At 61.8% G+C, this 224,905-nt stretch carries 220 protein-coding genes, 3 tRNA genes and 2 riboswitches (1 of these 225 cut by a window edge); of the genes, 129 read left to right on the top strand and 94 right to left on the bottom strand.

Annotated elements, in window-relative coordinates; translation table 11 throughout:
* From msrA to GTW23_RS10730, 13 genes are all read left to right on the top strand, one after another.
* Positions 1-125, top strand: the 3' end of a protein-coding gene (msrA, locus tag GTW23_RS10790; protein WP_252915767.1) for a peptide-methionine (S)-S-oxide reductase MsrA. 478 nt of this gene lie to the left of the window's left edge; only the last 125 of its 603 coding nucleotides appear in the window; its start codon lies beyond the left edge, outside the window; it ends in the stop codon at positions 123-125.
* Between the two features lie 102 nt (positions 126-227).
* Positions 228-671 carry a VOC family protein gene (locus tag GTW23_RS10785; RefSeq protein WP_152011188.1) on the top strand — a complete coding sequence of 148 codons (444 nt, stop codon included), beginning with the start codon at positions 228-230 and terminating at the stop codon, positions 669-671.
* A gap of 164 nt (positions 672-835) precedes the next feature.
* Positions 836-1,357 carry a protease inhibitor Inh/omp19 family protein gene (locus GTW23_RS10780; protein ID WP_193217395.1) on the top strand — a complete coding sequence of 174 codons (522 nt, stop codon included), beginning with the start codon at positions 836-838 and terminating at the stop codon, positions 1,355-1,357.
* Between the two features lie 37 nt (positions 1,358-1,394).
* Complete coding sequence (zapE, locus tag GTW23_RS10775; protein WP_252915766.1) at positions 1,395-2,567, top strand: cell division protein ZapE; 1,173 nt, start codon at positions 1,395-1,397, stop codon at positions 2,565-2,567.
* A gap of 164 nt (positions 2,568-2,731) precedes the next feature.
* Positions 2,732-3,694: a malate dehydrogenase gene (gene mdh / locus GTW23_RS10770; protein ID WP_152011191.1), complete on the top strand. Its 963-nt coding sequence runs from the start codon at positions 2,732-2,734 to the stop codon at positions 3,692-3,694.
* 137 nt (positions 3,695-3,831) lie between these two features.
* The gene (sucC, locus tag GTW23_RS10765; RefSeq protein WP_252915765.1) at positions 3,832-5,028 is read left to right on the top strand and encodes an ADP-forming succinate--CoA ligase subunit beta; all 1,197 of its coding nucleotides are present in this window, start codon (positions 3,832-3,834) and stop codon (positions 5,026-5,028) included.
* A gap of 4 nt (positions 5,029-5,032) precedes the next feature.
* A complete protein-coding gene (gene sucD, locus GTW23_RS10760; protein WP_252915764.1) occupies positions 5,033-5,935 on the top strand; it encodes a succinate--CoA ligase subunit alpha in 903 nt (300 codons plus the stop codon).
* A gap of 28 nt (positions 5,936-5,963) precedes the next feature.
* On the top strand, positions 5,964-6,377 hold the full coding sequence (locus tag GTW23_RS10755) for a nuclear transport factor 2 family protein (protein ID WP_252915763.1): 414 nt from the start codon (positions 5,964-5,966) through the stop codon (positions 6,375-6,377).
* Positions 6,378-6,441: 64 nt separating this feature from the next.
* On the top strand, positions 6,442-9,432 hold the full coding sequence (locus GTW23_RS10750; RefSeq protein WP_252915762.1) for a 2-oxoglutarate dehydrogenase E1 component: 2,991 nt from the start codon (positions 6,442-6,444) through the stop codon (positions 9,430-9,432).
* Positions 9,433-9,491: 59 nt separating this feature from the next.
* Positions 9,492-10,715 carry a 2-oxoglutarate dehydrogenase complex dihydrolipoyllysine-residue succinyltransferase gene (odhB, locus tag GTW23_RS10745; protein ID WP_252915760.1) on the top strand — a complete coding sequence of 408 codons (1,224 nt, stop codon included), beginning with the start codon at positions 9,492-9,494 and terminating at the stop codon, positions 10,713-10,715.
* An 11-nt stretch (positions 10,716-10,726) separates the two neighbouring features.
* Positions 10,727-11,242: a hypothetical protein gene (locus GTW23_RS10740; protein WP_252915758.1), complete on the top strand. Its 516-nt coding sequence runs from the start codon at positions 10,727-10,729 to the stop codon at positions 11,240-11,242.
* Positions 11,243-11,264: 22 nt separating this feature from the next.
* Positions 11,265-12,671 (top strand): dihydrolipoyl dehydrogenase, encoded by a 1,407-nt coding sequence (gene lpdA, locus GTW23_RS10735; RefSeq protein ID WP_252915757.1) that lies wholly within the window; start codon positions 11,265-11,267, stop codon positions 12,669-12,671.
* A 31-nt stretch (positions 12,672-12,702) separates the two neighbouring features.
* Positions 12,703-13,176: a DUF2867 domain-containing protein gene (locus GTW23_RS10730; protein ID WP_252915755.1), complete on the top strand. Its 474-nt coding sequence runs from the start codon at positions 12,703-12,705 to the stop codon at positions 13,174-13,176.
* Between the two features lie 133 nt (positions 13,177-13,309).
* On the opposite strand, the gene GTW23_RS10725 is transcribed toward GTW23_RS10730, so the two are convergent.
* The 3 genes from GTW23_RS10725 to GTW23_RS10715 form a co-directional block, all read right to left on the bottom strand.
* The gene (locus tag GTW23_RS10725) at positions 13,310-13,663 is read right to left on the bottom strand and encodes a hypothetical protein (RefSeq protein ID WP_152011200.1); all 354 of its coding nucleotides are present in this window, start codon (positions 13,661-13,663) and stop codon (positions 13,310-13,312) included.
* A 159-nt stretch (positions 13,664-13,822) separates the two neighbouring features.
* A complete protein-coding gene (locus GTW23_RS10720; RefSeq protein ID WP_252915754.1) occupies positions 13,823-14,032 on the bottom strand; it encodes a hypothetical protein in 210 nt (69 codons plus the stop codon).
* 4 nt (positions 14,033-14,036) lie between these two features.
* Positions 14,037-15,653, bottom strand: coding sequence for an FAD-dependent monooxygenase (locus GTW23_RS10715; RefSeq protein ID WP_252915752.1), 1,617 nt, complete (start codon positions 15,651-15,653; stop codon positions 14,037-14,039).
* Positions 15,654-15,754: 101 nt separating this feature from the next.
* Between GTW23_RS10715 and GTW23_RS23505 the strand changes: the two genes are divergently transcribed.
* On the top strand, positions 15,755-16,453 hold the full coding sequence (locus GTW23_RS23505; protein ID WP_252915750.1) for a helix-turn-helix transcriptional regulator: 699 nt from the start codon (positions 15,755-15,757) through the stop codon (positions 16,451-16,453).
* Between the two features lie 30 nt (positions 16,454-16,483).
* On the opposite strand, the gene GTW23_RS10705 is transcribed toward GTW23_RS23505, so the two are convergent.
* From GTW23_RS10705 to GTW23_RS10695, 3 genes are all read right to left on the bottom strand, one after another.
* Positions 16,484-17,626 carry a TraB/GumN family protein gene (locus GTW23_RS10705; RefSeq protein WP_252915748.1) on the bottom strand — a complete coding sequence of 381 codons (1,143 nt, stop codon included), beginning with the start codon at positions 17,624-17,626 and terminating at the stop codon, positions 16,484-16,486.
* A gap of 100 nt (positions 17,627-17,726) precedes the next feature.
* Positions 17,727-18,746, bottom strand: coding sequence for an alpha/beta hydrolase (locus GTW23_RS10700; protein ID WP_252915746.1), 1,020 nt, complete (start codon positions 18,744-18,746; stop codon positions 17,727-17,729).
* A 140-nt stretch (positions 18,747-18,886) separates the two neighbouring features.
* Entirely contained in the window at positions 18,887-19,822 is a 936-nt protein-coding gene (locus tag GTW23_RS10695; protein WP_252915744.1) for a tyrosine recombinase XerC, read from the bottom strand.
* Positions 19,823-20,019: 197 nt separating this feature from the next.
* Here GTW23_RS10695 and GTW23_RS10690 point away from each other — a divergent pair, with 197 nt between their 5' ends.
* Complete coding sequence (locus GTW23_RS10690) at positions 20,020-20,928, top strand: GNAT family N-acetyltransferase (RefSeq protein WP_252915743.1); 909 nt, start codon at positions 20,020-20,022, stop codon at positions 20,926-20,928.
* Between the two features lie 152 nt (positions 20,929-21,080).
* Here the strand turns inward: GTW23_RS10690 and fsa are convergent, their stop codons facing one another.
* Positions 21,081-21,734: a fructose-6-phosphate aldolase gene (gene fsa, locus GTW23_RS10685; RefSeq protein ID WP_152011206.1), complete on the bottom strand. Its 654-nt coding sequence runs from the start codon at positions 21,732-21,734 to the stop codon at positions 21,081-21,083.
* A 95-nt stretch (positions 21,735-21,829) separates the two neighbouring features.
* On the opposite strand from fsa, the gene GTW23_RS10680 reads away from it, so the two are divergent.
* Positions 21,830-24,034, top strand: a complete 2,205-nt coding sequence (locus GTW23_RS10680) for a primosomal protein N' (protein ID WP_252915741.1) — start codon at positions 21,830-21,832, stop codon at positions 24,032-24,034.
* Between the two features lie 63 nt (positions 24,035-24,097).
* Here the strand turns inward: GTW23_RS10680 and GTW23_RS10675 are convergent, their stop codons facing one another.
* The 3 genes from GTW23_RS10675 to GTW23_RS10665 form a co-directional block, all read right to left on the bottom strand.
* Positions 24,098-25,081 (bottom strand): DarT ssDNA thymidine ADP-ribosyltransferase family protein, encoded by a 984-nt coding sequence (locus GTW23_RS10675; protein ID WP_252915740.1) that lies wholly within the window; start codon positions 25,079-25,081, stop codon positions 24,098-24,100.
* Positions 25,072-25,971: a macro domain-containing protein gene (locus GTW23_RS10670; protein ID WP_252915738.1), complete on the bottom strand. Its 900-nt coding sequence runs from the start codon at positions 25,969-25,971 to the stop codon at positions 25,072-25,074. Before GTW23_RS10670 ends, GTW23_RS10675 begins: the two co-directional genes overlap by 10 nt.
* Before the next feature lie 257 nt (positions 25,972-26,228).
* Entirely contained in the window at positions 26,229-26,432 is a 204-nt protein-coding gene (locus tag GTW23_RS10665; RefSeq protein ID WP_252915736.1) for a DUF2061 domain-containing protein, read from the bottom strand.
* Positions 26,433-26,568: 136 nt separating this feature from the next.
* On the opposite strand from GTW23_RS10665, the gene GTW23_RS10660 reads away from it, so the two are divergent.
* The 8 genes from GTW23_RS10660 to GTW23_RS10625 all read left to right on the top strand — a co-directional run bounded on the left by GTW23_RS10660 (position 26,569) and on the right by GTW23_RS10625 (position 34,423).
* Positions 26,569-27,420, top strand: a complete 852-nt coding sequence (locus tag GTW23_RS10660) for a helix-turn-helix domain-containing protein (RefSeq protein ID WP_252915735.1) — start codon at positions 26,569-26,571, stop codon at positions 27,418-27,420.
* Positions 27,421-27,618: 198 nt separating this feature from the next.
* Complete coding sequence (locus tag GTW23_RS10655) at positions 27,619-28,557, top strand: DMT family transporter (RefSeq protein ID WP_252915734.1); 939 nt, start codon at positions 27,619-27,621, stop codon at positions 28,555-28,557.
* Positions 28,558-28,748: 191 nt separating this feature from the next.
* A complete protein-coding gene (locus GTW23_RS10650; RefSeq protein WP_290128950.1) occupies positions 28,749-29,138 on the top strand; it encodes an AGROH133_08824 family phage infection protein in 390 nt (129 codons plus the stop codon).
* A 249-nt stretch (positions 29,139-29,387) separates the two neighbouring features.
* A complete protein-coding gene (locus GTW23_RS10645; RefSeq protein WP_152011212.1) occupies positions 29,388-29,948 on the top strand; it encodes a F0F1 ATP synthase subunit delta in 561 nt (186 codons plus the stop codon).
* A complete protein-coding gene (atpA, locus tag GTW23_RS10640; protein WP_152011213.1) occupies positions 29,948-31,477 on the top strand; it encodes a F0F1 ATP synthase subunit alpha in 1,530 nt (509 codons plus the stop codon). The genes GTW23_RS10645 and atpA overlap by 1 nt, the downstream gene beginning before the upstream one ends.
* Positions 31,478-31,504: 27 nt before the next feature.
* Positions 31,505-32,383, top strand: coding sequence for a F0F1 ATP synthase subunit gamma (locus tag GTW23_RS10635; protein WP_152011214.1), 879 nt, complete (start codon positions 31,505-31,507; stop codon positions 32,381-32,383).
* 24 nt (positions 32,384-32,407) lie between these two features.
* A complete protein-coding gene (gene atpD / locus GTW23_RS10630) occupies positions 32,408-33,946 on the top strand; it encodes a F0F1 ATP synthase subunit beta (RefSeq protein ID WP_152011215.1) in 1,539 nt (512 codons plus the stop codon).
* Positions 33,947-34,024: 78 nt separating this feature from the next.
* Positions 34,025-34,423 carry a F0F1 ATP synthase subunit epsilon gene (locus GTW23_RS10625; RefSeq protein ID WP_152011216.1) on the top strand — a complete coding sequence of 133 codons (399 nt, stop codon included), beginning with the start codon at positions 34,025-34,027 and terminating at the stop codon, positions 34,421-34,423.
* Between the two features lie 94 nt (positions 34,424-34,517).
* Here GTW23_RS10625 and GTW23_RS10620 read toward each other — a convergent pair whose 3' ends face one another.
* The 16 genes from GTW23_RS10620 to GTW23_RS10545 form a co-directional block, all read right to left on the bottom strand.
* Positions 34,518-35,051, bottom strand: a complete 534-nt coding sequence (locus GTW23_RS10620) for a GNAT family N-acetyltransferase (protein ID WP_252915733.1) — start codon at positions 35,049-35,051, stop codon at positions 34,518-34,520.
* Complete coding sequence (locus tag GTW23_RS10615; RefSeq protein ID WP_252915731.1) at positions 35,044-35,748, bottom strand: aspartate/glutamate racemase family protein; 705 nt, start codon at positions 35,746-35,748, stop codon at positions 35,044-35,046. The genes GTW23_RS10620 and GTW23_RS10615 overlap by 8 nt, the downstream gene beginning before the upstream one ends.
* On the bottom strand, positions 35,745-36,281 hold the full coding sequence (locus GTW23_RS10610; protein WP_252915730.1) for an RNA pyrophosphohydrolase: 537 nt from the start codon (positions 36,279-36,281) through the stop codon (positions 35,745-35,747). The genes GTW23_RS10615 and GTW23_RS10610 overlap by 4 nt, the downstream gene beginning before the upstream one ends.
* Before the next feature lie 7 nt (positions 36,282-36,288).
* Positions 36,289-37,536, bottom strand: coding sequence for a divergent polysaccharide deacetylase family protein (locus GTW23_RS10605; protein ID WP_152011220.1), 1,248 nt, complete (start codon positions 37,534-37,536; stop codon positions 36,289-36,291).
* Positions 37,537-37,635: 99 nt separating this feature from the next.
* A complete protein-coding gene (locus GTW23_RS10600) occupies positions 37,636-38,958 on the bottom strand; it encodes a S41 family peptidase (RefSeq protein WP_152011221.1) in 1,323 nt (440 codons plus the stop codon).
* The gene (locus GTW23_RS23500; RefSeq protein WP_252915728.1) at positions 38,948-40,330 is read right to left on the bottom strand and encodes a murein hydrolase activator EnvC family protein; all 1,383 of its coding nucleotides are present in this window, start codon (positions 40,328-40,330) and stop codon (positions 38,948-38,950) included. The genes GTW23_RS10600 and GTW23_RS23500 overlap by 11 nt, the downstream gene beginning before the upstream one ends.
* Positions 40,331-40,514: 184 nt before the next feature.
* Positions 40,515-40,997 carry a 23S rRNA (pseudouridine(1915)-N(3))-methyltransferase RlmH gene (rlmH, locus tag GTW23_RS10590; RefSeq protein ID WP_252915727.1) on the bottom strand — a complete coding sequence of 161 codons (483 nt, stop codon included), beginning with the start codon at positions 40,995-40,997 and terminating at the stop codon, positions 40,515-40,517.
* Positions 40,998-41,132: 135 nt separating this feature from the next.
* Positions 41,133-41,573, bottom strand: coding sequence for a ribosome silencing factor (gene rsfS / locus GTW23_RS10585; RefSeq protein ID WP_382265204.1), 441 nt, complete (start codon positions 41,571-41,573; stop codon positions 41,133-41,135).
* A gap of 70 nt (positions 41,574-41,643) precedes the next feature.
* Positions 41,644-42,249: a nicotinate-nucleotide adenylyltransferase gene (locus tag GTW23_RS10580; protein ID WP_152011720.1), complete on the bottom strand. Its 606-nt coding sequence runs from the start codon at positions 42,247-42,249 to the stop codon at positions 41,644-41,646.
* A 35-nt stretch (positions 42,250-42,284) separates the two neighbouring features.
* Positions 42,285-43,568, bottom strand: a complete 1,284-nt coding sequence (locus tag GTW23_RS10575) for a glutamate-5-semialdehyde dehydrogenase (protein WP_252915726.1) — start codon at positions 43,566-43,568, stop codon at positions 42,285-42,287.
* Positions 43,569-43,651: 83 nt separating this feature from the next.
* Positions 43,652-44,773: a glutamate 5-kinase gene (proB, locus tag GTW23_RS10570; RefSeq protein WP_252915725.1), complete on the bottom strand. Its 1,122-nt coding sequence runs from the start codon at positions 44,771-44,773 to the stop codon at positions 43,652-43,654.
* Between the two features lie 2 nt (positions 44,774-44,775).
* Complete coding sequence (gene obgE / locus GTW23_RS10565) at positions 44,776-45,825, bottom strand: GTPase ObgE (protein ID WP_252915724.1); 1,050 nt, start codon at positions 45,823-45,825, stop codon at positions 44,776-44,778.
* A gap of 139 nt (positions 45,826-45,964) precedes the next feature.
* Positions 45,965-46,492: a DUF3833 family protein gene (locus GTW23_RS10560; protein WP_252915722.1), complete on the bottom strand. Its 528-nt coding sequence runs from the start codon at positions 46,490-46,492 to the stop codon at positions 45,965-45,967.
* Between the two features lie 78 nt (positions 46,493-46,570).
* Positions 46,571-47,260: a GNAT family N-acetyltransferase gene (locus GTW23_RS10555; protein WP_252915721.1), complete on the bottom strand. Its 690-nt coding sequence runs from the start codon at positions 47,258-47,260 to the stop codon at positions 46,571-46,573.
* Positions 47,261-47,391: 131 nt separating this feature from the next.
* Positions 47,392-47,661 (bottom strand): 50S ribosomal protein L27, encoded by a 270-nt coding sequence (gene rpmA, locus GTW23_RS10550; RefSeq protein ID WP_252915719.1) that lies wholly within the window; start codon positions 47,659-47,661, stop codon positions 47,392-47,394.
* A gap of 78 nt (positions 47,662-47,739) precedes the next feature.
* The gene (locus GTW23_RS10545; protein ID WP_152011231.1) at positions 47,740-48,363 is read right to left on the bottom strand and encodes a 50S ribosomal protein L21; all 624 of its coding nucleotides are present in this window, start codon (positions 48,361-48,363) and stop codon (positions 47,740-47,742) included.
* Positions 48,364-48,691: 328 nt separating this feature from the next.
* Here GTW23_RS10545 and GTW23_RS10540 point away from each other — a divergent pair.
* Positions 48,692-48,781 (top strand) — tRNA-Ser (locus GTW23_RS10540).
* 312 nt (positions 48,782-49,093) lie between these two features.
* On the opposite strand, the gene GTW23_RS10535 is transcribed toward GTW23_RS10540, so the two are convergent.
* From GTW23_RS10535 to GTW23_RS10525, 3 genes are read right to left on the bottom strand one after another with little or no spacing between them, the layout of a single operon-like run.
* Entirely contained in the window at positions 49,094-49,726 is a 633-nt protein-coding gene (locus GTW23_RS10535) for a GntR family transcriptional regulator (RefSeq protein WP_252915717.1), read from the bottom strand.
* A 43-nt stretch (positions 49,727-49,769) separates the two neighbouring features.
* Positions 49,770-50,786: a Gfo/Idh/MocA family protein gene (locus tag GTW23_RS10530; protein ID WP_252915715.1), complete on the bottom strand. Its 1,017-nt coding sequence runs from the start codon at positions 50,784-50,786 to the stop codon at positions 49,770-49,772.
* A 2-nt stretch (positions 50,787-50,788) separates the two neighbouring features.
* Positions 50,789-51,883 carry an isocitrate/isopropylmalate dehydrogenase family protein gene (locus tag GTW23_RS10525; protein WP_252915713.1) on the bottom strand — a complete coding sequence of 365 codons (1,095 nt, stop codon included), beginning with the start codon at positions 51,881-51,883 and terminating at the stop codon, positions 50,789-50,791.
* Between the two features lie 126 nt (positions 51,884-52,009).
* On the opposite strand from GTW23_RS10525, the gene GTW23_RS10520 reads away from it, so the two are divergent.
* The 8 genes from GTW23_RS10520 to GTW23_RS10485 all read left to right on the top strand — a co-directional run bounded on the left by GTW23_RS10520 (position 52,010) and on the right by GTW23_RS10485 (position 58,880).
* Complete coding sequence (locus GTW23_RS10520) at positions 52,010-53,014, top strand: TRAP transporter substrate-binding protein (RefSeq protein ID WP_152011239.1); 1,005 nt, start codon at positions 52,010-52,012, stop codon at positions 53,012-53,014.
* Between the two features lie 65 nt (positions 53,015-53,079).
* Positions 53,080-53,628, top strand: a complete 549-nt coding sequence (locus tag GTW23_RS10515; RefSeq protein WP_252915712.1) for a TRAP transporter small permease — start codon at positions 53,080-53,082, stop codon at positions 53,626-53,628.
* Positions 53,625-54,908: a TRAP transporter large permease gene (locus GTW23_RS10510; protein ID WP_252915710.1), complete on the top strand. Its 1,284-nt coding sequence runs from the start codon at positions 53,625-53,627 to the stop codon at positions 54,906-54,908. The genes GTW23_RS10515 and GTW23_RS10510 overlap by 4 nt, the downstream gene beginning before the upstream one ends.
* 11 nt (positions 54,909-54,919) lie before the next feature.
* Positions 54,920-55,210: a putative quinol monooxygenase gene (locus GTW23_RS10505; protein ID WP_152011242.1), complete on the top strand. Its 291-nt coding sequence runs from the start codon at positions 54,920-54,922 to the stop codon at positions 55,208-55,210.
* Entirely contained in the window at positions 55,207-56,001 is a 795-nt protein-coding gene (locus GTW23_RS10500) for an N-acyl homoserine lactonase family protein (protein WP_252915709.1), read from the top strand. The genes GTW23_RS10505 and GTW23_RS10500 overlap by 4 nt, the downstream gene beginning before the upstream one ends.
* Entirely contained in the window at positions 55,998-57,227 is a 1,230-nt protein-coding gene (gene otnK, locus GTW23_RS10495; RefSeq protein WP_252915708.1) for a 3-oxo-tetronate kinase, read from the top strand. The genes GTW23_RS10500 and otnK overlap by 4 nt, the downstream gene beginning before the upstream one ends.
* Positions 57,224-57,868: a 3-oxo-tetronate 4-phosphate decarboxylase gene (gene otnC, locus GTW23_RS10490; protein WP_252915707.1), complete on the top strand. Its 645-nt coding sequence runs from the start codon at positions 57,224-57,226 to the stop codon at positions 57,866-57,868. Before otnK ends, otnC begins: the two co-directional genes overlap by 4 nt.
* Before the next feature lie 409 nt (positions 57,869-58,277).
* The gene (locus GTW23_RS10485) at positions 58,278-58,880 is read left to right on the top strand and encodes a rhodanese-like domain-containing protein (protein ID WP_152011246.1); all 603 of its coding nucleotides are present in this window, start codon (positions 58,278-58,280) and stop codon (positions 58,878-58,880) included.
* 142 nt (positions 58,881-59,022) lie between these two features.
* On the opposite strand, the gene GTW23_RS10480 is transcribed toward GTW23_RS10485, so the two are convergent.
* Entirely contained in the window at positions 59,023-59,628 is a 606-nt protein-coding gene (locus GTW23_RS10480; RefSeq protein ID WP_252915706.1) for a DUF938 domain-containing protein, read from the bottom strand.
* A 218-nt stretch (positions 59,629-59,846) separates the two neighbouring features.
* Here GTW23_RS10480 and GTW23_RS10475 point away from each other — a divergent pair, with 218 nt between their 5' ends.
* The 4 genes from GTW23_RS10475 (at position 59,847) to otnI (ending at position 64,883) form a co-directional block, all read left to right on the top strand.
* Positions 59,847-61,697, top strand: coding sequence for a bifunctional diguanylate cyclase/phosphodiesterase (locus GTW23_RS10475; RefSeq protein ID WP_252915705.1), 1,851 nt, complete (start codon positions 59,847-59,849; stop codon positions 61,695-61,697).
* 349 nt (positions 61,698-62,046) lie between these two features.
* Positions 62,047-62,769 (top strand): GntR family transcriptional regulator, encoded by a 723-nt coding sequence (locus GTW23_RS10470; protein WP_152011249.1) that lies wholly within the window; start codon positions 62,047-62,049, stop codon positions 62,767-62,769.
* Positions 62,770-62,987: 218 nt separating this feature from the next.
* Entirely contained in the window at positions 62,988-63,920 is a 933-nt protein-coding gene (locus GTW23_RS10465) for a dihydrodipicolinate synthase family protein (RefSeq protein WP_252915704.1), read from the top strand.
* Positions 63,921-64,106: 186 nt separating this feature from the next.
* Positions 64,107-64,883: a 2-oxo-tetronate isomerase gene (otnI, locus tag GTW23_RS10460; protein ID WP_252915703.1), complete on the top strand. Its 777-nt coding sequence runs from the start codon at positions 64,107-64,109 to the stop codon at positions 64,881-64,883.
* Here the strand turns inward: otnI and GTW23_RS10455 are convergent.
* Positions 64,880-66,079: an MFS transporter gene (locus GTW23_RS10455; RefSeq protein ID WP_252915702.1), complete on the bottom strand. Its 1,200-nt coding sequence runs from the start codon at positions 66,077-66,079 to the stop codon at positions 64,880-64,882. The two genes, otnI and GTW23_RS10455, sit on opposite strands and share 4 nt — an antisense overlap.
* 224 nt (positions 66,080-66,303) lie before the next feature.
* Here GTW23_RS10455 and GTW23_RS10450 point away from each other — a divergent pair, with 224 nt between their 5' ends.
* A complete protein-coding gene (locus GTW23_RS10450) occupies positions 66,304-67,326 on the top strand; it encodes a fatty acid desaturase (RefSeq protein ID WP_252915701.1) in 1,023 nt (340 codons plus the stop codon).
* Positions 67,327-67,593: 267 nt separating this feature from the next.
* A complete protein-coding gene (locus GTW23_RS10445) occupies positions 67,594-67,803 on the top strand; it encodes a cold-shock protein (protein ID WP_152011254.1) in 210 nt (69 codons plus the stop codon).
* 201 nt (positions 67,804-68,004) lie between these two features.
* Here the strand turns inward: GTW23_RS10445 and rpmF are convergent, their stop codons facing one another.
* The 3 genes from rpmF to mtgA form a co-directional block, all read right to left on the bottom strand.
* Positions 68,005-68,190, bottom strand: coding sequence for a 50S ribosomal protein L32 (gene rpmF, locus GTW23_RS10440; protein WP_097106820.1), 186 nt, complete (start codon positions 68,188-68,190; stop codon positions 68,005-68,007).
* 180 nt (positions 68,191-68,370) lie between these two features.
* Positions 68,371-69,018 (bottom strand): glutathione S-transferase family protein, encoded by a 648-nt coding sequence (locus GTW23_RS10435; protein WP_252915699.1) that lies wholly within the window; start codon positions 69,016-69,018, stop codon positions 68,371-68,373.
* 75 nt (positions 69,019-69,093) lie between these two features.
* A complete protein-coding gene (gene mtgA, locus GTW23_RS10430; protein WP_244615493.1) occupies positions 69,094-69,771 on the bottom strand; it encodes a monofunctional biosynthetic peptidoglycan transglycosylase in 678 nt (225 codons plus the stop codon).
* A 249-nt stretch (positions 69,772-70,020) separates the two neighbouring features.
* Between mtgA and GTW23_RS10425 the strand changes: the two genes are divergently transcribed.
* Complete coding sequence (locus GTW23_RS10425) at positions 70,021-70,938, top strand: polyprenyl synthetase family protein (RefSeq protein WP_252916300.1); 918 nt, start codon at positions 70,021-70,023, stop codon at positions 70,936-70,938.
* A 112-nt stretch (positions 70,939-71,050) separates the two neighbouring features.
* Positions 71,051-73,540, top strand: a complete 2,490-nt coding sequence (locus GTW23_RS10420; RefSeq protein ID WP_252915698.1) for a hybrid sensor histidine kinase/response regulator — start codon at positions 71,051-71,053, stop codon at positions 73,538-73,540.
* 41 nt (positions 73,541-73,581) lie between these two features.
* Here the strand turns inward: GTW23_RS10420 and ispG are convergent, their stop codons facing one another.
* Entirely contained in the window at positions 73,582-74,823 is a 1,242-nt protein-coding gene (gene ispG, locus GTW23_RS10415; RefSeq protein WP_152011258.1) for a flavodoxin-dependent (E)-4-hydroxy-3-methylbut-2-enyl-diphosphate synthase, read from the bottom strand.
* Between the two features lie 150 nt (positions 74,824-74,973).
* Positions 74,974-75,429: a TspO/MBR family protein gene (locus GTW23_RS10410; protein ID WP_252915696.1), complete on the bottom strand. Its 456-nt coding sequence runs from the start codon at positions 75,427-75,429 to the stop codon at positions 74,974-74,976.
* 267 nt (positions 75,430-75,696) lie between these two features.
* Between GTW23_RS10410 and GTW23_RS10405 the strand changes: the two genes are divergently transcribed.
* On the top strand, positions 75,697-76,494 hold the full coding sequence (locus GTW23_RS10405) for a DUF2189 domain-containing protein (protein WP_152011260.1): 798 nt from the start codon (positions 75,697-75,699) through the stop codon (positions 76,492-76,494).
* 8 nt (positions 76,495-76,502) lie between these two features.
* Here the strand turns inward: GTW23_RS10405 and GTW23_RS10400 are convergent, their stop codons facing one another.
* Complete coding sequence (locus GTW23_RS10400; RefSeq protein WP_152011722.1) at positions 76,503-76,832, bottom strand: ArsR/SmtB family transcription factor; 330 nt, start codon at positions 76,830-76,832, stop codon at positions 76,503-76,505.
* 108 nt (positions 76,833-76,940) lie between these two features.
* Positions 76,941-77,786, bottom strand: coding sequence for a MurR/RpiR family transcriptional regulator (locus GTW23_RS10395; RefSeq protein WP_252915695.1), 846 nt, complete (start codon positions 77,784-77,786; stop codon positions 76,941-76,943).
* A 127-nt stretch (positions 77,787-77,913) separates the two neighbouring features.
* Between GTW23_RS10395 and GTW23_RS10390 the strand changes: the two genes are divergently transcribed.
* The 10 genes from GTW23_RS10390 to GTW23_RS10345 all read left to right on the top strand — a co-directional run bounded on the left by GTW23_RS10390 (position 77,914) and on the right by GTW23_RS10345 (position 91,089).
* Positions 77,914-78,708, top strand: coding sequence for an N-formylglutamate amidohydrolase (locus GTW23_RS10390; RefSeq protein WP_252915693.1), 795 nt, complete (start codon positions 77,914-77,916; stop codon positions 78,706-78,708).
* 57 nt (positions 78,709-78,765) lie between these two features.
* Positions 78,766-79,284: a TRAP transporter small permease subunit gene (locus GTW23_RS10385; RefSeq protein ID WP_382265091.1), complete on the top strand. Its 519-nt coding sequence runs from the start codon at positions 78,766-78,768 to the stop codon at positions 79,282-79,284.
* A complete protein-coding gene (locus GTW23_RS10380; RefSeq protein ID WP_152011264.1) occupies positions 79,281-80,615 on the top strand; it encodes a TRAP transporter large permease in 1,335 nt (444 codons plus the stop codon). The genes GTW23_RS10385 and GTW23_RS10380 overlap by 4 nt, the downstream gene beginning before the upstream one ends.
* 43 nt (positions 80,616-80,658) lie before the next feature.
* Entirely contained in the window at positions 80,659-81,711 is a 1,053-nt protein-coding gene (locus GTW23_RS10375) for a TRAP transporter substrate-binding protein (RefSeq protein WP_193217401.1), read from the top strand.
* 112 nt (positions 81,712-81,823) lie between these two features.
* Positions 81,824-83,188 carry a glutamine synthetase family protein gene (locus GTW23_RS10370; protein ID WP_152011265.1) on the top strand — a complete coding sequence of 455 codons (1,365 nt, stop codon included), beginning with the start codon at positions 81,824-81,826 and terminating at the stop codon, positions 83,186-83,188.
* A gap of 75 nt (positions 83,189-83,263) precedes the next feature.
* Positions 83,264-84,652: an aldehyde dehydrogenase family protein gene (locus GTW23_RS10365; protein ID WP_152011266.1), complete on the top strand. Its 1,389-nt coding sequence runs from the start codon at positions 83,264-83,266 to the stop codon at positions 84,650-84,652.
* Positions 84,649-85,794 (top strand): iron-containing alcohol dehydrogenase, encoded by a 1,146-nt coding sequence (locus GTW23_RS10360; protein ID WP_152011267.1) that lies wholly within the window; start codon positions 84,649-84,651, stop codon positions 85,792-85,794. Before GTW23_RS10365 ends, GTW23_RS10360 begins: the two co-directional genes overlap by 4 nt.
* Before the next feature lie 223 nt (positions 85,795-86,017).
* Complete coding sequence (locus GTW23_RS10355) at positions 86,018-86,761, top strand: helix-turn-helix transcriptional regulator (protein WP_152011268.1); 744 nt, start codon at positions 86,018-86,020, stop codon at positions 86,759-86,761.
* Between the two features lie 247 nt (positions 86,762-87,008).
* Positions 87,009-90,467 carry a pyruvate carboxylase gene (gene pyc, locus GTW23_RS10350; protein ID WP_252915691.1) on the top strand — a complete coding sequence of 1,153 codons (3,459 nt, stop codon included), beginning with the start codon at positions 87,009-87,011 and terminating at the stop codon, positions 90,465-90,467.
* A 217-nt stretch (positions 90,468-90,684) separates the two neighbouring features.
* The gene (locus GTW23_RS10345) at positions 90,685-91,089 is read left to right on the top strand and encodes a hypothetical protein (protein ID WP_152011724.1); all 405 of its coding nucleotides are present in this window, start codon (positions 90,685-90,687) and stop codon (positions 91,087-91,089) included.
* 60 nt (positions 91,090-91,149) lie between these two features.
* On the opposite strand, the gene GTW23_RS10340 is transcribed toward GTW23_RS10345, so the two are convergent.
* Together GTW23_RS10340 and phaR are read right to left on the bottom strand one after the other, a co-directional pair.
* A complete protein-coding gene (locus GTW23_RS10340) occupies positions 91,150-91,581 on the bottom strand; it encodes a GlcG/HbpS family heme-binding protein (protein ID WP_252915690.1) in 432 nt (143 codons plus the stop codon).
* Between the two features lie 167 nt (positions 91,582-91,748).
* Positions 91,749-92,342 carry a polyhydroxyalkanoate synthesis repressor PhaR gene (phaR, locus tag GTW23_RS10335; protein ID WP_152011271.1) on the bottom strand — a complete coding sequence of 198 codons (594 nt, stop codon included), beginning with the start codon at positions 92,340-92,342 and terminating at the stop codon, positions 91,749-91,751.
* A 245-nt stretch (positions 92,343-92,587) separates the two neighbouring features.
* Here phaR and GTW23_RS10330 point away from each other — a divergent pair, with 245 nt between their 5' ends.
* The 9 genes from GTW23_RS10330 to GTW23_RS10290 all read left to right on the top strand — a co-directional run bounded on the left by GTW23_RS10330 (position 92,588) and on the right by GTW23_RS10290 (position 102,871).
* Positions 92,588-93,763: an acetyl-CoA C-acetyltransferase gene (locus GTW23_RS10330; protein WP_152011272.1), complete on the top strand. Its 1,176-nt coding sequence runs from the start codon at positions 92,588-92,590 to the stop codon at positions 93,761-93,763.
* Between the two features lie 112 nt (positions 93,764-93,875).
* Positions 93,876-94,601, top strand: coding sequence for an acetoacetyl-CoA reductase (phbB, locus tag GTW23_RS10325; protein ID WP_152011273.1), 726 nt, complete (start codon positions 93,876-93,878; stop codon positions 94,599-94,601).
* Positions 94,602-94,740: 139 nt separating this feature from the next.
* Positions 94,741-95,454: a glutathione S-transferase gene (locus tag GTW23_RS10320; RefSeq protein WP_252915689.1), complete on the top strand. Its 714-nt coding sequence runs from the start codon at positions 94,741-94,743 to the stop codon at positions 95,452-95,454.
* A gap of 833 nt (positions 95,455-96,287) precedes the next feature.
* Positions 96,288-99,458, top strand: a complete 3,171-nt coding sequence (locus GTW23_RS10315) for a helicase-related protein (protein WP_252915688.1) — start codon at positions 96,288-96,290, stop codon at positions 99,456-99,458.
* A gap of 11 nt (positions 99,459-99,469) precedes the next feature.
* Positions 99,470-99,859, top strand: coding sequence for an RNA-binding S4 domain-containing protein (locus GTW23_RS10310; RefSeq protein WP_152011276.1), 390 nt, complete (start codon positions 99,470-99,472; stop codon positions 99,857-99,859).
* 335 nt (positions 99,860-100,194) lie between these two features.
* Positions 100,195-100,533, top strand: a complete 339-nt coding sequence (fdxA, locus tag GTW23_RS10305; RefSeq protein WP_152011277.1) for a ferredoxin FdxA — start codon at positions 100,195-100,197, stop codon at positions 100,531-100,533.
* 417 nt (positions 100,534-100,950) lie between these two features.
* Positions 100,951-101,520 (top strand): CarD family transcriptional regulator, encoded by a 570-nt coding sequence (locus GTW23_RS10300; RefSeq protein ID WP_152011278.1) that lies wholly within the window; start codon positions 100,951-100,953, stop codon positions 101,518-101,520.
* 149 nt (positions 101,521-101,669) lie between these two features.
* Entirely contained in the window at positions 101,670-101,810 is a 141-nt protein-coding gene (locus GTW23_RS10295; protein ID WP_252915687.1) for a hypothetical protein, read from the top strand.
* 197 nt (positions 101,811-102,007) lie between these two features.
* Positions 102,008-102,871 (top strand): RNA polymerase factor sigma-32, encoded by an 864-nt coding sequence (locus GTW23_RS10290; protein ID WP_152011279.1) that lies wholly within the window; start codon positions 102,008-102,010, stop codon positions 102,869-102,871.
* Positions 102,872-103,054: 183 nt separating this feature from the next.
* Here GTW23_RS10290 and GTW23_RS10285 read toward each other — a convergent pair whose 3' ends face one another.
* From GTW23_RS10285 to thiB, 4 genes are all read right to left on the bottom strand, one after another.
* Entirely contained in the window at positions 103,055-104,569 is a 1,515-nt protein-coding gene (locus tag GTW23_RS10285) for a M48 family metalloprotease (RefSeq protein WP_252915686.1), read from the bottom strand.
* Positions 104,570-104,690: 121 nt separating this feature from the next.
* Positions 104,691-105,434: a thiamine ABC transporter ATP-binding protein gene (locus GTW23_RS10280; protein WP_252915685.1), complete on the bottom strand. Its 744-nt coding sequence runs from the start codon at positions 105,432-105,434 to the stop codon at positions 104,691-104,693.
* Positions 105,431-107,053 (bottom strand): thiamine/thiamine pyrophosphate ABC transporter permease, encoded by a 1,623-nt coding sequence (gene thiP, locus GTW23_RS10275; protein WP_252915684.1) that lies wholly within the window; start codon positions 107,051-107,053, stop codon positions 105,431-105,433. Before thiP ends, GTW23_RS10280 begins: the two co-directional genes overlap by 4 nt.
* A 10-nt stretch (positions 107,054-107,063) precedes the next feature.
* Positions 107,064-108,077 (bottom strand): thiamine ABC transporter substrate binding subunit, encoded by a 1,014-nt coding sequence (thiB, locus tag GTW23_RS10270; protein WP_252915682.1) that lies wholly within the window; start codon positions 108,075-108,077, stop codon positions 107,064-107,066.
* 36 nt (positions 108,078-108,113) lie between these two features.
* Positions 108,114-108,220: riboswitch (TPP riboswitch) on the bottom strand.
* Positions 108,221-108,283: 63 nt separating this feature from the next.
* Between thiB and GTW23_RS10265 the strand changes: the two genes are divergently transcribed.
* Both GTW23_RS10265 and GTW23_RS10260 read left to right on the top strand, forming a co-directional pair.
* On the top strand, positions 108,284-108,937 hold the full coding sequence (locus GTW23_RS10265) for a thiamine diphosphokinase (RefSeq protein ID WP_252915681.1): 654 nt from the start codon (positions 108,284-108,286) through the stop codon (positions 108,935-108,937).
* 2 nt (positions 108,938-108,939) lie between these two features.
* On the top strand, positions 108,940-110,772 hold the full coding sequence (locus tag GTW23_RS10260) for an ABC-F family ATP-binding cassette domain-containing protein (protein WP_252915680.1): 1,833 nt from the start codon (positions 108,940-108,942) through the stop codon (positions 110,770-110,772).
* A 69-nt stretch (positions 110,773-110,841) separates the two neighbouring features.
* Here the strand turns inward: GTW23_RS10260 and GTW23_RS10255 are convergent, their stop codons facing one another.
* Positions 110,842-111,216 (bottom strand): hypothetical protein, encoded by a 375-nt coding sequence (locus GTW23_RS10255; protein ID WP_252915679.1) that lies wholly within the window; start codon positions 111,214-111,216, stop codon positions 110,842-110,844.
* Positions 111,217-111,411: 195 nt separating this feature from the next.
* Between GTW23_RS10255 and GTW23_RS10250 the strand changes: the two genes are divergently transcribed.
* The 10 genes from GTW23_RS10250 (at position 111,412) to GTW23_RS10205 (ending at position 121,297) form a co-directional block, all read left to right on the top strand.
* The gene (locus GTW23_RS10250; protein WP_252915678.1) at positions 111,412-112,254 is read left to right on the top strand and encodes an AAA family ATPase; all 843 of its coding nucleotides are present in this window, start codon (positions 111,412-111,414) and stop codon (positions 112,252-112,254) included.
* Positions 112,255-112,330: 76 nt separating this feature from the next.
* Positions 112,331-113,512: a GGDEF domain-containing protein gene (locus tag GTW23_RS10245; protein WP_252915677.1), complete on the top strand. Its 1,182-nt coding sequence runs from the start codon at positions 112,331-112,333 to the stop codon at positions 113,510-113,512.
* A 56-nt stretch (positions 113,513-113,568) separates the two neighbouring features.
* Positions 113,569-113,646: riboswitch (SAM riboswitch) on the top strand.
* A gap of 58 nt (positions 113,647-113,704) precedes the next feature.
* Positions 113,705-114,652, top strand: coding sequence for a homoserine O-succinyltransferase (locus tag GTW23_RS10240; RefSeq protein ID WP_152011289.1), 948 nt, complete (start codon positions 113,705-113,707; stop codon positions 114,650-114,652).
* Positions 114,649-115,113, top strand: a complete 465-nt coding sequence (locus tag GTW23_RS10235; RefSeq protein ID WP_152011290.1) for a GNAT family N-acetyltransferase — start codon at positions 114,649-114,651, stop codon at positions 115,111-115,113. The genes GTW23_RS10240 and GTW23_RS10235 overlap by 4 nt, the downstream gene beginning before the upstream one ends.
* 140 nt (positions 115,114-115,253) lie before the next feature.
* Positions 115,254-115,757, top strand: coding sequence for a hypothetical protein (locus GTW23_RS10230; protein ID WP_252915676.1), 504 nt, complete (start codon positions 115,254-115,256; stop codon positions 115,755-115,757).
* A gap of 58 nt (positions 115,758-115,815) precedes the next feature.
* The gene (locus GTW23_RS10225) at positions 115,816-117,000 is read left to right on the top strand and encodes a vWA domain-containing protein (protein WP_252915675.1); all 1,185 of its coding nucleotides are present in this window, start codon (positions 115,816-115,818) and stop codon (positions 116,998-117,000) included.
* Between the two features lie 78 nt (positions 117,001-117,078).
* Positions 117,079-118,089 carry an aldose epimerase family protein gene (locus tag GTW23_RS10220; RefSeq protein ID WP_252915674.1) on the top strand — a complete coding sequence of 337 codons (1,011 nt, stop codon included), beginning with the start codon at positions 117,079-117,081 and terminating at the stop codon, positions 118,087-118,089.
* A 120-nt stretch (positions 118,090-118,209) separates the two neighbouring features.
* Entirely contained in the window at positions 118,210-118,797 is a 588-nt protein-coding gene (locus GTW23_RS10215; protein ID WP_252915673.1) for a TRAP transporter small permease, read from the top strand.
* 3 nt (positions 118,798-118,800) lie between these two features.
* A complete protein-coding gene (locus GTW23_RS10210; protein ID WP_252915671.1) occupies positions 118,801-120,090 on the top strand; it encodes a TRAP transporter large permease in 1,290 nt (429 codons plus the stop codon).
* Positions 120,091-120,220: 130 nt separating this feature from the next.
* Positions 120,221-121,297 carry a TRAP transporter substrate-binding protein gene (locus GTW23_RS10205; protein WP_152011726.1) on the top strand — a complete coding sequence of 359 codons (1,077 nt, stop codon included), beginning with the start codon at positions 120,221-120,223 and terminating at the stop codon, positions 121,295-121,297.
* Between the two features lie 71 nt (positions 121,298-121,368).
* Here GTW23_RS10205 and GTW23_RS10200 read toward each other — a convergent pair whose 3' ends face one another.
* Complete coding sequence (locus GTW23_RS10200) at positions 121,369-121,866, bottom strand: tetratricopeptide repeat protein (RefSeq protein WP_152011295.1); 498 nt, start codon at positions 121,864-121,866, stop codon at positions 121,369-121,371.
* 129 nt (positions 121,867-121,995) lie between these two features.
* On the opposite strand from GTW23_RS10200, the gene GTW23_RS10195 reads away from it, so the two are divergent.
* The 3 genes from GTW23_RS10195 (at position 121,996) to GTW23_RS10185 (ending at position 125,411) form a co-directional block, all read left to right on the top strand.
* Positions 121,996-123,345: a cytochrome-c peroxidase gene (locus GTW23_RS10195; protein ID WP_252915669.1), complete on the top strand. Its 1,350-nt coding sequence runs from the start codon at positions 121,996-121,998 to the stop codon at positions 123,343-123,345.
* 135 nt (positions 123,346-123,480) lie between these two features.
* A complete protein-coding gene (locus tag GTW23_RS10190; protein WP_252915668.1) occupies positions 123,481-124,386 on the top strand; it encodes a PfkB family carbohydrate kinase in 906 nt (301 codons plus the stop codon).
* Positions 124,377-125,411: a tagatose 1,6-diphosphate aldolase gene (locus tag GTW23_RS10185; protein ID WP_252915667.1), complete on the top strand. Its 1,035-nt coding sequence runs from the start codon at positions 124,377-124,379 to the stop codon at positions 125,409-125,411. Before GTW23_RS10190 ends, GTW23_RS10185 begins: the two co-directional genes overlap by 10 nt.
* A gap of 14 nt (positions 125,412-125,425) precedes the next feature.
* Here the strand turns inward: GTW23_RS10185 and GTW23_RS10180 are convergent, their stop codons facing one another.
* Positions 125,426-126,013, bottom strand: a complete 588-nt coding sequence (locus GTW23_RS10180; protein WP_152011299.1) for a histidine phosphatase family protein — start codon at positions 126,011-126,013, stop codon at positions 125,426-125,428.
* Between the two features lie 46 nt (positions 126,014-126,059).
* Between GTW23_RS10180 and GTW23_RS10175 the strand changes: the two genes are divergently transcribed.
* Both GTW23_RS10175 and GTW23_RS10170 read left to right on the top strand, forming a co-directional pair.
* Positions 126,060-127,448 (top strand): L-fucose/L-arabinose isomerase family protein, encoded by a 1,389-nt coding sequence (locus tag GTW23_RS10175; protein WP_252915665.1) that lies wholly within the window; start codon positions 126,060-126,062, stop codon positions 127,446-127,448.
* 27 nt (positions 127,449-127,475) lie between these two features.
* Complete coding sequence (locus GTW23_RS10170) at positions 127,476-128,561, top strand: Gfo/Idh/MocA family protein (protein ID WP_252915663.1); 1,086 nt, start codon at positions 127,476-127,478, stop codon at positions 128,559-128,561.
* 3 nt (positions 128,562-128,564) lie between these two features.
* Here the strand turns inward: GTW23_RS10170 and GTW23_RS10165 are convergent, their stop codons facing one another.
* Positions 128,565-129,326, bottom strand: coding sequence for a GntR family transcriptional regulator (locus GTW23_RS10165; protein ID WP_152011302.1), 762 nt, complete (start codon positions 129,324-129,326; stop codon positions 128,565-128,567).
* A 105-nt stretch (positions 129,327-129,431) separates the two neighbouring features.
* On the opposite strand from GTW23_RS10165, the gene GTW23_RS10160 reads away from it, so the two are divergent.
* The 4 genes from GTW23_RS10160 to GTW23_RS10145 are packed head-to-tail and all read left to right on the top strand — an operon-like array spanning position 129,432 to position 132,871.
* The gene (locus GTW23_RS10160; RefSeq protein WP_152011303.1) at positions 129,432-129,719 is read left to right on the top strand and encodes a UxaA family hydrolase; all 288 of its coding nucleotides are present in this window, start codon (positions 129,432-129,434) and stop codon (positions 129,717-129,719) included.
* A gap of 11 nt (positions 129,720-129,730) precedes the next feature.
* Positions 129,731-130,912 carry a UxaA family hydrolase gene (locus GTW23_RS10155; protein ID WP_152011304.1) on the top strand — a complete coding sequence of 394 codons (1,182 nt, stop codon included), beginning with the start codon at positions 129,731-129,733 and terminating at the stop codon, positions 130,910-130,912.
* Positions 130,913-130,937: 25 nt separating this feature from the next.
* On the top strand, positions 130,938-131,870 hold the full coding sequence (locus GTW23_RS10150) for a hydroxyacid dehydrogenase (protein WP_152011305.1): 933 nt from the start codon (positions 130,938-130,940) through the stop codon (positions 131,868-131,870).
* Complete coding sequence (locus GTW23_RS10145; RefSeq protein ID WP_152011306.1) at positions 131,867-132,871, top strand: Ldh family oxidoreductase; 1,005 nt, start codon at positions 131,867-131,869, stop codon at positions 132,869-132,871. Before GTW23_RS10150 ends, GTW23_RS10145 begins: the two co-directional genes overlap by 4 nt.
* A 43-nt stretch (positions 132,872-132,914) precedes the next feature.
* Here the strand turns inward: GTW23_RS10145 and GTW23_RS10140 are convergent, their stop codons facing one another.
* The 3 genes from GTW23_RS10140 to GTW23_RS10130 form a co-directional block, all read right to left on the bottom strand.
* Positions 132,915-134,237 carry a TRAP transporter large permease gene (locus GTW23_RS10140; protein WP_252915661.1) on the bottom strand — a complete coding sequence of 441 codons (1,323 nt, stop codon included), beginning with the start codon at positions 134,235-134,237 and terminating at the stop codon, positions 132,915-132,917.
* Positions 134,234-134,764, bottom strand: a complete 531-nt coding sequence (locus GTW23_RS10135; RefSeq protein WP_252915659.1) for a TRAP transporter small permease — start codon at positions 134,762-134,764, stop codon at positions 134,234-134,236. The genes GTW23_RS10140 and GTW23_RS10135 overlap by 4 nt, the downstream gene beginning before the upstream one ends.
* A gap of 288 nt (positions 134,765-135,052) precedes the next feature.
* The gene (locus GTW23_RS10130; protein WP_152011309.1) at positions 135,053-136,102 is read right to left on the bottom strand and encodes a TRAP transporter substrate-binding protein; all 1,050 of its coding nucleotides are present in this window, start codon (positions 136,100-136,102) and stop codon (positions 135,053-135,055) included.
* Positions 136,103-136,624: 522 nt separating this feature from the next.
* On the opposite strand from GTW23_RS10130, the gene GTW23_RS10125 reads away from it, so the two are divergent.
* From GTW23_RS10125 to GTW23_RS10115, 3 genes are all read left to right on the top strand, one after another.
* Positions 136,625-137,116, top strand: coding sequence for a (2Fe-2S)-binding protein (locus GTW23_RS10125; RefSeq protein WP_152011310.1), 492 nt, complete (start codon positions 136,625-136,627; stop codon positions 137,114-137,116).
* Positions 137,117-137,310: 194 nt separating this feature from the next.
* Positions 137,311-139,659, top strand: a complete 2,349-nt coding sequence (locus GTW23_RS10120) for a xanthine dehydrogenase family protein molybdopterin-binding subunit (RefSeq protein WP_252915658.1) — start codon at positions 137,311-137,313, stop codon at positions 139,657-139,659.
* Positions 139,660-139,677: 18 nt separating this feature from the next.
* Positions 139,678-140,478, top strand: coding sequence for an FAD binding domain-containing protein (locus GTW23_RS10115; RefSeq protein ID WP_252915657.1), 801 nt, complete (start codon positions 139,678-139,680; stop codon positions 140,476-140,478).
* 70 nt (positions 140,479-140,548) lie between these two features.
* Here GTW23_RS10115 and dxr read toward each other — a convergent pair whose 3' ends face one another.
* The 3 genes from dxr to GTW23_RS10100 form a co-directional block, all read right to left on the bottom strand.
* Positions 140,549-141,736 carry a 1-deoxy-D-xylulose-5-phosphate reductoisomerase gene (gene dxr, locus GTW23_RS10110; RefSeq protein ID WP_252915655.1) on the bottom strand — a complete coding sequence of 396 codons (1,188 nt, stop codon included), beginning with the start codon at positions 141,734-141,736 and terminating at the stop codon, positions 140,549-140,551.
* 30 nt (positions 141,737-141,766) lie between these two features.
* On the bottom strand, positions 141,767-142,660 hold the full coding sequence (locus tag GTW23_RS10105; RefSeq protein WP_252915653.1) for an NAD(P)-dependent oxidoreductase: 894 nt from the start codon (positions 142,658-142,660) through the stop codon (positions 141,767-141,769).
* Between the two features lie 167 nt (positions 142,661-142,827).
* On the bottom strand, positions 142,828-143,589 hold the full coding sequence (locus tag GTW23_RS10100; protein ID WP_252915651.1) for a SapC family protein: 762 nt from the start codon (positions 143,587-143,589) through the stop codon (positions 142,828-142,830).
* 170 nt (positions 143,590-143,759) lie between these two features.
* On the opposite strand from GTW23_RS10100, the gene GTW23_RS10095 reads away from it, so the two are divergent.
* On the top strand, positions 143,760-144,980 hold the full coding sequence (locus GTW23_RS10095; RefSeq protein ID WP_252915650.1) for an MFS transporter: 1,221 nt from the start codon (positions 143,760-143,762) through the stop codon (positions 144,978-144,980).
* Positions 144,981-145,102: 122 nt separating this feature from the next.
* Here GTW23_RS10095 and GTW23_RS10090 read toward each other — a convergent pair whose 3' ends face one another.
* The 3 genes from GTW23_RS10090 to GTW23_RS10080 form a co-directional block, all read right to left on the bottom strand.
* Complete coding sequence (locus GTW23_RS10090) at positions 145,103-146,425, bottom strand: ABC1 kinase family protein (RefSeq protein WP_252915649.1); 1,323 nt, start codon at positions 146,423-146,425, stop codon at positions 145,103-145,105.
* Positions 146,426-146,704: 279 nt separating this feature from the next.
* Positions 146,705-146,780, bottom strand: a tRNA-Arg gene (locus GTW23_RS10085).
* Between the two features lie 117 nt (positions 146,781-146,897).
* Positions 146,898-148,064, bottom strand: a complete 1,167-nt coding sequence (locus tag GTW23_RS10080; protein ID WP_152011318.1) for a M20 aminoacylase family protein — start codon at positions 148,062-148,064, stop codon at positions 146,898-146,900.
* A gap of 201 nt (positions 148,065-148,265) precedes the next feature.
* Here GTW23_RS10080 and GTW23_RS10075 point away from each other — a divergent pair, with 201 nt between their 5' ends.
* Complete coding sequence (locus GTW23_RS10075) at positions 148,266-149,459, top strand: D-alanyl-D-alanine carboxypeptidase family protein (protein ID WP_252915648.1); 1,194 nt, start codon at positions 148,266-148,268, stop codon at positions 149,457-149,459.
* Positions 149,460-149,478: 19 nt separating this feature from the next.
* Positions 149,479-150,627: a CobW family GTP-binding protein gene (locus GTW23_RS10070; protein ID WP_252915647.1), complete on the top strand. Its 1,149-nt coding sequence runs from the start codon at positions 149,479-149,481 to the stop codon at positions 150,625-150,627.
* 15 nt (positions 150,628-150,642) lie between these two features.
* Here GTW23_RS10070 and GTW23_RS10065 read toward each other — a convergent pair whose 3' ends face one another.
* The 5 genes from GTW23_RS10065 to GTW23_RS10045 all read right to left on the bottom strand — a co-directional run bounded on the left by GTW23_RS10065 (position 150,643) and on the right by GTW23_RS10045 (position 154,581).
* Positions 150,643-150,894: a sulfurtransferase TusA family protein gene (locus tag GTW23_RS10065; RefSeq protein ID WP_152011321.1), complete on the bottom strand. Its 252-nt coding sequence runs from the start codon at positions 150,892-150,894 to the stop codon at positions 150,643-150,645.
* Positions 150,891-152,132, bottom strand: a complete 1,242-nt coding sequence (locus tag GTW23_RS10060) for a L,D-transpeptidase family protein (protein WP_252915646.1) — start codon at positions 152,130-152,132, stop codon at positions 150,891-150,893. The genes GTW23_RS10065 and GTW23_RS10060 overlap by 4 nt, the downstream gene beginning before the upstream one ends.
* Positions 152,133-152,422: 290 nt before the next feature.
* Positions 152,423-153,379, bottom strand: coding sequence for an acetyl-CoA carboxylase carboxyltransferase subunit alpha (locus GTW23_RS10055; protein ID WP_152011323.1), 957 nt, complete (start codon positions 153,377-153,379; stop codon positions 152,423-152,425).
* 99 nt (positions 153,380-153,478) lie between these two features.
* Positions 153,479-154,420 carry a site-specific tyrosine recombinase XerD gene (locus tag GTW23_RS10050; RefSeq protein ID WP_252915645.1) on the bottom strand — a complete coding sequence of 314 codons (942 nt, stop codon included), beginning with the start codon at positions 154,418-154,420 and terminating at the stop codon, positions 153,479-153,481.
* 17 nt (positions 154,421-154,437) lie between these two features.
* Entirely contained in the window at positions 154,438-154,581 is a 144-nt protein-coding gene (locus tag GTW23_RS10045) for a histidine kinase (protein WP_152011325.1), read from the bottom strand.
* 147 nt (positions 154,582-154,728) lie between these two features.
* Between GTW23_RS10045 and GTW23_RS10040 the strand changes: the two genes are divergently transcribed.
* Genes GTW23_RS10040 through GTW23_RS10030 form a run of 3 tightly spaced genes read left to right on the top strand, consistent with a single transcriptional unit; the run spans position 154,729 to position 157,741 of the window.
* Positions 154,729-155,328, top strand: a complete 600-nt coding sequence (locus tag GTW23_RS10040; protein ID WP_244615355.1) for a shikimate kinase — start codon at positions 154,729-154,731, stop codon at positions 155,326-155,328.
* The gene (gene aroB, locus GTW23_RS10035; RefSeq protein ID WP_252915643.1) at positions 155,325-156,449 is read left to right on the top strand and encodes a 3-dehydroquinate synthase; all 1,125 of its coding nucleotides are present in this window, start codon (positions 155,325-155,327) and stop codon (positions 156,447-156,449) included. The genes GTW23_RS10040 and aroB overlap by 4 nt, the downstream gene beginning before the upstream one ends.
* 47 nt (positions 156,450-156,496) lie before the next feature.
* Positions 156,497-157,741: an HlyC/CorC family transporter gene (locus GTW23_RS10030; RefSeq protein ID WP_382265198.1), complete on the top strand. Its 1,245-nt coding sequence runs from the start codon at positions 156,497-156,499 to the stop codon at positions 157,739-157,741.
* A 52-nt stretch (positions 157,742-157,793) separates the two neighbouring features.
* On the opposite strand, the gene GTW23_RS10025 is transcribed toward GTW23_RS10030, so the two are convergent.
* Entirely contained in the window at positions 157,794-158,096 is a 303-nt protein-coding gene (locus tag GTW23_RS10025; protein ID WP_252915641.1) for a BolA family protein, read from the bottom strand.
* A gap of 138 nt (positions 158,097-158,234) precedes the next feature.
* On the opposite strand from GTW23_RS10025, the gene GTW23_RS10020 reads away from it, so the two are divergent.
* The 4 genes from GTW23_RS10020 (at position 158,235) to GTW23_RS10005 (ending at position 162,866) form a co-directional block, all read left to right on the top strand.
* The gene (locus GTW23_RS10020) at positions 158,235-158,861 is read left to right on the top strand and encodes a J domain-containing protein (RefSeq protein WP_152011330.1); all 627 of its coding nucleotides are present in this window, start codon (positions 158,235-158,237) and stop codon (positions 158,859-158,861) included.
* Between the two features lie 74 nt (positions 158,862-158,935).
* Positions 158,936-159,931 (top strand): cobaltochelatase subunit CobS, encoded by a 996-nt coding sequence (gene cobS / locus GTW23_RS10015; RefSeq protein WP_152011331.1) that lies wholly within the window; start codon positions 158,936-158,938, stop codon positions 159,929-159,931.
* Positions 159,932-159,942: 11 nt separating this feature from the next.
* A complete protein-coding gene (gene cobT, locus GTW23_RS10010; RefSeq protein WP_252915639.1) occupies positions 159,943-161,844 on the top strand; it encodes a cobaltochelatase subunit CobT in 1,902 nt (633 codons plus the stop codon).
* A gap of 26 nt (positions 161,845-161,870) precedes the next feature.
* On the top strand, positions 161,871-162,866 hold the full coding sequence (locus GTW23_RS10005) for an esterase-like activity of phytase family protein (RefSeq protein WP_252915638.1): 996 nt from the start codon (positions 161,871-161,873) through the stop codon (positions 162,864-162,866).
* Positions 162,867-162,917: 51 nt separating this feature from the next.
* Here GTW23_RS10005 and GTW23_RS10000 read toward each other — a convergent pair whose 3' ends face one another.
* Positions 162,918-163,544, bottom strand: a complete 627-nt coding sequence (locus GTW23_RS10000) for a queuosine precursor transporter (protein ID WP_252915636.1) — start codon at positions 163,542-163,544, stop codon at positions 162,918-162,920.
* An 85-nt stretch (positions 163,545-163,629) separates the two neighbouring features.
* On the bottom strand, positions 163,630-163,926 hold the full coding sequence (gene rpmB, locus GTW23_RS09995; protein ID WP_152011335.1) for a 50S ribosomal protein L28: 297 nt from the start codon (positions 163,924-163,926) through the stop codon (positions 163,630-163,632).
* A 271-nt stretch (positions 163,927-164,197) separates the two neighbouring features.
* On the opposite strand from rpmB, the gene GTW23_RS09990 reads away from it, so the two are divergent.
* The 3 genes from GTW23_RS09990 (at position 164,198) to GTW23_RS09980 (ending at position 166,632) form a co-directional block, all read left to right on the top strand.
* The gene (locus GTW23_RS09990; protein WP_252915635.1) at positions 164,198-164,977 is read left to right on the top strand and encodes a DUF3108 domain-containing protein; all 780 of its coding nucleotides are present in this window, start codon (positions 164,198-164,200) and stop codon (positions 164,975-164,977) included.
* Between the two features lie 117 nt (positions 164,978-165,094).
* Positions 165,095-165,988 (top strand): aromatic amino acid exporter YddG, encoded by an 894-nt coding sequence (gene yddG, locus GTW23_RS09985; protein ID WP_252915632.1) that lies wholly within the window; start codon positions 165,095-165,097, stop codon positions 165,986-165,988.
* Complete coding sequence (locus tag GTW23_RS09980; protein ID WP_252915631.1) at positions 165,985-166,632, top strand: lysoplasmalogenase family protein; 648 nt, start codon at positions 165,985-165,987, stop codon at positions 166,630-166,632. The genes yddG and GTW23_RS09980 overlap by 4 nt, the downstream gene beginning before the upstream one ends.
* Here the strand turns inward: GTW23_RS09980 and GTW23_RS09975 are convergent.
* The gene (locus GTW23_RS09975) at positions 166,610-167,080 is read right to left on the bottom strand and encodes a cupin domain-containing protein (protein ID WP_152011339.1); all 471 of its coding nucleotides are present in this window, start codon (positions 167,078-167,080) and stop codon (positions 166,610-166,612) included. The two genes, GTW23_RS09980 and GTW23_RS09975, sit on opposite strands and share 23 nt — an antisense overlap.
* Positions 167,081-167,082: 2 nt before the next feature.
* Positions 167,083-167,853, bottom strand: coding sequence for a hydroxyacylglutathione hydrolase (gloB, locus tag GTW23_RS09970; RefSeq protein ID WP_252915630.1), 771 nt, complete (start codon positions 167,851-167,853; stop codon positions 167,083-167,085).
* Between the two features lie 190 nt (positions 167,854-168,043).
* Here gloB and GTW23_RS09965 point away from each other — a divergent pair, with 190 nt between their 5' ends.
* From GTW23_RS09965 to GTW23_RS09955, 3 genes are all read left to right on the top strand, one after another.
* Positions 168,044-168,808 (top strand): class I SAM-dependent methyltransferase, encoded by a 765-nt coding sequence (locus GTW23_RS09965; protein ID WP_152011341.1) that lies wholly within the window; start codon positions 168,044-168,046, stop codon positions 168,806-168,808.
* An 81-nt stretch (positions 168,809-168,889) separates the two neighbouring features.
* On the top strand, positions 168,890-169,990 hold the full coding sequence (hisC, locus tag GTW23_RS09960; protein WP_252915629.1) for a histidinol-phosphate transaminase: 1,101 nt from the start codon (positions 168,890-168,892) through the stop codon (positions 169,988-169,990).
* Positions 169,991-169,995: 5 nt separating this feature from the next.
* Entirely contained in the window at positions 169,996-170,931 is a 936-nt protein-coding gene (locus GTW23_RS09955) for a prephenate/arogenate dehydrogenase family protein (RefSeq protein ID WP_152011343.1), read from the top strand.
* 2 nt (positions 170,932-170,933) lie between these two features.
* Here the strand turns inward: GTW23_RS09955 and GTW23_RS09950 are convergent, their stop codons facing one another.
* On the bottom strand, positions 170,934-171,932 hold the full coding sequence (locus GTW23_RS09950) for a DUF2125 domain-containing protein (RefSeq protein WP_252915628.1): 999 nt from the start codon (positions 171,930-171,932) through the stop codon (positions 170,934-170,936).
* Between the two features lie 99 nt (positions 171,933-172,031).
* On the opposite strand from GTW23_RS09950, the gene GTW23_RS09945 reads away from it, so the two are divergent.
* Positions 172,032-172,571 carry a gamma-glutamylcyclotransferase gene (locus GTW23_RS09945; protein ID WP_252915627.1) on the top strand — a complete coding sequence of 180 codons (540 nt, stop codon included), beginning with the start codon at positions 172,032-172,034 and terminating at the stop codon, positions 172,569-172,571.
* Between the two features lie 6 nt (positions 172,572-172,577).
* Here GTW23_RS09945 and GTW23_RS09940 read toward each other — a convergent pair whose 3' ends face one another.
* From GTW23_RS09940 to ftsE, 4 genes are all read right to left on the bottom strand, one after another.
* Positions 172,578-173,381, bottom strand: a complete 804-nt coding sequence (locus GTW23_RS09940) for a lysophospholipid acyltransferase family protein (protein WP_152011346.1) — start codon at positions 173,379-173,381, stop codon at positions 172,578-172,580.
* Between the two features lie 104 nt (positions 173,382-173,485).
* Positions 173,486-174,217 (bottom strand): YdcF family protein, encoded by a 732-nt coding sequence (locus GTW23_RS09935; protein ID WP_152011347.1) that lies wholly within the window; start codon positions 174,215-174,217, stop codon positions 173,486-173,488.
* Positions 174,218-174,280: 63 nt separating this feature from the next.
* Complete coding sequence (locus GTW23_RS09930) at positions 174,281-175,270, bottom strand: cell division protein FtsX (RefSeq protein WP_252915626.1); 990 nt, start codon at positions 175,268-175,270, stop codon at positions 174,281-174,283.
* Positions 175,263-175,922 (bottom strand): cell division ATP-binding protein FtsE, encoded by a 660-nt coding sequence (gene ftsE / locus GTW23_RS09925; protein ID WP_152011349.1) that lies wholly within the window; start codon positions 175,920-175,922, stop codon positions 175,263-175,265. The genes GTW23_RS09930 and ftsE overlap by 8 nt, the downstream gene beginning before the upstream one ends.
* Before the next feature lie 203 nt (positions 175,923-176,125).
* On the opposite strand from ftsE, the gene GTW23_RS09920 reads away from it, so the two are divergent.
* From GTW23_RS09920 to GTW23_RS09910, 3 genes are all read left to right on the top strand, one after another.
* Entirely contained in the window at positions 176,126-176,749 is a 624-nt protein-coding gene (locus GTW23_RS09920; protein WP_152011350.1) for a hypothetical protein, read from the top strand.
* Between the two features lie 179 nt (positions 176,750-176,928).
* A complete protein-coding gene (gene hpt, locus GTW23_RS09915) occupies positions 176,929-177,471 on the top strand; it encodes a hypoxanthine phosphoribosyltransferase (RefSeq protein WP_152011351.1) in 543 nt (180 codons plus the stop codon).
* Positions 177,472-177,579: 108 nt separating this feature from the next.
* Positions 177,580-177,948, top strand: a complete 369-nt coding sequence (locus tag GTW23_RS09910) for a response regulator (protein ID WP_152011352.1) — start codon at positions 177,580-177,582, stop codon at positions 177,946-177,948.
* A gap of 26 nt (positions 177,949-177,974) precedes the next feature.
* Here GTW23_RS09910 and GTW23_RS09905 read toward each other — a convergent pair whose 3' ends face one another.
* The 4 genes from GTW23_RS09905 to argH form a co-directional block, all read right to left on the bottom strand.
* Positions 177,975-180,566 (bottom strand): TIGR02302 family protein, encoded by a 2,592-nt coding sequence (locus GTW23_RS09905; RefSeq protein WP_252915625.1) that lies wholly within the window; start codon positions 180,564-180,566, stop codon positions 177,975-177,977.
* A 138-nt stretch (positions 180,567-180,704) separates the two neighbouring features.
* The gene (lysA, locus tag GTW23_RS09900) at positions 180,705-181,973 is read right to left on the bottom strand and encodes a diaminopimelate decarboxylase (protein ID WP_252915624.1); all 1,269 of its coding nucleotides are present in this window, start codon (positions 181,971-181,973) and stop codon (positions 180,705-180,707) included.
* Positions 181,974-181,982: 9 nt separating this feature from the next.
* Positions 181,983-182,171, bottom strand: coding sequence for an LPS translocon maturation chaperone LptM (lptM, locus tag GTW23_RS09895; protein WP_252915623.1), 189 nt, complete (start codon positions 182,169-182,171; stop codon positions 181,983-181,985).
* 146 nt (positions 182,172-182,317) lie between these two features.
* Complete coding sequence (argH, locus tag GTW23_RS09890) at positions 182,318-183,718, bottom strand: argininosuccinate lyase (RefSeq protein WP_252915622.1); 1,401 nt, start codon at positions 183,716-183,718, stop codon at positions 182,318-182,320.
* A gap of 21 nt (positions 183,719-183,739) precedes the next feature.
* Here argH and tlpA point away from each other — a divergent pair, with 21 nt between their 5' ends.
* Positions 183,740-184,414 carry a thiol:disulfide interchange protein TlpA gene (gene tlpA, locus GTW23_RS09885; protein WP_252915621.1) on the top strand — a complete coding sequence of 225 codons (675 nt, stop codon included), beginning with the start codon at positions 183,740-183,742 and terminating at the stop codon, positions 184,412-184,414.
* Positions 184,415-184,479: 65 nt separating this feature from the next.
* Here the strand turns inward: tlpA and GTW23_RS09880 are convergent, their stop codons facing one another.
* From GTW23_RS09880 to GTW23_RS09840, 9 genes are all read right to left on the bottom strand, one after another.
* On the bottom strand, positions 184,480-184,683 hold the full coding sequence (locus tag GTW23_RS09880; protein ID WP_152011358.1) for a YgaP family membrane protein: 204 nt from the start codon (positions 184,681-184,683) through the stop codon (positions 184,480-184,482).
* Positions 184,684-184,861: 178 nt separating this feature from the next.
* Positions 184,862-185,332: a DUF4442 domain-containing protein gene (locus GTW23_RS09875; protein WP_252915620.1), complete on the bottom strand. Its 471-nt coding sequence runs from the start codon at positions 185,330-185,332 to the stop codon at positions 184,862-184,864.
* Positions 185,333-185,340: 8 nt separating this feature from the next.
* Entirely contained in the window at positions 185,341-186,222 is an 882-nt protein-coding gene (locus GTW23_RS09870) for a 3-hydroxybutyryl-CoA dehydrogenase (protein ID WP_152011360.1), read from the bottom strand.
* A 128-nt stretch (positions 186,223-186,350) separates the two neighbouring features.
* The gene (locus tag GTW23_RS09865) at positions 186,351-187,280 is read right to left on the bottom strand and encodes an electron transfer flavoprotein subunit alpha/FixB family protein (protein ID WP_252915619.1); all 930 of its coding nucleotides are present in this window, start codon (positions 187,278-187,280) and stop codon (positions 186,351-186,353) included.
* Positions 187,281-187,303: 23 nt separating this feature from the next.
* A complete protein-coding gene (locus GTW23_RS09860; protein WP_152011362.1) occupies positions 187,304-188,053 on the bottom strand; it encodes an electron transfer flavoprotein subunit beta/FixA family protein in 750 nt (249 codons plus the stop codon).
* Positions 188,054-188,286: 233 nt separating this feature from the next.
* Positions 188,287-189,066, bottom strand: coding sequence for a rhomboid family intramembrane serine protease (locus tag GTW23_RS09855; protein WP_152011363.1), 780 nt, complete (start codon positions 189,064-189,066; stop codon positions 188,287-188,289).
* A 54-nt stretch (positions 189,067-189,120) separates the two neighbouring features.
* Positions 189,121-189,699: a cob(I)yrinic acid a,c-diamide adenosyltransferase gene (locus GTW23_RS09850; RefSeq protein ID WP_152011364.1), complete on the bottom strand. Its 579-nt coding sequence runs from the start codon at positions 189,697-189,699 to the stop codon at positions 189,121-189,123.
* A gap of 53 nt (positions 189,700-189,752) precedes the next feature.
* On the bottom strand, positions 189,753-189,950 hold the full coding sequence (locus GTW23_RS09845) for a twin transmembrane helix small protein (RefSeq protein ID WP_152011365.1): 198 nt from the start codon (positions 189,948-189,950) through the stop codon (positions 189,753-189,755).
* A gap of 75 nt (positions 189,951-190,025) precedes the next feature.
* Positions 190,026-190,868 (bottom strand): SDR family oxidoreductase, encoded by an 843-nt coding sequence (locus GTW23_RS09840; protein WP_252915618.1) that lies wholly within the window; start codon positions 190,866-190,868, stop codon positions 190,026-190,028.
* A 101-nt stretch (positions 190,869-190,969) separates the two neighbouring features.
* Between GTW23_RS09840 and GTW23_RS09835 the strand changes: the two genes are divergently transcribed.
* On the top strand, positions 190,970-191,827 hold the full coding sequence (locus GTW23_RS09835; RefSeq protein WP_152011367.1) for a YihY/virulence factor BrkB family protein: 858 nt from the start codon (positions 190,970-190,972) through the stop codon (positions 191,825-191,827).
* Between the two features lie 10 nt (positions 191,828-191,837).
* Here the strand turns inward: GTW23_RS09835 and gluQRS are convergent, their stop codons facing one another.
* Positions 191,838-192,758, bottom strand: a complete 921-nt coding sequence (gluQRS, locus tag GTW23_RS09830) for a tRNA glutamyl-Q(34) synthetase GluQRS (RefSeq protein WP_252915617.1) — start codon at positions 192,756-192,758, stop codon at positions 191,838-191,840.
* Between the two features lie 88 nt (positions 192,759-192,846).
* Here gluQRS and GTW23_RS09825 point away from each other — a divergent pair, with 88 nt between their 5' ends.
* Positions 192,847-193,494 carry a DNA-3-methyladenine glycosylase family protein gene (locus GTW23_RS09825; RefSeq protein ID WP_252916299.1) on the top strand — a complete coding sequence of 216 codons (648 nt, stop codon included), beginning with the start codon at positions 192,847-192,849 and terminating at the stop codon, positions 193,492-193,494.
* A gap of 109 nt (positions 193,495-193,603) precedes the next feature.
* The gene (locus GTW23_RS09820; protein ID WP_152011370.1) at positions 193,604-194,161 is read left to right on the top strand and encodes an HNH endonuclease; all 558 of its coding nucleotides are present in this window, start codon (positions 193,604-193,606) and stop codon (positions 194,159-194,161) included.
* A gap of 7 nt (positions 194,162-194,168) precedes the next feature.
* On the opposite strand, the gene GTW23_RS09815 is transcribed toward GTW23_RS09820, so the two are convergent.
* Together GTW23_RS09815 and GTW23_RS09810 are read right to left on the bottom strand one after the other, a co-directional pair.
* A complete protein-coding gene (locus GTW23_RS09815; protein ID WP_152011371.1) occupies positions 194,169-194,675 on the bottom strand; it encodes a disulfide bond formation protein B in 507 nt (168 codons plus the stop codon).
* 82 nt (positions 194,676-194,757) lie between these two features.
* Positions 194,758-195,447 (bottom strand): exopolysaccharide biosynthesis protein, encoded by a 690-nt coding sequence (locus tag GTW23_RS09810; RefSeq protein ID WP_252915616.1) that lies wholly within the window; start codon positions 195,445-195,447, stop codon positions 194,758-194,760.
* A gap of 184 nt (positions 195,448-195,631) precedes the next feature.
* On the opposite strand from GTW23_RS09810, the gene GTW23_RS09805 reads away from it, so the two are divergent.
* Together GTW23_RS09805 and GTW23_RS09800 are read left to right on the top strand one after the other, a co-directional pair.
* Positions 195,632-195,716, top strand: a tRNA-Leu gene (locus tag GTW23_RS09805).
* A gap of 348 nt (positions 195,717-196,064) precedes the next feature.
* Positions 196,065-197,732: an AMP-binding protein gene (locus tag GTW23_RS09800; protein WP_252915615.1), complete on the top strand. Its 1,668-nt coding sequence runs from the start codon at positions 196,065-196,067 to the stop codon at positions 197,730-197,732.
* Positions 197,733-197,738: 6 nt separating this feature from the next.
* Here the strand turns inward: GTW23_RS09800 and GTW23_RS09795 are convergent, their stop codons facing one another.
* From GTW23_RS09795 to secA, 3 genes are all read right to left on the bottom strand, one after another.
* The gene (locus GTW23_RS09795; protein WP_152011373.1) at positions 197,739-199,013 is read right to left on the bottom strand and encodes a GNAT family N-acetyltransferase; all 1,275 of its coding nucleotides are present in this window, start codon (positions 199,011-199,013) and stop codon (positions 197,739-197,741) included.
* Between the two features lie 2 nt (positions 199,014-199,015).
* Positions 199,016-200,437 carry a lipopolysaccharide biosynthesis protein gene (locus GTW23_RS09790; RefSeq protein ID WP_252915614.1) on the bottom strand — a complete coding sequence of 474 codons (1,422 nt, stop codon included), beginning with the start codon at positions 200,435-200,437 and terminating at the stop codon, positions 199,016-199,018.
* 152 nt (positions 200,438-200,589) lie between these two features.
* Positions 200,590-203,307 carry a preprotein translocase subunit SecA gene (gene secA / locus GTW23_RS09785; protein ID WP_252915613.1) on the bottom strand — a complete coding sequence of 906 codons (2,718 nt, stop codon included), beginning with the start codon at positions 203,305-203,307 and terminating at the stop codon, positions 200,590-200,592.
* 254 nt (positions 203,308-203,561) lie between these two features.
* Between secA and GTW23_RS09780 the strand changes: the two genes are divergently transcribed.
* The 6 genes from GTW23_RS09780 (at position 203,562) to GTW23_RS09755 (ending at position 207,591) form a co-directional block, all read left to right on the top strand.
* Positions 203,562-204,416: a peptidylprolyl isomerase gene (locus GTW23_RS09780; RefSeq protein WP_152011376.1), complete on the top strand. Its 855-nt coding sequence runs from the start codon at positions 203,562-203,564 to the stop codon at positions 204,414-204,416.
* 45 nt (positions 204,417-204,461) lie between these two features.
* Complete coding sequence (gene argJ, locus GTW23_RS09775) at positions 204,462-205,703, top strand: bifunctional glutamate N-acetyltransferase/amino-acid acetyltransferase ArgJ (protein ID WP_252915612.1); 1,242 nt, start codon at positions 204,462-204,464, stop codon at positions 205,701-205,703.
* Between the two features lie 36 nt (positions 205,704-205,739).
* Entirely contained in the window at positions 205,740-206,498 is a 759-nt protein-coding gene (locus GTW23_RS09770; protein WP_152011378.1) for a GNAT family N-acetyltransferase, read from the top strand.
* 4 nt (positions 206,499-206,502) lie between these two features.
* Positions 206,503-206,910: an 8-oxo-dGTP diphosphatase MutT gene (gene mutT / locus GTW23_RS09765; RefSeq protein WP_252915611.1), complete on the top strand. Its 408-nt coding sequence runs from the start codon at positions 206,503-206,505 to the stop codon at positions 206,908-206,910.
* Positions 206,911-207,050: 140 nt separating this feature from the next.
* Entirely contained in the window at positions 207,051-207,374 is a 324-nt protein-coding gene (locus tag GTW23_RS09760; protein ID WP_244615357.1) for a hypothetical protein, read from the top strand.
* Between the two features lie 43 nt (positions 207,375-207,417).
* The gene (locus GTW23_RS09755; protein WP_152011380.1) at positions 207,418-207,591 is read left to right on the top strand and encodes a Flp family type IVb pilin; all 174 of its coding nucleotides are present in this window, start codon (positions 207,418-207,420) and stop codon (positions 207,589-207,591) included.
* A gap of 12 nt (positions 207,592-207,603) precedes the next feature.
* On the opposite strand, the gene GTW23_RS09750 is transcribed toward GTW23_RS09755, so the two are convergent.
* Positions 207,604-208,488 (bottom strand): methyltransferase domain-containing protein, encoded by an 885-nt coding sequence (locus tag GTW23_RS09750; protein WP_252915610.1) that lies wholly within the window; start codon positions 208,486-208,488, stop codon positions 207,604-207,606.
* A 94-nt stretch (positions 208,489-208,582) separates the two neighbouring features.
* Here GTW23_RS09750 and GTW23_RS09745 point away from each other — a divergent pair, with 94 nt between their 5' ends.
* Genes GTW23_RS09745 through GTW23_RS09725 form a run of 5 tightly spaced genes read left to right on the top strand, consistent with a single transcriptional unit; the run spans position 208,583 to position 211,541 of the window.
* The gene (locus GTW23_RS09745; protein ID WP_267660817.1) at positions 208,583-209,374 is read left to right on the top strand and encodes a ComF family protein; all 792 of its coding nucleotides are present in this window, start codon (positions 208,583-208,585) and stop codon (positions 209,372-209,374) included.
* Positions 209,375-209,408: 34 nt separating this feature from the next.
* The gene (gene grxC / locus GTW23_RS09740) at positions 209,409-209,669 is read left to right on the top strand and encodes a glutaredoxin 3 (protein WP_152011383.1); all 261 of its coding nucleotides are present in this window, start codon (positions 209,409-209,411) and stop codon (positions 209,667-209,669) included.
* Positions 209,670-209,672: 3 nt separating this feature from the next.
* Positions 209,673-210,533, top strand: coding sequence for a carbon-nitrogen hydrolase family protein (locus tag GTW23_RS09735; RefSeq protein ID WP_252915608.1), 861 nt, complete (start codon positions 209,673-209,675; stop codon positions 210,531-210,533).
* Positions 210,530-210,955: a DUF1178 family protein gene (locus tag GTW23_RS09730; RefSeq protein WP_252915607.1), complete on the top strand. Its 426-nt coding sequence runs from the start codon at positions 210,530-210,532 to the stop codon at positions 210,953-210,955. Before GTW23_RS09735 ends, GTW23_RS09730 begins: the two co-directional genes overlap by 4 nt.
* Before the next feature lies 1 nt (position 210,956).
* The gene (locus tag GTW23_RS09725; RefSeq protein WP_252915606.1) at positions 210,957-211,541 is read left to right on the top strand and encodes a DUF3291 domain-containing protein; all 585 of its coding nucleotides are present in this window, start codon (positions 210,957-210,959) and stop codon (positions 211,539-211,541) included.
* 92 nt (positions 211,542-211,633) lie between these two features.
* Here the strand turns inward: GTW23_RS09725 and ubiG are convergent, their stop codons facing one another.
* Positions 211,634-212,386 carry a bifunctional 2-polyprenyl-6-hydroxyphenol methylase/3-demethylubiquinol 3-O-methyltransferase UbiG gene (ubiG, locus tag GTW23_RS09720; protein ID WP_152011387.1) on the bottom strand — a complete coding sequence of 251 codons (753 nt, stop codon included), beginning with the start codon at positions 212,384-212,386 and terminating at the stop codon, positions 211,634-211,636.
* A 191-nt stretch (positions 212,387-212,577) separates the two neighbouring features.
* Between ubiG and GTW23_RS09715 the strand changes: the two genes are divergently transcribed.
* From GTW23_RS09715 to GTW23_RS09685, 7 genes are all read left to right on the top strand, one after another.
* Positions 212,578-213,852: an aspartate kinase gene (locus tag GTW23_RS09715; protein ID WP_152011388.1), complete on the top strand. Its 1,275-nt coding sequence runs from the start codon at positions 212,578-212,580 to the stop codon at positions 213,850-213,852.
* 94 nt (positions 213,853-213,946) lie between these two features.
* Complete coding sequence (gene ptsP, locus GTW23_RS09710; protein ID WP_152011389.1) at positions 213,947-216,208, top strand: phosphoenolpyruvate--protein phosphotransferase; 2,262 nt, start codon at positions 213,947-213,949, stop codon at positions 216,206-216,208.
* An 8-nt stretch (positions 216,209-216,216) separates the two neighbouring features.
* A complete protein-coding gene (prfA, locus tag GTW23_RS09705; protein WP_152011390.1) occupies positions 216,217-217,302 on the top strand; it encodes a peptide chain release factor 1 in 1,086 nt (361 codons plus the stop codon).
* Positions 217,289-218,200 carry a peptide chain release factor N(5)-glutamine methyltransferase gene (prmC, locus tag GTW23_RS09700; RefSeq protein ID WP_252915605.1) on the top strand — a complete coding sequence of 304 codons (912 nt, stop codon included), beginning with the start codon at positions 217,289-217,291 and terminating at the stop codon, positions 218,198-218,200. Before prfA ends, prmC begins: the two co-directional genes overlap by 14 nt.
* A 291-nt stretch (positions 218,201-218,491) precedes the next feature.
* On the top strand, positions 218,492-219,226 hold the full coding sequence (locus tag GTW23_RS09695; protein ID WP_152011391.1) for a DUF4167 domain-containing protein: 735 nt from the start codon (positions 218,492-218,494) through the stop codon (positions 219,224-219,226).
* A gap of 192 nt (positions 219,227-219,418) precedes the next feature.
* Positions 219,419-222,046, top strand: coding sequence for an ATP-dependent chaperone ClpB (clpB, locus tag GTW23_RS09690; RefSeq protein ID WP_252915604.1), 2,628 nt, complete (start codon positions 219,419-219,421; stop codon positions 222,044-222,046).
* Between the two features lie 61 nt (positions 222,047-222,107).
* Positions 222,108-222,530, top strand: a complete 423-nt coding sequence (locus GTW23_RS09685; RefSeq protein WP_252915603.1) for an MmcQ/YjbR family DNA-binding protein — start codon at positions 222,108-222,110, stop codon at positions 222,528-222,530.
* 18 nt (positions 222,531-222,548) lie between these two features.
* On the opposite strand, the gene GTW23_RS09680 is transcribed toward GTW23_RS09685, so the two are convergent.
* Positions 222,549-224,498 carry a M23 family metallopeptidase gene (locus GTW23_RS09680; RefSeq protein ID WP_252915602.1) on the bottom strand — a complete coding sequence of 650 codons (1,950 nt, stop codon included), beginning with the start codon at positions 224,496-224,498 and terminating at the stop codon, positions 222,549-222,551.
* Positions 224,499-224,905: the final 407 nt, after the last annotated feature.

Below are 224,905 nucleotides of genomic sequence, written 5' to 3'. Positions count from 1 at the left end.
ACTATCATCAGAATTTCTATCAGAAGAGCCCGGTGCGCTACAATTACTACCGCCGCGCCTGTGGCCGCGACCAGGAAATCAAGGCGCTTTGGGGCGAAGAGGCGCATCTGGGCCTGGGCAAGTAACCCGATCCGGCAGCCGACGGCCGATCAGGCCGGGCATTGACATCCGCGGTGCTTTGCCAATTCATCCCGGATAGCGGCAGATGCCTGCACGGGGAGAAAGCAATGACCATGAAGCGCAGCAAGGAGCCGTGGATGCCGGCGGACGATTTCGGACGCTCGCTGCCGCGCGGCATCGGCGTCAACCTGCTGGTTCGCGACATGGCGGCCGAACTCGCTTTCTGCCGCGATTGTCTTGGCGCCATGGTGCTTGACAGCGACGAGGATTTTGCAGCGATCGAGCTGTGCGGTTCGGTGTTCATGCTGCATGCCGATCACAGCTACTCGCACCATCCGATGTCGGGCATCGTGGCCGGCTCCGAAACCCGCGGCGCCGGGATCGAGATCCGGGTCTATGGCCTCGATCCGGACAAGGCGGAAGCCCGGGCGCGAGAGCGCGGCGACCATGTGCTGGCGGGCAGCCTCGACAAGCCGCACGGATTGCGGGAGTGCTTCATCGTCGATCCGGAAGGCTATGTCTGGGTTCCATCTACACAAATACGCGGGTGACAATTAAGGTTCGACTGGTGTATTGGCGTCAATAACATTGGATTATCGTCCAGCTAATATGTTCCAGCGGCCGGTTTGCCTTGCAATTTCCATGCTATGGACATTTTATGCGCTTTAATGGGACGAACAGCGAAGCAGATGCCTCGCCCAACCGGAGCTTGTCTATGAAGATGCACACCTTGCTGGTCGCAGTTGCGGTCGCCGCAGTTCTTGGCGGATGCCAGCGGACATCCTTCGGTGGTCTGAACACCCAGCCGCAGCCGGCGCCGCTGATGCCGGCACCGGTGGGCGGTGTCCAATCCGGCCAGCTTGCGCCGCCGATGACGCCGCAGCCCGGCGAGTTTCCCGCAGCGCCAACCGCTCCGGAACAGACCCTGTCGCCACAGGTTGCGGAAGCCAATGCGCCGGAACTGACCCGCGAAGCGCTGATCGGCCGCTGGTCGGCCACAAGCGGCGGCACCAGCTGTGACGTGTTCCTGTCGCTGACCAAGTGGACCGGCGGATACCGCGCCGCCTCGCGCGGGTGCGTGGGCAATGCGGCGGCGATCGCCGCCTGGGACGTGCAGGGCAAGCAGGTCATTCTCGCCGATTCGAGCGGCAACCAGATCGGCCGTCTCTACCAGTCGGCCAATGAGCGCTATGACGGCTCGACCTCGACCGGTCAGCCGATTTCCCTTTCCCGTTGAGATCGGGGCCGCAGCCTGACGCGATAGATGCTGCCTCATGAGCTGGAAGAGACACGACACCGTTGCGAGCGCCTATGCGGCCCGCGTGGCCAGTGGCGAGTTTTCCGCTGATCCGGCGCAGGTGGCGCTGGCCGAACGGCTGGACACCCTGCTGGGGGAGGTTTCGACCAAGCGGCTTGCGACCAAGTCGAGCGCGCTGGGCTGGATGTTCGGGCGCAAGCGGAGTTCCAACGTGCCGCCGCGCGGTCTCTACGTCCATGGCTCGGTCGGCCGCGGCAAGACCATGCTGATGGACATGTTCTTCGAGCTGGTGCCGGCCAAGCGCAAGCGGCGGGCGCATTTCCTCGATTTCATGGCGGATGCGCATGCGCGCATCCATGCCCACCGGCAGAAACTCAAGAACGGCGAGACCAAGGAAACCGATCCGGTGCCGCCGGTGGCAAGCCAGCTGATCGACGAGGCCTGGGTGCTGTGTTTTGACGAATTCTCCGTCACCGACATCGCCGACGCGATGCTGCTGTCGCGGCTGTTCGAGCAATTGTTCAGCCGCGGCTGCGTGCTGGTGGCGACATCGAATGTCGAGCCGGACAATCTCTACCGGGACGGGCTGAACCGGCAGTTGTTCGTGCCGTTCATCGGCTTGCTCAAGGAGAATGTCGACATCGTCAATCTCGACGCGCGTACGGACTACCGGATGGAAACCACCACCCGGTTGCCGGTCTATCACCGGCTTGACGAGGACGAGGGCGACGCGGCCATGGAGATGGCCTGGAAGCGGGTGACGGCGGGCAAGCAGACCGGGCCGGACACGGTCCGGGTTCAGGGCCGGGACGTGAGCGTGCCCGATGCCGGCGCGGGGGCGGCGCGGTTTTCCTTCAAGGAGTTGTGCGAGGCACCGCTGGGGGCCAACGACTACGCGGCGATTTCCAAGAATTATCACACCGTGTTTGTCGACCGCGTGCCGGTGATGGCGGAAGCCAGCCGCAATGCGGCCAAGCGCTTCATCACCCTGATCGACACGCTTTATGACCGCAAGAACCGGCTCTTCATCTCGGCCGCGGCAGAGCCGGACGGGCTCTATACCGGCAAGACCGGGACTGAAAGCTTCGAATTTGCGCGGACCGCATCGCGCCTCAACGAGATGCAGAGCGAAGCCTATCTGGAGGCGAGCCTGGCAAATCAGGTGGAAACGACGTCCGGCCGCTCTTGAAATATTTACGTTTACGTAAGAGTTTTAGAACCTAACCGATTGAAAATACTCATATCGAAAGTTTGAGTTGCCAGTTGGAGGCATTCGGTCTATGCGATTGGGCGAAAATCGGGGCCGGGCGTGAGGCAGGTTCCAAACCACAACGACCTGCGGAGAGTTTCGACATGGCGCGTAATAAAATTGCTTTGATTGGTTCGGGAATGATCGGCGGCACGCTCGCCCACCTGGCCGCCCTGAAGGAACTGGGCGACGTCGTCCTGTTCGACATTGCCGAGGGCACGCCGCAGGGCAAGGCGCTCGACATCGCCCAGTCCGGACCGGTGGAAGGCTTCAACGCCCGCATGTCCGGCGCAAATGACTACTCCGCCATCGAAGGCGCCGACATCTGCATCGTCACCGCCGGCGTCGCCCGCAAGCCGGGCATGAGCCGCGACGACCTGCTCGGCATCAACCTCAAGGTGATGGAACAAGTCGGTGCGGGCATCAAGAAATATGCTCCCAACGCATTCGTCATCTGCATCACCAACCCGCTCGACGCGATGGTCTGGGCATTGCAGAAATTCTCGGGTCTGCCGAAGAACAAGGTCGTCGGCATGGCCGGCGTGCTCGACTCGGGCCGCTTCCGGCATTTCCTCGCCGAAGAATTCAATGTCTCTGTCGAAGACGTCACCGCCTTCGTGCTTGGCGGCCACGGCGACACCATGGTTCCCCTGGCGCGCTACTCGACGGTTGCCGGCATCCCGCTGCCGGACCTGATCAAGATGGGCTGGACCTCAAAGGAAAAGCTCGAGGAAATCATCCAGCGCACCCGTGACGGCGGCGCCGAGATCGTCAAGCTGCTGAAGACCGGTTCGGCCTATTACGCGCCGGCCGCATCGGCGATCGAGATGGCCGAGAGCTACCTCAAGGACAAGAAGCGGGTTCTGCCATGCGCCGCGCACCTGTCGGGCCAGTACGGCGTCAAGGACATGTATGTCGGTGTGCCCTGCGTCATCGGCGAAGGCGGCATCGAGCGCGTCATCGAGATCGAGCTGAACAAGACCGAGCAGAAGGCTTTCGACAAGTCGGTGGAATCGGTCGCAGGCCTCTGCGAAGCCTGCATCGCGATCGCCCCGAATCTGAAGTAATCGGGTCCTCAGATCGAACGGGAAGCCGAGAAACCGGCTTTCCGTTCAGACTTGCGTAAGAACATCGGGTTAGAGCGTTATCAGGCTTAACGAAACGTCAAGATGCTCTCGACCGTTCACTCAATCCAGGAGTTCCCATGAACATCCATGAATACCAGGCCAAAGCCCTTCTCAAGGGTTACGGCGCGCCGGTGGCCGAAGGGGTCGCCATCTTCTCGGCCGACGAGGCGGAAGCTGCTGCAAAATCGCTGCCCGGCCCGCTCTACGTGGTCAAGAGCCAGATTCATGCCGGCGGACGCGGCAAGGGCAAGTTCAAGGAACTCGGAGCTGACGCAAAGGGCGGCGTGCGGCTGGCGTTCTCGATCGATGAAGCCAAGGCGCATGCCAAGGAAATGCTCGGCAACACGCTGGTGACCAAGCAGACAGGCGACGCCGGCAAGGTGGTCAACCGTCTCTACATCGAAGACGGCGCCGACATCGAGCGCGAACTCTATCTCTCGATCCTGGTGGACCGCACCGTCGGCCAGGTGGCCTTCGTGGTCTCCACAGAAGGCGGAATGGACATCGAGGCGGTTGCCGAAAAGACCCCCGAGAAGATCATCACTGTGGCGATCGATCCGGAAGCCGGCGTGACGGCTGCTGATCTCGCCAAGCTCAACGGCGCGCTGGAACTTTCCGGCGATGCGGCCAAGGACGGCGAGACGCTGTTCCCGATTCTCTACAAGGCGTTTGTCGAAAAGGACATGGCGCTGCTCGAGATCAACCCGCTGATCGTGATGAAGAACGGCCGCCTGCGCGTGCTCGACGCCAAGGTGTCGTTCGACAACAATGCGCTGTTCCGGCACGACGACATCGTCGCGCTGCGCGACCTGACCGAAGAGGACGAGAAGGAAATCGAGGCGTCGAAGTATGACCTCGCCTATGTCGCGCTCGACGGCAATATCGGCTGCATGGTCAACGGCGCAGGCCTCGCCATGGCGACCATGGACATCATCAAGCTCTATGGCCAGGAGCCGGCGAACTTCCTCGATGTCGGCGGCGGCGCGACCAAGGAAAAGGTCACCGCGGCGTTCAAGATCATCACCGCCGACCCGGCCGTCAAGGGCATCCTCGTCAACATCTTCGGCGGCATTATGAAGTGCGACGTGATCGCCGAGGGCGTGGTCGCTGCGGTCAAGGAAGTGGGCCTCAAGGTTCCTCTGGTGGTGCGGCTTGAAGGCACCAACGTGGCGCTCGGCAAGAAGATCATCAACGAAAGCGGCCTCGACGTGATCGCCGCCGACGATCTCGACGACGCTGCCCAGAAGATTGTCGCCGCGGTGAAGGGAAACTGAGACCATGTCCATTCTGATCGACAAGAACACCAAGGTCCTGGTTCAGGGCCTGACCGGCAAGACCGGCACTTTCCACACCGAACAGGCACTGGCCTATCACGGCACCAAGATGGTTGGCGGTATCCACCCGAAGAAGGGCGGATCCACCTGGGAAGGCTCGAACGGCGAGAAGCTGCCGATCTTCGCCTCCGTTGCCGAAGGCAAGTCAGCGACCGGCGCCAACGCTTCCGTGATCTACGTGCCGCCGGCGGGTGCTGCGGCCGCGATCATCGAAGCCATCGAGGCCGAGATCGAGCTGATCGTCTGCATCACCGAAGGCATTCCGGTGGCCGACATGATCCGCGCCAAGGCAGTGCTCGACAAGTCGAAGTCGCGGCTGATCGGTCCGAACTGCCCCGGCGTGATGACGCCGGACGAGTGCAAGATCGGCATCATGCCGGGCAACATCTTCAAGAAGGGCTCGGTGGGCATCCTGTCGCGCTCGGGCACGCTGACCTATGAGGCTGTGTTCCAGACCACCAATGAAGGTCTCGGCCAGTCGAGCGCCGTCGGCATCGGCGGCGACCCGGTCAAGGGCACCGAGTTCATCGACATTCTCGATCTGTATCTCGACGATCCGGAAACCGAATCGATCATCATGATCGGCGAAATCGGTGGTTCGGCCGAGGAAGATGCAGCCGAGTGGCTGATCGAACAGGCCAAGAAGGGCCGCAAGAAGCCGATGGCAGGCTTCATCGCCGGCCGTACGGCACCTCCCGGACGCACCATGGGCCATGCCGGCGCGGTGATCTCGGGCGGCAAGGGCGGCGCCGAAGACAAGATCAAGGCCATGGAAGCCGCGGGCATCCGCGTCTCGCCGTCGCCTGCGCGTCTTGGCAAGACACTGGTTGAAGTCCTCAAGGGATAACCCCCGGGGACAGACAAAGGCTGGACCAATGAGCGACGCCGTGCGCGAAACGCTGGACCGCTACTACGCCGCGCTGAAAGCGGGCGACAGAGAGGCCCTGCGCGGCGTCGTTTCCGACGAGATCGAGGTGCACTACCCGGCGCCGGAAGGGCTTCTGCCCTGGGCCGGGGACTGGGCCGGTTTCGACGGCTTCGAGAGTTTCGTGGCGACCGTGGGCGATCACCTGGTGATCGACACGGTCGAACCGCTTGCGGTCCATGTTGCCGGCGACACCGTGGTGACGGTGCTCAGGGGCGAATGGACGGTCAAGGCGACGGGGCGCAAGGTGCGCACCGAAACAGTCAACATGTTCACATTACACGACGGCAAGATCGTCCGGTACCAGGTCTTCACCGACACGGCGGCGCTGGGGATCGGGTTGGGTAAGCTTGCCGCGGCGTGAGTGCCGCGCAAGCCTGACAGTCTAGGGATAGGGCCGGAGAAGGCCCGGAAACAAGGTGAGATCCATGGCACGCAACGACGAAGCCAACGACATCATGGCGCAGACCTCGTTCCTGTATGGCGGCAACGCCCACTACATCGAGGACATGTATGCGCGGTTCCAGGACGATCCTGGCAGCGTGCCCGCCGAGTGGCACGCCTTCTTCGCCGATCTGAAGGACGATCCGGATCAGATCCGCAAGTCCGCTGCAGGCGCATCCTGGAAGCAGGCCAACTGGCCGGTGCAGGCCAATGGCGAGCTGGTCTCGGCGCTTGACGGCAACTGGGGCGCGGTCGAAAAGGCCGTGTCCGACAAGCTCAAGGGCAAGGCCAAGCAGGCCGGACAGTCGCTGGATCCGGCAGTGGCGGAACAGGCGACGCGCGATTCCGTCCGCGCCATCATGATGATCCGCGCCTTCCGCATGCGCGGCCACCTGCATGCCAATCTCGATCCGCTGGGCCTCGCCCAGCAGCCTGACGACGACTACAACGAGCTGTCGCCGGAAGCCTACGGCTTTACCGAGGCCGACTACGACCGGCCGATCTTCATCGATCACGTGCTGGGGCTCGAATACGCGACCATCCGCGAGATGCTCGATATCCTCAAGCGGACCTATTGCTCGACGCTGGGCGTCGAGTTCATGCACATTTCCAACCCGGAAGAGAAATCCTGGATCCAGGAACGCATCGAGGGTCCGGACAAGGGCGTCGACTTCACCGAAATGGGCAAGAAGGCGATCCTGCAGAAGCTGATCGAGGCCGAAGGCTTCGAGCAGTTCATCGACGTCAAGTACAAGGGCACCAAGCGGTTCGGTCTTGATGGCGGCGAATCGCTGATTCCGGCGCTCGAGCAGATCATCAAGCGCGGCGGCAACATGGGGCTGAAGGAAATCGTCTTCGGCATGGCCCACCGCGGCCGTCTCAACGTGCTCACCCAGGTGATGTCGAAGCCGCACCGGGCGGTCTTCCACGAGTTCAAGGGCGGTTCGTTCAAGCCTGACGAGGTCGAGGGTTCGGGCGATGTGAAGTACCACCTTGGCGCTTCTTCGGACCGCGAGTTCGACGGCAACAAGGTGCACATGTCGCTGACCGCCAACCCGTCGCATCTGGAAATCGTCAACCCGGTGGTGATGGGCAAGGCGCGCGCCAAGCAGGACATGATCGCCACCGAATTCGAAGGCGACATCATTCCGCTCAGAGAACGGGTCAAGGTGATGCCGCTCTTGCTGCACGGCGATGCGGCGTTTGCCGGCCAGGGCGTGGTGGCGGAAATTCTCGGCCTGTCGGGCTTGCGCGGCCACCGGGTGGCCGGCACCGTGCATTTCATCATCAACAACCAGATCGGGTTCACCACCAATCCGGGCTTCTCGCGCTCGTCGCCTTACCCATCCGATGTAGCAAAGATGATCGAGGCGCCGATCTTCCACGTCAATGGCGATGATCCGGAAGCCGTGGTCTACGCCGCCAAGGTGGCGACCGAGTTCCGGATGAAGTTCCACAAGCCGGTGGTCATCGACATGTTCTGCTACCGCCGCTTCGGCCACAACGAGGGCGACGAGCCTGCGTTCACCCAGCCGAAGATGTACAAGCAGATCCGCAGTCACGAGACGGTGGTGACGATCTACGGGCGCCGGCTGATCGAGGAAGGCGTGATCACCGAGGGTGAACTGGAGAAGATGAAAGCCGATTGGCGCGCCCATCTGGAAGGCGAATTCGACATCGGGCAGAGCTACAAGCCGAACAAGGCCGACTGGCTCGACGGCCAGTGGTCCGGGCTCCGCACCGCCGACAACCAGGATGAGCAGCGCCGCGGCAAGACCGGGCTGCCACTCAAGCAATTGCGTGAACTGGGCAAGAAGCTGTCGGAAGTGCCCGCGGACTTCAAGGCTCACCGCACCATCCAGCGCTTCATGGACAACCGGGCCAAGATGATCGAGAGCGGCGAGGGTATCGACTGGGCCATGGGTGAAGCCCTGGCTTTCGGCTCTCTGGTCCAGGAAGGCATCAAGATCCGCCTGTCGGGCCAGGATGTCGAGCGCGGCACGTTCTCGCAGCGGCATTCGGTTCTCTACGACCAGGAAACTGAGGAACGCTACATTCCGCTCGCCAATGTGGCGCCCAACCAGGCACGCTACGAAGTGATCAACTCGATGCTGTCGGAAGAGGCGGTTCTCGGGTTCGAATATGGCTACTCGCTGGCACGGCCGAATGCGTTGACGCTGTGGGAAGCCCAGTTCGGCGATTTCGCCAACGGCGCGCAGGTGCTGTTCGACCAGTTCATCTCGTCGGGCGAGCGCAAGTGGCTTCGCATGTCCGGCCTCGTCTGCCTGCTGCCGCATGGCTACGAGGGCCAGGGTCCGGAACACTCCTCGGCCCGTCTCGAGCGTTTCCTGCAGATGTGTGCGGAAGACAACATGCAGGTCGCCAACTGCACCACGCCGTCGAATTATTTCCACATCCTCAGGCGGCAGATGAAGCGCGACTTCCGCAAGCCGCTCATCATGATGACGCCGAAATCGCTGCTGCGGCACAAGCGCGCCGTCTCGACGCTGGCGGAAATGTCGGGCGACACGTCGTTCCACCGCTTGCTGTGGGATGATGCCGAAGTGCTCAAGAACGAACCGATCAAGCTGGTCAAGGACAACAAGATCCGCCGCGTCGTGATGTGCTCGGGCAAGGTCTATTTCGATCTGTACGAAGAGCGCGAGAAGCGCGGCGTCAACGACATCTACCTGCTCAGGCTCGAACAGCTCTACCCGTTCCCGGCCAAGGCCCTGATCAACGAGCTCAGCCGCTTCCGCAATGCCGAGATGGTCTGGTGCCAGGAAGAGCCCAAGAACATGGGTGCGTGGTCGTTCATCGATCCCTATCTGGAATGGGTGCTGGCGCATATCGACGCCAAGTTCCAGCGGGTCCGTTACACCGGCCGCCCGGCTTCGGCCTCGACGGCGACCGGCCTGATGTCGCGGCACCTTGCACAACTTGAAGCCTTCCTCGAGGATGCGCTGGGCGGCTGATGCCGTACGCGTTGCCAAACAACTGTCTGACTGACTGAAAAAGAACGGAAACAAATATCATGGCTACTGAAGTTCGCGTCCCGACCCTTGGTGAATCCGTCAGCGAAGCCACCATCGGCACCTGGCTCAAGAAGGTGGGCGATACCGTGAAGGTGGACGAGCCGCTGGTGGAACTGGAAACCGACAAGGTCTCGATCGAGGTTCCCTCGCCGGTCTCGGGAACCCTGAGCGAAATTCTCGCCAAGGACGGCGAGACGGTCGAAGTCAACGCGCTGCTCGCACAGATCGCCGAGGGCGAGGGTGCGGCGCCGGCCAAGAGCGAGGCCAAGACCGAGGCGAAAAGCGAAGCACCGGCCGCCAAGGCTGAAGCGCCTGCCGCTCCGGCCAAGGGCGGTTCGGACATGCCTGCGGCTCCGTCGGCCCAGAAGCTGATGGCCGAGAACAAGATCGATGCCGGTGATGTTTCGGGTTCGGGAAAACGCGGGCAGGTGCTCAAGGGCGACGTGCTTGACGCCATCGGCAAGGGCTCGGCTCCTGCTGCCGCACCGGCAGCGGCGCGTCCGGCCTCTTCGGAGGACGATGCACCGCGCGAGGAGCGGGTGAAGATGACCCGCCTGCGCCAGACCATCGCCCGGCGTCTGAAGGAAGCCCAGAACACAGCCGCCATGCTGACCACCTACAACGAGGTGGACATGAGCGCGGTGATGGACCTGCGCTCGCGCTACAAGGACCTGTTCGAGAAGAAGCACGGCGTCAAGCTCGGCTTCATGGGCTTCTTCACCAAGGCGGTGACCCATGCGCTCAAGGAAATCCCGGCGGTCAATGCCGAGATCGACGGCACCGAAATCATCTACAAGAACTACTGCCATGTTGGCGTGGCGGTGGGCACCGACAAGGGCCTGGTGGTGCCGGTGGTGCGTGATGCCGACCAGATGGGCATTGCCGACATCGAGAAGGAAATCGGCCGTCTTGGCCGGGCTGCGCGCGATGGCGAATTGTCGATGGCCGACATGCAGGGCGGCACCTTCACCATCTCCAATGGCGGTGTCTATGGTTCGTTGATGTCCTCGCCGATCCTGAATTCGCCGCAGTCGGGCATCCTCGGCATGCACAAGATCCAGGAGCGTCCGATGGCAGTCGGCGGCCAGGTGGTGATCCGGCCGATGATGTACCTGGCACTTTCCTATGACCACCGGATTGTCGACGGCAAGGAAGCCGTGACCTTCCTGGTTCGGGTCAAGGACAGCCTGGAAGATCCGGAACGCCTGGTTCTCGACCTTTAAGGAGCAGGATGATGGCTTCGGCCCGCCTTCCAGCACTGACGCTTGCGGCCATGATGATGGCCGCAGGCGGATCACCGGCCGATGCGGCCTGTCCGCAGGCGCTGGCGGTCTATGATGAAGCGCAGACCGGCGCAGAGATCGCCTTTGCCGGACCGCTGCCCGATGTCGACGGCATGCAGCACCGGTTCAGCTTGAGTTTCGCCGAAGGCGGCGTGACGATGGACGGCGTGGTGATGATGGCGGGCGAGCCGGACCGGCCCTGGGGCGTGATCATGCATGACTGCCCGCAAGGCGATGCAACCGGTGCCGAGATTGCCGCCTGCACGGTCTGGGAAGGACCGGTCTACATCATCGGTGTCGAGGGCGCGGTGGACTGGCTGCCGGCGCGAGAGGCCATGCGGACGGCGGGCGACCGGTTGCTGCTGCCTGATTTCGGTGCGGCGGTGATGCAGTCACAAGCGTGGCAGGCCGAACGGATAACAACGCTTCCCGGCGATGTGTTTCGGCTGAAGGCCTGCCAGGAATGAATTCGATCATAAGGACAAGACCATGAGCTACGACGTCATCATCATCGGTTCCGGACCTGGCGGCTATGTCTGCGCCATCAAGGCGGCGCAGCTTGGCCTCAAGGTCGCCGTGATCGAGAAGCGTGCGACCTTCGGCGGCACCTGCCTGAACATCGGCTGCATTCCGTCAAAGGCGCTTCTGCATGCGTCTGAGGTCTATGCCCACGCCAATCACGGCATGGAGAGCCTCGGGGTCGAGATCGGCAAGCCGAAGCTCAATCTCGAGAAGATGATGGCGCACAAGGACGCCACGGTTAAATCGAATGTCGAGGGCGTCGCCTTCCTGTTCAAGAAGAACAAGATCGACAGCTTCATCGGCCACGGCAAGGTGCTGGGTGAAGGCAAGGTGTCGGTGACCGGCGACGACGGCAAGCCCCAGGAACTCGAAGCCAAGAATATCGTGATCGCGACCGGTTCCGATGTCGCTGGCATTCCCGGAGTGAAGGTCGATATCGACGAGAAGGTGATCGTGTCCTCGACGGGCGCGATCGCGCTCGACAAGGTGCCGGAACATATCGTCGTCGTCGGCGGCGGTGTCATCGGGCTGGAAATGGGCTCGGTCTGGGGCCGGCTCGGCGCCAAGGTGACCGTGGTCGAGTATCTCGACAAGATCCTCGGCGGCATGGACGGCGAAGTTTCGAAGCAGTTCCAGCGCATCCTTGCCAAGCAGGGCATGGAGTTCAAGCTCGGCGCCAAGGTGACAGGAGTGGAGAAAGCCGAGAAGGGCGCAAAAGTTTCCCTCGAGCCCGTCAAGGGCGGTGACACCGAGATCATCGATGCCGACATCGTGCTGATCGCCACCGGCCGCAAGCCGTTCACCGAGGGCCTTGGTCTCGAGGATGCAGGCGTGGTGCTGGACGAGCGCGGCCGGGTGCGCACCGATCATCACTACCAGACCAATGTGCCCGGCGTTTACGCCATCGGCGACGTCATCGTCGGCCCGATGCTGGCGCACAAGGCCGAGGACGAAGGCGTGGCGCTGGCCGAGATCATGGCCGGCCAGGCCGGTCACGTGAATTACGACGTGATCCCGGGCGTGGTCTACACGCAGCCGGAAGTGGCCTCCGTCGGCAAGACCGAGGAAGAGCTCAAGACCGAAGGCGTCAAGTACAAGTCCGGCAAGTTCCCGTTCTCGGCCAATGGCCGGGCGCGGGCGATGGAAACGCCGGACGGTTTCGTCAAGGTGCTGGCGGATGCGGAAACCGACCGGGTGCTGGGCGTCCACATCATCGGCTTCGGCGCCGGCGACATGATCCATGAAGCCGCCGTTCTGATGGAATTCGGCGGATCGTCCGAGGACCTCGGCCGCACCTGCCATGCGCACCCGACAATGTCGGAAGCGGTCAAGGAAGCAGCGCTCGCGACCTTCTTCAAACCGATCCATATCTAGAGCCTCGACCGGAAACCCGGCGGCCGGTTTGATGAAGTCCCGTGAGATTCCCGTTTCCCTGCCGCAGCCGGCGTTTCCGGGTGCGGACTGGGGTGACTGTTTCGAGACCCTGAGCGATGATCCGGCGCTTCTGGCTGAGGCGGCTGCGCGTCGCGCGTTCGAAAGGATGCCGCGATGGGTTGGCGGGCTGATGGCGTTGCGCAATCTCATGGTCAAGCCGTTCGGACTGAAGGGTGACCCGGACAAAGCCTCGCAGGGAGGCACGCGGGTCGGGATCTTCCCGATCATCCGCAACACGCCAGAGCAATGCATTCTGGGGTTTGACGACCGGCACCTCGATTTCCGCATCGTAGTGGAAACGCAATCCCTGCCGGACAGGCAGACCGCGGTGCGGATGATGACGCTGGTCAAGCGCCACAACATGCTCGGCCGCGTCTACCTTGCGGCGATCATGCCTTTTCACAAGCTGATCGTGAAGACTACGCTGTCGCGGGTTTCGGACTGAAGCGATCGGCCAGCGAGGCCCGGGCTTATCCACCACACGACCATGGTGAAACCGCCCGGTGGGGGACCGGGCGGTTTCTGCGTTTCCATTACGGTGGGGGAGGAGGCAACTGGCGCAATGGAACGCCTGCGGCTTAGCCGTTGGTGGCGGGCGCCGGGGAAGCCGTGGTGTCGGGGGCTGCCGGAGCCGCGGCATCCGGTGCGATCATGGGTGCATCGGGTGCGGGAACGGGGCGGGCCGGATTTTCAGCCGGTGTGGCCTGTTCGTTGATCTGAGCGCCGGATTCGGCAGCCGGAACGGTTGTGTTCACTGCCTCGTAGTCGTCGGCTGTCCAGAAGACAAAGGCGGCGACTGCGAGAAGAACGAACAGCACGACTGCGGCCATCACGCCAGTGTTGCCTGTCTTCACGACGGCGGGGTCGCGAACATGCTCGTAGGGACGACGACCTTGCTCGCTGGGGCGGTTATGCGGGGTGTAATCGACCATTGGACATCTCCTTTCGTGTCACGTGGTAGAAACGTCCGGATCGGGAGATAGGTTCCGGCGACAGACCGTGCTGCCGGTCACGGTTTGTAACTGTGCGGCACCGTGCGTGTAGCCGGCGGCCTCACGCCATGCGGAGACCCTGCGCGGGTCCTGCTGCCGTTACCGGACCGGTGCCGGGCCGGCGGTCGGGTCTTCCCCGTGAAGGCGCATGGCCTGGCGGATGAGTTCGAGCACCCGATCCCGGTCGCCCAGTTCCCGCGCCAGCAGGAGACAGACCTGGGCAAGGAAGATTTCCGCATCCGCGCTTCCGGCAACATCAATTCCGGTCGCCAGTTCCTCGTAGACGGCTTCGATATCCTGCTGCAGCATGGCGTCAGTCCTTCCTGAAACTCAGCGTCTTGATGGCGTCCGCGATCCTGCCGGCCGATGCCTCGCGCCAGCGGGCGGCAATGTGCAGGTCCGGGCGGACCAGATAGGCGGAACTGGCATTGGCGCCCAGCATCCGCGATGCGTCGCTGGGAAAATCAAGGCAAACCACTTCCGGCGCGTCGGGCAGCCGGGAGACCTCGTCCGAGAGTTCCTCGTCAAAACAGACGAGCGTGTAGCCGCTGCCGATCCGGTCGCACAGGAATCCGTCTGTAAGCGCCGCATCGGGCATGGCCGCACCCGGGGCGGCTCCGCCCGCGAAGCCCGGATCGTCGGGCAGCACGGCCGGACTGCGGGCATAGGTGAAGGGCGTCATCTGCCGGGGATTGGCGAGCTCGCCCGCAAACGGATGTTCGAGCGCCAGACCAAGGGCCGCGTCGCGCATGATCCGCCAGCCATGGCTCGGCGGCGTCATGAACCGGGCGCTCTTTGTGGCGTTGGCGAACACGTCGAGCGTGGCGCCGCGCCGCTCGGGCGTGTAGCTGTCGAGCAGGTCCTCGCCTGCGCGGCCATTGAGCACGCGGCCGAGTTTCCAGCCGATGTTGTGGGCGTCGGCGATGCCGTTGTTGAGACCCCGGACGCCGAAGATCGGGACGATGTGGGCGCTGTCGCCGATGAAGACCACGCGCCCGTGGCGGTACTCGTCGAGCGCCAGCGTGTTGGCTGAGTAGATGCTCCACCATTCGAGATCCCAGCTGCCGCTGTAGCCGATGTCCTCGAGCACCAGCGCCACACTCTTGCGGACCGTATCTTCCCTGAGCGCTTCGGTCTCGCTTTCGCCGCTGGCCAGCTGGTAGTCGATGCGCCAGATATCGTCGGGCTGCTTGTGGATCAGCACGGTTCCGCCGGGCCGGCACGCGGGGTCGAACAGGGCACGGCGGATGGTCGGATAGTCGTGCTGCATCCGGATGTCGGCGATGACGTAGCGGCCCTCATAGTTTTCGCCGCGCAGTTTCAGGCCGAGCATGCGGCGGACCGGGCTGCGGGCGCCGTCGGCCGCGAGCAGCCAGTCAGCCTTCAGGGCGTAGGTCGCCTCAGGGTCGCGTATGGTCAGGTCCACGCCGACCGGACCGGAGTGCATGCCGACCACCTCGCTTTGCCACCTGGTCTCGATCAGCGGATTGGCGGCAATGGCCTGATAGAGGTACGCTTCGATGTATTGCTGCTGGAGATTGTACATCGGCCTGAATTTTTCCGATGGTCCGTCCGGCATGGTGAATTCGAGGATCTGCTTGCCGCGATAGAAACTGCGTCCCGTGGTCCAGCCAAGCGCCTTGGCGAGGAACGGTTCGAGTGCGCCGAGGCTTTGAAGGATGTGGAAGCTCTGGCGGGCGATGCAGATGGCTCGGCTGCCGTCGTTGAAGCTTGACCTGGCTTCAACAAGCACCGAGCGCACGCCCTCGCGAGCCAGGCTGAGTGCAGCCACCATACCAACCGGCCCGGCGCCGACGATAACCACCGGAACGGCATCGCTCAGATGCGCCCTCGCCTCGCCGCGGGGCTCGTTGAAATGCGGATAGGTGAAGTAGAGCGAATCCGTTTCGTCTCGACCGGCAGGCCTCATGGGTTTCCTCCGTTGTAGTCTCCAGCGGTCAATTTACTCTGCGGAGGCCGTCTTGTATGTCCCCCTTGGGAGAGGACAGCGCGGACAAAGGGAGGTGATGAGTGACGAGCGTTTATCGCCTGATCGAGGACTGCGCTGCGGCCAGTGGCAGCGATGGTTTTGCCGCGTGCATTGTCGATCTCGCCGGATGGACGGGTGTGCGCCAGCTGATGGTGTTCGAGATGACCGGTGACGCTGTGACCTGTCTCTTGTCGCGCAACTATGAACGGGTGAGAACGGGCGAGGTTTTGGCCGGACGCTACATGGATGGCTGGTTCCGCATGGATCCGCTGTTGCCTGAACTGATGCGGCTGCCGGCAGGCCAGACGCATGTGCGGCGCATGGACGACATCGTTGCGAAGATGCCGCCCGACTATTTCGATATCTTTTTCAGTGAGCCCGGCCTGTCAGGCAAGACCACCGTGCTGGCGGCGGGTTCGTCACGGCGGATGATGGTCAATTTCTATGATGGCGAAGCGGGCGCCCCGAAACCGGACGAGGCATTGCTCTCGCTGATTGCCCGGCTCGTGCTCAATCATCACGAGAGCCACCCGCCGGCCGGCTATCCCGCCTGCCTTGCGGCTCTGAGCGAGCGTGAACGGCAGATCTGCCTGGGTGTTCTCGGTGGCAAGAAGGCGGAGATGATCGCCGGCGAACTGGGCCTGTCCCCGGCCACGATTGTGACCTACCGGCGCCGTGCCTATGGCAAGCTCGGGATCTCGTCGCGGGGCGACCTGTTTGCCCTTTGCCGCAAGGGGTGAAGCTGAAACGGCTGCCGGAGCCGCTCCACTTTACAGACTTCCGGGGTTCGCCGGAATCGCCGTCACCGTGAAGCCCGCGTCCTGCAAGAGCGCCACCAGGCCTTCCTTGCCTGGCAGGTGCAACGCGCCGACAGCGATGAAGGCGTTGCCGGCGTCGAGGATCGGGGCGGCGCGCTCGGCCATGACGTGGTTGCGCATGCGAACGATGCGCTCCTCGAAGGCGGCGTAGCCGCTGGCGTCATCTTCGAGTTCCTCAGGTCCGGCAGCCAGAACCACCGGCATGATCTGCGCGATCTCGCCCTCCAGGTAGAGACCGGTCATGGTCGCCATGATGTCGGGCATCAGATCAGCCAGCTTGATGGTCTCGACCAGGCCGCGGATGTGGAACTCGATCGGCAGGTCGGCCATGGCCTGCATCTGCTCGCCGATGCTTTCGAGGCCGAGCAGCTGCTTGCCCCGGTCCCGGGCGGTGGTGGCGATCTTGATGTCGAGAAACTCGACGCCTTCGGCCTTGCGCGCCATCTCGCAGGCCGGCAGGGCAACCAGGCCGGCGATCATCCAGGGTTTCATCCGCGAGACCAGCGCGATCGGAATGCCGCGGCGCGACAGTTCGGCACTGATGATCTCGGTCTCCTCCTCGTTGAGAAGCGAGGTCAGGGTGGTTCCATCGGTGAACATGGTGAGTTCGGGCCTGGTCAGCAATGCGGCCTGGGCCTTGGCCGGATCAAGGATCTCTATGGTCTCGATCACCACGGTTCCGGCCTGGTCGAAGGCTGCGCGCGCAGCCTCGGGCATCTCGGTCACGCGCGGATCTGTGACATGCATGGTTCCGAACAGGAAGGAGGGGGTGAGGCCGGGCTTCTCGACCTTCCACAACAGCCCGCTGCCATTGGGAATGGCGGCGGCCTCGGCGCGGGCGGCGGCAAGCTTCTCCGGATCCGACAGGGCGAGCTGTTCGACCAGGCTGGTGCCGGCGCAGGACGCAGTGTCTTCAGCGCGGGCCTGGCCGGTGCCCCAGACAAGGCCGAGCGCAAGCAGGATCAGCAGGGCGAACGGCAAGGATACCGCGACGGCGAAGACCAGGTTTGGAAATCGCGCGCAGGTGGTCCTTATGCTGGACAGGACGTGCTGGTGATGCATGGCAGGCCGTTCCTTCTGGATCTGACCCGTCATCTTACCGTCCGCGGGCTGACAATCCGGTTAACCCGCCGTGAACTTCCGTCCGTGGTAAACCGGACGTTAATCACCCGCGTCTGCCGGTCCGGGGCCCGGCTTACGGCCGGCGCGCGCCGGGCAAATCGCCAAGGAATCCGGCGATCAATTCCGCGGTGCGCTCATCGTCGATCACGCCGAGATGGGATTGCCCGTCAAGCAACCGGTAGCGGCCGTCCGGGTTGACGGTTTTCATCAGCGGCTCATAGCCCGAGGCAACGAAGGATTCATCGTCTGCGCCGGCAATCAGCAGGAAGGGCGGCAGCGTGGCAATGTCGGCGAGATAATCGTTGCGCGGTGCATAGGCGGTGTTGAGGCGGTAGCTGTAGCTCGTGGTGGCAGTGCCGCCCTCGGGGCCGTTCAGCACCTCGGCGGGGAAGTTGAACTGTATCGCGGTCAGGCCGTTGAGCGCGGTGATTCCCACGGCATTAAGCATCGACAGACCGATGATGCGGCGGGTCAGCGGCCGGGCCCAGCCGCCGGAATTAGGGCGCGTGGTGGGGGCGTTGTACTTGAGAAACGGCGCCAGCAGCACCGCGCCGTCGAGCGTGGAGCGGTGGTCTCCGCCGGCAAAGCGGACGACCAGTCCGCCGCCGCTCGAATGGCCGCCAAGCACCAGTGGCTGGCCGGGTTTGCGCAGCAGCGCCGCGAGATCGGCGATGTCTTCCTCGAACTGGCCGACATGGGCAATGTCGCCGCGGGTTTGCGGGTCGGGGCCATGGCCGCGCAGGTCCGGCAGGGCAACCTCGACGCCGGCCTTCCCGGCGATGGACCGTGCAAGCCCGTCATAGGCGCCGCCATGCCAGCCCGATCCGTGGATGAAGATGACGAGCGGCGCATCGGCGTTGCCGCTGCCGTAGTGGCGGTAGCCGAGCGTGGCGCCATCGCGCGCCTGATAGGTCTTCAAGGGCGCGGGTTCGGGCCTTGCGCCCGCCGTCTGGCCGGAAAAATCGATGGTTTCGCCGGCAATCTTGTCTGAGGCACCCTGGGACAGGATCAGCCCGAAGGCGATCAGGAAATAGATGACGACGGAGATCACCGCGATGCGGAGAACGATCGGGAGAATATCGGAGACGGACATGGCTTTATCGCTGCTTGCTGACGGTTGATCGAAAGGAACCCTGCATGGTTTCGACCGGAATCGCCGCCCGATGCAAGGGGTGGCCGGAAATTTGTGTCTGTTCAGGTGTTCGGGTCAGATGTTCGGGCCGGCTGTTTGGCTCAGGCCCGCGGGTGGGCGCGGTCGTAGATCTCGATGAGGCGGCTTGAATCGACGCCGGTGTAGACCTGGGTGGTCGACAGGCTGGCGTGGCCGAGCAGTTCCTGGATGGTGCGGAGATCGCCGCCGCCAGCCAGAAGGTGGGTGGCGAAGGAGTGTCTCAGCGCATGCGGGGTGGCGGTCTCGGGCAGGTCGAGCGCCGAGCGCAGGCGCCGCATTTCCTTCTGCACGATGGCCGGCTGCAGCGGACCGCCGCGGGCGCCGCGGAACATCGGCTGATCGGGGCCGGGCGAATAGGGGCAGAGCCTGCGGTATTCGGCGATGGCTTGTCTGGCCACAGCCAGCAGCGGCACGATACGGGTCTTGCCGCCCTTGCCGGTGATCCTCAGTGTTTCGCCGTCGCGCGGCAGGTCATTCGCCGTCAGTGACAGCGCCTCGGAAATGCGCAGGCCACAGCCATAGAGCAGGGTCAGCACAGCGCTCGAGCGGGCGGCGATCCAGGGTTCGTCCGACATCTGCAGGTCGGTGTCGACCACGCGCAGGGCGTCGCGCGCGCTCAGGGGCTTGGGCAATGACTTGGGCTGGCGCGGTGCGCGCGTGGCCGAAGCGCCGGCGGCATTGGCCATGCCCTTGCGTTCGAGATGGCGCAGGAACGACCGGATCCCGGCAAGCCCGCGTCCCAGCGTCCTTGCTCCGGCACCACCGCGCCGCCGCTCGGCCATGAAGGCGCGCAGGTCGAGCGGACGCAGATCGGCGAGGTCGGCGATCCGTGGGGGACCGCCGAGATGCGTGGTCAGAAACCCCAGAAACTGGCGCAGGTCGCGTTCATAGGCGTCGGCGGTCTTGGGTGACAGGCGCCGCTCATCGGTCAGCTGGTTGAGCCAGTGCTGCTGTTCGGCAATGACGTCGGGAGCGGCAATGACGAGAGGCTGGTTCATGATGGATCCGTGATTTGCAACGGCCTGCCGGAACGCTCCGTGGTGCGACCGGGCGGCCACACCTGCGGCCAAACTTGGCGCCAACTATTGCATAGTGGGCTTAGCGGGGGGTAAACGGATCCGGCGGACTGATGTCATCATGGCATCATAATTGGTTGCCATAGGTTTTGTCAGGCGGACGAAAGAGAGTCGAATCCATGGCGTATGTGGCTGAGATTTCAGACCGGTTGCAGGTGTTGGCCCATGGCCGCCCCGGCCATATCATCGACCGGCTGATCGCCGAGCGCGGCGGCCGTCTGGTGGCGCACCCGGCCTGGCCGGTGATGCGGCCGTTTCTCTATGCGACGCTGAAATACGGCGCCGCAGTGCGCATGGCCGACGCCATCGGCACCATGTCCGGTCACGAGGCGTTTCGCCACCTCAGCGACATTCTGAAGCTCGACATCCAGTCGCGCGGCCAGGAGCGGATCCCGAAAAAAGGCGGCTTCCTGCTGGTTGCCAACCACCCCACCGGCATCGCCGACGGCGTGGCGATGTATGATTTCCTGAGCCGCCACCGCCCCGACATGATGATTTTCGCCAACCGCGACGCGGTGCGGGTCAGCCCGCGCTTCAACGAAATCATCATCCCGGTCGAGTGGCGCGACGACTACAAGAGCCGCGACAAGACCCGCGAAACCCTGCAGCTGACCAACCGGGCGGTGCAGGACGGCAAGGCCACGGTGCTGTTTCCCTCCGGGCGGATCGCCTTCTGGCACGAGGGCAGGCTGACGGAACGCCCATGGAAGCTGTCGGCGGTGACGCTGGCCAAGCGGCATGAATTGCCGGTGGTGCCGGTCAATATCTCGGCACGCAATTCCGGCCTGTTCTACTGGCTGTCGAAACATTCGACCGAATTGCGCGACATGACCGTGTTTCACGAGCTGCTCAACAAGAAGCACCACACGTTCCGCTTCACGGTCGGAGAACCGATCATGCCCGATGCGCTCGATGGCGACCCTGCGGAAGCGGTCCGGGCGCTCGAGTATCACACCGTGCACGGGCTTGCGAAAGACGCGGACCGGGCTTTCGAGCCGGCGCCGAAGGGCTGGAACCAGGCAGCCTGAGCCGCAAGGCGCTCGAGACGTTTCACCAACGCTTTCTCACAGCACGTGACGGCCCCGGCCTGACTGCTTGCCTTGACCCGGAATGACAAAACGGCCCGGGGTGACCGGGCCGCTTCAGCTTCATTTCATGGAACGTGATCCGGCCAGCCGGATCAGGCGATGGTCTGGCCGGTCTTCTTCCAGTCGGCCAGAAACGCGTCGAGGCCCTTGTCGGTGAGCGGATGCTTGACCAGCGCCTTGATGGTCGAGGCGGGAATCGTGGCCACGTCGGCGCCGATCAGGGCGGCTTCCTTGACATGACCCACGGTGCGGATCGAGGCGGCGAGAATTTCGGTCTCGAAGCCGTAATTGTCGTAGATCTGGCGGATTTCGCGGATCAGGTCCATGCCGTCGATGCCCATGTCGTCGAGGCGGCCGATGAAGGGCGAGATGAAGGACGCGCCGGCCTTGGCGGCGAGCAGCGCCTGGTTGGCCGAAAAGCACAGCGTCACATTGGTCATGTGGCCGTCGGAGGTCAATGCGCGGCAGGCCTTCAGGCCATCGAGCGTCAGCGGCAGCTTGATGCAGATGTTGTCGGCGATCTTGGCCAGCACGGCCGCTTCCTTCATCATCGCGTCATATTCGGTGGCGGCGACCTCGGCGGAGACCGGACCGTCGACGATTGAGCAGATTTCCTTGGTGACTTCGCGGATGTCGCGGCCGGATTTCATGATCAGCGAAGGGTTGGTGGTGACGCCGTCGATCAGGCCCAAATCGTTGAGTTCCCGGATCTCGTTCACGTCGGCTGTGTCGACAAAGAATTTCATTTCACACTCCCAAGCTGCGCCAGCCGGGATTGTCCGGGGCGCTCTTAACAATTCCGGGTTCCCTTTAGCCCAAAGCGGGGGCAAGGTCACGCCACATGGCCAAAGATTCGCGACAAATTGAAGGCGGGCTGTTCCCCCGCAAGGTTGTTCCCGTGCTCATCCCGATGCCGGCGGAGCGTGCCTATTCCTATGCGCTGCCGGAAGGGGTGGAGGCCGGGCCGGGGCAGATCGTGCAGGTGCCGCTGGGGCCGCGGCTGGTGGCCGGGATCGTCTGGGACGGGGAGGCCGACCAGGTCAATCCGGACAAGTTGCGCGAGGTCACCCAGGTGTTCGACTGCCCGCCGGTCAACGAGCCGATGCGGCGCTTCATCGACTGGGTGTCGGCCTACACGCTGTCGCCGCCGGGACTGGTGGCGCGGATGGCGCTGCGGGCGCCGGCCGCCTTCGATCCCGAGCCGATGATCGATGCGCTGCGGCTCACCGAAACACGGCCGGAGCGGCTGACGGCGGCGCGCGAACGGGTGCTTGAGCAGGCGGGCGACGGCCTGGCCTGGAGCAAGAGCGGGCTGGCGCATGCGGCCGGCGTCACGCCGAGCGTCATCGACGGGCTGTTTGCGCAAGGCGTGTTCGAACCGGTGAAACTGCCGCCGCCGCCGGTGGTGCCCGATCCCGATCCGGACTACCAGCCGGCGGTGCTGGAGGACGGGCAGGCGGAGGCGGCGGACGCACTCAGGGCAACGGTCGCGAAAAGCGGGTTCGGGGTGACGCTGCTTGACGGGGTCACCGGCTCGGGCAAGACCGAGGTCTATTTCGAGGCGATTGCCGAGGCGGTGCGGGCCGGTCGGCAGGTGCTGATCCTGCTGCCGGAGATCTCGCTGACGGCGCAGTTTCTCGACCGGTTTCACGACCGTTTCGGCGCGCGGCCGGCGGAGTGGCATTCGGAACTGGCGCCAAGGATGCGCGAGAAGGTCTGGCGGCAGGTGACCGAGGGCCGCGTCAGCGTGGTGGCGGGCGCGCGCTCGGCGCTGTTCCTGCCGTTTCATGACCTCGGGCTGATCATCGTCGACGAGGAGCACGACCCGGCCTACAAGCAGGAAGACCGGGTGTTCTACAACGCCCGCGACATGGCGGTGGTCCGCGCCCGGCTCGCCCAGATCCCGGTTGTGCTGGCGTCTGCGACGCCGTCGATCGAAAGCCGGGTCAATGCGCAGCAGGGCCGCTACAGCCACCTTTTGCTGCCGGGCCGTTATGCCGATGCCGGGCTGCCGGACCTGAAGCTCGTCGATCTCAGGCGCTATCCGCCGGCGCGCGGCGGGTTCCTGTCGCCGCTGTTGCTGAGAGCCATGGCCGAGACGCTCGAACGCAAGGAGCAGTCGCTGCTGTTTTTGAACCGGCGTGGCTATGCGCCCTTGACGCTGTGCCGGGTCTGCGGCCACCGCTTCGAGTGCCCGGACTGTTCGAGCTGGCTGGTCGAGCACCGGTTCCGCGGGCAATTGCAGTGCCATCATTGCGGCCACAATGAACCCACGCCGCAGGCCTGCCCGTCCTGCGGCGCGCTCGACCACCTGACGCCCTGCGGGCCTGGGATCGAGCGGATCGCCGAGGAAGCCGACAAGCATTTCCCCGATGCGCGCGTCATCGTGCTGTCGTCGGACATGGCGGGCGGCACGCGGCGATTGCGGATCGAGCTCGAGGCGATCGCCAAGGGCGAGGCGGATATCGTCATCGGCACGCAGCTGGTGGCCAAGGGGCACAATTTCCCGCTGATGACGCTGGTCGGCGTGGTCGATGCCGATCTCGGGCTGTCGAACGGCGATCCGCGCGCCGCCGAGCGGACCTATCAGCTCCTGTCGCAGGTGACCGGCCGGGCCGGGCGCTCGGGGCGCAAGAGCCTGGGCCTGATCCAGACCTACCAGCCGCAGCACCCGGTGATGCAGGCGCTGGCCTCGGGCGAGCCGGAGGCGTTCTACGAACGCGAGACCGACGAACGCAGCCGCGCCATGCTTCCACCCTTCGGCCGCCTCGCCTCGGTGATCGTCTCGGCGGCGACGCGGCCGGAAGCCGAAACCCATGCGCGGGCCTTGCGCGCCGCAGCGCCTGCCGCGCCCGGCATCATGGTGCTGGGGCCCGCGGAAGCGCCCTTGGCCCTGATCCGCGGCCGCTACCGCTTCCGCCTGCTGGTGCATGGCGAGCGCGGGCGCGACATGCAGGGATTTATCCGCGCGATGCTGGCGCAGGGGCCGAAGGCGCGCGGCTCGGTGCAGGTGCAGGTGGATATCGATCCGCAGAGTTTTTTGTAAGGGGTGGTGTTAAATTGGGTGGAGTCCTCTCCCAATAACCATAAGTATTTTGGGCGAGTTTTATCAGAACAAGCTATCGCTGAGTCTTATAACTGACTCATACGCTTGATGATTTTCGATCTGAACTTTTACCAAGTAATTGTCCGGTTGCAGGGTGCTTTTAATCAGCCAGCGTCCTTGAACTTTGTTGTAAGTGGTAAAATTTTCATTTCGAAAATTGATGCATATTTGATTTTGTTTATTGTAAACTTGTATCGCGATCGAGATGTTCTGAATGTCGTATCGGTGATTCAAGCGAAATCTAACACCTTCCGTAGATAGGCCAATGTCCGCGACAAAAGGAAAGCGTTTATCGAACACCTTTAGTTCGTCGGATACGGAGCAACGCGATTGCCATTGCGCTGCCGCTGCGCCCAGTTTGTATAGGAATGAATCGCGCTCTGGTTCAGATCGGAACCAAATGCTGGACAGCACCTCTGCAAGAGGCAAAGGGGACGCGGGAAGAACCTCAGCGCAGCGACTGGCAATAATTGAATGATCACCAGCAATCCCACCTTCATGAAAGACTGATGCAAACGGTATGGTTCCGAAGAACTTTTCGTCGTTACCCGTCTTGGCATTTAGGCTTTGCATGTTTTGGTCTGAAAAAAGCACATCCTGCTTGGTAAGGACGCGCTTTGCATCAAGCACGAACATCACAAGAACGGGGGCATGTGCATTTGCTCCGTATAAGCAATCAGCGGCTTTGCGAATGCCCTCAATATGGAATTGGGTGGGGGTTCTCGGGCGGAAATACAGTCGCACGCGCCCATGGGCTTCCTGCCGGTTGTCAATTACCCCGCCCGCCGCAACGTCTTGGAGTTGCTGACGTTGTGGATCGGATCGTGCGCGCAAATGCCCGTCATTTATGATCGCTAGTGCTGTTTCAAGCGGTGCATGGTGGAATAGCCGAGAAGGCCAATGCCTCCTATAGGGATAAACACCGGAGCCGAGTCGATCACCCCACTCTGCGATATGCCGATCTACAAACGCTTCACCTAATGCCATGGCAATTCAGCTTGCGAGCTTGGGCTACTTGCCTCAAAAGGCACCGCTACTTCCGGTTTTAGTTCAACAGCAATTTCAGGCTCTGGTTTTCCATGTCGGTGAATCTGAACTGCGCGGACATCTGGTAATAACTGCATCATTGTCAACAGCGGTACCCCAGCACCTTTATCCATCCACCCAGCTTTATCTTCGGTCACCAGGCCGTTCAGAAGGCTCAGCCAAACGCCCCGAAGATCGTCTTCCTCGAAGTGCCAATGTTTCTCGGCTGTCTTGATTTCAAGAGTGTCGCTATCAAAATTAATCTCGAACTCGTTCTTATCATCCAAGCGTAGTTTCGGCGCGAGCTTTGAAATGCTCTCCAAAGCTGCGACGAAGCTCCTGAAAGACAAATCACCAACTGATTTACGAACTTCATTTGCAAGGTGTTCAAGGTGCTCAGGTAGCCCAATATCCTTGGTGTAATCGTGAATAAAAACTGGAATGGGCAAATCGGATAAGTATTGCTCCATGAGCGGTCGAACTTCTTCCCAATCGAGATTGCCGTTCCCGCAACCAAGCTTCGGGAATGCGATATCCGCTATGCCTTGGGCTTCGTATGTGTTGACAAATTTTTCGAGTCCGGCTTCCACCCACTCCATGCGGGAAGGATTACGCCAATGGCGTTTTGTTGGAAAGTTCAAGATCCATTGTTCGGAACCGCGCCAAAGCCAAAGCTTGCCAGGTTCCAGAAGCTCTTGATCGCATATGTGCTTGTAGGCCTTGAACATGTTGGGTTCACGTTGCTTGAAAGCTTTGGCTATACCTTTTCCCATAACGCCAACGCAATTGACTGTGTTCACGAGCGTCTGAGTGTTGGCTTCAAGAAGGCTGGTTCGCTTATATGTCAGCACGGTCTTTCACCTTTCCTCGTGAAACCAAAAAGGAGACATGGCAACACACGCGAGCTCCATGGGAACATAGCACGAACAAAAACGCAAATCGGTCAGCTCGTACCATATGCACCAAGTCTTACCAATATCAACTTAACTCAAAAATACCGATATCAGCCAAACCAAATTGACTATCTAGCGTTATCACCACCTCAAAAGTTCAGAGCCTGAATGGCTTGGACGAACGGTGCACCGCTCCGCAACCTTAAAGCTCCCCCTCACCCTCCAATCCCCCACCGCACCCGCGCCCATATCCTTTCATGCAGCACGAAAAACGCCAGGCCGCTGGCCGCGGTGGAGAGGGCGAAACTCATGGCGGTTGCCATGTTGCCGGTGTGGAACCAGGCCAGCGCGCCGGTGACGGCGAGGCCGAGGGCTTGCCAGGTGAGGGCTTTGGCGATGGTCCTGAGTTTCGATTCCATGGTCTGCGGCGGCTCCCTGTGCTGGTGATGCGATGCGGGAGTTGTAGGCGCTTCGCGTGCCTACCGGAATTCTGTGTCTTCTGCGCAAAAATACACGAATGTTGATAAAAATCACCAAACGTGTGAATAGTCGCCAATGCACAAGACCGACCGCGCAGAGCTGTTCCGCACCCGTCTGGCCGCCCGGCTGGCGCTTGGCGGGATGAGCCGCAGCGCGCTGGCGCGGGCGGCGGGCGTCGACCGGTCGACGATTGCGCAATTGCTTTCGGGCGACGAGGTGCGGCTGCCGAACGCGCATCTGGCGGCGGAATGCGCTGATGCGCTGGGGGTGAGTGCGGACTGGCTCTTGGGCCTGTCGGACCGGCCGGAGCCGGCGGCCGAGGTGCTGTCGGCGAATTTCCGGATGGCGACGGCGCAACGGACGCCGGCAGACGAGCAGATCATCGCCTGGCACCAGGAGGCGGCGGGGCACAAGATCCGCCACGTGCCGGCAACCCTGCCGGATATCCTGAAGACAGAAGCCGTGCTCGAATGGGAATATGCCGCCTTCCTCGACAAGACGCCGGAACAGGCGCGCGGGGCCATGCGCGAGACCTCCGACTGGCTCCGGGCGCCTGGCTCGGATTACGAGATCTGCGTCTCGATCGACAAGATCCGCTCGCTGGCGCGCGGCGAGGGCTACTGGCAGGGGCTCGATGCCGATGCCCGTGCCGCGCAGATCGACTTCATGGCGGAGCGGTGCGAGCGGCTCTACCCGTCGCTGAGGCTTTACTTCTACGACGCGAAGAAGGTGTTTTCGGCGCCTGTGTCGATCTTCGGGCGGCTGCTGGCGGCGGTCTATGTCGGCCAGTTCTACCTGGTCTACCGCGACAGCCGCCAGATCTCGGCGCTGACAGAGCATTTCGACGCGCTGGTGCGCGAATCGGAGGTTGAGGCGCGCAATGCCGGCCGGATCATCCGCGAGATGTTCGGGGAAGCCGGCCGGTAAGGCCGCGGCTGCCGCGGCGTCGATTGAGCGGAAGCGAACGAGAGGCTTTGACAGGCGCGTGGTTGCGGTGCATGTCTGGGGTGCAGCGCGGCCCGGACGGTGTGGCGCGAGCATCTGCCCGGCCTGCCGCTCCCCCGCTTCAGGTCTTGTTCGGCCCGGGTTCCGGGCCGGTTCGGTTACATCAGGAAAAGCTTCACCTTGGATCCCATACCCAATCACCGCCCGGCGCGGCACGATGTCGACCGCGAAGCCATGCCGCCGGTGGCGATGGTGCTGGCGCTTTGCACCTTCATGTGTTTCGCCGTGCTCGACACCGGCGCTAAGTACCTGGTCACCGCCGGCTATGCGGCGATCTTCGTGGTCTGGTGCCGGTTCCTGAGCCACACGGTGATATCGCTCGTCGCCTTCCAGGGGTGGCGCCGGGCCGACATGTACCGGATGAAGAACGCGCCTTTGCAGATCCTGCGCGGGCTTCTGTTGCCGGCAACGACGCTGTTCAACTTCCTGGCATTGCGCGAATTGCAGCTGGCGCAAACGATCAGCATCTTTCTCTCGGTGCCGATGCTGGTGACGGCGATGGCCGGGCCGCTGCTCGGCGAATGGGCGGGCCCGCGTCGATGGGCGGCGATCATGGTCGGCTTCGTCGGCGTGCTGATCGTGGTGCGGCCGGGCACCGACGTGTTCTCGCTGTCGATCATCTGGTCGATTCTGGCGACCGTGACCTATTCGCTCTACTCGATCCTGACCCGGAACCTGGCGATGCAGGAAAGCCAGGCGAGTCTGGTGTTCTATTCCTCGATCTTCGCGACGGTGCTGATGGCGCCCCCGGCGCTCATCTACGGGCAGATGCCGTCGTCGCTGTTCGACTGGGTGCTGCTGGCCAGTCTCGGGGTGATGGGGCTCGGCGGGCACGCGCTGCTGGTCAAGGCCAGCCGGCGGGCCAGCGCCTCGAAGGTGGCGCCGTTCGTCTATAGCCAGCTTCTGTGGATGACGGCGCTCGGTTTCATCGTCTTCGGCGACGTGCCCGACGGCTGGACCATCCTCGGCGCGTCGATCATCTGTATCAGCGGCATCTACATCATGAACCGGGAGCGGCAGATCGCCCGCGCCGAGCGCAAGGCGGCGGCAGGCGGCTGACCCGCGGGGCAGTTGAAGGCTGCGCGCCGGGCGGTTTGCCGGAAGCCCCGCCAGGAGCCCGGGAGCACGTGGCAGGACTTTGGCGGGCGCTCACGCCGTGGTAAGGCTCTGACGCGACGGGGCGGCGATTTGCCGGATGCTCAAGGGCTGACAGGTCACGAGGCAGCCGGAGAGGAAACGGAGATGCGGGAATGATCGAATTCTATTGGCCGACGACACAGGGTGAGTGGCTGGCCTGGTCCTCAGCGCTGGTGACCATTCTTTTCGGCCTGATGCTGCTGTTCGCGCCGCGGCTGTCGCTCAGGATCCTCAGGCTGCAGACCCTGCCCGATCATCCCGAAGCGGTGTCGGAAGCGCGGGCCACGATGGCCGGGTTCTATCTCGGCGTGGGCCTCTGCGCCATGCTGTTTGCCCAGCCGCTGATCTATCTGGCCATCGGGGCCGGCTGGGCGTTCACGGCTTTCGGCCGGATCATCTCGATGATGTCGGACCGGGGCGTGACCTTTTTCAACCTGGCGTCCGTGGTGATCGAAATCCTGCTGGCGGCGGCGCCGCTGCTCTACGGGCTGGGATGGATCTGAGCCGGCGCGGTCGATTCAAGCGCATTGCGGGCGCATCAGGAAGCGGTCTCATCCTAAAGCAGGTGCGTTATGCCGCACCCGGCGTGTTGCGACTCCCCGCGCTCTATGCTAGACGGACCGCGCATTTCGGGAAAAACGAACTTTCGAGCTTGGGTTCTCCGAAATTTACCGTAACAAATTCAGAGGCTTGCCTTTCCGGCTTTCGGTCAAGCGCAGGTGTTTGGATGGCAATGAGAGACAATCCCGCCCGTGGCAGATAACTCCCATCAAATTTCCGGTGTCGCTGAACGGTATGCTTCCTCGCTTTACGAGCTGGCGGCAGACGCCAAGTCGATTGACGCCGTAGCCAAGGATCTGAACCGTTTTCAGGCCATGATCGACGGCAGCGCTGACCTGCAGCGCCTCGTCAACAGCCCCGTTTTTTCGGCCGAAGACCAGTCGCGCTCGATCCTGGCGCTGATCGACAAGGCAGGTATTTCCGGCCTGGTCGGCAACTTCCTCAAGGTCGTTGCCCGCAACCGCCGGCTTTTCGCCGTGCCTGCGATCATCCAGTCCTATCACGAGACCGTTGCGCGCGAGCGCGGCGAAGTGACCGCCGACGTGAAGACAGCGCATGCGCTGTCCGCGGCTCAGGAAAAAGAACTCAAGGCCGCGCTCGCAAGCGTGACTGGGAAAACAGTGACGCTCGACGTCACAGTCGATGCGTCGCTGCTGGGTGGTCTGATCGTCAAGATCGGCTCGCGTCAGGTCGACACATCGCTTCGCACTAAACTTTCCACCCTTAAGCATGCACTGAAAGAGGTTGGCTGATGGATATCCGCGCCGCGGAAATTTCCGCAATTCTCAAGGATCAAATCAAGAATTTCGGCAAGGAAGCCGAAGTTTCCGAAGTTGGTCAGGTTCTGTCCGTCGGTGACGGTATTGCCCGCGTTTACGGCCTCGACAATGTCCAGGCTGGTGAAATGGTCGAATTCCCCGGCGGAATTCGCGGCATGGCGCTCAACCTTGAAGCCGACAATGTCGGCGTCGTGATTTTCGGTTCCGACCGGGACATCAAGGAAGGCGACATCGTCAAGCGGACCGGCGCCATCGTGGACGTTCCGGTTGGTCCGGAACTGCTGGGCCGCGTCGTTGACGCGCTCGGCAACCCGATCGACGGCAAGGGCCCGATCAAGTCCAAGACCCGCGCCCGCGTGGACGTCAAGGCTCCGGGCATCATGCCCCGCAAGTCGGTGCATGAGCCGATGTCGACCGGCCTCAAGGCCATCGATGCGCTGATCCCGGTCGGCCGTGGCCAGCGCGAGCTGATCATTGGTGACCGCCAGACCGGCAAGACCGCGATCATTCTCGACACTTTCCTGAACCAGAAGCCGATCCATGAAAACGGCCCGGAAGCTGAAAAGCTGTTCTGCGTTTACGTGGCTGTCGGTCAGAAGCGTTCGACGGTTGCCCAGTTCGTCAAGATCCTCGAGGATCGCGGCGCGATGAAGTACTCGATCGTGATTGCCGCGACGGCATCCGATCCGGCCCCGATGCAGTTCCTGGCTCCGTTCGCCGGTTGCGCCATGGGCGAGTATTTCCGGGACAGCGGCAAGCATGCCCTGATCGCCTATGACGATCTGTCCAAGCAGGCCGTTGCCTATCGCCAGATGTCGCTGCTGCTTCGCCGTCCTCCGGGCCGTGAAGCTTATCCCGGCGACGTTTTCTACCTTCACTCGCGCCTGCTTGAGCGCGCTGCGAAGCTGAACGAAGACAATGGTTCGGGTTCGCTGACCGCTCTGCCGGTGATCGAAACCCAGGCCAACGACGTGTCGGCCTACATCCCGACCAACGTGATCTCGATCACCGACGGTCAGATCTTCCTTGAAACCGATCTGTTCTTCCAGGGTATCCGCCCGGCCGTGAACGTCGGTCTGTCGGTGTCCCGCGTGGGATCGTCGGCACAGATCAAGGCGATGAAGCAGGTTGCCGGTTCGATCAAGGGCGAGCTTGCCCAGTATCGTGAAATGGCTGCGTTCGCGCAGTTCGGCTCCGACCTCGATGCAGCGACCCAGCGCCTTCTCAACCGCGGTGCGCGCCTGACCGAGCTGCTCAAGCAGCCGCAGTTCTCGCCGCTGAAGACGGAAGAACAGGTTGCCGTGATCTTTGCCGGCGTGAATGGCTATCTCGACAAGATCGCCGTCCGCCAGGTCGGCAAGTTCGAGCAGGGCCTGCTGGCTTACATGCGCAGCGAAGGCAAGGACGTGCTGGAGACCATCCGCAAGGAGAAGGCTATCAGCGACGACACCAAGTCTCAGCTGAAGTCGGCTATCGACGCTTTCGCCAAAACCTTTGCCTAACGGCAACAGACCGAGGACGGATAACGGATGCCTTCACTCAAGGATCTGAAAAACCGGATCGCCTCCGTCAAGGCGACGCAGAAGATCACCAAGGCGATGCAGATGGTCGCCGCGGCGAAGCTTCGGCGTGCGCAGGAGGCGGCCGAGGCCGCACGGCCCTATTCGCAGCGAATGGCGGCAGTGATGTCGAACATCGCCGAGGCAGTCGGCAGCGGTGACGATGCACCGCAGCTGATGACCGGCACCGGCAAGGACGACACGCATCTGTTGGTTGTCTGCACCGCCGAACGTGGCATGTGCGGTGGCTTCAACAGCCAGATTGCGCGTTTTGCGCGCGATCATGTGCGCCGGCTTGTGGCTGACGGAAAGACCGTCAAGATCCTCTGCGTCGGCAAGAAGGGCTACGACATCCTTCGCCGGGAATACGCATCGATGATCATCGAGCGCGTGGATTTCCGTGACGTCAAGCAGATGAGCTTTGCCCAGGCCGAAACGGTCGCGGAAAAGGTCATGGGCTTGTTCGATCAGGGCGGCTTTGACGTCTGCACCCTGTTCTACTCGGAGTTCAAGTCGGTGATCAGCCAGGTCCCGACAGCGCAACAGCTGATCCCCGCTTCGGCAGGAACGGCTGATGCGGACGCAAGCGCATCGGCGATCTATGACTACGAACCGAGCGCAGAGGAAATCCTCGAGGATTTGCTGCCGCGTTCGATCAAGGTGCAGATCTTCAGGGCGCTGCTTGAGAATGTTGCAGGTGAGATGGGCGCGAAAATGTCCGCTATGGACAACGCAACCCGCAATGCTGGCGAGATGATCGACAAGCTGTCGATGAGCTACAACCGTCAGCGGCAGGCGCAGATCACCAAGGAACTCATTGAAATCATTTCGGGCGCGGAAGCGCTCTAAGGTACACGGAAGAGGGTAAGATACATGGCTAAGGCAGCTACCCCGGCAACCAAGCCCGCAGCGGCAAAAAAACCCGCAGCGGCTAAGAAGCCCGCAGCAGCAGCGACAAAGGCGAGCGCAGTCAAAAGCGCTGCAGCCAAGTCCGGTGCAGTCGGCCGCGTGACGCAGGTCATCGGTGCGGTTGTTGACGTGACGTTCGATGAAGGCGCGCTGCCGACCATCCTGAACGCGCTCGAAACCGACAACATGGGCAACCGCCTGGTGTTGGAAGTGGCGCAGCACCTGGGTGAAAACACGGTTCGCACCATCGCCATGGACTCGACCGAAGGTCTGGTTCGCGGCCAGAAGGTTGTCGACACCGGCGATTCGATCTCGGTGCCGGTCGGCGCGGAAACTCTCGGCCGCATCCTGAACGTGATCGGCGAACCGGTGGATGACGCCGGTCCGGTCAAGACAAAGGCACGCCGCTCCATTCACCAGGAGGCTCCTGAATTCAGCGAACAGTCGACTGAAGCAGAAATTCTGGTCACCGGCATCAAGGTCGTCGACCTGCTGGCTCCTTATGCACGTGGCGGTAAGATCGGCCTGTTCGGCGGCGCCGGCGTTGGCAAGACGGTTCTCATTCAGGAACTGATCAACAACATCGCGAAAGCCCACGGCGGTTACTCGGTGTTTGCCGGTGTTGGCGAACGTACCCGCGAAGGCAACGATCTCTATCACGAGATGATCGAATCCGGCGTGAACAAGGAAGGCGGCGGCGAAGGCTCCAAGTGCGCCCTCGTGTTCGGTCAGATGAACGAGCCTCCAGGTGCGCGTGCCCGTGTCGCGCTGACCGGCCTGACAATTGCCGAACAGTTCCGCGACGAAGGCCAGGACGTGTTGTTCTTCGTTGACAACATCTTCCGCTTTACCCAGGCCGGTTCGGAAATGTCGGCGCTTCTCGGCCGTATTCCGTCTGCTGTGGGCTATCAGCCGACCTTGAGCACCGACATGGGTGCGATGCAGGAGCGGATCACGACAACCAACAAGGGTTCAATCACCTCGGTGCAGGCCGTTTACGTACCGGCCGATGACTTGACCGACCCGGCGCCCGCCTCGACCTTTGCCCACCTTGATGCAACGACGGTGTTGAACCGTTCGATCGCTGAAAAGGGCATCTATCCGGCGGTTGACCCGCTCGACTCCAACTCGCGTATGCTTGATCCGTTGATCATCGGTGAAGAGCATTACGAGGTTGCCCGTGAAGTCCAGGAAATTCTGCAGCGGTACAAGTCGCTTCAGGACATCATCGCCATTCTCGGCATGGACGAGCTGTCGGAAGAGGACAAGGTCACCGTGGCCCGCGCCCGCAAGGTCGAACGCTTCCTGTCGCAGCCGTTCTTCGTGGCTGAAGTGTTCACCGGTTCGCCGGGCAAGCTGGTTGACCTCGCTGACACCATCAAGGGCTTCAAGGGCCTGGTGAACGGCGATTACGACCACCTTCCGGAGCCGGCATTCTACATGGTCGGCACCATCGAAGAGGCCGTAGAAAAGGCCCAGCGCCTGGCCGCCGAAGTCGCCTAATCATGAAATTGCCCGCGCAGGAAGGCCACGGCCAGCCTGCGCGGCGCATCCGAACAGCACTGCGATAAAGTGAACGTCATGGCTGACAGCTTCAATTTTGAACTCGTATCCCCGGAACGGCTGCTCTTGTCGGCGACCGTGTCCGAAGTCGTCATTCCCGGCACCGACGGCGAAATGACGGTGATGGCGCATCATGCTCCGACCATGACCACGATCAAGCCCGGCGTGGTGACGGTTGTTACGTCTGACGGGAAAAGCGATCGCTTCGTGGTCTTCGGCGGCTTTGTCGACATTCTGCCTGAAGGCTGCACCCTGCTGGCCGAGTCTGCCGTTGCCGTGACCGATATCGACCGCGACGACCTTGGCAAGCGGATCCAGGACGCACGTGAAGACGTGGCGGATGCATCCAGCGATGCGGTCCGGCAGAAGGCGCAGGAATATCTCGACCATCTGACAACGCTGGAAGCGGCGATCTGATCAGCAGCGACGGTGTTTCAGTCGGATAGTCATCCAGGCGGCCTGCGGGCCGCCTTTTTGTTTTTCAGATGATTCATGGCTGTGATGCGAATACTCAGTTTCGCGCCTTTGATTTCATGCGCTTGAGATAGGGCTCCGGGTAGGCCGCGGGGCCGGACCAACCGAAAAGCGCATCCTTGCGCAGCTCCAGCGCCAGGAAACGCTGCCCCTGCAGGGGGCTGTCCGCGCCGTCTGCAAGCTGTGACTTGAACCCGAACCGGCAATAGTAATCCGGCTGACCATAGACGAAGACCGACTTCCAGCCTTGTGCGCGGGCCTGGTTCAATGCGTGGCGGACCAACCCGGTGCCGATCTGCATGTCCCGGTAGGCGGGCAGAATGACCAGTGGAGCCAGCGCAAGGGCCCGGTCCGGCCCGGCAACCGCTGTCAGCACTGTGTGGCCGATGATGTGTCCATCAAGTTCGGCGACGAAGGAAAGCGTGTCGGCGGGGAGTGCAATGAGGGCTTCGGACAGGCCGGAACCATCCGGGACATCACTGAGGGTTTCGAGCCGCGCAATGGCCGGCAAATCGCCAGCGATGGATGACCGATAGATCACTTTGCCGGCTATGCATTTCCGTTCAGGCATAGCTGACTTCCAGTGCGCGCTTTGCCGCGGCCTTTGCGTGCAGCCGTGTCGTGTCATAGATCCGGACGTTGTCACGATCGGGCGTTACAGCTGCCGTCAGTTCGGAACAGCCCAGCACGATGGCCTCGGCACCACGGCGGCGGAGGGTTTCAATCAAGCCCTCGAGATAATTGCTGGCGCCGCAGCGAAGCACGCCGCGTGACAGCTCGTCGTAGATGATCCGGTTGATTTCGATCCGGTCGTGCAGGTCGGGCGTGATCACCCCGGCGCCGGAGATGCTCAGGACACGGTCGGAATAGAAATCCCCCTCCATCGTGGCACGCGTCCCCAGCAGGGCAACCCTGGAATAGCCGGCATCGCGGATTTCCTGACCGGTCGGGTCGGATATGTGCAGAAGATCTATGCCGGACGCTTCCTCGATCTGGGCGGCAAACTCATGCATGGCATTGTTGGCAATGATGATGAAATCCGCCCCGCCGTCCTTCAGACTCCGGGCCGCTTCCGACAGCAGCGCCACGACCTTTTTCAGATCGCCCCTGCCATTGTGGTACTTGATTGCGGCGTGATCGACCGTGTGCAACAGGATGCGGGCCGTGTGCTGCTCGCCCAATTGCTTCTGCGTGTATTCGTTGATCATCCGGTAATACCGGGATGTGGCTTCCCAACCAAGTCCGCCCAGCACCCCGATCAGTTTCATGACCGGATTCCCGCCAGATGAGAAAAGGCGCCAACCACCTGATCATAGGCCTTGCGCTTGAAGGGAACGATCAGGCCCGGAAGGTCGTGCATGGGCTTCCATGCCCAGGCATCGAATTCCGCCAAGTGGCCACCCGGTGGCGGGTTGATGCGAATCTCTGATTCATCACCACTGAAGCGCATGGCAAACCAGCGCTGGCGCTGGCCCCGGAATTTTCCCTTGAGTCCTATGCCGATGAGATGGTCCGGGAGATCGTAATCGATCCAGTCGGGCGCCTCGGCGAGCAACTCAACCGATTTCATCCCGGTTTCCTCGTAGAGCTCGCGCAGGGCTGCCTGTTGCGGGATCTCGTCTTCGTCGATACCGCCCTGGGGCATTTGCCACAGCTGGGGCGAACCGTCATACTCGGTGTTGCCTTCGGCGATGCGGCGCCCGGCCCAGACAAGACCCTCACTGTTGAGCACCATGATGCCAACACAGAGGCGGTAGGGCAGGCTGTCCGGATGCTTGTTGCGCTGGGTACTGCTCGCCATGGAATGCCTACCTCTCGGGGTCGTCGGCGGCGGCCGAAGCCGAAACAATTTCAATGCCCCGGGCCTTGGCCTCTTCTGCCCAGGTTGCGATCGCATCGACACTGACTTCAAAGGCCGAGGCGACTGCGATGGCGGTCCCGTTGCGTCTGGCTATCCGCTCCAGATCATCGAGCCGGGAAAGAATGTAGCCGCGCTCCTGGGTGACGTCGAGTACCAAGTCGGATGCGGCGAAGGGAATGCCAAGTGTTTTTGCGAACTGATCGGTCAGCGAGCGGGCCGACGTGCCGTCATCCAGGAACATGATGCCGCGTTCGGCGAGATCGCGCATGACAGGCTCGAGCGCATCAGGTTCGGCCAGAAACCGGCCGCCCATGAAATTGGTGATGCCTGTGTAGTTGGTGATGCGGGACATGGCAGTGTGCAGATCTGCCAGGTTGGCGTCTGCGCCGGCCTCGACCGTAAGGGTGCCGGCGCCGGGATCGTTTGCGGGATAATCATAGGGCTCGAACGGAACCTGGAGCAGGATCTCGTGGCCCTGGCGGCGGGCTTCCTGCATCCAGCGCTGCAGGCTGTTGCCATTGGCGGCGAAAGCAAGCGTGATCTCTTCAGGCAGCGTCTTGATGGCGTATTGCGTACCGGTCTGGCTGAGACCCAGCCCTCCGACGACGATCACCACGCGGGTCCCGCGCGCTCCCGACCACGGCCGTGCATAGATATCGAAGGCGCGCTCACCATCGGCGCCGCGCACCGGTAGTGGCCCCATGGCTGTTTCTTCGGTCACCATCGGGTCAGGCAGATGAGCCAGGCGCGGGTTCTGCCCCACCCTTCCGGGAGGATTGAGCAGGACGGGCCGGTTGTCCGGCCGTTTGACCGGAGTGATCTTGTTGATCTCCTCACCGTTTTCGCCAAGCGTTGTCGAGATTTCGGCGCCCGATCGTCCGTGCAGGCTGTTGAGCCCGCCATCGGTCCGGGGCGTCGTGACCGGCGTGCCGGAAGCGCCGGGCGCTGGCGGTTGCCCGTCCGTGCTCCCCGCGGGGTCCGCGGTCGTGGCCGGTTCGGGCTGTTCAAGCATGACGACGGTATTGCCACCCTCGATGCGGCCGCCTGACAATGCCATCCACCCGGCAGTGCCGATGACGGCACAGATGGCGACTGAGACGAGCAGCAGGCTGGCCCAGGAATGGCCAGAGCGTGCAGCCCGGTTGCTCCCTGGTTTGCGGTTCTGCCCCAGCGGTTGATGGATCTTGTCGTCCACGATGTTTGGTCCGAATCCCGATGAGGCCTGATTGAATCAGTCCGCCGCCCCGCATGCAAGCCGAAGCTTTGCAAACGGGGCGGCGGAAAAACGGGATCGTCAGTTCTTGATCGACGCCTGATCCGGATTGGGCGGGAAGGCCGGATCGGTCTTGACGCCGCGCAGAAGGTCCATTGCGTAGCCCAGCTGAACGTCATCCTTCGGATCCGGCGGAACATAGGCGATCGAGCCGGAGCCTTCCTCGTCCTCGTTCTCGCCCTGGATATGGCCACGCAGCGCGCTCTCGCCGGATGGTTTCACACGGCCACGCAGTTCCTCGGGAACCGGCTCCTCGACACGGATGTCGGGCTTGATGCCGGTGCCCTGGATCGAGGTGCCCGACGGCGTGTAATAAAGCGCCGTGGTCAGCCTGAGCGCGGTCTTGGCATCGAGCGGTATGATCGTCTGCACGGAGCCCTTGCCGAAGGACCTTGTCCCCAGAACAGTCGCCCGCCGGTGATCCTGCAGCGCGCCGGCGACGATCTCGGAAGCCGAGGCCGAACCGCCGTTGATCAGGACGATGACCGGCTTGCCGCCTGTAAGATCCCCCGGACGGGAGTTGAACCGCCGGGTTTCTTCGGGATTGCGGCCGCGGGTCGAGACAATCTCGCCGCGATCAAGGAAGGCGTCGGACACGCTGATCGCCTGGTCGAGCAGACCGCCCGGATTGAGGCGCAGGTCGAGCACGAAGCCCTTGAGCTTGTCCTCGCCGATCTCGTCGGAGATCTTCTCGATGGCATCGGAGAGGTCGTCATAGGTCTTCTCGGTGAACGAGATCACCCGGAGATAGCCCAGATCGTCCTCGACGCGGTAGCGGACCGCCTTGACGGCGATGATGTCGCGGACAACCTTGATCTTGATCGGCTGGTCGGCACCTTCGCGCAGAACGGTCAGTTCGATCGAGGTATTGACCGGACCGCGCATCTTGTCCACGGCCTCGCCGAGCGACAGACCGCGAACCGGCTCGCCGTCGATTTCGGAGATGAAGTCACCGGCAAGGACCCCGGCACGGGCGGCAGGCGTCTCGTCGATCGGGGTGATGACCTTGACCAGCTCATCCTCCATGGTGACCTCGATGCCCAGTCCGCCAAATTCACCGCGGGTCTGGGTCCGCATGTCATCCGCGGCTTCCTGGTTGAGGTAGCTCGAATGCGGATCAAGCGAGGTGAGCATGCCGTCGATGGCTTTCTCGATCAGCTTGTCTTCCTCCGGTGGGGTCACATACTGGGCGCGGACCCGCTCGAAGACATTGCCGAAAATGGCGAGCTGACGATAGGTTTCGGTTCCTGCCGCGTTGGCGGAACCGCCATAGGAGTTGATCGCGCTCACGGCGGTTGCGCCCATCAGAGCGCCTACTGCCAATAGTGTCACCTTACGTATCATTGCTTGCCTTTCTTGAAGACATATCGTCGTTCCACCACAACCGCGGATCGACCGGTTGACCGTCTTTCCTGATTTCAATGTAGAGCGTTGGACGCTCCGATGCCAGCGACAAAGCCGCAGAACCTGCAAATCTCGTCTGTCCCATGGTGGCCACGGGCTCGCCGGAAACCACGAAACGCCCGGCTGCGACCTTGATTTGTTCCATTCCGGCCAAAACCACGTGGTGGTTTTCTCCGGTATCGATGATAACCACCTGGCCGTAGCTGCGGAACGGGCCGGCATAGGCAATCCAGCCATCGGCCGGGGCGTGTACGGTCGCGCCCTGATCGGTGGCGAGAACCTCACCCGCAAGGGTGTGGCCGGTGCCGTCATCCGCACCAAAGTGACGCACGGTCTCTCCCTTCACCGGATGCGACAGCGTGCCCGACAATTTCGAGAACTGATATGCGGGCATAATGCGGTTTTTGTCGGGCACGGCGACGGCGGCGAAGGCGCGGGCGCGCTCGAGCCGTTCGGCGAGCTGCCGCTGCCGCTCTTCCTCGGCCTTGCGGGCGGCTTCGGCAGCTTCCCTGAGCGAGACGATTTCCTCGGCCAGCGAGGCGATGACCGATTCGAGCTCGCTTGAGCGCACTGAAAGCGCCTCGGCCCGCTGGCGCTCGCGGTCCAGCCGGCGCTGGCTTTCTTCCTGCAGGGCAGCCTTTTCCGCGGCGAGGTTGGCAAGACGCTGCTCCTCGGCGGCGTTCTGTTCAAGCGCTGCGGCAAGCGAGACCCGCTCGCTGGCAATGGCCTGGCGCAGTGTGGCCAGTTCTTTCAGGTCAGCAGCAAGGGCGGCCGTCTCGGCACGGATCTCGGGAACCACAGCGCCGAGCAGGATGGCGCTCCTGACCGATGAGAGCGCATCCTCGGGGCTGACCAGCAGCGCCGGTGGCGGATCGCGGCCGATGCGCTGCAAAGCCGCGAGCACTTCGGCCAGTACGGAACGGCGTGACAGAAGCGACAGCCGTACCGATTCCTGTCGCTCAGACAGGCCGGTCATGGATTGTTCGCCGGCTGTGATTCGCTGGTCCAGATCCGTCCGCCGGGCCGCCGTTTCGGTAATCTTGCGATCTAACTCCTGCTGGTCGGCCCGAAGAGCCGCGATATCGCCTTCCAGGGCCGCGAGGGCCTTGGCCGCCAGTTCCGCCTCGTCCGCGACGGATCGAAGTTCCAGCCGGCTGGCTTCCTGTTCCTGTTCGAGATCGGACGCGACGCTTGAGGATTCGGGTTCGTTGGCGTCGGTGGCTCGCGCGGGGATCAGCGCAGATTGCGCCAACAGCATGAAGGCGGCCAGTCCGAGCACGAAGGAATTGCGCAGGAACGGGATCACCGACACGCTGCGACCTCGCACAGGGCATGCTGTGCCGGGCGTTGTGTGTGCGGATCGGGAGCTGCGCATTGCGTCACTCTAGCGAATTCCGCGTTAAGGCTCCATGAACCATGATGCCGCGGCGGATCAATTCTTTGAGAGCCATTGATGCCGCGGTGGAAGCCGGCTGTTCGCCGATATCATGCGGCGGTCATGCCCGGTGATAGGGATGACCCGAGAGGATCGTTGCCGCGCGGTAGAGCTGCTCCGCGGCCATGATGCGCACCAGCTGGTGCGGCCAGGTCATCCGGCCGAAGCAGATGACGGCGTCAGCCTTGGCATGCAGATCCTGGTCGAGGCCGTCGGCGCCGCCGATGGCGATGACCAGGTCGCGCCGGCCGTCGTCGCGCAGCCGTGCCAGCGTGTCGGCAAAGCCGGGCGAATCGGGTGTCTTGCCGCGTTCATCGAGAAGAATCAGCGCCGCCCCTTCGGGCATGGCGCGGGTCAGCTGTGCCGCTTCCTCGCGCTTGCGCTGCTCGGCGGTCGAGGCACGGCTTTCGGCCACCTCGATAGTCCGGGCGAAATCGAGCCCGAGCGCGCCGCCGGATTTGGCGAAGCGATCCAGATAGCGGCTGGCAAGCTCGCTTTCTGGGCCTGCCTTGAGCCGTCCGACGGCAAAGAGGGTGATGCGCATGGCAACCGTGTTTCTGTTTCCGGATCAGCGCAACATACCCTGCGGCCGCCCTGTCACGCATGACCCGGGCGGCGCAAACCTGATCGTCGGGACCAGCAGTCGTGAAGGCCTCGGTGGCCGTTCAGTCGCTACCGGTCAGTGCAGCTTTCCGTCTTCGATCTCGGGGGTCTGCCACATCTTCTCGATGTTGTAGAATTCCCTGATTTCGGGGCGGAAAACATGAATGATGACATCGCCAGCATCGATGAGCACCCAATCGCCGGTCGCAAGACCCTCAACCCGCGGATTGCCGAAACCGGCATCCTTCAGGTCGCTGATCAGGCGATCGCAGATCGATGCGACATGACGGCTTGACCGGCCGGAGGCCACGACCATGTGGTCGCCCAGCGCCGATTTGCCTGCAATGTCGATGGCTACGATGTCTTCTGCCTTGGAGTCCGCCAAGCTGTCGCGGACCAGTTCAAGCTGACGCAGAGCGGCCTGCTCGCCGCTTCCCGTTGCTTTCGAGAAACCGCCTTCGGCGTTTCCCTTCGCGTGTTCTGTTCTCAGAGTGGTTCCTTTCCTTGTCCTGAACAGTCCAACAACCGTTGCGCGCTTCAACGCGCGTGCAACGCACCATGAAGATAGTCACGGACAGAGAGGTTTTTCAAGATGCAGCGGTCTTATTCGTGGCGCGCTCATTGCGGATGGCGCTGGAAGACAGCGACGAACGCGGACCATGGATGAAGGTCCAGGCAGGGGCCCTGAGAAAGGGCAGGATCGCCGCGTCGTCTTCATCGATGCGGGCGTGGCTGAAAGTCTTGGCCATCTTCGAGGACAGATAGGCCAGCGTGGAGCCGGGCCTGTCGATCACCGCGATCGGGAAGGTGCGGGCAATGCCGCGCCAGTTCTGCCACTTGTGGAAGTGCCTGAGATTGTCCGCACCCATGATCCAGACAAAGTTGATGCCGGGATTGCGGGCCTTGACGAAGGCCAGCGTCTGGGCGGTGTAATGCAGCTTGTAAGCAGCCTCGAAGGCGGTGACCTTGACCCGCGGACCAGGCGCCATCCGCCGGCTGAGCGCCACGCGTTCGTCGAGGCTCGCCAGATCGTCGTGATTCTTCAGCGGATTTCCGGGCGTCACCATCCACCACAGCTGATCAAGGCCGAGACGGCGCAGCGCGATTTCGGCCACCAGTTCGTGGCCCTGGTGCGGCGGGTTGAACGACCCGCCGAACAGGCCGACGCTCATGCCCGGCTCGACATGCGGCATCTTCAGGTAGGATGGGACCCTGGCGGGTTTTCCGTTCAAGGCCGGATCTGGCCCGTGCCGCGCACGCGGTACTTGAACGAGGTCAGTTGCTCGACGCCGACCGGTCCGCGCGCATGCATCTTGCCGGTGGCGATGCCGATCTCCGCGCCCATGCCGAACTCGCCGCCATCGGCGAACTGGGTCGAGGCGTTGTGCAGCAGGATGGCGGAATCCACTTCGGTGAAGAAGCGCTCGACCACGGCCGGATCCTCGGCAATAACCGCTTCGGTGTGGCTGGATGACCACTGAGCAATATGGTCGATGGCGCCATCAATGCCGTCGACAAACCGCGCTGCGATGATGGCATCGAGATATTCGGTGCGCCAGTCGTCCTCGGTCGCCGGGGTGGCGGCGGGCATCAGGTTGATGACCGCATTGTCTCCGTGTACTTCGCAGCCCGCAGCCGTCAGATCGGCCAGGATGTCGGCTGCAAGCGCACGGTCCATGGCGCTGTCGAGCAGCAGGGTTTCGGCGGCCCCGCAAATGCCGGTGCGGCGCATCTTGGCGTTGACCACGATGGCGCGGGCCATGGCCGGATCGGCGGACTTGTCGACATAGATATGGCACAGGCCCTCAAGATGGGCGAAGACCGGCACCCGGGCGTCGGCCTGGACGCGGGCAACAAGGCTCTTGCCGCCACGCGGCACGATGACATCGACCGTGCCACCCAGACCCGTCAGCAGTTCGCCGACGGCGGCGCGGTCGCTGACCGGGATCATCTGGATGGCGTCGGCGGGCAGGCCGGCGCTTTCCAGACCCTCGACCAGGCAGGCATGGATGGCGCGGGAGGAATGGAACGAGTCCGATCCGCCGCGCAGGATGACGGCGTTGCCGGCCTTCAGGCACAGGGCGCCGGCGTCGGCGGTGACATTGGGGCGGCTTTCATAGATCACGCCGATGACACCGAGCGGGGTGCGGACGCGTTCGATCCTGAGCCCGTTGGGACGATCCCATTCAGCAATGACATCGCCGACCGGATCAGGAAGCGCAGCAATCGCACGGATACCGTCGTTGATCGCGTCAATGCGGCTGTCATCGAGTTTCAGCCGATCGACAAAGGAAGCCGCCATATCGCTTGCGAGCGCGGCTTCGACATCAAGCGCATTGGCGTCGAGAATTGCCTGGCGGCGTGCGGAAATCGCGTCAGCCATGGCGTTGAGCGCGGCATTCTTCTGATCCGTCAGGGCAATCGAAAGCGGTCGCGCGGCGGCCTTCGCCCGGCGGCCGATGTCGGCCATCAGTGCAGCGATGTCAGCTTGGCTCACGGTCTTGTCGAGCATGGCGCTCCTCCCGGCGTGCAATCAGGCAGGTTTCTTACGCAATCGGCGGGACGGCGTAAAGACGGGAGGCCGGTCTGGCCGGTTCAGCCGATAACCATGTCGTCGCGGTGGATCATGGCGGCGCGGCCGGCATAGCCGAGGATGGCCTCGATCTCGGCCGACTTGCGGCCGGCGATGCGGCGCGCCTCGTCGGCGTCATAGGCACTGAGACCACGGGCAATCTCGCGCCCGGACGCATCGCACACGGCGACCGGGTCACCGCGGTGGAAGTTGCCGCTGACGGAGCGGACGCCCGCCGGCAGCAGGCTCTTGCCGGAGCGCAGCGCCTTTTCGGCGCCGGCATCGATGCTCAGCCTGCCTGCGGGTTCGAGCTGTCCGGCGATCCAGACCTTGCGCGCCGACTGCGGTGTGCCGGAGGGCTGGAACCAGCTCGATCGCGCACCCTTGTCGATGGCCGACAGCGGGTGATCGGTCTTGCCCGAGGCGATGATCATGGCGCAGCCGGCGCCGGTGGCAATCTTGCCGGCGTCGATCTTGGTCTTCATGCCGCCGCGCGACAGCTCGGAGCCTGCGTCACCCGCCATGGCCTCGATCTCCGGCGTGATCGCGTCGATGGTTTCAAGAAAGCGGGCGTCGGGATCGAGATGCGGCGGGGCGGTGTAAAGCCCGTCGATGTCGGACATCAGCACCAAGAGGTCGGCTCCGGCCATGGTGGCGACGCGGGCGGCAAGCCGGTCATTGTCGCCATAGCGGATTTCGCTGGTGGCGACGGTGTCGTTCTCGTTGATGATGGGCACCGCGCCATGGCGCATCAACTCGGCCATGGTGGCGCGCGCATTGAGATAGCGCCGCCGCTCCTCGGTGTCGCCCAGCGTCAGCAGGATCTGCCCCGCGACAATGCCGTGGGTTGAGAGGCTAGAGGACCAGGCGCGGGCGAGCGCGATCTGGCCGACGGCGGCGGCGGCCTGGCTTTCCTCGAGCTTGAGCGGTCCAGGGGGCAGGCCAAGCACGGTGCGGCCCATGGCGATGGCGCCGGAAGAGACCACCAGGACCTCTGCCCCGGATTGCTTCAGTTCAGCGACATCGGCACAGAGGGATTCGAGCCATGCAGCCTTCAGACCACTGGCGCGGTCGACCAGCAACGCCGAGCCGATCTTGATGACAATGCGCTTGTGCGCGGCAACGGGTTTGCGATTGCCTGCCATCTTCAGTCTTTCGTGCCGCCCTTGCCGGTGGTCTTGCCGGCCTCTGCAGCGTCATCCTCCGCCTTGGCGCCAACGATGACATCGCGCAGCTCGCGGAGCACACCGGTCATGCCTTCGCTGGTGATGGCGGAGATTTCGTAGGGCGCGCGGCCTGCTGCCTTCTTCAGCGCCCGGACCTTGTTGGCGCGCTCCTTTGCGTCAACGACGTCGACCTGGCTCAGCGCCACCACCTCGGGCTTGTCGGAAATGCCGTGGCCGTAGGCTTCAAGTTCATGGCGAACGGTCTTGTAGGCCTTGGCGACATCTTCCTCCAGCGCGGAGACCAGATGCAGAAGCACGCGGGTGCGCTCGACATGGCCGAGGAACCGGTCGCCGATGCCGACACCCTCATGCGCGCCCTCGATCAGGCCGGGAATGTCGGCGAGAACGAATTCGCGGCCATCGATGGTGGCGACACCGAGATTCGGGTGCAGCGTGGTGAAGGGATAATTGGCGATCTTCGGACGCGCCCGTGTGACGGAGGCAAGAAAGGTCGATTTGCCTGCATTGGGCAGGCCGACCAGGCCCGCATCGGCGATCAGCTTGAGCCTGAGCCAGATGGTTTTCTCCTGGCCTTCGAGGCCGGGATTGGCGTGGCGCGGAGCCTGGTTGGTGGCGGACTTGAAATGGGCATTGCCGAAACCGCCATTGCCGCCGACGGCGAGGCGGTAGCGCTGGCCGATCTCGGTCAGGTCGCAAACAAGCGTCTCGTTGTCTTCCTCGAAGATCTGGGTGCCTGCGGGCACTTTCAGAGTGACGCTGTCTCCGCCCGCTCCGGTTCGGTTGCGGCCCATGCCGTGGCCGCCGGTCTTGGCCTTGAAATGCTGCTGGAAGCGGTAGTCGATCAGGGTGTTGAGGCCGTCGACGGCTTCCACCCAGACATCGCCGCCACGGCCGCCATCGCCGCCATCAGGACCGCCGAACTCGATGTATTTCTCGCGCCGGAAAGAGACGCTGCCGGCGCCACCGTCGCCGGAGCGGATATAGACCTTGGTTTCGTCGAGGAATTTCATCTGGCTTTACCGATCCGGGCTTTCAACGCGAGGCAGCCGGAGCGGCGTGAGCCTCCGGCTTTGGGCGCATCGATAAACGCCCGGAGGCGCGAGGTCAAAGCCTATTGCGCCCCGGTTCGCGGGTTCAGCTCCGGATCCGTCAGGGTTTGATGGCCTGTGCGCCTGCAAGCGTCGGGGCGAAATTGACCTTGACCCGGGCCACCGGCAGCAGGAACTTGGTCACCAGCGCAGTGTTGCGCAGGGTGCCGTCGTCCTTCAGCACGAGCTTGTCGTGGAAGCGGACGATGTTGGGCTTGCCGCCGGGATTGAGATCCACACGGTAGGTGAAGCGGGCGGTGTTGCCAGACAGGCGGACGGTGGTTTCGCCCAGCACGTCTTCGCGGGTGCCGGAATAGGTGTTCGGCCCGGTGCGGGTGAAGACCCATGTCTTGGTGTCGCGCTCGCCGTCGTCGTAGCGGAAATCCTCGCGCAGGGTGAGAACCTTGCCGCGAACATGGCCGGTCAGATCGACGCGGAAGCTGCGGCTGGTGCCGTTGATGGCGCCAAACGAGCCATAGGCATAGGTCTTGCCCTTGAAGAAATCCTCAAGCCTGAGATCGGCGGCATAGGCGGGCGCAGACGTGAAGGCTGCAAACAGCAGGAGAGCAAGAGGGCGCAGAAGGGTCATGGCGAAATCCTTTCGGTGTCATGATCCTTCTACGCCACCCCGTGCAAGCCGGATTGGTCGGGCAGCAAGGTTTTCGAGCTACCGGGTCCTGGTGCGGCTCTCGTTCGACCAGCTGATCAGCGAGACCCAGGTCTTGCGGTCGAGCCGGAACCATTCAACCGCGGCGCTGGCGTTGATGGCCAGAACGTTGATCATGCCGGTTCCCTGGAACTGGAAGCCGCTTTTCTGCAGCACCCGGCGGGAAGCAGGGTTGATGACCCGGCAGCGGGCGTCGATATGCTCGATCTCGCGGGTGCGGAAGGCCATGTCAACAAGGGCGTGGACGGCCTGGGTGGCGATGCCGCGCCCCCAAAACGGCTCACCGACCCAGTAGCCCAGTTCAAGCGCCTTTCCGTCCGAGGCGGTTTCCAGCGAACAGCAACCGAGCAACTTGCCGGTTTCGGTCTCGGTGATGGCATAGACGCAATTGCCATTCCCGCGTTTGGCGGAGGCTCGCACAAAGGTTTCGGCGTCCGCGCGGTTATAGGGGTGCGGAATGCGCGATACCATGGTGGCGATGGCCGGATTGTCGGCGAGAATGGCAATGGCGTCGATGTCCTCGGCGTGGGGCGCGCGCAGGACGAGGTGTTCGGTCAACAGAACGGGGCAGTCATAGCTTGACGCGGTCCGTTCGAAGCTTTCCGTGTCGCTCGCGCTCGTACAGTCACTGAGGTTGTCTCTGGGTGCCCGCGCACTGACGCTAGGGCTGCTGGGTGTATCCTGTCTCATGGTCGTTCTCCGGTTCTGGACAAAGAAAAAGGGGAGATGGCGTCCCATCTCCCCTTTTTTCGTCCGGTGTTCCGGAGGTGCCTTGCAAGGCCCGGGTCGATGAGACGCCGGCTTGCATAATGCGATCCGGCTTATTCCGCTGCTTCGGCTTTCGCGATAACGGACACATAGGTTCGGCCGTTGGCTGTCTTGCGAAAGTCAACATTGCCCGGCTCTACGGCAAAAATGGTGTGATCCTTGCCGATGCCGACGCCAGTGCCCGGATGCCACTTGGTTCCGCGCTGACGAATGATGATGTTGCCTGCAATGACAGCTTCGCCGCCGAACTTCTTCACGCCGAGACGCTTGGAGTTCGAATCGCGACCGTTGCGCGTGGAACCGCCAGCTTTTTTGTGTGCCATGGGTCTGCTCCTGTTCCGCCCTCAAGGGCGATTGTCTGTTTGCGGCTTTTGGCCGCCAGGGCCCGAACGGGCGGTTGATTACTTCGCGAGAGCCTTGGCCTGCTCGCGCCAGTCCGAGATCTGGTCGGCGCTGAACGGCATGGCTTCGTCGATGCGGGTGATGTCGGCGTCGCTCAGAGCGGCAACCTGGGCAAAGGTGGTGATGCCCTGCTCGTTGAGCTGACCGGCTGCGACCGGGCCGATGCCCTTGATCTTGGTCAGATTGTCGGGCTCGCCCGCCGGGGCGGTGAACAAGGGTGCTGCGGTTGCGGCGGCTTCGGTCTTTGCCGGAGCTTCTGCCTTGGGTGCAGCTTCCTTCTTGGCGGCAGCCTTCTTCGACGGCTTGGCGCCACCGGTCAGGATGTCGGTGATCTTGACGACGGTCTGGTGCTGACGGTGACCGCGAATGCGCTTGGAGTTCTGCCGGCGGCGCTTCTTGAAGGCGATGACCTTGCGGGCGCGGCCCTGCTCGACAACTTCGGCAACGACCATGGCGCCTTCGACGAAAGGTGCGCCAACGGTTGCGCCGGCGCCTTCGCCGACCATGAGGATTTCGTTGAACTCGACGGTGTCGCCAGCGGCGCCCTCGAGCTTTTCGATCGTCAGAACGTCATTGGCGGCGACGCGGTACTGCTTGCCACCTGTTTTAATGACTGCGAACATCTTTTGTCCTTTCGTGTTCGTCCGGCTCTCGCCTTGCGGCGGGCCGTCTTTTTGCCAGTCGGAACGGATCGGCCGGGTCCAGCGGGGGACACTGCCGGGTGAAGCCTGCCAGGGATCCGCTCCTGCGGTTTGCCCAGACAAAGGCCAACGGCGCAGGAAGCCCCACGCCGCATTCGGGTCGCGAGATACGTGAGACGGGGTCTTGAGTCAAGCCAAATTGGCGGTTCGGCCCGGTTTGGCAGCAGACAGGCAAACTTCCCTCTTGTGCAACAGGCGCTGCGAGGTTATGGAAGCGCCCGCGCAGTGATGCTGCGCCGACCAAAGACGCGGAGAGGTGGCTGAGTGGTCGAAAGTACCGCACTCGAAATGCGGCGTGGGGGCAACTCCACCGTGGGTTCGAATCCCACCCTCTCCGCCATTTGCCCCTGAAGACATTGAAAACACTCAACTTGTTGAGTTTCAGGGATTCGCAACTGCTGTTTTGGTGCACAAAGGCGGTACACAACGCATTGGGGCGGACATTATCATGTGGCGCGAAAGACGCCGCGCTCACAGAAAAGGGCAGCGCTTGTGCGTTTGCCGCCGCATGCGGCACGCGTCCATATTCTCGAGAATGGAGCCAAGTTCTCGGCCACAACCGATGACCGATATTCAGCCGTCTTCCCGGTCGGGACCGTCTCGCGAATTTTAGTCACTGCGGCCTTTGCTCGCCTTCGCAGCAAGTGCCAGTTCAGACCCGGCGAAGCCCGTGCTGGTTCAACAGATTTATCAGCATGTCTTTTGCTTCGGTCCTGTGCCGCCAGTGGATCTTCCGTGCAGCCGTGGAATCACCCTTGGCTATGGCTTCGTAGAGCGCGCGGTGGTCCTCGTTGGATTTCTTAGGCATCGGCCGCATGTGCAGCGTCAGGGCTCTCGCTCGCCGGACCTGGTCGTTGAAATTGGAAACGATGGTCTGGATCCTCTTGTTGCCGCCCAGGCGGACCAGCTCGTCGTGGAAGGCGGCGTCGGCGCGGGCCCAGCCTTCACGGTCATTGGCCGCGACACTGGCTTCCATTTCGAGTGTGGCCGATTTGAGCCGGGACAATTCCTGTTCGGAATAATGGGCGTCGGCGGCAAGCGATGCGGCGAGGCTCTCGAGTTCGGTCAGCACCTCGTAGATTTCACGCATGTCATCGGCGGACAGGGCCGATATCCGGACGCCCTTGCGCGGACGGACTTCGAGCAGTCCTTGCGATTCGAGAACAAGTGTGGCCTCCCGGACCGGTGTTCTCGACATTCCGAGTTTTTCCGCCAGTTCGCTTTCAAGATGATCCGATCCAGGAGGCAGTTCGCCCGCAAAAATCAACGCTCTGAGTGCATCCACCGCCCGAATGCTGTGAGACTTTGACTTTGCTTCCACGGACACTCTAGACCCCTTCTTTCCGACCCTCGCTTGCTGACCGGTAGATCGCTTCCTCGATCTCTATAACACGAAGATAATCGGCTGCAGTATTTTCGAATGGTCGCCCTTCCAGCAGACCATCGACGACATGACGCTGAAGCGCAAACACGCAATCGCCGGCAAAGCCGCGCCATGCGATTGGTTCCTGCAGGGTCCGGGTTGCATTCTCGCCGAAGGGGCGGAGATGCAAGGCGCCGTTGCCGGACAGGGTGATCGTTCCGGTGGTGCCTTCCAGAATTGCCTCTCCCAGAGTGGTGCGGGTGTTCTCGGCTGCATGATCGAGATGCCGGTTGCCGTCGAAGATGGCCCGGACGCCGTGATCGAAATCGAAAATGATGTAACCGGCATCCTCACCTGCGATCACCGGGTTCATCTTTCTCAGATCGGCATAGACTGCCCGGATGTCCCCGAGCAGAAACCGGAAAGTGTCGATCCAGTGCACCGCGGTTTCGTGGACGAGAAAGCGCTCCATCTTCTGAAAATAGGGCTGGCGCGAGAGATAGGCTTCGGGACCCTGGCCGTCGCCTGTGCGCAAGCGAAAGGTCAATTGATGGACATCACCGATGTCGCCGGCGGCAAGGGAACGGGCCATCTCCCGGTACCAGGGCTGGAAACGGAAGTTTTCGTGCACGATCAGCGGAACCCCCGCTTTCGCAGCAAGAGAGACAGCAGTCCTGGCTTCCGCAAGGGAGGCGCAGAACGGTTTCTGGCAGATGATGGCCTTGACGCCATGATCAAGCGCAACCCTGATCGTGTCCAGATGGGTGTGAGGCGGTACGATGATATCGAGAAGATCGGGAGACGTCGCTTCGAGCATCTGTTCGAGATTGATGAACGCCGGATGGCCAGACGGCCGGGCCTTGTCGATGTTCCGGTCGGCAATGCCGACCAGTTCCACCTCTTCAATCCGTTCCCAGGCGTCGAAGTGAAACTGGCTGAAATATCCCGCGCCCAGACAGGCGACCCGCAAGGTTTTTTCCACGATCACGCCTTTGCTGTGATTTCTTCCAGAACCGCATCAGCGGCGGTTTCCGTGCTGCTGGTTCCGCCAAGGTCGCGCGTAAGGACGCTCCCATTAGCGACCACCTTGTAAACGGCGTCGCGCAGTAAAGCTCCATCGGAAATCATCTGCTCGATGTTGTGCTTTGTGCCCAGCCAGTCAAGCATCATGGCGGCTGACAGGATCATCGCGAATGGATTGGCCAGGCCCTTGCCGGCAATATCCGGTGCGGAGCCATGGCACGGCTGAAACACGGCATGCTTATGCCCGATATCGGCTGAGGGAGCCAAGCCCAGCCCGCCCATGATCCCGGCTCCGAGATCCGACAAGATGTCGCCGAACATGTTCTCCGTCACCATGACATCGAAGAGCCAGGGTTTTTCAACCATCCACAACGCGGTAGCGTCGACATAGGCATGGTCGGCGGTCAGCTGGGAATAGTCCCTGGCAACGCTATCGAAGATCTCGCGAAAAAAGGCGAAGGCGCGAAACACGTTGGCCTTGTCGACGCAGGTTACCCGGCCCTTGCCGGTGCCCAGCGCCTTGCGTTGTTCGGCATAGTCGAAGGCAAAGCGGAACAGCTTCTCGCTGGTCTTGCGGGTGATCAGAAGAGTCTCGCGCGCTTCATCACGGGTGACCTCGCCCTTTCCCTTCGAGTGAAACAGGCCTTCGGTGCTTTCCCGGATCAGCACGAAGTCGATCGTCTGGCCGCCCGACAGCTTGAGCGGGGTAGGTTGGCCTGGAACCACCCGAACCGGGCGCACGCCCGCAAACAGGTCGAGCTCGATTCTCAGATCCAGTTGTGGCGAGATCTCGGTCCCGTCCTTGTAGCGAACGGAGGGCAGCCCCATGGCTGCAAGCAGGATGGCGTCGGCACGACGAGCCGTTTCCATCGAGGCGGACGGCAGCGCTTCACCGGTTGCGGCGTAGAGGGCGGCACCGGCCGGGGCCATGGTGAATGCAAGCTGGTAATCATCCTGCCCGTTTGTCAGGGCTTCCAGGATGCGGATGGTCGGCGCTGTGATTTCCGGCCCGATCCCGTCGCCTTCGAAAACCGCGATTTCGAATGATTGGACCATGAATTTCCCCTGAATGATGAACCGGTAACTGTGGCACCGGATCTGGCTGCAAAACGAATTTGACAATGAATTTTTTAATGTATACGTTAAATAATTGCAACACGGTTTTTTGCCTGGGAGGAAAACATGAATACTCTGATCAAGACGCTGGCCGTCACCACCGCATTGATGGGTGGGTTCGCCACATCAGCGCTCGCTCAAACGGTGCTGAAGTTCAGCCACACCGACAATCCCGGCGGGTCCCGCCAGGCGGCGGCAGAGGTTTTTGCCGAGAAGGTCAAGGAGTACACGGAAGGCCGGTATGAAGTCCGTATCTTCCCCGCTGGCCAACTCGCCAATGACCCGAAGGCCATCGAGCAGCTGCAGCTCGGTGGTGTTGATTTCACGGTTTCGGCGACGGGTTCCTACGCCACGCACCTGACCTCGCTGAACCTCACCGCAATGCCGTTCCTGGTTGATACCTATGAGCAGGGTTGGGAGTTCTATGACAATTCCGAATGGCTCAAGGGCGAATTTGCCAAGCTGCCGGAAGTCGGTTTCCGGGTGCTGTCGACCTGGGAAGCCGGTTTCCGCAGCTACACCACCAAGGACCCGCTGACATCACCCGCGGATGCGGTCGGCAAGAAGATGCGCGTGTTTCCGAACGACATGATCCGCTGGACCATGGAAGCCGTCGGCTTCCAGACCGTGGTGATGCCGATCACCGATGTGTATCTCGCAATTCAGCAGGGTACGGTCGACGGTCAGGAAAACCCGGTCGATACCATCAAGTCGCTCCGCTTCTACGAGGTTGCGCCCTATATCACCCTGACGCGTCATGTTTACAGCCCGCTGCCTTTGACTGTGTCTGAAAAGACCTGGCAGAGCTTCTCGGATGCAGACAAGGAAGCCTTCAGAAAGGCGGCCGCCGATTCTTCCGCGTTCAGCCGCGATCTGGTCAAGAACTCGGTCAATGCGCAGCTTGAAGAAATGACAGCTGCCGGCGCCAAGGTTTCAACACCTGAAATCGGACCGTTCCGCGATGCTGTCGCATCGGTCTATGACAAGGCGCGGGATGTCTATGGCGCGGAGGCCGTTGACAAGGTTCTGGCCGATGCTGCCAAAATCCGCGAGATGATGCCGGCGAAATAGGTTTCGTTCTGTCTGCAACCTGTATCAGGGCCTTCGGGTCCTGATCCTTTCTCCGGGAATTTGGCATGGACTACAGGGCAATCTATCCGCTTCCGCTGCGTCTTCTCTCCAGCCTGATCGACATGATCCTCGTACTTGGCGGGCTGTCGATCGTGACACTTGTTTTCGTCAATGCAACACTCAGAGGCGCTGCAGGGTTCGATCTGGCCTGGTCGCTGGAAGTGACAGCGTTCCTTCTGCTCTGGACGACATTTCTCGGATGCGCGGCAGCGATTGCTCGCGGCGCGCACATGCGCGTGACTGAAATTGTCGAGCTGTTTGTGCCGCAAGGCGCGCATCGTTTTCTCTTGGCCGCGATCAACATCGTGGTGCTGGTGATGATGGCGAGCCTGATTTTCGAAGGCTACTCGATCTCAAGTCACACCTGGGCGCAGCGGACAACGGTGCTGTATTGGCCGGTCGGCTTTCTCTATGCCTCGATGCCGGTTGGCATCGCGCTGTCGCTGATCTTCCATCTGTTCAATATGGTGCATGACTGGCGCTCGCCGCCCGATCGCCAGGATCCGCCGATTGCGCATCATGTCGATGGCGCCGACACGGGAGCCGTGCTGTGATCCTGCTGTTTGTCGTTGCGGTGTTTCTGATCACCGTGTTTCTGGGTATGCCGCTGGTCTGGGCGATCCTGCTAACCGCCGTGCTGCCGATCATTGTTTTTGATCTGGGCTATCCGCTGCAGGCGCTTTACCTCAATTTCATTGGCGGGGTTGAGCCCAATCATTTCCTTGCCATTCCACTGTTCATCGTTGCCGGCGAACTGATGAGCCGCGGCGGCGTGGGCCTGCGCATTATCGGCTTCGCCCGGGCAGCCTTCGGCTTCATGCCGGGCGGGCTGGGCATGGTCGTGGTCGGCGCCTCGATGATCTTCGGCGGCATTTCCGGATCGGCCATCGCTGACAGTGCGGCCATCGGCTCGGTGATGATCAAGAACATGGCCAGAGAAGGTTACAACAAGGCGTTTGCCGCCGGCCTCGTGGCTGCCGCGGGCACCATCGGAATCATCATTCCGCCCTCGATCCCGATGCTGATCTATGGCTTTGTCGGCAATGTTTCCGTCGCCGATCTGTTTCTCGCCGGCATGGTTCCGGGGATCATGTTCGGCGTGGCTTTCATGGCGGTCTGTTATTATGTCGGCAAGTCCACCGGCTGCGATCCCGGGGGGCGCACCACCACGCGGGCTGAATTGTGGAGCTCCTTTGTTGGGACCGCGCCGGCGCTGTTCATGCCGATCCTCATTCTTGGCGGCATCTTCAGCGGCTGGGTAACGCCCACCGAAGCGGCCGCCCTGGCCGTTGTCTACGGGCTGGTAGTGACGATCTTCATCTACCGCGATTTCCGGATCAGGGATCTGCCGCAACTGATGATCGATGCGTTCGTGACCAGCGCCACGGTGATGGTGGTGATTGGCGCGACAACGGTTCTGGGCTGGCTGATTACGCTCGAGCAGATGCCGCAGGTGCTGGTCGGTTTTGTCCAGGACCTGTCCTCGAGCCCTTGGGTGTTTCTGATCCTGGTCAATCTGGTGTTGCTGGTTCTCGGTCTGGTGCTCGATCCGGTGCCGGCCATCCTGCTGACCGCGCCGCTGTTCCTGCCAACCGCGCAGGCCTTCGGGATTGATCCTGTGCACCTCGGAGTGATCATGACCTGCAATGTCGCCGTTGGTCTGTTTACGCCGCCCGTGGGTGCCACGCTCTATGTCGCCTCGCGAATATCAGGTGTCGGGGTGCTTTCCATCGCCCGCAGAATGGGCATGCTGTATTTCGCCGCCATCTGTGCGCTGCTGCTGGTCACCTACGTTCCCGCGGTCTCCATGACGATGGTCCATCTTTTCCGCTAAGTGAGGTAATCATGTTTGCTGTTGTCGTGACGTTCAAGATCAAGGCTGGCCAGATGGACCGGTTCATGCCGCTGATGCTGGAGAACGCGCGTGCCTCGGTCGCGGACGAACCCGAGTGCCATCAGTTCGACGTCTGCACCGACGCAGACCAACCCGGCACCGTGTTTCTCTACGAAGTCTATTCCGGTCTCGCCGGTTTTGATGCGCACCGCCAGACGCCGCACTACAAGCGGTTCGACAGTGCGGTCGGGGCGATGATCGAAGACAAGGACGTGCGGACCTTTGCCACGGTGCATCAATGAACTGGGAAGTCTATGCGCTGAAATATGCCGACCGGAACAGCCGGACGCGCAAGGACAGCTTCATCTTCGACGACAACCACGACCAGCCGCATGAGATGGATTATTTCATCTGGGTGCTGAAATCCGGTGATCAGGTCATTCTGGTCGACACCGGTTACGATGAAGCCGAGGCCCGGCGCCGGGATCGGCCGATCATCCGCGAACCGGCGGCTGCGCTGGGAGGCATCGGCCTCAAGCCAGAGGATATTACCACCCTGATCGTCACCCATCTGCACTATGATCATGCCGGTGGTCTCAGCCAGTTTCCCAATGCCACCATTCATCTGCAGGCCGCCGAAATGGCCTACGCCACCGGGCCGTGCATGTGCCATGACACGCTGCGGATGCCGTTTTCAGCCGATCATGTCTGCGAGGCGGTCAAGCGGGTCTATTCGGGGCGGGTGGTGTTTCACGATGGCGACGGTGAAGTTGCCGAGGGCGTCACGGTGCATTGCATCGGCGGGCATTCGCGCGGGCTGCAGGCGGTGCGGGTGCGAACCACATCCGGATGGCTCTGCCTGGCATCGGATGCTGCGCATTATTATGAAAACGTGTTTGCCCGCAAACCGTTTCCGATCGTGGTCGATCTGCAGAACATGCTGGAGGGGTTTGACCGGATACAGGCGCTGGCCAGCCATCGCAGCCTGCTCATTCCGGGCCATGACCCGCTGGTGATGAACCTGTTCGAGCGTGCGGGGCCGGACTATGCCGTCAGGCTCGACCGCGGTCCTGCAAGGGAGTTCACGCTGTGAAGATCGGTGTTATCGCCGACGATTTCACCGGGGCGTCGGACATTGCCCTGACGCTCGCCGAAGCCGGGATGAAAACGCTTTTGCTGGCTGGGATACCGGAACAGGAGTGTCCAGACTGCGATGCGGCCGTGATCTCTCTCAAATCCCGCACCGCGCCGGTGGCTGAGGCGGTCGAGCAATCGCTGAAGGCCTGCGACTGGCTGACGGACAAGGGTGCGGGACAAATCGTCTTCAAGGTCTGCTCGACCTTCGATTCCACCGAAGCGGGCAATATCGGCCCGGTGGTTGAAGCCCTGGCCGAGCGTCTGGGCGAAACGTCGGTGATTGTCTGCCCGGCCTTTCCGGAAAATGGGAGGAGTGTCTACCAGGGGCATCTGTTCGTCGGGGACACGCTGCTCAGTGAGAGCGGCATGCAGAACCATCCGCTCACACCGATGACCGATCCGGACCTGAGGCGGGTGCTTGGACGGCAGACCGGCTGGCCGGTGGCGCATGTACCATTCCTGACAGTGTCCAAAGGAGCCGCGCAAGTGTCCGATGCGCTTGCTGCGCTGAGAGCGATGTTCATTGTCGACGCCATTCAGGATGAGGATCTCCACACGATCGGCACCGCTGCAAAGGGGCGCAAACTGCTCTGCGGCGGCTCCGGCATCGCGCTGGGTCTGCCGCTGAATTTCGGTTTCCAACCGGGCTCGCCGTCCTGGGCCGGAGTTGCCGGGAAGGGCGTTGTGCTGTCGGGGTCCTGCTCGCTGGCCACGCGGGCGCAAATCAGCACTTACAGAGACCTCACCCCGTCGCTGGAATTGACCGCCGACGATGTCATGAACGGCACCCACACTGCGCAAAGCGCCGCCGACTGGGTCATGGCCCAGTCGCATGACGCACCGCTGGTCTATTCGTCGGCTGATCCCGAAGCCGTCAAGGCTGCGCAGGAGCGGTATGGCCGCGACGTTGTGGCAGAGCGGATCGAGCTTTTGTTCCGTGACCTCGCCGCGGAACTGGTGGGTCGCGGGATCGCGCGCATTGTCTCCGCCGGGGGCGAAACCTCCGGGGCCGTCGTCAAGGGCATCGGGGCCGGGACACTGGGCGTCGGGGGCCGGCTTGCCGCCGGTGTACCGGCTCTGCGGGTCGACGACCGGGCGCTGGCGATTGCGCTGAAATCCGGCAATTTCGGTGACAAGGATTTTTTCACAACGGCAATGGCAAGGCTTGCGGGGGATCAATGAGCGAGGAAACCAAGGCGCGTGACGGGATCGCCCGCTGGGCAAAATCGATGTTCGATCGCGGCCTGACCAACGGCTCTTCCGGCAACATCTCGGTGCGCCTGTCGGATGGCCGGCTGCTGGTGACGCCGACGGGATCAAGCATGGGGTTCATCGATCCGGGGCGCATCAGTCTCATAGACACGTCGGGCCAGTTGGTCAGCGGCGACGCGCCGACCAAGGAGATTCCGCTGCACAGCGCGTTTTACGAAACCCGGCATGGCGCGGGCGCCGTGGTGCATCTGCATTCCTGCCACTCTGTGGTTCTTTCGGTGCTGCCGGAAACCGACCCGGACAATGTGATCCCGCCGATCACCGCCTACAGCGTGATGAAGCTCGGCCGGGTCAAGCTGCTGCCCTATTTCATGCCGGGCGATCCGGCCATGGGTGACGCCGTTAGAGGCCTGCTTGGCAAGCGATCCGCGGTGCTTCTCGCCAATCACGGACCGGTGGTCTGCGGCAAGGATCTCGACGCGGCCGTCTATGCGATGGAAGAGTTGGAGGAAGCGGCAAAACTAACCCTTCTGTGCCGAGGTCTTTCACCGACATTGCTGACACAAGCGCAGGTATCGGATCTCGCCGAAAGGTTCGACGTCAGCTGGTAGGTTTTCTGACCAGCAACCGGGCAAGAATTGCAGACGTTCAGACCTCTGAAATCGGCCTTCCGCGCAGCCATCAGCAATGCCTGGTTTCAGGAAGAGCTACAGCCGTCCCGGATGACCGAACTGGCACTATATCAGTTGTTCAGTGAAGGTAGAGGAGCAGGTGCTTGGTGAGCGATGCAATAAAGCGCCTTCCGTGATCCAAGGCGTTTCAACAACCTCGTTCGGCAAGGTCTGCGTCAATATCCGCTTCTCTCTGCCGCAGATGTATCCGCGAGTGAACTGACCGGACCACGTGTTTCCGGTCGCCAAGGCTCTCAATCTGTGGGGCACGAGCCCCCACAGGGCTCCTGATGGTCTTCACTATCATATAAAGAACCTGCTATGTGTTGTCCTTTCAAGGGAGGATCACATGATCAGATATTTCACCGTTATTGGCTTTGCACTGATGGCGCTTGGCGGGTCGGTGGCAGCCGAGGAGCTAAAGGTCGGGATCACGTCGGAGATGCAGAGCGTCACCGTGGAGACCGAAGAAGGGCCGGTGGAGATACGCCGGATCCAGGATCAGGAGCACGAAATCACCGGTGAGTTTGCCCGCACTTCGCGGGCGTGTCCGCCGTTCTGCATCCAGCCGATCTCGCCGGCGGAAGGGGTGACGACGATCGGAGAGGTCGAACTGATCGACATGCTCAAGGATCCGGAGGCGATCGTCGTCGACAGCCGCACGGTCGACTGGTTCCGCGGCGGGTCGATTCCGGGCGCTATCAATCTGCCCTACACCGAGACGGGTGACCGGTTGAGCCAGCTTGGCTGCGAACCGGATTTCGATGGCTGGGACTGTGAAAATGCCAAACGGGTGGCGCTGTTCTGCAACGGGTTGTGGTGTGGCCAGTCTCCGACCGCGATCCGCGCCATGATAGCTGCAGGCTATCCGGCCGAGCGCATCTTCTACTATCGCGGCGGCATGCAGAGCTGGCGGGTGCTGGGCCTGAGCGTTACCGGCGAGGGCACCTAGAGCGCATCACTCGCCAAGCGTCTCATTTGGCACCGGTTTCAGGCGCGCGCTTGCCTCTATTCTCTGCAAGTGATTGTCGCAAAACCGCTGCACGCTCTAACGCGACATGAACCGGTACGACACAATCCTTCTGGCGGTGGCTCTACTGCCGCCGGAAGACGACCGAGAGATTGTTTGCGGGCATCTCGATGACCGAGGTCAGGATCAGGCCAGACTGTCCGGCGAGGCTCGCCACGTTCTCCAGCTTGCGAATCCCCCAGGCGGGATCGCGGGCGCGCAGGCTCGTGTCGAAATCGATATTGCTTTGGGCAAAAGGGTGCCCTTCATGCCGGAAGGGGCCGTAGAGAAAGAGCAGGCCGCCTAAAGGCAAACATCTGCCTGCTCCCTTCAGCAACCCTTCAGTTGTCTGCCAGGGGCTGATGTGGATCATGTTGATGGCCATGATCGCATCAGCATGGTCAACCGGCCAGGTGCCGCTCGCAGCATCCAGATCGAGTGGCGGCAGAACATTGGCCACCGCTTCCGCTTCAATCCATTGCGATATGGATGTGCGTGCTTGCACCGAGAGGTCTGAGGGCTGCCAGGTCAGTGCGGGAAACGAGGCTGCAAAAGAGGTGACGTGTTCGCCGGAGCCGCTGGCAATCTCCAGAACAGTTCCGCTTTCAGGCAGGATATTGCGCAACACTTCGGTGATCGGGCCGCGATTGCGCAGGGCGGAAGGGCTGGAAAGCCTCAGGTCTTCTGACATGTGTGTACCTCAACGGGAGTCTATATGCAGCCATTGCCTGCGCGCAAGGAGCGGTGTGTTGCACGGCCGATTTTCTCGCGCCAATGGTGTAAACATCTGTTAACCACCATGCAACCTTCCGCGGGAGATTGGCTCGAAAATGCGCAATCTGGGTTCGTGTAAAGAGAATCCACATTAGCTTTTGCTTTTGTGTCGAGGTGTAAGCAAAGGAACAGCTCATGCAACCCGGACTTAGCTTCGAATTGTCTGCATTGCAGAACGAGATACTGGAGGCCGTTGCCACGGGCACGGACTTCGGCAGTGTTGCTGATGTATTGTGCCGGCGTGCCGAGACTCTTGCGCCGGGTGCGATCTGCACGATCGCAGCGGTCGACAGCGAAGGTCTGATCCATCCGGTTGCCGGGCCAAGCCTGCCCCAATCCTATGGTGAGGCGATCGATGGCATTGCCATCGGGCCGGAGGTCGGATCCTGCGGCACGGCTGCCTATCTCGGTGTTCCGGTCGAAGCCATCGATATCGAGACTGATTTCCGCTGGAACGGCTTCACTGATCTTGTGCTTCCGCTGGGACTGAAGGCCTGCTGGTCCAGCCCTATCAAGTCACCCGAGGGCCGGGTGGTTGGCACCTTTGCATTCTACTACAGCGAACCGCGCGGGCCGACCGACATGGAGCGCCAGCTGGTCGACACCTGTGTCCATCTCTGCTCAATCGCCATGGAACGGGCGGAAGTCAGCAGCAAGCTGCAGCACCTGGCCTATCACGATCAGCTCACCGGCCTGTCCAACCGTTACGCTTTTGACCAGGAGCTTACTCAAACCATGAGCGTTCAGCAGCGCCGGTTCGGCCTGCTCCTGCTCGACATGGACAATCTCAAGCAGGTCAATGACAGCATGGGGCATTCCGTGGGGGATGCCCTGATCCGCGAGATTGCGCGCCGGCTTGCCAGTCTGGGCCCCGGCGTCAGCGTCTACCGGCTTGGTGGAGACGAGTTTGCCGTGATTTGTCCCCGCTGTGACGATGCCGACCACCTTGCCATGCTCGCGCAGCGGCTGCTGGACCGGATGGAGCCCGCCTGCGAATGTGATGGCAACACGATCGTGCCGCAAGTCACCATTGGCGGGGTTGTGAGCAAGATGGATGGCATCAGCGCCAACGAGCTGCGTCAGAATGCCGATCTGGCGCTTTATCACGCGAAGAGCACCGCCCGAGGCGGATACATCCACTTTCACCCAGGATTGCGCACCGCAATCCAGTGCCGCACCGAACAGACCGCACTGCTGGGCAAGGCGCTGGATGAGAACCGGGTCTTTGCCCATTTCCAGCCGGTGATCTGTATCCGCCGCGCCAAGATCGTCGGGGTGGAGGCGCTTGCCCGGATCCGCACCGATGAGGGAGAGATCATCAGCGCCGGCGCCTTTTCCATGGGGCTGACCGATTCCAAGAATGCGTTTCGCCTGGCCAGCTGCATGCTGGAACAGATTGCCAGCGCGATGCGTGGCTGGATCGACGAAGGGCTTGGACTGCGCCATGTGGCGCTCAACCTTTCAACGGTTGATTTTCAGCGCGGCGATCTCGAGGAGCGTCTGCAGGCGGCCTTCCGGAGGCACGGTGTCCCACTGTCCTATCTCCAGATCGAAGTGACAGAGAATGTGCTCATGGACCAGAGCGTGGCGAGCCAGGTGGCGCGTCTGAGAGCGCTGGGCCTGCAGGTTGCGCTGGACGACTTCGGCACCGGCTTTGCCTCGCTCAGTCATTTGAAGGATTTTCCGGTCGACTACATCAAGATCGACAAGTCCTTTGTCGACAGCCTGCTCACGGACATGGCCTGTGGAGCCATTGTCGAGGCCCTGATCAGCATGGCGCGGAAGATGCAAGTCGGCATCATCGCCGAAGGGATCGAAACCGCCGAACAGGCGGAGCGGCTGCTCGAGATCGGCTGTCCTCTGGCTCAGGGTTATCATTACTTCCGTCCCGTCGATAGCGAGACGATCGCAACCCTGCTGCGATCAGTCGATGGCGGAAAATCCAGGGCGGTGAATGGTGAGGCGCAGCTGCGCACTACTGCCTGACGGGTTTGCCGGTCTCAGCTTCTCCGTTTTCATGCCCGGCTGCCTGGCTGTGCCGGCCATGGCAACCCTGTCTGCGAATATGGTTTGATGTCGTACAATATCTCTCTTATTTGAGGATTTGGCGCATGAGCCGGTTTCGTGAAGAGAAATGGTGGGGTCCTGTGGCGGATGGGGCGGCTTTGCGGAATAATTGACCCTCCATGCCGTTGTCCGTAGATATGTCGTCCGGTCGCTATCCTGAATTGTCGTGAGTCGTCGAATTCTGTCCGGGCAGCCTGGCGGATGGAAACTGGCCGGGCGGGAAACTGGCCGGGCGGGAAACTGGCAGGACGGGAAACTGGAGTGAGAGATGAGCCTTGACGAACCGGGTCCGGTGCAGCTTCCCGATGCAAAGCGCAAGCGCGGTCAGGGTGTCGGTGCGGTCTACGAGACGCTCAGGCACGAGATCCTCAACCTGACACTGGAGCCAGGCAGCCCGGTTGACGAGGTCAAGCTCGCCGAGCGGTTCGGCATTTCCCGGACCCCCGTGCGCGAGGCGATGGTCAAGCTCGCCGGTGAAGGGCTGGTGGTGACACTGCCCAACAGGTTCACCATTGTCGCGCCGATCGATTTTCCCAACCTGTCGCAGTTCTTCGACGCGTTGTCGCTGATGTACCGGGTGACGACGCGGCTGGCAGCGGCAAGCCGGACGCAAGATGACCTGGAAGCGATCCGTGAATTGCAGCGGGGTTATACGCTGGCCGTCGAGGCGCGCGATGTGCCAGCGATGATCGAGGTCAACCGCAATTTCCATGTGCGGATCGCGCAGGCGGGACGCAACCGCTACTACACCGATCTTTTCAGCCGGCTGCTGGACGAAGGCCGCCGGCTGCTGCGGCTCTATTATTCATCGCACAATGATGCCTTGCCGCGGGTCTACCTGCAGGAGCACGAGGACATGATCGCGGCGATCGACCGGCAGGATATCGAGGCGGCCGACCGGATCGCCCAGGCGCATGCACAGCAGATCGTGCGGCAGATCCAGACCTACATCACCGAGGACCGCCGGCTGAACGCCGACATAAGCCTCTGAACCCGACAGGACATCGCTGATGTGTTCATGCGCCGGTCTTGATCGCAATGCGCGTTGGTGTCCGGCAACATCAATTGTCGACAATGAATATACAATACGATATCATCGGTCGTAACGGCTTGTGGCCAGATCTCAGCCGCATGGGTCGCCGACGTTCCGGGGGGACACCAGACCTCAAGCCTCGGATGCGGGTTCATTGAAATCAAAGGAAACACATGATGGACAACTCGATCTTCACCGGCTGCATGCCGGCCCTGATGACACCCTGCAAGGCTGACCGGACGCCGGATTTCGACGCGCTGGTGCGCAAGGGCAAGGAACTGATCGCCGCCGGCATGTCGGCGGTGGTCTATTGCGGGTCGATGGGCGACTGGCCGCTCTTGACCGACGCGCAGCGCATGGAAGGCGTCGAACGGCTTGTCGCCGCGGGCATTCCGACCGTGGTCGGCACCGGCGCGATCAACAGTGCCTTGGCAGTGGCGCATGCGGCGCATGCCGCGAAAGTTGGCGCGAAAGGGCTGATGGTTATCCCGCGGGTGCTGTCGCGCGGCAGTTCGGCGGGGGCCCAGTCGGCGCATTTCCGGGCGATCCTGTCGGCGGCGCCCGAGCTGCCTGCGGTGATCTACAATAGCCCCTATTACGGTTTTGCGACCCGTGCCGAGCTGTTCTTCGCGCTCAGGAAGGACCATCCCAACCTGATCGGCTTCAAGGAGTTTGGCGGTGCGGCGGACCTGCGCTACGCGGCCGAGAACATCACCTCGGCGGATGACAGCGTCACGCTGATGGTTGGCGTCGACACCAATGTCTATCACGGCTTCGTCAATTGCGGCGCCACCGGCGCGATCACCGGCATCGGCAATGCGTTGCCGCGCGAAGTCCTGCACCTGGTCGATCTGTGCAAGAAGGCGGCGACAGGCGACGCCAAAGCACGGGTTCAGGCCAAGGAACTGGAGGAGGCGCTGGGGGTGCTGTCCTCGTTTGACGAGGGCGCGGACCTGGTTCTCTATTACAAGCACCTGATGGTGCTCAATGGCGACACCGAATACACCCTGCACTTCAACGAAACCGACGCGCTGACGGATTCGCAGCGGCAATATGCCGAGACCCAGTATCAGCTGTTCAAGAGCTGGTATGCCAACTGGAACGTCTGAAGGGCCCGGCCGGTAGCCGTTTCGGCGCCGCTGACAATTCCTGCCGACATTCAAACCGCCGGATCGCAGCCTGATCCGGCGGTTTTCTCTTGCGCACTTGTGTCGAGGGGCGGTTCCGGCGAAACATGTGCCGCCGCGCTGGACACGCAACACGCGGCAAGATCCGTGATTCCGTGAGAGCTGCCGATGCCGCGTTTTGCCGCCAATTTGTCGATGATGTTCACCGAACATGCGTTTCCCGAGCGGTTCCGGGCGGCGGCGGATGCGGGGTTCGATGCGGTGGAGTTCCTGTTTCCCTATGATTATCCGGCCAAGGATATTGCCGAATGGTGCCGCCGGGCGGGCGTTGAACAGGTGCTTTTCAATCTTTGGCCGGGCAGGTGGGAAGCGGGCGAAAGGGGGCTTGCGGCCCTGCCCGGGCGCAAGGCCGAGTTTCGCCAGTCGGTGCGGACGGCGCTCGACTACGCAGCTGTCATCGGAACTCCGCGGCTGCACATGATGGCCGGGATTGCCGATGCGGCAGACCCGGTGCACCAGGCCTGCTACCGGGAGCAGCTTGCCTTTGCCGCCGATGCAGCTGCGGAACAGGGCGTGACGATCATGATCGAACCGATCAACGGGCGCGACATGCCGGGCTATTTCCTTGATGATTTCGAGCGCGCCGCAGAACTGATCGACACTCTCGGCCACCCCGGCGTGAAACTGCAATTCGACATCTATCACCGGCAGATCCTGCGTGGCGACGTGCTGACCGGGCTCAAATCGCTGATGCCGGTGATCGGACATGTCCAGATCGCCTCGGTGCCCGCCCGCAACGAGCCGGGATCCGGTGAACTCGACGATCTCCGGATTCTCAAGGCCCTGGACGAGCTTGGGTACGCGGGATTTGTCGGCTGTGAATACCGGCCAAGGGCCGGTACCGTCGACGGGCTCGGCTGGCTGGCTGCGCTGCGCGGCGGCTAGGCTTTCTGGCGGTCGGCATGCCGCATCAGGCCGGAGAAGACCAGCGGCATGATCACGAACACTGGAAGCGCCAGGTAGATCGCCGCAAAACCGGTGTGCTCGGCGATAAAGCCGATCACCGAGGGCGCAAACAGTATGCCCGAGTAACCCATGAAGGTGACCACGGAGATTGCCAGTCCCTGTGGCAGTCCCGGCAGGTTGCCGGCGGCTGAAAAGGCGATCGGCACGGTGTTGGCAAAGCCCAGTCCGGCAATCGCGAAGCCAAGGATCGCCATCTGGGGCGATTGCGCCAGGCCGGCCATGGTGAGGCCGATCATGGCCAGAACCGCTGACACCCTGAAGGTCCTGACCGCGCCGAAGCGGTCCCGCACCAGATCGCCGAGAAACCGCATCAGCGCCATGGCAGCGGAGAAGGCGCCGAAGGCAAGGCCCGACAGCGCCGGGTCAGCACCGAGTTCCTGACGCAGGTAGAGCGCACCCCAGTCGAGAATGGCGCCTTCCGGCGTCATCACGATCAGGCAGATGATGCCGGTCAGCCAGACGGTGGCGCCGGCCGCAAGCAGGCCTGGCCGGGGAGCCGTTGCGAGGGAACCTTCCGCCCCCGGCACTTCCCGGTGCGGGGGATCGGCGAGAGCCCGGGGCCAGGCAATCGCCAAGGCCGCGGCTGTCAGCAGGCAGGCTATGACGGCGTGAAGCTGAACCCCGTAGAGTTCGATCAGAACGCCGCCCAGGGCGGCACCGGCGACGCCGCCAAGGCTCCAGAAGCCGTGACAGGAAGACATGATGGCCCGTCCCTGGCGTTTCTCCACCTCCACCGCATTGGCATTCATGGCGACATCCATGCCGCCGATCATGCCGCCCATCAGGAACAGTGCGAGCGCGGCGGTCCAGATTGAAGGCGCCAAGGTGACGAGCAGCAGGCAGGGGACCGTCGCCGACGCCACCAGAAGCATCAACCGGCGTGAGCCTTCTCTGGAGATCATGGCGCCGACAGCGGGCATGGCGCAAAGCGAGCCGATACCGAAACACATGATCATCAGGCCGAGTTCGCTTTCGTCGAGTTGCAGACGTGCGGCAAATTCGGGAATCTTGGGAGCCCAGCTGCCGACCACGAAGCCATTGGCCAGGAACATGAGCGAGACGGCCAGACGCTGCGGAGACAGCATCGGTGGCGCAACAAGGCTGGAGGTCGACATTCAGGACTCCGGTTCAATCGATTTAAATTTCCTAGGCCGCTTTGGTCGCCACGTAAATCCGGCCACTGGTAACACTTGCAGTGACGATGTGACACATCGTGAGTTGGTGATTGTCCGAGAAAAAGATGCCGTTTGACGAAGCGGCGTGGTATGGCCCCCGCAACTATGTGCCGGTGCAGTCAATAATATCCGGCAGACGAGGAACAATTTCGGGAGAATTACGGATGGTGACAGGATCAGCGCGGGAGTGGGTGCGGCGTCTGCAACCCTACAGGTTGCCGAGTGATGGGCGGAGCGCATTCGAGACGGTGCTGACCTTCGGACTTCTGGTTTCTGTCTGGGCGCTGATGTGGTTTGCCCTCTCCTACAGCATCCTTCTGACCCTGGCGCTGGCGATCCCGGCAGCCTTTCTCATGGTGCGCCTGTTCATCATCCAGCATGACTGCGGTCACGGCTCGATGTTCACCACCGCGAAATGGAATGACCGGGTCGGACGGGTCCTCGGCGTGATCACGCTGACCCCTTATGACTACTGGCGGCGTTCGCATGCGATCCATCATGCCGGTTCGGGCAATCTCGAGCGGCGCGGCATCGGCGATATCGATACGCTGACCGTTCAGGAATACCTGGCCCTGTCGAATGCCGGGCGCTGGAAATACCGGCTTTACCGGCATCCGCTGGTCATGTTCGGACTGGGACCGGCCTTCATCTTCATGCTGCAGCACCGTCTGCCAGTCACCGCGCTGAAGGACGGGCTCATGTCCTGGAAGAGCGTGATGGCGACCAACCTTGCGATCGTGGTGATGTGGGTCGCGCTTGGTCTGCTTGTCGGTTTCAAGGCATTCCTGATCATCCATTTGCCAATCATGCTGATCGGCGCCTCGATCGGTGTCTGGATGTTCTATGTGCAGCACCAGTTCGATCCGACCCATTGGGATCATGCGCCGGAGTGGGAACGCGAATATGCCGCCCTGCACGGCAGTTCATTCTATGATCTCCCCAAGCCGCTGATGTGGATGACGGGCAATATCGGCATTCACCATGTACACCACCTGTCGAGCCGGATTCCATTCTATCGTCTGCCGCAGGTTCTCAAGGATTTTCCGGAACTGGCCGAGATTGGCCGGCTGACATTCTGGCAGAGCTTGCGTTGCGTGCCGCTGGCGCTGTGGGACGAAGAGCGGCGGCAGCTGGTGCCGTTCCGCGCGGTGCGTGATCGGGTCGCAGGTATGGCTGTTGCAGCCTGATCGGGACCGGTATTGCGAGGCAGGATCATGCTGGCGGGCCGGGATCTGCGGCCTGCTCGGGCGGTGATCGCGCTTTTGCTTGTGTTGAAGCGAAAACCAGTGTATGAACTGCCTATCGATTTTTGGACCGGACGACTTGGTCGCTCACCGCCCGAGGCGGAGACACGCTCAACACTTCACTTAAACTCGATGACGAACGCCTGCGCCGAGCGCTTTGAAGAGCGCTTGCGCCGGAAATTACATTCATGGACATAAAGGACTTCCCCCATGAAAACCGGTACCGTTAAATTCTACAATGATCAAAAGGGCTTCGGCTTCATCGCACCTGACGACGGCAGCAAGGACGTTTTCGTCCATGCAACTGCACTTGAGCGTGCTGGCATGCGCGGTCTGGCCGAAGGCCAGAAGGTTTCCTTCGACACCGCCGAAGACCGCCGCACAGGCAAGACTGCAGTTTCGACCATCGAAGCTGCCTGAAAAGCCACACCAGAGGTTGGCTGGTTAGGCTGGTCGCTCTGAGTTGAATTCGCCCGGGAACTTCGGTTCCCGGGCGTTTTGCGTTTCAGGCCCTTGTTGGTGAGGCGGGTCTCCCCAGGCGGGGGCTCGCAAGCCGCCGGGCAAACGAAAAAAGCCGGCCCGCGAGGACCGGCTTTCAAGCCATCAAAGCTTTGAGAAAGCTTATGCGCTTTCCTTCGGCGTCAGCACCTGACGGCCGCGGTACATGCCTGTCTTCAGATCGATGTGGTGCGGGCGGCGCAGTTCGCCGGAATTCTTGTCCTCGACATAGGTCGGGGCCTTGAGGGCGTCAGCGGAACGGCGCATGCCGCGCTTGGATGGGGTGGTTTTGCGCTTCGGAACAGCCATTATAAACTCCTATTGAGCGTACAGGCATGTCCAAAGGTCGACCCAAGGGCCGAAACTGACACATGCCGATTTCGGAAATTTGCCGGGCTTATACATGGCATTTGCAGGTTTGACCAGCGGTGCGCGTGTTTTTTTGACTCACGCTCGGCCATGCCATCGCTGCTCACCGAGGCAAGAGCCTCATGCTTCGTCCTCGGCGACGACCCAGGGCTCCGCCCGGCCCGCGGCTTCCCACTCGCGCCAGGCCGGCAGCGCCTTCATCCGCGCCATGTAGTCCGTCACGACCGGCCCGGTCTCGAAGGCGTAGACATCAAGACGATTGACCACCGGAGCGAACATGGCGTCTGCAATCGAAAACGCGCCGAACAGAAACGGGCCGCCGCTGTTCTCAAGGCAGCCGCTCCATAGTGACTGGATGCGGGCCACGTCGGCAAGAATGGCAGGGGTGGTTTCGATCGGCTTGCGCTCGCGGCGCATGTTCATCGGGCAGGCCGAGCGAAGGGCGGAGAAGGACGACACCATTTCCGAACTCATCGCCATCGCCTTGCTGCGGTCGTTCAAGTTTTCAGGCCAGAGCCCGGCTTCAGGGTGCCTGCGGGCGACATGATCGAGGATGGCGAGCGATTCCCAGATGGTCACATCGCCATCGACCAGGACCGGCACCTTGCCGGTCGGCGAAAACGCCTTGAACGCCGGATTGCCGGCGCCCATGTCGAACGGCACCAGCTTCTCCTCGAAGGCGATGCCGGCGGTGCGCATTCCGATCCAGGGGCGAAAGGACCAGGATGAATAGTTCTTGTTGCCGATGTAGAGAACCGGGTCGGTCATGTCGGGTACCTTGTGCTGATTGGCTGCCAATATCTGGCACGCGCAAAACGGCCGGAAAAGCCAATTCGATTGAACTCAATCATAAAGGCATTTGATGTAGGCTCCGGACTGGCTGGCGCGCTTCTCGATGACGCCGGCCAGCCGGGTCATGCCGCGCGACGGGTTGGCGGCGTTGCGCTTGATCGGATTGGGCAGGGTGACCGCAAGCAATGCCGCCTGTCGGGCCGAGAGCTTTGCCGCCGGGACACCGAAATAGGCCTGTGAGGCCGCCTCGATGCCGTAGATGCCCGGCGCCCATTCGGCGATGTTGAGATAGATCTCCATCAGCCGTCGTTTTGACCAGACAACGTCCATCCACATCGCGATCGGAATCTCCAGTGCCTTGCGCAGAACCGACCGGGTGGAAGGCAGGAACAGGTTCTTTGCCGTCTGCATCGGAATGGTACTGGCGCCGCGGGTGACCTCGCCCTCCAGAGCATCGTCAATGACGAGATTGAGCGCCTCCCAGTCGACGCCGGAATGGGCGCAGTACTGGCCGTCTTCCGACATCATCACCGATTGCACCAGAACCGGGGCGATGTCATCGAAACCGACCCATTGGCGTTCATAGGCGCGGCCGGAAAGGGTTTCGGCGAGCATCAGCGTGGAGACCGGACGGATCTCCGGCAGCTTGTAGAGCGGGATCAGCAGGTAGGGCAGCAACAGCAGCAAAAGAACAAGGGCAAGGCACCACAGCAGCAGCCGCCGCAGCAGGGAGCGGCGTGGCGGCTTGCCCGGTTTTTGCGGCGACCTCGAGGTCGGGCTGGTTTTCTGTCTGGCCACCTGGTTTTCCTGTTTGCGCAAGACCGTGTCCGGGAAGTCTGCCTTGCGTGCATAGCGATCTTGCCGGCTCAAGACCAGACCAGTGCAGCCCGGATCTGCGAGAAGCCGCTGACTGTCACCAAGGGAGAAAGCGTCAAACAAACCGTTGCCGCCCGCATCACCGCATGGCATGAGATCGCGATGAACCCGGATTCGACCCATAGCTTCGCCGCGCGGCTTGAAACCACCGCGCAAAAGGTGGCGGCAACGCTTGAAGCGCTGCTGTCAGATACCCTGCTTGACGGAGAAATCGCCCGTCCGGCTCACCTGCTTGCAGCGATGCAGCATGGCGTTCTCAACGGTGGAAAACGGTTGCGGCCATTCCTGGTTGTCGAGACTTCACGTCTTCTCGGTGCGCCCGAACCCGCTGCCATGCGCGTTGCTGCAGCACTCGAGTGCATTCACTGCTACTCGCTCATTCACGATGACCTGCCGTCGATGGATGACGACGATCTCAGACGCGGTCAGCCGACGGTGCATGTCGCCTTTGACGAGGCAACGGCGATTCTCGCCGGGGATGCACTGCTCACACTGGCATTCGACATCCTGTCGTCGCCGGAGACTGCGCTGCCGGCGGAAGCCCGGTTGCAGCTGGTCAACCAGCTGGCGCGGGCGGCCGGTATCGGCGGCATGGTCGGAGGCCAGGCGCTCGACCTGGATGCGGAGAGGGTAACGCCGGACGAGGCGGGTATCGTCAGGCTGCAGGCGATGAAGACCGGCGCGCTTCTGCGTTATGCCTGTGCGGCAGGGGCTCTTGCCGCGCGGGCCGATGACGAAACACTGGCCCGGATGACCAGGTTCGGAGAGATCGTCGGACTGGCGTTTCAGCTGGCCGACGACCTGCTCGATGTGACCTCCGATACGGCGACCCTTGGCAAGGCTGCGGGCAAGGACGCCGGACGGGGCAAAGGAACGCTGGTTTCGCTGCATGGCGTTGCCGCCGTGCGGCAAAGGCTTGACGGGCTGGTGGAGGAAGCGGCAGCCCTGCTTGAGCCGTTTGGACCAGAAGCCGAGACATTGCGGCAGGCTGCACGTTTCATCGCCAGACGGGAGAGCTGATCCCGGTGTCGGGGGATCTCGCGCCGGTCTAAACCTCAAGGAAGTGCTCGCCTGTAGGTTTTTAATTAACGATCTCGCGGCAATATCCGGTCAAACGGATGTTGCCAGAGACATGACTGACAAACGCAAAGAACAGGATGAAACCGCTGTCGCGCGGCGATCGGTGATCACGCTGAGAATCGGCTACATCGCCGCGTTGACGGCGATCGCCGTGATCTGCACGTTCTTCTTTCTCGAGCAACGTGAGCGCAACCGGTTGATCCAGCAGGTCGGATCGGTCTCGACCGAGCTTGCGGAAGTTGATCACGCCCTGCGCGCCATAGCCGACCGAACCGAACGGCTCGCGCAGACCTATGTGGATCACCAGGCGGATGTCGACATTCGGCTGGATGGTCTCTCGCTTGCGGAAAAACGCCAGATCCGGGAAAACCTGCCCGTCGATCCCGACATCGTTTCCGCCCTGTCGAGCCTGCGATTCCGTTTCGAACGGGCCCGGTGGGACATTAAGCACCTCAATGACAAGTGGAACGAACTGCCTGGTGGCCTGACGCACAAGATCCAGTCACAATCGCGCTACATGACCAACGAGGACCCGTTCCTCAATCACCGGCAGATGCTCGGGGCCAACCGTCTGGACGCTGCCAAGACCAAAAAGGACATGTACTGGGCGGGCCGCGAAATCTCGGCGATGTTCAAAGAGGTGATTCAACCATCCAACCTGTTCGTGCAGGAACAGTTCCGCGACTACCTGGCGATGCAATCGCTGGCGCAGGGCGCACTGTTGCAAAGATACCTCCTGGCCACCATCGGCGTGCTCCTCGTGACCGGCCTGGGTGTCTTCGTTCCCATCGACATCATCATCCGCCAGATGATCAAGCGGCTGCAGGACAAGACGCGCGAGATCGATGCGGCGCTGACCAAGGCGCAGATGGGCGACCGGGCGAAATCCGAGTTCCTTGCGACGATGAGCCACGAGATCCGCACGCCCATGAACGGGGTTCTCGGAATGGCCGAGTTGCTGACGCGCACGGAGCTCGATACGCGACAGCGCACCTTCACGGATGTCATCCTCAAGTCCGGCAATGCGTTGCTCGAAATCATCAACGACATTCTCGATTTCTCCAAGATCGATGCCGGCCAGATGACGCTCAATCCGAAGCCTTTCAACCTCGTCGATACAACCGAGGATGTGGCGACGCTGATGTCGGCGCGGGTGGTGGAAAAGGACATCGAACTGGTGGTCCGGATTGCGCCTGGTCTGCCGGACAAGCTGATCGGCGATCCGGGGCGGATCAGGCAGATCCTGACCAACCTGGTCGGCAACGCCGTCAAGTTCACGGATCAGGGCCACGTCATGGTCGAGATCAACTGGGAAAAGGTTGCACCGGTCGACGCTGCCGAGCGGCTGGCGATCTCCATTGCCGTGCGTGACACGGGGATGGGAATACCTGCCGACAAGCAGGCCACCATCTTCGAGAAATTCAGCCAGGTCGACGGGTCCTCGACCCGCAAGCATGAAGGCACCGGGCTTGGTCTGGCAATCGCCACCCGGCTGGTGGAGATGATGGGCGGCAAGATAGAGCTCGAGAGCGAAGTCGGGGTCGGCTCCACCTTCAGTTTCGTCATCGAGATGGATGTGGATGCGAAGAGCAGCCTTGCCGCCGAGCCGGTTTCCCAGCCTTCATCCGGTCGCCGCGTCCTGGTGATTGACGACAATGCCATCAACCGGATGATCCTGACCGAGCAGATCCGTGACTGGGGATTTGACTGCGTGGCCGTGGAAGGCGGGGAGATCGGCCTCGACCTGTTGCGGCATGCACGCTCGAAGCTGGGGATCGGCATCGATCTCGTGGTTCTGGATTTCCAGATGCCGGGCATGTCCGGCGCCGAAGTGGCCAGCGCCATCCGCGCCGAACCGGAGATTGCCGATACACCGATCCTTGTGCTGTCCTCGGTCGACCAGGCGGACCAGCTCGCAGCGCTCAATCATCTCGATATCTTCGCGCAACTGACCAAGCCGGTCCGGACCGCGCAATTGCGGACCACTGTCGAGACGGCATTGCAAAGCTCCAAGGTCAATACCGAGGCTTCTGCACCGATGGCGAGACCCGCCCCGGAACCGGCCCTTCAGCAACCACCGCCAGATGTGGTCGAGCCACTTGAGCCGGTCGTCGAGGTCAGGCCGGTTGATGCGGAGCGGAGCGAACCGCTGGTCCTGGTGGCGGAAGACAATCCGATCAACCAGATCGTGTTCCAGCAGACACTGGACGGGTTGGGATTGACGCATAATCTTGCTGTCAACGGGCGTGAAGCGGTGAGGATGTGGGGCGACCTGAGGCCGACAATCGTGTTGATGGATGTATCCATGCCCGAGATGAACGGGCTGGAAGCGACCCAGGCCATCCGCGAGATCGAGAGCAGCCAGGGCCTGGTCCCGACACCGATCATTGCCGTCACCGCGCATTCGCTCAAGGGCGATGAGGACCGGTGCCTTGCCGCCGGAATGGATGATTACCTGTCCAAGCCGATCTCGCCGGAAAAACTCGGTGCGATGATCGAGCGCTGGCTTCCCTGCGATCAGAACAGGGCGCGTTCCGCCTGAATGCCGCCGGTGCGACCGGCAAGTCCGTCCCGCGGATACTGTCAGGCGGACGCGCCGAAGCGCTTCTCGATGTAATCGGCGACCATGGCCTGGAAATCATCGGCTATCTTCGGGCCGCGCAGGGTTGCGGCCTTCTTGCCATCGATGAAGACCGGTGCGGCGGGGCTCTCTCCCGTTCCGGGAAGCGAGATGCCGATGTCGGCATGCTTGGATTCGCCGGGACCGTTGACGATGCAGCCCATGACGGCGACCTGAAGTCCTTCGACTCCCGGATATTTGTCACGCCAGAGCGGCATGTTGCGTCTCAGATCATCCTCGATGGTGCGCGCCAGTTGCTGGAACACGGTGGAGGTGGTGCGGCCGCAGCCGGGGCAGGCGGCGACCACCGGCACAAACTGCCGGAAGCCCATGACCTGCAGCAGTTCCTGGGCGACGATGACTTCGCGGGTCCGGTCGCCTCCGGGCTCCGGCGTCAGCGAGACACGGACGGTGTCGCCGATGCCCGCCTGCAGGACGATTCCCATGGCCGCGGAGGAGGCGACGATGCCCTTCGAGCCCATGCCGGCCTCGGTGAGGCCCAGATGAAGCGCGTGGTCGGAGCGGCGCGCCAGTTCGGAATAGACGGCGATCAGATCCTGCACCTGGCTGACCTTGGCGGAGAGAATGATGCGATTGCGGTGCAGGCCGGTTTCCTCGGCCAGAGCCGCCGAATGCAGCGCCGACTGGATGATCGCTTCGCGGGTGACATCGCGGGCGCTCAGCGGCGATCCGTTGGCGGCGTTCTCGTCCATCAGCCGCGTCAGCAGGACCTGGTCGAGTGAGCCCCAGTTGACGCCGATACGGACCGGCTTGTCGTAGCGGATGGCCATTTCGATGATTTCGATGAACTGCCGGTCCTTCTTGTCCTTGAAGCCGACATTGCCCGGGTTGATCCGGTACTTCGCCAGCGCTTCGGCACAGGCAGGGTGGTTGGCGAGCAAGGTATGGCCAATGTAATGGAAATCGCCAACCAGCGGCACATCGAGACCGAGCCGTTCGAGGCGCTCGCGGATCTTCGGGACCGCGGCAGCGCTCTCGTCGCGGTCGACGGTGATCCGGACGATCTCGGAGCCGGCGCGGTGCAGGGCTGCGACCTGGGCAACGGTGGCGTCGATATCGGCGGTGTCGGTGTTGGTCATCGACTGCACCACCACGGGTGCGCCACCACCCACGATAACGCCGCCGACGTCGACTGCGACACTGCCGCGGCGGGCCTGCGGTACAACGAAGGGGGAACTGGTCATGCTTGCCTCGGTTGCGATCTGGGAAGGCCGGGCCTCCGGTGTGCTCACTTCCTAAAACGCGGGAGTGTGAAATGGAAGCGGTTTGATGGCTGGAACCTGTACAGGCAGAGCCAATGGCGACCTCATCCGTGACGATATCTTTCCGTGGCTTCAGGCCGGGGCGGCATCGGGATTGAGGCGCCAGACGGCACGGTTGAGAGTTGCCGCTGTCGCGACCCAGGCCGCGTAGGGCAGGAACAGCAGGGCGGCTGTTTGCGAAACCTGAGCGGCAGCGAGAATGAAGGCAATGATGGTCAGGAACAGGAGGCAGACATCCACGAATGCCAGATCCATACGCTTGCGTCCGAAGAACAGCCATGACCAGGCGGCATTAAAGACCAGTTGGGCAAGCCACAAGGCGATTGCGAGCCCCATGCCCTGCGCTTCCCACACCAGCCAGCCGGCAAAGCCGATTGCCAGATAAAGTATGCTCCAGACAACGGGGAAGGCCCAGTTGGGCGGCGTCCAGCTGGGGCGCCGCAGTTCCTGATACCATTCTCCCGGCTTGAACAGGGCGCCGGTCGACGCGGTGGCAAGGACCAGCACTGCAATGATGATGGCGGACATGTGATACTCCCGGTCTGGCTCTCGACGATCGCAGGCAGAAGGCAGAACCGGGATCGCGGCGTGCCCACCATAAGTAGTGTTTTCCCGCGATTTTACCAGACCGGACGGCCACGCAGCGTGGGAATGCGCGATGTGCTGCCGATACCGATACGGCGGAATTCCTTTCCTCGACCGGGATATGCCGCTTTGTTGATCAGGATCATTGTCGAAGCATGCGTGGTTGGGCACAATTGCACATTGGTTCGAGGGGGAATGAGGGAGGACATCATGCCCAACAAGACAGGGGAACTGGTTCGAGACAATCCGGCGGGCGCGCCGCATATCAGGGAACTCTCGCTGGATGATGTGCGCGAGAGCCTGAAAGACGGCTGGAACGACTTCAAGGCGCATCCGGGCTACGGCCTTTTTTTCGGGGCGATCTACATGGCCGGCGGCCTGTTGATCCTGGCGTTTCTGACGCGCATCGGATCGCCATGGATGATCATCCCGCTGGCCATCGGATTTCCGCTGCTTGGCCCGTTTGTCGCGGTGGGACTCTACGAAGTCAGCCGCCGGCGCAGGATGGGTGAGCCGATCACCGCAAAGGGCGTTCTGGCGCAGGTCTTCTACCAGCGCGAGCGGCAGCTTGGCTGGATGGCCTTCGTGGTGATGTTCATCTTCTGGATCTGGGTCTACCAGGTTCGCCTGCTGCTGGCGCTGTTTCTGGGCTTCAAGTCGTTCTCCAGCTGGGACCGGTTTGTCGATATCGTGTTGTCGACGCCGGAAGGCTGGGGATTCCTGATGGTCGGCACGCTTGTCGGGGCGTTCCTGGCGACGGTGCTGTTTTCTACAACGGTGATCGCGCTGCCGATGCTGGCCGAGCGGGAAGTCGATTTCGTCACGGCCATGATCACAAGCATCGCGACCGTGGTGAAGAATCCACTGCCGATGCTGGGCTTCGGTTTCATCGTCGGCGTGTGCACCTTGGTGGCACTCGTCCCGGTGTTTGCCGGGCTGCTCTTGGTGCTGCCGGTGATGGGGCATGCGACCTGGCACCTGTACCGGCGGGCGACGTCTTCGCCCTGACAGCGTAATCAGTTGCAGGACAGCTGGCGGATGATGGGCTGGCAGAGGTCGGGGTTGCCGCCGCAGCAGTCTTCCAGCAGAAAACCGAGAAGACCGCTGATGCCTGTGTGATCGGCATGATAGCGGACATTGCGTCCGTCGCGTTCGCGCCGCACCAGTCCGGCCTTGAGCAGAATGCCGAGATTGGTCGACATGGTGTTCTGGCGGACATTCAGGCTTTCGCCGATCTCGCCCGAGGTCATGCCTTCAGGACCGGCGGATACGAGCAGCCGGAAAACGGCGAGTCTTGTTTCCTGACTGAGGGCCGAAAAGGCGTCCAATGCGGTTTGCTGATCCATGTTCGATGGGTAGTGGATAGCGCCGGTTTGCGCAAGCTTGCTCACGTTGCCCGCCGCCCGTCTGATGGTTCCCGTGCAGGCATGCCCGCGCAGGCATGAATGATAACATCACCGGCCTGGGAGGTTGTTCCAGTGGATGTCTTCGAGCGCCTGCATGCGGGCGCGCGCCGCTTCAGACTGGGCGCGGGAGACCCGGTCGATGAGCGCTTCTGCGACCGCCATCAGGGTGATGCTCGAATCCCAGGTGCGGTTGGCGTCGACCACGCAGGGCAGCACCACACGCGCCGAGCGGGCGATCGGCGACAGCCAGGGATCGGTGATCAGCAGGATGCGGGCCTTGCGCTCGACGAGCAGTTCTCCCAGACGGACCAGGTCGGACTGGTAACGGCGGATATCGAAAAGGACGGCGACATCGCCGGGGCGCACATCGAGCAGCTGGTCGCGCCAGGTCGATGTCTGCCCGTCAAAATGCCTGACATTCGGACGGATGATCTGCAGATGCGCAGCCATGTAGGCGGCGATGGTATCTGTGAACCGGCCACCCAGCAAGTAACAGGCGGACTTGTGATCGGAGAGCAAGTCGCAGGCGGCCTCGAACTCGCTTTCGGGTACTGCCCGCAGTGTGGCCGCGAGATTGGCCGTGATGCCGGCAAAACTGGCCTTGAGCGCCGGATTGTCGATGTCGGGCCCGGTGGTGCGGGCGCGTTCGAGCGGCGACATCAGCTGCGCCTGCACATCGTTGCGCAACACCCGCTGGAACTCGGGATAGGATTCGAAACCCAGCCGGGAGACAAAGCGCAGCACCGTCGGGGCACTGGTACCGGCAAGTGCTGCAAGCTCGGCGATCGTCGACAGGCCGATGCTGGGATAATTGGCAAGGAAGGCGTGGGCGATTTTCTTCTCGGCGCCGGGCAGGGTTCCCAGTGCTGTCTGAACCTGTTCGCGAATGGCCATGTCGATCCCCGTTCCAGAACTCCGAAATATGTAATAAAAATTACAGGATTGACAAAGGAAGAGCAATCCTAATCAATGTTACGAATAGGAAATTTGCCGCCCATGGCAGCCGGGGACCCGTTACCGAATGCACGACGAAACGCTGATCGAACCATCAGAGGGGCCTGCCTTTGCCGTGCTGCGTCCCGGCGGGGCAAGCGACGTTGTGCTGATCTGCGAGCATGCGTCGAAAACCATGCCGAAGTCGCTCGGCACCCTGGGGCTCGATGGCGCAGCGCTGGAAAGCCACATCGCCTGGGACATCGGCGCCGAGCGCGTGGCGGAGCTGGTGTCGGAGCGCCTTGATGCCGCGCTTGTCCTGCAGCGGTTTTCACGGCTTGCCTATGATTGCAACCGCCCGCCGGAATCTGCCGGCGCCTATCCCGAGCAAAGCGAGATCTACGAGATCCCGGGCAATGCCGGGCTCAGCGCCGAGGACAAGGCGCGCCGGGCCAGGGCACTGTACCATCCGTTTCATCAGGCTATCGATGCGCTGATCGATGCGCGGCTGGCGCAGGGTCGCAGCGTGGTGCTTGTCACCATCCATTCGTTTACGCCAGTCTATTTTGGCAGGCCGCGCGAAGGGTTTTTGGGAATACTGCACGATGAAGACCGCCGGCTCGCCGATGGGATGCTTGAGGCAGCCGCGTCGATGAAGCTTGAAAAGGTCAGCCGGAACTATCCCTATGGGCCTGCGGACGGCGTGACCCATACGCTCAAGCGTCATGGATTGACCCGGGAAATCGCCAACGTCATGCTCGAGATCCGCAATGATCTCATTTCCGATAATGCCGGCCAGCAGCAATGGGCCGGGCATATCGCCGAGCTTCTCGCCGTTTCAGTGGAACGGCTGAAAACAGAAGGGGGACATCTTCATGCGTGAGTGCGCCATTCCGGTGGAGAAAAGGCGTTGCCCGGGGGCCGGACGATAATGGGTTTCATGGAACGCTATATCCGGATCGTCGATACCTTCAACAGGCGTGTCGGGCGCTTTGCGATGTATCTGATCTTTGCGCTGATGGGCGTCTTGTTCTGGTCGTCGGTGACGAAGTATGCCGGATCGCCGGCGCTTTGGACGCTCGAGTTCGCCCAGTTCATCATGGTCGGTTACTACCTGCTTGGCGGCGCCTATTCGATGCAGATGGGCGATCACGTGCGGATGGACCTGATCTACGGCATGTGGTCTCCAAGGCGCAAGGCGGCGATCGATTCCGTCACGGTGCTGTTCCTGATCTTCTATCTCTGCGTCCTGCTCTATGGCGGCATCTCAAGCACGACCTATGCCATCGAGTGGGGCGAGCGGGCGCATTCGGTCTGGCGGCCCTATATGTGGCCGGTCAAGGTCGTCGCTGTCATCGGTATTCTGCTCATGCTGCTGCAGACCGTGGCCGAGCTCTTCCGTGACATTCTGTTCCTGCGCGGTGTCAGCGTAAACCATGCAAGCGAGGCCGGCCTGTGAGCTACGAACTTATCGCGCTGTTCATGTTCGCCTCGATGATGGCGCTGCTCCTGACCGGACAGCGTGTGTTCGGCGTCATCGGTGCTGTCGCCGTGATCGCTGCGCTGCCGCTGTGGGGCACCGGCGGTGTCGAGATCGCGTTCACGCAATCGATCAAGCTGATGAAATGGTATCCGTTGCTGACGCTGCCGATGTTCATCTTCATGGGCTACATGCTGTCGGAAAGCCGGATCGCGGACGATCTCTACCGGATGTTTCATGTCTGGTTCGGGCCGGTTCCGGGCGGGCTGGCGATCGGCACGATCTTCCTGATGGTGGTGATTTCGGCAATGAACGGATTGTCCGTTGCCGGCATGGCGATCGGCGCGACCATCGCGCTGCCTGAGTTGCTCAGGCGCAACTACGACAAGGTGATGATCACCGGGGTGATCCAGGGCGGATCCTCGCTCGGGATCCTGATTCCGCCGTCGGTGGTGCTGGTGCTTTACGGCATGATCGCACGGCAGCCGGTGAGCCAGCTGTGGCTTGCCGGGGTGTTTCCGGGTCTGCTGATGGCGGGGTTGTTCATTCTCTACATCGCCATCCGCTGCCAGTTGCAACCACATCTGGGGCCGCCGCTGCCGAAGGCCGAGCGCGACGCGATTACCTGGAAGGAGCGGATCAGCCTGCTGCGCGCCGGCTTCCTGCCGTTCATGATCTTCTTCCTGATGAACGGGCTGTTCCTGATGGGCTACACCAGCCTGGTGGAAAGCTCGGCCGTGGGCGCGCTGGCCTCGATGGCCGCTGCCTTCATCAAGGGACGACTGTCCCGGGAGGTGATGGAGAACGTCATGCGCAAGACGCTCGGCATCTCCTGCATGTTCATGTGGATCATTCTGGCCGCACTTTGTTTCGGCGCGGTGTTTGACGGTTTGGGTGCTGTGCGCGCGATCGAGAATTTCTTCCTCGGCCAGCTCGGTCTCGAGCCCTGGCACGTGCTGATCCTGATGCAGTTGAGCTTCCTGCTGATGGGGACATTCCTTGACGACACGGCAATGCTGGTGATCGTGGCTCCGCTCTACGTGCCTCTGGTCAAGATCCTCGGCTTCGATCTGGTCTGGTACGGTGTGCTCTACACCATCACCTGCCAGATCGCCTACATGACGCCGCCGTTCGGCTACAACCTGTTCCTGATGCGGGCCATGGCGCCGCCGGAGATCAAGCTGCGCCATATCTATGTGTCCGTCATTCCCTTCGTCGCGGTCATGCTGCTCACATTGGTGATCGTGATGATGTACCCGGAAATCGCACTGTGGTTGCCCGAGCAATTCCGGGGCAAACTCCAGGGCTGAAGTGAGCACATCCGAAGAAGACGAAACCAAAAAGGAGAACAGCATGAGCAATATCAAGAGGCGTCAATTTCTGACCAAGGCCGGCGTTGCCGCCGGTGCGGCAGCCGGAACAGCGCTCGCCGCACCGCCGGCGATTGCGCAGGAGCCGATCCGCTGGCGCATGCAGACATATGCAGGCGCGACACTGGGCCAGTATGTGACCCAGCCTTTCGTCGATGCCTTCAACAAGGCGGCCAATGGCGAGATGGTGATCGAGCTGTTCTTCGCAGACCAGATCGTGCCGACTGGCGAGTTGTTCCGCGCCATGCAGGCGGGCACCATCGATGCGGTGCATTCGGATGATGATTCGATGGCGTCACCCGTGGAAGTGGGTCTGTTCGGCGGCTACTTCCCGTTCGCAACGCGTTCGATCCTCGATGTGCCGGTGCTGTTCCAGCAATACGGTCTGGCCGACATCTGGCGTGAAGCCTATTCGGGTACCGGCGTTGTCTGGCTTTCGGCTGCGGGCCAGGATCCGTGCAACTTCAACACCAAGAAGGAAATCACCAGCGTTGCAGATCTCGACGGTCTGAAGCTCTACACCTTCCCGACCGCCGGCCGCTTCCTCACCCAGTTCGGTGTGGTGCCGGTGTCGATTCCCTACGAGGACGCCGAAGTTGCGGTGCAGACCGGCGAACTCGACGGGATGTCATGGTCGGGTATCACCGAAGATTACACGGTCGGCTGGGCCGATGTGACCGACTACTTCCTGACCAACAACATCTCCGGCGCCTGGATCGGTTCCTGGTTCGCCAACGAGGAGAAGTGGAACGCGCTGCCGGAACACCTCAAGGCGCTCTACATTTCCTGTATGGAAGCGACCCACACGTTCCGCAACCAGTGGTACTGGGGCGGCGAAGCCAAGCTGCGCGCCACCGGCGACAAGCTGCAGCTGCGCTCGGTTCCGGCCTCCGACTGGAAACAGGTCGAAGACGCCGCCAAGGTGTTCTGGGACGAGATTGCCGCGGAAAGCGAAACCAAGGCAAAGGTCATCTCGATCTTCAAGGAATACAACAGCGTCATCAATGCCGCTGGATTCCCCTACGGCGAAAGCTGATTGCGCGGACCTTTGAAATCGCCGCCTCCCGGCTTGCGCCGGGGGGCGGATTGCCGCTACAGCGCATCACGAAATCCCGGCCCCCGGGGGCCGCTTACCAGGATCAGATCACATGGCTGGAAACCTTACCTTCGATGAGCTGAAATCTGCCGCAGGCTCCGGCGATATCGACACCGTGCTGGTGTGCTGTGTCGACATGCAGGGCCGCCTGATGGGCAAGCGTTTCCATGTGCAGAACTTCATCGAGTCGAGCCACAAGGAAACCCATTGCTGCAACTACATGCTGGCGACGGACCTCGAAATGGCGACGCCGAACGGCTATGCGACGACCAGCTGGCAGGCGGGTTATGGCGACTACGTGATGCAGCCCGACCTTTCCACCCTGCGGCGGGTGCCGTGGCTGGAAGGCACGGCGATGGTGCTGTGCGACCTTCTTGATCACAATACCCACAAGCCGGTACCGCAATCGCCGAGGCAGATCCTGAAAGTGCAGATCGCCCGGCTGAAGGAACTGGGCTACGAGGCGATGATGGCGACAGAGCTCGAGTTCTTCCTGTTCGAGCAGAGTTTTCGCGATCTCGCCCGCTCGGGCTACCGCGAGCTGACCCCGATCAGCGCCTATAACGAGGATTACCACATCCTGCAGACGACCAAGGAAGAGAGCATCATGCGCCCGGTACGCAACCATCTGTTTGCCGCCGGCATTCCGATCGAAAACTCGAAGGGCGAAGCCGAGACCGGCCAGGAAGAGCTCAACATCCGTTACTCGGAAGCGCTCGATTGCGCCGACCATCACACCATTGCCAAGCACGCGGTCAAGGAAATTGCCTGGGCCAATGGCCGTTCGGTCACCTTCCTGCCGAAGTGGAACGCAAACAAGGTGGGCTCGTCGTCGCATGTGCACATGTCGCTGTGGAGCGGCAAGGAGCCCGCGTTCCGCGACGGGAACGGCGAGTACGGCATGTCCGAGCTGATGCGCCACTTCATGGCGGGTCTGATCGAGTACGCCTCGGACTACACCTGGTTCCTGGCGCCCTATGTGAACAGCTACAAGCGTTTCATGAAGGGCACCTTTGCGCCAACCCGCGCGGTCTGGTCGGTCGACAACCGCACCGCCGGTTTCCGCCTGTGCGGCGAGGGCACCAAGGCGGTGCGTGTCGAATGCCGCATCGGCGGCTCGGACATGAACCCCTATCTTGCCCAGGCGGCGCTGCTGGCGGCTGGAATCAAGGGTATCGAGAACAAGCTCGAACTGGCGCCGCCGACGGCCGGTGACATCTACGAAAATGCGAACGCCAAGCACATCCCCTCGACCTTGCGGGCATCGACGGAAACCTTGCGGAACTCGCAAATGCTGCGGGAGGCCCTGGGCGATGCCGTGGTTGACCACTATGTGCGCTGCGCGGAGTGGGAACAGGAAGAATTCGACAAGGCCGTAACCGACTGGGAAATCGCCCGCGGTTTCGAGCGCGCCTGACCGGCAGACGCAACAGACATGTATGATGGCCGGCACTGCCCAGACACGGGAAGGCCGCCTGAGGGAGACCAAGCAATGAGCAGTTTGAAACTGATATCGCCGGTTGACGGGTCGGTCTATGCCGAGCGCCCGGTCATGGGCGTGGATGATGCGGCAGCCGCCGTCGCCCGGTCGCGCAAGGCGCAGAAGGACTGGGCCCGACGTTCGCTTGAAGAGCGCATCGCCCTGGTCCGGGCGGGCGTCGCCCGGCTCCAAGAAATGCAAGACGAAGTGGTGCCGGAACTGGCCTGGATGATGGGCCGGCCCGTGCGCTATGGCGGCGAGTTCGGCGGCGTCAACGAGCGCACCAACTACATGGCCGAGATTGCCGCGCGGGCGCTGGCGCCGATCGAGATCGAGAACTCGGCCCAGTTCGAACGCCGGATCGTGCGCGAGGCGCATGGTGTGGTCTTCGTCATCGCGCCCTGGAACTACCCCTACATGACAGCGATCAACACCGTTGCTCCGGCGCTGATCGCCGGAAACACGGTGGTGCTCAAGCATGCGACACAGACGCTGCTGGTGGGCGAACGTATGGTCCGCGCCTTCCATGAGGCGGGTGTGCCGGAGGACGTGTTCATCAATCTGTTCCTCGACCACCAGGGGTCGGAGAAGCTGATTTCGTCCGGCAGCTTCGATTTCATCAATTTCACCGGCTCGGTCGGTGGCGGCAAGGCGATCGAGCGGGCCGCCGCCGGTACCTTCACCGGCATGGGCCTCGAGCTCGGCGGCAAGGATCCCGGCTACGTGATGGAAGACGCCGATCTCGACTGGGCCGTCGACGTGCTGATGGATGGCGCCATGTTCAATGCCGGGCAGTGCTGCTGCGGCATCGAACGGCTCTACGTCGCCCGCCCGCTCTATGATGCCTTTGTCGAGAAGGCCGCGGCCTGGGTCTCGTCGGGCCTCAAGCTCGGCAATCCGCTCGACAAGGAGACGACCATCGGGCCGATGGCCAATGTGCGCTTCGCGCAGGAAGTCCGGGCACAGACGGCGGAGGCCATTGCGCAAGGCGCGCGCGGGCTGATCGATCCGAAGCTGTTTCCGGCCGATGACGGCGGCGCCTACCTGATGCCGCAGGTGCTGGTCGACGTGACCCACGACATGCGGGTGATGCGTGATGAAAGCTTCGGCCCCGTTGTCGGGATCATGCCGGTCGACAGTGATGAGCAGGCACTTGCGCTGATGAATGATTGCCAGTTCGGCCTGACTGCCTCGCTGTGGACCAATGACGCCGAGCGGGCAGCGCGCATCGGCGCCGAGATCGAGACCGGCACGGTATTCATGAACCGGGCGGATTATCTCGACCCGGCGCTGTGCTGGACCGGCTGCAAGGCCACCGGTCGCGGTGGCTCGCTGTCGGAAATCGGCTTCCACAATCTCACCCGTCCCAAATCCTACCATCTGAGAAAGAAATCCGCATGAGCCCGCGCGCCAACTGGTCCTATCCGACAGCCATCCGTTTCGGGGCTGGCCGCATTTCCGAACTTGCCGAGGCCTGCGCGGCCGCGGGCATGAAGAAGCCGCTTCTGGTCACCGACCGGGGGCTTGCCTCGCTGCCGATCACGGTCAATGCACTCGACCTTCTGGAAGCCGCTGGCCTTGGCCGGGCAATGTTCGCGGAAGTCGATCCGAACCCGAACGAGAAGAACCTCGAGGCCGGTGTCGCCGTGTTCAAGGCTGGCGGCCACGACGGTGTCATCGCCTTCGGTGGCGGCTCGGGCCTCGATCTGGGCAAGCTGATCGCTTTTCAGGCCGGGCAGACCCGTCCGGTCTGGGATTTCGAGGATATCGGCGACTGGTGGACCCGCGCCAATGCCGACACGATCGCGCCGATCATCGCCGTGCCGACGACCGCGGGCACCGGCTCGGAAGTCGGCCGGGCAGGGGTGCTGACCAATTCGGTGACGCACGTCAAGAAGATCATCTTCCATCCGAAGCTGCTTCCGGCTGTGACGATCTGCGATCCTGAACTGACCGTCGGGATGCCGAAGATCATTACGGTCGGCACCGGCATGGATGCGTTCGCGCATTGCCTGGAAGCCTATTCCTCGCCGTTCTACCATCCGATGAGCCAGGGCATCGCGCTCGAGGGCATGCGGCTGGTGAAGGAAAACCTGCCGCTGGTGGTGGCTGACGGCTCAAACCTGGACGCTCGCGCGGAAATGATGAGTGCGGCCGCCATGGGCGCTGTCGCGTTCCAGAAAGGGCTCGGCGCCATCCATGCGCTGTCGCATCCGGTGGGTGCGGTCTACAATACCCATCATGGCATGACCAATGCGGTGGTGATGCCGCCGGTGCTCAGGATGAACCGCCCCGTCATCGAGGAGCGCATCGCCCGGGCTGCGGCCTACATGGGCATCTCCGGCGGTTTCGACGGGTTTTACGATTATGTGCTCCAGCTGAGGGCCGACCTCGGCGTTCCGGACAAGCTGGCCGAACTTGGCGTAGGCCGCGACCGGATCGACGAGATGACGGCGATGGCGCTGGAAGACCCGAGCGCCGGCGGCAATCCGGTAGAGATGACATCCGAGAATACCAAGGCACTGTTCGAAGCCTGCATCTGATCCCTGACGATCCCTACCCTGACCGAACCGGCCTGCGCCTGCTGCGCGGGCCGGTTTTTTGTGGCGGAGCGGAACCCACTCGCTTCCTCGTGGTGAGATTGCAAAGAAATACTGGCGCAACTGCAAGATTTAGGATTACAATGCGCTTTGAAAGCTGATTTTACTGGCAAATATTACTGATTTTTTAGCGACAGTCGCCGGATATGGTCCTCTGGGGGAGATTATGGAAATGAACGCCGTTCTGCAGTTTCTTGATGCTGAACGAAACGAAGAGGAAGGCGCAGAGAGCATTCGCGCCCGGATCCGCGATGTTGTCAGCCGGCTCGGATTTGACTATTTCACACTGGTGCGGCAACCCGGACCGGAGAGTCCGGCTTCCGATATCATGCTCGAAGGGCAGTGGCCCAAGGGCTGGCCCGACCTCTATGTGAAACGGAAATACGCAACCATCGATCCGATTGTCCGCTATCTGGGGCACAGCCAGCGCGGCTATCGCTGGCGCGAGCCGATGGAAGCCTTCAAGGAAGACCCCCACCACAAGCGGATGCAGCGAATGATGGCCGATGCCCGCCGTTTCGGCCTTGAGGACGGATATGCGTTTCCTGTCCACGGCCGGCGTGGCCTGGTCGGCGTCCTGACAGTCGCGGGCCGTCCGGTCGAGTTGTCCCCGTCGGAAATGGCGATGATGGATGCGCTGGCCAAAAAGGCGTTCTGGGAACTGCTCGAGGCACTCGATCCGGATGCGCACGAGCGGATCAGCCGACCGGTGACAATGCCCCTGACGCGGCGTGAAATGGAAACGCTCGAGTATCTGGGCTACGGCATGACGTCCAACGAAATGGGCGCCACGCTGGGCCTTTCGGCGCACACGGTCGACTGGTACATGAACGGCATCCAGGACAAATTGCAGGCCAAGAATCGCCATCACGTGGTGGCGATCGCCTTCCGGCTCGGGCTCATCTCCTAGAGCCGATCATCTTTAGCTGGAATTGTTTGAACCTGGCCTTTTGCGCCCTGGACTGCGTCGCGCGAGGCTAACGGCGCTTGCGCCGCGTCGCTGCACGCTTCTGGCCAGATCTCGAAATCCCGGCGTTCAAACAATTCCATCTAAAGATGATCGGCTCCAATTTGCACTGCAGCAAAACAGGCGCTAATGATTGAAGGCGGGGCTCGTTGAGGCCCCGCTTTTCTTGCCCAAACCCGGGAGCCTCTTCGTGCCGATTTCCAAGATTCTTGTCGCCAACCGTTCGGAAATTGCCATTCGCGTGTTTCGCGCCGCCAACGAACTGGGGATGAAAACCGTCGCGATCTGGGCGGAAGAAGACAAGCTTGCACTGCACCGCTTCAAGGCGGATGAATCCTACCAGGTCGGCCGTGGTCCTCACCTGGAACGGGATCTTGGTCCGATCGAAAGCTACCTGTCGATCGACGAGGTGATCCGCGTTGCAAAGCTGTCGGGTGCGGATGCGATCCATCCGGGATATGGCCTGTTGTCCGAAAGCCCGGAATTCGCCGATGCCTGCGCCGAGAACGGCATCATCTTCATCGGCCCCAGGCCGGAGACCATGCGCCGGCTGGGCAACAAGGTGGCGGCACGCAACCTGGCGATCGAGATTGGAGTGCCGGTGGTACCAGCTACCGAGCCGCTTCCCGACGACATGGACCAAGTCGCACGAATGGCCGACGAGATCGGCTATCCGGTCATGCTGAAGGCCTCGTGGGGCGGGGGTGGCCGGGGCATGCGTGCCATTCGCGACCCGAAGGACCTGGCCCGCGAAGTCACCGAAGCCAAGCGCGAGGCAAAGGCGGCGTTCGGCAAGGATGAAGTCTATCTCGAAAAGCTGGTGGAGCGGGCGCGCCATGTCGAAAGCCAGGTTCTCGGCGACACACATGGCAATGCCGTGCATCTGTTCGAGCGCGACTGCTCGGTGCAGCGCCGCAACCAGAAGGTTGTCGAGCGCGCCCCCGCCCCTTACCTTACGGAGGCCCAGCGGCAGGAGCTGGCGGCCTACTCGCTCAAGATCGCAAATGCCACCGGCTATGTCGGCGCGGGCACAGTCGAATACCTGATGGATATCGACACCGGTGCCTTCTACTTCATCGAGGTCAATCCGCGCATCCAGGTCGAACATACGGTGACCGAGGAAGTGACCGGCATCGATATCGTCAAGGCGCAGATCCACATCCTCGAAGGCGCCGTCATCGGCACGCCGGAATCGGGCGTTCCGGCGCAGGCCGACATCCGGCTCAACGGCCATGCACTGCAGTGCCGCATTACCACGGAAGACCCGGAGCAGAATTTCATTCCGGACTATGGCCGCATCACCGCCTATCGCGGCGCCACCGGCTTCGGCATCCGGCTTGATGGCGGTACGGCCTATTCGGGAGCGGTGATCACACGCTTTTACGATCCGCTGCTTGAGAAAGTTACGGCCTGGGCGCCGACGCCGGAGGAAACCATTCACCGGATGGACCGGGCACTGCGGGAATTCCGCATACGTGGCGTGGCCACCAACCTGACCTTCCTCGAGGCGATCATCGGTCACCCGGAGTTCCGCAACAACACCTACACGACGCGCTTCATCGATTCGACGCCGGAACTGTTCGAGCAGGTCAAGCGTCAGGACCGCGCCACCAAGCTTCTGACCTATCTGGCGGACGTGACCGTCAATGGCCATCCCGAGACCAAGGGACGTCCATTGCCGGCGGCCGATGCGGCGCCGCCGCGGGTGCCGCATGTCGACATGCCGGTGGTAGATGGCACCCGGCAGCGGCTCGACCAGCTTGGGCCGAAGGGGTTTGCCGACTGGATGCGGGCGCAAAAGCGGGTGCTGATGACCGATACGACGATGCGTGACGGCCACCAGTCGCTGCTCGCCACCCGGATGCGGACACACGACATTGCAGCCGTCGCCGGTGCCTATGCCCGGGCGCTGCCTGACCTCCTGTCGCTGGAGTGCTGGGGCGGAGCGACCTTTGACGTGTCGATGCGGTTCCTGACCGAGGATCCGTGGGAACGGCTCGAAATGGTGCGGCAGGGCGCGCCGAACCTGCTGTTGCAGATGCTTCTGCGCGGCGCCAATGGCGTCGGCTACAAGAATTATCCCGATAATGTGGTCAAGCATTTTGTGCGCCAGGCGGCGCAGGGCGGGATCGACCTGTTCCGCGTGTTCGACTGCCTGAACTGGGTCGAGAACATGCGCGTGTCGATGGACGCTGTGTGCGAGGAGAACAAGCTGTGTGAAGCAACGATCTGCTACACCGGCGACATTCTCAATTCGGCCCGGCCGAAATACGACCTGAAGTACTACACCGCGCTTGCGGCCGAGCTGGAAAAGGCCGGCGCCCATATCATCGCGGTCAAGGACATGGCCGGGCTGCTGAAACCGGCCGCGGCGCGGCAATTGTTCAAGGCGTTGCGCGAGGCCACCGACCTGCCGATCCATTTCCACACGCATGACACGTCGGGGATCTCGGCAGCGACGGTGCTGGCGGCGGTCGACAGCGGCGTCGACGCGGTCGATGCCGCCATGGACGCGCTTTCCGGCAACACCTCGCAGCCGTGCCTGGGCTCGATCGTCGAGGCGCTAAAGGGCCACGAGCGCGATCCTGGTCTTGATACCGAGTGGATCCGGCGGATCTCGTTCTACTGGGAGGCGGTGCGCAACCAGTATGCGGCGTTCGAGAGCGACCTCAAGGGACCGGCCTCGGAAGTCTATCTTCACGAGATGCCGGGCGGCCAGTTCACCAATCTGAAGGAGCAGGCGCGCTCGCTGGGACTCGAGACCCGCTGGCATGAAGTGGCGCAGGCCTATGCCGATGCCAACCAGATGTTCGGCGACATCGTCAAGGTGACGCCGTCTTCCAAGGTGGTGGGCGACATGGCGCTGATGATGGTCAGCCAGGATCTCAGTGTCGCGGATGTGGAGAACCCCGGCAAGGATGTTTCCTTCCCCGATTCGGTGGTTTCGATGATGCGCGGCGATCTCGGGCAGCCGCCATCGGGCTGGCCGAAGGCTTTGCAGGGCAAGGTGCTCAAGGGCGATGAAGCCTATACCGCGCGTCCGGGCTCGCTTCTGCCGGATGCGGATCTCGAGATCGAACGCAAGGAAATCGAGACCAAGCTCGAGCGCGAGATCAGCGAGAACGAGTTTGCCTCCTACCTGATGTATCCGAAGGTGTTCACCGATTTTGCTCTGGCAACGGAAACCTATGGACCGGTCAGCATGCTGCCGACGCCGGCCTATTTCTACGGTATCCCGGTTGGCGGCGAGCTGTTTGTCGAGATCGAGAAGGGCAAGACGCTGGTGATCCAGAATCTCGCCCAGGGCGAGCCGGACGACAAGGGCATGGTCACCGTGTTCTTCGAGCTCAACGGCCAGCCGAGGCGGGTGAAGGTGCCGGACCGGGCGCATGGCGCATCGGGGTCGGCGGCGCGGCGCAAGGCGGAAGCCGGCAACGACGCGCATGTGGCGGCACCCATGCCCGGGGTGATTTCGACCGTTGCGGTCACCGCCGGCCAGGACGTTACCGCCGGCGATGTGCTGGTGTCGATCGAGGCGATGAAGATGGAAACGGCGATCCACGCCGAGCGCGATGGCACGCTGGCCGAGGTCCTGGTCAGGACCGGGGACCAGATCGATGCAAAGGATCTTCTCGTGGTCTATGCCTGAGATTGTCGCCGGTCATCCGGCGGCCATCAACAGCAAGCCGCGGCGTTGGTGCGGCGCGGCTGACAGCGGGCCCGAACCGGCCCGGCAGATCTGCCGGGCAGCCGAAGACACGAATATGATAAAGTTCTGATCGAAGCGCTTGCGCTTGGCGGATGGATTTCGCATGGTCGCGCTGGCCGCAAGGGCCGGTGTCGCTCATTCCATTCCGAGGTTTTCCATGCTTGCCGCTATTCCGCTGATGATCGTGCCACTGATCGGGTACAATCTGGTCATGATAGGGTTGCTCGGCGGCGGTATCGCCGAACTGCAGACGACGATCTTTTCGACGTCGATGATGTCGGGTGCGACCTGGACGATGAGCATGGGCGACCTGCTGATCGTGGTCGCGCTGGTGTTGCTGTTCATCGAAGTGCTGAAGGCAACGCGGACCGGACCCTGGTCTGTGATCGATCACATGCTGTCGATGTTCGTTTTCGTGGCCTTCCTGGTCGAGTTCCTGCTGGTACGTGATGCCGCAACCCAGGTTTTCTTCATTTTGATGGTGATCGCATTCATCGATGTGATTGCCGGATTTTCCGTCTCGATCCGGTCCGCAGGCCGGGACGTCTCGATCGGGCTGTAACCCGGCAATCCCAGAGCCGATCATCCTAAAGATGACCGGCTCTGGTGGTTGCGCGCGGGGTCAGCCTGCGTCCGGCGTGAAGCCGGCGGCCTCGATACCGGCAATCGCGGCGATCTCGTCATTGTCGGACGTATCACCGGTGATGCCGACGGCACCGATGATGGCACCGGTGGAATCCTTGACCAGAACGCCGCCGGGAATGGCGACGATCTTGCCGCCGGAAACGGCCGAGAGGCCTTCCAGGAAATGCGGCCGGGTTTCGGCCTGGGCATTGAGCCAGCGCGACCCGACGCCAAGCGCAAGCGCGCCATAGGCCTTGCCGCTGGCAATCTCGAACCGCATCATCGACGCCCCGTCCTCGCGCTGGAATGCCTTGAGGTGACCGCCGGCATCGAGCACGACCACCGCAAGCGGCTTGAGGCCGAGTTCCTTGCCTTTCGCCAGCGCGCTGTCGATGATCTTGAGTGACTTGGCCAGGGTAAGTTCGGTCATGGGATTGCCTTTCGGGTCTGTGTCGGGAACGGATGACACGCTTATAGGCGTTCCCTCGGCGTGCGCGCCACCGGTTTGCGACAGGCGGATAGCGAAAGCTGTTTTGCCCTGAGGGAAATAATCGACCTGAACTTGTTCTCTAATGGACTGCCCGGGCGTTGCGAAGGTCAGCTGTCGATCGAGTTGATCTTGTCCTGAAGCTGCTTGAGCTGCGACTTGAGCTCATCGATATCCTTCGAGGTGTCGGATTTTTTCGGCGCTTCCTCCGATGGCGCTGAATGGGCCAGCGCGAAGGGCGAGAACATCTGCATCGCCTTCTGGAACATCTCGGTGTTGCGGCGGACCTGTTCCTCGACAAGCTGGATCGGCAGCTGGATGTTGCGGGCCATCGGGTTGTCGCCGAAGGACTTGGTGATCTGGGCGCGGACCTGCTCCTGCTGCTCTGTCAGGGCGGACATGGAGTGTTCGAGATAGCTCGGCACAACCATCTGCAACTGGTCGCCATAGACGGAAATGAGCTGCCGGAGGAAGGAGACGGGCAGGAGCGTGTTGCCGGTCTTTGATTCCTGCTCGAAGATGATCTGGGTCAGAACCGAATGGGTGATGTCGTCGCCGCTCTTGGCGTCGAGGACAACGAAGTCCTCGCCCTTCTTGACCATGACCGCCAGGTCATCCAACGTCACATAGGTGCTGGTGCCGGTATTGTAGAGTCGTCGATTGGCGTATTTCTTGATGGTGATGGTGCCGCTGTTCTTCGCCATTCTTCACTCTCCTCAAATGGTCTCCCCAGACCGGATCCCCGCCTCGTGGCCCCAGACTGTAGGCGAAAACCGTTGATAAAGACAAATCCTTTGTGCAATGCGGTGAAAGCGACCGGGAATCGTCAGACTATGGTCCTGATTTAACCGATTGCATGGAATATTCGGTGTTCGGGGATTTGACAGGAACAGCAAGCTCCTGCACGTTCAGAACAGCTTTTCACAATACATGACAGGGAAAATCCATCATGAGTTCTATCGTTATCGCCAGTGCCGCCCGCACTCCGGTCGGGTCTTTCAACGGCGCTCTGTCTTCCGTTGCCGCCCATGATCTGGGCGCAGTCGCCATCAAGGCAGCGCTTGAACGCGCCGGTGTTGCGCCGCAAGAAGTCGACGAGGTCATCCTCGGCCAGATTCTCTCCGCGGGCCAGGGCCAGAACCCGGCGCGGCAGGCAGCGATGGCTGCCGGTATTCCGCAGGAAGCAACAGCCTGGGGCCTCAACCAGCTGTGCGGTTCCGGCTTGCGCGCGGTGGCGCTCGGCATGCAGCAGATCAGCTCGGGCGACGCCAACATCATCGTTGCCGGCGGTCAGGAATCGATGTCGATGGCGCCTCACGCAATGCATTTGCGCAACGGCGTGAAGATGGGGGCGGCCAACATGGTCGACACCATGATGCATGATGCGCTGACCGACGCCTTCTACAACTACCTGATGGGCAATACCGCTGAGAACGTTGCCAAGCAGTGGCAGCTTTCGCGCGACGAGCAGGACACCTTTGCCGTCAATTCGCAGAACAAGGCAGAAGCGGCGCAGAAGGCCGGCAAGTTCAAGGATGAGATCGCCGCAGTCACCATCAAGGGTCGCAAGGGTGACACGGTCGTCGAGGAAGACGAGTACATCAAGCATGGCGTGACCATCGAGGGCATCTCCAAGCTGCGCCCGGCGTTCGACAAGGAAGGCACCGTGACCGCCGCCAACGCATCGGGCATCAATGACGGCGCTGCCGCCACCGTGCTGATGAGCGAAGCCGAAGCTTCCAAGCGCGGCATCACACCGATGGCACGGATCGTCTCCTGGGCCACCGCCGGCGTTGACCCGCAGATCATGGGCACCGGCCCGATCCCGGCGTCGCGCAAGGCATTGGAAAAGGCCGGCTGGAGCGTCAGCGACCTCGACCTGGTGGAAGCCAACGAGGCGTTTGCTGCGCAGGCCTGTGCGGTCAACAAGGACATGGGCTGGGATCCGGCGATCGTCAACGTCAATGGCGGCGCGATTGCCATCGGTCACCCGGTCGGTGCATCGGGTGCGCGGATCCTGAACACGCTGCTGTTCGAAATGGCCCGCCGCGACGCCAAGAAGGGTCTTGCGACGCTGTGCATCGGCGGCGGCATGGGCGTGGCGCTCTGCGTCGAGCGCGGCTGAGACTGAAGGGGAGGCAGGCGCGCTGGTTCGAAGCCAGCCAGCGCGCCGGTTAGATCAAGTCCGCTCAAGACGGACAACAGAGTGTCAAAAGTGATCCTTGAGGAGGAGCAGCATGAGTAAAGTAGCAATCGTGACGGGAGGGTCACGCGGGATCGGGGCGGCAATTTCAATCGCACTGAAGCAGGCGGGCTATACGGTCGCCGCCAACTATGCCGGCAATGACGAGGCGGCCGCGAAGTTCACCGCAGAGACCGGGATCAAGACCTATAAATGGTCGGTCGCCGACTATGATGCCTGCGTTGCTGGAATCGCCCAGGTCGAGGCTGATCTCGGTCCGGTGGCGGTGCTGGTCAACAATGCCGGCATCACCCGCGATGGCATGTTCCACAAGATGACGCCGCAGATGTGGAACGAGGTGATCAACACCAACCTCACCGGCCTGTTCAACATGACCAACCCGGTCTGGGGCGGCATGCGCGAGCGCAAATATGGCCGCGTCATCAACATCTCCTCGATCAACGGTCAGAAGGGGCAGGCAGGCCAGGTCAATTATTCCGCCGCCAAGGCTGGTGACATCGGCTTCACCCGGGCGCTGGCCCAGGAAGGCGCGCGTGCCGGCATCACCGTCAATGCGATCTGCCCGGGCTATATCGGCACCGACATGGTGCGCGCCATCGACGAGACTGTGCTTAAAGAGCGCATCATTCCGCAGATCCCGGTGGGCCGTCTCGGCGAGCCCGAAGAAATCGCACGCTGTGTGGTTTTCCTGGCGTCCGAGGATGCGGGCTTTGTTACCGGCTCGACGATTTCGGCCAATGGCGGTCAGTATTTCAGCTGATCACAATGGCCCGGTCTGAAGGATTTGCGCCCGGCGGGAAACTGCCGGGCGTTTTGATTTGGGAATGAATGTTCTGCTGAGGCCTTCTTGCTGTCGGGGATCCGGATCGGGACAAGCCCAGTTAAAGGAGAGATCGGCAGTGACTGATTACACGCTCTACTACTGGCCCATCCAATTCCGCGGTCAGTTCGTCCGGTCCGTTCTTGCCCATATCGGCTGCGTCTGGGAGGAGGCCGGATATGAGGCGTCGCTTGCGCAAAGAACATCACCGCCGGGCGAACAGCTGATCGCGCATATGGGACCACCGGTTCTGACGGACCATCAGCGCAACATCCATGTTTCCCAGATGCCGGCGATCCTGAGCTTTCTTGGCGAAAAGCACGACTTGACGGGAACCGATCCCGCGACACGGGCGATGTGCCTCAAGGTCGTATGCGACGCCAATGACGTGCTCTACGAGATGACCCGGTACAATGGCGCGCAGATGTGGACGGACGCGGCGTGGGCGGATTTTCTACCGAGACTGCATCGCTGGATGGGAATTTTCGAGGAGACCGGCTGGCGTTACGGCGTGAGGGTGAGTTCCGGATTCATGCTGGGAGGTGATGCCCCGGGGCTGGCTGATCTCGTAACTTCAACATTGTGGGGCACGATGACCGCAAAGCTGCCCGCGCTCAGGCCGGTGCTGGACCGTCATGCCCCGGCGATTGCCGGGCTTACGGACCGGATTGCGGCGATTGATTCCCAGATTGAGCTCAGGTCCCGGAGCGACGCGGCATTCGGAGACGCATGGTGTGGTGGGCAGATCGAGGCATCGTTGCGGGAGGTCCTGCGACGGAAGCAGACCGGATGAGTCCCGGCCGGAACCGCAAAGGTTAACGGAACCGGGTGTCAACCCTTTCATTCTCACCTTTTTCAGCAGCTCAATAGATGGCGACGCGGGCCAAATCACAAGATCTGGTGGTGAACAAACCGGGAAATCCCGCTTGAAGCTGATTCGTCGCCGATTCGTTCCAGCGCTGTTCCGGAAGTTAACAGGAACCGGAAAATGCCACCAAATGCCTTTACGAAGTGTTTGGAATGTTTAACAAAATCTGAACGGCTGAGAATGGGTGGCGAAGGAATCGACAGATGATTTTGGCAAGCGCAGCAAACGGCAAAGGTTAATTTTCGGGTTGGGCAGCGTCGATACCGTGGTGCCGACTGTCCAAGACTAGTGGCAGCATGGTGGGCGAGAATCCATATGTTGTGGTGAACAAATGGCCAACCGGGCCAGGTCAATGATTCGTCGCCGATTCGTTCCACCGCTGTTCCGAAGGTTAATCCGATCGTTCAAAGACCGGGTAACTGATTAAAGAAGTATTTGGAAATATTGATAAACTCTTAAAATGAGCGGCTGACTGACCACCTTGCGGAGCGGCGTGGATTTGAAAGGTTAACGCAACCGGGGCTGCTTGGCGGAATCGCTGCGAGGGCGATTCAGCATATGGTGTCGTGGATGGTCACGCAGGGCAGATATGGGGGTGAACAAAGCCGGAATCAGGACGAGTCATTGATTCGTCGCCGATTCGTTCCGCGACTGTTCCAATGGTTAAATTGCGAGTCTTCGGGTTCTTTGCGATTAGCCCCTGTTTCGCCTTCTCCGATGTGATAGGTAACGCGCGACCTGACCTGAATACGGACGACATGCCCGCTTTCCCCAGCCATCCCCCGAAACCATTGATCCTGTCCGGGCGCGGTGTCACTGCCGTGCTGGGACCGACCAATACCGGCAAGACGCATTTCGCCATCGAGCGGATGGCGGCGCATTCGTCGGGCGTTATCGGACTGCCGCTGCGGCTCTTGGCGCGCGAGGTCTACGGGCGGATGGTCGAAAAGGTCGGGCTAAGCCATGTCTCGCTGGTCACCGGCGAGGAAAAGATCACGCCGCCGGGCGCACGCTACTCGGTGTGCACCGTCGAGGCGATGCCGCAGGAAACCAATGCCGCCTTTGTCGCCATCGACGAAGTGCAGATTGCCGGAGATCTTGAACGCGGCCACGTCTTTACCGACCGAATCCTGTCATTGCGCGGCCGGGAGGAAACGCTGCTGCTCGGATCGGCAACGGTGCGCGGCATTCTCGAGCAATTGCTGCCGGGGATCACAATCGTCGAGCGTCCGCGCCTGTCGGAGCTGCATTACGCAGGCTCGAAGAAGATCACGCGGCTGCCGCGGCGTTCGGCCATCGTGGCGTTCTCGGCCGACGAGGTCTACGCGATCGCCGAACTTGTGCGGCGCCAGCGTGGCGGAGCGGCGGTTGTTCTGGGGGCACTCAGCCCGCGCACCCGTAATGCCCAGGTCGAGCTCTACCAGAACGGCGATGTCGACTACCTGGTGGCCACCGACGCCATCGGCATGGGGCTCAACCTCGATGTCGATCATGTTGCCTTTGCCCAGGACCGGAAATTCGACGGTTTTTCCTACCGGCAACTTACGGCTTCGGAATTCGGCCAGATCGCCGGCCGTGCCGGCCGCCACCTGCGCGACGGCACGTTTGGCGTCACAGGCCAGGTTCACCCGCTGCCCGATGATCTGGTCCAAAGGCTTGAAAGCCATGTGTTCGAGCCGGTCAAGATCCTGCAATGGCGATCCAAGCAGCTCGATTTCTCCAGTCTGAAATCGCTGCAGGCGAGTCTCGAGCAGATTCCGGCAGTGCAGGGACTGACCCGGGCTCTGCCGGCGGTCGACCAGCGCGCGCTCGAGCACCTGGTCAATGATTTCGAGGTGCGCGACCTTGCCAGCACGCCGCAAGGGGTCGCCACCCTGTGGGATGTGTGCTCGCTGCCGGATTACCGGCGGATCGCTCCGGCACAGCATGCCGACCTGATTGCCACGATTTACCGGGACCTGATCCGCACCGGGTCGGTGAACGAGGATTTCCTCGCCGAACAGGTCCGCCGCACCGATTCCACAGACGGAGAAATCGACACATTGTCGGCCCGGATCTCTCAGATCCGGACATGGACCTATGTTTCCAACAGACCTGAATGGCTTGCCGATCCGACACACTGGCAGGAAAAGACGCGTGAAATTGAGGACCGTTTGTCCGATGCGTTGCATGAAAGGTTGACGAAACGCTTTGTTGACCGCAGGACATCTGTGCTCATGAGGCGCCTGAGAGAGAACGCGATGCTCGAAGCTGAAATCAGTGTGAACGGTGATGTCTTTGTTGAAGGTCACCACGTAGGACAACTGGCCGGATTCCGGTTCATGCCGGATAGCTCGGCGGACGGGCCGGACGCAAAGGCCGTTCTGGCTGCCGCGCAGAAGGCGCTGGCGCTGGAATTCGAAGCGCGGGCAGCACGGCTGCATGCCTCGGGCAATTCCGATTTCGCCATCGGGGCGGATGGCACCGTGCGCTGGCTGGGCGATCCCGTTGCCAAGCTCGCAAGCGGCGATCACATTCTCAAGCCGCGCACGATCCTGCTGGCCGACGAACAGCTGACCGGGACCGCCCGGGATTTCGTCGCCGCGCGCATCGACCGGTTCGTCAATCACCATATCGCCACGGTGCTCAAGCCGCTCGACGATCTGACCCGCGCCGAGGATCTTGACGGACTGGCGCGCGGACTGGCTTTCCGGCTGGCCGAAAGCCTCGGCGTCCTGTTCCGCCGCGACGTGGCCGAGATGATCAAGGACCTTGATCAGTCGGCGCGCGCATCCTTGCGCAAATACGGCATCCGTTTCGGCGCCTATCACATCTTCATGCCGGCTTTGCTGAAGCCGGCGCCGGCCGAATTGGTGACGCTGTTGTGGGCGCTTGCCAATGACGGGTTTTCGAAGCCCGGTTATGGCGACGTGACACCGCTGCTGGCCGCTGGCCGCACATCTGTCGCCACGGATCCCGAAATCGACCGCGAGTTCTATCGCCTGGCCGGCTTCCGGTTTCTTGGAAAGCGCGCCGTGCGCATCGACATTCTCGAGCGGCTGGCGGATCTGATCCGGCCGGCGCTGCAGTGGAAGCCGGGCACGCAAGGGACGCGTCCTGAAGCGGCCTATGATGGCCGGCGCTTCATCACCACGACCGGAATGCTTTCCATTCTCGGCGCCACCCAGGACGACATCGAGGAAATCCTCAAGGGGCTCGGTTATCGCGCGGACGCGGTTCCTGCCGAAGAGGCGCAGGTTCATCTTGCCGGTCTCGAGGCCGCGCAGGCGGAAACCGCTGGTGGAACTCCCGAGGGCCCCAAGGTTGAAGTCGTGGTTTCGCGAACTGCCGCGGACCGCCCGCTCAAGCCCGCCGCACCGGCCCAAGAACCTTCGACCTCAGCGGAAACTTCCGAAGACGCCACTGGCGAAGCTGCTTCCGATGCCGCGCAATCCCCCGCGGCCGATAACGCACCAACGGCCCAGCCGGCCGAGGCGGCAGCCGAAAGTGCTGCCGGTGAGACCGAGGCGCCTCAAGGTGATGCCGCACAGGCTGACATTGCTGAAGAAGCGGAAGCGCCGCGTCCGGTGCTGCTGTGGCGGCCGGGCGGCCGTCAGGACGGGCAGCGCGGGCCGCGCAATGCGCCCGGTGAAGGCAGAGGCCGTCGCGACGGTGGCAACCGCAACGCCCGGTCCGGCGAGAAGCAGGATGGCGAAGCTGCAGCCGATGGCGAGGGCCGTCCCAACCGGGGCCACCGCGGAAAGCCGGGACACCAGGGCAAGGGCGGACCCGGCCGGGGCGGCAAGGGCGGACATGGCAACAAGCCAGGCCACGGCGGTGATGCGAACCGTGGCAACCGCAACGACCGGCCGCAGCGCAAGGAGAAGCCGATCGATCCGGATTCGCCCTTCGCAGCTCTGGCAGCCTTGCGTGACCAGCTGAAGAAATAGGCACGGGTCTGGTGGAGCAGAGCGAAAGACAGCGGATCGACAAATGGCTGTTCTTCGCCCGAATCCTGAAATCCCGAACGCTCGCCGGAAAATTCGTTTCCGGCGGCAATGTCAGGGTCAACCGGGAGAAGATCGATCAGCCCAGCGCGCAGATCAAGCCGGGTGATGTCCTGACCATCTCGCTTGAGCGGCGGATCCTGGTGCTCAAAATCCTTGGCTGTGGCCATCGCCGTGGACCGGCACCTGAAGCGCAACTGCTGTACGAAGACCTGACGCCAAAACCGACCGAGGCAAGCAAGGCCGAAACGGTAGCGGCGCAGCGCGAGCCCGGTTCAGGCCGGCCGACCAAGCGTGACCGGCGAAAAATAGATCAGTTTCGTAATTCGGACGATGACGCATGAAATTGTCTTGACCTATGACACTGAGGAGAAGCTCATTCGCCAATCCGGCGCATGGGGAGCGAGGTTTCTCCGCGAGCGCCTTGCTGCGGCGCTTTGGCGGCATCTGATGTCTTGCAATACGGCGTCAAAGCCGGTACCTCACCGCCGTTGATCGTGACAGCTGCGGCTTTGCTCTCTTGAGCGCGATGTCCGCTGTGACGCTCTGAAAATGATGTATCTGTGGTCCAGCAGGAGCCAATCTGGCCGAACCGCATATGCAGCAGTTTTAAGTGCTAAGGCGTCCTTTTGCGCGTTTGATTGAACGCGCGGCGTCTTAGGAGCCTCAGGAGAGACGTATGACCTATGTGGTGACTGATAACTGCATTCGCTGCAAATACATGGATTGCGTTGAAGTCTGCCCGGTGGATTGTTTCTACGAGGGCGAGAACATGCTGGTCATTCATCCTGACGAATGCATCGATTGCGGCGTGTGCGAGCCCGAGTGCCCCGCCGAAGCCATCAAGCCGGACACCGAGCCCGGGCTTGAAAAGTGGCTCGAGGTCAACACTGAATTTGCCGACAAATGGCCGAACATCACAATCAAACGTGAAGCCCCGGACGACGCGAAGGAATTCGACGGCCAGGAAGGCAAGTTCGAGAAGTACTTCTCTCCGGAGCCCGGCGAAGGCGACTGACAGGGCCCGAGACGGTCAGGATTTTGCTGCAACGCGGCGTTGGGGCCGTTGCACCGCCGCACGATTAACCAAATCGCGGCACGATTTGCGCCAGCCTTTGGGAGGGCTCGCGCAAATCATTGATTTACACCATTTTTTGTGATACATATTTTATTACTGACATCTTCAAGGCGCCGCCAGGGCGAAACAAGAAGCAAAAACGGAAGCAAACGTCCCTCACAGCGGTGGTCTTTTCCTTGCAGCGCGATGCTGCCGGATTGCCTTATTCCGCGCGGTGACCGGCTGCGGCTTTTTGCCTTGTCCAGCTCTTGAAAGCGTTGTCAGTGCGATCGGCCTGCCGGCCATCGCAGGACCGGTCCGGGCAAGTCATGTCCGGCTCCCAGTGTCCGTTTCCGTAACAGGGAGTTTTGAAAACGCATGACAACCCAGCAGAAAAAGCCTTCACAGAGACAGGGTTTCAAGACCGGTGAATCGATCGTCTATCCCGCCCACGGCGTTGGACAGATCGTTGCAATCGAAGAGCAGGAAGTCGCAGGCCACAAGCTTGAATTGTTTGTGATTGATTTCGAAAAGGACAAGATGCGCCTCAAGGTGCCGGTCGCCAAGGCGTCGACAATCGGCATGCGCAAATTGTCGGAAACAGATTTTGTCGAGCGCGCACTGAAGGTCGTTCAGGGCCGCGCCCGGGTGAAGCGGACCATGTGGTCGCGCCGTGCGCAGGAATATGATGCGAAGATCAACTCCGGCGATCTGATTTCGATCGCGGAAGTGGTTCGCGATCTCTATCGCGCCGAGAACCAGCCGGAGCAGTCCTATTCCGAACGCCAGCTTTACGAAGCGGCGCTTGACCGGATGGCGCGTGAACTGGGTGCCGTCAACAAGATGTCGGAAACCGAGGCCGTTCGCCTGATCGAGGTCAACCTCAACAAGGGCCCAAAGCGTGGCAAGGCCAATGATGAAGAGGGTGCGCAAGAAGAGGCTGCATAATCCTCCAAACGTACATTCTGGTAGTATAAGCCCGGGCCGCCCAGCGCGCCCGGGCTTATTTTTTCCCATCCATAGGGCGTGAGCTGATCGGTCTGCAGGCCAGTCGTACAGGAGTGGCCCACCCCCGGATCTGCCGGAGAATCCAAGCCATGCGTGAAGTATGGATCTTCAAGGGCAAGGCTGCATGCGGCTATGAATGCCTGCTGGCGGGGGCTGTTGCAACGGTCCTCGGGCTGGGGCTGGCCCAGCCAGAATTTTGCCGGGCCATACCTGGCGTATGGATCGAATGACTGCTCGTTCGAATACTTCTCTTGATGTTTCCTCAGTGTTTATGGAACCATTTCGATGCTGTTGCCTTCACCTTAGTGGTGGTTGGACTGCTTCGGCCTTGTTTGACCCGATCACGCCGATGTCATCGGTCGTGATGATCCGTTCTTCGCCCGCGTGCGTAGAGTGAGTAAATCAGTCGAAAAGACCGGAGGGTGTCATGAAAGCGATTTCCGCAAACAGGCAGATGGTGCGAGCCGCAATGGCAGCGCCGTACCTCGAGCGAGAGCAGGAACACGACCTGGCTGTTCGCTGGAAAGACGAAAAAGACCAGGACGCCCTACACCAGATTACCATGGCGCACATGCGACTGGTGATTTCCATGGCGGCGAAATTCCGCAATTTCGGGTTGCCAATGAGCGACCTGATACAGGAAGGCCATGTCGGCCTGCTCGAGGCAGCGGCGCGGTTCGATCCGGGCCGGGATGTGCGCTTTTCGACCTATGCAACCTGGTGGATCCGGGCTTCCATTCAGGACTACGTGCTACGCAACTGGTCAATCGTGCGTGGCGGCACCAGTTCCGCCCAGAAGGCCCTGTTCTTCAACCTGAGGCGGCTCCGGGCGCGGTTGGCGCAGGACGATCCCTCGCTCACCGAGAGCGCAATTCACTCGCAGATCGCAAACACGCTTGGTGTCCACGCCAAGGACGTGGAGGTGATGAATGCTCGGCTTTCCGGCTCCGATTCCTCTCTCAACGCACCGATGTCGAATGGTGACGAGGGCAGCGCCTCCGACCGGATGGATTTCCTCAAGAGCGAAGAGCCTTTGCCCGACGAGCAGGTGTCGACCATCATCGACGAGGAACGCCGCAATATCTGGCTCGATGATGCGCTCAACACACTTAACCCGCGCGAATTGCGGATCATCCGCGAGCGGCGGCTGAGCGAGGACGGTGCGACGCTTGAGTCACTCGGTTCGGAACTCGGTATCTCCAAGGAGCGGGTGCGCCAGATCGAGAACCGCGCACTGGAAAAACTGCGCGCCGTGCTGACGACCTCGACGCCGGAAATTGCCAGCCTTTAGACCCTCCCATTTTTCGACGGCGTTGTTTGAGCCTGGTCTTGCGCGCTCCGAACGGTGCCGCAGGATGCTGGCGGCGCTTGCGACGTGCCACCTTATGGTTCGGCAGCCCGTCGGATAAGTTCGCTTTCAGTTGGAGATGATTGATCGAAAGGGCTGCAGCCGACTGCGGCCTGAAGCTTTCACTCACCGGTCCGTGACAATCTTGACCTTCTGGCCGGGCGCGAGAGAACTTCCGGGCGAAACCGCATTGAGCAGTCTGAAAAGCTCAACCTTGCGCTCCACGCCCCGCATGCGGGCGGCAAGCGAAGCCACCGTGTCACCGGGGGCTATGGTGACGATGCGGATGCGCAGAGGCTGCAGCTGCCTTATCTCCATGGCGGACATCCTGCTGAAGCCGGCGCGAACCACCGAGGCCGTGGGCTCCAGCCTGTCACTGCCGGTCGGGGCGGCGGTCAGGAACCGGTAGATACGGTCCTTCAACCGGATCACGGTGATATCGAAATCCCATTGATCCGCCCTTGCCCGCGCGACAGCCGCAGGCAGACCGTTGACACTGGTTTCCCGGATCGAGGCTGGGTCAAGCCCGGTCACCCAGCCGCTGGCGATGTAATCGGACAAGGACTGACGGCCGTTGTCGGTCACGCCGTCAAAGCGGATCGCAAGATCCCCGGGGCCGGTCGCCAGGACCGCGTCTGCATTGTTGTCGATGCGGAAGCCATTGGGTACCCTGAACTTGATACCCAGCACCGGGTGCAGGAATTCGGTGCCGCGCACATAGCCCTCATTGGGGCTGTCGCCAAACAGCAATCCATCAATGCCCTCGAGATAGTAGTCGCGACCGCGGTCACCCACACCTTCCATCCCGAACGCCCTGGCATGGTTCTTGGCAAGCTGCACCCGCTGGGGTGCGTTGGGGTGACTTGCCAGGAAGTCGAGGCTTGAATCCGACTCGGGATCGACCGAGCTGAACTGCTGATTGGCATTCATCGATTCAAGGAACCGTGCCGCTGCATAGGGGTCGTAGCCGGCTTCGCCGAGCATCCTGACCCCGATGACATCGGCCTGCAGTTCCTGGTTTCTCGAAAAGGCTGCGAGCGAGAGTTTGCCGCGGGCGACCGCGCGCCGGCCATCGATTGAATTGGCGAACAATTCCTCGGCCACCTGCCCGGCCAGTTCGACTTCCTGTTCGCGCCGCTGGCGTTCGAGGCCGTGATTGGCGGTGACGTGGGCCATTTCATGCGACAGGACGGCAGCCACTTCCGAGGCGTCATTGGCAAGCGCAAGCAGACCGCGGGTGACATAGAGATAGCCGCCCGGCAAGGCGAAGGCGTTGACCGCGGGAGAATTGAGCACGGTGATGCGATAGGCCTGGCTCGGGTTCTCCGACACCAGCGTCAGGGCGCCGACGATGCGGGCGACCAGCCGTTCGGTCTTGGCATCCGGGAATTCTCCGCCATAGCTGGCGATGATGCGCGGATGCTCGTTGGCGCCTATGCGGGTGCGGGGGTCGGAAGCGCCTGCCTTCTCGGCGGTCTGCGGCGTGGCCGATGGCGCCACTGTCGGTTGATAGACATCGACGCCCAGTGTCTGGCACGCGGACAAAAACAGCAGGCTGCCGGACAGGAGCAGCGCAGCGCGCAGCCGGTTGCGGAGGGGCGGGGATATCAATCTTGTATGGGGCGCAGCGATCTTGGCCATGGTCCGGATTGTTTTCTGGTCATCGTAATGCCGGGACGGAAGCTGAAAATCTCACAGGCCGGAACTTAAGGCTCTGGTCTATCCCAATTTGCGCCGGTTCTCCAGTGCCAAACGCTCGCGGCTAAATTGTGGCGCCGCCTCGTCTTTTGGCTCCGTTGCCGAGATACGCAAGCAAGTCGGGCAGATCTGCACGGTCGAAGAACCCCGCGGCAGGTGCGTCCGCAGCGATGCGGCCCCTGGCTATGAACAGAATCTGATCAGCCGCGGCACTGGCTTCATCGGGGTCATGGGTGACCATCAGCACGGTCGCACCGACTTCGGCGCGGATCTCGAGCATGAGGTCGAGCATGTCGGCGGCAAGCCCCGGGCCGAGCCCGTCGAAAGGTTCGTCAAGCAGGAGAACCGGCCGGCGCCGGACAAAAGCGCGGGCCAGCGCCACGCGTTGCTGCTCGCCGCCTGACAGGGTTGCCGGCATCCGCTTGCCGAAGCCCCCGAGGCCGACACGGTCGAGCGCGTGATCGACCTGCGACCAGGCGGTTCTGTCGAGCCGCAACGCCGGATCGAGCCCGAGGCCGATATTGGTGCGAATGTCGAGATGGGCAAACAGATTGTTGTCCTGGAACACCATGGAAACGCCACGTTCGGACGGCGCGAGACGGGTCACGTCCTTGCCATTGAGCCCGATGCGGCCTGCAGACGGGGTCAGGAACCCGGCGGCAAGGTTGAGCAGGGTCGACTTGCCGGCCCCAGAAGGTCCGAGAATGGCGGTGACGGATCCGGCAGCGCGTTCGAAGGAAAAAGCGGCGCTGAGATCGCCAATGCCGAAGGCGACGTCTTCGAAGGCTATTGCCGGCTCTTGCGTCATCGCTCCTCACTTCGCTGGCGGTTTCCCAGCCGGTCGGCCAGCACCATCAACCCCATCGTGATGCCTCCCAGAAGCAGCGCCAGGCCGGCGGCGTCAGCAGTCCGGTAACTACCAAGTTTCTGATAGAGCAGCCAGGGCAGGGTGATGATGCGGTCGCTGCCGAAGAGCGCGATCGCGCCCAGATCCCCCAGCGACAGGGCCACCGCGAAGACGAAGCCGGTCGCCAGTGCCGGCAGCATCGCCCGAATGTCGATCTGGCGCAGGCGGTTGAGGCCGACGAGCCCGAGGGACACGGCAAGACGTCCATTGCGTTCCATGGTGTTGCGGTGCGCGGGTTCGATCACCCGCATGACAAAGGGCAGCGCCATCAGCGCATTGACCAGCACGATCACTGCGAGCGGGGCCAGCAGCTGGCCGGTGGTGCCTCCAAACATGAGAAACCAGCCGGCACCGAGGACGACCGGAGGCACCAGCAGGGTCAATGAGCCGGCAGCACCTGACAGTCCCGCCAGAACGGCGAGTATCGGTGATCCGGGACGATTACCTGCCGAATAGCGGCCACGGACAAGCAGACTTGCAATCAGGACCGAAAGGGTGGCAGCGGCAATGCCGATCGACAGGCTGGTCACCGCCGCGCGCCAGAACAGAGTGTCGCCAAGAAGCCGGGGCAGGTCGGCACTCAACCCGGACACCAGAACTGCAATCATCGGCGCGGCGACAAAAACGAGGCCCAGGCCGATCAGGACAGCGTCGAGCAGCACATGCAGCCCACCGCGGACATCCGGACGACTGGTGCCGCCGCCGCTGGTCTGTCCTTCTTCCGTGGGAACCGAGAACAGTCTGAGGAAGAGCATGACGATGAGGGTCAGTCCGACCTGTATGAATGAAAGCAGCACGGCGCGGCCTGGATTGAAGTCAAAGCGCAGCGCCTGGTAGATCGCCACCTCCAGTGTGGTTGCGGCCGGTCCGCCGCCGAGTACCAGCACCAGCGTGAACGAGGTAGCGCAGAGCATGAAGACCAGCCCTGCCGCACCCGCCGCTGAACGGCGAATGGCAGGCCATTCGACAAGGCGGAACAAGGAGAAACCGTTCATGCCAAGATTGGCCGCCGTCTTCCAATATTCGGGCGGCAGGCGTTCCAGCGCCGGCAGGATCAGCCTCACGGCAAGCGGCAGGTTGAAGAACACGTGGGCGATGAGAATGCCGCTGAGCCCGTAGATCGAAAAGGGTGTCTCGAAGCCCAGGACGGACAGGCCCTTGTTGGCGATGCCATTACGGCCCCAGATCTCGATCAGGCCGAGCGCGGCCACCAAGGGCGGCAAACCGAGTGGGACGGCAAAGAGGCTGATGAGCCAGCGCCGCCCTGGAAAGACGGGGCGGCGGGCAAGCGAACGGGCCAACGGTACGGCAAGCAAGAGGCTGAGAAAGGTCGACAGACCCGCCTGCAGCAGCGTGAACCGGGTGATGCGGAACAGGTAGGTACCCTGCTCTGTCGATGGAGCCGCTTCGATGCCTTGTGAAATCAGCACGGCGACGGGTGCCGCCAGCCCCAGGCCGACACACAGGAGGGCGCTCCATCCACCCGTTCTCGCTGTGCGGTGTTCTGCCCGGGTCAGCATGACAGCCGGTTCAGCGGCTCATGGCGCCGAGCCATTCATCGATCCAGGCAGCGCGATTTTCGGCCACTTCCTCCGGCGAATAGAGGAATGTCCTTTCCGGCGATACCAGCGTGGCGAAGGCTTGCGGCAGGTCCATGGTGACCGGTGCTGCCGGCATCATCCAGTTGTTGGTCGGGATCTCGTTCTGGAACCCGGGCGTCATCATGAAGCTCAGGAACTGCCTGGCGAGATCCTTCTCGGGCGCGTTGGCGAGCAGGCCTGCGACCTCGATCTGCAGGTAGTGACCTTCGGAGAATTCAGCGGCCTGGTAACGCTCGGTGTCTTCGGCGACCATGTGGTAGGCAGGCGAGGTGGTGTAGGACAGCACCATCGGCGCTTCGCCCGAGGTGAACAGGCCATAGGCCTCCGACCATCCCGGCGTCACGGTCAGTACGCGCCCGGAAAGCTTCTCCCAGGCCTGGGCGGCATCATCGCCATAGACAGACTTCATCCAGAGCAGCAGACCAAGCCCCGGGGTCGAGGTGCGGGGATCCTGGATGACGATCTTCTGCTCCGGGTCGCCTTCAACCAGCTCTTTGAGGCTTGCGGGCGGGGTGCTGATCGCCTCACTGTCATAGACCACGGCAAAATGGCCGTAATCATAGGGAATGAAGACCTCGTCGCTGAAATTGCCGGGAACCGAAACGGCACCGGTATCGAGACCGTGGGCCTCGAACAGGCCGGTGGCCTTGGCTTCGGCGACCAGATTGGTGTCGAGCCCGAGCACGATGCCGGCTTCGGCCTTTTCACCCTCGAGCTTGAGACGGTTGAGGAGTGCCACGCCATCGGCGATGCCCACCCATTTCAGGTCACAGCCGCATTCGGCCTCGAATGCTGCCTCGATCTTCGGGCCCGGCCCCCAATCGGCAATGAAGCTCTCATAGGTGTAGACGGTCAGCGACCTGTCCGCGCTCAACGCCGGGCTGGCGGTGAACGGAAGAATGGCTGCCAGGGCAGCCGCAGGGAAGAAACGGTACTTGCGCATTGTCGCGCCTCCTTGGTTCGAAAAACAGGAATAGGCGCGATTGGCACGTCTAATCCCTCCGCCGGTACAAACCGGATCAGGTTCTTCGGGTTGACCGTCAGGTCTCTCAGCCCGGCAGACGCCAGGCACCCCGTTAGAGCGAGACAAGACATAGAATTTCTTCCAGACGCTGGCAAGTGCGCGCAAAGCTGCTATTGGCATGCGCCATGAGTTCAAATTCCACATTTGCCATCCTGCTCGGCGGGGCGCTTGAGATTGACGACCGTGTCGTGGAACTGACCAGAGGCGCGCGGGCGATCGCGGCCGATGGCGGCATGCGGCATGCACAGGCCCTCGGACTTTTGCCGGAAGTCTGGGTCGGGGATTTCGATTCCACGCCGCCCGAGCTGTCCGAGACACATGCGGCCACGCCGCGGATGCCGTTCCCGGCCGAGAAGAATTTCACCGATGGCGAACTGGCCATCGAACAGGCGATCGAACGCGGCGCGACCCGCCTGGTGCTGATCGGCTCGTTTGGCGGCGCCCGCACCGATCATGCCCTGTCACATCTGCTGCAGGCCGTCACGCTGGCCGAGCGAGGTCTTGACGTCGTGCTGACCTCGGGCGCCGAGGAAGCGGTTCCGCTCTTGCCGGGATCGCGTGAACTCGATCTTCCCGCCGGCTCGCTGTTCTCGGTCGTTGCCTTTACCGCCCTCAAGGGTCTTTCGCTTTCGGGTGCGAAATATCCGCTTGATGAAGCCGACATTGCTTTCGGTGCGTCGCGCACCATCTCGAATGTGGCCGAGGGCCGGCTGACGGCCAGCCTGAATTCCGGACGGGCCCTGATCATTGCCCGTCCTCACGACTTTTCCGGAGCCTGAGCATGGCGCCTCCCATTTTGAAACTTGACGATATCGGGCTTTCCTTTGGCGGTACGCCGCTGCTTGACGGGGCCGAGCTGCAGGTCGAACCGGGTGACCGGATCTGCCTTGTCGGCCGCAACGGGTCGGGCAAGTCAACCCTGCTGAAGATCGCCGCCGGACAGGTTGAACCTCAGACAGGCGAAATCTTCAGGCATCCGTCCTCGACCATCCGCTATCTGCCGCAGGCGCCGGATTTCGACGGCTTTGCCACTGTCCAGGCCTATGCCGAGGCGGGTCTGGGGCCAAGCGATGATCCGTACCGGGTCAGCTATCTGCTGGAGCATCTGGGGCTGGATGGTGAAGCCGATCCTCAGACGCTGTCCGGAGGCGAAGCCCGACGCGCGGCGCTGGCGCGAGTGCTGGCGCCGGAACCGGATATTCTGCTTCTGGACGAGCCGACCAACCATCTCGATCTTCCGACCATCGAATGGCTGGAAGAAGAACTGACACGCAGCCGCAGTGCGCTTCTGGTGATCTCGCATGACCGGCGGTTTCTCGAGCGCGTCAGCCGAATGACCATATGGCTTGACCGGGGCAGGTCGCTCAGGCTTGACCGGGGATTTGCGCATTTCGAGGCCTGGCGGGATTCCGTGCTGGAAGCCGAGGAGCTTGAGCAGCACAAGCTTGGACGCCAGATCGAGCGCGAGGAACACTGGTTGCGCTACGGCGTGACGGCACGGCGCAAGCGCAACATGCGGCGGCTGTCTGACCTCAAGACCATGCGCGCCGAGTTCCGCGGCCACAAGGGACCGCAGGGGCGGATCAATGCGCAGGTTGCCGAGGGGCGCGATTCGGGCAAGCTGGTGATCGAGGCCGAAGGCATCTCGAAGAGCTATGACGGCGCGCCGGCGGTGGTGCGCGATTTCTCGATGCGGATCAACCGCGGCGACTGTATCGGCATTGTCGGCCCCAACGGTGCAGGCAAGACGACGCTGCTGAAGATGCTGATCGGCGAACTCGAGACCGACACCGGTTTCGTGCGGCACGGTTCTAAACTCGACATCGCGGTTCTCGACCAGCGACGCGAGGTGCTCGATCCGGAGGAAACGCTGGCGCATTACCTGACCGACGGGCGCGGTGACAGCCTGATCGTCAACGGCGAAGCCAAGCATGTCACCGGCTACATGAAGGATTTCCTGTTCCAGCCGGAGCAGGCGCGGACCCCGATCCGCAACCTGTCCGGCGGCGAGAAGGCGAGGCTGGTGCTGGCGCGGATCCTGTCGCGACCGTCGAACCTGCTGATCCTTGATGAGCCGACGAACGATCTCGACATGGAAACGCTGGATCTGCTGCAGGAGGTGGTCGCGTCCTATCCGGGAACGGTGATCCTGATCAGCCATGACCGTGATTTTCTCGACCGTACGGTGACCTCGACGCTGGCGCCGGCGAACCCATTGGAGCCGGATGGGCGCTGGATCGCCTATGCCGGAGGGTATTCCGACATGCTGGCACAACGGGGCACGGAGGCGCGGGAGACCAAGGCCCGCGCAGCGCAGGAAAGCAGCAGTGTGGCCACGGTGCCGAAACCGCAGGCAGGCAATCGCGATGCCTCGCGCAAGCTGTCCTACAAGCAGAAATTCGCGCTCGAATCGCTTCCGGTCAAGATCGAGGAAGCGCAGGCGAAGCTTGCGAAAATCGAGGCTGAAATGGCTGATCCCAAGCTGTTTGCCAAGGACCCGAACGGGTTTGCCGCCCGGGCCAAGACCCACGACGCCCTCAAGGGCGAGATCGAAGCGATGGAAGGCGAATGGCTTGAGCTCGAGATGTTGCGCGAGGAAATCGAGGGCAGCTGAATGTTAAATCGCGCCCGCGGCATCTCACCCCGGGCGCGACAAATCCTGATTGATCAGAGTGGGGCGGAGTCAATCCGCCTTTGTCACCGAGGCAATGACGAAGGTGTGCAACTCGTCCGCACCGTGATCGCGGATGGAGATGTATTCCCCGGTCTTGAAGACGTGATTGGACAGTCTGAAGCCGGTTTCATCGTCGTCATCATCTGCGGGGTCATAATCGAATGCCCAGCCGACTTTGGGGTGATGGACGAGATAGCCCAGTTCCGAGCGCTCGCCATCCCAGAACCGCACCACCGTCGAGGATGACGGCGCCTTATCCCAAGCGGCCTTGTCGAGATGGCCTTCCTGGTCCAGCGGCGCATGAATGTCATAGCCGCGATGGACGTTGCCTTCGGGGAATTCCTTGTTGCGGGCCATGACCAGATGGATGTGGTAAAGCGTCATGTCATTCTCCAGTTGATGCTCTCGGCATGTTCAGGCTCATCCTGTCGCGCCCTTGCGGGCGCCGCCTTGATCTGGCGCAAACCGTCGTCGCGGGGAAATGCCATTCCGGCGAACGGGTTGCGTCCCGCGCCCGAGTGTGGTGTTGAAGATGCGATCGAACCAAGCCGCCCGCGACAGGCGGTGCATGGAGGAAGTATGCAGTTTGAAGGCACGTCCGCCTATGTGGCGGAAAAGGATCTCACCGTTGCGGTCAATGCCGCGATCCGGCTCGAGCGGCCGCTTCTGGTAAAGGGTGAACCCGGCACAGGCAAGACCGAACTTGCCGTGCAGATCGCCAGTGCGCTGGGGCTGGAGCTGATCGAATGGTCGGTGAAATCCACCACCAAGGCGCATCAGGGGCTGTATGAGTATGATGCGGTCAGCCGGTTGCGCGACAGTCAGCTTGGTGATGAGCGTGTCAACGACGTGGCCAACTACATTCGCCGCGGAAAACTCTGGGAAGCCTTTGCAGCCGACAAGAAGACGGTGCTGCTGATCGACGAGATCGACAAGGCCGATATCGAGTTTCCCAACGACTTGCTGCAGGAACTCGATCGCATGGAGTTCTTTGTCTATGAGACCGGCGAAACGATCCGGGCCAGACAGCGGCCGATCGTCATCATCACATCGAACAACGAGAAGGAATTGCCCGACGCATTTCTGCGCCGCTGCTTCTTCCACTATATCCGTTTTCCCGACATGGAGACGCTGCAGCGGATTGTCGATGTGCATTATCCGGGGATCAAGCAGACACTGGTCCGCGAGGCCCTGACGCAGTTCTACGAGATCCGGGAGACAGCGGGGCTGAAGAAGAAACCCTCGACGTCCGAGGCGCTGGACTGGATCAGGCTGCTGGTTGCTGATGACGTGGCACCGGAAACCCTGCGTGGAGACGCCAAGAACGCGTTGCCGAAACTGCACGGTGCGCTCTTGAAGAACGAGCAGGATGTCCATCTTTTTGAACGGCTGGCATTTTTGGCAAGGCAGCGCGGCAATTAGTTCTTGCCGGTAATTAATTGGCTAGGTTTGGCTGTTAGCTTGGGTGGCTCCGGACACTCGCGAAAGGCCGATCAACTTGCCGTATGCCACCCTGTCATATGAATGGCTTGGACCTGCAATCTTCCTGTCCGGCGGTGGTGCATTCCTGCTGCTCTATCTGCATGACCGCAAGCAGCAGGCTGCGTTGCGCCTGTCCGGTGCCTATCTCTTGTCAGTGGTCGGCTTTGTTGGGGTCATGCTGGTCGATACTGACCGTCAGCCAGCCTACCAGGCGCTCATCCTGGGATCGCTTTTTGCCGGCCATTTCCTGTTGTTGTGGGGGGTGGCCTCGCTGTTCGGCAAAGATGTGCCATGGCCGCCCTATGTCCTGGCGGTGCTGCTGACTGCCGGCGCGGCACTCTACGCAAACCACCAGGGGCCGTTGTTCTGGGTGCGGGTGATTGCCGTCAGCGGGTTCGCGAGCTTTGTCTATCTGATGTGCTGTCTGCTGGTCTGGCGCGCGAGAAGCCACCGGGTCGATCTGGTGCTGGCTTCGGTATTCCTGATCCAGGCGGGATTGTCCGTGAGCAGGGTTGTCAGGGTCGAGATCTCAGACGTCGACATGACAACACACAGCGCCTTCAAGAGTTCGCAACTTGCGTCGTCGATGCAGACAGAGAATGCCATCTTCGCAATCATGATCGGGCTTGCGCTGTTTGCCCGTTATTCGGTGACGCTGGTGCAGCAATTGCGCCGGCTTGCGGAAACAGATCCACTGACCGGGCTGCTCAACCGTCGTGCCTTCGAAGCCAGGGTGCAGGCACTCAGGGCGGCCTCCGCGCCGTTGCCGACGGGCCTGATCATCTGCGATATCGATCACTTCAAGCGCGTCAATGATCGCCACGGTCATGAAGTCGGAGATCGTACGCTCAAGGCGTTTGCCCGGCTGTTGGAAAGGGAGACGCCACAAACAGCCCTTTGTGCCAGGCTTGGCGGCGAGGAATTCTGCATCTTGGTTGCCGGTCTCGATGACGAGGCGATCCGGCTTCAGGCCATACACCTGCGCAGCGCGGTCGAGCGGTTGCATATTGCCACCAGCACCGGAAGCCTTCGACTGACGGCAAGTTTCGGCTACTGCGAGCTTGCTCCCGGCGACGATCTGCCGAGAGCCTTGGCAGAGGTAGACGCGGCCGTGTACCAGGCCAAGAGTGATGGCCGCAATCTGGTGCGGCGCGCCGGTTCGCCACCAACGGCAACCCAACAGGCCCGGTTTGTCTGATCAGCGTTGCGGCTTGTCATCGCCGTGCGATTGACCTTGCCTGCAAGCCTTACTAGATTGCGTTTCGTGGTGATTTGGCCGGCCGGCTTGCAGCCACGTTAAACAACTCGCTAAATGGCCGACGGGGCGCGTTCCCACCGGACCGGTAGCGTTGACATTCGCGGCCGGTTTTTTGTTGGAGCTTGTTGCGTCATGCCGATCCGTATTCCCGATGGTCTTCCCGCCCGCGATGCGCTTGTGCGCGAAGGCGTGCAAATCATGGATGAATCCGTTGCCGTGCGGCAGGATATCCGTCCGCTTCATATCGGGCTGTTGAACCTGATGCCGAACAAGATCGCCACTGAAACGCAGATCGCGCGGCTGATCGGGGCGTCACCGCTGCAGGTCGAACTGACGCTGGTGCGGATCGGCTCGCATGTGGCCAAGAACACTTCGGAAGATCACCTGATCAATTTCTACCACACCTGGGACGAGATAAAGCACCGCAAGTTCGATGGCTTTATCATCACCGGCGCGCCGATCGAGACGCTGCCGTTCGAGGATGTGACCTATTGGCAGGAGATGGAGCAGATCCTCGACTGGACGACCACCCATGTTCATTCGAGCTTTTTTGTCTGCTGGGGGGCGATGGCTGCGGCCTGGCACTTCCACAAGGTGCCGAAGCGGGCGCTACAGGAGAAGGCCTTTGGCGTCTACCGGCACCGCAACCTCAACCCTGCCTCTCCCTATCTCACGGGATTTTCGGACGATTTCCAGGTTTCGGTGTCTCGCTGGACGGAGGTCCGCCGCGAGGACCTTACACCGGATTTCGAGATCCTGATGGAAAGCCAGCAGACGGGTCTGTGCCTGTTGCACGAGGCTTTCGCCAACCGGCTCTACATCTTCAATCATATCGAATATGATTCCGGCACGCTGGCCGAGGAATATTTCCGCGATGTGAAGTCGGGGACACCGATCAAGCCGCCGGCAAACTATTTTCCGGATGACAACCCGGACAACAAGCCGCAAAACCGCTGGCGCAGCCATGCCTTCCTGCTGTTCGGAAACTGGATCAACCAGGTCTACCAAACCACGCCCTTCGACATCCAGGAGATCGGGGAAGACCGTTTGCCGGCCGGAAAAGAGGGAGTGAATGCATGAGCGGGAGTGTTGAAATACGGCCGATAACGCTTGCTGACGAGCCCGAATGGCGGCGGTTGTGGACACTTTATCTGGAATTCTACGAATCAAGTGTGCCGGAGGAGGTCTACCGGACCACGCTGGCCCGCATCGCCGGTCCCCACGCCGCAGGTGAGGCCTCGTTCTACGAGCCGCGCGGGATGCTGGCGCTGGTGGACGGCAAGCCTGCCGGGCTGGTGCACTACATGTACCACCGCCACGGCTGGAAGGTGGAGCCGGTCTGCTATCTCCAGGACCTGTATGCCGCGCCGGACGTGCGCGGTACCGGTCTTGGCCGGGCGCTGATCGAGGCGGTCTACGCGCAGGCCGACGCCGATGGCTGCCCGAGCGTCTACTGGATGACGCAGGAATTCAACGCCACCGCGCGAAAGCTCTATGACCGCATCGCCACGCTGACGCCGTTCATCAAGTACAGCCGGTAGACCTCACCGGGAACGAAGTGGCGGATTGCGATTCCGGATAAAGCCGCCGGATCAGCCTCAAGCTGGATCCGTTCCGTGACATGTGAGAACATGATCGCTGATCAGACCCATACCGGCGAAGCGATCGGGGCGTGGCGGACATGGCCGTGCGGGAAGACAGGACATTCGAGAAAGTCATCGCAGCAATCGTTGGCCTCGCCTGCCTGCTGCTGGCGGTTGGATGGGCAACGCGCGAGGACCCGGCGGAAAAGCCGTATCTGGAAATTGCCGGCGGCGGCTTTGTCTACAACTACCGCGAAGCGCAGGTTTATTACGGGTTTGTCGCCAATGTGCTCAAACCGCTACCGGTCGGGACCTGGCTGATTGCCGAGTTCGAGGACCCGGCGGGCGGACCGCCGCTCGCCGTCGAGACCAGGCTGCACGCGCGCAGCGTCCGTTACGGCGTTCATTCTCCACAGGTGCGCGGCGTCAAGGCTGGCAAGCCCTATCATGTCGCGCTCCGGCTTTACGACCACACCCGCAGCCGGCTGATCTGGTCCGGGGAGAAGAATTTCACCAGCCAGATCGACGACACCGTCGTTCCCGACAAGCCGCTGACCATCGGGCCAGGCTATTTTCCCAATCCGGAACTCAAGGGCGGCTGAAGACGATCGGCACTAAACCGGTTGGCAAGGGCTTGGCATTGCGGCTATGGTCGCGCCCATGTTTCTTCCGTTTTTCCTAGAGCTCAAAGCCGCTAAAGTCCCGGTCTCGCTGCGCGAATATCTCACCCTGATGGAAGGGCTTGAGGCCGGGCTGTCGCGCTATGATGTCGAGGGTTTCTATTACCTGGCGCGGGCGGCGCTGGTGAAGGACGAGCGCCATATTGACCGGTTCGACCAGGTGTTCTCGCACTATTTCCGCGGTGTCGAGGCAATCGGCGGCGAAACCGGCGTCGATGCCCGCAACCTGCCCGAGGAATGGCTCCGGCGGATGGCGGAGAAGCATCTGAGCGAAGACGAGAAGAAGCTGATCGAGAGCCTTGGCGGTTTCGACAAGCTGATGGAAACCCTCAAGCAACGGCTCGAGGAGCAGCAGAAGCGGCACCAGGGCGGGTCGAAATGGATCGGTACCGCCGGCACGTCGCCTTTCGGGGCCTATGGCTACAATCCCGAGGGTGTGCGGATCAGCCAGGACGAAAGCCGTCATCGGCGGGCGGTGAAGGTCTGGGACAAGCGGGAATTCAGGAACCTTGATGACAAGGTCGAGCTCGGCACACGCAACATCAAGGTGGCGCTGAGGCGGCTCAGGCGCTGGGTTCGCGAGGGCGCGGCGGAAGAATTCGATCTTCCGGGCACCATCCAGTCGACGGCGGAACATGGCTGGCTTGACGTCAAGACCCGGCCGGAGCGCCGCAACGCGGTCAAGCTTCTGATGTTTTTCGATGTCGGCGGCTCCATGGATGATCACATCAAGGTGGTCGAGGAGCTGTTTTCCGCGGCGCGGGCCGAGTTCCGGCACATGGAGTATTTCTACTTCCACAACTGTCTCTACGAGGGGGTCTGGCGCGACAACCGCCGGCGGCGCCAGGAGTTGTTGCCGACGGCGGAGGTTTTGCGCACCTACGGCTCGGATTACCGGGTGATCTTCGTCGGGGATGCGGCCATGAGCCCGTACGAGGTGGTATCGGTGGGCGGCTCGGTCGAGCACTGGAACGAGGAGCCGGGCCAGGTCTGGCTGACGCGGATGCTCAACCATTTCCACAAGGTGGCCTGGCTCAACCCGACACCGGAAGCCTATTGGCCGCATACCCATTCGACGGCGCTGATCCGGCATCTGTTCGGTGATCGTATGTTCCCGATGACGCTTGCGGGACTGGAAGCTGCGACGCGTCAACTGACGCGCTGATGCGGTCTTGCGCAGCTTGGAAAATCGGGCCATGGCTTTCTCCGGCATTGTCCCAACCTGAGAGACGGGAAACACGGCATGACCATCGAAGCGTTTGGGCAGACTGCAGACGGGGAGGCCGTTCACCGGGTGACGATCTCGGGCGGTGGGCTGACGGCGAAGATCATGACCTGGGGCGCCACCCTGCAGGATCTCAGGCTCGACGGCCATGTCGGACCGCTAACACTCGGGTTTCCTGATTTCGAAAGCTATCCCGCGCATTCGCCCTATTTCGGCCAGACACCGGGCCGGCACGCCAACAGGATTGCCGGTGGTCGCTTCGTGCTCGATGGAGTGGCCTACCAGCTCGAATGCAACGAACGCGGGATCAACCATCTGCATGGCGGCAGCGCGGGCATCGGCAAGCGGGTGTGGACGCTGGAAAGCCACGGAACAGACCACGCGGTGTTCTCGATCGTCGATCCGGACGGCCAGTCGGGCTATCCCGGGACAGCGAAGATCGAGGCGCGCTACGAGCTTCAGGCCGGCGGCTGCATGGCGATCACCTATACCAGCGTCACCGACAGGCCGACGCTGATCAACATCGCCCATCACAGCTACTTCACCCTTGATGATGCCGATGACATTCTTGACCACGAGCTGATGATTGCCGCGGAGGAGTATCTGCCGGTCGATGCGGAGCAGATCCCGACCGGAGAGATCAGGGCCGTCGAGGGCACGGAGTTCGACTTCCGGGAGCTGCGTCCGATCCGGTGCGAAGGGCCCGACGGCCAGGTGCCGTATGATCACAATTTCTGCCTGTCGACGGACCGGCAGGCGGTCCGGACCATCGCGCTGGCGCGGTCCATGCGGTCGGGGCTGGCCATGGAACTGCGTTCGACCGAGCCTGGCCTCCAATTCTACAGCGGCTTCAAGATCAAGCCGACGGTCCCGGGGCTGAACGGCAAGCTCTATGGAGCCTGCGCCGGCTTCTGTCTGGAAACCCAGAGCTGGCCTGACAGCCCCAACCATGCCGGTTTTGCGGGGGCGGTGCTCAGGCCCGGCGAGACGCTGGTGCAGCGGACCGAGCACGTGTTCATTCGGAGCTGACACTCAGCGGTTGAGAATTTCCGGTCTTGACAGGCGTCGAGAAATAGAAGCCCATAGGCAAGGTCTTATATAAGACTTGCGGACGCGGTTTGGCGGGTGGCCCTGGGGAGGACCAAGACCATGACGGTGATTCTGGCGGTGCTCAAACCGCTGGCGGGGTTGAACACCCTGCTTCTAAGGGCTGGTCGCAACATTGCCTGGGTGGCTATGGGGCTGATGGTGCTGATCATCATCCTGCAGGTGGTTTTCCGCTACATCCTCGGCAACGCATTGGCATGGCCCGATGAGGGCGCACGTTTTCTGATGCTTTGGATGACGGCACTGATTGCACCGACGGCCTATCGCTGGGGCGGGTTTGTTTCCATTGAGATGGTCAAGGACCTGTTGCCCGCGCGGCTTGGCGCCTTGCTCGGCCTGATGCTGCTGCTAGTGTCGCTGGTCGTGCTTGTCTACGGATTCCGGCTCGGGCTCAACCATGTCAACTCCGGCTGGCTGTTCAATTCCAGCTCGCTGAAGCTGCCGCTTGAGTTTCTCGGCCTCGGGCTTGTTCGCATCAAGCTGGCATGGATGTACATGTCGCTGCCTGTCGGCCTGTTGATGATGACCCTTGTCAATGTCGAGTTGTGTCTCAAGGCGCTTGCTCACCTCATCGATCCGGAGGCCGAGTTGCCCGAGGATCATGACCGGGTGATCGTGGCGGTGGAGTAGGCCATGCTGTTCTTCTTCCTGCCGCTGTTCCTGATTTTCCTGATGATCGGCCTGCCGGTGTTCTTCGGCATGTTGGCAGCCCCCGGGTTTCTGCTCTGGCTCAACGGCCAGGAACGCGACATCGCGCTGCTTTACCGCAACGTCTACACGGGCATGGATTCGTTTCCGCTGATGGCGATCCCGTTCTTCATGCTGGCGGGCGAGCTGATGAACCGCGGCGGCATCACCATGCGCATCGTCGAGTTCAGCCAGGCGATGATCGGTCATCTCAAGGGCGGTCTTGCGCATGTGAACATCCTCTCCTCGATGCTGTTTGCAGGCCTGTCCGGCTCCGCCGTTGCGGATGTTTCGGCCTTGGGATCGATGCTGATCCCGGCAATGGAGAAAAACGGCTACACCCGGAAATTCGCGGCGGCGGTGACCGCGGCCTCCTCGGTGATCGGTCCTATCATTCCACCGTCGGGTATCATGATCATCTATGCCTATGTGATGGGAGAATCGGTGGCGGCACTGTTTCTCGCCGGCATCGTTCCCGGGGTGCTGGTCGGCATCGGCCTGATGATGGTCGTCGCCTTTCTTGCCAAGCGGCACGACTTTCCGGTTGCGGCGCGCAAGGCGAGCTGGCCGGAGCGCGGGGAGGCAAGCCTGAAGGCATTTTTTCCGCTGCTGACCCCGGTGATCATCCTCGGTGGGATCCTGGGCGGCGTGTTCACGCCGACGGAGGCGTCTGCGGTGGCGGCAGTCTATGCCTTCATCGTGTCGCTGTTCATTCTCAAGACCATGGGCTGGGCAGACCTGCCAAAAGTGCTGACAAAGGCTGCGATGACGACGTCGGTGGTGCTTTTGCTTGTCGGTGCCGCAATGGCGTTCAAGACCGTGGTCAGCCTGTCGCACACGCCGGAAATCCTGGCCAATTTCATTCTCGGCCTGTCGGACAATCCCTATATCCTGCTGTTCCTGATCAATGTCCTGTTGTTCATTGTGGGCATGTTCCTCGATGCCGGGCCGGCGATCATTATCCTGGGTCCGATCCTGGGGCCGATCTTCACCGATCTCGGCGTGCACCCGGTGCACTTCGCCATCATCATGAGCGTCAATCTGACCGTCGGGCTGGCGACGCCGCCGATGGGGCTGGTTCTGTTCGTCACCTCAAGCGTGTCGGGCGAGCGGGTGGAAACCATCGCAAAGGCTATCCTGCCGTTTCTGCTGGTGGAGGTGATCGTGATCTTCCTGATCACCTTCGTGCCGCAGATCTCGCTGTTCGTGCCGCAGCTGTTCGGATTCGCGCGATGAGAAACGGGAAGCTTGCGGAAGATGTTTCCGACAGCTTGTGCCCGGTTGACAAGGACAGGGATGTTGTCGATCTTGTGTCTTATATAAGACTAGTGATGCATAACAATTATCAACGGGAGGCTCTTCAATGATCTTGAAACAGGCAATGAAAACACTGACCGCGGCGGCGCTGGGACTTTCGGTCCTGGCCGGCGGCATGATCACGGCGGCGCAGGCGGCCGATATCAAGCTGCGTGCAACGGCCAACTCGAACGAGAACGACGAGGACTATGACGGTCTGATCGTGTTCAAGGACTATGTCGAGAAGGCCTCGAATGGCGCGATCGAGGTCGAACTGTTCATCGGCACGCAGCTGTGCTCGACCGGCGCAGAATGCCTCCAGGGTATCGCCGACGGGTCGATCGACATCTACATCTCCACCTCAGGCGGCGCGTCGGGCATCTTCCCCTATGTGCAGGTACTGGATCTGCCTTACCTGCTGCGCGATGACCGCATTGCCGAGGCAGTGCTGACCGAAGGTACCTTCGTCCGGGCGCTGCGCGAACAGATGCTGGCCGATTCGGGCGGCATGATCCGGCTGATGACGATCGGCAACACGGGCGGATGGCGCAACTTTGCCAACACCAAGCGCGAAATCCGTTCGCCGGCCGACATGGATGGGTTGAAGATCCGCACCGTGGTGGCAGACCTGCCGCAGGAACTGGTTCGCGCCATGGGCGCGTCGCCGACCCCGATTCCTTGGCCGGAACTGTTCACCTCGTTCCAGACCGGTGTGGTCGAAGGCACCCAGAACGGCATCACCGACATCATGGGCATGAAGTTCCCCGATGCCGGGCTGAAATACCTCACGCTTGACGGCCATTCCTACATGGGCGCGCTGTGGTACATGAACAATGACCGGTTCATTGGGCTGGACGAAGGTCTGCGCCGCGTCGTGGTGGACGGTTTTGCGGCCCTTCAGCAGGCGACATTCGCATCGCCGAAGCGCAAGTCCATCGACGCCTACAAGGCGTTTGCCGAAGTGGGCGGTGCGGTCTACGTGCCTACCATGGAAGAAAAGGCCCAGTTCAAGGAAGCCGCAGCCCCGGTGTTCGAGTGGTTCAAGGCCAATGTCGAGGGTGGAGCCACCTTCTATGACCTGCTGGTCGCCGAAGCCGCGAAGGCCTCCGAGATGATCGATGGCGGTGCGATGAAGGACATGCAGTAAGGCTGCACGGGTTTCAAAAAATGCCAGCCGCCCGGATCACATCCGGGCGGTTTGTCTTTTGGAATGGGCGTTCAGCGAAACGGGTACATCCAGGGACGGTAGTCGTTGATCAGCACCTCGGCGCGGCGGATCTGTTCCTGTGTCATCTTCCTCGCCACGTCCTCGATCGAAATCGCCGCGTCCGGATCGCCGCCGATGGCCGAGAGGCCGTACCAGAGATAGGCGCGGACCAGATCGACGGCCGTGCCGCGGCCAACCTCGAAGTACCAGCCGATGCCGGATTGCGCGCCGGGATGCCCTTTCATGGAGGCGCGCAGGTACCACTCGAAGGCGCGCTCGTCATCGCGTTCGACGCCCAGGCCCATGGCATACATGACGCCGATCAGTTCCTCGGCATCGGCATTGCCGGAGCGGGCGGCGGGCAGGAACTCGGCCATGGCCTCCTCGAACCTGTGGCTTTCCATCAGCATGCGGCCCTTCTCGATCTCGGCTCTCGCTGGAAGAGCAATGCTGATGGCCAAGCCGAGAACAAGCAGGCCGTGTTTGGCGTTTGCAAGCGGAACTTTCATTTGTCATTCTTTCGCTGCGAAGTCAGGTGGCCGAGAATAAGGGCGGTGCGCCCGGGCTGGCAAGGCGGTGGCCCGATGGCCCGGAGGAGGAGCACCCGCATGGGGACAAGGCGGACGGGAGGCTGGAAGGTGAGAAACCAAGCAATCGCCGGACTGCGCTCGCTCGTTGCGACGCTTGGCCTACTTGCAGGCGTCTGCCTGTCTGCCCCGGCGGCCCAGGCGCAGGTCCTGCCAAAGCCGCTGACGGACGCGGATTTTCACGATTTCGATCCCAAGCTCGCGGAGATCGGGCGTCTCCTGTTCTACGACCCGATCTTGTCGGGGAACGGCAATATCTCCTGCGGCACCTGCCACCACCATGATCTTGCCTCCGGGGATGGCCTGGCGCTGGGGGTCGGCGAGGGCGGCACGGGCATCGGCGCCAAGCGGACAACCGGACAAGGAGCCGACCTGATCGAGAAACGGGTGCCGCGCAATGCGCCGGCGCTGTTCAATCTCGGCGCCCGCGACATCAGCGTGCTGTTCCATGACGGGCGGCTGAGTGTCGACGATATTTTCGGCAACGGCTTCAACTCCCCGGCCGAGGAATATCTGCCACTCGGGCTGAAGGGCATCCTGGCGGCGCAGGCGCTGTTTCCGCTCACATCGGAAACGGAGATGGCCGGCAATCCGGAGGAGAACAAGATAGCCGGGGCCGCCTATGACCGGATCGATTATGTCTGGCCGCTGCTGGTCGAGCGTGTGCGCGGGATTCCCGCCTATCTCGAGCTGTTTCGTGGCGCGGACGCCTCGATTGCCGCGGCGGGTGACCTGAGCATCGTGCACATCGCCAATGCGCTCGGCGATTTCATGAATTCCGAATGGCGCAGCACGGACAGCGCGTTTGACCGTTCTCTTGCCGGCGACGGGTCTGCGATGTCGCCCCCGGCGCGGGCGGGCATGGAGCTGTTCTTCGGCAAGGCGGGATGCGCCAGCTGCCATTCCGGGCCGCTCCTATCGGATCAGGGGTTTCATGCCCTGGCGCTGCCGCATTTCGGTCCAGGGCGGACCCGGCGGTTCGATCCCTATGTGCGTGACGTCGGGCGCATGGCCGAATCGGACAGGCTCGAAGACGCCTACCGGTTTCGCACGCCGATGCTGCGCAACGTGGCGCTGACCGGGCCATGGGGCCACAATGGCGCCTATGCGACGCTGGAGGGGATCGTGCGGCACCATCTCGATCCGATTGCGTCACTGGAGGCCTGGACGCCGGATATGGTCTTGCTGCCGGCGGATGCGAGGTTCGAAAGGGTCGATTTCATTGCACTCGACGACAGCCGCGAGCGGGCGCGGCTGAAGGCGCGGGTCGATATCGCGCCGGTCATGCTTTCCGATGCGGAGGTCTCGCAACTGGTCTCGTTTCTCAACGCCTTGACCGGGAGCGCGAAGGGACGTCTGGGACGGCCGCCTGCCGTCCCGAGCGGATTGCCGGTGGATTGAAGCGGCGATTTTTGTGTGGTCCACGGTCACCGGAGCTGCGCATTCCATCTTGTGTCTTATATAAGACTTGATATGGTCGATTCCGGGCGGGACGATTTGCCTCTGCCGGAAGAGTGCCTGGGATAGAAGCTTGCAATGACAAAGATCGTGACCACCGGGGTCGCAGTGGTGGATTTCGTCTTCTTTCTCGACGAGATGCCGCGGCTGGCGGAGAAGTACCGCGCGAACGGTGCCGAGATTACCGGCGGGGGCGGTGCCGCCAATGCCGCCGCGGCGATTGCCCGGCTTGGCGGGCATGCGATGCTGGCAAGCCGGCTCGGCTCGGACCAGGTGGCCGACATGATTGTCGCCGGACTTGAGGCCGATGGCGTCGACTGCGCAATGGTGCGCCGCTTCGAGAGACGGCGATCCTCGTTCTCGTCGGTGTTCATCGACCAGGCCGGCGAACGCCAGATTGTCAATTTCCGGGATCATGACTTGCCGATGGATGCCGGGTGGCTGAAGGCGGCGCTGCCGCAGACTTTCGATGCGGCGCTGGCCGATACACGCTGGCCCGATGGAGCCGAAGTGCTCATGCAAACCGCGCGTGAGCGTGGTCTGCCCGGCGTGCTTGATGGAGAAGCGCCGATCCGCGAAGCGGAGGCGGCGCTGCACCAGGCAAGCCATGTCGCCTTTTCGGCGCAGGGACTGCGCGACTGGGCGGAGCATGACGACCTCGACAAGGCGCTGGCGGATGTTGCCGCGGATACGGGATCTTTCGTCTGCGTGACCGATGGCGCCAGGGGCGTGTTCTGGCGGCAAGGTGCGGCATCCGGATCCGAGCCGGCCTTCGCCATTACACCACTTGACACACTGGGCGCGGGCGACGTCTGGCATGGCGCCTTCGCCTTGCTGCTCGGAGAAGGGGCGTCACCGCCCGAAGCGATCCGATTTGCCAGCGCCGTTGCAGCGATCAAATGCACCCGAACCAATGGCCGCGCTGGCTATCCGACACGCGCGGAAACCGAATCCTTCATGAAAGAGACGCCACTATGCAGCTAAGCGCAGGCAAATTGTGGGGCATGCGCCGCATGGCCGACGACAGGGGATTGTTCAAGATGACAGCCGTTGACCAGCGGCCGCCGATCAAGGGGCCGATCGCCAAACATCATGGCGTGGCCGAAGCGCCCTGGGAAGAGGTGGCCGCGTTCAAGACCCTGCTGATCGAGGCCCTGCAGGGGCAATCCTCGGCGATGCTGCTGGATCCGCATTTCGCGATTCCCAAGGGGATCGGCAAGCTTTCGCCAACAAAGGGGCTGATTGTCACACTCGAGGATTCTGTGTTCGAGGAAACGCCTGAAGGGCGGCTGTCGAGCGAGATCGACGACTGGTCGGTGGCCAAGATCAAGCGGATGGGCGGCGATGCGGTCAAGGTGCTGGCCTGGTACCGGCCCGACGCACCCAAACACAACCGCCAGAAGCAGAAGGATTTCACCAAGCGGATCGGCGAGGCCTGTGCGCGGTATGACATTCCGTTTCTGTTCGAACTGCTGGTCTATCCGCTCAAGAGCGATGCGCACCAGACCACCGATTATGTCGAGATGACCGGCAAGCGCACCGACCACGTGCTGCAATCGGTGGCCGATTTCGCCGCGCCCGAGTTCGGCATCGACGTGTTCAAGCTGGAAAGCCCGGTTGCGGCGAAGGATGTTCCCGAGGGTGGCGACGCGGACGTGCAGGCGGCATTCGACGAGATGGGACGGCTTGCCGGGCGGCCCTGGGTGATGCTGTCGGCAGGCGCCGGCAAGGCCGAGTTCCGCAATATTCTTGCCCATGCCTACAGGGCCGGTGCATCCGGTTATCTCGCGGGAAGGGCGATCTGGCTCGAGCCGTTCGGACTTTATCCCGACTGGGACGCGATGCGGCAGGGGCTGGAGACCGGTTCGGTCGACTATATGCGCGATCTCAATGCACTTACCGACAAATCCGCGACGCCCTGGGACAAGCACCCGGTGTTCGGGCCCGAGGGTGCGCGGTTCTCACCCGCCGACCAGAGTTTCCGCCACAGCTACAGCGATTTCGGCTGATGCACGGCCTGGCCCTAGTCGAGCAACAGGCGGTTGATGACACGCGGCTTGTCGCCGGGATTGATGCCCGGCGCGATGATAACCGCCTCGCCTTCGCGCGGCGTGGTTCCAGAAATGGCGCGGATCAGAACCGGATGGGTAACCATCAGCTGATTGCCGGCGCCGTAAAAGTCGTCAACGGCTGCAATCAGTTCGCCGGGGATGAGTTCCGGATCACCGCCGCTGACGATCGAGTTGAGATAGGCCCTGGTCTCGACATTCGAGCTTCCAAAGGCGAGTTCCGCCGTTTCAAGCGCCCGGCAGAACTCCCCGGAATAGACTGCAGAGATGGAGACGGCACGGGCCGCAAACCGCATGCCGATGCGACGGGCTTCCTGGATGCCCCGATCGGTCAGGCTCTTGCGGTTTTCGCAGTCTCCAAGATCGGGCCGGAGCGGTTCGCCGCCCGGGGTGCGCGCATAGCCCAGCAGGATCGTGTATCCGCCCTGCGCCAAACGTGCCCAGGCGGCCTCCGTGGCCGTGCTCTTGGTGGAAGGGGCAATGGCAAGCATTGCCATTGCGAGGAAGAGGGCCGCAGGCCAACGTCGCAGGTTCAATTTCATGTCTGCAATCTAGTGTTTTTACCCGATGATGTAAGGGGGAATGTCGATGTCCGGTGAAACTCTCACCATAGGCGTTCTGCCGCTCGGACGGCCGACCTTCGACGTGGCATTCGCCGAGGAGATGCTCGCGGGCATGATGGCCGATCTCAGGGCAAGCGGCCACCGGCTGATCGGGCCGGAAAAACTGCTGATGGACGCCGATGCCACGCAAGCGGCGATGACGGACATCAAGGCCGAGAAGCCGGACCGCATCCTCATCCTGCAGGTCACCTTCACCGATGCCGCGCTGACATGCCGCATCGCGGACACGTTCCCGCAACCGTTGGCGATCTGGGCGGTGCCCGAGCCGCGTCTGGGCGGGCGGCTGCGGCTCAACGCGTTCTGCGGGCTCAATCTTGCCTCGCATGCCCTGGGGCTGCGTAACCGGCTGTTTTCGTGGCGGTACGCGGCTCCCCATACTTCAGGTATCGAGGCATTGCTGACAGAAGAGCCGATGGTTTGCCCTTTGATTTCGCAGATAACTGATGCAGACCCAGAGTATGGCGGCGCCTTGCTGGACGGTCTGCGCGGCAGGACCATTGCCCGGATCGGCGCGCATCCGGACGGGTTTGACACCTGTGCCTATGACAGCGCCCGTCTCGCAGACCTGATCGGAATGACCGTGACCGGGTTCGAGCTTGCGGACCTGTTTGACCGGGCTCGGGCGGCGCCGGAAGCCGCGGCCACCGGGCTCAAGACCGAGCTATCGGCAAATCTAGCCGGCCTTGATCAGGTTGACCAGACGCAGCTCGACCGGTCGCTGCGGCTGAAACTGGCGCTCGACGGAATGAAGGCCGAGGGCGGTTTCGACGCGTTTGCCATCCGCTGCTGGCCGGAAACATTCACCGAGTATGGTGGTGCTGTCTGCGGTCCCGCCTCGATGATGGGCGAGGGCCGGGTGCCGTGCGCCTGCGAGGCGGATGTCTATGGCGCGGCCACGCAATTGCTGCTTCAGGCGGCGAGCGACCAGCCGGTATTTCTGGTCGACCTGGTCGATCTGGATTCGAGTGATGACACCGGCGTGGTCTGGCATTGCGGCCAGGCGCCGATGTCGATGGCGGAACCGGAGGCGATCGCCCGCGCAACGATCCACACCAACCGCAAGATGCCGCTCCTGTTCGAATTTCCGCTCAAGCCGGGGCCTGTCACCTTTGTCCGGTTGAGCCAGGCGCGCGGGCAGCAGAGTCTGATCATCGCCCGGGGCGAGATGCTCAAGCGCGACATGGCTTTCACCGGCACCTCGGGCGTGGTCAGGTTCGATCGGCCGGCTGAGGAGGTGCTCACGCGGGTCATCGACAGCGGGCTCGAGCACCACATGGCGCTTGCCTATGGCGACCATGTGGGGGCGCTGGAAAGCTTTGCCGCTGCCGCCGGCCTGCCGGTCATCCACCTCTAGAGTTTCTCCGAACATCAGGGCTTTGCCATGGCAGACATCAGATACGGCATCATCGGCTCCGGCATGATGGGGCAGGAACATATCCGCACGATCGGATTGCTGGAGGGCGCGCAGGTGACCGCTGTGAGCGATCCGGATGAGGGCATGCGCTCAAGTGCCGCGCATATGGCGGGCAAGGATTGCGCCGAATTCACCGATCATGCCGACCTCCTGCGCTCGGGACTCTGCGACGCGCTGGTGATCGCGGCTCCGAATCATCTGCATCACCGGATTCTCAAAGATGTGCTGCCCGCGGATCTTCCAATCCTGGTGGAAAAGCCCTTGTGCACGACGCTGGCGGATTGCGAGGACATCCTGGAGCTTGCCGGGGGGCGGACGGCGCAGGTCTGGGTGGCGATGGAGTATCGCTACATCCCGCCGGTGGCGCGGCTGATCGAGGCGGTGCACGCGGGCGAAACCGGCGTGCCGCGGATGATATCGATCCGCGAACACCGGTTTCCGTTCCTGAAAAAAGTGGGGGACTGGAACCGCTTCGAGGCCAAGACGGGCGGCACGCTGGTGGAAAAATGCTGCCATTTCTTCGATCTGATGCGGCTCATCGCCAAGGCCGAACCGGTCCGCGTCTATGCGTCAGGCAGTGGGGACGTCAATTTCCGCGACGAGGAATATGATGGCGTACGCCCGGACATCCTCGACAACGCCTTCGTGGTGGTTGATTTCGACAATGGCCTGCGCGCCATGCTGGATCTCTGCATGTTCGCGGAAGGTTCGAACTGGCAGGAAGCGATCGCGGTGACAGGCGACATCGCCAAGGCCGAGGCGTTCGTGCCGGGACCATCCCGGTTTGCGCCCGACGGCAAGGAACGGCATTCGGAATTCGTGCTGTCGCCGCGCGCGACCAAGCGCGAACAACGCGAGATCGTCGATGTCGATGCCGCGATCCTGGCGGTTGGCGATCACCATGGATCGACCTTCTTCCAGCATCAGAAATTCCTGGAGATGATCCGAAACGGTGGCATGCCCGAGGTCTCTCTCGAGGATGGACTGAAGGCGGTGCGGATCGGCTTGGCGGCGGAAAAATCGGCCAAGACCGGCACGGCGATCAGCCTTTGAAATTCAGCGCAAATTGACCGCGTAATGGATTTCGCGGGTGATGCACCGCGACCAGCGCAATTCGACCGGACGGTTTTCCAGATCGCGGGCCAGGCGGCTGATCAGGAGCAAGGGCTCTCCATTTTCGCAGCCCAGCTTTGCGGCGTCACGGGCGCTGGCGGCGATGGCCTTGAGGCGCTCCTCGGCGCTGCCGATGGTGATGCCCCAGCGTTCGGAATAGAGCCTGTAGACATTGTTCGGGATGATTGTCAGGTGATCGAAGTCGGGGAACCGGTTTGACGGCAGTGTGATGGTTTCGATCAGGATCGGCTGACCGGACAGTGAGCGAATGCGTTCGATGCGGATGACCTCATCTGCATCACCGAGGCCGAGCGCTTCTTTTTCGGTTTTGGTCGGGCTGGCGGATCCGGTGCTGAGCACTTTCGAATCCGGAAAGTTCGGGCTGCCCTCGTCCGGCGAAAGCCGGAAGAACTGGAACATGATCCGGCTTTCCTCAGGCTCGGCGACGTAGGTGCCGCGGCCCTGGCGGCGCAGCAGAAGATTGTCGGCCGTCATCGAATCGAGCGCCTTGCGCACAGTGCCCTGGCTGACATTGAGCTGGCGCGCCAGCTCCATTTCGCTGGGCAGTAGCATGCCCGGCAGCCAGGCGCCATCGACCAGACGGCGCATCAGTCGTTCACGAACCTGGGCATAGAGCGGCTTGAAGCCGATTGGCTCTCCGCTTCCGGATTCTGCTGCTTCCGGCACCTGTTTTTTGTTTTCCATGCTCTGCCCCGGTTGACTTTTCATTCATACCATATCTTATGTCTTATATAAGACTTGAATGTCGTATGCCACCAGAATACACCTTATCCACATTGGAGGACAAACGTGACCACCCCCCATTTGCTAGTTCATGACCACGCGGACAATGTCGGTGTCGTCGTTGTCGAGGGCCTGAAGGCCGGGACCAAGATGCTGTGTGTCGTCACGCATGACAATTCCAGCTTCGAGCTGGTCTCGAATGCCGATGTGCCGATCGGCCACAAGGTCGCGCTCAAGGACATCAAGTCGGGCGATACGGCGATCAAGTACGGCGAGGACATCGGAAAGTTCGTCGCCGATGTCGAGAAGGGCGCTCACGTCCACACCAACAACCTGAAAACCAAGCGCTGGTAGGAGCCCTGATCATGGCATCGAAATACTCAAACATGACGTTTCAAGGCTACCGGCGTGAGAACGGCCGGGTCGGCGTGCGCAACCACGTCCTCATCCTGCCGGTCGACGACATCTCCAATGCGGCCTGCGAGGCCGTGGCCAACAATATCAAGGGCACACTCGCGATTCCGCATGCCTATGGCCGGCTGCAGTTCGGCGAGGATCTCGATCTGCATTTCCGCACCATCATCGGCACCGGGGCAAACCCAAACGTGGCGGCGGTGGTCGTGATCGGCATCGAGCCGGGCTGGACCAAGAAGATCGTCGACGGGATCGCTGCCACCGGCAAGCCGGTGACCGGTCTGTCGATCGAGCAGAATGGCGACCTGAAGACGATTATGGAAGCCTCGAAGGTGGCCAAGGAATATGTGCATTTTGCCTCCGAGCTGCAGCGCGAGGAGTGCTCGATCTCGGAACTCTGGGTCTCGACCAAGTGCGGCGAGAGCGACACGACGACAGGCCTGAGTTCCTGCCCGACGGTTGGCAACATGTATGACAAGCTGCTGCCCGAGGGCATCTACGGCTTCTTCGGGGAGACCTCGGAGATCACCGGCGCCGAGCACATCTGCAAGACCCGCGCCATCAACGAGGAGGTTGGCGAGCGCTGGTACAAGATGTGGAAGGCCTATCAGGACGACGTCATCTTCGCCCACCAGACCGATGATTTGTCGGACAGCCAGCCGACCAAGGGCAATATCGAGGGTGGCCTGACCACCATCGAGGAGAAGGCGCTCGGCAACCTGGAAAAGATCGGCCGGACATCGAAATTCATCGACATCCTCGACCCGGCCGAGCAGCCGGCATCGGGCAAGGGGCTCTATTTCATGGATTCGTCCTCGGCGGCTGCGGAATGCGTGACGCTGATGGCGGCAGGCGGTGCGGTGATCCACACCTTCCCGACCGGTCAGGGCAACGTGATCGGCAACCCGATCGTGCCGGTGATCAAGATCTCGGGCAATCCGCGCACGCTCAGGACCATGAGCGAGCATATCGATGTCGATGTGACCGGCGTGCTGACCCGCGAGATGACCATCGACGAGGCCGGCGATTCGCTGATCGAGATGATCATCCGCACATCGAACGGTCGCGCCACCGCGGCGGAGGCACTCGGTCACCGCGAATTCTCCATGACAAAGCTCTACCGTTCCGCTTAAACCTGAGGAAACAGGTGGAGTTGAAATGGCAGATATCGTCATAACCGAATTCATGGACGAGGCGGCTGTTGGCCGCCTCGTTCGTGTGCACGATACACTTTATGATCCGAAACTGGTGGATGATCCGGCGGCATTGCACGATCACCTGACCTCGGCGCGCGCGCTGATCGTGCGCAATCGTACCCAGGTGCGCGAGACGCTTTTGAGTATGGGTCCCAAACTGCGTGTGGTGGGGCGACTGGGTGTCGGGCTCGACAATATCGACGTGGTGGCCTGCAAGGCGCGCTCGATTTCGGTCATTCCGGCAACCGGGGCCAATGATCTCTCGGTGGCGGAATATGTGATCACATCCGCGCTGATGCTGCTGCGCAGCGCTTTTTTGCGTACCGCCGATGTTGTCGCGGGAGAATGGCCGAGGCAATCGATGATGGGCCGGGAACTGGCAGGCAAGACCATCGGTCTTATCGGCTATGGCTCGATTGCCCGCGAAGTGGCCTGGCGGGCGCATATGATGGGGATGCAGATCGTTGCCTATGATCCCTATCTGATGGCGGACCATCCGGGTTGGCAGATTGCCCGCAACGTGTCGCTTGATGCGGTGCTTGAACTCTCGGACGTGGTCTCGCTGCATACCCCGTTGACCGATGCGACGCGCAACATCATCAACGACGAAGCGTTGTCGCGGATGAAGCCGGATGCGATCCTGATCAATGCGGCGCGCGGCGGGATTGTTGACGAGGCCGCGCTTGCGGAAGCGCTCAAGGCCGGCCGTCTCGGCGGTGCCGCGCTTGACGTTTTCGAGACCGAACCGCTGACCGCGGAAGCAGGGGCGACGTTCAAGGGATTGGAGAATCTGGTCCTGACCCCGCATATCGCCGGGGTGACGGGAGAATCCAACGAGCGGGTCAGTCATCTGATCGCCGACAAGGTGCTTGAAGCGCTGGGGAGCAAGGCATGAGCGATACGCTGACGATGACGCCGGAGGCGGTCGCCGAGTTGATAAGTGGAGCATTGACGCGCAGCCGGACGTCTGCGGAAAACGCTCTGTCGGTGGCGCGGGCGCTGCTGGCTGCCGAACTGGCGGGACAGAGCGGCCATGGCCTGCGGCGCGTCGAGGCCTATTCTGCCCAGGCAAAGGCGGGCAAGGTTGACGGCTTTGCCGTTCCGACCGCGACGGAAACAAGGCCGGGGGCGCTTGCGATCGATGCAGCCAACGGTTTTGCCTATCCGGCGATGGACCTTGCGCTCGAATGGTTGCCACAGGCTGCGAAGAGCCAGGGGATCGCCATCGCCGGAATCCGCCGTTCGCACCATTGCGGTGTTGCGGGCGTGATCGTCGAGGCGCTGGCCGAGCGCGGCGTTGCGGCGCTGATGGTTGCCAATGCGCCGGCGGCCATGGCGCCCTGGGGTGGACGCCGACCGCTGTTCGGCACCGATCCGATTGCCTTTGCCGCTCCGTTAAGCGATGGCGCGCCGGTGGTGGTGGATATCTCCCTGTCCAAGGTGGCGCGCGGCAAGATCATGGCGGCAGCGCAGAAGGGCGAGCCCATCCCGGAAGGCTGGGCGCTCGATCCGGACGGTCGGCCCACGACCGACGCCAAGGCCGCAATGGCGGGAACAATGATTCCGCTCGGGGACGCCAAGGGCACGGCACTGGCGCTGATGGTGGAACTTCTCTGCGCCGGGCTGACCGGAGCGAATTATGCCTGGCAGGCGAGCTCGTTCTTTGATGACAAGGGTGATCCGCCCGGAACCGGGCAGGCGATCATCGCGATAGACCCGGATGCGTTCGGCCCCGGTGGCGCCGAACGCATGGCGCTGATGGCCGACATGGTTGCCGGCACGCAAGGTGCACGTCTGCCCGGGCGCCGGCGGCAGCAGATCCGCGCCGATCTGCTCGAGAACGGAATACCGGTCGATGCCGAGCTTGCGGCTGCCATCCGCGCTATCGGGGTCTGAGCCGAGACCGGGCCAACTATCGGCGAACCTTCATGCGCCTCGATCAGTAAAGCATCCTGACGGCGACGAGCGTTATTGCCGGGAACATGGTCAGGATGGCGACACGGATGATGTCGGTCAGGACGAAGGGGAACACCCCGCGATAGGTTGCCGACAGTGGCGTGTCCTTCGCCATCGAATTGATGACGAACAGGTTCATGCCAACCGGCGGTGTTATCAATCCAACCTCCACCACAATCAGCACGATGATGCCGAACCAGAGTGCGAACTCCTCGGGTGTAAGGCCGAAATCGAGCGCCGCCATGATCGGGAAGAAAATCGGAACGGTCAGCAGGATCATCGACAGCGAGTCCATGACGCAGCCGAAAACCAGGTAGAGGAGCAGCACGACAACCATCACAAGCCAGGGGTTGAAGCCCTGGTCGCCAACATAGGCGGCAGCCGTCTGCGGTAACTGGCTGAGCGCCAGGAAGGCGTTGTAGACGCCGGCACCAAAGACGATGAGAAAGATCATGCCGGTGGCGCTGGCGGTCGTCAGAATGGAGCTCATCAGCGAGGATCTTGTCAGCCCGCCATTGAACAGCGCGATCAGGCCGGTGCCGAAGGCGCCGATGGCCGCTGCCTCGGTGGGCGTGAAGATGCCGCCATAGATGCCGCCGACCACGGCGATGAAAACCAGAAGTACCGGCCAGACAGCAATCAGGCTGCGGAAGCGCTCAGTATAGGGTGCGCGCTCGCGCTGACCGGCGGAGCCGGGCTTGAGCCTGACATAGATGGCAATGGCAATCATGTAGCCGATCGCGGCAAGAATGCCGGGAATGAAGGCCGCGACAAACAGTTTTGCAATGTTCTGCTCGGTCAGGATGGCGTAGATGACGAGGATGACGGAAGGCGGGATCAGGATTCCGAGCGTTCCGCCGGCGGCCAGTGCGCCGGTCGCCAGTTCGCCGGAATAGCCATAGCGCTTGAGTTCGGGCAGGGCGACCTGACCCATCGTCGCCGCCGTCGCCAGCGAGGAACCGCAGATGGCGCCGAAGCCGGCGCAGGCGCCGACAGCAGCCATGGCGACGCCGCCTTTCTTGTGTCCCATCCAGGTTTCAGCCGCTTTGAAGAGTGCCTGGGACATGCCGCCCAGGGTGGCGAACTGGCCCATCAGCAGAAAAAGCGGGATGATCGAGAGCGAATAGCTCGAAAACGTGCCCCAGGTCAGGTTCTTGAGCTGGGCGAAAATCATCAGGAACGAGCCATTGATGAAATAGCTGCCACCGATACCCGTGATCAGCATGGCAAGCCCGATCGGTATGCGCAGGAAGATCAGCAGCAGAAGAACGGGAAAGGAGAGCAGTGCAATGTCGATATTGGTCAATGTACCGTCTCTCCATGCATCTGGCTGCGACCGGTCAACAGCGCACGGGCACTGAGGATCACACACCAGAAACTTATCAGAACAAAACCGAAGGCGCCGACCAGACCCGAGGCATAGGCCCACCAGATCGGGTACTGGATGATGAACGTGGTTTCGCCATAGGCGAACTTGTCAAGCGTGCCGTCCCAGTGCTTCCAGGTGAGGAGAACGGCGATGGCAAGCATCAGCAGATCTGCGATGAGGTCGATCAGCCGGTTGGCGCTATCGCCCATATGCATGGTGAGGATCTCCACCGATGCATGCTGGCGGTTGATCTGAACCCACGGCAGGAAGGAAAAGACGGCGAAGCCGGTGCCGAGCTCGACAAGTTCGAAATCGCCGCGAATGGGCCCAAGCCCGACCCACAGCAGGGCTCTGCCGGCCACCGATGTGACTGTGGTAAGAATGACGATCACCAGGACCAACCCGCCCAGGATGGCCAGGAAAGCAGCAAGTGACCGCATCAGCCGGTCTATCCGGTCAAACATTTCAAACCTCCCCGGCGTGGCCGCGGCCACGCGCCCCTAGGACCATATCCTGACGGGTACCATTAGAAGCCTGTGCAGGACCGGCCGGGTCTTGTAAAGACCGGATGTTGCCGGGCCGTCCACGCAGGCTAACCTGGATGCGCTGTTGTGGTGACCAATCGGCGTCCGATTCGATCCGGCAAGTTCCCGCGGAATTGGCCCCCATGGCCCTCTTTCAGGGTCCTGATATGATTCCGGCGGGGTCGGTCCTCGCAGACTGGCCCCGCCGGCATTGCAAAACCCAGCGTTTTACTTGGTGTACTTGGCAATCAGTTCCTGCGCCTTGGCGTAAAGAGCTTCGCCGTCCATGCCCTTTGCGTCCATCTCGTCGAACCAGTTGTCACGCACGGTTTCGGCGATGGCCTTCCAGCGTTCGACCTCGGCTTCATCCAGCACGACAATCTCGTTGTCTGTGGCTTCGGCAATGCCGCGGCCTGCGGCATCGTAGCCCGCCATGGTCTTGCCGGCATAGGCAGAGAACTCAGCGCCAGTGTTGTCGTCGAGGATCTTCTTGAGATCGTCGGGCATGCTGTCGTATTTGGCCTGGTTCATGGCCAGGACGAAGGCCGCGGTGTAAAGCGCGGTGTCGCCGGCAAACTCGGTATGGGTGTCGACAAGTTCGGCAACCTTGAGCGCTGGCGTCACTTCCCACGGAATCACGGTGCCGTCGATCACGCCCTTCGACAGGGCTTCCGGAATGGCCGGAACCGGCATGCCGACCGGCTCGGCGCCGAGTTCAGCAAGCAGGCCGTTGATGACGCGGGTCGGGCCGCGCATCTTCTTGCCTTCCATATCCTCAAGCTTGCGGACGCCATCGCCCTTGGAGTGAATCACGCCGGGGCCATGGACCCAAGTGGCGAGAATCTTGACGCCCTTGAACTCGCTGGCTTCCATGTCCGACTTGAACAGGTCCCAATAGGCCCGCGACGTCGCTTCGGCATTGGTCATGGTGAAGGGAAGTTCAAACACCTCGACGCTCGGGAAGCGGCCGGGGGTGTAGCCGGGGAGAGTCCAGACGATGTCGACAACGCCGTCACGGGCCTGGTCCATCAGCTGCGGCGGCGTGCCGCCGAGCGACATGGCTGAAAACACCTCGACCTTGATGCGGCCGCCTGATTCAGTGCCGATCTTTTCCGCCCAGGGGATGAGGATGCCGGCAGGAACATTCGCCTGCGCCGGCAGGAACTGGTGCATGCGCAGGGTGACTTCCTGCGCGGCCGCACCGATCGACGATGCACCCATTGCGGAAAGGGCAAGTGCCGCAACTGCAGCGGATTTCAGGAAATTGCGTTTCTTCATTCTATCCTCCCAGATAGGTTTGCGGATTGAGGACCGCGGCTGCCCCGGAAACTAGGGGCATTTTTTGTAACTGCCTAGAGCCTGTAGCGGGTCTCCGCCCGGGTGCTTCCGAAAGAGTTATGCCATTTCGCGGGCAACTGCGGAAGCATGGCCGAACAGGCGGGTGTTAGTCTTTCGAACAAGCCTCCCAGGGATCGATCCGGAAATTAACCGACCGTCCGGTCAGTTTGTAGATGGAAACCTGTCTTGCGGCAACCGCTTTCTTGCGGCAATCGGACGCGCAACCTGACCAAAATACCCACGCCTTGCCCGGATTTGAGCGTTTCAAGGCCGTGATCGGGCACTATCCGCGCCATTGTCGGAGAATCCGGCGGTAGCAAGCGGACATCATGTCGGCTCGCCCCAACGATTGGCTGTTGCCTTGGTGAACATAATTCCCAGTTTAGCTGTTGATCCTTTTTCAAAAAAGGAAAATGATGCCAGCAGGGTGAGTGAGGACTGTACACCCCAGGGAGGAATTTTATGGCGAATGTATCTATGACCGTGAACGGACGCTCCGTTTCCGGCCAATGTGAGGACAGGACTCTTCTGGTCCAGTTCATCCGTGAAAATCTCGGGCTGACCGGTACCCATGTCGGATGCGACACGTCCCAGTGCGGTGCATGCGTGGTGCACGTGGATGGCAAGGCGGTCAAATCCTGCACGATGCTGGCTGCTCAGGCGGACGGTTCGGAGGTCGTAACGATCGAAGGCCTGGCCTCCGGTGGGGAACTGCATCCGGTACAGGCTGCATTTCGTGAGCATCATGGCCTGCAGTGCGGGTTCTGCACGCCCGGAATGATCATGTCGGCGGTCGACATGATCCAGCGGCACGGCGGCCGGCTGGACGAGAAGACCGTGCGGCAGGAGCTTGAAGGCAATATCTGCCGTTGCACCGGCTATCACAACATCGTCAAGGCAGTGCTCGACGCCGCGTCCAAGATGGGCGACGGCACGAAGGTCGCAGCCGAATAAAGATGCCTGAACAGGCAATGGCGAAGAGCTGCGGACAGCGCGGATGACCAGGAGGTGGTCACGGGTTTGAGGATCGAAGTTGCACCGGCAGGGAGAGTTCCGTTGCCGTTGCCGGATTGAGATCCCGATCTCCAGACGCGAAAACGAGTTCCGCACCGGCTCTTCTCCATCACCCAACCGGAGGAGTTTGGAATATGGGAATGGAAGGCATCGGCGCCCGGGTGGCGCGCAAGGAAGACAAGCGGTTCATAACCGGCAAGGGCCGGTACACGGACGACATGGTGGTGCCGGGCATGAAGCATGCCCATTTCATCCGCTCGCCGCACGCGCATGCCAAGATCAAGAGCATCGACACTTCGGCCGCTGAAAAGATGCCGGGCGTGATCGGTATTCTCAATGGCGCGCAGCTGGCCGAAGACGCGATCGGAAACATCATCTGCGGCTGGATGATACATTCCAAGGACGGGACGCCGATGAACATGGGTGCATGGCGTCCCCTTGCCCAGGACACGGTCCGCTATGTCGGAGACGCAGTCGCCATCGTGGTTGCCGACAGCAAGACCCAGGCACGTGATGCGGCAGAGGCTGTGGTTGTCGACTATGAAACCCTGCCGGTGGTCACGTCCGCGATCGAGGCGCTCAAGGATGGTGCCCCGCAACTCCATCCCGAGGCAAAGAACAACCTGATCTTTGACTGGGAGATTGGCGACAGTGCGGCAACCGATGCAGCGATTGCATCGGCGGCGCATGTCACCGAAATGAAGGTCATCAACAACCGTCTGGTTCCCAACCCGATGGAGCCGCGTGCGGCACTCGGTGTCTACGACGAGGGCGAGGATCACTACACGCTGTGGACCACCTCGCAGAACCCGCATGTCGCACGGCTGGTGCTCAGTGCGTTCTACAACGTGGCGCCCGAGAACAAGCTGCGGGTGATCGCGCCCGACGTCGGCGGCGGTTTCGGCTCGAAGATCTACATCTATCCCGAAGAGATCGTCTGCCTCTGGGCTTCCAAGCGCACCGGTGTCCCGGTCAAGTGGAATTCGGACCGGACCGAAGCCTTCCTCACTGATGCGCATGGCCGTGACCATGTCTCGACGGTGAAGATGGCGTTTGACGCCGACAACCGGATCACCGGGTTCAAGGTCGACACGATCGCCAATCTCGGCGCCTACATGTCGCTGTTTTCGAGTTCGGTTCCGACCTATCTCTACGCCACGCTGCTGTCGGGCCAGTACAATATCCCCAACATTCACGCCAATGTGCGCACGGTCTACACCAACACCGTCCCGGTGGACGCCTATCGCGGCGCGGGACGCCCGGAGGCCACCTATCTGGTCGAGCGGACAATGGAGACTGCAGCACGTGAGCTCGGAGTGTCGCCGGCGGAACTTCGCAAGACAAACTTCGTCCGCGAGTTCCCGCACCAGACGCCGGTGATCATGTGCTACGACGCAGGTGATTTCGAAGCTTCGCTCAATGCGGCCATGGACGCTTCCGACTATGCAGGTTTCGCCGCCCGCAAGGAGGAAGCCAAGAGCCGCGGCAAGCTCAGGGGCATCGGCATGAGCTGCTACATCGAGGCCTGCGGCATCGCGCCGTCAGCCGCGGTGGGATCGCTCGGCGCCGGCGTCGGCCTCTGGGAATCGGCGGAAGTGCGGGTCAACGCGGTGGGCACGGTCGAGGTTCTGACCGGATCACACAGCCATGGCCAGGGTCATGAAACCACCTTTGCCCAGCTCGTTGCCGACCGCTTCGGCGTTGGCATCGACACCGTCTCCATTGTCCATGGTGACACCGACAAGGTGCAGATGGGCATGGGTACCTACGGCTCGCGCTCCGGTGCGGTCGGCATGTCGGCGGTGGTCAAGGCGCTCGACAAGGTCGAAATCAAGGCCAAGAAACTTGCGGCGCACCTGCTCGAGGCCGATGAAAGCGACATCGTCATCGAGAATGGCGAGCTCAAGGTCGCCGGCACCGACAAGAGCGTGCCGTGGTTCCAGATGGCGCTCGCCGCCTACACCGCACACAACATGCCGGAAGGCATGGAGCCGGGGCTCAAGGAAGGCGCGTTCTACGACCCGTCCAACTTCACCTTCCCGGCCGGCTGCTACATCTGCGAAGTGGAGGTCGATCCGGAAACCGGCAAGACCGAAATCATCCAGTTCGTTGCGGCCGACGACTTCGGCAAGATCATCAATCCGATGATTGTCGAAGGCCAGGTCCATGGTGGCGTGGCGCAGGGCATCGGGCAAGCATTGCTGGAAGGCACGCATTACGATGCGGAAACCGGTCAGCTGCTGACGGCGAGCTACATGGACTACACCATGCCGCGTGCCGACGACCTGCCGTCGTTCCAGATCTCGACCACGGAAACCGCCTGCCCGTCCAACCCGCTCGGCATCAAGGGCTGCGGAGAGGCCGGAGCGATCGGCTCTCCACCGGCACTGATCAACGCCATCACCGATGCAATCGGCAACAATGACCTGACGATGCCTGCGACCCCGCAACGGGTCTGGGCAGCGCTCGGATCGGCAAAGTAGGAAAGGGAGGCAGACACCATGTATGCAACCAACTATCACCGTGCCTCCTCGGTCGAGGACGCCGTCAAGCTGGCTTCGTCAAATGACGAGGCCAAGTATCTCTCCGGCGGACAGACCCTGCTGCCAACCATGAAACAGCGGCTCGCCGCTCCTTCAGACCTGGTCGATCTTCGCCACGTCTCCGACATGAAGGGCATTTCCGTCAGTGGCGGCTCGATCCGCATCGGGGCTGCAACAACCCATGCGGAAGTCGCGAAATCGTCGGAGATCGCATCGGCCTGCCCCGGCCTCGCCCATCTCGCCGCCCATATCGGTGATCCGCATGTGCGGCACATGGGGACGATCGGCGGCTCGATCGCCAACAATGACCCGGCGGCGGACTATCCGGCGGGGCTGGTGGCACTCAATGCCACGATCGTCACCAACAAGCGCTCCATCGGCGCCGATGATTTCTTCACCGGCATGTTCGACACGGCGCTGGAAGACGGCGAACTGATCGTGGCGGTCGAGATCAAGGCTCCTTCCAAATCCGGCTACGCCAAGTTCCCAAACCCGGCCTCGCGTTACGCGATGACCGGCGTGTTCGTGGCCAAGCATGGTGACGGATCGGTGCGGGTGGCGGTGACCGGAGCGGGTTCGGACGGCGTGTTCCGGCAGGCCGACATGGAGCAGGCCCTGGCCTCCGACTTCTCCGCCGGCGCGATTGACGGTGTCACCGTCGACGATTCGGAGCTGATGTCGGACATCCACGCCTCATCGGCCTACCGTGCCAACCTGGTCAAGGTGATGGCCAAGCGGGCGGTTGCGGCAGCCGGATAAGGCAGTGCCGAGGTGTGAGAAAAGCGTACAGGGCGGGTCTTCGGACCCGCCTTTTTCATGAGCTGAGTATTCAGGCTGATTTGCGCATCAACTCAGTAGCAGCCCTTCGAGCATCCTGGTCCGCAGCGTAGACATCATCGATGGACAGGGCGTGGCGTCCGTCATCGAGCCGGTCCATGACGGACGCCACGATTTCGGCAATGTCGAGAAAACCGGTGCGGCCGGCAATGAATGCCTCAAGCGCAGCCTCCTTGGCGCCATTCAGCACCGCGCCCTGAAGGCCGCCGCGCTGCATGGCAGTGCGTGCAAGGGCGAGTGCCGGAAAGCGGACCTCGTCCGGGGCGATAAAATCAAGCCGGGCCAGCTTGGCAAAATCAAGCCTTTCGACCGGGAGACTGGCACGCCTCGGATGGGCAATGGCATAGCCGATGGCGTGACGCATATCGGGTGCCCCGAGCTGGGCCAGCACTGATCCGTCGCTGTAGCCGACCATCGAGTGGATGATCGATTGCGGATGCACGATCACCTCTATCTGCTCGGGCCGCATGCCGAAGAGATGCCGAGCCTCGATCATTTCGAGTGCCTTGTTGAACATCGAGGCGCTGTCGATGGAGATCTTGATGCCCATCGACCAGTTGGGATGGGCAGCCGCGATTTCGGGAGTGACAGCGGCCATCTGTTCGCGGGTGAAATCACGGAAGGGGCCGCCAGATGCGGTCAGGATGATGCGCTCGACGGCGTGGCGCTGGTGCTCCTCCAGCACCTGAAATATGGCATTGTGCTCGCTGTCGACCGGCAGCAGCTTGCCGCCGCCACGGGCGATGGCCGCAGTAAACAGATCGCCGGCGGAGACCAGGCATTCCTTGTTGGCAAGAGCGATGTCGGCGCCGTTGGCCGCTGCTGCCAGCGTCGGGGCGAGGCCCGCGATGCCGACGATGCCGGCGATCAAAAGGTCCGTGTCCCTTGCGCCAGCTTCGATCAATGCGGAAGGGCCGGCGCCTGCCTCGACTCCCGATCCCGCAAGGGCGGATTTCAGATCGTCATAGCGATCCGGGTCGGCAGTCACTGCAAATCCGGCACCCGTCTGTCGTGCCTGTGCGGCCAGCAGCTCGATGTTGCCCATTCCGGTGATGGCAGGGACCTCAAACGCCTCCCGCCCCCCGAGATGGTTCATGATATCTAGCGTGTTGCGGCCTATGGAGCCTGTCGCGCCAAAGATGGAGATGCGGCGCCTGGGGTTCGGGGGACTGGTGATCATGCTATACCATGGAGAGCTTGGGTCTTGTGGTCAAACGCGCGGTGCGGGCGGACGGCCATTGAGGTCGAGCAGTTCGATGAACAGGGCGGAATGGTCGAGATTGCCGCCATCAAGATCATTGGCCAGGCGGACAAAACGATCGCGGATCGCCTCGACCAGCGGGAGCTGTATGCCGAGTTCACGTGCCTCGAGAAGCACGTTGTTGAGGTCCTTGAGCTGCACCGATGCACGGCCGCGGGGTGCAAAGTCATTCGCCTGCATCCGTTGCCCGTGCACCTGCAGGATGGTGGAATCGGCAAACCCGCCGGCGAGCGCCGCACGGAATGCATCAAGATCGCCACCGCCTTCGGAGACCAGCAGTGTGGCTTCCGCAACGGCGCCGATGGCGATGCCGACGATGGCCTGATTGGCGAGCTTGGCGAGTTGTCCGGCGCCGCTGGGCCCGACCCTGATGGCCCGGCCCATGGGGCTGAACAGGTTTGCAGCCTTGTCGAATGTCTCGGTTTCGCCACCCACCATGATCGCCAGCGTTCCGGCCTCTGCACCACCGGTGCCGCCGCTGACCGGGGCATCAAGATGCGAGATGCCAAGGGCGGAGAGGCGCCGGGCATGCTCGCGCGCCTGGCCAGGCTGGATCGAACTCATGTCGATGACGGTGGCGCCGGCGGTGATTGCCTCGGCCACACCGGTGTCGAACAAGACCTGATCCACCACGGTGCCGTCGGTCAGCATGGTGATGATGTGGGTGGCGTCGCGAACGGCTGCGGCGGCGCTGTCGGCTACCCTTGCACCTTCCCCGGCAAGCGGCCGGGCCTTTGATTGATCCCGGTTCCAGACGGTGAGCTCATGGCCCGCGGCAAGCAGGCGCCTGGCCATCGGAAACCCCATCAGCCCGGTTCCGAGCAATGCAACCGATGTCGTCATATCCGCTTCCTCCATCCACAGTCTATTGTTGAAGGAAGCAGTACAGAAGCGGAAGCGGCGTGGCAATTTCCAATCGATGCGGGCAAACACCCGAATGCGGCAAAGGATCAGCCGCGATCTTCGTAGCCGCGCAGATCAGTGCTGGTCACAGCAGCCTCAAGATGGTTTCAGGCGGCCTGCTGCCTCGCCTGGTACAGGAGCGAATTCCAGCTGTTCATGGACGCCAGATGGCTGTAGATCACCGTGAGAGCATCGGCCTTGCGGAGCTTGATGAAGTCGGCATCGCTCATCGCCTGGAGCCTTGCCTCGTCGATCAGGTGGAAGCCGGTGAGATTGAATGTTTCGCCTTCCGATAGCGTGATCTTGCTTGTGCGCTCTGCCAGCAGCCCGCTGTCCGCGATCAGCTTCATGATCTGCCGGGTCTTGATAAACATGCCCTGATACTGCTCGCAGAAGGACAGGGCATTCTTCACGGCTTCGGCTTGTTCGCCATCCTCGAACAGGGGCTTGGCGGTTTTCCTGGTCCTGGTGTTGAGCGTCACCAAGCGCTCCGGATCGTTTTCGACACAAAGCGAAAGGCGGTCGGCGGTCTCGTCGCCGGCGAGAATGAATGGATAGCGCCTGACATAGGCCGGCACGTAATGCGGCTCTGCCCAGTTGCCCCTGGCTCCGACGAACAGGTTCTCGCCGTCTCTGATGCCGGTGATCATCATCGGCATGAAATCGGGACCAGAAAACACGATCGGATAGGACCGCATCGCGGCAGGCATTTCAGGCGCCATCAGCGGAATGACCATAGCACCTGCGGCAAAGCCGAAACCCGCGGCCTGCGCCAGGCCCTTCTTGCTGTGCCGCTCGAGGCTGACGGCTTCGGGCTGATTGTAGAACATCGGCAATGCGGTCTGTTCGGTTGTTTTGCTGTCGGCCATCGGTTTCCTCCTGTTCCCCGGCTTGCGCCGCTGCCTGATTTGTTGCGCGGCCGCAACGGAGATTCAAGGACAATCTCCCGTTGTCGTTAATGGCGGAAGCAACCTTCATTGCGGCAACCAACCCGCGAATTCGCCTATACAAGTGCCGGTCTCAACAATAACGTACCCGCATGACTGAGACCGATATTCTCGACAGCCGCTACTCCTGGACAAGGCTGGGCATCACCCTGGCGATTGCCGTTCTCGGCAATGTCGGGATGTGGTCGATCATCGTGATCATGCCGGCGGTGCAGGCGGAGTTCGGTGTGGCGCGGGCGGATGCTTCGCTTCCCTATACATTGACCATGATCGGCTTTGCGCTGGGCAACCTGGTGATCGGGCGGGCCGTCGACCGGTTCGGGGTGACACTTGCGCTGATCGGATCTGCGGTGATCATGGCCGCCGGATTCGGTCTCGCCGCGGTAAGTCAATCGATCCTGATGCTGTCGGCCATGCAGTTCATTGTCGGCTTCGGAACCGCGGTGGGGTTCGGTCCGCTGATTGCGGATATCTCGCACTGGTTCTACCGGAGGCGCGGCATTGCGGTGGCGATCGCTGCGAGCGGTAATTACCTGTCAGGGGCGATATGGCCGCTGCTTTTGGCGGGCGTTCTGAGCGATTACGGATGGCGTGCCGCCTATACCGTGCTGGCGATTGTGCCGGTGGTGCTGATCATCCCGATCTCGCTGCTGCTCAGGCCCCGGATTCCGGAAGCGGCGACAGAGCACGCCAACAGGATGTCGTTTGCCAATGCGCGCTCGGTCCGCTTCTCGCCGAGAGCGTTGCAATGGATGCTTGGGATCGCCGGTATCGGATGCTGCATCGCGATGTCGATGCCGCAGGTGCATATCGTGTCCTACTGCACCGATCTCGGCTACGGCCCGGCGGTGGGTGCCGAGATGCTGTCGCTGATGCTGATGGGCGGGGTGGTTTCGCGGCTGGTGTCAGGCCTGATCGCCGACCGGCTCGGGGGGGTGATGACGCTGCTCATCGGCTCGACGCTGCAATGCATCGCGCTGTTCTTGTACCTGCCATTCGACGCCCTTGTGCCGCTCTATGTCGTCAGCCTGATCTTCGGCCTGTCGCAGGGCGGGATCGTGCCGAGCTACGCGCTGATCGTGCGGGAGTCTCTGCCTGCGAGAGAGGCCGGGGCGAGGGTGGGTTTCGTCATCATGGCGACCATTGTCGGCATGGCGCTCGGTGGCTGGATGTCGGGCTGGATCTACGATCTCACCGGATCCTACCAGGCCGCGTTCCTCAACGGGATTGCCTGGAACTTCCTCAACATCGCGATCATGACGCTGCTTCTTGTGAAATCGCGGTCGAGACGCGGAGATGCAGTGCCGGCGTGAGGGCGTTCCATCCCGTTCCACGCTCGGCAATTGCTTCATGTCCCGGTGTGGCGGCAAACGGATGGCGGCAAAGGGGGTGGCGGCCGTGGAGAAGCTGGTAACCGAACCGCGGCGACGTGCTGTCAGTCCTTTCGAACGCTGCGCTCCGGCACGGGTTCGTGAACATATTCCTCAAGGATATCGCGCAGCGGCAGTTGCGCCCGCAATCGCCGTCCCAGCAGGTAGAGCCCGGCTGCCTTGCGTTGCAGATAAAGCACGTCGATCGGCGGGATCTGGTCAAAACCCGGATCGAGAGCGAGCTCCGTTCCCATGGCGCGAAGACGGTGCAGCAGTTGGTCGTTTGCGAAGTCAAAGGACGGGCTGGCCAGGACTGCCTCGAAGACCAGCCTGATGGTCTGGTCAATGAGCTCCCGGTGCCGGAGGCTGGTCTGTTCGCTGTAAAGCCCCAGCCTGACCGACAGTTCGCTGAGCCTTTCGTGATTTTCTTCCAGTCCGGCAGCGAGCAGTTGTCTGAGAAGGTCTGCCATGTCGGGCGAAACCTCCTTCGCCGCGCCAAAATCGAGCAGACCGATGGTCCTGCTGTCCGGGTCGTAACTGTAGTTTGCGAAATTCGGATCGGTCTGCACGAAGCCGAAGGCAAACAGTTCATCAAGAGCGAGGCGGGCCAATCTTGTGAGGATGCTGTTGCGGACCTCCTGGCTCTGCCCGGTGGCGACATCAATCGGCAGGCCGGGAACGAATGACATGGTCAGAACCCTGTCGGTGCTCAGATCTTCCTGTACGACAGGAACGATGAACCCCTCGATGCCGCCTAGCTGTTCAGTGTAGCGCCGGATGTTGTCAGCCTCGCGGAGATAATCCGCCTCTTCGTGCAATTGTTTGCGGGCTTCTGCGCCCAGTCTTGCAAGCACCGGGGCGGGTGGTGCGAACCCGCTCAGCCGGAACAGGGAGATGACGTTGGCGATATCGCTGTCGATGCTTTTCGCGACGCCGGGATACTGTACCTTGATGGCCAGATCACGGCCATCAAGGGTTGTGGCCCGGTGTACCTGACCAATGGACGCAGCAGCCAGGGGCCGTGTTTCGAAACGTGAGAACCTTTTTCTCCAGTCCGGTCCCCAATTGGTGACGAGAACAGAGTTGAGTTGCCGGGGCGGCATGAAATCCGCATCCGCACGCAACCGCTCCAGCAACCCGGCAAGTTCGCCTGGCAGGAAATCACCGGCATCCATGGAGAGCAACTGCCCGAGTTTCAGCGCTGCTCCCCGCATCCGCGAGAGCTCATCGGAGACGCGCAGGATATTGCCGGGTGTGAGCAGGAGATCCGACGGTTTGGGGAGTTCGCCGCGGCTAAGCCTTCGCGCGCCTTCGAGCATGGTCCGGGTTGCGATACCGGCGGTCAGCGCGCCGAGCCCGGCAAGGCGGGCCAGACGATGCGACGGCACCGGGGATGGCCGACCTCGACCTCCTCGCCCGTCACTCACGCGCGAGAGGTTCCGGTTGACCCAAGGGAAGATACCCAGCCTGTTTGCATGAATCCGAAGTCCCTTTCTTCCAACCACGATGAATGAAGTAGGGGAGCTCCGTACAATGGCGATGGTCAAGCTTGCGAATCTGGCTTGCGAATCTGGTTGGCGAGCGCAGGCGTTCGCAACGCGCAACCCGCCTTGATGTCCAAGGGGATTGTGGAGAGGGGCTTGTTGCCGACGAAAACGAGATGAAAATGGTGATCCCGGAAGGATTCGAACCTTCGACCCCAGGATTAGGAATCCTGTGCTCTATCCCCTGAGCTACGGGACCACGCGGTAAACTGCATACAGAAACAGCGGCCCGACATCAACAACGGATGCTGGCGCCGGCGTGAGGTTTTAAAAGGCCCGGCGGGCGGCTGTTTTCGGCCGTCCACCGGGCGCAGTCTCAGGCGGCAAGCGCCTTTTCTGCGAGCCGGACCCAGTAGGACACGCCGACCGGGATGGCGTCGTCGTTGAAGTCATAGGCCGGGTGATGCAGGCCCGCGGTGTCGCCATTGCCCATGAAGATGAAAGCGCCCGGACGCGCTTCCAGCATGAAGGAGAAGTCCTCGCCGCCCATGGTCGGCGGCTGCTCGCGTTCGACCATTCCGTCGCCGGCAATGCTCTCGGCGATATCGGCGGCAAAGTCGGTCTCGTCGGAATGGTTGAAGGTGACCGGGTAGTTGCGGATGTAGTTCACCGAGCCTTCGCAGCCGTGGGCCGCGGCGACGCCACGGACGATCTCGCTTATACGGGTTTCGGCCAGGTCGCGCATTTCCGGTGAAAGGGTGCGCACAGTGCCGGCCAGTTCAACGGTTTCCGGAATGATGTTGTAGGCCGAGCCGCCGATGAACTTGGTCACCGAGACGACCAGTGATTCCAGCGGGTTGGCGTTGCGCGAGGCGATCGACTGCAGCGAGGAGACAATGGCCGATGCGGCAACAATCGGATCGATGGTCTGATGCGGCATCGCGGCATGACCGCCGCGACCCTTGATGGTGACGTCGAAGATGTCGGTTGCCGCCATGATGGGCCCCTTGCGGATGGCGAACTGGCCGACGGGAAGGCCCGGCAGGTTGTGCATGCCGAAGACCTTGGTGATGCCGAAGCGCTCCATCATGCCGTCGTTGACCATCTCGCGGCCACCGCCACCGCCTTCTTCGGCAGGCTGGAAAATCACGGCCACGGAGCCGGTGAAATTGCGGGTTGCGGCAAGGTGCCGGGCAGCGCCCAGCAGCATCGCGGTGTGACCATCATGACCGCAGGCATGCATCTTTCCAGGCGTGCGGGACGCCCAGGGCAGGCCGGTGATTTCTTTGATGGGTAGCGCGTCCATATCGGCGCGCAGACCGATGGCCGGGCCATTGCCACCGGGGCGGCCGTGGATGATGCCGACAACGCCGGTCTGGCCGATGCCGGTGACGACCTCGTCACAGCCGAACGAGCGGAGCTTGTCGGCCACGAAAGCGGCCGTGTTGTGCACGTCGAAAAGGAGTTCCGGATCGGCATGGAGCGTCCGGCGCCATGTGGCGACTTCGTCTTTCATTGAAACAACCTCGTCGACCAACTGCATTTCTCACCTCTATAGCTTCGTGATCATGATGTCGGGCAAAGGGGAAAACCTGTCGTCGCCTTTTGCCATCTGTCTGCCATATAGGCTAAGTAGGAGATCATGACGAGTGAAAAGCGCTGCGCGAGCAGTCGCAGAAGCTTCGTTGACTTGAAGACTTGCATCGAGAAGCCAATTGAAACACTGCAAAATCGGAACCCCGGAATGAGCCTATTGTCACAGTCGCGCCGGTTGACCGCAGTCTTGGCGGTGCTTTCCGTTGCCGTTGTTTCTTCCGGTGACGCACTCGCCAACCCGAAAATTGCAGTCGACGTGGCGTCCGGGCGGGTGATCGAGCATGACCAGGCCTTCCAGCGCTGGTATCCGGCTTCGCTGACCAAGCTGATGACGATTTATGTGGTGTTCAAGGCGGTCAGATCCGGTCAGCTGACGATGGAAACGCCGGTGACGATGTCGGTGACTGCTGCCAAGGAACCGGCGAGCAAGATGTATTTCAAGCCGGGAGAGCGGTTCACGATGGATTCCGCGCTCAAGTACCTCATGGTCAAATCCGCCAACGACGTTGCCGTTGCGATCGCCGAAGCGGTTTCGGGAACCGAGGAAGCTTTCGTCCGCGACATGAATGTGGCGGCCCGTCAGCTTGGCATGACATCGTCGCGGTTCATCAATCCGAACGGATTGCCTGGTGAAGGTCAGTACTCGACCGTCCGCGACATGGCGGTTCTGGCGGTTGCCCTGCGCCGGGAGTTTCCCGAATACGCGCATTATTTCGGCTATGAAGGCTTCTCCTATGGCGGCAAGGCCTACACCAATTACAATCTTCTGGTTGGCCGGTTTCCGGATGCGGACGGTATGAAAACCGGCTTCATCTGCGCATCGGGGTTCAACCAGACCTCGTCGGCGACCCGCAATGGCAAGACAGTGGTCAGCGTGGTCTTTGGCGCAGCGTCGCAGGAAGAGCGGGCCGAGGAATCCGCCCGGCTTCTCCACAAGGCGCTGACGACCACGGCCTGGGGCAGCTCCACCCTTGCAAACCTGCCCCCCTATGGCGAAGGCCGGGACCGTGTGGCCGATATCTCCGGCAGCATCTGCACTGCGGAAGCAAGAGCCGCGCGCTACGAAGGCCGGGATGTCGAAGGCAAGATGGTGCTCAATTCGCCCTATCTGATCCCGATGGAGCGGGAGGCGCGGCTGGTGCAGGCACCCGCCGGGCTGCCGCGCGCCGGGGTCGAGGTTGCGCTTTCCCGGGTTCCGATTCCGGTGCCGCGACCGGGCCGCACACTGGCGGGCCAGGCCGAGCCGTTTGCCGCCTCAGCCTTCAGTGCGCCTGCCAGGCCGGCAGACGTGGCGCCGCTCAGGCCAACCGTGCCGATACCGGTTCCACGGCCTCAAATCTGATCCCGAGGGGCCCGTGCCAATGACCGGCGACAAATCCGCACCAGCTGCGTGGAGCGCTCCTCAGGGCGTGCCCGTATCGATCCTGACCGGCTTTCTCGGAGCCGGCAAGACGACCCTGCTCAACCGGTTGATCGGTGATCCCTGGTTGTCCGATGCGGCCCTGATCATCAACGAGTTCGGCGATGTCGGTATCGACCATCTGCTGGTGGAAAGCTCGAGCGACGGGATTATCGAACTGTCGGACGGATGCCTGTGCTGCACCGTGCGCGGCGAGCTGGTGGATACGCTTGCCGACCTGATGGACCGGATGCAAACGGGCCGGATCCGGCCGTTTTCCCGGGTTGTGATCGAAACCACGGGGCTGGCCGATCCGGTGCCTGTGATGCAATCGGTGATCGGCCATCCGGCACTTGGCCAGTCCTACCGGCTCGAAGGGCTGGTAACGGTGGTGGATGCCGTCAATGGTCTTTCGACGCTCGCCGAGCATGAGGAAGCGCGGCGCCAGGTGGCGGTGGCGGATACGATTGTGCTGTCGAAAACAGCGCTGGCTGGAAATCATGACGAGCTCAGGTCGCAGCTCGACGCGCTCAATCCGATGGCTCGGGTGGTCAGCGCGGGACAACCCGACCTTGCCGCGCAGGATCTGTTTGATGCCGGCGCCTACGATCCCACCGAACGCAGCCTCGATGTGGCGCGGTGGCTAAGCTCAGACCAGGACGGTCATGCTCACGGCCATGACCATAGCGGCCATCATCACGGGCATACGCATGACGTGAACCGGCACGACCGGGATATCCGGGCGGATTCGATGGTATTTGAGCGGCCAATCGCCCCGGAGGCCCTGGCACTGTTCATCGATCTGCTGCGTTCGGCCCACGGACCGAAGCTTCTGCGCATGAAGGGTATCGTCAAGCTCTCGGACGACCCGTCGCGACCGCTGGTGCTGCACGCGGTGCAAAGCCTGATGTCGGAGCCGGTGCGTCTGTCCGCCTGGCCGCAGGGAGCTGCGCAGGAAACCAGGCTGGTGGTGATCACCCGGGACATGCCGAAGGGGTTTGTCGAAGAACTGTTTGCGGGCTTTGCCAACGAACCCGGCATTGGCAGGGCGGACCGCGACGCGCTGACGGACAATCCGCTGGCCATTCCTGGCATGCCGTCGCGGCGCTGACGCCGGTTCCGGCAATCACTGTGCCGGCGAAGGTCCACCCTTTTCGATGATAAAGACGTGGCCGCCATCGACGGAGGCGCTGTCGAGCAGCCGGTGGCCGTCCTCGCGGCAGTAATGCGGGATGTCGATCACTGCCAGCGGGTCCGTGGTTTCGACCCGGATGCGGGCGCCGGAAGCCAGATCACGCATCTGCCTGCGGGTCTTGAGCACGGGCAGCGGGCATTTCAGTCCGCGAAGGTCCAACTCCAGATGGTCGCCACCGCTCAATTGCTGCTCCAGATTTTCCAGAACGGCTTGTCGGACTGGGCTGCCGGAGCAGACCCTGCATTTGCGACCTGTGGAGCGACCTCGGGATTCGGCGTGGGCACCGGGACATCAGCGTTTGCGGCGGTCGGCGTGACCTGGCCGGCACCGGCTTCAGTCTGGGCAGCCTGCGCAGCCGCCTGTTGTGCATTGGCGTTCGCAGCAGCGGGTTCCGAACCAGGCACGAGCGCCTTGAGCGGATTGCCGGTCGAAAACAGGCCGAGAACCGGAACGGCGGGAGCCGGACCGCCGGTGGAGGCCAGGCGTGCGGCCTTTTCGGCCTCGCGTTCTGCGCGCCGTGCTTCGGCCTCGGCACGAGCCTCGTTGGCGGCTATCTGAGTGGCTTCCTCACGGTCGAACTTGGCGACGGCCTTGATGAAGTCCTGGTTCCAGGTCTTCTGATAGGCGTAGTAAGCCGATGCCAGGGTGGCCGGCATGCTTGCCGGCGGACAGGCGGCGTTCGCCTGGAAGCTGGCATTCTCGACCTGCGGGACCTGGTTGAACACATATCTGCGTTCACAGACATCGACCTTGGGTGGGCGCCTGGTCAGTTCGAAGTTGTCGTAGCCGGTCTTGAGCATCTTCCAGAACTCGAAGTGCTCATTGTCGCGGTGGCGCGCCATGTTTTCCGCTGTCATACGGAATGGCAGGGCTTCGACGATGAAGTATTCCTGCCCGCCCTTGAAGGCATCGCGGGCAAAACCGTAAATCTCGAGAACCTGCTCGTCGGTCATCGAGTAGCAGCCGGCCGAAGAGCAGGCACCATGCACCATCAGGTTGGAGCCGGTTCGGTTGTGGGAGCGGTCGTAGCTGTTCGGGAACCCCATGTTGAACGAGAGATAATAGCTCGAATTCGGGTTCATCTGGTACGGATAGATCCGGTAGTAGCCTTCGGGCGCCTGGCGGTCGCCTTCCTTGAATTTCGGTCCCAGCTTGCCCGACCATTTGCAGATCTCATAGGAGGCAATGATGTCGTAGCGGCCATTGCCCTTCTGTTTCCAGACCTCGAGAACACCTTCTTCCTTGAAGATCCGCATCATGATCGGCGACCGCGTGCTCATGTCGTTCGCCTTCATCTTGTTGACGAGCTTGGCGGGCAGCGGGTGTTCAACCTTGTTGGCGACAGAATCAAGCGCGTCCTGGCACCCGGACAGGCCGAGGAGCAGGACGGGCAGGAAGCGCAGTGTACGGATAGGTCTCATCGGGTCTCTTGCATCTTGCAATTGCCAGTTCCGGTTCAATCGGGTCGCCTTGAAGGCTCTCCCAGCCCGGGTATTCCAACGCAATACTATCACCAACATGGTTCATGAAGCATTACCGCTGCATGTCCGGCCAGGCAGGCAAGCCTTTGTTTCAGGTCCGCAGTGGCCAGTTTTCCACAGTGCCCGGAAGCAACGCCGCCCCAGCACCCGTTCTCATTCCGGAGATCAGGCCGGTATTCGAACGCGTCTGCTTTACTGGCGTCGTAAATGTGGCCCGAATGGGGCGACGGCTAGCCCAGATGACGACCGATCTCGAGGAATTTCTTGCGGCGGTCCGAGCGCAGCTCATCGCCCGAACGCCCGGCCATTTCTTCCAGGGCGGCGGAGATCTTGTCACCGGCACGCGAGATCACGCTTTCGGGATCGCGGTGGGCGCCGCCCACGGGCTCGGGGATGATGCTGTCGATCACGCCCAGACCGAGCAGATCCTGAGCCGTGATCTTCATCGAGGTTGCCGCATCGCGGGCGCGTGTTGCATCGCGCCACAGGATCGAAGCCGCTCCTTCCGGAGAGATGACGGAGTAGATCGCGTGTTCGAGCATGAAGACCCGGTTGCCGGTGGCAATGGCAATGGCGCCCCCGGATCCGCCTTCGCCGATGATGATCGAGATAAGCGGTGCGCGGAGATTGAGGCAGGTCTCGGTCGAACGGGCAATGGCTTCGGCCTGGCCGCGTTCTTCCGCGCCGACGCCCGGATAGGCTCCGGCTGTGTCGACAAGCGTGATCACCGGAAGCTCGAACCGGTCGGCCATCTCCATGATGCGGATCGCCTTGCGATAGCCCTCCGGGCGGGCGGAGCCGAAATTGTGGCGGATGCGGGTCTTGGTGTCGTGGCCCTTCTCCTGGCCGATCACCACCACAGGCTGGCCGCGGAAGCGGGCAAATCCGGCCTGTATGGCGGCATCCTCGGCGAATTTGCGGTCACCGGCCAGCGGCGTGAACTCGTCGAACAAAGCTTCGGCATAGTCCTTGAAATGCGGCCTGTCCGGATGTCTTGCGACCTGGGTTTTCTGCCACGGATTGAGCTTGCCGTAGATCTCGGCCATGGCGTCGCGGGCTCTGGTTTCGAGGCGGGCGATTTCATCGCCGGTGTCGATGCTCTCGTCCTCGTTTGCAAGCTTCCTCAGTTCGAGGATCTTGCCTTCCAGGTCGGAGATCGGTTTTTCGAAATCAAGATAGTTGTGCATTGATTTTTCCACGCGGGCCATCGCATTTATCGTCGCCGTGACCAGTCAAGCCCAGTCCGGCATGTCTGTCACGCATTCTTTGGCGTGCTGCGAGCGGGCTTAATCGCGACTTTTTGTGGCTTTTGCAAGGGGGTGGTGCTCATTGACCAATTGCCGCAGCCTTTCATCGAGCACGTGTGTGTAGATTTGAGTGGTGGAAATGTCGGCATGGCCGAGCAATTCCTGGACAGCACGCAGATCGGCGCCACCTGCCAGCAGATGGCTGGCAAAGGCATGGCGCAGCACATGCGGTGAGACCTTTGCCACAGGAATGCCGGCGCGGGCAGCAACTTCCTTGAGCTCTCGGGCAAATACCTGGCGGGAGAGATAGCCTTCCGAAGAGTTCGCCGGAAACAGGAAGCCAGCCTCCTCGGCGGTGTCGCCGATTGCCGCGAGCCAGGCGTCGAGAGCCGCGCGGGCGGGCCGCGACATCGGCACCATGCGTTCCTTGGCGCCCTTGCCGCGGATGATCAGAAACCGCCCGTCATCAGCAAGCACCCTGAAAGGCAGGCTGACGAGTTCGCTGACTCGCATGCCGGTGGCATAGAGAAGCTCCAGCAGGGCGCGAAAGCGGATGCGCCGCAAGGCTTCCCCGGGATCGCGAGCCATGGAGATGTCGGTTTCCGCCTGGGCCAGCAGTTTCGAGACATCGTCGATGCTGAGGATTTTCGGGAGGGCGCGGCTCTTGCGCGGGGAATCGATCACGCCGGTAGGATCGTCATCGCGAAGACCTTCGGCATGGAGAAACTTGTAGAACTGTCGCAGTGCGGAAAGCCGGCGGGCCTGGGAAGCCGGCGAAAATCCCCGGCTTGCCAGATCTCCGATGACCCCGCGGATGTCTTCGGGCTGTGCCCTGGCCAGCGTGGTTCCAAGCGAGCTGAGCACGGCAGAGGCGTCATCGAGATCGCGGCGATAGGCTTCCAGCGTGTTCTCGGCCGCGCCGCGTTCGGCACTCATCATTTCAAGGAATGCTTCGGCATTGGCGGCGCTGAGATCGCGCATGAGCAGACCGGTTCCTGTCAGTTGTTGAGTTTCTCGGTCGGCACGCGCACAGTGACTTCCCGGTCGACCGGTTCGACATAGACGATCAAGGCGAACATGGCGCCATAGACCAGGCCCACGAGCACGGCACAGAGAAAAAGAAACCGAAACAGGGAAGGCATGAGCACTCCGGCGAACAGGTGATGGAGGTGTTATGCGGCAGCGAGCGCGGCGTTTCAAGCTTGAACGACAAGTCCGGCTGTGCTTGACGCGCCGCCGGACTTGTCCAATAGAGGGCCATACCAATGGCCCGAGGGCGGGGGAGACAGTTGACGCAACCGCAGGCTATCGCGCCGGAACAGGATATCGAGAAGGCGCGGCGAGTGCTTGGCCACCGCAATCTGGTTTTCGTCGGCCTGATGGGCGCGGGCAAATCTGCCATCGGCAGGTTGGTGGCGCAGATGCTCGGAATTCCCTTTGTCGATTCCGACCACGAGATCGAGCGGGTGTCCCGGATGACGATCCCGGAACTGTTCGAGGCCTATGGCGAACCGGAGTTCAGGGCACTTGAGGCGCGGGTTATCAAGCGGCTGTTGAAGACCGGGCCGCGTGTGCTGTCGACCGGGGGTGGAGCTTTCATGAACGACACCACCCGCGCCATGGTTCTGGCCAACGGTCTTTCGGTCTGGCTGAAAGCCGATCTCGAAGTGCTTTGGACACGGGTTTCGAAGCGCGATTCACGTCCGCTGCTCAAGACTGCAAACCCGAAGCAGACACTGTCCGATCTGCTTGATCAGCGCTATCCGGTCTATGCCAAGGCGGATGTGACGGTTCAGTCCCGCGATGATGACAAGGACATAATTGCCGCTGAAACGGTCATGGCGCTGGCACGGCTGGACAGCAGGCAGGAAACGGTATCCGATCAATGACCCAGACCCCCTCACATGAAACAGTGCGCGTCAATCTCGGTGAGCGCAGCTACGATATTGTCATTGGCCCCGGGCTGATCGCGCGGGCCGGTGCCGAGATCGCGGCGCGCAAACCCGGGATCCGGTGCGCCGTCATCACCGATCGCAATGTCGCTGCAGCTCATCTCGACAGCCTCATGGAAAGCCTTGCCACGGGCGGAATCGAGGCTGTGCCGCTGGTGCTGGAACCGGGTGAGAAAACCAAGCGGTTCGATGAGCTGGTGAAGGTTTGTGACCATGTGCTCGGAGCGCGGCTCGAACGCGGCGACGCGGTGGTGGCGCTGGGTGGCGGCGTGATCGGCGACCTTTCCGGTTTTGCCGCGGGGATCGTCCGGCGCGGCATGAGTTTCATCCAGGTGCCGACCAGCCTGCTGGCACAGGTGGATTCCTCCGTTGGCGGCAAGACCGGGATCAATTCGTCGCATGGCAAGAACCTGATCGGGGTGTTTCACCAGCCGGATCTGGTGCTGGCCGACACCGATGTGCTGGATACCCTGCCGATCCGCGAGTTCAGGGCGGGCTATGCGGAGGTGGCGAAATACGGGCTGATCGACCGGCCGGAGTTTTTCGGCTGGCTGGAACAGAACTGGCGGGACGTGTTTGCGGGTGGTGCGGCACGGATCCGGGCGATCGCCACGGGTTGCCAGGCGAAGGCCGACGTGGTGGCGGCGGATGAACGGGAAAAAGGTGCGCGGGCGCTGCTCAATCTTGGTCACACCTTCGGCCACGCGCTGGAAGCGGCGACGGATTACGACGGCCGGCGGCTGGTGCATGGCGAGGGTGTGGCGATCGGCATGGTGCTGGCGCACGAGTTTTCGGCGCGGATGAACCTGGCGAGCCCGGATGATGCCGCGAGGGTTCAGCGCCATTTGAGCGAGGTTGGCCTGCCAACCCGCATGGCGGATATTGAAGGTGAGCTGCCGGCGACCGATATACTGATGAAACACATCGGGCAGGACAAGAAGGTCCGGCGCGGTGCATTGACCTTCATCCTGACGCGCGGAATCGGCGAGGCTTTCGTTGCCGACGATGTGCAGGCGGATGAAGTGTTTCGCTTCCTGGAGGAAAAACGGGGATCATGATCCTGGATAACATCGTTTCAACGCTGGCCGAGCATGGCCTGACCATCATGGCGATCCTCGCCCTGATTGCACTGTCGGGTTTCTTTTCCGGTTCGGAAACGGCGCTGACGGCAGCGTCGCGGGCACGCATGCACTCGCTGCAGACCAGTGGCGATGCACGTGCGGGCACGGTCAACACGCTGATCGAACGCAAGGACAGGCTGATCGGCGCGCTGCTGATCGGCAACAACCTCGTCAACATTCTGGCCTCGGCGCTGGCAACCAGTGTGCTGTTGTCGATATTCGGCGATTCCGGTGTGGCGGTGGCCACGCTGACGATGACGCTGCTTCTGGTGATCTTCGCTGAAGTGCTGCCCAAGAGCTGGGCGATCTCGACACCAGACCGCTTTGCCATGTTCGTGGCGCCGGTGGTCAAGGCCTTCGTTGTCGTGGTCGGTCCGTTGTCGAGCTTCATCAACTGGATCGTGCGCAAGATCATGGCGGTGTTCGGCGTCACCTTCGCGTCGGAAACATCGATGCTGTCGGCGCATGAAGAGATCCGCGGCGCTGTCGACCTGCTGCATCGCGAGGGATCGGTCGTCAAGGCCGATCGTGACCGGCTGGGCGGCGTGCTCGATCTGGGCGAGCTGGAAGTCTCGGATGTGATGATTCATCGCACCTCGATGCGAATGCTCAATGCTGACGAGACGCCCGAGACCAATGTCCGTGCGGTGCTCGAAAGCCCCTATACGAGAATGCCGATCTGGCGGGGGTCTACCGACAACATCATCGGCATCGTGCATGCCAAGGACGTGTTGCGGGTGCTGGCCGACGCGCCAAGCGAAACGAACCGGCTGGACGTGGTCAAGATTGCCCAGAAGCCGTGGTTCGTGCCCGACACAACCAGCGTGCCCGACCAGCTCAACGCATTCCTGCGGCGCAAGGCCCATATTGCCATCGTCGTGGACGAGTATGGCGAAGTGGAAGGGCTGGTGACGCTCGAGGACATTCTCGAGGAAATCGTCGGCGACATTGCGGACGAGCATGACACCGAGGTGCAGGGCGTCCGCCAGGAGGCCGACGGCTCGATCGTCGTTGACGGCTCTGTGCCCATTCGCGATCTCAACCGGGCGCTTGACTGGTCATTGCCCGATGACGAGGCGACGACCGTGGCAGGCCTGGTGATTCACGAATCCCAGACGATCCCGGAGGAAAAGCAGGCCTTCACCTTCCACGGCAAGCGCTTCATCGTGATGAAACGGGATCGCAACCGGATCACCCGGTTGAGGATCCGTCCGATGGACAAGACTTAGAGCGGGGCTGATTTCAGTCTTTCAGTATTTGGCGCGGCCAAAACCTGCAATGCTACCAGCGGGTGGGTTCGCCCGGGGCTGAGGCCTCGACGGCCATGGCGTGCAATCCGCCGTCGAGTTCGTCCTTAAGCAAGGCGTTGACCGCCCGGTGGCGCTCGATGCGGCTCATGCCGGAAAACGCCTCGGAGACGATGCGGATCCGGAAATGGGTTTCGCCGGTTCCGTCAAATGCCTCGTGGTGATCGCTGCCGGAATGGTTGTGACCGGCGTGGAGATGGCTTTCATTGATCACCTTGAGCCGTTCGGGCTGAAAACGGTCGGTCAGCGCGGTTTCTATGCGGCTCTGGCGAGACATGCGTTTGCTCCTGGGGTATCTTGTGCGGTCACAAATTTCGGTTGTCACGATTTGCATGGTGGCATTCGACGTCGAGACGGGGTACGCAGCTTGAATCATCCCTGTCAATCCTTGTTCGCAAACCTGTAGAGCACCATAATCGTCGATATGAAACTGGATTCCAAATATTTTGACCGCATCAGGGTCCGCCGAAAGGGTGCTCGTCCGGCCGAGCCCACCACGCCTGAATGCCAGTGGGACGGATGCAGCAAGCCGGGTACCCACCGTGCCCCTGTGGGTCGTGATGCCGAAGGGCAGTACTTCATGTTCTGCGTTGATCACGCGCGCGAGTACAACAAGGGCTACAACTATTTCTCGGGCCTTTCGGACGGCGAGATCGCGCGCTACCAGAAGGAAGCACTGACCGGTCACCGGCCAACCTGGAAAATGGGTGTCGACCGCTCGGCGGCCAGCGGCCCGACCCAGTCGACCGCCAAGTCGGGGTCGGCAGGCGCCCAGGCGCGGATGCGCGATCCTCACGGTTTTTTCAACCAGACCCGTCCCAACAGGCCGGTTCGCGCACGCAAGGTGAAGACACTTGAATCGAAGGCGTTCGATACGCTGGGCCTGACAGCGAATGCGACTTCGAGCGAGATCAAGACCCGCTACAAGGAACTGGTCAAGCAACACCATCCCGACGCCAATGGCGGTGACCGCGGTTCGGAAGACCGTTTTCGTGCCGTCATCCAGGCCTACCAATTGTTAAAGCAGTCTGGTTTCTGCTAAGCGAACAGTCTAAAGCAGGATCGGACAGGAGAGACGGCCCACGGGCTCTTTTTGAGCCAGGCCTTGGAGACATGATGAGCAAGATCGACCTCGATATCACCAACCTGCCGGACACAACCGTCAATGTGCGCGAAGTGTTTGGCATCGATTCGGACATCACCGTTCCGGCCTACAAGGAACGGGACGCCTATGTGCCCGACCTGGATCCGGATTACCTGTTCGATCGTGACACGACGCTCGCCATTCTGGCCGGGTTTGCCCACAACCGCCGCGTGATGGTGTCGGGCTACCACGGCACCGGCAAATCGACCCATATCGAGCAGGTCGCGGCACGGCTGAACTGGCCTTGCGTGCGCGTCAACCTCGACAGCCATGTCAGCCGTATCGATCTGGTCGGCAAGGACGCGATCGTTGTTCGCGAGGGCATGCAGGTCACCGAATTCAAGGACGGCATCCTGCCATGGGCCTATCAGCACAATGTCGCGCTGGTGTTCGACGAGTATGACGCCGGCCGTCCTGACGTGATGTTCGTGATCCAGCGGGTGCTTGAATCCTCAGGCCGCCTGACTCTGCTCGACCAGAGCCGCGTCATCCGGCCGCACCCGGCGTTCCGCCTGTTTGCGACCGCCAACACGGTCGGCCTTGGCGATACAACTGGGCTCTACCATGGTACCCAGCAGATCAACCAGGCGCAGATGGACCGCTGGTCCATCGTCACCACGCTGAACTACCTGCCGCACGACCAGGAGGTCGATATCGTAGCCTCCAAGGTCAAGGGTTTCGCCAAGGGCGATGGCCGCGAAACGATTTCACGGATGGTCCGGGTTGCCGACATGACCCGTTCGTCGTTCATCAATGGCGATCTTTCAACCGTGATGAGCCCGCGTACAGTGATCACCTGGGCGGAAAACGCGGAAATCTTCGGCGATGTGGCGATGGCATTCCGCCTGACCTTCCTTAACAAATGCGACGAGCTGGAACGGGCGCTGGTGGCTGAACACTATCAACGGGCGTTTGGCGTCGAGTTGAAGGAAAGTGCTGCCAACATCGTTCTGAGCGCAACCGCCTGACGGGTAGAGCAATGGCCGGACGCGGCGACAATTCCCGAGCAAAGCCAAGTGGCACCGTTGACGCCGAGCCGTTCCGGCGGGCGCTGACGGGTTGCGTGCGCGCCATTGCCGGCGATCACGAGCTCGAGGTTTCCTTCGGCACCGACCGGCCGGGAATTTCCGGGGAACGGGCGCGGCTGCCGGATCTGCCGAAACGGCCGTCGCGGAACGATTTCTCGGTGACCCGCGGGCTCGGCGATTCCATGGCGCTGCGCAAGGCCTGCCACGATGATTCCGTCCATGCCCGGATGGCGCCGCAGGGCCCGGATGCCCGCGCAGTCTACGATGCCGTCGAACAGGCCCGGGTCGAGGCCATCGGCGCACGGCGGATGACGGGAGTGGGCGACAATCTCACCTCGATGCTCGAGGACAAGTATCAGCGGGCGAATTACAGCGGCATTTCCAGCCGCGAGGATGCGCCGCTCGAGGAAGCACTGGCGCTGATGGTCCGCGAAAAGCTGACTGGCCGCAAACCGCCGGAGTCGGCGGGACAGGTGGTCGAGCTGTGGCGTGACTTCATCGAAGACAAGGCCGGCAGCGCGCTTGAGACGCTTGAAGGGTCGGTCGAAGACCAGCAGGCCTTTGCCCGTGTTATCCGCGAAATGCTCTCGGCCATGGAGATGGCTGAGGATTACGGCGACGACGACAGCGAACAGGACGAGCAGGACGAGGTTTCCGACGAGGATCAACCGCGCAGCGAGGAGGACAACGACCAGTCCTCGCAGGAAGAAGCCGGCTCGGACGCTGCACCGGCGGAGGAAAGCGAGACCTCCGACGAGCAGATGGATTCCGGCGAGATGGACGGCGCGGAAACCGGCGAAGACGATACCATCGACGACAGCGACGAGGATGCCGAAACTCCGGGCGAGACGCGCAAGTCGAGCGATCCCTTCGGCGAACTCAACGAGAAGATCGACTATCACGTCTTCACCACGGAGTTCGACGAGGAGATCTCTGCCGAGGAACTTTGCGATGAGGCGGAGCTCGACCGGCTGCGGGCGTTTCTCGACAAGCAGCTGGCGCATCTGCAGGGCGTTGTGGGACGGCTCGCCAACCGGCTTCAACGCCGGTTGATGGCGCAGCAGAACCGGGCCTGGGACTTCGATCTTGAGGAAGGCTATCTCGACAGCGCCCGGCTGACCCGGATGATCATTGATCCGATGCAGCCGCTGTCATTCAAAATGGAGCGCGACACCAATTTCCGCGACACGGTGGTGACGCTGCTGATCGACAATTCCGGCTCGATGCGCGGCCGGCCGATCACCGTTGCTGCAACCTGCGCCGACATCCTGGCGCGCACGCTCGAGCGGTGCGGGGTCAAGGTGGAGCTGCTCGGCTTTACCACCAAGGCCTGGAAGGGCGGTCAGAGCCGCGAGAAGTGGTTGAGCGGCGGCAAGCCGGCGACACCGGGCCGGCTCAACGATCTGCGACACATCGTCTACAAGTCCGCGGATGCGCCATGGCGCCGGGCACGGCGCAATCTGGGTCTGATGATGCGCGAAGGGCTGCTCAAGGAAAACATCGACGGTGAAGCGCTGATATGGGCCCATTCGCGGCTGGCCCGGCGGCCCGAGCAGCGCAAGATCCTGATGATGATCTCCGACGGCGCGCCGGTCGACGATTCAACGCTGTCGGTCAATCCTGGCAATTATCTCGAGCGGCACCTGCGCGCGGTGATCGAGGAGATCGAGACCCGGTCCGCAGTGGAACTGCTTGCCATCGGCATCGGGCACGATGTCACCCGCTATTACCGGCGCGCTGTGACGATTGTCGATGCGGAGGAGCTGGCCGGCGCGATGACCGAGCAGCTGGCGGCGCTGTTTGCCGACGAAGCGGGCGGATCGCAATCCCGGCGCGGGCGCAAGCGGGCGTGATCCGTCTGCGAAACAGGTCGCGGCTGATGCTGGTCGCAAGCGTGCTTGCCGCGTTGACAATCTCGACGGCTCTGCCGTCCGCCGCGCAAGACCAGACCCTTCCGATAAACTCGCGTTTGATTTCCAATTTCAAGGTTGGTTCGGACCAGACCCGGTTCGGTGCCTTCGAGTTCATCGGCGGGCTCGAGCTGAGTTCTCCGAGTTCGATGCTTGGCGCGATGTCGGCGATCCGGTTGTCGGCTGACCGGCAGCGTTTTCTGGGCGTCATGGACACCGGCTTTTGGTATGCCGGGCGCTTCGAGCGGGGGCCGAATGGTGAATTGACCGGGATTGCGGATTTCTCGGTCGCTTCGATGCTGGATGCGGACGGCGAGTCTTCGGAAGAGAAGTGGCGCGTCGATGCCGAAGGCCTGGCGGTGCGCGGTGACGAGGTGCTGGTCAGCTTCGAACGGCGGAGCCGGGTCGATGTCTATCCAGCTGATGCGCCAGGCAGTTCCAGGCCTACCGGGACGGTGCCCCTGCAGATCCCGTTGAGGGAACTCCGCAACAATCGTGGCCTGGAGGCCATCATGGTGGCGCCGGCAACCTCGCCGCTGGCGGGAGAGGTGGTTGTCGTCTCCGAGAGAAGTCTCGATGCCAATGGCGATATCTATGCCGCTGTGCTGACCGGGCCGAAGAAGGGCGTGTTCTTCGTCAAGCGGCACCCGCCCTACGATGTGACGGACGGCGACTTCCTGCCCAATGGCGACCTCTTGCTGCTGGAACGGCGGTTCTCGATCGCCGGAGGCATCGGCATGCGCATCCGCAGGATTGACGCCAGCCGGCTTGGGGCGGGAAACCTGGTTGACGGGCCGGTCGTTCTTGAAGCGGATTTCGGCGACCAGATCGACAACATGGAAGGCCTGGATGTCAGCGAGGACGAGGATGGAGGTGTGTTCGTTACCCTTGTCTCGGATGACAATCATTCCATCCTGCAGCGGAACCTGGTTCTTGAATTCCGCTATGTCGGGGACGACGGCTAGCCGCCAGGGTATGGCGCCCCAGCCTGAGGCGCCAAGCCGGCCTGCGGCCTGTCAGGCACGGCCCTGTGGGGCCAGCACCGGCATCAGCATGCCGTAGGGCAACAGCATCGACAGTCCGACGATCAGCTTGACGGCGAGGTCACCCAGTGCCCACGAGATCCAGCGCGGCGCTTCCATGGCAAACAGACCCAGCAGCGGAGCCGCTTCACTGGCGAACGCGTCGCCGGCGCCGATGATGTTGGCTGTCTGCGAGAAAGCGAGACCGAAGAAGACAAGCGTGTCGAGGCTGGAGCCGATGACTGTCGAGACCAGCGGAGGCAGCCACCAGACCCGGTTGCGCAGACGGTCGAAAACCGAAACGTCGAGAAGCTGCGCCAGCAGGAAAGCCGATCCCGAGGCGATGGCGATGCGCGGCGTCGCAAGCCAGATCGACAGGGCGACGGCGATGACGAAGCCGCAGAATACCACGAGACGCGCCGTGGCCGGGCCGAAGCGGCGATTGGCAAGGTCGGTGATCAGGAACGCGACCGGATAGGTGAAGGCACCCCAGGTCAGAAGATCGGCGAGATTGAGCGCACCGATGCTGTAATCGACCGGGAACTGAACCAGGAAGTTCGATGCCACGACGATGGCGGCCATGAAGGCCATGAACGGCAAGACAGAAGGGATCATTCGCATTTTTTTATCCTGGGTTGATGCCACCAGTGGAAAAAACGAAGGCGGGCCAGAAGCCCGCCATCACGCTGTAAGGCTACGCCTTGATTCAGGCTGCAGCTTTTTCTTCGAGCTTCTTGGCGATCTGGCGCTTGAGCAGGCGTGCGCGCATCGAAAGCTCGGCGTCCTTGGCCTTGGCCAGGAATGCGTCGAGGCCACCGCGATGCTCGACAGTGCGCAGGGCGTTGGCGGAAATGCGCAGACGGTAGCGCTGGCCGAGAGCATCGGAGATCAGCGTAACATTGCACAGGTTCGGCAGAAACCGGCGACGGGTCCGGTTGTTGGCGTGGCTGACATTGTTACCGGACTGTACAGCCTTGCCGGTCAATTCACAGCTGCGTGACATTTTGCACCTATTATCTCTTCGCCAGCGGACGGGCCGAGCCGGAAACAAGGCTCACCCAAAGGACCGCAGGCCTTTATCGGAAGTCGCGTGTCTATAGTCAGACCAGCAAGCCGCGTCAAGCCGCCAATGACCGGAAACCGGTATTCATGGCCCACAGACCCCGCCAAAGGTGTTTTTTCCATTGCACAGAAGAAATGATACCCTGTTCAGTCTGGGTTCAGGGTGAGGAATCGATAAACGTCGGACATGAGATGAAGGGAAAGGAAACCCCATGGCACGTGTTAAGATGTTTCTGTCGGGTCTGGTGCTGGCTGCTGCGATGGCCGGGCCACAGCATGCAATGGCCGAACCGGTTCAGGTTCGTACGGATTACAAGGTCTCACTGGTCGGCTTTCCGGTCGCCTCCGCCAACTTCATAACCCAGGTGGATGGTACTTCCTACAGTATAACGGGCGACCTTCGCTCTTCAGCCTTTTCGGATCTTTTTTCGAAGGTCCGCGGCAACGCCAACGTCTCGGGCAAGGTGACCGGCGACAAGCTGGAAGCCTCGAAATTTCTCGTAGACTACACCAGCGACAAGAAAAAACACCGTACCGAGATCACCTTCAGGAATGGCGACGTTCACTCGACGGTCAATGAGCCCGAGCCGAAAGACAGAGGGTCCGACTGGGTGCCGCTTCTGGAAGGCGATCTGCGCAAGGTTCTGGATCCGCTCTCTGGCCTCGTCTTTCCGGCCGGTTCGGCGGTGTGTCCGCGCAGCTTGCCCATTTTTGACGGCGAAGCCAGGGCGACATTGCATCTGACACCAAAGAGCATACGCCCGTTCAGTACAAAGGGGTTCAAGGGTGACGCCATTGTCTGCTCGGTGCGGTTTGAACCCAATTCCGGCTACCGCAAGAACTCGTCAGGGATTCGATACCTGCGAGAACTCAAGGGCGCGGAAGTCTGGTTCGCCAAGAACGATGCGGTCGGCCTTTATGCGCCGGTTTACGCCAAGGTGCCGACGAAGATCGGCAAGGTCATTGTTGCAGCCACGAAATTTGGCGGCTAGTACACCTTGCACCGGACATGATGTGCATGCGCAAGGCGGATCGCTTGATTGGCCTTGCGCGGGACGCTGAAACGGGTTCGGGACCGATACGGCAGGCAGAAGCGGGACAATCATACAGTGCAGAATCTTCCCACGCTGGTTGGTTTTTCCGCGATCCTGATGTGGTCGGCGCTTGCCTTGCTGACCGCTGCCTCAGGCACGATGCCGCCTTTCCAGCTTTCGGCCATCTGCTTTCTGGTCGGCTCGATGATCGGGCTAGGCGCCATGCTCAGGGATCCGAGACGGTTTTCGGCTTTCCGGCAACCGGCGAAGGTCTGGGCGCTCGGCCTGTTCGGCCTGTTCGGCTATCATTTTCTCTATTTTACCGCGCTGAGAAACGCCCCCGCCGTGGAAGCGGGCCTGATTGCCTATCTCTGGCCGCTGCTGATCGTGGTCGGGTCGGCGCTGCTGCCGGGTGAACGGTTGGGCTGGCACCATGTGGTGGGAGCATTGATGGGTCTGGCGGGAACCGCGCTGATCCTGATCAGGGGCGCGGAAGGCGGTTTCGGCGGGGGCAGCCTGATCGGTTACGGGGCCGCGGGTCTTTGCGCCCTGACCTGGTCGGGCTACTCGCTGATGTCACGACGGTTTGGCGCAACCCCGACCGACGTCATTGCCGGATTCTGCGTCATTTCCGCGGTGTTGTCGCTGGTTTGTCACCTGATTCTCGAGACCACGGTCTGGCCGGAGACGATGAGCCAATGGCTGGCGGTGATCGGGTTGGGCCTCGGACCGGTCGGTCTGGCATTCTACGCATGGGACTACGGGGTGAAGAAGGGCGACATCCAGGTGCTGGGCGTGGCAAGTTACACCGCACCGCTGCTGTCAACGCTGATCCTGGTCCTGTTCGGGCATGGCAAGGCAAGCATTGGTATAGCGGTGGCGTGTCTGCTGATCACCGGAGGCGCCTTCCTGGCGGCAAAGGACCTTCTGCGTGGCCGAAAGCCGATGAAGGGCAAGCTGTCGGCATGAGCGGATTGTCTCAAAGCATCGCGGGAAGCAGTTGGATTTTCCTTGCCGTTTCGGCGGCGGGCTTCGCAGTCTATCTGCTGGCTCTCAACAAGGCCCCGGCGCTCGGTCGCACCGTCGCCAAGACAATGGCCGTGGGGGCGCTGTCCGGCCTGGCATTTCATGCCGGCGGTCCGGTGCTGCTGATCGTGGCATTGGCCCTGTCCGCGCTTGGCGATGCCTTCCTTGCGCATGAGGGTGAAGTGGCCTTCCTGGGCGGTCTGGGAAGCTTTCTGGCCGCGCACATCGCATATGCGGTGCTGTTCATCGTTTCCGGACCCGGCTTTGCCGAAGCTTCCATACCCGGCCTGCTGGCAGTGATGCTGTTCGGCGTTGGCATGGGAACGCTGATGGTTCGCAAGGCCGGCACCCTTGCCTTGCCGGTGGCCGCCTATGTGCTGGCGATAAGCGTAATGGGACTTGGCGGCTTGACACTTGGCGGACTGGTGCTGCTGGGGGCGGTGCTGTTCATGGCGTCGGACGCCATACTCGGATCGGAAAAATTCCTGATGGCCGATACCAGTCCGTTGCGGCGGTTCACCAGCCCGGCGGTCTGGGTGCTCTACTATGCAGGGCAGCTTTTGATCACGCTCGGCCTTTTGGGCTGAGCGGCGCGCCGTCGAAAGGCGAGGGCCGCCAGTCGGGTGGCGCCATCTCGAAGCTCGAGAACTCAAACCCCGGGGCCACGGTGCAGCCGACCAGTGTCCAGGCGCCAAGCGAGGCGGCGGATTGCCAGCAATTGGCCGGCACGACGATCTGCGGCCGCTCGCCGGAAGCCAGGTTCATGCCGAGCCGGTGGGATTGGGCGTTGCATCCATCCGAAGACAGGGTGAGGGCGAGCGGGCCGCCGCCATACCAGTGCCAGATCTCCACCGCGTCGGTTACGCGATGCCAGTGCGAACAGTCGCCGCCTTCAAGCAGGTAGTATATGGCCGTCGAATGTCCGCGCTCGCCGCCGGCGCTGTCCCGGAACGTCTCGCGGTACCAACCGCCCTCCGGGTGCTCCCGCATATCGAGAAGAGAGATGATTTCGCGGGCCGACAGTGAGGGGTCCATGATCAGAAACTGTCCTTGCGCCGGCGCAGTTCGGCGAAGACCTCGACATCACTGGCGCTTTCCATGCCGAGCTGTTTGCGGATCGCAGGATCGCCGGTGCGCATGAACGGATTGGTGCGCTTTTCGAACCCGATCGTGGTCGGAAGCGTCGGCAGCCTTTTCGACCGGAGTTCGTCGATCTCCTTGCTGCGCTTGGCAAGGGTTTGGTTGTCAGGATCGACCGAAACGGCAAAGCGCGCATTCGACTGGGTGTATTCATGACCGCAATAGACGCGGGTTTCGTCGGGAAGCTCGGCAAGCCGGGCAAGCGAGCCGTACATGTCTTCGGGTGAGCCTTCAAACAGACGGCCGCATCCGAGTGCAAACAGCGTGTCGCCGGCAAACAGCAGCGATTCATCCGGAATGTAAAAGCAGATATGGCCGGCGGTATGGCCAGGTGTAGAAATCACCTTGACGGTTCTGCCGGCGAATTCGAACGAGTCTCCATCGCCAACCGTCTGGGTGAGCCCGGAAATCTTTCCCGCCTCCGCCTCGGGCCCGATGACCTTGGGCGAATAGGATTCAACAAGGGCCGGGATGCCCTCGACATGATCGGGGTGGTGGTGAGTGATGAGGAGGTGGCTGAGTTTCCAGCCTCCGTCGCCGAGGCGATCCGTGATCCTTGACGCGTCCGGTGCATCAATGCTTGCGGTCTCCCCCGTGAGCGGATCATGCAGGATGACACCGAAATTGTCCTGCCTGCAGGTAAATTGCTCGATCAAGAGGCTGGTCATGGGTTTTCCTAGTGCATGTGTTGAATCAGCCATGGGAGCATAACCGGCAGCATCGGCTTCGTCACCCGGCAGACAGGCATTTGACCTTGATCGCTGCCAAACTTCTTCCGAAGTGTGTTTCGAGCATGTCCGGTGCCGATCCCATCTCCAGGCACTTGCCCGCAATGCGTTTCTGCCCCAGTTTAGGTTCATGCACGCAGATATCGTCGATTTGAGACAGTTCTATCACTCCCGGCTCGGCATGGTTGCCGAACATTCGGTGGCCATGGCGCTTTCATCGATCTGGGCCAACATGCCGGGAGAGCGGTTGATGGGCCTGGGCTATGCGGCGCCTTACCTGGACCGGTTCCGGCCCGATGCGGAACGCACCTTCGCCTTCATGCCGGCAGGCCAGGGTGCCGTGAACTGGCCTGCGGGCGGCCCCTCGGCGACGGTGCTTGTGTTCGATGAAGAGCTGCCATTGCCCGATGCCTCGATGGACCGCGTGCTGATGGTGCATTCACTCGAGTTCGCCGAAAACCCGCGCGAAACACTGAAGGAGCTGTGGCGGGTGCTGGCGCCCGGCGGTCGGCTGGTAATCGTGGCGCCCAACAGGCGCGGCATGTGGGCAAGGTTCGAGCATACGCCATTTGGCGCCGGACGGCCGTATTCGCGCGGACAGCTTGTCACCATTCTGCGCGAAAGCAATTTCACGCCCGGGGCCTTCGCCGAGGCGCTGTTCTTTCCGCCCTCGCGGCGGGGCGTAATTCTGCGCATGCAGCGGGTTTTCGAGCGCCTTGGCCGCAAACTGTGGCCGGTGTTCTCTGGAGTGATCATCGTCGAGGCACAGAAACGGCTCTACCAGGGGCTGCCCGTGGCGGCGCGCGCCTCGCGCCGTGTGTTCGTTCCGGTACTTTCTCCGCAAACCTCGCGTACCTCGCACCGACAGGCGAAGCTGCCCAAGTCTCAGGTCTGAGCGACACTCTCGACAAGACCGCTGCAAGAGGCTATTTCCGCCGTCTCGGCCTTGGTTTTCAGCTTGCAAGGAAGCTTCTTCATGAACAGCACCGACATGCCCCGCCCGAAACCGGGTGTTATGGATATCGCGGCCTATGTGCCGGGGCGCGAGACCGCGCATGGCGCGGCCAAGGTTTACAAGCTGTCTTCCAATGAATCGCCGCTGGGGCCGAGCCCCAAGGTTGCCGAGGCGTTGGCAGCCAGGAATGCGAACCTGGCGCTGTATCCGGACGGCTCGGCACATCTGCTGCGCGATGCGATCAGCCGTGCCTACGGTCTCAATCCTGGCAACATCATGTGCGGCAACGGCTCGGACGAACTGCTCGGGCTGTTGTGCCAGACCTACCTGGCGCCGGGTGACGAGGGTGTTTTCACCCAGCATGGTTTCCTGGTCTACAAGATCCAGATCATGGCTGCCGGCGCGGTGCCTGTGTCGGTTCCCGACACCGATGACCTGACAGCCAATGTCGACAATATCCTCGGCGCGGTGACCGAACGGACCAAGCTCGTCTTTCTCGCCAACCCGAACAATCCCACCGGCACCTATCTTCCGGTCAGCGAAGTCCGGCGCCTGCATGCCGGACTGCCCGGTCACGTGATCCTGGTGCTCGATGCGGCCTATGCCGAATATGTGCGGCGCAACGACTACGAGGCGGGCGTCGAGCTGGTTTCGGCGAACGCCAATGTGGTGATGACCCGGACGTTCTCGAAAATCCACGGTCTTGCCGGTTTGCGGATTGGCTGGATGTATGCGCATGAAGCGATCATCGATGCCTGCAACCGCGTGCGCGGGCCGTTCAATGTCAACGCCCTGGCAATCACCGCCGGCGCGGCGGCAATCGGTGACCGGGCGCATATCGACCGGGCCGTCGAGCACAATGAAATCTGGCTCGGCCGCGTTGTCGAGGCAGTCGAGGCGATGGGGCTGTCGGTGACACCTTCGGTCGGCAATTTCGTACTGATTCACTTCCCCGACACCCCGTGCAAGACCGCGGCGGATGCGGACGAGTATCTGGGTGCGCGCGGCTATGTGCTGCGGCGCGTGGCGGGCTATGGCCTGCCGGACGCGCTGAGAATGACAATCGGAAGTGAGGAAGCCAATCTCGGTGTGATCGACGCGCTGAAGAGCTTTATGGCCTGAGTGACATGACCAAACCGCTGTTCGAGACTGTCGCCCTGATCGGCATCGGGCTTATCGGCTCGTCGCTGGCGCGGGTGATCCGCGCCAAGGGGCTCGCCGGCGAGGTCGCCATCGCCACACGAAGTGCCGAGACGCTTGAAGCGGCGCGTGCGCTCGGTCTGGGTGACAGCTACTTCGGCTCCAATGCAGAAGCTGTCGCCAAGGCCGATCTGGTGATCGTCTCGGTTCCAGTGGGTGCATCGGAAGCGGTGGCTCGGGAGATCGGGCCACATCTGAAGCCAGGCGCAATCGTCACCGACGTCGGCTCGACCAAGGCGTCGGTCGTCCGGCAGATGCAGCCGCACATTCCGGACACGGCCCATTTCGTGCCCGGCCACCCGATCGCCGGTACCGAGCAAAGCGGCCCGCAGGCGGGTTTCGCCGAGTTGTTCGAAGGACGCTGGTGCATTCTGACGCCGCCGGCGGGCACCGATGCCGGGGCAATCGCAAGACTGGCAGAGTTCTGGGAAGCATGCGGCTCGACGGTCGAGGAGATGGATCCGGATCATCATGACCTTGTGCTGGCGATCGTGTCGCACCTTCCGCATATCATTGCCTACAACATCGTCGGAACCGCGGACGATCTGGAAGCCGTGACCAAATCCGAGGTGATCAAGTACTCGGCCTCCGGCTTCCGCGACTTTACCCGCCTGGCCGCATCCGATCCGGTGATGTGGCGAGATGTCTGCCTGCACAACAAGGATGCAATCCTTGAAATGCTGGCGCGATTTTCCGAGGATCTGTCGTCGCTGCAGCGCGCGATCCGCTGGGGGGACGGCGATAAGCTGTTTGAGCTGTTTACACGAACCCGCGGCATCCGCCGTTCGATCGTCGAGGCCGGGCAGGACACGGATGCGCCCAACTTCGGCCGCAACGCTCCCAAGACCGACGCTGCGGAATAGGTTCAGAATGCAGGCAGTTCGCCGAGCGGAATGATCCCGAGCGAGACCTGGTTGTTCCGTATCGTCAAGGGCAGGGTGGTGGCATCGTCGCCGGGCCTGATATCCAGCGCCGAGATCATCGGGCCGAAGCGGCTGATCAGCTGAGCACTCTCCGGGTTGAGGCTTGCTACCAGTTCCGAGAGTTGCTCGAGGTTGCTGACCGTCAGTTCGAGATTTGCGGTCAGGCGTCCATCAGCACTGACCTGAACCGGGCCAGCCAAGTCGAGCGTCGATGTTTCATCAAACTCGATGGCGACGCGATGCAGCTCCCCTGCAAAGGGGCCGCGGAGCGGAGCAAAGGGGACCTGCAACAGGGACGACTGGTCCGAGAGGGTTGCCTCGAATGTGACGGACCTGGCGCCCAGTCCGGTGATCAGCGTGTTGCGCAGGTTCTCGCCGTAGATAGCGACATCCAGATCGGGGCCATTTTGACGTGCATGGGCTGTCACGCGGTCTGCCTCAAGGGCGAAGCGCTGGGTGAGCCCTGCGCCGTCGATGTTGACGCTGGTGTTCCTGGCGTCAATCGAGCCGCGGTCAAGTCCGTTCGATACCGCCCTGACACTGGCCTGCATCAATTGCCAGTCAGCGCGCAGGATCAGGCCCGACGTATCCAGCATGAACGGTCCGTCGATTTCGCCGACAACATGCTGCGGCCGGTAAAACTGGGCGGCGGAGCGAAAGGCGCCCGAGGTCGCGACTATTCTCTGCGCCGGGTTTGCATAGGATACGGTTTCGCAGAACAGTCCGACGCGGAAGGGATAGCCGCGGACCTCGGCCTCGGCACAGTCGGCGCTGGCGCCTGGGCCGACAATCCGCGCCAGTGTGGCGGGCAGTTGATCCTCGATACGGGAGGCGAAGAAGAACCAGCCGAATGTCCAGAGCAGGCCCGCGGTGACCATGGCGCCGACCAGCCAGGCGAACTTGCGCGACACCGGAGACTGACCGTTGGCAGATGATGGCATTGCGTTCTCCATGCGTGGCCTGCAATAAGGACCGACAAGGCGGTTATAGCGGGAATTGAAGTGTAGCAGCGGCTTTTCGCCGTCAACCTAGGCTGGGATATGGACGATTTTTGGGTGTTTGGCTATGGATCGCTGATGTGGCGGCCGGGTTTCGCGCATGAGGAAACAAGGCAGGCACGGCTGTTCGGCTATCACCGGGCGCTTTGCGTGCGCTCCTTTGTCCACCGCGGTACGCCGGAACGGCCGGGACTGGTTCTGGGGCTGGATCGTGGCGGCTCCTGTCATGGTGTCGCCTTTCGGGTGCGGCCCGCCGACCGGGACGCAGTGACAGACTACCTGCGGGCACGTGAACTGGTCACCAATGTGTATCTTGAGACCACGCGCAAGGTGCGTCTGGATGATGGGCGGGATGTCCGGGCACTGACCTATGTTGTCGACCGCGGCCACACGCAATATGGAGGTGCGTTGTCGGTCAAGGATGCGCTTTCACAGGTTTCCGGCGCCGTGGGACAATCGGGTCCCAACGAGGACTACGTTATCAACACGGTTGATCATCTCAGGACGTTGCGTATCCGCGATCAGCATCTGGAAGCGGTTGCGGATGCACTGCGGGTTCCGGTGCGACTTACGGGTCAATGAAACCTGTCATTGAAGCCGGGGATCCGAGGGCAGGGCTCCGAGCTCCTTGAGCCTGCGCCGTGCATCCGCACGCAGAGGTAGCTGCGGATTGGCCGCCACGGTTTCGACCAGCAGCTTGTCGCTGGCGGTCTCCATGACCTCGATCAGCCTGTCCATGAATCGATCGGGATCCATGCCCGCCGGAATCGGCGGCAGGATCTGCACCTTGAAATGGCCGGGATAGCGCAGGAACTTGCGGCGCGGCCAGAACAGGCCCGGATGCATGACGACCGGCACCACCGGCACATCGAGGTCACGGTAGAGCCGGGCGATGCCGTATTTGTAGTCCGGCGGCGCGCCGGCGGCGCGGCGCGTGCCTTCGGGATAAATGATGAGCTGGCGGCCGTTGCGGATTTCTTCTTTCGTGCGCTCCAGCACTTCGGCCATGACCTTGCCACGGGCGCCGCGATTGACCGGGATCATCTTCATCTTCGAGACATACTGGCCGAACAGCGGGATCCACATGAGCTCGCGCTTGAGGATGTAGAACGGATCGTCGAGCCAAGGCAGCAAGGCGTAGGCATCCCAGAAGGACTGGTGCTTGGGAGCAAAAATGTAGCCGGTGTCGGGGATGTTCTCGAGACCTTCGATCTCGAACGTCGTTCCAACAATCCTTGCCTGCAGCCAATGATTGGCGCGAACCCAGTTCTTCGGGACGGACCAGGCCTTCTTGCGTTCAGCCAAGAAGTAGTACGGCGATAGCAGGATCATGCGTGCGATCAGGTTGATGTAGAACGCAATATTGAAAAGAACGGAGCGTAGGGCAATCATCATGGATTCCGGGTTGGCGTGGGGCGCTGCCGGAAACGCCAGCAGAACCTGTAATCCGGGTTACACCATTGATGGGCAGCGGAAAACCGGCGCGGCGGGAAAAATCACTGCAGGCTGGAGGTCACCGGTGCCTGCCCATAGACATCGGCGCGCAGGCCACTCGAGGTTTTCGCCCCGCTCCAGTAGCGCAGCTGCGCCAGGGAGTATTTGGCGTATTCCACGAAAAGTGTCCGCAGCGCGACCGGATCGGCGAGCCATGTCTCGGTCTTCAGATCGGCATGGGTCACCGGATAGGCCAGGAAGGTCACGTCAGGGCTTGCCTGGGAGAGTTCGAGCAGGCTGCGTGGCATGTGGTAATTGTTGGTGACCACCAGAACACGGCTGTAGCCGCGCTGCCGGATCCACTCGGCTGTTTCATTGGCATTGCCGATGGTGTCGAGAGCCTCGTAGCCGATATCGACGCAGCAGGCGAAGGTCGCCGTCTTGGTTCCGGTGGCCCGGCGGAGTGCCGCGCCGCTGGTGGATGGATTGACGCCCGAAATCAGCAGACGTGCGCCGACACCGCTCTCCAGCAATGCCAGTGCCTGATCGATTCGCTGATAACCGCCGGTCAGCGCCACGATTGCATCAACTTCACTGGCTGTATCGGTGGCCTTCAACTCTGCTATGGAGTCGGTGAAGCGGAAAAAACCCATTGCAATCAATGCGGCACCAACGATGGCGGTGATCGTGAACAAGCGCAGGCCATGGTGACCCACCCGCCGGAGACGATGGAACGCATCAGTCTTGGCGGCTCCGGGCGAGTCCGGATCAGGTTGTGCGGTTTCCACGCTCATAACCCATGAATACTCCGAGATTCCGGCAAGGACCAGTCAGATTTGCGGCAAAACCCGGGCAAGTTAACCGATTTCCGCAAGCGAAGGATCAGCCCGCTGGCGATCGATTTCGCGGATCGTGCGTGTGACTGTCAGTCGCGTCGTTACCGCCGTCATTGCCGAGATCAGCACGACAATGCCGACAATGCCGAAGTAGCCGGCACCGCTGAGGGTGAAGCGGCCGAAAAGGGCCGTCACCTGATCATTGAGGGCCGTCGCCATCGAATTGGATTGCCAGGCTCCGAGCAGCAGAAATCCCAGAGCCGCAATGCCGCCGCCAAAGGCTGCCCCCTTGAGGCCGATCAACAGGAAACGCTTCTGGAATTCGGAGGCGATGAAACTGGTTTCGGCGCCGACGAAATGCAGCACTTCGACGATGTGTCTGTTGCCGGCCATCGCGCCACGGGTGGCGAAGATGACGGTCAGCATGGTGGTGGCGAACATCAGCGTCAGAATGCCGATGCCGATCAGCACGGTGATGCGCGCCATGGAAATCAGGCGATCGGCCCAGGCGCGGTGATCATCCAGCGTTGCGGCGGGAACAGCCTCGGCAAGGTTCTGCCGGATCGCTGCAAAATCCGGTGGTGCGGTCTCATCAATGGTAACGATGACCAGCCTGGGTACGGGAAGCTCGTCCATGTCGAAACCTTCGCCAAGCCATGGTTCGAGCAATCGCGCGGTCGAGGCGCGGTCGACTATTTCCGCGCTCAAGGTGCCCGGAAAGGACAATGCGATGGTCCGCACCTCGGTCAAAGCGGCTTCCATGTCGAGACCATCTTCCGGCTTGATCTGCACCGTGATCTCGCGAGAGACATCCCCCTGCCAGGCTTCAGCCTTTTCCTGGATCATGGTCACAGCTCCCAGCGTCATGGCGCAGAGAAATGACATGATGGCGATCACCACCATCAGTGCGTGGCCGGACACATTGACCGGCGGCACGATCGGCGCCATCGGCCGGAGCGTGACCAGCCTCTCTCTCTTCCGGGTATCGCTGGGATCGGCGCGCTCAGTCATAGATATCGAGCCGTCCTTCCGACAGGATCATGCGCCGGGCGTCGACCCGATCCATCAGGCTCAGGTCATGGGTGGCGATGATGACGGCCGTGCCGAGCCGGTTGAGCTCGGTGAACAGGTTGAGCAGCCGCTGCGCCATCGGCGGATCGACATTGCCGGTGGGTTCGTCTGCGAGCAGCACCTCGGGCTGGTCGATCAGGGCGCGGGCAATCGCCACGCGCTGTTTTTCGCCGCCGGACAGAACCGGCGGCAGTACGTTGATGCGCTCCCCAAGCCCGACCCATTTGAGCAGTTCGATTACATCGGACCGATAGCTGGCTTCCTCCTTGCCGCGCACCCGTAGCGGCAGGGAGACATTCTCATAGGTGGTCATGTGATCGAGTAGACGGAAATCTTGGAAGACGATGCCGATCCGCCGCCGCAGCAGCGGCAGTTCCTCTCCGGGAATCACGGAGATATCGCGATCGAACATGCGAATCAGTCCGCGTGTCGGTTTGAGCGACATGAAAAGCAGGCGCATCAACGTGGTTTTTCCCGCACCCGACGGGCCGGTCAGGAACTGGAAGGATCTCTTGGGGATGTCGAAGGTCAGGTCACGCAGGACCTCAGGTCCCATACCGTAACGCAAACCGACATTTTCGAAATGGATCAAAGGTCCCTTCCTGTCCCGGCAGGACTTTGTGAGCGGCAACCGGGCCGCACAGTCGCCGGGTATGGTTAATGCGGCGTTAAATCCGTGCCCCGAACCGGCTGGTATACGCGGCTCGTTCGCCAAGCGTTAATCATTTCCATTTACGGATCGGTAAGAGATGTTTCAATGCCTTCTGCATTGCAGGGGTGGAAAAGGGGTGCCTCATGGGCGTTTCAAACCGTGCCACACATCCGCTCAGACCGGAAGCCGGTGATCTGCTGATGCCGGAGCGACGATCCGGCCTGAACCCCGTACGCAGGCGTGATGCGGAGGATGCCTGCTTCGAAACCGTTTCCGCACCGCGCGATGTGTTTGCAACGCGACCGGCGGCAAGGACTGACGGCGGGGTGTTCAAATCCCGGATGACAATGCCAGCGGCCGAAGATGGCCCCATTCCGCGCGACTTCGCAGGCCGCTCCTCCGCAGCGGGCGAGCGGCTCGGTGTGTTTGCCGGCAATCCGGGCACCAGCAAGACGAGCCGGCTGATGTCTCCGCTGATGACACTTGCCGTGATGGTGTGTGCGGTCATGGCGATGGCCGTGTTCTGGATGGCCGGTGGTCACGCACTGGTCGGTGAGCCCGGTGCCGGAGAGCCACCGGCAAGAACCGACGCGGGACCCGCCCCGTTGCGGGAGCCCGTGGTGCTGTCGCCCGACCCGGTGGTAACGTCCTCCACACCAGCCAACCAGTCGAAGCCTGCCGCCCAGGGCTATTCTGCCCCTTTGCCGCGGCCCGCCCGAATCGAACGGGCAGGTTCCATCCTGATGATCAGGCCGGCGGGCGGTTGAGGCCGACAAGTAACAACCAAAGTCTGGGAGGCTCGCGGCCCGCGCCCTGATTGTCATGGCAGATGACGCCGACGGGTGAGCATTGCCGCGAAAACGTGGGCTCAAACGGCTTTCAATTGACGGCGAAGACCTCTAGGAGTGGGCGCTGATAGCAGACCAACCCTTCCTGGAGAGCGCGAATGCCGGTTGTGCGCGGAAAAAACATCGAACCCCTTTTTACTCCGGACATGATTGCTGCGCGCAATCGCGCGATGGCGGCGGAGATCGCTGAAAGTCCGAAGAAGGACCTGCTGGTGATTTCGATCCTGAAGGGCTCGTTCATTTTCGCCGCGGACCTGATCCGCGCACTGCATGATGCCGGTCTCGCGCCGGAAGTGGAGTTCATCACCCTGTCGAGCTACGGTCGCGGCACCACCAGCCAGGGCGTGAAGATCATCAAGGACATCGACAGCGATGTGCGCGGGCGCGATGTGCTGTTGATCGACGACATTCTGGAATCGGGCCGGACGCTGCGCTTTGCGCGTGACCTGATGTACGAGCGCGGCGCCAACAATGTCGATATCGCCGTGCTGCTCGACAAGCGCTCCCGCCGCGAAGGCAGCCTCGATGCCGATTATGTCGGCTTCGAGTGCCCGGACTATTTTGTGGTCGGCTACGGCATGGACGTGGCCTATGCCTTCCGCGAACTGCCCTTTGTCGGGGTGGTCAAGGGCGACGCCTGAGTCTGCGACCTCCGCGCCGAATCGACGCGGCACACGGAGAATGATCCGGTCGTTCACCTTGCGGCAAGTTTTGCACCCTAGGTTCCGCGGACAAGCAGGGAGCAAATGATGGCCAGAATTCTCATCGCCGAAGACGAAGATTCTCTCAGGCGCTTTGTTGCGCGGGCGCTCGTCATGGATGGTCACGAGATCGTCGAAGCCGGAGACGGAGCCGAGGCGCTGGACCATGTGATGGAGAGCAGTTTTGATCTGCTGTTGTCCGATATCCGGATGCCGGTCATGGACGGCATCGCGCTTGCGACTGCGTCCGCCGAACACAGCCCCGGTATGCCGATCCTGCTGATGACGGGCTATGCCGAACAGCGCGAGCGCGCCGAGCCGCTGATGCAGATCGTCGTGGATGTGGTTCCGAAGCCGTTCTCGCTGCCGGACATCCGCCAGGCGGTGGCGGACGCGTTGACCGCGCAGGCCGCCTGAGGCCGAGCTGTACTGCCTCTGCCGGTCTATTGAAGATCGAGCAGGCGCTCCAGGTAGCGCTTCTCCAGTTCCGGCGACAGCTGGTCACCCAGCCGCTTGCGGATCGCATCAAGGATTTCCCTTGCGCGCTGGATATCGATTTCGTCGGGTACCTCGACCCGGCTGCCGAAGTCCGGGCCGGTGGTGGCACGTGGCCGGCCGAGCGGGTCGCGATCATCGGCAGCGCGGTTGCCGTTCTGATCGGGTCCCTCACCTTCCGCTTCGCCCTGCTGGTTGCCCATGGCCTGCATCATCTGGTTCATCATGGCCTCGGCGCCCTGCCTGAGCGCCTGCAGAGCCCTTCCCTGATCGCTGAGGGCCTGACCTGTTTCACCACCTTGGAGGTTTCCGGTGGCGTCGCCCATGGCTTCGCCGGCTTCGCCAAATCCTTCTGAGGGCTGCATGCCCATGCCCTCCAGATCGCTCTGCAACTGCCCGAGCGCGTCGCGGAGCTGCTGCTGGCTGCGGCCCAGCGCGCCGAGCATGTCCTCGAGCGATTGCTGGCCCTGGCCCTCTTGCCCCTGATCCTGTCCCTGGCCGGGTTGCTGCTGTCCCTGCTGCTGGCGGTCACGGCCTTCGCCTGGCTGGCTCTGGCGCTCCCTGTCGGCGCGCATGGTCTCATCCATCAGTTGTTGCTGCTGGCGCATCAGTTCGCCAAGCTTGTCCATCTGCTGGCGCATAGGACCGCCCTGCTGCTGCTGGCGTTGCTGCCTGCCTGCTTGGAGATTGTTCATCATCCGCTGCAGTTCCTGCAGCATCTGCTGGGCCTGGTCGCGGGCGCCGGAGCGGGCAAGATTCTCGATCTGGTCGAGCATGTTGTCGAGATCACGCTGACGCAGCATGTTTTCCGGCATCGCCTGCTGGGTCTCGGTATTTTGGTTGTTCATGTTCTGGCGCGCCAGCTCACTGAGATATTCCTGCATGGCTTCGCGCAACTCATCCATCAGCTGGGCGATCTCTTCGTCGCTGGCACCGTTTTCGAGCGCTTCGGCGAGCGCGTTCTGGGCATCACGCAAGCGGCGCTCGGCGAGCGACAGGTTGCCGTCCTCGATCTGCAGTGCAACGCCCCACATGTAGTCGATGGCCTCGCGCAGCTCATCATCAGAGCGGGCATAGGCGAGCCGGCCCCGGACCGATTCCAGCAAAAGGTAATGGCTGAGGTTCGGGATGGTTTCATCCGGAGCTATGGTCAGCGCATCATGCAGGTCGAAGACCCTGCGCAGGTTGTTGGCATCGAGGGCCAGCACGCCGCGCTGTTCGACCACCGCGGCCGCCAGCGGTTCGGAGAACCGGCGTCCTGGCAGCACTGTCTCGAGGGTTTCGCTGCGGCCTTCCTGCCCGGCTCCGTCGGTGGCTACAAGGGTGATCCGAACCCTCTGTCCCGCCAGCGGATGCTCGGTCAGATCATGACTGGCGACTGCGCGATTGTCGGCAGAAGAGCGCCGGGGGAGGGGCAGCCGGTACTTCGGCGGATCGAACAAGGGTCTGGCGTTCGCTGCAGGTTCGGCGGCCGGAACGATCTCGGCTTCTGCACTGGCAATTCCGTGATCGTCGAAGAGGGTATAGTCGAGTTCCAGTGCGCCGTTGGTTGCACGGCGCGGGGTTTCGACGAATGTTGCCACGGGCGGTTCGTCCGGTATCAAGCGGATTGCAAAGTTTTCCTCAGACCTTCCGGCGCTGATCTTCAGTTCGCCGCCGGTTCCCGGCTTGAATGTCCAGGTGGATGCTCCCGCGGGGGTGGCTGCGGCTGCCGTATCGGCATTTTCCGGTTCGATGGCCGCCTGAGTGTCCGAACCGGTTCCCCACAACACCTGTGCGTCGGCGCTGCCGCCGCCGACGCGAATGGTAATCTCGCTGCCCTCGATGGCTTCAACGGGCTCTCCTTGAGGCCGTTCGATCCCGGTGAGGAAAATCGGCGCCTGATTGACGTAGGGCGGCGGCGTGATCCAGGCGTCGATGCGGATATCGGGCAATTGTTCGCTGGAATGGCTGAGGAAGGCATCGGAGGGTCTGCCGGCATTGCCGGAGTAGGAATAGCCGAAGGCGACAAACAGCAGCAGCGCGAGGGCGACGCGCATGCCCCAGGGATCGCGCTGTGGCAGGCTTGAGCGGGGGATGCCGGTCTCCAGGGCGCCGATCTTGCTTGCCATGCGGCGCCGATGTTCTTCCCAGAGCGCGCGGGCGAAAGGATCGTCCGCCTCGATCTTGTCGTCCTGGGTGGCAATGGCCTGATTGGCAATGCGGTTCTCGGCCTCCAGACGGGCATCGATCTCGGCGCGACCGGGCGAGCGGAAGCGCAGCAGGGGCCACAGTGACGCCAGCACGCCAAGGCCGAAAAGACCGAGGAGCAGCAGCCTGAACCAGTCGGGAACGATGCGGAAAATCCCAAACCAGGAGAAGCTGAAATAGAGTGCGACGACCGACAGCAGCGGGGCGGAAAGGGTAAGAAGACGGCCAATCGACAGGTTGAGCCGCATGCGCAGACGGCCAAGGCTGACAGAGCGCCGGACTTCAATGTTCCTGTCTGCCGGCTCACGGCCTTCGGATAAGGATTGCCTGGCTTCGGGTGTGGTTGCCATCTCGTTTTCCTTCAGCGTCAGGAAAGAAGATAGCAGTCTTTGCGGCCAAGGCGAGGCCTGCGTCAAAAAAGTGAAGCGTGATTGCCGCCGCCAGGGAAAATATCCGAGGCGTTGCCATGCCCGGGCAGGCAGTCCGGCTCAGTCAAGCCAGGCTGGCACCGAATCCAGTCCGATCAGATCGTCGTAGGACGGACGCGGGCGAACGACGTGGAACTGGTCGCCGTTGACCAGCACCTCGGGCACCAGCAGCCTGGTGTTGTAGGTGCCGGACTGAACCGCCCCATAGGCGCCCGCAGAGCCGATTGCGATCAGGTCGCCGGCCTTCAACGCCGACATTTCCCTATCCTTGGCAATGTAGTCGCCGCTTTCGCATACGGGGCCGACGATGTCGGCACGAATACGTGGCGCACTGGCGGCCGAGAGTTTCACCGGCCGGACCTCGTGCCAGGCTTCATAGAGTGTCGGCCGGATCAGGTCGTTCATGGCGGCATCGACGATGACGAAGGTCTTGTCGCCGCCGTCCTTTATGTAGATCACTTCCGAGACCAGAACGCCCGCATTGGCGACAATCAGGCGGCCGGGCTCGAGGATCACCTTGCAACCAAGATCGCGCAGCCGCGCCTTGACCATGTTGCCATAGGCGTCCGGATCGGGCGGGGTTGCATTGTCGTCGCGGTAGGGAACACCCAAGCCACCGCCAATGTCGAAATGATCGATTGCGTGGCCGTCGGCGCGCAGCAGTCCGATCAGTTCGACCATCAGTTTCAGTGCATCGTCGAACGGCTGAAGATCGGTGATCTGGCTGCCGATATGCATGTCGATGCCGGTGACACGAACACCTTCGAGGCTTGCGGCGTGGCGGTAGACCGCCTGGGCGCGCTGCCAGGAGATTCCGAACTTGTCTTCCTTCTTGCCGGTCGAGATCTTGGCATGGGTCTTGGCGTCGACATCGGGATTGATGCGGAAGGAGATCGGCGCCACCTTGCCCATCGCGAGCGCGCGGGCGTTGAGCACTTCGAGTTCGGGTTCGGATTCGATGTTGAAGCAATAGATGTCGGCTGCCAGCGCCGCATCCATTTCACGCCAGGTCTTGCCAACGCCGGAGAACATGATCTTCGAAGCAGGGATGCCGGCTGCCAGAGCGCGGCGCAACTCGCCTTCGGAGACGACATCGACGCCTGATCCCAATTGCGCCAGGGTCCTGAGCACAGCCTGGTTGGAGTTGGCCTTCATGGCGTAACAGACCATCGAATCGATGTCGGCGAAAGCGCCCGAAAACACCTTGTAGTGGCGGCTCAGGGTGGCGGTCGAATAGCAGTAAAACGGGGTGCCGACCTGGGCAGCAATGTCGGGCAGGCTGACGCCTTCGGCGTGCAGAACGCCATCACGATATTCAAAGTGGTTCACGGGGTGTGCCTATTCGAGAAGACCATCGAGGATAAAACGCCGTTCCTTGACTGCCGGGGACGATGCCTCTTCAGCCGTGGCCGGCGGTGCAGCGGTGACACTGGGGCGTTCGAGGTCGCCCTTGCGTCCGCACCCGGTCAGGACTGCGCTCAGCAGGGTCACAGCGCATATGGTTTTGATCCATGAGCCGGTCGTCATTTTCTGTTCCTCGCTATCGCCTGTGCGCTGTTGATGGCGCCAGGGCCTGAATACAGGATTTCGGCATACAAGTTTTTGGCGCAAAGTGCACCCGGTTTGTCCGCTGAAACCAGCGGTATTGGACAGGTCTGCAACAGACCCACTTTCTAGATACGTGCGCGCCACCAAGCTATCTGCTTGCGGACCTGAGATGGAGCCGTGCCGCCAAAACTCTGGCGGCTGGCGACCGACGCGTCGACGGTCAGCACATCAAAGATGCCGCTGGTGATTGCGGGGTTGATGGTCTGGAGGTCCTGAAGCGACAACTCGGCGAGTTCGCACTGCTTTTCCTCGGCCATCGCCACCGCTCGGCCAGTGGCGTGATGAGCGTCGCGGAACGGCAGGCCGGCCTCGCGCACCAGCCAGTCGGCAAGGTCGGTGGCAGTGGAGTAGCCGGAACCGGCAGCCTTGCGCATCTGGTCGGCGCGGATTTCCATGTCGCTGACCATGCCGGCCATGGCTGCCAGTGAAAGCTCGAGGCTCTCGGCTGCATCGAAGACCTGTTCCTTGTCCTCCTGCATGTCCTTGGAATAGGCCAGCGGAAGCCCCTTCATGATGGTGAGAAGGGCAATCAGCGAGCCGTTGATGCGGCCGGTCTTGGCACGGACCAACTCGGCCGCATCGGGGTTCTTCTTCTGCGGCATGATCGAGGAGCCGGTGGAGAAGGCGTCGGAAAGGCGCACAAATCCGAACTGCGGCGTCGACCAGATAACGATTTCTTCGGCGAGGCGTGACAGATGGACCGCGCAGATCGAAGCCAGCGAGAGGAATTCGAGCGCGAAATCGCGATCTGACACCGTGTCGATCGAGTTGCGGGTCGGTTCGCGGAAGCCGAGCGCCTTTGCGGTCATCTCGCGGTCGATCGCAAAGCCGGTGCCGGCAAGCGCCGCGGCACCGATCGGGCTCTCGTCCATGTGCTCGATGGCGTGGCGCACCCGTTGGCGGTCGCGGCCGAACATTTCGACATAGGCCATGCAGTGATGGCCGAAAGTCACCGGCTGGGCCGACTGCAGGTGAGTGAAGCCCGGCATGACCGTGTCGGCATGCTGGTCGGCCTTGTCGAGGAAGGCCGTGATCAGCCGGGTCAGGGCTGCTTCGGTACGGCCAAGTTCTTCCTTGACCCAGAGGCGGAAGTCGAGCGCGACCTGGTCATTGCGCGAGCGAGCGGTGTGCAGCCGGCCCGCGGTCGGGCCGATCAGTTCGGCGAGCCGGGACTCGATGTTCATGTGGATGTCTTCGAGCTGGCGCGAGAAAACAAACTTGCCGTCCTCGATCTCTGACAGGATCGTGTTCAATCCGTGAGTAATCTTGTCGCAATCTTCGCTCGAAACTATGCCAGTCTTGGCAAGCATGGCCGCATGTGCGAGGGAACCGCGAATGTCCTGGGCATAGAGCTTGCGGTCGAAATCGATGCTGGCGTTGATTTCCTCCATGATGGCGTCTGGTCCGGAGGCAAATCGGCCGCCCCACATCTGGTTTGACGCCTGTTTGTCCTTATCTGTCGACATGAGCCTGCCTTGGAGTTTGTCATGAGCCAATCGCGTAAAAGCCTTTCCACCGGTGCCCTTGCTGCAATCGCAATTGCCCTGGGCGCCGTTGTCGGGGCTGCCGGGATATACTGGAAAGGGTTGCCGTCTGGCAATGCGCCGACCTCGGAAAGTCTGGCTGGCGCGGATGTTGCCGCCTGCACGGCGCAACCGGAGATGCTGGCTGCCCTCAAGCCACTGGCCAGGGGCGAGGTGGCGGCGATGGCCGTACGGGACGAACCGGTCGAGCTTCCGGAACTGGCTTTTGTCTCCGAGCAGGGCGATGCGTTGACGCTAGCCGATTTCAACGGACAGGCGCTCCTGGTCAACCTGTGGGCGACATGGTGCGCGCCCTGCCGCGCGGAAATGCCGGCGCTGGCCGAGCTGCAATCGGAACTGGGTGACGATAATTTCAAGGTGCTGGCGATCAATATCGACACTGGCGACGTCGCCAAGCCGAAGGCGTTTCTCGACGAGATCGGCGTGTCCAATCTGGGTCTCTACCGGGATGCCAGCATGGGCGTGTTCAACACTTTGAAGAAGGAAGGGCTGGCCTTTGGCCTTCCGGTGACGCTGATGATCGGCAAGGATGGCTGCATGCTGGGCGCCATGAATGGACCGGCCGAATGGGCCAGCAAGGATGCCAAGGCGCTGACCGGAGCTCTGAAGGGAATTTAAATCGCCAAGGGCGCGGACGGGGCATCCGTCCACGCCCTTGCGGTTCGTCCCGGGAAGTCGAGATCTTAGTTGAAAGCGCAACCCGGCTTTACGCCGAGCTTCTTGAAAATGATCGCTGCGGGACAGAAGCCGGTGAAGGAAGACTGGATCAGGTTGAGGCCGACGAAGACGGTCAGGAAGAACCAGTAGGGTGATACGTAGACACCCAGCGCCACCGACAAGAGAACCATGAAGCCTGCGAATGCCAGAATAATGCGATCAAGCGCCATTTCGATTTCCTTCGTTTCCGATCGGGCTTCGCCCGCGCCGTGGGTGTTCCAGCGGCCTCCATGGCGAATATATAGCAATTAAAAATTCTATATTCAATATGTTTTATATAAATGACCTGGCTTATTGATATCCATGTTCGCCAAATCGCGGCGGGCAGGGTTGCAAGGGCGATGGAGATCAGCCGCCAATCCGCGTGCGGGTGTCGGGCTTGCGCCGGATATGCAGGGTCTTGACCACGCGGGCAACGGGATCGCCGTTCCGGTTGACGATCTCGACCGGGAATGGCCGGAGATAGACGTCGCCTTCCGATCGGGTGTTGGCGCGAATGTCGTCAAGGTCATTGTCCGTCAGCCGGAAACTTGCGGAGACGGTGCCGCGGCCGGGCCGCAGGAAGTCGATCTCGGCAGACTTGTCCCAGACGGTGTAGCTGCGATCGAGATTGCGCATCACCATCATCATCCAGAACGGGTCGGTCATGGCAAACAGCGAGCCACCGAAATGGCAGCCAACATAGTTCTTGTTGTAGAAACGCTCGCGCAGTTCGACATCGACGGCGCGGAAATCATCGCTGATATGACGGATGCGAATGCCGGAAAACAGCAGAGGCGGCCACAGGTTCATGCCGCGGCGGAGGGAACTGGCGTTCATCAAAGGATTTACCGTGTCGGGACGGGCGTCTCGCCGCGATAGTCATAAAAACCGCGACCGGATTTGCGGCCGAGCCAGCCGGCCTCGACATATTTGACCAGGAGCGGGCAGGGCCGGTACTTGGAATCGGCGAGGCCGTCGTGGAGTACCTGCATGATCGACAGGCAGGTGTCGAGGCCGATGAAATCAGCCAGTTGCAACGGGCCCATCGGGTGATTGGCGCCAAGCCTCATGGCGGTATCGATCGCATCGACCGTGCCGACACCCTCGTACAGGGTGTAGATGGCCTCGTTTATCATCGGCAGCAGGATGCGGTTGACGATGAAGGCCGGAAAGTCCTCGGTGACCGTGATGGTCTTGTCGAGGGAGTCGATGAAACCGCGGGCCGCCTTGAACGTCAGGTCCTCGGTGGCGATGCCGCGCACCAGCTCGACCAGTTTCATCACCGGAACCGGGTTCATGAAGTGGATGCCGATGAAGCGCTCTGGCCGGTCCGTGGCGGAAGCCAGCCGGGTTATTGACAGCGAAGAGGTGTTGGTCGCGAGGATCGCTTCCGGATTGAGCTGCGGGCAGAGCTGCTGGTAGATCTTGCGCTTGACGGTTTCGTCTTCGGTGGCTGCCTCGATGACGAGATCCATGGCTGCAAGGCCACTCATGTCGGGAGCGAAGTTGATCCGCGCGAGGGCCGCTTCCCGTTCGGTTTCGGTGGTCTTGCCGGAGGCGACCTGGCGGGCGAGGTTGCCGCTGATGGTGGCCAGCATTTCCTGAAGCGTATCGGCGGAAATGTCGTGGACGTAAACGTCGTACCCCGCCATGGCGCAGACATGGGCAATGCCGCCGCCCATCTGTCCTGCGCCGATGATGCCCACACTCTTGATCTGGTTGCCCATTTGTCCCGCCTGACTGATTTAGGATGCTGCCGGGTGCATTGATGTGAGCCTGCCCGGATCCTCAACGTAAATGGCCGGGTTGGAGACGTCCAGCCCGGCCATTGATCATGCCGTCAATTTGTGACGGATCATAGTGCTTTTTCGAGCTCCGGCAGGGCATCGAAAAGGTCGGCGACCAGTCCGTAGTCCGCCACCTGGAAGATCGGCGCTTCCTCGTCCTTGTTGATGGCGACGATGACCTTGGAGTCCTTCATGCCGGCAAGGTGCTGAATGGCGCCGGAAATGCCGCAGGCGATGTAGAGGTCGGGCGCGACAACCTTACCGGTCTGGCCGACCTGCCAGTCATTCGGCGCGTAGCCCGCGTCGACGGCGGCACGGGATGCGCCGACGGCTGCACCGAGCTTGTCAGCCACCGGCAGGATGACTTCCTGGAACTTCTCGGAGGAGCCAAGCGCGCGGCCACCGGAGATGATGATCTTGGCGGACGTCAGTTCGGGACGGTCGCTCTCGGCGATCGCGTCCTTGACGAAGGACGAGAGGCCCGGATTGCCGGCCGAGGAAACGCTCTCAACCGAAGCCGATCCACCTTCAGCGGCTGCCGAGAAGGATGCGGTGCGGACCGTGATGACGCGCTTGGCGTCAGACGACTTGACCGTCTGCAGGGCGTTGCCGGCATAGATCGGACGCTTGAAGGTATCGGCGGCGATGACTTCGATGATGTCCGAGATCTGCATGACATCAAGAAGGGCTGCGACCCGCGGCATGACGTTCTTGCCCGACGTGGTGGCAGGCGCCATCAGCGTGTCGTAGTCGCCGGCAATCGAAACCACCAATGCTGCAAGCGGTTCGGCGAGCCGGTTGGCGTATTCGTCGCCTTCGGCATGAAGAACCTTGGAGACGCCGGCAAGCTTGGCTGCCGCGTCGGCGGCTGCCTTGGCATCCTTGCCGGCAACCAGCACGTGGATGTCGCTCCCGATCTGGGTTGCGGCACTGACGGCCTTTGCGGTCTGATCGGACAGCGAAGCGTGATCGTGTTCGGCTATGATGAGAATGGCCATGTTTGTAACTCCCTTTCCCGCGCTTACAGCACGCCTGCTTCGTTCTTGAGCTTGTCGACCAGTTCGGCGACGGAACCGACCTTGACGCCAGCCTTGCGGCCGCCCGGCTCTTCGGTCTTGATCACCTCGAGGCGCGGTGCAATGTCGACGCCGTAGTCAGCGGCGCTCTTCTTGTCGAGCGGCTTCTTCTTGGCCTTCATGATGTTGGGCAGCGAAGCGTAGCGCGGCTCGTTGAGGCGCAGGTCGGTGGTGACGATGGCCGGCAGCTTGACCGAGATGGTCTGAAGGCCGCCGTCGACCTCACGGGTGACGTCGGCCGAACCATCGCCGATTTCGACCTTCGAGGCGAAGGTCGCCTGGCTCCAGCCAAGCAGGGCGGACAGCATCTGGCCGGTCTGGTTGGAATCGTCGTCGATGGCCTGCTTGCCGAGAATGACCAGGTCCGGGTTTTCCTCGCCGACAACACCCTTGAGGATCTTGGCGACGGCAAGCGGTTCGACCAGCGTGTCGGCCTCGACCAGGATCGCGCGATCGGCGCCCATGGCAAGCGCGGTGCGCAGGGTCTCTTCGGCCTTGGCAGGTCCGATGGAAACGGCAATCACTTCCGTGGCCTTGCCGGCTTCCTTGAGCCGCAGGGCTTCTTCGACGGCGATTTCGTCAAACGGGTTCATCGACATCTTCACATTGGCGAGATCGACGCCGCTGCCATCTGGCTTGACCCGGATCTTGACGTTGTAGTCAACAACCCGCTTGACCGGCACGAGAATTTTCATCGGTTTGCCTTCCTCACTTTGCTAGGCCTCACTGTTTCGGCCCTGTCCTGATCGGTCCGAGGGTCCCGGCGTCAGGCCGTTTACCCGGATTTTGCCTGTGAAGCCGCCACCCGGATAGCCGATTGGCGACATGGATACGCGATTTTTCTCCAAATTCAATCGCAACCGCACAGGAGATTTTGCAACGCGGGATAAATGACGTTTACGTCCGCGTCAATTCGGTTGCCTCTCCACTATCGTCCCCACTTCTGCCGCGGTGGCTGTGGAGACTGTTCCTCCGGGACAATTTGCGGGGTCTTGTGCACCACTGCCCGCGGGCTTTCGATCCTCCGGTCAAACAGCGGTACGCCGGAACGGCGCAAGACCAGCACCAGCACGGCGCCGCCAATGATACCTCCGACATGCGCTGCCCAGGACACTTCGCCGCCGAGATCGGTCACGACCATGACGAACTGGAACACCACCCAGAACAGCAGCGGTATGAATGCCGGCAGCGGCAGCGGAATGCGGCCCAGCACCAGCACCCAGACCCGGACTTTCGGGTGCAGTATCAGGTAGGCGGCGACAATTCCCGCCACTGCGCCCGAAGCGCCAATCAGCGGGCTTTCGGAATCGGGGAAGAGAAAGCCATGGGCAAAGGCGCCCGCCGCTGCGCAGGCCATGTAGAAGATCAGGAAGCGGAAGTGGCCCATGGCGTCTTCGACATTGTCGCCAAAGACCCAGAGGAAAATCATGTTGGAGCCCAAATGCAGCAGGTTGCCGTGCAGAAAGCTGTAGGTGATGTAGGTCGCATCTTCCGGAACCAGAACCAGGGATGGCTGCAGTTCCGCAAAATCGTTGACCACCGAGGGAATGAAGCCCAGTCCGAGTACGGCCGCTGTGGTGAACTCGCTGTTTGCGCCGGCAAGTTCGGTGATGCCCCAGACGAGAGCGTTGATGGCGATAAGCGACCAGGTTACCCATTGCAGCTTTATGTGCTTGAGGTCGTTGGAATCATGCAGGGGGATGAACATCGCTGAGGGTTCCGTTTGGCCGGGGCGGCTTGTGAGCCGTAACGATGACGGAGACTAGCGGTTCTTTCCCGGAACCCAAAGCACATCCGTGCGGCCGTGATCATTGACCCAGCGCGCGGCGACAAAAAAGAAGTCTGAAAGCCTGTTGGCAAAGCGAATGGCCGCCGGATTGACGGTTTCGTTGTCATGGGCTGCAAGTTCCACCATCAGCCGTTCGGCACGGCGGGATACCGTGCGAGCCAGGTGGAGATAGGCCGACGCGGCAGTTCCGCCCGGAAGGACAAAGGACTTCAGTGGTTCTAGATCGGCATTGAGGCGATCGATGTCGGCTTCAATGCGGTCAACCTGTGCATCGACGATGCGCAAGGGTTCATAGTCGAGTTTCTCGCCGGTCTCGGGGGTCGCCAGGTCAGCGCCAAGATCAAAGCAGTCGTTCTGGATCCGCATCAGCATCGCGTCGAGTTCGGGCATATCGGCCGTGTGAAGCCGCGCGGTGCCGACGACCGCATTGGTTTCATCGACGGTGCCGTAGGCTTCAATCCTGAGATCATATTTCGGGCGGCGTTCACCGGACACCAGGCCGGTGGTGCCGTCGTCGCCGGTTCTGGTGTAGATCTTGTTGAGTTTGACCATCGAGAAGCTTCCTTGAACGGACTAGGCGGGTGTGTGGCGCATTACTGACAAGGTCACCGTCCGCCGCCTGTGAGCCACAAGGTGGCGACAATCAGCACCACCGCGACAAATTGCAGCAAGACGCGCATCTGCATCAGTTTGTTGGACAGGTTGCCCGATCCGCCGCGCGCCATGTTGACCAGGCCGCGGACCAGAACGGCGGCGACCGCCAGCATGACGATGATGGACAGGACATAGGTTACGGACGACATCGGACGGTTTCCTTGTGGCGCATTTCGGTTCGGAACATAGGGTTTTTTGCTGGCAAGTCCATCGGCTGTGCCGGTTCAATCCTGGCGGGCGAGCCAGGGATAAAACAGTCGTGCAGGTAAGAGGCGGCGGGCAATGGCGCCCAGCCTGGCCTCGCGCGTCACGGTGTAATGATAGCGCGGGCGGGGTGCGTTGAGCGCGTGTTGCAGAACCTTGTGGACGGCATCGGGCCGAAGTTTTCCGTTGTCCGAGCGTTCCTGTTTTTCGAGGCGGCGAAGCTGGGCCTGGTAATCCTGCTGGTGCACCGAGGCGGCGATGTCGATTTTGCGGTGGAAATGCCTGAGGGCGTTGGCGCGGAACCGGCTGGCGATGGCGCCGGGTTCGATCAGGCTGACATGGATGCCGGTTCCCTCGAGCTCCAGCGCCAGTGTAACGGACAGACCTTCCAGGGCATGCTTGGAGGCGTTGTATGCTCCGCGAAACCGCATCGGGACCAGGCCGAGAATGGAGGAGCATTGCACTATGCGTCCATGGCCCTGGTCTCGCATTACCGGGATCACCCGCCTTGTAAGGTCGTGCCAGCCGAAGAAATTGGCCTCGAACTGGGCGCGAAGCGCTTCCACCGGCAGGTCCTCAACGGCACCGACCTGACCATAGCCGCCATTGTTGAACAGCGCGTCGCAGCGTCCGCCGGTGGCAGCCATGGCCTCCTCGAAGAAGGACGCGATGCTTTCGGGCTCGGCGTAATCTAGCCGATAGGCTTCCATGCCGTCGTTGCGCAGCGTCGCAAGGTCTTGTTCGGTGCGCGCCGAGGCTATGACATGCCAGCCTTCGGCCTTGAGCGCGCGGGCGCAATAGGCACCGATTCCGCTCGAGCAGCCGGTCACCAGGATGGTCTTTTGTTGGTTATTGCCGCTCATTGCATTATCTGACCTGTTATCGAAGCCATTCAAATCCCATACTCGGCCTGGGCTGACAATGCCGGTCGGGTCCGGAATTTGTACCAGTCAGGGAGCATAAATTGCGACGCATCCGCGCAGTCATCTTCGATGCGGTCACCCATTTCAACAATGATGATGGCTGGGCCATGGCCAGCCACGTGGCATTGTCGATCCTGATGGCGCTGTTTCCCTTCATGATCTTCGGCACATCGCTTGCGAGTTTTCTCGGCGCCCATGCCTATGCGGATACCGCTTCGCATCTGATCTTCGACACCTGGCCGGATTCGATTGCCGCACCGATCTCGCGCGAGGTGGTCAATGTACTGACCATCGAACGCGGCGGCCTGCTGACCCTGTCGGTGCTTGCGGCTGCCTTCTTTTCGGCCAACGGCGTGGAGGCGCTGCGGGTTTCGCTCAACCGGGCCTACCGGGTGACCGAAACCCGGGCCTGGTATGTGACGCGGGCGCAAAGTCTCGGTTTCGTGGTGATCGCGGTGATGGTGATCATGGCGATCAGTTTCCTGCTGGTGCTGGCGCCGCTGGTGCTCCGGCTGGCGAGGCAGTTCGCGCCCTGGATGGAAACGCTGATTTCGGCCGTCGACAACTGGCGCATTCTGATTGCAGTGACGGTGCTGATCGTCGGCCTTGTGATGTCGCACATGTGGCTTCCCGACGGGAGGCGGAGGCTGAAGGATGTGCTTCCCGGAATCGGTGTCACGCTGGTCGCCTGGGTGGCAGGCGCCCTGATGTTTGCCAGCTACCTGCAGGAATTCGCCACCTATGTGTCGACCTATGCCGGTCTGGCCTCGATCATGGTGGCGCTGGTGTTTCTCTACATCATTGCCGCGATCTTCATCCTGGGGGCGGAGATCAATGCGGCCATTCTCAAGGCGCGGGCGCGCGCCGAAATGCGGAAAAAGGCGTTGCAGAAAGCCTGACGAGGCCCGTCTATCGGGCGTCAGCCAGACCTGCGAGCGCGATTATGTCTGCCGGGCTCGCGCCCTGCTGCCTCAAGGCGGCAATCGAGGTGGCGCCGTCACTCTTTGACAGCTTGCGTCCGTCCGGATCCCGCACCAGCCCGTGGTGATGATAGGCAGGCACCGGCAGGCCGAGCAGATGTTGCAGCAGCCGGTGAACGGATGTCGAGGCAAACAGGTCCTCGCCGCGGATCACGTCGGTTATCGACTGCACCGCATCATCGACGGTGACGGAGAGATGATAGCTGGCCGGAACGTCGCGCCTGGCCAGAATGATATCGCCCCAGGCGCCTGGATCGGCTCCGACTTGTCCGGTCTCGCCTTTCGGTCCGGCCCCGGACTCCCGCCATGAAAGCTTTTCGCCGAGACCGTCGAGCGCGGCCTGCATGTCGAGCCGCCAGGCGTGAGGTTTACCTGCAGCGATCCTGTGGTCCCTTTCGGACATGGAAAGCGCGCGATCATTGCCGGGATAGTGTGGTGCGCCGTCGGGATCGCGCGGCCAGACCCTGCCACGTCCTTCGAATTCGGAGACAATTGTTGCGATCTCGGCGCGGCTGAGGAAGGCCGGATAAAGCAGGCCGAGCCTGCGCAGCTCATCGAGTGCCGACTGATACTCGCAAAAATGCTCGGACTGGCGGCGAACCGGCTCCGGCCAATCGATGCCTAGCCAGGCCAGGTCCTCCTTGATTGCAACCTCGAATTCGGGCCGGGCACGGGTGAGATCGATGTCCTCGATGCGCAGCATGAAAGTGCCGCCGCGGGTCTTCGCGAAGCGCCGGTTGAGTATTGCCGACCTTGCGTGTCCGACATGGAGCAGGCCGTTCGGGCTGGGGGCGAATCGGACAATCGGCTTGGCGAAGCCTGATTCGGGGATGGTGTTGTTTTCGGCCATGGTGTTTCTTGTCATTTTTCGCAAGCGCCGTCACCGGGCCTGATATATTGCCCGTGTCAGAGAGATGCGAGAAGACTGGGAGCTGGCATTGCGCCGTATCGACAGTGCCGATGATGTGGCGGAAGGCCTTGAGGCGCTGGCGCGTTGCGACAGCCGGCTTGCGCGGGCGATGGAGCAGTCGGGCCCCATACCGCTGCGGCGCAAGCCTCCCGGCTACGAAGCGCTGGCCGAAATCATCCTGTCGCAGATGGTTTCCAAGGCAAGCGCCCGCGCGTTGTGGCGAAAGCTGGAACTGGCCGCGGGCGAAATCAGCCCGACAGCCATCCTGGCACTCAGTCCCGAGGTGTTGCGCGAGGCCGGCCTGTCCCGTGCCAAGGCGGATACGTTGCGCCGGGTGGGATCGGCGGTGCTTGAGGGTGATCTCGACCTTGAACACATGTGCACACTCGACGGGCGGGCGGCGGTTCGCGCGATGACCGCGATAAAGGGCGTCGGGCCCTGGACCGCAGAGGTCTATCTCTTGTTTTGTGCCGGGCATCCGGATGTGTTTCCGTCCGGCGACGTGGCGCTGCAGAGTGCGGTCGCCCATGCGTTAGGTATGGAAGAACGGCCCTCTGCAAGGGAACTCTCGGTCCTGGCGGAGCAATGGAGCCCCTGGCGCGGGGTCGCCGCTCGTCTGCTCTGGGCCTATTATGCGGACGTGATGCGCAGGGACGCCACCCCCGTTGACGGTTGATACGGGGTCGCTGGCGCTGGAATTTTCACCCGAAAACAGGTGCTTCACATTCCTGACATCTCCGGCCTAATATGTTGCGTGCAGATAGAGAATCGCTCGGGAGAGTCGCGTGACGATTTTTGTATCCCCGCAGTCCTTGCCGGCGCTCGTCCTGAACGCCGACTACAGACCGCTGAGTTATTATCCGCTGTCGCTCTGGTCCTGGCAGGATGCTGTCAAGGCGGTGTTTCTCGATCGTGTCCAGATCGTCGCCGAGTATGATCATGCGGTGTCGTCGCCGTCTTTTTCGATGCGGCTTCCCAGCGTTGTCTGCCTCAAGACCTATATAAAGCCGTCCCGCTCCCCGGCCTTTACCCGGTTCAATGTTTTCCTCAGGGACCGTTTCGAGTGTCAATATTGCGGATCACCCAACGAGCTTACGTTCGATCATGTCATCCCGCGCCGCTGCGGCGGGCAAACCACCTGGGAAAACGTGGTGGCGGCCTGCTCGCCCTGCAATCTGAAGAAGGGGGGGCTGATGCCCAGGCAGGCTGGAATGATTCCGCAGCAGAAGCCATACCGGCCGAGCGTGCAGGATCTGCACAACAATGGCCGCATGTTTCCGCCGAACTTCCTGCATGAAAGCTGGATGGACTATCTCTACTGGGATGTCGAACTGCAGCCGTGACCTGAGATCAGCCCTTGGCTGCAGCGCGGAAAGCGATGGCTGCAAGCGCGGCGCTGGCCAGTACGTTCCAGCCGGCGAATGAGAGGCCCAACACGCGCAGGGCGGCCGCATCGCAGGATGGCGGCTTCTTCGAGCTGAGATCACCGAGCAGCGAGCCCGCGTCGGTGGTCACCGCATCGGCGGATGTGGCGCAGGAGGCGGGCCCTTCCCACCAGTGCCATTCGACACCGGAATGGTAGACGCCGAGCACCAGGCCATAAAGCATCAGCAAACCGCCGACGGCCAGAAGACCGCGTACGGCCCAGGACGGGCCGCCGGCGCGCGAGATGATGGCTGCGACAAGCATCAGTGGCGCGCCAATGTAATAGGGGGTGCGCTGCTCGAGGCAGAGAGCACAGGGTATATAGCCACCGATATGCTCGAAACCCAGCGCCGAGCCGACGACCACAGTCATCGCGACCGCAAGAAAGAGTGCCGCGAGGCTGCGGTGGGTCTGTGCGTCGGCTGTCTGCATGGCGGTGCTCTGTTTTTTCGATGTGGGGCAGGTGTCCGCCCCAATGGTGTTCAAAAAATGATCCGGGATTGGTGAACCCGGGTCAGGCGCCCGCGCTCCGGTTGAGAGCGAAGTTTATGATGAAATAGATCAGCGCAGGTCCACCGATGACGAGAATGGCAACCCAGACAAGCGCGGCGATCAGTCCCATGACCACGAACAGCGCATCGCGCTCGATCAGGCCCACGGCAACAAGGGCCACGCCTATGCCCGGTACCGTGTTGGTGAGCGGCAGCGGCACGAGGATGGAGAGGCAAGGCACGATCAAAAGTGCGCCGATGACGCGGTTTGCGCGGTCGCCGGTGAAGCTTGGAAAGCGCGGATGGGCAAATCGTTCCAGCCATCCGCCATACCGCTTGGCCCGGGAGACGACATCAAGCAGCCCGGCTACGGGCAATTGACGTTTGCGCAGTGTCTCGGGAAGCCAGGGGGCGCGGCGTCCCATGGCCATCTGCGTGGCCAGGACCACCATCGGGAGTGCCACCAGTTGCGGCAGGATGTAGACAAATGGCAGGCAGCAGGGCAGGGCGAGAACCAGCAGCAGCAACCCGAAGGCCCGCTCCTGCATGAGGTCGCTGAGCGCACCCAGGCTTATGGTGGCTTTTGGCGCCTCCGTGCCGCCATTCTCCGCAGAATGTGTTTGGGGGGTGAGATGCGGCTTCAGGATGGCCTCGATCTTGGCAAGTGCACCCCGCGGTTTTGCCGCTGCTTCAAACGCTGTCATGGCAGTCATGCCTCTGTTCAATTGCCGAGTCTGGCAGGGTTCTTATCAGAGCGTTCATGCGCATTCCATCACCATTGCGGGTAGTTTTTCAACGATGCGGGAATTTGTCCGAATCCGGCCGGATTGCAGGCTATCCAATCTATCAGCTTGACCGGCGCCTCCTTGGATAATATTGGACTGTTCGCCGTGGTATGCCCCTTTGGCGGAATTGGTAGACGCGCCGCACTCAAAATGCGGTTCCGAAAGGAGTTCCGGTTCGAGTCCGGAAGGGGGCACCACCGGCTCGTTGAAGCCCTCGGATCATAAGGCTTCGGTACCCGTTCCGTGTATAGAATCATCTGTTCTTGTGCCGAATAATGTACCGCTCTGTGGTGCCGTGCATGGCGCTGCGCTATCGGAGCCTCTCCGGTCATCACTGTTCCTATATCCCTCACGTATGCTCCATGGCATGCCCCACTTCTCGGGCGATGGAGCCGGGCTGGTCAAACGCGCTACACCCATACTGCAGCATTTTTCGGCAGGCACTTCATTCCGGACCAGACGCCTGATAGGAGTTGGCGGCCCGCCTGGGTCGTTGCTGCTTGGCAGCAACGATGGTGTTGGGGCATCTGAGCAAGGATTTTTTGATGTTGTTGCCAGCCGGAGAAACCATTGAAGAGATCGCGTCCCGGTTTTCCTGGGAGGTGCCGGAGTTCTTCAACATCGGCAAGGCGGTGTCGGATGACTGGGCGGCGCGCGAGCCGGACCGGATCTGCCTCGAACATTTCAATCCGGACAGTGCGCCCGACCGGCTGAGCTATGACGGCCTGGCCCGGCGTTCCAATGCACTTGCCCGCGGCCTGCGGTCTCTTGGCGTGGAGCGCGGCGACCGGGTGGCGCTAATGCTGCCACAGGGGTTTGAAACCGCCATCGCCCATGTGGCGATCTACAAGCTTGGCGCCATTGCGGTGCCGCTGGCGCTGTTGTTCGGGGTTGAGGCCGTAGATCACCGGCTTTCGGCGTCGGGTGCCAGGGTTCTGGTGACGACGCCCGGCGGCGTTGAGAAAATCGCGGCAATCCGTGAACGCCTCGCCGATCTCAGGGCCATTGTGGTTGCCGACGGAGATGAGGGCGCCAAAGGCGTTTCGGATGATGTCGTCGGTTTTGTCGAACTGGAAAAGGCCCATCCGGATACGCCGGTTGCCGTCGAAACGCGGGCGGATGACCCCGGCCTGATGATCTTCACATCCGGAACGACCGGCCCGCCCAAGGGGGCGTTGCACGGGCATCGGGTGCTGATCGGTCATATCCCCGGGGTCCAGACCCACCATGAATTCATACCGCAGCCGGGTGACAAGCTCTGGACGCCGGCCGACTGGGCATGGGCCGGTGGGCTGCTCAACGTGCTGCTGCCCGGGTTGCTGCTCGGCGTTCCGGTGGTCTCGTCGCAGGCGCAAAAATTCGATCCGGAACTGGCTTACCGGATCATGGCGGAGATGAAGGTTCGCAACGCCTTCATACCGCCGACGGCGCTCAGAATCATGCGCAGCGTTGCGGATCCGCTGTCACGCCACCGCCTCGACCTGCGCACGGTCGGATCGGGTGGCGAGGCGCTGGGGCGCGAAACCTACGAGTGGGCGCAGAAGGTTCTGGGCCTGACCATCAACGAATTCTATGGCCAGACCGAATGCAACCTGGTGCTGTCGTCCAGTGCCAGGCTTGGTGTCAGCCGCGGCGGTGCGATCGGCAAGCGGGTGCCGGGGCACGAGGTCGCTGTCATCGACGATCAGGGCAATGTCGTTCCGGACGGCACCTCGGGCCAGATTGCCGTGCGGCGTCCCGATCCCGTGATGTTTCTCGGCTACTGGCAGAACGAGGCGGCAACGGAGGCCAAGTTCATCGGCGACTGGATGGTCACTGGTGACCAGGGGGTCCGCGATGCGGAGGGCTATTTCTCGTTCTTCGGCCGCGACGACGATGTCATCACATCATCGGGATACAGGATAGGACCGGGCGAGATCGAGGATTGCCTGACCGGCCATCCGGCGGTGGCGCTTGCAGCGGTGGTGGGCAAACCGGATCCGGTGCGCACCGAGATCGTCAAGGCCTACATCGTGGTGAAACCGGACATCAAGCCTGACGCCGAACTGACGGTTTCGGTGCGCGAATGGGTCAAGACGCGGTTGTCGGCACATGAGTATCCGAGGGAAATCGAATTTGTCGACAGCCTGCCGCTGACGACAACCGGCAAGGTGATCCGGCGGATCCTGCGGGACCAGGCCGTCGCGGAGGCTGATGCCGCTACATCCACATAGACAAGGTCAGCGGCCGGCCATGCCGCGGATTTTCTCGCGCAGCAGCCGGGCGATGTTGCGGGTGTTGCGGTAGATGTGTAGCTGGGTCGCCACCTGGCGGACATCACGGTCATGCTTCGGATCCAGCCCGATGACCATAGTGCCCATGGTCTCGCGTTCCGACCACATGCGGCTCATGATCGGATGATCGGGCACTGCACAGGAATCCGTCCGGCGGATGTTGAGATCGTCGAGATGCCATTCGGTAAGCCGGTCGACCAGCAGCTTTCCAGGCGAGTAACGGGCCCAATTCTCGTTGTAGGCGGTCTTCCAGGTCCAGGCTTCGCCGGCCGACACGAAAACGATCATCGAGGCGATGGCCTCTCCATCAAGAGCAAGCGAATGGATCCGGACGCTGTCTGTCTCGGCCAGGCTGTTGATGGCTTCGCGGGCGAAGGCTGCGCGGTAACGATCTGACACCATTGACGATTTTCGACGTCCCTTCCAGCCGGTGTCCTCAAGCGTCAGGAATTCCTCGAGGTGATAGCGAATTTCCTCGGGCTGGCGGGCGACCATGTAGCTGAGTTCGCCATGCTCGGACAATCGGCGCCATTGCCGCCGCATCTCCCGGCGGTGATGGGATGAGACCGAATTGGCGAGGTAATCATCGGCGTCGAGTTTGCTGTCAAGAAACGGACGCATGGCCTGATCGGTCACGGCGACGGAGAGGTTGCGGCCCATTGCAACGGCACGCAGCAGGCCAGCCACCGGGCCGTCAAGCCGCATGTCGGGAAGCACGAGAATGCCTGGCAGGCCCAGTTCCGGCCTTGCCAGCGCTTCGAGCATGTTGTCGAGCGTTTCCGCCGCGTCTTCACGGTCGAGAAGCGGGGTCCCCAGTGGGCCGAACGGATTGGCCCAGGCGCGGATGATGGAAGCGCCGACCGAAAAGCCTGGCTTTTCGATCGAATAGGGCAGCAGCATTCGCATGCGGGAGCGGTTGTCGGCTTCGTCGCGCATCAGCATGAGGCGGATCACCCGGTCTTCGAGCCGGGGCATGGCGGGCGCAAGAAAGCGGGCGGCAAAGAAGATATTGGGCTCGAGGGCGCGGTTGGTCAGGAAATCGAGCTCTTCCTGCAAGTCGTATCCGGCGCGGGCCGGGTAGATCGCCAGATGCCGACCGGGACGGCCGACGGCGGTCTCGCGTTCGGGCAATGGACGACCGGTCTCGACATCGGCAAATTCGCCGATCAGCGAGTTGGCCTGGCTTGCCACCTCATCCTGGATGATTGGACTGGACGCCATGACTACCTGGCCTCCGCTGAGTGTCCGACGCGACGCGCCGGGTCCGAGGCGGCGATGAACATCACGATGCCGAGACGACGTCGGATGATCATGTGCAGCAGGCCGGCCTCGATCACCATGGCGCCTGCAGTCGCGGTCGCGGCGCCATGCAGCCCCCAGACCGGGATCAGCGTGACATTGAGGGCCAGATTGGCGGCGAGTGCGCCAGCATAGATCGTTGCGCAGATTCTGAGCTCACCGGCCATGGTCAGAAGCACCTCGCCAGGTCCGATCATGGCTTTTGCGATGATGCCGACAAACAGAATGACCATGATTGTGTGACCCTGCTGGAAACCCGGGCCGAACAGCGAGAGCAGGAACGGGCCCGCGGCGATGACAAGTCCGCCTACGAGCAGGGATGGCCAGAACGTCCAGCGCACCGTCTGGCGTGCGAACGACGCCAGGGCAGTCCGGTCGGGGTCAGACACAAGCGCAGAGAAACGCTGCGCGGCTGCGGCCTTGACGGCGAAGTAGACAAAATGGACCAGCGCCATGGTCTTGGCCGCCGCGAAATAGACGGCAACCTTTTCGGGCGGGAGATAGATGCCGACGATGATCACATCGGCATTGGTCAGCATGAAATAGAAGCCTTCGATCAAAAAGATCGGAAACGCCACCAGCAGCCAAGTGCGGAAGTGGATCTCGACTCGCTTTGCGGGATAACGCCTGCGGAGCCGCGTGGTGACAACCAGAAACTGGGTCAGCGTGGTGGCATAGGTGGCAGCCAGGGCGGCGAGGATCGCGGTGTTGGCATCGGCCATGCGGCCCAGCCAGATGGCGCCGGCGACAAAGGCAAGAATGAGCAGGGGGCGAACGATATAGGTCGGGCTGAGCGCATGAACCGGCCAGCCATTGGCCCTGGCGGTTCCGTCCAGCACATCGCCGAGGGCGATCATCGGCAGCACGAAAGCGCCGACGAAGAGCGGTTGAACGTAGTGGGATTCGATCCTGTCGCCGAGGAAGTGCAGTGCCGCGATCCCGGTGCCGGCAATCAGCGTCGCGGACAGCATCGCGAAGATGCGCGCGGTGATGGCGAGGCCCCTGACGGCTTCATCCGCACCTGCCGTGCGGTATTGCGGCAGGAAGCGGATGACAGCGGTGTGAAAGCCCAGGCAGGAGAGGTTGCCCAGGATGATGGCGATGACCCAGACGAAAACGAAAATGCCGTATTCGAACTCTCCCATAAGACGTGCGAGGATGATCTGGGAGACAAAGGCAATGGCCGCGCTGCAAACGCGGATGGCAAAGGCAATCATTGCCATCCGCTGGGCGGCGCTGGTTTCGTCGGTAGCGGACGCAAGCGCCGCCAAACGATCAAAAGCCGGCGTCAGCCGCGCCACAAAGTGGGGCGGCAACAGTCTGCCAGCGGTTTCGATCAACGTCATGGTCGGGCTTCAATCCGTTTATTGTGCCGTGACAATGACATGGCGACGTTAAGAAACGGTTTGGCTGCCGTTGACCCGAGGATGGCTCCAGACACAAAAAGGCCGGGATCGCTGGCTCGACCCCGGCCTGATTTGTGGCTGCTGTCTTTCGGTCAGTACGCGCCGTGGCAGTGCTTGTACTTCTTGCCCGAGCCGCAGGGACAGGCCTCATTGCGGCCAACCTTGCCCCAGGTGGATTCATCTTCTGGGTTTCTGTCTTCCGGCGCAACGACGCCCTGCGCCGCGTCAACGTCCGCCCGGGCAAATTCATCGTCGCCGGTGCTGGCATCGATGTGGTGGGCTTCCATGCCCTCCGGCAGCTCCGGCTCCGGCGTGGTTGCGGCTTCGCGGACGACCTCGACGCGCATCAGCTGCGCCATGACAGCCTGGCGCAGATTGGCGAGCAGGGCCTGGAACAGTTCGAACGCCTCGGACTTGTATTCCTGCAGGGGATCACGCTGCGCATAGCCGCGGAAACCGACCACCGAGCGAAGATGGTCGAGGTTGACCAGATGCTCGCGCCAAAGGTGGTCAAGTGTCTGGAGAACAACGGATTTTTCGACATAGGTCATCACTTCGGGGCCAAACCGTTCGGCCCGCTCCCTGGCGAGATTGTCCGCAGCCTCGACGATCCGACTATGGATGTCGTCTTCGGCAATGCCCTCTTCGGCTGCCCATTCCTCGATCGGCAGATCGAGATTGAGATAGGCCTGTACGCCCTTCTTCAGCTCCACGACGTTCCACTGTTCGGCGTAGGCGCGTTCGGGAATGTGGAGCTTGACCAGGCCGTCGATCACTTCGTGGCGCATGTCCTCGATGGTCTCGGAAATCGATTCGGAGTCCATCAGTTCCTTGCGCTGTTCGAAAACGACCTTGCGCTGATCGTTCATCACGTCATCGAACTTGAGCAGGTTCTTGCGGATATCGAAGTTGCGCGCCTCGACCTTTTTCTGCGCCCGTTCAAGCGCCTTGTTGATCCATGGATGGATGATTGGCTCGCCTTCCTTGAGGCCAAGCGTCTTGAGCATGCCGTCCATGCGCTCGGAGCCGAAGATGCGCATCAGGTCATCCTGCAGCGACAGGAAGAACTTCGACCGGCCAGGGTCGCCCTGACGACCGGAACGGCCACGCAACTGGTTGTCGATGCGGCGGCTTTCATGGCGCTCGGTGGCCAGAACATACAGACCACCGGCGGCCAGCGCCTCGTCCTTGAGTGCCTGGATCTCGGCACGGATAATCTTGGTCTTCTCTTCGCGCTCCGGACCCTCGGGCATGTCGCCGAGCTCCTGGGCAATCCGCATGTCGGCGTTGCCGCCGAGCTGGATGTCGGTGCCACGGCCGGCCATGTTGGTGGCGATGGTGACCGCGCCAGGGACGCCGGCCTGGGAAACGATGTAGGCTTCCTGTTCGTGATAACGGGCGTTGAGCACGTTGAAATCGCTCACGCCGCCCTTGCGCAGAAGGTCGGCGAGGATTTCCGACTTCTCGATCGAGGTGGTGCCGACCAGAACAGGCTGCTTCTTGTCGCGGGCCTGCTTGATGTCGTTGATGATCGCCTGGTACTTTTCCTCGACGGTGCGGTAGACCTCGTCATCCTCGTCGAGACGTGCAATCGGCACATTGGTCGGGACTTCAACCACTTCCAGACCATAAATGTCGCCGAATTCCTCTGCCTCGGTGGAGGCCGTGCCGGTCATGCCGCCAAGCTTGGAGTACATGCGGAAATAGTTCTGGAAGGTGATCGATGCCAGGGTCTGGTTTTCCGGCTGGATTTTGACGCCTTCCTTGGCCTCGAGCGCCTGGTGCTGACCTTCGGAATAGCGTCGGCCCGGCATCATGCGTCCGGTGAATTCGTCGATGATGACGATCTCGTCATTGCGGACGATGTAGTCCTTGTCGCGGGTGAAAAGGCGGTGTGCCTTCAGCGCGTTGTTGATGTGGTGAACCACGGACACGTTCTCGACGTCGTAGAGCGATTCACCCTTGAGCATGTCGGCTTCGGCGAGCATCGCCTCAAGCTTTTCGGTGCCGGATTCGGTGAATGTCGCCGAGCGCTGCTTCTCGTCGATCTCGTAGTCGTCGGCCTCCAGCTTCTGAATCAGTGTGTCGATGCTGTTGTAAAGCTCGGAGCGATCGTCGAGCGGTCCGGAGATGATCAACGGGGTGCGGGCCTCGTCGACCAGAATGGAGTCGACCTCGTCGACGATTGCGTAGTTGTGGCCGCGCTGCACCATCTGGGCGCGGTCGTATTTCATGTTGTCGCGAAGGTAATCGAAACCGAGTTCGTTGTTGGTCGCGTAGGTGATGTCGCAGGCGTAGGCCTGGCGGCGCTCGTCATCGTCCATGCCATGGGTGATGATGCCGGTGGTCAGGCCGAGGAAACCGTAGATCCGCGACATCCATTCGGCGTCACGACGGGCCAGGTAGTCGTTGACGGTAACAACATGGACGCCGTTGCCCGAAAGCGCGTTGAGATAGACCGGAAGCGTCGCAACAAGGGTCTTGCCTTCACCGGTCTTCATCTCGGCGATGGCGTTTTCATTGAGGATCATGCCGCCGATCAGCTGGACGTCGAATGGCCTGAGCCCGATGGCGCGGCGGGCTGCCTCGCGCACTGTAGCGAAGGCCGGTACCAACAGATCGTCCAGCTTGGTTCCCGCGGCGAGCTGCTCCCTGAACTGGACGGTGCGCGCCGCAAGGTCGGCATCGCTGAGCGCCGACAGTTCGGCTTCCAATGCATTGATGGCGTCAACTTTTGGCTGATAGGCCCGGATCCGGCGGTCATTTGATGAGCCGAAAAGCTTGCGGGCGATTGCGCCGAACTTGACCATTTCAATGGTCCTTTCTTGAGGCTGCACGGTCTGCAGTGATGGAAACCGGCGCTGGCCTGCGACCGGTTGATCAGTTGGAAAACCCTGTCCGGAAGACCCTCAACCCTTGAAAGCCGTCTGGACGGACGGTTGGCTGACAGATAAGAGGGGGGTCGAACGATGTCAACGGCGGCGAAAGCCCGTCTCACGGTTGCCAAATTCCAAGAGCACTTGGGTGGCTGACCCCGTAAAGCTTCACAATGAAAGGTCTCTTCATGCGTCTTCCGCAGCTAGCAGCCACACTCTTCCTGACTTCAGTCGCCTTCCTGCCCGTTCACGGCCACGCCGCCGATGAAGCCGACCCGGTGGTGGCAACAGTCGCCGGTGTTGAAATTCGTGCGTCCGAGCTGACACTGGCCGAGGGAGATCTCGATCCGCAATTCGCCCGTCTGCCGGATGAGCAGCGCCGCGTTGCAGCCCTTGCTGCGGTCATCGACATCAAGACGCTGGCGCGAAAGGCTGAAGCTGAAGCGCTCGACGAGACCGAGGAATTCAAGAGGCTGATGGCATTTCAGCGTGACCGCGCCCTGCACAACGCGATCTTCAAGGCGAATGTGGTCGATCCTGTAAGCGATGACGATATCAAGGCCCGCTACGAGCAGGAGATCGCTGCCGTTCCGCCGGAAGAGGAAATCAGTGCGCGCCACATCCTGCTCGAGACCGAAGAGGCGGCCAATGCCGTTATCGCTGAGCTGGATGCCGGCAAGGATTTCGCTGAACTCGCCAAGGAAAAGTCCACGGGCCCAAGTGCCGCCCAGGGCGGAGACCTCGGTTTCTTCACCAAGGGCCGGATGGTGCCGGAATTCGAGGCGGCTGCCTTTGCAATCACGCCCGGTGAATATGGCAAGGAGCCGGTGAAGACCCAGTTCGGCTGGCACGTGATCAAGGTCGAAGAGCGCCGCGAAACAGCGCCGCCGGCCTTCGAGGAGGTTGCCGACCAGGTTCGTCAGCTGGTCATGCGCGAGCGCTATGCCGAGCTTATCCGCACCGCGCGCAGCGAAACCGAAATCGATGTGCTCGATCCGGATCTGAAAAGCGCTTACGACGCCATCAGCCAGGACCAGCAATAAGGCCGGCCTTCAGGAGCCGGACTTCGCCGCTTCAAGGAACCCTTCATGGCCACTGAAATTTCGCCCCTGGCTCCCAAGTCCTATGCGCAGTTGCCGCCGATCGCCGGTGTGCGGATCGAAACTGCGGCGGCCGGGATCAAGTACAAGGATCGCACGGATGTGATGCTCATGGTGTTTGACAGGCCGGCTGCTGTGGCCGGGGTCTTCACCACGTCGAAATGTCCATCGGCGCCGGTCGACTTCTGCCGGGCAAATCTTGCCGACGGGCAGGCCCGGGCCCTGGTGGTCAATTCCGGAAACGCCAATGCCTTCACCGGAAAAAAGGGGCGCGAGGCGACCGAGCTTACTGCAAAATCTGCGGCAGAAGCTGTTGGTTGCAAGCCCTCGGAAGTGTTCCTGGCATCGACCGGGGTCATCGGTGAGCCGCTGGATGCGAGCAAGTTTGCTTCCGTTCTCGGGACGATGGCCGGGTCCGCCAGCGGTGACCGGTGGCTGGATGCGGCCCGCGCGATCATGACCACAGACACCTATCCGAAGGTCGCCACCCGGACAGCGAAGATTGACGGCGTGACGGTGAGGCTCAATGGCATGGCCAAGGGCGCGGGTATGATCGCGCCCGACATGGCAACGATGCTCTCGTTTGTCGTGACTGACGCCGATATCGAACCGGGAGCGCTGCAGACGATGCTTGGCCGCCATGTCGGCTCGACGTTCAACGCGGTTACGGTCGACAGCGACACCTCGACATCGGACACTCTGATGGTCTTTGCCACCGGGGCTGCCACCGAACGGGGCGCGGGCGCAATCCGGTCCGCATCGGATCCGCGGGCGAGAAGCTTTTCGAAGGCGCTGGCCGAGTTGATGGAGGATCTGGCGATCCAGATCGTTCGCGACGGGGAGGGCGCGCGCAAGCAGGTCGAGATCACCGTCACCGGTGCGGCGTCCGCCAAGGCCGCCGGGCGGATCGCCCGTTCCATCGCCAACTCGCCTCTGGTCAAGACCGCGGTTGCCGGCGAGGATGCAAATTGGGGCCGCATCGTCATGGCTGTCGGAAAGGCCGGCGAAAAGGCCGAGCGCGACAAGCTGGCCATCTGGTTTGGCGATGTCCGGGTGGCAGTCGATGGCGAGCGCGATCCTGGCTACAGTGAAGCCGCAGCCTCGGACGTCATGAAGCAGGACGAGATTGCCATTCGGGTGGATCTCGGCATCGGCCGTGGCAAGGCCCGTGTGTTCACCTGTGACCTGACCAAGGCCTATGTCGAAATCAATGGCGATTACCGCAGCTGAGCGGTTTGCCTGCCAGAACAGGGGGCGGGGTCTATCTTGCCTAATCTTGCAATCGTCAGACGGCTGGAAGCCGTAGGATTCAGGGCCTGGCCCGCAGCGTCGATCCAGTATGACGGCAGCTGGCAGATCCGCTTGACGGCGGGACATCCGTCGAAACGGCTCAACTCGGTCAATCCGCTCGACCCTTCAGACCATGAGGGGATCGAAGGCCGGGTCGAGCGCGCTGCGCGCCGCTTCGATTCCTATGACCGTCCATTGGTGTTTCGTCAGTCGCCACTGGCACCGCCGCCGCTCGAAGCCTATCTCGATGCGCTCGGTTGGCCTCGCTTCGATGAAACCATCGTCATGACCGGAGCGATCGACGATCTCGACATAGATGGTGGTATGGATCACCTGCCGATGCGTGACATCGGACGCTATGTCGATGCCTCGATAGCCGTGCACGGCCGCGACCAGTCGCTCAAGCCGGGGCTTACGGAAGTGCTGAACTCGATCAGACCGCCCAGCGGGTTGTTCGTGCTGGAGGACGAGACTGCCGGACCGGTGTCGACGGCGCTGTGCGTTCATGACAACGACCTTGCCGGCTTGTTCGAGCTGGCAACGCGAGCCGACATGCGGCGCAATGGTTATGGCCGGGACGTGGTGATGGCCGCGCTCAGGTGGGCGCGACATCGGGGAGCGGAGACCTCCTGGTTGCAGGTGGAAAGCGCCAACACCGCAGCCGTCGCGCTCTACAAGGGGCTCGGCTTTGCCGAGGTCTATCGCTACGCCTACCGCCAGAAACCGGGATACTGACACGATGGGCGACAAGAAGATATTGCTGGTTGCGGCCTGCGCCCTGGTGGATGCGGACGGGCGGGTACTCCTTACCCAGAGGCCTGAGGGCAAGAAGCTGGCTGGACTTTGGGAGTTCCCGGGTGGCAAGGTCGAGCCTGGCGAAACGCCCGAGGCCGCGCTTATACGTGAGCTGTCCGAGGAAATCGGCATAATCACCAGAGAGCCCTGCCTGGCGCCACTGACCTTTGCAAGCCACAGTTATGACGAGTTTCATCTGCTGATGCCGCTGTTTGTCTGTCGCCGGTTCGAGGGGACGGCGAGAGGGCTTGAAGGGCAGGCGCTCAAGTGGGTTCGTCCGCGCGACATGCGGGATTACCCGATGCCGCCCGCCGACGAGCCGCTCATTCCCTATCTGATCGACCTGCTTTAGGCCTGTCTGCCGACAGTTCCTGCCTCAAAATGTGGCGCGATTTGCGTCCATTGCTGGAGGTAGCGTTAATCAAACCTCAATGTCCTTCACGCAAGAATGGCCAAAATGACGGATCCGGCGCGATCCTGTGTGGAGGCGTTATGAACAACGACGATTTCTGGATGACGGTGATGGACAGGGGTGAGCAGGAGAACCAGCCGAAACGCTTCGGTGCCGTGCGCGTCGCCCTCCTGTTCGGCACAGCCGCGATCGCTGTCGCGGCAATCCTGACGCCTGTCGTTGCAGACCGCTCGCCTTCCGCGCGGATTGCCTGGGCGCCTGACCAGTTTGACAATATCACCACCGGATCGATCCCGCAGCGTTCGAGCAACAGCTCTTACACCGTTCGCAAATCGATCCTGCAGGACAACCCGGGTGCGCTCTGCATCATTCGTAGCGATGGCAGGAAGACGGGCGACTGCTGAGCAAATTTGATCCCGAAATTACAAGCGGAAACGGAACAGAGTTATGAAATCCTTGTTTTGCAGGTTCATTGAGGACAGATCCGGGGTCACCGCGGTTGAATACGGTCTCATTGCCGCCTTGATCGCGACCGCAATGATCAGTGGCGCTTCCATACTTGGGAATGCTCTCGACGCGAGCATGAACAGCACCGCAAATCATCTGAAGAACTCGATGTAGAGCCTCCACGTCCTAGCGTGGAAGCTTCTGTTCCGGCGTTTTCAGTGCGTCGGCCAACCGTGCCCTGGCCGAGCCCGGTCTCAGGGGCTTTTGCTGGTTTTCGTGCGGTGCCCAGCCAGACAGGTGGATGACCGGGAAACTCGCACGGATACGACCGTCCGCATCCGAAAACCGTTCGGCATAAATCTGTGCAGCGCGCAAAAACACCTGCCTGTCCAACGGCTTCCTGCTGCGATCGGTCAGAATCGATGTCATGCCCATGGCGCGCAGATCCCTGAGAAGAGCAAACATGTCACCGTACCGGACGACTATGTCGTCAATATCGGCGACGGGCAGGGCAAAGCCTGCGCGCTGCAGCAGGGCGCCGTAATCCCGAATATCGGCAAACGGGTGAACCCTCGCGTTGGCGCCGCCGGTCAGTTCGCTTTCCGCTGCCAGCAGGGATTCCCGCAACTCGCCCAGAGTGCCCGAGCCGGGAACTGCGGCAAGCAGCAGACCGTCGGGCTTCAAGGCCCGGCGCATCTGAACAAGCGCGCCGGGAGTGTCGTTGGTCACATGGAGTGCAAGTGGCGAGACCAGGAGGTCGGCGCTGGCTGGTTCCAGCGGGACAAGGTCCGGTTCAGCAAAAACCTGGCTGCCGGCCGCTGTTCCGGGCACGGGGCACATGTCGACATAGGTGAAGTCGGCGGCCTTGCCTGTGGCTTTCATCAACTCAGCGGCCAGCGGCAAGCCGCCATGGACCTGGACGGGATTCTCAAACTGTCTTTCGACGACCGATAGCCGGTCCGCCATGTCCTCGGCGATCCGGCGGACCAGGAAATCCGCGCCCGGCTCGAAAGCGGCCAGAGCGCGCGACCGGCGCTGATGCAGAAGAGTATGATCGAAGAGACGGTCCAAGATCGGGTGTCCATTGCCGGGTTCATAATGCCGTGGTGGCGTGTCCACACTGCAGCGGCTCGCTTGTTGGATGGAACGGCCGTAAAGTCAACAGATGGACCGAGCTGACCTCGTTCATTTCAGGCGCCGGACGCTGGCTGTTCTTCAGTCCGCCGGGGTGAGCCTTGCAGAGCTGGTGTACCCGCCGGTCTGCTCCGGCTGCGGGAAAATGGTGGGCAGGAGAGCTGCGCTGTGTGGCGGATGCTGGACGCATGTGCGGTTTATCGAGCGACCCTATTGCGAGGTTACCGGCGTGCCGTTTGATCATGACCGGGGCGACGGGCTGGTGTCGCCGCAGGCAATCTCGGCGCCGCCGCCTTATGAGAGAGCCCGCGCGGCTGTGTTCCATGACGGCGTTGCCCGCAAGCTCGTGCACGGGTTGAAATATTCGGATCGTGCCGACCTGGCCGCCATGATGGCGTCATGGATGCTGCGCGCCGGGCGAGACGTGGTCGATGACAGCGATGTCATCATCGCAGTCCCGTTGCACCGGGCAAGACTGTTTGCACGGCGGTACAATCAGTCGGCCGAGCTTGCCCGCGCACTCGCGCGGCTCTCGGGCAAGCAGTTCCTGCCGGGCGCGCTGAAGCGCGTAAGGGCCACGCGGCAACAGGTGGGGCTTGGTCTGAGGGCACGGCAGGACAATGTCCGCGGCGCGTTCCTGACGACGAACCAGCAGGCGCAGCACTTCATCGGGATGAAAGTGCTGCTGGTGGATGACGTGCTGACCACGGGATCGACAGTCGAGGCTGCAACGAGGACCTTGCTGAAGGCGGGAGCGGCCCGGGTGAACGTGCTGACCTTTGCCAGGGTTGCAAGCCAGGGCGGTGAAACCCTATATGCTTGAGAGTGTCCAAGCGCATAAGCAATCGGAGAACCGCATGTCAGAAGTCATCATCTACACACGACAGTTCTGCGGGTTTTGCACCGCGGCCAAGCGGCTGCTGGATAGCAAGGACGTCACCTACACCGAACATGACGCAACATTCTCTCCGGATCTGCGCCAGGAAATGATCGGCAAGGCCAATGGCCGCGCGACATTTCCGCAGATATTCATTGATGGTGTTCACGTTGGCGGGTGCGACGAGTTGCATGCCCTTGATCGCGCCGGCAAACTCGATCCCATGCTGACAGGAGCCTGAGAGATGCGTGAGCTGGTTGCCGCCGCAGTCCAGATGCGGTCGGGTGTGACGCCCGATGCGAACATCGCCGCAATGGAGAGCCTGGTGCGTGAAGCGGCCGGACGCGGTGCGCGTTACGTGCAGACTCCGGAGATGACCGGCGCTGTGCAGAAGAGCCGGGCCGGATTGCGCAGCATTCTCAGAACCGAAGCCGACGATGCCGTGCTCAAGGCTGCATCCGTCCTTGCCGCCGAACTGGGGATCTACCTGCATATCGGCTCCACGGCGATCGATGTCGGTAACGAGATGACAGCCAATCGTGGCGTGGTGTTCGGTCCCGACGGCGCGGCTCTGGCCCATTATGACAAGATCCACATGTTCGACGTCGATCTCGACAATGGCGAAAGCTGGCGGGAGAGCGCCGTGTATCAACCCGGCGACGTCGCCCGGACAGTGGACATCGACGTGGCTCAGCTCGGCATGGGAATCTGCTACGATATCCGTTTCCCGCACCTGTACCGGGACCTCGCACTCGCCGGGGCCGATATCCTGACCGCTCCGGCAGCGTTTACCCGCCAGACCGGAGAAGCGCACTGGCATGTCTTGCAGCGCGCCCGGGCGATCGAGAACGGCGCCTTCGTGATTTCGGCGGCGCAGGGCGGTGTGCATGAAGACGGACGCGAGACCTACGGGCATTCGATCATAGTCGATCCCTGGGGCCGGATCGTTGCGGAAGCCGACAATGACGAGCCCGGCGTGATTGTCGCGTCATTGTCGCTTGACGAGGTCAAGGCTGCCCGGTCGAAGATCCCCAATCTCAGGAATGCGCGGGAATACAGGGTTGAAACCGGGGTTCAGGACGCAAGAGGAGAAAGAGTGGCGTGATCCGCTTTTCTTTGCAGTGTGACAAGGACCATGAGTTCGAGGCATGGTTTTCCTCGAGCACGGATTTCGACAATCAAGCCGAACGGGGCCTGGTCGAGTGCCCGGTCTGTGGCTCGCGGCAGGTCGGAAAGGCGCTGATGGCACCGGCTGTCGCAGTTTCGAAGGAAGCCCCTGTGCGGCCTCTTGCGATGGATCCGGAAAGGCGCGAGATGATGCGCAAGATCCGGGAAATGGTTCAGGCAGTGAAGCAGAACTCCGAGGATGTCGGCGAGCGGTTTGCCGATGAGGCGCGCAAGATCCATCACGGCGAGGCCGAAGCGCGCGGCATCATCGGGAAGGCCTCGAGCGATGATGCTCGGTCGCTGATCGAGGAGGGGATCGAAATCGCGCCCTTGCCTGATCTTCCGGATGACCTGAGTTGAGATGAAATCATTAGGTTTTCAGCTTGGGATGTACAATTTCGGCCTGCACGTGGCGCCTTATGATGCGCCGGAGGTGCAAGGGTTTCTCAGGCGGGAGCCTTTGAATTTTGCCGCCGCTGAAAGGGCGTCGGGATTCGTTGCCCGCTCCGGCTACGAAGGAGAGCCGGGCCCGAAGAGCTGGGGTATCCAGGTTTTCCCCCGGTTCATCGAAGGCAGCGGTCATGACAGCGGACCATCTTCCTTGTCTGTATGGGCGGATATCGAGAGCCTGATGGCCTTCTCCTACGCCGGTGTTCATGCCGAGGCCCTGAAAAATGCCCGCAACTGGAACACAAGGAACGACTGGCCGCCGCTGGTGCTCTGGTGGATCGAGGCCGGGCGCCTGCCGGACTGGGCGCAGGCGGCTGAAAGGCTGGAATGGCTGCATGACCATGGAGCCGGTCCGCGTGCCTTCACTTTCAAGCAGGCCTACGGCCCGGACGGCGCGCCTTTGGAAATTGATCGTGATCGCGTCAAGGCCCTGATTGAAGCGAACGCGCCGGGCCAAAGTGATCTGCTTGAGCAACTCAAGCATCTTCCTGTCTGACCCTGAACGCCGCCTGGTTCATGACCATTTCTACCGGGCAAGTTCCGGCTCGTCGAAGACGCAGGTCTTTTCGAATGCGATGCCGGGATGGATCAGGTGGCTTTTGGCCGCTCCATGAGCATCATGTAGTTGACGTCCATGTCGCGGGACAGGTTCCACTGGTCCTGAAGCGGATTGTAGAACACGCCGGTACGATCGATGACATTCATCCCGGAAGTTGACAGCGGCCTCTCGATTTCCTCCGGGCGGACCAGTTTTTCGTACTGGTGGGTACCGCGCGGCAGCCAGCGAAGCACATATTCGGCGCCGATGATCGCCAGCGCCATGGCTTTCATTGTCCGGTTGATCGTTGCGACGAACATCAGGCCGCCGGGCTTGACCATTTCCGCGCAGGAGGTGAGGAACAGATCAACGTCAGCGACGTGCTCGACCACTTCCATGTTGAGCACGATGTCAAAGCGCTCACCGCGCGCGGCCAGTTCTTCAGACGTTATGGCTTCGTAGCTGACATCGACCCCGCTCTGGGCGGCATGGATCGAAGCCACTTCGACATTGGTGCGCGATGCATCGGCGCCAAGCACCTCGGCGCCCATCCGGGCCATGGGCTCTGACAAAAGACCGCCGCCACAGCCGATGTCGAGCAATCTGAGGCCTTGCAACGGCTTGTCGCTCTTCGGGTCGCGGCCAAAATGCGCAGCCACATGATCGCGAATGTAGGTCAGACGCACAGGGTTGAACTTGTGCAGGGGGCGGAACTTGCCGTTCGGATTCCACCATTCCGCCGCCATGGCCGAAAACCGCTCGACTTCGTCCTGATCGATCGTTGTCTGGGCAGCTTGGTTCATCGGTCTCTCCAGAGTTCTGTTGAGGACAATCAACTCGGGCGTCAGCCCCGCCTTGTCAAGAGTTGGCAATGTCACACCTGCGATCCGGTTGCAGGCCGCAAGTTTTTTGGCTATGAGACCGCCACATTCCGCTCCGCAACCCGGGGCGGTTTTTCTTGCCCGTTAGCGGGTTCGTCAGCGGATAAATCAACATGGCCCGCATAGTGATGAAATTTGGCGGCACCTCGGTTGCCGACCTGGACCGGATCCGCAACGTCGCCCGGCACGTCAAGCGTGAAGTCGACGCCGGGCACGAGGTCGCCGTGGTGGTGTCGGCAATGGCCGGCAAGACCAACGAACTGGTCAACTGGGTGCAGCAGATGCCGAAGGTCGCCGGTGCGAGCGCCTCTTTCTATGACGCCCGCGAGTATGACGCGATCGTTGCCTCGGGCGAACAGGTGACCAGCGGGCTGCTGGCAATCGCGCTGCAATCGATGGGCGTGGACGCCCGGTCCTGGCAGGGCTGGCAGATTCCGGTGAAGACAGACAATGCCCACGCGGCGGCACGGATCGTCGACATCGACGGGTCCGAACTGATCCGCCGCTTCGAAATCGGCCAGGTGGCGGTGGTTGCCGGTTTCCAGGGGGTGGGGCCCGACAACCGGCTGGCGACGCTTGGCCGTGGCGGATCTGACACCAGCGCGGTGGCGATTGCCGCCGCGGTGAAGGCAGACCGGTGTGACATCTATACCGATGTCGATGGTGTCTACACCACCGATCCGCGGATCGAGCCCAAGGCACGGCGGATGAAGAAGATCGCCTTCGAGGAGATGCTGGAAATGGCATCACTCGGAGCCAAGGTGCTGCAGGTCCGGTCGGTCGAGCTGGCCATGGTGCACAAGGTCAGAACCTTCGTGCGTTCCAGTTTCGAAGACCCGGACGCCCCAGGAATGGGCGATCTGCTCAACCCGCCCGGAACTCTCATTTGCGACGAGGAAGAAATCGTGGAACAGGAAGTCGTTACCGGCATTGCCTACGCCAAGGACGAGGCGCAGATTTCCCTGAGGCGGCTGGCTGACCGGCCCGGGGTTTCGGCGGCAATTTTCGGCCCGCTCGCCGATGCCCACATCAATGTCGACATGATCGTGCAGAACATCTCCGAAGATGGGTCGCGAACCGACATGACCTTCACAGTGCCTTCGAGCGATGCGGAAAAGGCGCTGGCGGTGCTCGCCGGTCAGAAAGAGCTGGTCGGCTACGATGTGGTGCAGAGCGAATCAGGCCTGGCCAAGGTTTCGGTCATCGGTATCGGCATGCGCAGCCATGCCGGGGTGGCGGCGAGCGCGTTCAAGGCGCTTGCAGAGAAGTCGATCAATATCAAGGCAATAACCACTTCCGAGATCAAGATCTCGATCCTGATTGACGGCGCCTACGCCGAACTCGCGGTAAGGACTTTGCATTCCGTCTACGGTCTGGATAAGACTTAGCCAACGGGATCAAGACAAGCCGGCACAAGCCGAACTCTGTAAGCCGGCCGGGAGTGTCCCGGGCGGACAACACGAATTGGGAGAATGAAGCGCGATGAGAGACCTTTCCGCAGGTCCGCGCGTCCTTCTCAGGCGGCTGCGCGAGTTGATGGCGGAGCCCCTTGAGCCGCAGGAACGCCTTGACCAGATTGTCCGCCAGATTGCGGCGAACATGGTCGCTGAAGTGTGCTCATTCTATGTGCTGCGTGCCGATGGTGCCCTGGAACTGTTCGCCACGGAGGGCCTGAACAAGGATTCGGTCCACCTGGCGCAACTGAAAATGGGTCAGGGCCTGGTCGGCACCATTGCGGCAAGCGCGCGTTCGCTCAATCTTTCAGACGCCCAATCCCACCCCGCCTTTACCTATCTGCCGGAAACAGGCGAGGAGATCTACAACTCCTTCCTTGGCGTGCCGATCCTCAGGGCCGGCCGGTCGCTGGGGGTTCTCGTCGTCCAGAACAAGGCGCACAGGAAGTACCGCGAGGACGAAGTCGAAGCGCTCGAAACCACCTCGATGGTGTTGGCCGAGATGATCGCAACGGGCGAACTCAAGCAGATCACCCGGCCCGGTCTCGAGCTGGACCTGAACCGTCCGGTGACAATCGAGGGTGATGCCTATGGTGATGGTATCGGCCTTGGCCATGTCATCCTGCATGAGCCGCGGATCGTGGTCACCGAACTGCTCAACGATGACAGCGAATCCGAACTCAAGCGGCTTGAAGAGGCGCTCGGATCCCTCAGGATCTCAATCGATGACATGCTGTCGCGGCGCGACGTTTCGATGGAGGGTGAGCATCGGGCGGTTCTGGAGGCCTACCGGATGTTTGCCCATGATCGCGGCTGGGTGCGCAAGCTCGAGGAGGCGATCCGCAACGGACTGACCTGCGAGGCGGCGGTGGAGAAGGTGCAAAGCGACACCCGCGCCCGCATGATCCACATGACCGATTCCTATCTTCGCGAGCGGCTGCACGATTTCGACGACCTCGCCAATCGCCTGCTCAGACAGCTGACGGGATTTGTTCCGGGCAGCAAGGGTTTGCCACAGGATGCGATCATCGTGGCACGCGCCATGGGGGCTGCGGAACTGCTTGATTATCCGCGTGAGGCTATCCGCGGTCTCGTGCTTGAAGAAGGGGCGGTTACCAGCCATGTGGTGATTGTTGCCCGCGCCATGGGCATTCCGGTGGTGGGCCAGGTACCCGGCATTGCCTCGCTGGCGGAAAACCGAGATTCGATCATTGTCGATGGCGAGGATGGCATTGTTCACCTGCGTCCGATTACCGATGTGCAGAATGCCTATGCCGACAAGGTGAGGTTCCGGGCGAAGCGGCAGGAACAGTACCAGGCACTGCGAACGGTCGAGCCGCGGACCCGGGACGGGCAGTATGTGACACTTCAGATGAATGCGGGGCTTCTGGTCGACCTTCCGCAGTTGAGCGAATCCGGGGCCAGCGGGATAGGCCTGTTCAGGACGGAGCTGCAGTTCATGATCGCCTCGACCATGCCCAAGGTCGACGAGCAGGAAAATCTTTATCGCAGCGTGCTGCGGCAGGCGGGAGGCAGGCCGGTCACTTTCCGGACTCTGGATATCGGCGGCGACAAGGTGGTGCCGTATTTCCGCTCCGCCGAAGAGGAGAATCCGGCGCTTGGCTGGCGCGCCGTCCGGCTTTCGCTGGACCGTCCGGGATTGCTGCGCACGCAGCTCAGAGCGTTGCTGAAGGCAGCGGCCGGCGCCGAACTGAAGCTGATGCTGCCGATGATCACCGAGGTCAATGAGCTTCGCCTGGCGCGCGAACTGCTCAACAAGGAAGTCCGGCATCTTTCCCGGTTCGGCTACCAGTTGCCGCGCAGCCTGCAGTTCGGCGCCATGCTGGAAGTGCCAAGCCTGCTCTGGCAGCTCGATGAGTTGATGGAAGAAGTCGACTTCGTCTCCGTCGGCTCCAACGACCTGTTCCAGTTCGTCATGGCGGTCGACCGGGGTAATTCCCGCGTGGCAGATCGTTTCGATACGCTGGGGCGGCCATTCCTGCGTGTGCTGCGCCAGATCGTCGAAGCTGCCAACCGAACCAACACGTCGCTGACCCTTTGTGGTGAGATTGCCGGAAAATCGCTCTCGGCGATGGCGTTGCTCGGGATCGGTTTCCGCAACATCTCGATGTCGCCGGCTGCGATCGGGCCGGTAAAGTCGATGTTGCTGTCGCTGGATCTGGGCAAGCTTGAGGAAGCCCTGCTGCCGGTCATTGCCGATACGCGAAGTGAAAAAACCGTTCGCGAGTTCCTGATGGACTTTGCCGACGCCAATGGTGTGAGCCTCTAGGATCAAGCATGGCACGATTGCCGACCCAGAAAATCCGCGAACTGGAGCGCCGTTTCGACGAGGTCGAGGCGCGTATGTCGGCCGGCCCCGATCCGGACGTCTATGTGAAGCTGGCTTCGGAGTACTCCGAACTGCAGCCGCTGGTGGCCGAGATAAGGGCGCTTTCGAAAGCCGAGGCCGAGCGTGCCGACCTCACGGCAATGCTGGCCGACAGCTCGACCGACCGCGAAATGCGGGAGATGGCCGAGGACGAACTGAAGGCGCTCAAGGGCAGGATCGAGAAGCTTGAACAGCAGATCGAGATCATGCTGCTGCCCAAGGACGCCGCCGACCAGCGCAGTGCCATTGTCGAAATCCGCGCCGGAACCGGCGGCTCGGAAGCGGCGCTGTTCGCTGGTGATCTTTTCCGCATGTATGAACGCTATGCCTCCTCCCAGGGATGGCGTGTCGAGGTGTTGTCGGCAAGCGAGGGCGAAGCCGGCGGCTACAAGGAAATCATTGCCACCGTGTCGGGCAAGGGCGTGTTTGCGCGGCTCAAGTTCGAATCCGGTGTTCACCGGGTGCAGCGGGTCCCCGAAACCGAATCCGGCGGCCGCATCCACACCTCGGCGGCAACCGTTGCGGTGCTGCCCGAAGCGGAGGACATCGACATCGAAGTCCGTGCGGAGGATATCCGTATCGACACGATGCGGGCGTCGGGCGCGGGCGGCCAGCACGTCAACACCACCGATTCGGCGGTGCGTATCACCCATCTGCCAACCGGGCTTGTGGTCACCTCGTCGGAAAAGTCTCAGCACCAGAACCGCGCGCGCGCGATGCAGGTCTTGCGCGCCCGGCTTTACGACATGGAGCGGCAGCGGGCCGACGACGAGCGCTCCCAGTCACGGCGCAGCCAGGTCGGCTCGGGCGACAGGTCCGAACGGATCCGGACCTACAATTTTCCGCAGGGCAGGGTGACCGACCACCGGATCAACCTGACGCTCTACAAGCTCGACCGGATGATGATGGGCGAGATCGACGAGGTCGTCGATGCCCTGATCTCGGATCATCAGGCCGGCCAGCTGGCCACACTTGGCGACAATGGCAAGGCCTGACCTGGCTGATGCTGCCACGCTTGGCGAGGCTTGGCTGATGCTGCGCAGCGCGTTCCGATCCGCAGACCTCGAAACCGCGGATCTCGATGCCCGGTTGCTTACGGCCAAGCTGGCAGGGGTCGAGCCGCATCAACTGGTGACAGGCGGCGATGCGCCGCTTGGAGAGACGGTGCGTGGCCGTCTGGCCAAAGCCCTGGATGACAGGCTTGCAGGCATGCCTGTGCACCGTATCCTGGGTTTCCGGGAGTTCTACGGTCTCTCGCTCCGGCTTTCGCCCGCGACGCTGGAGCCGAGGCCCGACACCGAAACGCTGATCGATGCCGTGCTGCCGCTGGTCCGGGAAAAAGCAGCGGCAACGGGCTCCTGCTCGATTGCTGACCTGGGGATCGGAACCGGCGCAATTGGGCTGGCGCTGCTTTCGGAATGCCCGCAAGCAACCTGCCTCGGCGTCGATGTCTCGGCAGATGCAGTGAAGACGGCGCTCGAGAATGCACGTCAGCTTGGACTTTCGAAGCGTTACCGGGCTATCGAGGGTAACTGGCTGTCGGGCATAGATGCACAGTTTGACCTGATTGTTTCCAACCCGCCCTATATTCCGACCGCTGATCTGTCTGGCCTCTCGAGGGAGGTGACCGAACACGACCCGGTACAAGCGCTCGATGGCGGGACCGACGGGCTTGACGCCTACCGGGCGATTGCCTCGCAGGCAGGCGATCGGCTTGTTCGAGGAGGGTATCTCGCTGTCGAGTTCGGGATAGGCCAGGGGGCCTCCGTGTCGATGATTTTTGCCGCGCACGGTTTTGCCGAAGCCTGGATGTTTCGCGATCTCGGAGGTGTTGAAAGGGTCCTCTTGTTCACGATGCAAGGTGAACCAAAACCCGTGAGCAGGGACTTTTGAGCGTTGTTTCAAGAAAAGGCTTGGAATTACAGGCAAACATGGCTAGTTTCCCGATCAGCGCCGGATAGCAAGTCTTGAAACAGATTCGATCCGATGTGGCTCGGCTCTAGGAACCCGCCAAATTTTTGGCCGCTGGTTCGCAGGAAAGCCTCTGGCGCGGGTATCTGAATTTGAACCCATAACGGTGACGGGATCAGTGGATGATCCTATGTCGCGGCGCAACCTGCGAGCCAGACGCTCTGGCCAAAGCGCCCAACAGATTTTTCAGGAAAACAACCAGGTGACTATCGAATGAGGCCAGGACAGCAAAACAAGCGCGGTCGCGGACGTAGCGGAAGCAATAATAACGGTGGGGGCAACCGCAAAGGCCAGAACCCGCTGTCGCGCTCCTACGACAGCTCCGGTCCCGATGTGAAGATCCGCGGAACCGCCCAGCACGTGGCGGAGAAGTACATGAACCTTGCGCGGGATGCGCAGAGTTCTGGCGATCGCGTGATGGCAGAAAACTATCTGCAGCATGCCGAGCACTACAACCGGATCATCCTGACAGCGCAGGCGCAGATGCAGGAGCGATTCCAGCGCGATGACAGCTCGTCACAAGCGCGCGAATCGCAGGATCAGGACGATGATGATCGCGATTCGGATGATGACAACGACACCAATGCACAGAACCAGCGTGGCGATCGGGGCGAGCAGCAGGACCGGTCCGAACGCCAGTCACGCCAGGACAGGTCTGAACGCCAGGAACGTGGCGACCGGACCGAGCGCCAGGATCGCGGCGAACGGCAAGAACGCAAGCCGCGCCAGGAACAGCAGCCCAAGCCCGTCTTCGATGCGGATGCACCACAGCCCGAGATAAGCGGCGTTCCGGCGGAAGTTGCGATCGGAGAAGACGCGTCCGTTGGGGAAGAAAGCCCGCGTCCGGCTCCCCGCCGCCGCGGCCGACCAAAGCGGGTTCGCTCCGATGAAAGCGCGGAAGCGGCCTCCGGCGCCGACAAGCAGACGGAGCCGGCTGCGGCCGAATAGGCGACGCTCTTTAACGAATGACTGAAAACCCCGGCTGGTCGCAGCCGGGGTTTTTATTGTTGAACAAGACCTTTTTCACGCAACTGTGAATACCCATATCTGGTTTATCTAATCGGGCTTGCCGCAATCGGGAGCTCATCCGGACCCGCTGTCCCGCGCCACAAATGGGTGGGACATGTAAAGGAGAAGACCATGAATATTGAAAAATACTCGGAACGCGTTCGCGGTTTCATCCAGTCAGCGCAATCCCATGCGCTTGCCGAAGGACATCAGCAGTTCATGCCTGAACACCTGCTCAAGGTGCTGATGGATGACGATCAGGGCATGGCCTCCTCTCTGATCGAGCGCGCCGGCGGGCGCCCTGCAGATGTGCGGCTCGCCAATGACGCAGCAATTGCAAAACTGCCAAAGGTGACGGGGGGCAACGGTCAGCTTTACCTGTCTCAGCCGGTGGCCAAGGTATTCCAGTCCGCCGAGGAGGCTGCAAAGAAGGCCGGTGACAGCTTTGTCACGGTCGAGCGGCTGCTGCTGGCGCTGGTCATCGAGGCGTCGGCGGAAACCTCGAAGATCCTGAAGAATGCCGGTGTCACCGCGCAAGCCCTGAACCAGACCATCAACGACATCCGGAAGGGCCGTACCGCCGACAGCGCCGGCGCCGAGCAGGGTTTCGATGCGCTGAAGAAATATGCCCGGGATCTGACCGAGGCGGCACGCGAAGGCAAGCTTGACCCGGTGATCGGCAGGGATGACGAAATCCGCCGCACCATTCAGGTGCTTTCCCGCCGGACGAAGAACAACCCGGTTCTGATTGGCGAACCCGGCGTCGGCAAGACCGCGATCGCGGAAGGCCTGGCGCTCAGAATCGTCAATGGCGACGTCCCTGAATCGCTCAAGGACAAGCAGCTGATGGCGCTCGACATGGGTGCGCTGATCGCCGGCGCGAAATATCGCGGCGAGTTCGAGGAACGGCTCAAGGCGGTGCTGTCCGAAATCCAGGCCAACAATGGCGAGATCATCCTTTTCATCGACGAGATGCACACTCTTGTCGGCGCGGGGAAATCCGACGGGGCGATGGATGCGTCCAACCTTCTCAAGCCGGCACTGGCGCGGGGCGAACTGCACTGCGTTGGCGCCACCACGCTTGATGAATACCGCAAGCATGTCGAAAAGGATGCGGCGCTCGCAAGGCGCTTCCAGCCGGTGATGGTGGAAGAGCCCACTGTCGAGGACACGGTTTCGATCCTGCGCGGCCTGAAGGAAAAATACGAGCAGCATCACAAGGTCCGGATCAGCGATTCGGCGCTTGTCTCGGCAGCGGTGCTTTCCAATCGCTACATCACAGATCGCTTTTTGCCTGACAAGGCGATCGACCTGGTCGATGAATCCGCGGCGCGGCTGAGAATGCAGGTTGATTCCAAGCCTGAAGAGCTCGATGAGCTCGATCGCCGGATCATGCAGCTCAAGATCGAGCGAGAGGCGCTCAAGAAGGAGACCGACCAGGCATCGAAGGATCGGCTCGAGCGGCTGGACAAGGAATTGTCGGACATCGAGGAAAAATCCGGTGCGCTGACGGCACGCTGGCAGTCGGAGAAGCAGAAGCTCGGCCTGGCGGCTGATCTCAAGCTCAAGCTTGAAGCGGCGCGCAACGATCTTGCCATCGCCCAGCGCAGTGGCGAGTACCAGCGCGCCGGCGAACTTGCCTATGCCGAAATCCCTGCTCTCGAACGCCAGTTGCAAGAGGCCGAAGCCCATGGCGAAGCCGATGCGGCGGGCATGGTCGAAGAGACAGTGACGCCGGATCATATCGCTCACATCGTGTCGCGCTGGACCGGTATTCCGGTCGACCGGATGCTTGAAGGCGAGCGCGACAAGCTGCTCAGGATGGAAGACGAGATCGGCAAGCGCGTGGTCGGTCAGGGCGAAGCGGTGCAGGCGGTTTCCAAGGCTGTCCGCCGGGCCCGCGCCGGTCTGCAGGATCCGAACCGGCCGATGGGCTCGTTCATCTTCCTGGGCCCGACCGGCGTGGGCAAGACCGAACTGACCAAGGCACTGGCCGAGTTTCTCTTCGATGATGAAACCGCGCTGATCCGGATGGACATGTCGGAATACATGGAAAAACATTCGGTGGCCCGTCTGATCGGTGCTCCTCCGGGCTATGTCGGCTACGACGAGGGTGGTGCGCTGACGGAAGCCGTACGGCGCAGGCCCTATCAGGTGATCCTGTTCGACGAGATCGAGAAGGCGCACCCCGATGTCTTCAACGTGCTTCTGCAAGTGCTTGATGACGGCCGCCTGACCGACGGCCAGGGGCGTACTGTGGACTTCCGCAACACGCTGATCGTCATGACATCCAACCTTGGCTCGGAATATCTGGCGGCGCTGACCGACGATCAGGACGCGGATGCCGCTCGTGATGACGTGATGAACGTCGTGCGCGCGTCGTTCCGTCCAGAGTTCCTGAACCGGATAGACGAGATCATCCTGTTCCACCGCTTGCGCAGGTCGGAAATGGGCGCGATCGTCGATATCCAGCTCAAGCGGCTGGGCAAGCTGCTCGTTGACCGCAAGATCGATGTGGCGCTTGACGAGGAAGCCCGCGTCTGGCTCGCCGACAAGGGTTACGATCCCGCCTATGGCGCGCGTCCGCTCAAGCGGGTCGTGCAAAAATACGTGCAGGATCCGCTGGCCGAGAAAATCCTTCTCGGCGAGGTTGGCGAAGGTGCTCATGTCACCGTCAGCGCGGGTTCCGACCGGTTGGTGTTCTCTGTCTCGAACGAGACACCGGCCGAGGCCGAGGCTCCCCAGGGCGAGGCCGCCTAAGCTATGCAAATGCCGGAAAAGGCGGATCTTCGGGTCCGCCTTTTTGTTGAGGCAGGGATCGATGTTGCGGTCCAGCCAGTGGCGCATCGAGCAATGGAGCCTAGACCGCTTGGAGGAGGAAGCATCCAACCTGCATTCGTTCTGCATGTCCCTGTCCGGGGCAACACATGTGGTGCAATGGGGCGGCTCCGACGTCTACAAGGTCGGCGGCAAGGTCTTTGCCATTCTCATCAGGGATCCGGATGGCCAGATGCGGGTAACCTTCAAGGCCTCGCCTATGAGTTTCGAGATACTGAAATCCGTCCCCGGAATGCGGCCTGCGCCCTATCTCGCGCCCCGCGGATTGAAATGGCTGCAATGGCTTGATGAGTCGACGCTGGACAGGCAGGCATTGCGAGACTACGTGCGCCGGTCCCATGCCATGGCGATGGATGGGTTGAGCACGGCCAAACGGATGGCGTTGCAGTCCCCGCCCTCTGCCTGACGGCCGCATGGGCCGGAATCAGCGGCTGGCAAGTTCCTTGTTGGACATCTCGATGTCGAGTAGGGTATTGATCCGGTCACGTTCGCGGGCAAACATGGCATAGGCCTCCCCCTTGAGCGACTTGCCGTCGGGAAGACGGATCCGCATCGGGTCAACCTTGTTGCCATTGACGATCAGCTCGTAGTGGAGGTGGGGTCCGGTCGAAAGTCCGGTGGAGCCGACGGTGCCGATGACCTGGCCCTGACGCACGCGCGCGCCGGGAACCACGCCCTTGGCAATGCTGTTCTGGTGAGAATAGCTCGACTTGTAACCATTGGCGTGGCGGATGATCGTCTGCCGGCCATATCCGCCGGAATCCCAGCTCGCCTTCTCGACCACGCCATTGCCCGAGGCAATGATCGGTGTGCCCCTTGGCGCGGACCAGTCGACACCGGTATGCATGCGCGAGTATTTCAGGATGGGATGGCGGCGCATGCCGAAACCGGAACGGAACTTGCCGTTCGGCACCGGATTGCGGATCAGGAATTGCCGCGCGCTTCGGCCTTCCTCGTCATAGTAGTCAATGGAATTGTCTTCGGGGTGCTGGAAGCGGTAGAGCCGGATGGAGTTGCCGCCGAACCTGGCGTTGACGAAGAGCAACTCGGAATCTTCCGTCGCGATGCCGCTGTCGTCGGTGACAGAGAAGAACGCCTCGAGCGTATCGGAGGGGCGGAGTTGCGACTGGAAGTCGACATTGCTGGCCAGCATCTTGATGATCTGGCCGACCATGTCGGCAGACATGCCGTACAACAGGGCCGAGCGGTAGATGCCGTCATAGATGTTGGGCAGGTCGCGGGCGGTGGCAACCGGTGCCTGGGTTTCGTCGAAGGCCGAGCGGATTGCCGGTGTCGGCGGCGGCTCGTTGCCGATGACAAAGCCGTTGCTGTCTGAAAGCGCAACGGTGATCATGTGGCTCGAATACTGGTAGACGCTCATGCGGATGATCCGCGTGCTGTCGCCGGATTGTTCCATTCCGACACGGATGACCGCCCGCGTCGGAACCTCGTCGGTCTTGATCTGTTGCGCCAGCATGTCGAGTGCGGCCTGATACTGTTCCGCAGTGTAACCCGCGCCGTCGAGAATGTCGGAGAGCGCTGCTGCCTTGCGCACCGGGATGATGTCATCGACATAGTCCGTTCGCTGCTGGGCCTGCGGCGAGTAGGACGCGATAGAAACATTCTCGGCGATGACCCGGGCATTCAGGCTGGCACTGAAGTCGAGCTCGAGACGGTTGGACCCGAACCGGCGTGGATCGACATAGTTGAGCGATGCAAACTGCACGGAACCGTCGGTCAGCACCGACCCGTTGGTGCGGACCGTTTCCTCGGCTTCATCGAGCGACATGGAGGCCGCAAAGGGATGGCCGGGCGCTTCAAGCGGGAAATCGATGGTGCGCAGGCTGATTTCCGAATCGACTTCGGCACCGTAGATGACGCCGGTCCTTACGCTTGATGCAGCTTCCGCGTCGCCGGCCGAGAAGATCTTGAGCGGATTGAAGCGCGGATAGGACTTGGCCGTGGCGTTGGGATGGTTGGCGGCAAGTGCGATCTTGACGTGGGCGAAAGGTTGCCTGCGGACGACGTCACGGTCGCCGTCACGGACCATGGTGGAAACTTCCATGATGCTCTTGTCGGCCGGCTTGGCGGTGACCACGGAGGGAACCAGCCGGTCACCTTTCTCGACGACGCCAATGCCGCCTGAATTCAGGTCGGTCGAAGCCAGGGCCTCAGCGGGAATTGCCAGCTGCTCGCGCCCTTCCATGGCGCCGAACAGCGCCACGCCCATCAGCAGGCTGGAAGTGATGCCGGTCATGAAGGTGCCGGAGAGCCAACGCAACGAGATCTCGCGCTTGTCGGGCGGCTTGCGGCCACCGGCCAGCAGTGGCGGTTGATCGCCCATCTGCCGTGCGAGAAAGTCGTCGTTTGGCATTGGTCCTCCAAGTTCACAGTACCGTCCGGCCGCGCTTTCGGCACTGGACGGGAACGCCAGATGCAGATGTGCCCTGCACTCAGTCATCTGTCAAATCTGCGCCCGGTTCGAGCCCCGATTCGGCAGGAGCGAAGGCAAGTGCACAGCCAACTTGATCCGGCACAGATCTTCTAGTGCGAAATCCGGCGGCTGTAAGGCAAAATCGGGGATCGGAACGACTTTATATATATGAAGGGCTCCAAACCTCGCCGGAAAAGACGGTGCGGTTTGGAAAAAATCGAAAAATGACATTTTTGCGAAAAAGGTTGTTGACTCATTTGGTGGGGTGGCCCTATAAACCGCTCACACAACGAGGGCGGCGCGCCGCTGGCGCCAAGCAGTTCGCCCTTGTGTTATCCAAAGAGAGC

It is taken from the genome of Parahoeflea alexandrii (assembly GCF_024105735.1).
GTDB classification, from domain to species: domain Bacteria; phylum Pseudomonadota; class Alphaproteobacteria; order Rhizobiales; family Rhizobiaceae; genus Hoeflea; species Hoeflea alexandrii.
Note: the sequence above shows the minus strand (reverse complement) of the source record. Positions and strands in the feature narration are given on the sequence as shown.

What these genes read in the sequence shown, in the direction of transcription:
- GTW23_RS10080 (WP_152011318.1), bottom strand. Translation starts at nt 148,064, where the DNA reads ATGCAGTTGGTCGACGAGGTTGTTTCAATGAAAGACGAAGTCGCCACA.
- rpmB (WP_152011335.1), bottom strand. Translation starts at nt 163,926, where the DNA reads ATGTCACGCAGCTGTGAATTGACCGGCAAGGCTGTACAGTCCGGTAAC.
- ispG (WP_152011258.1), bottom strand. Translation starts at nt 74,823, where the DNA reads ATGACCAGTTCCCCCTTCGTTGTACCGCAGGCCCGCCGCGGCAGTGTC.
- GTW23_RS10185 (WP_252915667.1), top strand. Translation starts at nt 124,377, where the DNA reads ATGCAGCTAAGCGCAGGCAAATTGTGGGGCATGCGCCGCATGGCCGAC.
- mdh (WP_152011191.1), top strand. Translation starts at nt 2,732, where the DNA reads ATGGCGCGTAATAAAATTGCTTTGATTGGTTCGGGAATGATCGGCGGC.
- GTW23_RS10500 (WP_252915709.1), top strand. Translation starts at nt 55,207, where the DNA reads ATGAACTGGGAAGTCTATGCGCTGAAATATGCCGACCGGAACAGCCGG.
- odhB (WP_252915760.1), top strand. Translation starts at nt 9,492, where the DNA reads ATGGCTACTGAAGTTCGCGTCCCGACCCTTGGTGAATCCGTCAGCGAA.
- GTW23_RS10070 (WP_252915647.1), top strand. Translation starts at nt 149,479, where the DNA reads ATGACCGGCGACAAATCCGCACCAGCTGCGTGGAGCGCTCCTCAGGGC.
- GTW23_RS10575 (WP_252915726.1), bottom strand. Translation starts at nt 43,568, where the DNA reads ATGCTCGACAAGACCGTGAGCCAAGCTGACATCGCTGCACTGATGGCC.
- ubiG (WP_152011387.1), bottom strand. Translation starts at nt 212,386, where the DNA reads ATGAACCAAGCTGCCCAGACAACGATCGATCAGGACGAAGTCGAGCGG.
- GTW23_RS09745 (WP_267660817.1), top strand. Translation starts at nt 208,583, where the DNA reads ATGGACCGAGCTGACCTCGTTCATTTCAGGCGCCGGACGCTGGCTGTT.
- GTW23_RS10075 (WP_252915648.1), top strand. Translation starts at nt 148,266, where the DNA reads ATGAGCCTATTGTCACAGTCGCGCCGGTTGACCGCAGTCTTGGCGGTG.
- GTW23_RS10170 (WP_252915663.1), top strand. Translation starts at nt 127,476, where the DNA reads ATGGCAGACATCAGATACGGCATCATCGGCTCCGGCATGATGGGGCAG.
- GTW23_RS10435 (WP_252915699.1), bottom strand. Translation starts at nt 69,018, where the DNA reads ATGACCGACCCGGTTCTCTACATCGGCAACAAGAACTATTCATCCTGG.
- GTW23_RS10660 (WP_252915735.1), top strand. Translation starts at nt 26,569, where the DNA reads ATGCACAAGACCGACCGCGCAGAGCTGTTCCGCACCCGTCTGGCCGCC.
- GTW23_RS09845 (WP_152011365.1), bottom strand. Translation starts at nt 189,950, where the DNA reads ATGTCGTCCGTAACCTATGTCCTGTCCATCATCGTCATGCTGGCGGTC.
- lptM (WP_252915623.1), bottom strand. Translation starts at nt 182,171, where the DNA reads ATGACGACCGGCTCATGGATCAAAACCATATGCGCTGTGACCCTGCTG.
- GTW23_RS10100 (WP_252915651.1), bottom strand. Translation starts at nt 143,589, where the DNA reads ATGGCCGACAGCAAAACAACCGAACAGACCGCATTGCCGATGTTCTAC.
- sucC (WP_252915765.1), top strand. Translation starts at nt 3,832, where the DNA reads ATGAACATCCATGAATACCAGGCCAAAGCCCTTCTCAAGGGTTACGGC.
- GTW23_RS10175 (WP_252915665.1), top strand. Translation starts at nt 126,060, where the DNA reads ATGTCCGGTGAAACTCTCACCATAGGCGTTCTGCCGCTCGGACGGCCG.
- GTW23_RS10060 (WP_252915646.1), bottom strand. Translation starts at nt 152,132, where the DNA reads ATGAGACCTATCCGTACACTGCGCTTCCTGCCCGTCCTGCTCCTCGGC.
- GTW23_RS10295 (WP_252915687.1), top strand. Translation starts at nt 101,670, where the DNA reads ATGCGTGAAGTATGGATCTTCAAGGGCAAGGCTGCATGCGGCTATGAA.
- GTW23_RS10345 (WP_152011724.1), top strand. Translation starts at nt 90,685, where the DNA reads ATGCTTGCCGCTATTCCGCTGATGATCGTGCCACTGATCGGGTACAAT.
- GTW23_RS10155 (WP_152011304.1), top strand. Translation starts at nt 129,731, where the DNA reads ATGGCATCGAAATACTCAAACATGACGTTTCAAGGCTACCGGCGTGAG.
- GTW23_RS09990 (WP_252915635.1), top strand. Translation starts at nt 164,198, where the DNA reads ATGGCACGTGTTAAGATGTTTCTGTCGGGTCTGGTGCTGGCTGCTGCG.
- GTW23_RS10280 (WP_252915685.1), bottom strand. Translation starts at nt 105,434, where the DNA reads ATGACGCAAGAGCCGGCAATAGCCTTCGAAGACGTCGCCTTCGGCATT.
- GTW23_RS10030 (WP_382265198.1), top strand. Translation starts at nt 156,497, where the DNA reads ATGGCGATCCTCGCCCTGATTGCACTGTCGGGTTTCTTTTCCGGTTCG.
- GTW23_RS09685 (WP_252915603.1), top strand. Translation starts at nt 222,108, where the DNA reads ATGTTGCGGTCCAGCCAGTGGCGCATCGAGCAATGGAGCCTAGACCGC.
- sucD (WP_252915764.1), top strand. Translation starts at nt 5,033, where the DNA reads ATGTCCATTCTGATCGACAAGAACACCAAGGTCCTGGTTCAGGGCCTG.
- GTW23_RS10370 (WP_152011265.1), top strand. Translation starts at nt 81,824, where the DNA reads ATGGCTGGAAACCTTACCTTCGATGAGCTGAAATCTGCCGCAGGCTCC.
- GTW23_RS10005 (WP_252915638.1), top strand. Translation starts at nt 161,871, where the DNA reads ATGCTGGTCGCAAGCGTGCTTGCCGCGTTGACAATCTCGACGGCTCTG.
- GTW23_RS10545 (WP_152011231.1), bottom strand. Translation starts at nt 48,363, where the DNA reads ATGTTCGCAGTCATTAAAACAGGTGGCAAGCAGTACCGCGTCGCCGCC.
- GTW23_RS10180 (WP_152011299.1), bottom strand. Translation starts at nt 126,013, where the DNA reads ATGAAATTGAACCTGCGACGTTGGCCTGCGGCCCTCTTCCTCGCAATG.
- GTW23_RS10115 (WP_252915657.1), top strand. Translation starts at nt 139,678, where the DNA reads ATGTATGCAACCAACTATCACCGTGCCTCCTCGGTCGAGGACGCCGTC.
- GTW23_RS10525 (WP_252915713.1), bottom strand. Translation starts at nt 51,883, where the DNA reads ATGGTCCAATCATTCGAAATCGCGGTTTTCGAAGGCGACGGGATCGGG.
- GTW23_RS10150 (WP_152011305.1), top strand. Translation starts at nt 130,938, where the DNA reads ATGGCAGATATCGTCATAACCGAATTCATGGACGAGGCGGCTGTTGGC.
- GTW23_RS10145 (WP_152011306.1), top strand. Translation starts at nt 131,867, where the DNA reads ATGAGCGATACGCTGACGATGACGCCGGAGGCGGTCGCCGAGTTGATA.
- GTW23_RS10620 (WP_252915733.1), bottom strand. Translation starts at nt 35,051, where the DNA reads ATGCCTGAACGGAAATGCATAGCCGGCAAAGTGATCTATCGGTCATCC.
- GTW23_RS09905 (WP_252915625.1), bottom strand. Translation starts at nt 180,566, where the DNA reads ATGGCAACCACACCCGAAGCCAGGCAATCCTTATCCGAAGGCCGTGAG.
- GTW23_RS09680 (WP_252915602.1), bottom strand. Translation starts at nt 224,498, where the DNA reads ATGCCAAACGACGACTTTCTCGCACGGCAGATGGGCGATCAACCGCCA.
- GTW23_RS09955 (WP_152011343.1), top strand. Translation starts at nt 169,996, where the DNA reads ATGACCAAACCGCTGTTCGAGACTGTCGCCCTGATCGGCATCGGGCTT.
- ptsP (WP_152011389.1), top strand. Translation starts at nt 213,947, where the DNA reads ATGAGAGACCTTTCCGCAGGTCCGCGCGTCCTTCTCAGGCGGCTGCGC.
- GTW23_RS10610 (WP_252915730.1), bottom strand. Translation starts at nt 36,281, where the DNA reads ATGGCGAGCAGTACCCAGCGCAACAAGCATCCGGACAGCCTGCCCTAC.
- GTW23_RS10000 (WP_252915636.1), bottom strand. Translation starts at nt 163,544, where the DNA reads ATGCGAATGATCCCTTCTGTCTTGCCGTTCATGGCCTTCATGGCCGCC.
- argJ (WP_252915612.1), top strand. Translation starts at nt 204,462, where the DNA reads ATGGCCACTGAAATTTCGCCCCTGGCTCCCAAGTCCTATGCGCAGTTG.
- GTW23_RS10385 (WP_382265091.1), top strand. Translation starts at nt 78,766, where the DNA reads ATGGAACGCTATATCCGGATCGTCGATACCTTCAACAGGCGTGTCGGG.
- GTW23_RS09760 (WP_244615357.1), top strand. Translation starts at nt 207,051, where the DNA reads ATGAACAACGACGATTTCTGGATGACGGTGATGGACAGGGGTGAGCAG.
- GTW23_RS10785 (WP_152011188.1), top strand. Translation starts at nt 228, where the DNA reads ATGACCATGAAGCGCAGCAAGGAGCCGTGGATGCCGGCGGACGATTTC.
- GTW23_RS10025 (WP_252915641.1), bottom strand. Translation starts at nt 158,096, where the DNA reads ATGTCTCGCCAGAGCCGCATAGAAACCGCGCTGACCGACCGTTTTCAG.
- GTW23_RS10135 (WP_252915659.1), bottom strand. Translation starts at nt 134,764, where the DNA reads ATGTTTGACCGGATAGACCGGCTGATGCGGTCACTTGCTGCTTTCCTG.
- hpt (WP_152011351.1), top strand. Translation starts at nt 176,929, where the DNA reads ATGCCGGTTGTGCGCGGAAAAAACATCGAACCCCTTTTTACTCCGGAC.
- GTW23_RS09980 (WP_252915631.1), top strand. Translation starts at nt 165,985, where the DNA reads ATGAGCGGATTGTCTCAAAGCATCGCGGGAAGCAGTTGGATTTTCCTT.
- dxr (WP_252915655.1), bottom strand. Translation starts at nt 141,736, where the DNA reads ATGATCACCAGTCCCCCGAACCCCAGGCGCCGCATCTCCATCTTTGGC.
- GTW23_RS10315 (WP_252915688.1), top strand. Translation starts at nt 96,288, where the DNA reads ATGCCCGCTTTCCCCAGCCATCCCCCGAAACCATTGATCCTGTCCGGG.
- zapE (WP_252915766.1), top strand. Translation starts at nt 1,395, where the DNA reads ATGAGCTGGAAGAGACACGACACCGTTGCGAGCGCCTATGCGGCCCGC.
- GTW23_RS10050 (WP_252915645.1), bottom strand. Translation starts at nt 154,420, where the DNA reads ATGCGCGATCTCAGCGCCGCCAATGCCGAAGCATTCCTTGAAATGATG.
- GTW23_RS10465 (WP_252915704.1), top strand. Translation starts at nt 62,988, where the DNA reads ATGGACAACTCGATCTTCACCGGCTGCATGCCGGCCCTGATGACACCC.
- proB (WP_252915725.1), bottom strand. Translation starts at nt 44,773, where the DNA reads ATGGCAGGCAATCGCAAACCCGTTGCCGCGCACAAGCGCATTGTCATC.
- GTW23_RS10625 (WP_152011216.1), top strand. Translation starts at nt 34,025, where the DNA reads ATGGCTGACAGCTTCAATTTTGAACTCGTATCCCCGGAACGGCTGCTC.
- GTW23_RS09860 (WP_152011362.1), bottom strand. Translation starts at nt 188,053, where the DNA reads ATGAAAATTCTCGTGCCGGTCAAGCGGGTTGTTGACTACAACGTCAAG.
- GTW23_RS10705 (WP_252915748.1), bottom strand. Translation starts at nt 17,626, where the DNA reads ATGACGGGTCAGATCCAGAAGGAACGGCCTGCCATGCATCACCAGCAC.
- GTW23_RS10650 (WP_290128950.1), top strand. Translation starts at nt 28,749, where the DNA reads ATGATCGAATTCTATTGGCCGACGACACAGGGTGAGTGGCTGGCCTGG.
- GTW23_RS10230 (WP_252915676.1), top strand. Translation starts at nt 115,254, where the DNA reads ATGGCCGTGCGGGAAGACAGGACATTCGAGAAAGTCATCGCAGCAATC.
- argH (WP_252915622.1), bottom strand. Translation starts at nt 183,718, where the DNA reads ATGTCGACAGATAAGGACAAACAGGCGTCAAACCAGATGTGGGGCGGC.
- GTW23_RS10485 (WP_152011246.1), top strand. Translation starts at nt 58,278, where the DNA reads ATGATCAGATATTTCACCGTTATTGGCTTTGCACTGATGGCGCTTGGC.
- GTW23_RS10450 (WP_252915701.1), top strand. Translation starts at nt 66,304, where the DNA reads ATGGTGACAGGATCAGCGCGGGAGTGGGTGCGGCGTCTGCAACCCTAC.
- GTW23_RS10665 (WP_252915736.1), bottom strand. Translation starts at nt 26,432, where the DNA reads ATGGAATCGAAACTCAGGACCATCGCCAAAGCCCTCACCTGGCAAGCC.
- GTW23_RS09880 (WP_152011358.1), bottom strand. Translation starts at nt 184,683, where the DNA reads ATGGCGCTTGATCGCATTATTCTGGCATTCGCAGGCTTCATGGTTCTC.
- hisC (WP_252915629.1), top strand. Translation starts at nt 168,890, where the DNA reads ATGAACAGCACCGACATGCCCCGCCCGAAACCGGGTGTTATGGATATC.
- GTW23_RS09950 (WP_252915628.1), bottom strand. Translation starts at nt 171,932, where the DNA reads ATGCCATCATCTGCCAACGGTCAGTCTCCGGTGTCGCGCAAGTTCGCC.
- GTW23_RS10445 (WP_152011254.1), top strand. Translation starts at nt 67,594, where the DNA reads ATGAAAACCGGTACCGTTAAATTCTACAATGATCAAAAGGGCTTCGGC.
- GTW23_RS09935 (WP_152011347.1), bottom strand. Translation starts at nt 174,217, where the DNA reads ATGAGCGTGGAAACCGCACAACCTGATCCGGACTCGCCCGGAGCCGCC.
- GTW23_RS10730 (WP_252915755.1), top strand. Translation starts at nt 12,703, where the DNA reads ATGAAGTCCCGTGAGATTCCCGTTTCCCTGCCGCAGCCGGCGTTTCCG.
- lpdA (WP_252915757.1), top strand. Translation starts at nt 11,265, where the DNA reads ATGAGCTACGACGTCATCATCATCGGTTCCGGACCTGGCGGCTATGTC.
- rpmA (WP_252915719.1), bottom strand. Translation starts at nt 47,661, where the DNA reads ATGGCACACAAAAAAGCTGGCGGTTCCACGCGCAACGGTCGCGATTCG.
- GTW23_RS10240 (WP_152011289.1), top strand. Translation starts at nt 113,705, where the DNA reads ATGCCGATCCGTATTCCCGATGGTCTTCCCGCCCGCGATGCGCTTGTG.
- GTW23_RS10750 (WP_252915762.1), top strand. Translation starts at nt 6,442, where the DNA reads ATGGCACGCAACGACGAAGCCAACGACATCATGGCGCAGACCTCGTTC.
- GTW23_RS10290 (WP_152011279.1), top strand. Translation starts at nt 102,008, where the DNA reads ATGAAAGCGATTTCCGCAAACAGGCAGATGGTGCGAGCCGCAATGGCA.
- GTW23_RS10365 (WP_152011266.1), top strand. Translation starts at nt 83,264, where the DNA reads ATGAGCAGTTTGAAACTGATATCGCCGGTTGACGGGTCGGTCTATGCC.
- GTW23_RS10395 (WP_252915695.1), bottom strand. Translation starts at nt 77,786, where the DNA reads ATGGCCATTCGCGAACAGGTTCAGACAGCACTGGGAACCCTGCCCGGC.
- GTW23_RS10515 (WP_252915712.1), top strand. Translation starts at nt 53,080, where the DNA reads ATGGACTACAGGGCAATCTATCCGCTTCCGCTGCGTCTTCTCTCCAGC.
- GTW23_RS10555 (WP_252915721.1), bottom strand. Translation starts at nt 47,260, where the DNA reads ATGAGACAGGATACACCCAGCAGCCCTAGCGTCAGTGCGCGGGCACCC.
- GTW23_RS10560 (WP_252915722.1), bottom strand. Translation starts at nt 46,492, where the DNA reads ATGACCCTTCTGCGCCCTCTTGCTCTCCTGCTGTTTGCAGCCTTCACG.
- GTW23_RS10200 (WP_152011295.1), bottom strand. Translation starts at nt 121,866, where the DNA reads ATGAAAGTTCCGCTTGCAAACGCCAAACACGGCCTGCTTGTTCTCGGC.
- GTW23_RS10405 (WP_152011260.1), top strand. Translation starts at nt 75,697, where the DNA reads ATGCCCAACAAGACAGGGGAACTGGTTCGAGACAATCCGGCGGGCGCG.
- GTW23_RS09810 (WP_252915616.1), bottom strand. Translation starts at nt 195,447, where the DNA reads ATGACTGCCATGACAGCGTTTGAAGCAGCGGCAAAACCGCGGGGTGCA.
- GTW23_RS10210 (WP_252915671.1), top strand. Translation starts at nt 118,801, where the DNA reads ATGCTGTTCTTCTTCCTGCCGCTGTTCCTGATTTTCCTGATGATCGGC.
- GTW23_RS10740 (WP_252915758.1), top strand. Translation starts at nt 10,727, where the DNA reads ATGGCTTCGGCCCGCCTTCCAGCACTGACGCTTGCGGCCATGATGATG.
- GTW23_RS09725 (WP_252915606.1), top strand. Translation starts at nt 210,957, where the DNA reads ATGAAATCATTAGGTTTTCAGCTTGGGATGTACAATTTCGGCCTGCAC.
- GTW23_RS10260 (WP_252915680.1), top strand. Translation starts at nt 108,940, where the DNA reads ATGGCGCCTCCCATTTTGAAACTTGACGATATCGGGCTTTCCTTTGGC.
- GTW23_RS10340 (WP_252915690.1), bottom strand. Translation starts at nt 91,581, where the DNA reads ATGACCGAACTTACCCTGGCCAAGTCACTCAAGATCATCGACAGCGCG.
- GTW23_RS10425 (WP_252916300.1), top strand. Translation starts at nt 70,021, where the DNA reads ATGAACCCGGATTCGACCCATAGCTTCGCCGCGCGGCTTGAAACCACC.
- GTW23_RS09755 (WP_152011380.1), top strand. Translation starts at nt 207,418, where the DNA reads ATGAAATCCTTGTTTTGCAGGTTCATTGAGGACAGATCCGGGGTCACC.
- secA (WP_252915613.1), bottom strand. Translation starts at nt 203,307, where the DNA reads ATGGTCAAGTTCGGCGCAATCGCCCGCAAGCTTTTCGGCTCATCAAAT.
- GTW23_RS10635 (WP_152011214.1), top strand. Translation starts at nt 31,505, where the DNA reads ATGCCTTCACTCAAGGATCTGAAAAACCGGATCGCCTCCGTCAAGGCG.
- GTW23_RS09975 (WP_152011339.1), bottom strand. Translation starts at nt 167,080, where the DNA reads ATGGACCCCTCACTGTCGGCCCGCGAAATCATCTCTCTTCTCGATATG.
- GTW23_RS10675 (WP_252915740.1), bottom strand. Translation starts at nt 25,081, where the DNA reads ATGGCATTAGGTGAAGCGTTTGTAGATCGGCATATCGCAGAGTGGGGT.
- GTW23_RS10355 (WP_152011268.1), top strand. Translation starts at nt 86,018, where the DNA reads ATGGAAATGAACGCCGTTCTGCAGTTTCTTGATGCTGAACGAAACGAA.
- GTW23_RS10220 (WP_252915674.1), top strand. Translation starts at nt 117,079, where the DNA reads ATGACCATCGAAGCGTTTGGGCAGACTGCAGACGGGGAGGCCGTTCAC.
- GTW23_RS09875 (WP_252915620.1), bottom strand. Translation starts at nt 185,332, where the DNA reads ATGAACGCCAGTTCCCTCCGCCGCGGCATGAACCTGTGGCCGCCTCTG.
- GTW23_RS10475 (WP_252915705.1), top strand. Translation starts at nt 59,847, where the DNA reads ATGCAACCCGGACTTAGCTTCGAATTGTCTGCATTGCAGAACGAGATA.
- GTW23_RS10755 (WP_252915763.1), top strand. Translation starts at nt 5,964, where the DNA reads ATGAGCGACGCCGTGCGCGAAACGCTGGACCGCTACTACGCCGCGCTG.
- GTW23_RS10600 (WP_152011221.1), bottom strand. Translation starts at nt 38,958, where the DNA reads ATGATACGTAAGGTGACACTATTGGCAGTAGGCGCTCTGATGGGCGCA.
- GTW23_RS09945 (WP_252915627.1), top strand. Translation starts at nt 172,032, where the DNA reads ATGGACGATTTTTGGGTGTTTGGCTATGGATCGCTGATGTGGCGGCCG.
- thiB (WP_252915682.1), bottom strand. Translation starts at nt 108,077, where the DNA reads ATGCGCAAGTACCGTTTCTTCCCTGCGGCTGCCCTGGCAGCCATTCTT.
- GTW23_RS10780 (WP_193217395.1), top strand. Translation starts at nt 836, where the DNA reads ATGAAGATGCACACCTTGCTGGTCGCAGTTGCGGTCGCCGCAGTTCTT.
- fsa (WP_152011206.1), bottom strand. Translation starts at nt 21,734, where the DNA reads ATGAAATTCTTTGTCGACACAGCCGACGTGAACGAGATCCGGGAACTC.
- GTW23_RS10580 (WP_152011720.1), bottom strand. Translation starts at nt 42,249, where the DNA reads ATGCCGCATGTCGAGCCGGGCATGAGCGTCGGCCTGTTCGGCGGGTCG.
- GTW23_RS10215 (WP_252915673.1), top strand. Translation starts at nt 118,210, where the DNA reads ATGACGGTGATTCTGGCGGTGCTCAAACCGCTGGCGGGGTTGAACACC.
- otnI (WP_252915703.1), top strand. Translation starts at nt 64,107, where the DNA reads ATGCCGCGTTTTGCCGCCAATTTGTCGATGATGTTCACCGAACATGCG.
- phaR (WP_152011271.1), bottom strand. Translation starts at nt 92,342, where the DNA reads ATGGCGAAGAACAGCGGCACCATCACCATCAAGAAATACGCCAATCGA.
- clpB (WP_252915604.1), top strand. Translation starts at nt 219,419, where the DNA reads ATGAATATTGAAAAATACTCGGAACGCGTTCGCGGTTTCATCCAGTCA.
- otnC (WP_252915707.1), top strand. Translation starts at nt 57,224, where the DNA reads ATGAGCGAGGAAACCAAGGCGCGTGACGGGATCGCCCGCTGGGCAAAA.
- GTW23_RS10265 (WP_252915681.1), top strand. Translation starts at nt 108,284, where the DNA reads ATGAGTTCAAATTCCACATTTGCCATCCTGCTCGGCGGGGCGCTTGAG.
- GTW23_RS10520 (WP_152011239.1), top strand. Translation starts at nt 52,010, where the DNA reads ATGAATACTCTGATCAAGACGCTGGCCGTCACCACCGCATTGATGGGT.
- GTW23_RS10190 (WP_252915668.1), top strand. Translation starts at nt 123,481, where the DNA reads ATGACAAAGATCGTGACCACCGGGGTCGCAGTGGTGGATTTCGTCTTC.
- GTW23_RS10400 (WP_152011722.1), bottom strand. Translation starts at nt 76,832, where the DNA reads ATGGATCAGCAAACCGCATTGGACGCCTTTTCGGCCCTCAGTCAGGAA.
- cobT (WP_252915639.1), top strand. Translation starts at nt 159,943, where the DNA reads ATGGCCGGACGCGGCGACAATTCCCGAGCAAAGCCAAGTGGCACCGTT.
- GTW23_RS10375 (WP_193217401.1), top strand. Translation starts at nt 80,659, where the DNA reads ATGAGCAATATCAAGAGGCGTCAATTTCTGACCAAGGCCGGCGTTGCC.
- GTW23_RS09920 (WP_152011350.1), top strand. Translation starts at nt 176,126, where the DNA reads ATGGGCGTTTCAAACCGTGCCACACATCCGCTCAGACCGGAAGCCGGT.
- GTW23_RS10505 (WP_152011242.1), top strand. Translation starts at nt 54,920, where the DNA reads ATGTTTGCTGTTGTCGTGACGTTCAAGATCAAGGCTGGCCAGATGGAC.
- rlmH (WP_252915727.1), bottom strand. Translation starts at nt 40,997, where the DNA reads ATGCGCATCACCCTCTTTGCCGTCGGACGGCTCAAGGCAGGCCCAGAA.
- GTW23_RS10695 (WP_252915744.1), bottom strand. Translation starts at nt 19,822, where the DNA reads ATGAACCAGCCTCTCGTCATTGCCGCTCCCGACGTCATTGCCGAACAG.
- thiP (WP_252915684.1), bottom strand. Translation starts at nt 107,053, where the DNA reads ATGCTGACCCGGGCAGAACACCGCACAGCGAGAACGGGTGGATGGAGC.
- GTW23_RS10615 (WP_252915731.1), bottom strand. Translation starts at nt 35,748, where the DNA reads ATGAAACTGATCGGGGTGCTGGGCGGACTTGGTTGGGAAGCCACATCC.
- prfA (WP_152011390.1), top strand. Translation starts at nt 216,217, where the DNA reads ATGGCACGATTGCCGACCCAGAAAATCCGCGAACTGGAGCGCCGTTTC.
- gluQRS (WP_252915617.1), bottom strand. Translation starts at nt 192,758, where the DNA reads ATGGCCGAAAACAACACCATCCCCGAATCAGGCTTCGCCAAGCCGATT.
- GTW23_RS10225 (WP_252915675.1), top strand. Translation starts at nt 115,816, where the DNA reads ATGTTTCTTCCGTTTTTCCTAGAGCTCAAAGCCGCTAAAGTCCCGGTC.
- GTW23_RS10690 (WP_252915743.1), top strand. Translation starts at nt 20,020, where the DNA reads ATGGCGTATGTGGCTGAGATTTCAGACCGGTTGCAGGTGTTGGCCCAT.
- GTW23_RS10700 (WP_252915746.1), bottom strand. Translation starts at nt 18,746, where the DNA reads ATGTCCGTCTCCGATATTCTCCCGATCGTTCTCCGCATCGCGGTGATC.
- GTW23_RS10300 (WP_152011278.1), top strand. Translation starts at nt 100,951, where the DNA reads ATGACAACCCAGCAGAAAAAGCCTTCACAGAGACAGGGTTTCAAGACC.
- GTW23_RS09795 (WP_152011373.1), bottom strand. Translation starts at nt 199,013, where the DNA reads ATGGCGTCCAGTCCAATCATCCAGGATGAGGTGGCAAGCCAGGCCAAC.
- GTW23_RS10470 (WP_152011249.1), top strand. Translation starts at nt 62,047, where the DNA reads ATGAGCCTTGACGAACCGGGTCCGGTGCAGCTTCCCGATGCAAAGCGC.
- GTW23_RS09870 (WP_152011360.1), bottom strand. Translation starts at nt 186,222, where the DNA reads ATGGGCAACCAGATCAAGAGTGTGGGCATCATCGGCGCAGGACAGATG.
- GTW23_RS10680 (WP_252915741.1), top strand. Translation starts at nt 21,830, where the DNA reads ATGGCCAAAGATTCGCGACAAATTGAAGGCGGGCTGTTCCCCCGCAAG.
- GTW23_RS10715 (WP_252915752.1), bottom strand. Translation starts at nt 15,653, where the DNA reads ATGAGGCCTGCCGGTCGAGACGAAACGGATTCGCTCTACTTCACCTAT.
- GTW23_RS10165 (WP_152011302.1), bottom strand. Translation starts at nt 129,326, where the DNA reads ATGGAAAACAAAAAACAGGTGCCGGAAGCAGCAGAATCCGGAAGCGGA.
- GTW23_RS09790 (WP_252915614.1), bottom strand. Translation starts at nt 200,437, where the DNA reads ATGACGTTGATCGAAACCGCTGGCAGACTGTTGCCGCCCCACTTTGTG.
- GTW23_RS10130 (WP_152011309.1), bottom strand. Translation starts at nt 136,102, where the DNA reads ATGAAGAAACGCAATTTCCTGAAATCCGCTGCAGTTGCGGCACTTGCC.
- GTW23_RS10420 (WP_252915698.1), top strand. Translation starts at nt 71,051, where the DNA reads ATGACTGACAAACGCAAAGAACAGGATGAAACCGCTGTCGCGCGGCGA.
- GTW23_RS09715 (WP_152011388.1), top strand. Translation starts at nt 212,578, where the DNA reads ATGGCCCGCATAGTGATGAAATTTGGCGGCACCTCGGTTGCCGACCTG.
- mutT (WP_252915611.1), top strand. Translation starts at nt 206,503, where the DNA reads ATGGGCGACAAGAAGATATTGCTGGTTGCGGCCTGCGCCCTGGTGGAT.
- GTW23_RS10125 (WP_152011310.1), top strand. Translation starts at nt 136,625, where the DNA reads ATGGCGAATGTATCTATGACCGTGAACGGACGCTCCGTTTCCGGCCAA.
- GTW23_RS09840 (WP_252915618.1), bottom strand. Translation starts at nt 190,868, where the DNA reads ATGAGCGGCAATAACCAACAAAAGACCATCCTGGTGACCGGCTGCTCG.
- GTW23_RS09855 (WP_152011363.1), bottom strand. Translation starts at nt 189,066, where the DNA reads ATGTTCATCCCCCTGCATGATTCCAACGACCTCAAGCACATAAAGCTG.
- GTW23_RS10045 (WP_152011325.1), bottom strand. Translation starts at nt 154,581, where the DNA reads ATGCCTTCCCTGTTTCGGTTTCTTTTTCTCTGTGCCGTGCTCGTGGGC.
- atpA (WP_152011213.1), top strand. Translation starts at nt 29,948, where the DNA reads ATGGATATCCGCGCCGCGGAAATTTCCGCAATTCTCAAGGATCAAATC.
- GTW23_RS10105 (WP_252915653.1), bottom strand. Translation starts at nt 142,660, where the DNA reads ATGACGACATCGGTTGCATTGCTCGGAACCGGGCTGATGGGGTTTCCG.
- GTW23_RS09780 (WP_152011376.1), top strand. Translation starts at nt 203,562, where the DNA reads ATGCGTCTTCCGCAGCTAGCAGCCACACTCTTCCTGACTTCAGTCGCC.
- GTW23_RS10120 (WP_252915658.1), top strand. Translation starts at nt 137,311, where the DNA reads ATGGGAATGGAAGGCATCGGCGCCCGGGTGGCGCGCAAGGAAGACAAG.
- GTW23_RS10330 (WP_152011272.1), top strand. Translation starts at nt 92,588, where the DNA reads ATGAGTTCTATCGTTATCGCCAGTGCCGCCCGCACTCCGGTCGGGTCT.
- GTW23_RS10285 (WP_252915686.1), bottom strand. Translation starts at nt 104,569, where the DNA reads ATGGCCAAGATCGCTGCGCCCCATACAAGATTGATATCCCCGCCCCTC.
- GTW23_RS10410 (WP_252915696.1), bottom strand. Translation starts at nt 75,429, where the DNA reads ATGTCCGCCATCATCATTGCAGTGCTGGTCCTTGCCACCGCGTCGACC.
- GTW23_RS10390 (WP_252915693.1), top strand. Translation starts at nt 77,914, where the DNA reads ATGCACGACGAAACGCTGATCGAACCATCAGAGGGGCCTGCCTTTGCC.
- GTW23_RS09965 (WP_152011341.1), top strand. Translation starts at nt 168,044, where the DNA reads ATGCACGCAGATATCGTCGATTTGAGACAGTTCTATCACTCCCGGCTC.
- grxC (WP_152011383.1), top strand. Translation starts at nt 209,409, where the DNA reads ATGTCAGAAGTCATCATCTACACACGACAGTTCTGCGGGTTTTGCACC.
- GTW23_RS09815 (WP_152011371.1), bottom strand. Translation starts at nt 194,675, where the DNA reads ATGCAGACAGCCGACGCACAGACCCACCGCAGCCTCGCGGCACTCTTT.
- GTW23_RS09735 (WP_252915608.1), top strand. Translation starts at nt 209,673, where the DNA reads ATGCGTGAGCTGGTTGCCGCCGCAGTCCAGATGCGGTCGGGTGTGACG.
- phbB (WP_152011273.1), top strand. Translation starts at nt 93,876, where the DNA reads ATGAGTAAAGTAGCAATCGTGACGGGAGGGTCACGCGGGATCGGGGCG.
- GTW23_RS10255 (WP_252915679.1), bottom strand. Translation starts at nt 111,216, where the DNA reads ATGACGCTTTACCACATCCATCTGGTCATGGCCCGCAACAAGGAATTC.
- rpmF (WP_097106820.1), bottom strand. Translation starts at nt 68,190, where the DNA reads ATGGCTGTTCCGAAGCGCAAAACCACCCCATCCAAGCGCGGCATGCGC.
- GTW23_RS09695 (WP_152011391.1), top strand. Translation starts at nt 218,492, where the DNA reads ATGAGGCCAGGACAGCAAAACAAGCGCGGTCGCGGACGTAGCGGAAGC.
- obgE (WP_252915724.1), bottom strand. Translation starts at nt 45,825, where the DNA reads ATGAAATTCCTCGACGAAACCAAGGTCTATATCCGCTCCGGCGACGGT.
- GTW23_RS10250 (WP_252915678.1), top strand. Translation starts at nt 111,412, where the DNA reads ATGCAGTTTGAAGGCACGTCCGCCTATGTGGCGGAAAAGGATCTCACC.
- GTW23_RS09850 (WP_152011364.1), bottom strand. Translation starts at nt 189,699, where the DNA reads ATGGTCAAACTCAACAAGATCTACACCAGAACCGGCGACGACGGCACC.
- GTW23_RS10455 (WP_252915702.1), bottom strand. Translation starts at nt 66,079, where the DNA reads ATGTCGACCTCCAGCCTTGTTGCGCCACCGATGCTGTCTCCGCAGCGT.
- GTW23_RS09865 (WP_252915619.1), bottom strand. Translation starts at nt 187,280, where the DNA reads ATGGCCATTCTCATCATAGCCGAACACGATCACGCTTCGCTGTCCGAT.
- GTW23_RS10055 (WP_152011323.1), bottom strand. Translation starts at nt 153,379, where the DNA reads ATGCACAACTATCTTGATTTCGAAAAACCGATCTCCGACCTGGAAGGC.
- cobS (WP_152011331.1), top strand. Translation starts at nt 158,936, where the DNA reads ATGAGCAAGATCGACCTCGATATCACCAACCTGCCGGACACAACCGTC.
- fdxA (WP_152011277.1), top strand. Translation starts at nt 100,195, where the DNA reads ATGACCTATGTGGTGACTGATAACTGCATTCGCTGCAAATACATGGAT.
- tlpA (WP_252915621.1), top strand. Translation starts at nt 183,740, where the DNA reads ATGAGCCAATCGCGTAAAAGCCTTTCCACCGGTGCCCTTGCTGCAATC.
- GTW23_RS10360 (WP_152011267.1), top strand. Translation starts at nt 84,649, where the DNA reads ATGAGCCCGCGCGCCAACTGGTCCTATCCGACAGCCATCCGTTTCGGG.
- GTW23_RS09800 (WP_252915615.1), top strand. Translation starts at nt 196,065, where the DNA reads ATGTTGTTGCCAGCCGGAGAAACCATTGAAGAGATCGCGTCCCGGTTT.
- GTW23_RS10720 (WP_252915754.1), bottom strand. Translation starts at nt 14,032, where the DNA reads ATGCTGCAGCAGGATATCGAAGCCGTCTACGAGGAACTGGCGACCGGA.
- aroB (WP_252915643.1), top strand. Translation starts at nt 155,325, where the DNA reads ATGACCCAGACCCCCTCACATGAAACAGTGCGCGTCAATCTCGGTGAG.
- GTW23_RS09910 (WP_152011352.1), top strand. Translation starts at nt 177,580, where the DNA reads ATGGCCAGAATTCTCATCGCCGAAGACGAAGATTCTCTCAGGCGCTTT.
- GTW23_RS10725 (WP_152011200.1), bottom strand. Translation starts at nt 13,663, where the DNA reads ATGGTCGATTACACCCCGCATAACCGCCCCAGCGAGCAAGGTCGTCGT.
- GTW23_RS10235 (WP_152011290.1), top strand. Translation starts at nt 114,649, where the DNA reads ATGAGCGGGAGTGTTGAAATACGGCCGATAACGCTTGCTGACGAGCCC.
- gloB (WP_252915630.1), bottom strand. Translation starts at nt 167,853, where the DNA reads ATGACCAGCCTCTTGATCGAGCAATTTACCTGCAGGCAGGACAATTTC.
- GTW23_RS09940 (WP_152011346.1), bottom strand. Translation starts at nt 173,381, where the DNA reads ATGATTGCCCTACGCTCCGTTCTTTTCAATATTGCGTTCTACATCAAC.
- GTW23_RS10480 (WP_252915706.1), bottom strand. Translation starts at nt 59,628, where the DNA reads ATGTCAGAAGACCTGAGGCTTTCCAGCCCTTCCGCCCTGCGCAATCGC.
- GTW23_RS09930 (WP_252915626.1), bottom strand. Translation starts at nt 175,270, where the DNA reads ATGACTGAGCGCGCCGATCCCAGCGATACCCGGAAGAGAGAGAGGCTG.
- atpD (WP_152011215.1), top strand. Translation starts at nt 32,408, where the DNA reads ATGGCTAAGGCAGCTACCCCGGCAACCAAGCCCGCAGCGGCAAAAAAA.
- GTW23_RS10095 (WP_252915650.1), top strand. Translation starts at nt 143,760, where the DNA reads ATGACTGAGACCGATATTCTCGACAGCCGCTACTCCTGGACAAGGCTG.
- prmC (WP_252915605.1), top strand. Translation starts at nt 217,289, where the DNA reads ATGGCAAGGCCTGACCTGGCTGATGCTGCCACGCTTGGCGAGGCTTGG.